This is a genomic window from Streptomyces sp. NPDC102360 (genome assembly GCF_044766085.1).
In the GTDB taxonomy this organism is placed as follows: domain Bacteria; phylum Actinomycetota; class Actinomycetes; order Streptomycetales; family Streptomycetaceae; genus Streptomyces.
Genome location: NZ_JBIWLG010000002.1, coordinates 288,358 through 519,043 on the forward strand (window position 1 = coordinate 288,358; position 230,686 = coordinate 519,043).

Below are 230,686 nucleotides of genomic sequence, written 5' to 3' on the forward strand. Positions count from 1 at the left end.
GCACGGTCATGCCGGCGACGAAGACGAGCGCCGCCCAGTGGTGGATCTGGCGGATCAGCAGCCCGCCGCGCACATCGAAGCTGATGTGCACCGTCGACTCGTACGCCTGGGTCATCGTGATGCCCTTGAGCGGTACGTACGAGCCGTCGTAGACGACTTCCCGGGTGCTGGGGTCGAAGAAGAGGGTCAGGTAGACGCCGGTGAGGATGAGGATGAGGAAGCTGTAGAGACAGATCTCGCCGAGCATGAAGGACCAGTGGTCAGGAAAGACCTTGCGCATCTGGGACTTGGCGAGTTGGTAGATCCCGAGCCGGCCGTCCGCCCAGTCGGCGAGGCGTTCACCGGAACCCGGGGGGTCGGGACGGCGCCCGTCGTCCCGGACGCGCTCGCTGTCATCGCTCATGCGACTCCCCCTCAAGGCCGTTGAGGCTCCCGTCAGGGTAGAGCGCGCGGTGGTGGCACCGACAGAGGGCGACGAGCAGTCAATTGCCCCTCGTGCAACGGAGGTTCACCTTCCGCCGGCCGAATCCGGCGCTCCGCCCGCCGACTCCGACCGGCCGTCGGCCGCCATCCGTTCCATCGCCGCCTCGACGGTCCGCGTGTGCGCCCAGGCCGCCTCGGCCGCCGCCCCCGGGTCGCTGCGCGCGATCGCGTCGGCCAGGTCGTCGTGGGAGCTCGCGCCGGGCAGCTCCGGCGTCCAGCTCGGGCGCAGCGAGGCGATGGTGTCGCGCACCGACTCGACGATGCTCTCGTACAGCTCGATCATCAGCGGATTGCCGCTCGCGGCGACGACGGCCCGGTGGAACTCCACGTCCTTCTCGACGTACGCGGCCGGGTCCCCGCCCTCCTCCGCGCGGTGCCGCGCGAGCAGGGCGGACAGGATGCGGGCGAGGTCGGCCTCGCCGCGGTGCGCCGCGGCGGCGGGCGCCGCCTCCCGTTCGATGGCGAGGCGCACCTGGAGGATGTGCTTCAACTCGGCGCGGCGCAGGCGGCGTTGGAGCGCGGCGTTGAGGTCGCTCGCGGCGCGCACATACGTCCCGTCGCCACGCCGCGCCTCCAGGAGGCCGGTGTGGCACAGGGCGCGGACGGCCTCCCGCACGGTGTTGCGGCCGACGCCGAACTCCTCGACGAGCCGCCCCTCCGCCGGGATCCGGTCACCGACGGCCCACTCGCCGCGTTCAATGCTCCGCTCGATCCGGCCAATGGTGCGCTGGACCAGGGTGGGTGCGGACACGGGGTGACCTTTCTCGCTGTGCGGGGGCGGGATCAAAAATATCCCATGTATAGGGAGGGTGGCCAGCCCTATCTGGCCTACTTCACACCATTATGCCCATAGCAAGCGGGCCGACTGGGCAGAAACATGGGATGTTACGTTGGTTCGTATGCCGCAGAGTGACCCAGCCCCCGTATCCACACCCGCACCTGGCGTGACGCCCCGGGGCTCTGTCCCGGACCCCGCTGGCTCTCGTCCGACGGCGGGGCTTAAAACGCGCGGCGGAGCCCTCCTCGCCGCCGGCGTCCTCCTCATCGCCATGAACCTGCGGCCCGGCGTCGTGTCCGTCTCGCCCGAGCTCGACACGATCCGCCGCTCCACCGGGCTCAGCGGCTCACTCGCGGGGCTGCTCACCACGCTGCCGATCCTCTGTTTCGGCCTCCTCGCCCCCTTCGCGGCGAAGCTCTCGCGTCGCATCGGCATGACGCGGGCGCTCGGCGCGATGATGGCGCTGCTGACGGCGGGCATCGCGCTCCGCCTCGCGCCCGGCCTGCCCGCGCTGTTCGCGGGAACCGTGCTCATCGGTGCGGCGATATCCCTGTCGAACGTCCTGGTGCCGAGCGTCATCAAGCGCAACTTCGAGCGCCGCACCGGGCTGATGATGGGTCTGTACTCGGTGGCCCTGTTCTGCGGCGCCGCGCTCGCGGCCGGGGTGACCGTGCCGCTCGGGGACGCGCTCGGGCTCGGCTGGCGCGGGGCGATCGGCGTCTGGGCGGTGCTCTCCGCGCTCGCGCTCGCCCTGTGGGTGCCCCAGCTGCGCCGCGCGGACGCGCCGCCCGCGACGGCCCCGGGTGCCACCGACTCCCGTACGCCGCTGCGCCGTTCACCGCTGGCCTGGAAGATCACGCTCCTGATGGGCCTGCAGTCGTTGCAGTACTACGCGTGTGCCGCATGGATCCCGGCGATGCTCACCAGCCAGGGCATGGACGGTACGCAGGCGGGGTGGATGCTGTCCGTGATGAGCCTCGCGGGCATCGCCGGATCCCTTGCCTTCACGGCGCTCGTCGGCAGGTCGTCGAACCAGGTCGCCCTCTCCCTCACCGGCTCGGTGCTCGTCCTCGGCTCCGTGCTCGGCCTGCTGGTGGCGCCGGTCGGCGGGGCGTACGCGTGGATGCTGATGCAGGGCTTCGGCTGCGGCCTGCTGATCAGTACGGCGCTCGCCGTGATCGTGCTGCGCTCCCCCGACGCGGCACGTGCCGCGGAGATGTCCGGCATGGCGCAGAGCGTGGGCTATCTGCTCGCCGCCGCGGGCCCGTTCCTGCTCGGCGCGCTGCACGACGCGACGGGCGGGTGGACGGTGCCACTGGTGATGCTCGCGGTGCTGTGCGTGCCGATGGGACTCGCGGGCATCGGAGCGGGGCGGTCCCGCCAGCTGGAGGCGTGAACCGCCGGGCCGGCGGGGGCGATCACTCCGCCGAGCCGGGGCTCTTGCGCCGGCCGGCCTGGAAGCGCGCCTTCTTCTGGCGGTTCCCGCACGTGTTCATGTCGCACCATCTGCGGGTGCGGCTCTGGCTGGTGTCGAAGAAGGCTGCTTGGCAGGTGGGTGACGCGCACAGGGCCAGCCGTCCGTCCCGCTCGCCCGCGATGATGCCGATCGCGTCGGCGGCGATCACGCTGAGGGCGTCCTCCACGCCGGCGTCCGAGCCGAGCCGCCATCGCCGCTCCCCCTCGGGCGTCAGGACGGCCGCGGCCCGGCCCTGAACGCTGCGGTCGTTGATGACCTGGACAGCGGCCGCGGGGAGAGCGGCCTGGAGCGCGGCCGCCGTCGCGGCGGCGTGGATCGACTCCCTCAGTTCCCGGGCGAGATCGAGCTGGGCCAGGGAGCAGGAATCCACGGCGAGGCCGTTCACCGCCAGCCAGTCGATGAGCCGTTGCGGCACGGGAATGCGCTCCACCGACTCGCCCTGACGCTCCGTCAGGGTCGCCGTGAAGCTGGTCGCCAGCACCTTGCCGAGGCGGAATTCAGGGAACCGAGCACTCATGGAACCACCTTAGGCGGTTGCAGGGTGGATCGGAGAACTGCTAGAACCGTCTTAGACGGTTCCGCTAAGGCCAGGAGGTCTCATGACCCGCCCGAGCAGTGACGTGCAAGCAGATGTGCAAGCGTTTGAAGCCCACGCAAGCGACGCCGAGCTCGACGATCTGCGCGCGCGACTGGCGGCGGCGCGGCTGCCGGAGGCCGAGACGGTCCAGCGCTCCGGCCCCGGTCCCCGCCGCTGGGAGCAGGGCGTTCCGCTCGCCGACCTCGTCGAGGTCGTGCACTACTGGCGCACCGGGTACGACTGGCGGGCGTTCGAGGACCGCCTCAACCGCATCGGCCAGCTCCGTACGACCATCGACGGCCTGGGCATCCACTTCCTGCACCGCCGGTCCCCGCGCGCGGACGCCGCGCCGCTGCTCATGACGCACGGCTGGCCGGACAGCGTCGCCCGGTTCACCGATGTCGTGGACGAGCTGGCGGATCCGAAGGACGCGGACGCGCCGGCGTTCCACGTCGTGGTGCCCTCGCTGCCGGGCTTCGGCTACAGCGACAAGCCGGCCACCACCGGGTGGGGCACCGAAAGGATCGCGGCCGCGTGGGTGGAGCTGATGGGCCGGCTCGGCTACGGCACGTTCGTGGCCCACGGCGGCGACTGGGGCGGGAACATCACCACGGTCCTCGGCGGCAGGTTCCCCGCGCAGGTCCTCGGCATCCACACCACGTTCGCGGAGGGGCCGCCCGGACTGACCACGGACGGGCTGACGGCGGTCGAGCGCGAATGGGCCGAGGAGACCCGCGACTTCTGGCTGCGCCGCGCGGCGTACGCGAAGCAGCAGGCGACCCGGCCGCAGACCATCGGCTACGCGCTCGTCGACTCACCGGTCGGGCTTCTCGCCTGGATCCTCGACAAGTTCGCCGAGTGGACGGACACCGAGGACAGCCCGTTCGAGGCGATCTCCATGGACCGGATCCTTGACGACGTCACCCTGTACTGGCTGACGCGGACCGGCGCGTCGGCGGCCCGCATTTACTACGAGAGCCACAACTCGCTCGATCCCGACCTCCGGGTCGACGTCCCCGCCGCCATCACCGCGTACCCCCGCGACGTCGAGAAGTGCCCGCGCCCGTGGGCGCAGGAGCGGTACCGGCGGATCGTCCGGTGGAGCGAGCCCGAAATCGGGGGACATTTCGCGGCGTTGGAGGTTCCGGAGTACTTCGTCGAGGACCTGCGGCAAGGCCTCGCGGCCGTACTGGACGCCAATCGGTGAAGACGTGGCGGCCTACCCGTTGACCTGCGCGCAAGCCTCTGCAAAGTTAGCAAGCGCTTTCTCGCCGCTCAGCGCCCAGGGGACCCCATGTCGGATTCAGCCGCTCCACCACGCATCACCACCGAGACCAAGGGCCGCGCGCTCTTCTCGGGGCACTACACCCACCTGTGGGGCTTTCTGCTCGCGGGCTGGCTGATCAGCTACGCGGACCGCACCGTCACCGGTCCTGTCGTCGCGTGGATGATCGAGAACAAGGCGGGCTTCATCGGTGACGCCTCCAACCCGGCGACGCTGGGCGGGCTCATCGGCTCGATGTTCTTCACCGGCTACATGCTCACGCAGTACGCGGGCGGCCGGCTCGGCGACCGCTACGGCCACCGGGAGATGCTCGTCGTCTCCCTGCTGTGGGCGGGCCTGCTCACCCTCGTGTCGGGCCTGACCGGCGGGCTCATCGGCTTCGTCGTGGCGCGTGTGCTCACCGGGCTCGGCGAGGGCGTCTTCTACTCCAACGACCGTGTCCTGGTCATCAATCACACGCCCGCGGCCCGCCGCACCATCGGCCTCGGCGTCGTCCTGTCCGGCCTGTCCATCGGCCTGACCGTCGGCATCGTCGCCACCCCGCACCTCATCGACTGGGGCGGCACCCTTGGCATGGGCGGCCGTGCGTGGAGCATGCCGCTGTACGTGTTCGGTGTCGTGTCGCTGCTGGTGGCCGGGGCGACATGGGCGTTCTTCCGGGGGCGCGGCGACCGGCCGCTGCGGCTCGGCCCGCCCGCCCTTCGCCTCATCGGCTACTCGATCCCCGCGGCCGTCGCGATCCTCGTCCTGTTCCTGTTCGCCGACGAGTTCAGCTGGCCGGACTGGCTGACCGCGATCGGCTCGGGCGTCCTGTTCCTCATCATGGTGACGATCGTGATCCGCGGCATCGTGCGCACGGGCCGCAGCACCCAACTCCTCAACCGGAACGTCTGGTTGATCTACATCGGCTTCATCGCCGTGATGTGGAACCTGTGGTTCTTCTCGTTCTGGTCGGTGCAGATCGTCGCCGAGGCCGCGCACAGCAGCCTGGGCGCGGCCGCCCTCACCGCGGCGTTCAACGCGGGCGCGGGCATCATCGGCTTCCCCGTCGGCGGCTGGATCGCGGACCGGCGGGTGCGCGCGGGCAAGGGCCGCAAGCCCCTCGCCGTGACGTGCGCGGCGGTGCACACGGTGCTCGCGGTGGCGTTCGGCATCAGCGTCCTGAACGGCGACCCGTCGCTGCTGCTCCTCGGCCTGATCCTGTTCTGCTCGGGCCTGTTCTTCAACGCGCTCCAGCCGATCGTGCACAGCATCCTCGGCGACCTCGCCCCGGAGAAGGACCGCGGTTCGCTCTTCGGCCTGTTCAACCTGGTCGCGGAGATCGGCGCGGTGGCCAGCCCCGTCGTCAGCGGTGTGCTGCGCGACGCGACGGGCAGCTGGGCCGCGGGCGTGTTCACCGCGGCCGGTGTGATGGCCGTGGCGGTCGTCCTCTACACGCTGGTGAAGGAGCGCATCCCGGAGGCCGCCGCCACGTGAGCCGGTCCGGGCCGGTCCGGCCCGGTCCGTCGCGGGCTCAGCAGCCCTCGCGGATCGGGTCGATGGTGACCTTCGCCCGGTCCTCGTCCCCCTGCACCCTGCCGTAGACCGTGGAGTTGACCCGGTACCAGCGGTCGTCGGCGGTGCGCTTGCCGTTGACGTCGTCGAGGCGGACGCACCAACGCTCGGACCGCAGGACCCGCGTGTACTTCTCGGTGCCGCGGCGCACCTTGTGGCAGTCGCGGACCTTCTTCGTCGTGTAGTAGGTCTTGGTGCGGCCGTGGCTGCGCTTGGTGTGCCGGACCTTGCGGGTGTCCGTCCCGCACTTCTTCACCAGGTGCGCCCGGGTGGCGCGGGTCGTGCGGCGCGGCATGTGCCGTACCCCGTCACGCACCCCGGTCACCTTGTCGTCGTGCTGCTCGATCGACTGGCTGCCGGCGGATCCGCCGCCGCCGTGCACCGAGGCCGACTTCTCCGTTCCACCGCCGCAGGCCGCGAGCGCGACCACCAGCACCATCGTCAGTCCGGCCAGGGTCGGGCGCCGCTTCACGGAGATCGCTCCTCTAGATGTACATGCCATTGGGAGCGAGCAGCGTATCGGAAGCGACAGCACGGCCGATCACCCACGCCCCGCCGGTGGCTGTCGATTCGTTATGCAACTCAGGGGCGAAAAGTTCCCCTTGGATGTAGCTTGCCGTTCCGACGCATTCAGGTTGAATCGTCAACACGGTTTGCCTACCAGAGGGAGCGATGAGCAGTCCCATGCGGCAACTCGCAGTGCCCCGCCTGGCGCCTCCGTTGGAGTCGGGCGGACTTGCCGACTCGGTCTTCAGCGCCGCGCTGGAGGACCCGCAGCGCCCGCAGTTCTCGCTACTCCGGGACGACGGCCAGGCGCTGGAGGTCAGCACCTCGCGGTTCCGTGACGAAGTGACGGCCGTGGCCCGCGGCTTCCTCGCCGGCGGGGTCGGCATGGGCGACCGGGTGATCGTGATGTCGCGCACCCGCTACGAGTGGACGCTGATCGCGTACGCGCTGTGGAGCCTGGGCGCCACGGTGGTGCCGGTGTACCCCACGTCGTCCACCGAGCAGGTGCGGTGGATCCTCCAGGACACGGAGGCAATCGGGGTCGTCGTCGAGAACGAGCACAACGCGATCACGGTGGCCGCCGCGTACGGCGCCCGTACCGAGCTGACCCGGCTGTGGGAGCTGGAGTCGGGCGGGATCCAGGCGCTGATCGAGGCGGGCGCGGCGGTGCACCCCGACGCGGTGCACCAGTTGCGGGCCGGCGTGCTCCCGCAGGACCCCGCGGTGATCTGCTACACCTCCGGCACGACCGGGTCCCCCAAGGGCTGCGTCACCACCCACCGCAATATCGCCGCCGGGGCGGACACCATCCTGACGGGCTGGGGCGAGCTGTTCGGCCCGCCCGGTGAACAGCCGTCCACGCTGGCCTTTTTGCCGCTCTCGCACTGCTATGGCCTGGTCCAGGTGGTCACCGCGGTCCGCGGCGGCGGCAAGGTCGCGCACCAGCCGGACGCCTCGCCCGGCGCGCTGCTCCCCGCGCTCGCCGCGTTCCGGCCCACGTTCCTGTACGCGGTCCCGTACATCTTCGAGCGAGTCTTCGCCAAGGCACGTGTCAGCGCGCAAGAGAGCGGCCACACCGCCCTGTTCGAGCGGGCCGTGCGGTCCGCGATCCGGTACGCGGCGGCGATGGAGCGGCACGCCGCGGGGGTGGGCGCGGGGCCGGGCCCCCGACTGCGTCTGACGCACAAGGTCTACGACCGCCTGGTGTACTCGAAGGTGCGGGCGGTGTTCGGCGGCCGGCTGCGCAGCGTGGTGTCGGGCGGCTCGCCGCTCTCCCGCGACCTCGCCCTGTTCTTCGAGGCGTGCGGCCTCCCGGTCTACAACGGCTACGGCCTCACCGAGACGAGCTCGGCGGTCACCGCCCAGCCGCCCGGCGCGCCACGGCCCGGCACGGTCGGCAAGCCACTGCCCGGCAACGCCGTGTTCATAGCCGACGACGAGGAGATCTGGGTGGCCGGCGATGTCGTCTTCGCCGGCTACCACAACAATCCGAAGGCCAACGAGTCGGCGCTGCGCGACGGTTGGCTCGCCACCGGCGACCTGGGGCACCTCGACCCCGACGGCCATCTGGTCATCACGGGCCGCAAGAAGGACATCATCATCACGAGCGCGGGCAAGAGCCTCTCGCCGCAGACCCTGGAACAGGAGCTGTGCGCCCACCCCCTGATCTCGGGATGCGTCGTGATCGGCGACAACAGGCCCTTCGTCACCGCCCTGGTCACCCTCGACCCGGAGGCCCTCGCCAGCTGGCAGGGCCTCAAGGGCCGCGCCCTGGGCTCCCCCGAGGAGGCGGTCACCGACGAGGAGCTGCGCGGCCACATCCAGCGTGCCGTGCGGCGGGCCAACTCCCGTGTCTCGCGCGCCGAGTCAATCCGCGCCTTCCGTATCCTCCCGCACGAGTTCGGCGCCACCCAGGGCCTGCTCACCCCCTCGCTGAAGCTGCGCAGGACCGCGATCATGGAGACGTACGCGCAGGAGGTCGAGGAGCTGTACGCGGCGCGGTGAGCGGCGCCGCGTACACCTCCCACCCGTCAGGAGGCCGTCGGCGTCCAGTCACCCAGCCAGTCCGCGACCTCCTGCTGCGCCGCCTGGGCGTCGCTCAGCTGCGGCCGGTCGGCGCTCGCCGAACCGGCCCCGGCGCCGGTGTTCTTGTGCTCGGCGAACCGGTCGTCCTTCCACGAGAAGCCGCCCATGTCGGTCCACGGCTTCGCCTTGATCGCGGCGCCGAGCGTGGAGTTGCGTACGGTGGCCTGCGGGTCGAGGGAGGCGTCGCCGCCCGCGTGCCAGTTGCGGCCGAGGTGGAAGCTGCCGGCGGAGACGTCGCCGCCGATGGTGGTCCGGTTGACGAGCAGGCCCTTCTTGCCGCCCGCGGTGCTCGGCGCCATCACGTACCCGGCCGACGTGCCGTCCCAGCGCTTCTTCAGGGTGATCACGGACTGGTCGATGACGGCGGTCGCGCCGCCGAAGATGAAGTCGACGTTGCCCACGACGTACGAGTTCTTCATGTAGACGCGCTTGCCCGCGCCGTCGAGCAGCAGCGTGTCCTGGTCGCCGCTGGTGCTGACCGAGTCGAGGAACACTTTGTCGGCGCTGGTGCGCAGCGCGACGGCCTGCGCGGCGATGGAGGTGTCCTTGCTCTCGTCGTAGTCGTTGCTGACACTCAGGTTGCGCAGTTGGGTGTCGGCGGCGAGGACGGTGACGGTGGCGCTGCCCGAGGTGCCGTACGTCGATCCGTCCGGCTTCTTCGACCCGGCGGCGTGCCCTTCGACGAGCACGGTGGACGTGCGGCTCGAACCGGTGCCGACGATCGTCACGTGCGGCTTGTTCGCCGGGACGGTCACGGTCCCCCGGTACGTGCCGGGCGCGACCTTGATGTCCACGCGCGCGGTGTTGTTCGCGGGCACGGCGTCGACGGCGGCCTGCACCGTCTTGTACTGGGCGCTGCCGTCGGCGGCGACGATGAGTGTGCTCGCGGCGGCGGCCTTCGTCGTCGTACTCGTGGTGCCGATCGAACTCCGGGGCCCCACCCCGGACTTGAGCAGCCCCGGTACGTCCGCCGCCCTGTCGAGCGTGTAGGCGTAGAAATCCGACGGCGTGAAGGCGCTGCCGCCGCTCTCGTTGCGCCCGCTGGTGCCGGAGAAGACGCTGCCGCGCTGCACGAGGGTGGCGGTGTCGTCCTTGATGACCGGGTTGTTCACGCCCTGGAAGTAGCTGTTCTCCAGGACCATCCTCGTCCTGCCGCGCGAGTAGTTCCCGTACGAGGACGTGATGTCGGTGTCCGGGTCGTCCTGGAGGTAGTTGTTGTAGAGGTGCGCGTGCGCGGCGTTGTCGGTGGAGGGGTTGCGCTGTTCCGTCTCGCGGATCCAGTTGTGGTGGATGGTGATGTCGGTGACGACGTTCTCGGTCCAGCCGATGCCGAAGGCCTTGTTGTCGTTGCTCAGCTTGTTCCAGGAGACGGTGACGTTCGTCGAGTCCTTGCGGACGTCGATCAGCCCGTCGGCCATCCTGCGCAGGTCGTTGTGGTCGATCCACACGTGGTGCGCGCCGTCCATCTGGACGGCGTCGAAGTCGTGGTCCTTGTCGTTCCAGATCCCCTGGTAGGCGTCGCGGATCGTCAGGTTGCGGATGATGACGTTGTGCACGCCGGTGCCGAGGAAGAAGCCGCCGCCGACGATGTGCCCGGCGGTGCCCGCGCCCACGATGGTCTTGTCGGAGGCGACCTTGATCTCCTTGCCGACGGGGTCCATCGTGATCGCGCCCGCGACCACGATGACGTAGGGCTTGCTCGCGGTCGCGTACTTCTCCAGGTCGGCCAGGGTCTTCACGGTGACCGTCTCGCCGCCGCGCCCGCCATACGTGCCGTCCTGGCCCTGCGCGTCGACGGACGCGAAGCCGTCGGCGGTGTCGTCGGCCCATGCGGCGGCGGTCGCGGCGCTCGCCGAATCCGCTCCGTCCGCGCCGAGGAACCCGCCGCCGTAGGCGAGGGCGGCCGCGGCGGCGACGACGAGCGGGGCGCCCGCGAGGAGGACGGTTCGGGGTCTGCGGTGCCGGGGCTTGCCACGGGTGTCGCTCATCAGCTGATGCACTCCGTACGTGGTGGGGGAACGCGTGCCGGGTGGCACGTGCCGGAATGCTGTCGCCGCGGGTGGTGGGAAAGGTTGCCGGTGCATATCAAGCCCCGCTCTTGGACGAGAGCCAGCGGGGTCCGGGGCAGAGCCCCGTGACCGCAACCCCGTGAGACCGCCAGGCCCGCTGTCACACCCCGATGCGAAGATGCGGGAACCGGCCGGAGCCGGACTCGGCACGAGAAGGGCGGGCCCGATGGGACGCAGTGAGCGGGAGGCCGTCGCCGACGGTTCACGCCTCCACGCCGCCGTGCGCGGCCTGCTCGACGACCACGCGCGGGCCGTCCAGAGCGTGCGGGACGCCCTCGCACCGCTCCTCGACGAGTCGGTCGCCCGCGTCCTCGACACCATGCCCGTGGCGCGGCTCCAGGAGGCCACGGACGGGCGGGTCCGTGTCGGGCTCGTGGAGCGGGCCGGGCTGCGCACGGTGCGGCAGGTCCTCGACGCGGGGCCCGGTCGCCTCACCCAGATCCACGGAGTGGGCCCGCAGACCGCGACGCAGCTGCTGGCCGCCGCGGGCCGGCTCGCCGAGCGCGTCCGGCAGACGGCCGCGGTGCCGCTCGACGTGGACGAGCCCGAGCCCCGGACGACCGCGCTGGTCACGGCGTTGCACGTGCTGGTGGAGGCGGGCCCCGACGCGCGGCACGCCGTCGACGCCGCGAGGGGCATCGCCCGGCGGCTCGGACCGCTGCTCGACGAGGCGCGGCCCGCGGCGGGGCGGCTGCGGCTGCTGTTCACCGGGCGGGCGCGGCGGACCCGCGCCCTCGACGCCGCCGAGCAGGTGCGGGCCGTCGTCGCGGAGGCCGAGCGGGCGGGCACCGGGCCGCTGTTCGCGCAGGCCTCGGTCGACCTGCTGCGCGGGCCCGCGACGGACGTGGCGGCCTGGGTCGACTTCGAGGTGCGCTCCGCCGAGTACTACAGCGTGCTCGGCGAGATCTCCGGTCTGTCGCCCGACAAGGACGCCGCCGAGGGCTTCCTGCCCGCCGACATCGCCGAACAGGTGCGGACGCAGCAGCTCGACGAGTCGCGGCTGCGGGTGTCGCTGCGCGGCTACCAGGCGTTCGGGGCCCGCTTCGCGCTCGCGCGGCGCCGCGCGCTGCTCGGCGACGAGATGGGGCTCGGCAAGACGGTCCAGGCCATCGCCGCACTGACCCACCTGGCGACCGAGGGGCAGAGCCACTTCATGGTCGTCTGCCCGGCGAGCGTCCTCGTGAACTGGACGCGGGAGATCGAGTCCCGCAGCGCGCTGCGCGTCCTGCCGGTGCACGGCCCGGACCGGGGCGAGGCGTTCGCCGACTGGAAGGGCCGGGGCGGTGTCGCCGTCACGACGTACGACGCGCTGCGCGGGCTGCCCGCACCCGGTGGCGGCGAGCTGGGGATGCTCGTCGTCGACGAGGCGCACGCGGTGAAGAACCCGGAGACGCTGCGCTCGCGGGCCGTCGCCGAGTGGGCGGAGCACTGCGAGCGGGTGCTGTTCATGACCGGCACCCCGATGGAGAACCGCGTCGGGGAGTTCCGCAACCTCGTGCGCGTGCTGGATCCGGCGCTCGCGAACCGGCTCGACGAGGAGGACGGCCTCGCCGGGTCCGTCGCCTTCCGTACGGCGGTCGCCCCCGTCTATCTGCGGCGCAACCAGGACGACGTACTGGCCGAACTGCCCAGCCTCCAGCACACGGACGAGTGGGAGGAGTTGAGCGAGGCGGACGGGGCCGCCTACCGGGAGGCCGTCGCGTCCGGCAACTTCATGGCGATGCGCCGGGCCGCGTACGCGCGCCCGGCGGAGTCCGCCAAGCTGGAGCGGCTGCGCGAGCTGGTCCGGGATGCCGCGGAGGCCGGGCTGAAGGTCGTCGTGTTCTCCAACTTCCGCGATGTGCTCCGCGCGGCCCAGGGCGCCCTCGACACGGAACCGCCCGTCGGCGGACCGGTGTTCGGGCCGCTCACCGGCAGCGTGCCGCCCGCGCGCAGACAGCAGCTCGTCGACGAGTTCGCGGCCACGGAAGGACCCGCCGTCCTCGTGTCGCAGATCCAGGCCGGTGGCGTCGGGCTCAACATCCAGGCCGCGTCCGTGGTGATCCTGTGCGAGCCGCAGATCAAGCCGACCCTTGAGCACCAGGCCGTGGCGCGGGCGCACCGCATGGGCCAGGTCAGATCGGTGCGGGTGCACCGCCTGCTTGCCACCGGCGGCGTCGACGAGCGCCTCGTGAAGATACTCGCCGACAAGTCCCGGCTGTTCGACGCGTACGCCCGGCGCAGCTCGATGGCCGAGGCGACGCCGGACGCCGTCGACGTGTCCGACGCGGAGATCGCGCGCCGGATCGTCGAGGAGGAGCAGGCGCGCCTGGGCGTGGCGGCCGAGGGCTGAACCGTCTGCCCATCAACCCGTCAGTCGGTCAGGGCCTTGCGGAGTGCGTCGTAGGCCGGCTTGTGCCGGAGGTTCTCGTCCCAGGGCAGGGCGGCGCCCTCGCCGTCGAAGACCGCGGGGATCCACGAGTGCTTGTCGGAGTAGCCCCACAGCGTGATGCCGACGCAGCGCTTCACGGCGAGGCAGGCGTCGGTCACCTGGCCGTACCAGTCGGCCTGTTGGGCCAGCTTGGTCGCGTCGGCGGGGAGGAGCATGCGGATGTCGAGCTCGGTGATCGCGACGTCGACGCCGAGACCGGCGAAGCGCTGGATGTTCTGCCGCATCTGGTACGGGAAGCCGTACTGGAGGGCGAGGTGGGCCTGCATGCCGAAGCCGTCGATCGGCACACGGTCGGCCTTGAGCTGCTTGATCAGCGCGTAGTACGCGTCGGACTTCGCGCCCGTGCCCTCGACGTTGTAGTCGTTGAGGTAGAGCTTGACCTTGGGGTCGGCGGCGCGGGCCCAGCGCAGGGCGTCGGCGATGTAGCTGGGGCCGAGGGTCTTGTAGAAGATGTTCTCCCGGTAGGTGCCGTCCTCGTTCATGATCTCGTTGGCGACGTCCCAGGCGAAGACCTTGCCGCGGTAGTGCTTGACCACCTTGGTGATGTGGTTGCGGAGGATCGAGCGGAGCTCGTCGGCGCTCCAGGTGCCGGAGGTCAGCCAGTCGGGCAGCTGGCTGTGCCACAGGAGGGTGTGGCCGCGGACCTTGAGGCCGTTGGCGCGGGCGTAGTCGACGATCTCGTCGCCCGCGGTGAAGTCGAAGACGCCGCGCTGGGGTTCGGTGGCGTACCACTTCATGCCGTTACCGGGTGTGGTCTGGCCGAACTCGGTGCCGAGGAGCTTCGCGTACGGGGTGTCGGCGAGCTCCGGGTTGTCGACGGCGGAGCCGAAGTAGCGGCCCTGGGCGCGGGCGAGGTCGTGGAGGGTGGCCGTCTTCTTGCCGTTGGACGCGGATGCGGATGCGGACGCCGGGGCGGCGGCGAGGCCTCCGACGAGCAGGGCCGTCGCGACGGCGAGGGCGGCGGATCTGGTGCGGTTCGAGCGCATGGCGGGTCTCCTCAACTGGTCGTCATTCATGGATGGTTGAGTACGTCACTTGACGCGCATCTCGCAGCGCATCCGGCGGTCGTGACCCACCTCGCGGACCGGCCCCGTCAGGGTGAGCGGCACCGTGTGGTGGACGTGCTCGCTGGACGCTGCGACGCGGAGTTCGAGGGCGCCGGGTTCGACGACGCGGCGGCCGTCGGCGCCGGTGTACGAGGCGAGGTCGGCCGGGAACGTGGCGTGGACCTCGGCGGAGTCGCCGGGGTCGAGGGGGACGCGGGCGTAGCCGACGAGCCGGGCCTCGGGGCGGGCGACGGTGCCGACCGGGTCGTGGAGGTAGAGCTGGACGACCTCGGTGCCGGGGCGCTCACCGGTGTTGCGCACGGTGAGTTTCAACGCCACCTCGCCGTCGGTGCCGAACTCGGGTGCCTCGCACTGCGGGGCGTCCCAGGCGAACGTGGTGTACGAGAGTCCGTGGCCGAACGGGTAGAGCGCGGTGGGGTCGATATTGCTGGGACCGCCGTGCCGGCCGAGCGGCGGGGCGAGGTAGGCCGCGGGCTGGCCGCCGGGGGTGCGCGGCACTCCGATGGGGAGGCGTCCCGACGGTTCGACGCGGCCGGACAGCACGCCCGCGACCGCCGCGCCACCCTCCTGGCCGGGGAAGAAGGCCTGGACGACGGCGGCCGCCCGGTCCGCCCAGCGGCCGAGCGCGTAGGGGCGCCCACTGAGGACGACGATGACGGTCGGCACCCCGGAGGCGAACGCCTCATCGAGCAACACCCCTTGCCCATAAGGGAGTTCCAGGTCTTCGGCGTCGCAGCCCTCCCCCGACGAGCCGCGTCCGAACAGGCCCGAACGGTCTCCCACCACGGCCAGGCAGACGTCGGCGCGCGCGGGGTCGGCCACGAACTCGGCGCCCGGCAGCTCCGCGCGCAGCGCCTGCGCGAAGGTCGGGATGTCGACGCCGGTGGCCAGTTCGGGGTGGTTGACGCCGACGTGGCGCGGGAACGTGTAGCAGCCGAGCATCGCGGCCTGTTCGTCGGCGAGGGGGCCGACGAGGGCGACGCGCAGGCCGGCCGCCTCCGGGAGTGGCAGCAGGCCCGAGTCGTTGGCGAGGAGGACCACGGACTCCTGCGCGACCTTGGCCGCCAACTCCCGCATGTGGGGCGGGTTCAGGTCGACCGGTTCCGCCGAGGGCTCCGGCTCGCCCTCCGGGTCGAGCAGCCCCAGTTCGCACTTCTGCGTGAGGACGCGCAGCGCCGCCCGGTCGAGGTGTTCGTCCGGGAAGCTCTCGCCCGTCGCGAAGCAGTGGGCGGCCGGGAGTTCGACGTCGACGCCCGCCGCGAGCGCGATCCTGCCCGCCTCCGCCTCGGACGCGGCGACCCGGTGGGCGGACTCCAGGAACGCGATGCCGAAGTAGTCGGAGACGAGTGTGCCGCCGAACCCCCAGTCGTCACGCAGGAGTTGGGTGAGCAGTTCGCTGTGCGCGTGGGCGGGCAGGCCGTCGATGTCGTTGTACGCGGCCATCACGGAGCGGGCGCCGCCCTCGCGCAGCGCCATCTCGAAGGGCGGCAGGATCACGTCCGCCAGTTCGCGCGGCCCGAGCGGGGCGGGCGCGTGGTTGCGGGCGGCGCGCGAGGCCGAGTAGCCGGCGAAGTGCTTGAGCGTGGCGACGATCCCGGCGGCTTCGAGGCCGCGTACGTAGGCGGTGCCGATGGTGCCGACGAGGTAGGGATCCTCGCCGATCGACTCCTCGGTGCGGCCCCAGCGCGGGTCGCGTACGACGTCGAGGACCGGGGCGAGGCCCTGGTGGATGCCGACCGCGCCCATGGAGGCGCCGATCGCCCGCGCCATCTCCGTGACCAGCGCGGGGTCGAAGGTGGCGCCCCAGGCGAGCGGGGTCGGGAACACGGTGGCCTGCCAGGCCACGAAGCCGGTCAGGCACTCCTCGTGGGCGAGCGCGGGCAGCCCGAAGCGGTTGCCGGCGCGGATGCGGCCTTGCAGGGCGGCGAGCCGGGCGGCGCCTTCGGTGGGGTCGACGGGGACGGTGCCGAAGGGGCGGGTGAGGTGGCCGAGACCGTACGGCAGGAGGGCGTCGAGGTCCGCGCTCTCGGCAGCGTACTCGTGCTGTCCGGGCGCCACGGCGGCCTCGGATTCGGAGCCGATGGAGGCGCCCAGCCACACGCTGGACAACTGCGCCGTCTTCTCCTCGGCGGTCATCCGGGCGAGCAGGTCCGCCGCCCGGACGTGGGCGGGAAGGGTGGTGTCCTGCCAGGGCTGAGCCATGGATCTCCTCAAGTGCGTGACACGTTGCGGTCGTTGGCAGGGCGGTCAGCCCTTGGTGGCGCCCATCGTGATGCCGCCGATGAGCTGCCGTTCGGCGACGGCGTAGAAGCCGAGCGCCGGCACCATCGCGAGGACGAGGTAGGCGAAGACGCGGGCGATGTCCGTGGCGTACTGGCCCTGGAACTGCTGGACGCCGACGGGGATCGTCCACCAGGTGGGCTGGGTGAACACGAGCAGCGGGAGCAGGAAGTTGTTCCAGCTCGTGACGATGGCGAGGACCGAGACGGTGCCGAGCGCGGGGCGCGCCATGGGCAGCAGGATCCGCCAGAAGAAACCGAACGGGGAGCAGCCGTCGAGGGTCGCGGCCTCCTCCAGCTCACCGGGGATCTCCCGGAAGAAGCCGCGCAGGATGACGATGGTCATGGGCAGCCCGAACGCGGCCTGCGGCAGGATCACGCCCCACGGGCTGTCGAGCAGTCCGAAGGTGCGCAGCAGGATGAACAGCGGCAGGATCGCCACGGCGAAGGGGAACATCAGGCCGACGGTGAAGAGAGTGAACATCAACTCCCGTCCCTTGAAGGCGAACCGGGCGAGCGCGAAGGCCGCGAGCGCCGCCGTGCCGACGGTGAGGACCGTGGTGCCGACCGCGATCAGCGTCGAGGAGCCGAGCATCCGCCAGAACGAGCCGGAGGCCAGGATGTCCGTGTAGTTGGACACGACCCACGGCGACGGAAGCCCGAAGGCGTTCCGGGACAGCTGGTCGGTGGACTTGAACCCGGACACCAGCGCGTACAGGAGCGGGGTGACCATGACGATGCCGACCAGCCACACGGTGACGTACAGCGGTGTGGAGCGCAGGCGTCGGCGCGCGCTGGGGCTGAGGGCTCCCATCAGGTGACTCATCGGGTGGCTCGCATGTTGGTGAGGGCTCCTTCGGTGTCCCGGCGCAGCACGTACCGCTGGTAGGCGATGGCGAAGACGAGGCTGATGAGGAACATCGCGATGCTGATCGCGCTGGCGTAGCCGATCTGGTAGCGCTTGAAGCCGAACTGGAACAGGGAGACGGCCATCGTCTCGGAGTGGTGGTCGGGGCCGCCCTGCGTGGTGACCCATACCAGGTCGAAGAGCTGGATGGCGCCGATGACGGACAGGAAGGCGCTGATGCGGATGGTCGGTCCGAGCAGCGGCAGCGTCACGCTGCGGAAGCGCTGCCAGGCGTTCGCCCCGTCGATCCGCGCGGCCTCGTGGAGCTCGGCGGGGATGCCCTGAAGTCCTGCCAGGTACAGCATCATGTGGAAGCCGAAGTACTTCCACATCATGACGAGGAAGACGGTGGGCAGCACCCAGTCCTGGTCGGCGAACCAGAGTCCGCCGAGACTGTCGAGGCCGATGGAGCCGAGCACCTTGTCGGCGAGCCCCTCGTCAGGGGCGAAGATCATGGAGAACAGGACGCCGGTGATGACCTCGGACAGGACGTACGGGGCGAAGAACAGCATCCGGTAGACGGCGCGGCCGCGCAGCTTCTGGTTGAGCAGGACGGCCATCGCGAGCGCGAACGGAAGCTGGAGCCCGACGGAGCCGAGGACCAGGAGCAGTCCGCGCCACAGGTCACCGAGGAAGACCGGGTCGTCGAGGAGGCGGGTGTAGTTGCCGGCGCCGGTGAAGTCGGATGGCGCCCCGAAGCCGCCCCAGTTGAAGAAGCTGACGTACAGCGCGTAGAGGATGGGCGTGAGCACGAGCAGGGCGAACAGGAGGAGGGCGGGCACCGTGAAGGAGAAGGCGGTGAGCCAGTCCCGCATCCGGCGCGCCAGCGGGCGCCGGTTCGGTGCCGGGGCGTCCTGCTCCTTGACGGGAGCGGGCCGCGCGTCGTTGATCTGAGTCGAAGTCATGGTGGCTTACTGGCTCTTGGCGACCTGGGTGATGGAACGGGCGGCCTGCTCGGGCGACTTGGCGCCCGCGATGAGGGCGGCGACCGAGTCGTTGATCTCCTGGCCGAGCGCGGGCGGGTAGGCCTGGTCGAGATAGAGCTGGAATCCGGTCGCCTTGTCCAGGGCGGCGGAGACGAGCTTGAGGTTGGGGTCGGTGAGGGAGCCGATGGCGTCCTTGAGGGCCGGCATCAGGTTGGCCTTCTTCACCAGGAGCTTGTCGGACGCGGGCGACATGAAGAACTTGAGGAAGTCGACGGCCGCCTTGGGCGCGCCCTTGCGCACGGCGTAGCCGCCGCCTCCGCCGAAGATGTCGTATCCGTCGCCCTTGCCGCCGGCGACCGTCGGGAACGTGAAGAAGCCGAGGTCCTTGCCGACCCCCTTGCCCGCGTCGGCCTGGGTCACCGGGGCCCACTGGCCCATCAGCTCCATCGCGGCCTTGCCGTTGCCCATGGTGGCGGCCTCGCCGTTGGGCGTGGAGTACGCGGCGCCGAGGAAGCCCTTCTGGAACGGCTTCAGGGCGACGAGTTCCTTGAGGCGCTCGCCCGCCTTGACGAAGTCGTCGCCGGTGAAGTCCTTGGCGTCGGCGGCCTTCTTCATGCCGTCGACACCGGCGATGCGCATCGCCAGGTAGGCCCAGTAGTACATGCCGGGCCACTTCTCCTTGCCCGCGAGGGCGATGGGTGTGATCCCGGCGCTCTTCAGCTTCTTGACGGCGTCGAGGTAGTCGCTCCAGGTGGCGGGCGGGCTCGTGACGCCGGCCTTCTTGAAGTGCGCCTTGTTGTACCAGAAGCCGACGCCGCCGATCTCCATGGGCATCGCGTACATCTTGCCGTCGAACTTGTACGGGTCGGGGGCCACGCCCACGAACGCGTCGGACAGCGGCTCGATGGCGTCGGTGAGGTCCTCGACGAGGCCCGCGTCGATCTGCTGCTGGAGGACCCCGCCGCCCCAGGTGTGGTAGATGTCCGGCAGCTTCCCCGAGCTGGTCAGCGCGGTCATCTTCGACTTGTAGGCGTCGTTCTCCAGTGTGACGAGCTTGATGTGCACATCGGGGTGCTCGGCCTCGAACGCCTTGGCCCGCTCGGGCCAGACGGTCTTCGACGGCTCCGTGGTCTGGATGTTCCACCACTCGACGACCGTGCGGCCCTTGCCGTCGGTGGCCCCGGATTCGGAGTCCGAACAGGCGGAGAGGCCGGCGGCCCCGAGGCCCACGGCGGAGGCGGTCCCCAGAAACCGCCGGCGGGACAGGGCCGCGGCGACGGCGGACGGGGACACAGCGGCTCGGTCGAACACTGGCATGGCGCACCTTCCGGAAGGAATCCGAAAACTATCGGTAGATGGCCTGGGAAGTTACGGGCATACAAGAGGGGCGTCAACGCCCTTTACAAAAAAGGTTGTTGACGCCCCTGTGGCGGCTGCGGCGGAGTTACACGTTCCGCGGCGCCGCCGTACTGGCCCTGACCACGAGTTCCGTCGCCAGGTCGACGCGCGGAGCCGCGGGTTCCACGGAACGGGCCAGGTCGAGCGCGGTACGCGCCGCCAACTTGCCCATGTCCGAGAGCGGTTGGCGCACCGTCGTGAGCGGCGGCGCCGACCAGCGCACTTCCGGAAGGTCGTCGAAACCGACGACGCTCAGATCCTCGGGCACCCGCAGGCCGCGCCGCCGCAGCGCCTCGATCGCGCCGAGCGCCATCTGGTCGCTGGACGCGAAGATCGCGGTGGGCGGTTCGTCGAGGTCGAGCAGCCGGTCGCAGCCGGCGAAACCGGACGCGTGGTAGAAGTCGCCGGACACGATCAGTTCGCTCTCGATGGGCACGCCCGCGACGTCCAGCGCGGCCCGGTACCCGTCGAGCCTGGCCCGTGAGCACAGCAGCCGCGGCGGCCCCTGGATGAAGCCGATCCGCCGGTGCCCGAGCGCGAGCAGATGCTCGGTGGCCGCCATCCCGCCCGCCCAGTTGGTGGCGCCGATGGTCGGCGCGTCCGTCACGGGCGAGCCCGCCGGGTCGATCACCACCAACGGCACACCCAGACGGTGCAGTTCGTCCCGCAGACCGGAGTCGAGCACCGACGTCACCAGGATCACGCCGTCCGAGGCGCGGGCCCGCACATTGGTCATCCACTCCCGCGCGGCGCCCGCCCGGTCGTGGATGGCGGAGACGACCGTCCCCACGCCCGACTTGTGCGCGACCTCCTCCACGCCCCGGATGATCTCCACGGCCCACGGACTGTCCAGGTCGTTGAAGACCAGGTCGAGCAGGGCCGCCCGGTCCCCGGGCGCGGGCGCCCGCCGCTGGTACCCGTGCCGGTGCAGCAGGTCCTCGACGCGGGCCCGGGTGCCGGGCGAGACGTCGGAGCGCCCGTTGACGACCCGCGAGACGGTCGGCACGGACACCCCCGCCTCCCGCGCGATCTCGGTGATCGTCACCTTGGCCGGCCCCTCAGGGCTCCGCTTGGCTGCCTTGCGCTGAGCGCCTTCCCCGGCCACGTTCCCCACCTCCGTCGACATGTCCGTCCGGATCCGGATCCGAAAATTCTCCGAACGTCTTCCGGAAACCGTAGAACATGCCGGCCGAAGTGTGCCGGTCAAGCCGCAGTTCTTTGCGGCCCGTTGATCATGTGCGGGCCGGTGACCGCCCGGGTTCAGGACTGCGCCACGTCCACGGCGCTGATCCCGATGCCGCCCTCGGCCTCCCCGGGTTTGCGGCTGCGCATTCGCAGGCGCAGCGACCGGCCGCGTACCGCGTCGAAGGTGAGGACGGTGGGCTCGCCGGAGCCGTCGGCCCAGTCGATGTCGACATCGTCGACGCCCTTGTACGTCTCACCGTCGCCGACGGCGACCTCGATCGCGGCGGGCAGGGAGTGGGTGGCGTCGACCGTGAAGGCGATCTCGACGCGGCCCACCTGCCGCTCCTCCGCCCAGGTCAGCGAGACCCAGTCCTCCGGGCGTGCGCCCTTGAAGGCGGGCAGCAGGGCGGTGGCGGCCTTGTCGAAGGCGTTGGACCACTGGGTGGCCGGGTCGCCGTCGAGCATCGCGGCGGGAAGTGTCTTCGTGGCACCCGAGTAACTGGCGTCGGCGTGCGGGTACTTGGTGGCTCCAGGGCCCGGGTCGGGGGTGAACGGGTCGGCCGAGGTTACAGGGGAACCGGCGGGACCGGTGACGCGGAGTGTCGCCCTTCCTGCGCGCAGGCCCTTCGCACGGGCCGTCACCGTGAGCGTGCCGGGCTCGGTGCCGGCGCGGACGATGGCGAGTGCGAGGCCGTGGAAGGTGGTGCGTGTGCTCGCCTGGTAGCGCTCGGCGGACTCCTGCTGCCCGTTGTCGAGACCCGCCAACCGGCCGCCGTCGACGTCGAATTCGATGAGCCGTGCCGCGTCCGGGACGACGACGCCCTTCGCGTCGACGACCTCGGCCGTGACGAAGGCGAGGGCGCGGCCGTCGGCGGCCACCGACTTCCGGTCCGCGCTCAGGCGTACCGCGTGCGGGGCGCCCGCCGTCCGCAGCACGTCCGTGGCGACCACCTTCCCGCCGCGCCGCGCGACGGCCTTCAACTCCCCCTTCGCGAAGGGCACCTTCCACGCCAAGTGGAGCTTGCCCGCGCTGCCGTTCGGCGAGGTGTAGCTGCCGGGGTAGGGGCCGGAGGTGACGGTCTTGTCGTCGTGGGTGGCTTCCGTGGTCTCCAGGTACGGGCGGCCGTCGACGGTCTTCTTCGCATCGAAGCGCCGCACACCCAACGACTTGCCGTTGAGGAGGAGTTCGACCTCGGCGACGTTCGCGTACGCCCACACCTCCACCTCGTCCCCGTCCTCGTGCGTCGTCCAGTCCATGGGCAGCAGATGCACCATCGGCTCGTCGGCCCACTGGCTGCGGAAGAGGTGGTACATGTCTTTCGGGAACCCGGCCGTGTCGACCGCGCCGAAGAACGAGGCCTTCACCGGGAACACGTCGTACGGGGTGGGTTCGCCGATGTAGTCGATGCCCGACCACAGGAACTCGCCGGCGAAGAAGCGCCGGTCGCGGTCCTTCTTCAGGCCGTACTCGCCGCTCATGGTCCAGGAGGCGAGGTTGTTGTCGTACGAGGATGTGGCGCGCTTGCCGGGGGTGTGATTCTCGCCCGTGTTGAGGTGCTGCGGCTCCTGGTACGTGCCGCGGCTCGATGTCTCGGATGAGGACTCGGACTCGAAGAGGAACAGGTGCGGATAGCGCTTGTGCAGCGCGTCGACGGAGGCCGCGGTGTTGTAGTTGAGGCCGAGGCCGTCGAGCCCCGCGACGATCTTGTCGGCGGGCGAGCCCACGGCGGGCAGCGAGCGGTACTTGTCGGAGCCGATGACGACCGGGCGGGTGCCGTCGAGTTCCTTGACGTCGGCGATGAGGCGCTCCGCCATGGCGATGCCCTCGGTGCGGGTGGAGTCGGGGATCTCGTTGCCGATGGACCACATGAGGACGGCCGGGGAGTTGCGGGCGGCGCGCACCATCTCGGCGATGTCGGCGTCGGAGTGCTCGTCGAAGAACCGCCCGTAGTCGTAGGTGTTCTTGCCGCTGCGCCAGCAGTCGAAGGCTTCGACGAGCATGATCAGGCCGAGGTCCTCGCAGGCCTCGATGACCTCGGGCGCGGGCGGGTTGTGCGAGGTGCGCAGCGCGTTGACGCCCATGGACTTCATGATGGTCAACTGGCGGCGCACGGCGTCCGGTTGCACGGCCGCGCCGAGCGCGCCGAGGTCGTGGTGCAGATCGACGCCCTTGATCTTCGTGTGCGTGCCGTTGAGCGAGAGGCCCTGGTCGGGGTCGAAGGTGGCGTGCCGCAGGCCGAAGCGGGTGCGGTAGGTGTCGACGGTGCGACCGTCGACGCGCAGGTCGGTGACGAGCGTGTAGCGGTTCTCCGGAGTCTCGATGGACCACAACTCCGGTTTCGTGAGCCGGAGTTGTACGTGATCCGTCTTGCCGTCCTTGTCGACCCCCGCGAGGGTCGACTCGGTGCGCGCCACGCGGCGGCCTTTCGCATCGCGGATCGTGGAGAGGACCGTCACGTCCCGCGCGGCGCCCGAGTCGTCGGCGACGCTCGTGCGCACGTCGACGGTGGCGTACCCCTTGTCGAGGGCGGCGGCCAGGTCGGGGGTCGTCACGAACGTGCCCCAGCGCCGCACGTGCACGGGCTCGGTGACGACGAGACGCGCCCGGCGGTAGATGCCACTGCCCGAGTACCAGCGGCTGCTGGGCAGTTGGTTGCGGACCTCGACGGCGAGGACGTTGGAGGTGGCTCCGTCGATGTGCAGCAGATCGGTGATGTCGTGGGCGAAACCGGTGTAGCCGTAGGGGTGGCTGCCGACGGACTTCCCGTTCACGTACACGTGGGAGTCCATGTAGACCCCGTCGAACTCGACGGAGATCCGCTTGCCCGCGTAGGCCTTCGGGACGGTGAACTTCTTGCGGTACCAGCCGAGTCCGCCGGGCAGGAAGCCGGTGCCGCTCGTCGTGTCGTGCTCGGTCGTGGGGGTCTGCTCGATGGACCAGTCGTGCGGGACGGCGACCAGCCGCCAGTTCCCGTCGTCGAATCCGGGCTGCTCGGCGTCGGCGTACGCACCGGTCGGTTCGGCGCCGCCGTCGCGGCTGACGAGCGCGAAGCGCCAGCCGTCGGACAGGTCGACGGTCCGGCGGCCGATGCTCCCGGCGCGGACGTCGGCGGCGTGGGCCGCTGTGGGCGCGGCGAGCGCCCCCACGGCGGAGGCGGCCGCGCTCGCGGCCAGGACGGTTCTACGGCTGACGGATCTACGGCTAGCAGACATGCGGAAATCCCCTCAAAGCCAACATGACTCGCCACAAGTAAACGTGAGTCAACAGATTCTTGTGGCTTCGCGTGGGGATTAGTCAATAGCCTTACGGAATAAGGAGGTTGGCGGCACGCCTGAAACCTCACGTGTCGCCGATCGTCGGATACGGAAACTTGACCCCCGTGCCGCCGTCCACGACGAGTGTCTGGCCAGTGACGTACGAGGAGAGCGGCGAGGCCAGGAAGAGGAGCGCGGCGGCGATGTCGGCGGGCTGGGCGACGCGGCCGAGCGGGGCGTTCGCCGCGTTGGCCGCACGCCCCTTCTCGCCGAGCAGGCCCGCGACGCGCGGCGTCCACACGACACCGGGCGCCACCGCGTTGACCCGCACCCCGCGCGGCCCGTACTCGACGGCGGCCGTGCGCACCAGGGACATCAGGCCCGCCTTGGCGGCTCCGTACGCGCCGTGCAGCGGGGCCGCCGTGAGCCCGGAGACCGACGCGACGAACACCAGCGGTCCACCGCCGGACGCCGCCACCGCCGCTCCCCCGTACTGAACGGCGAGCCAGGCGTGCCGCAGGACCAGGTCGAAGTGCCACTGCCACGCGTCGTCGTCGAGCGCGTCCAGGGCCTCGTAGCGGGCCATGCCGACGATGTCGACGACGCCGCCGACGGACCCCAACTCCCGTTGCGCGTACGCGAAAAGGTCCCCCACGTCCTGCCGCCGCGTCACGTCCGCGACGTACGGCACACCGCCGGTCTCCGCCGCGACGGCCTCCGCGCGCACCTCGTCGGCGTCGACACAGAGCACGCGCGCGCCGGCCGCGGTGAGGGCGTGGGCGGTCTGGCGCCCGATGCCGTTGCCCGCGCCGAGCAGGACGAAGACGCACCCTTCGACGCGGTGCAGGGCGGCGTAGTCGGGGACCGGAGTGTCGTCGAGGTCAAGGTCCATGGCCCGGCTCCTGCTGTGTGCGGTAGGCGGTGCGACGGGGACGCGGGGCGACGATGCGGGAGTTCTGACGAAGTGTCAATACTGACGGGGGTCACACGGCGCCCGCCCGTGCCCCGGAATGTCCGGACTCCGGTTAGCGTTGTCCGCGAGGACGGACAACCTGGTGGAAGGCGGCACACCGTGCACGGCGAGTACAAGATCCCCGGCGGCAAGCTCGTCGTCGTCGACGTGGACGTGGCGGACGGCGCGCTGCGCCAGGTCCGGGTGGCGGGGGACTTCTTCCTCGAACCGGACGACGCGCTCCTCGCGATCAACGCCGCGCTCGAAGGCGCCCCGGCCGACGCCGACACCGCGACCCTCGCCGCCCGGATCGACGCGGCGCTGCCGGCCGGCACGGTGATGCTCGGCCTCACCACGGAGGGCGTCGCCACGGCGGTGCGCCGCGCGCTCGCCCAGGCCACGGACTGGCGGGACTACGACTGGCAGCTCGTCCACGACGCGCCCCAGTCCCCCGTCCTGCACATGGCGCTCGACGAGGTGATGGTGGAGCAGGTCGCGCTCGGCCAGCGCCCGCCGACGCTGCGGGTGTGGGAGTGGGACCGCCCCGCCGTGATCATCGGCAGCTTCCAGTCGCTGGGCAACGAGGTCGACCCGGAGGGCGTCGAACGCCACGGGGTGACGGTGGTCCGCCGGATCTCGGGCGGCGGCGCGATGTTCGCGGAACCGAAGTCCACGATCACGTACTCCCTCGCGGTGCCGGAGTCCCTGGTCTCCGGCCTTTCCTTCCAGGACTCCTACGCCTACCTCGACGACTGGGTGCTCGGCGCCCTCGCCGACATGGGCATCAAGGCCTGGTACCAGCCGCTCAACGACATCGCTACGGACGTCGGCAAGGTCGCGGGCGCCGCGCAGAAGCGGGTCGCGGCCGGGCAGGGCGCGGTGCTGCACCACGTGACCATGTCGTACGACATCGACGCCGACAAGATGGTCGACGTGCTGCGCATCGGCAAGGAGAAGCTGTCCGACAAGGGCACGAAGAGCGCCAAGAAGCGCGTCGACCCGCTGCGCCGCCAGACCGGGCTGCCCCGCGAGGAGGTCATCTCCCGCATGATCGCCTCGTTCCGGAGCCGGTACGGCCTCACCGAGGGCAAGGTGACCGACGCGGAACTGTCCCGCGCCCAGGACCTCGTCCGCACCAAGTTCGGCACGGACGAGTGGACGGCACGAGTGCCGTAGGCCTCCGGCGGTTCGGGGTGCTTCAGACGGTGGCCTGGTCGCTGTCGCGGAACTCGCCCCAGCCGTGCCAGCGCTCGATCTCCATGACCGCCGTGAACCGGGCGCGGTCCCGCTCCGGGTAGGGGCCGCCCGCGTAGTGGGTCGAGATCCGGTCGATGTCGGCGAGGCCCTTGTCCTCGCGGATCTCGACGGCCCGGCCGATGAGGGTGATGTGGGTGTACCAGCTGTCCTTGTCGAGGACGGTGAGGGTGACTCGCGGGTCGCGGCGCAGGTGCCCGAGGCGGACCCGCCCCTCGTCCATGTTGAGCAGCACGCGACCGTCCTCCCAGAGGTACCAGGTCGCCGCGGACACGGGGGCGCCGTCCGAACGGAGCGTGGCGACGGTGGCCGGGTTCGCCCGCTCGAGCATGGCGACGGCTTCGGCGGACAGCGGGGGCTTGGACACGGTTCCTCCTGATACGTCGAGGTGTACGCGGTCGACCTTAGTGGTGCGCGGCACCGGGGTTCCTACTCTGCCGTGGCCGGCGCCAGTCGTCATCGTCACGCGGCACCGGGGCGCCGGGGCGCCGCCTTGCCCACCCTGCCGCCCAAGGCGGCAGATTGCCCAAGGCGGTGGCGGCCCCATCAAACCCCTACGGCGATTGAGCAGGCCTTCCAGCCCCACCGGCGACCCTTTCCAGCCCGGTCGGCGATCCCTTCCAGCCCGGTCGGCGATTCCTTCCAGCCTCGCCGGCGTTTGAGGCGCGGGGTCCGGGGCAGAGCCCCAAATCCAGCCCCGCCGGCGCTTGAGGCGCGGGGTCCGGGGCGGAGCCCCGTGACCGGGGGGGGCGGTCGACCGCAACGGGTCCGGTCTACAGCAACCGCAGAAGCGCGGCCAGCGCCGGATTGTCATTGGCCTTGCGCCACACCAGGTGCAACTCGACAGGCGTCGCGTCGGACAGTTCCAGCGGACGGAACGCGATCCCGGGGAACCGCATCTGCGCGGCCGACTCGGGGACGAACGCGATCCCCCACCCCGCATGCACCATGGCGAGCAAGCTGTGCACCTGACTGAGGTACTGCGTGAAGCGAGGCCGCACACGCGCCTCACGGAAGATGCTGACCAGCAGCTCGTGGAAGTACCGGGCCTCGATCGGCGAGTACATCAGCACGTCCTGGCCGTCGAACTCCCCCATCGGCAACGGCCCTTCCCCCTCCGCGAGCGGATGCCCGCTCGGCACCGCGGCGAGCAGCCCCTCGCGAGTGGTCGACCGGGTCTCCAGGTCGGCGCCCGTGCTGGACGGGCGGATCATGCCGAGGTCGAGCGACCCCTCGGTGAGCGCTTCGAGCTGGTCCCGCGTCACCTTCTCCCGCAGCACGATCTCCGTACCGGGCATGGAGGACCGGGCCACGTCGAGCAACGGCCCGAGCGCGGAGTACGCACTCGCCGCGGTGAACCCGACGGCGATCGCCCCCGCCTCACCCGTGGACACCTGCCGGGCGGCGAGCGTGGCCGCCTCGGCCTGCCGCAGAATCGTGCGCGCCTCATTCAGGAAGGCGCGGCCCGCCGGAGTGAGCCGGACGGTGCGGTTGGTGCGGTCGAGCAGCTGCACGTCCAGCTCGTGCTCAAGGAGCTGGATCTGCCGGCTGAGCGGGGGCTGTGTCATCCGCAGCCGCTCGGCGGCCCGCGTGAAGTGCAGTTCCTCGGCGACGGCCACGAAGCTCGACAGCTGCGCAAGCGTGAACAACGATGCCCTCCAGGTATTGGATCATCCAAAAACTATGTTTGACGTGGATTAATCGCCGACCTTAGCGTCAACAGGAACCAACGGCTCACACCCCCAGGGATTCGCAGTGGTGACCAGCACGTCCACAGTCAGTTCAGCCGCCTCCCGTCAGGGCGAGGCGACCCTCGACACCATCGCCTGGATCAAGCTCTCCTCCGTCACGCTGCCCCTCGCGACGCCGATCAGCGACGCCAAGGTGCTCACCGGTCGGCAGAAGCCGATGACCGAGGTCGCCTTCCTGTTCGCGGAGATCGAGACCACCGGGGGTCACTCCGGCATCGGTTTCGGCTACTCCAAGCGCGCCGGCGGCCCCGCCCAGTTCGCCCACGCGAAGGAGATCGCCGACAACCTGATCGGCGAGGACCCCAGCGACATCGGCCGCCTCTGGACGAAGCTGGTGTGGGCCGGCGCCTCCGTCGGCCGCAGCGGCGTCGCCACGCAGGCCATCGCCGCGCTCGACATCGCCCTGTGGGACCTCAAGGCCAAGCGCGCGAACCTGCCGCTCGCCAAGCTGCTCGGCGCCCACCGCGATTCGGTGCAGACCTACAACACCTCCGGCGGCTTCCTGCACACGCCGACCGAGCAGGTCCTCGAGAACGCCACCGCCTCCCTGGCCAGCGGCATCGGCGGCATCAAGATCAAGGTCGGCAACCCGGACCGCAAGGCCGACCTCGCCCGCCTGAAGGCCGTACGCGAACACATCGGCGACGACGTGCCGTTGATGGTCGACGCCAACCAGCAGTGGGACCGGCCGACCGCGCAGCGCATGGGCCGGGCCATGGAGGAGTTCAACCTCGTCTGGATCGAGGAGCCGCTCGACGCGTACGACGCGCAGGGCCACGCCGCGCTCGCCGCCTCCCTCGACACCCCCGTGGCCACCGGCGAGATGCTCGCCTCCGTCGCCGAGCACGTCGAACTCATCAAGGCGAACGCCTGCGACATCATCCAGCCCGACGCCCCGCGCATCGGCGGCATCACCCAGTTCCTCAAGCTGGCCACCCTCGCCGAGCACCACAACCTGCAGCTCGCCCCGCACTTCGCCATGGAGATCCACCTCCACCTCGCCGCCGCCTACCCGATCGAGCCGTGGGTGGAGCACTTCGACTGGCTGGAGCCGCTGTTCAACGAGCGCCTGGAGACCCGTGACGGCCGGATGCACGTCTCCTCCCGGCCGGGCCTCGGCATCACCCTGACCGAGCAGGCCCGCGCCTGGACGGTAGCGACGCACGAGGTGGGCGCGCGCCCGTAGGGTCCCACCCCTCCCAGCCCTCTGGCGCGGGCCCCGCTGACGGACAGCGCGGGGCCCGCGCCAGAGCCATGTCCGGACCACCGCGCCATACCCGCCGGGTATCACTGGATGCAAAAACAGTGTTGGACGCGCATGAGTGACGCCTCGTAATGTCACACTCACACCCACTCTTCACCACCCTCCACCACTCAGCAGGAGTAGCCCCCGCCATGTCGTCCTTCACTCCGTCAGAGCTCGGCGCCCGCATCGGCTCTGGTCTGCTCTCCTTCCCCGTCACCCACTTCAAGGCCGATGACCTCGCGTTCGACGAGACCGCCTACCGCGCCAACATCGAGCGCCTGTCGAAGTACGAGGTCGGCGGGCTGTTCGCGGCGGGCGGCACCGGCGAGTTCTTCTCGCTGACGGCCGCTGAGACGGAGCAGGTGGTGACCGCGGCCGTGCAGGCGGCGCCCGATGGCACCCCGATCCTCGCCCCCACGGGGTACGGGACGCGCACCGCCATCGAGTACGCGCAGGCAGCCGAACGCGCGGGCGCCGACGGCCTGTTGCTCTTCCCGCCGTACCTGACGGAGGCCTCGCAGGACGGTCTCGCCGAGCACGTCGAGGCGGTCTGCAAGGCCACGAACCTCGGTGTCATCGCCTACGGCCGGGCCAACGCCCAGTACAGCGCGGACACCCTGGCGCGCGTCGCCGAGTCCTGCCCGAACCTGATCGGCTACAAGGACGGCGTCGGCGACATCGACGCCATGACCCGCATCTACACGAAGCTCGGCGACCGGCTCACCTACATCGGCGGCCTGCCCACCGCCGAGATGTTCGCCCTGCCGTACCTCGAACTCGGTGTCACCACCTACTCGTCGGCGATCTTCAACTTCCTGCCGGAGTTCGCGCTCGACTTCTACGCGGCGATCCGCGGCCGCGACCACGCCACCGTCCTGGGGCACCTGCGCGACTTCGTCATCCCGTACACGGAGCTCCGCAACCGCAAGGCGGGTTACGCGGTCAGCATCGTCAAGGCGGGCATGACGGCGACGGGTCACCCGGCGGGCCCGGTCCGTCCGCCCCTCACGGACCTCACCGAAACCGAACTCGCGGAGCTGACAACCCTGCTCGACCCGGCCACCTCAACCCCCTCCGGCACTTGAGCAGACCTTCCGCCCTACGGCGATCGAGCAACCTTTCAAGCCCCTGCGGCGATTGCGTAGCCCCTTCAAGCCCCTGCGGCGTTTGAGCAGGCCTTCCAAGCCCCTACGGCGTTTGAGCAGGCCTTTTAAGCCCCTGCGGCGATTGAGCAGCGGGGTCCGGGGCAGAGCCCCGAGGCGTCGGCATCGGCACCGGTGTTGCGGCCTCGGGGCTCCGCCCCGGCCCCCGCGCCTCAATCGCCGACGGGGCTTGATGGGGCCCCGCTCGTCAGTCGCCGGCGGGGCTCGATGGGGGCCCGCTGGAGGTGATCCGGTCCAGATCCCGCGCCGCCTGCTCCAGCAACGTCCGCATCGCGACCTCCGCCGCATCCGCATCCCCCGCCCGCACCGCATCCAGCACCGCACGATGACTCGGCACCGGGTCCTTGGGATGGCGGCCCGAACCGTGGACCAGGCGGTCGCGGTGGGCGAGCCCCGCCGCGATCACCAGGTCCATACGCTCAAGCAGCTCATTGTGCGAGGCCCGCAGCAGCGCACCGTGGAAGGCCAGGTCCGCCTCGACCGCACGCGCCGCACCGCCCTCGACCTCCTCCCCCATCGCCGCCAGCGCAGCGTCCAGCGCATCCAGATCGTCCCGCGTACGGCGGCAAGCCGCGAGCCGCACCGCCGCCGGCTCGACGATGCCGCGCACCTCGTCCAGATCCCCGAGCAGCGGATTCCCCGCACCCGCCGCGACGCCCCCGTCCAGCGACTCGAACTGCCAGCGCAGCACATCCGCGTCGAGCAGATGCCAGTCCGCGCGGGGCCGTATGAAGGTGCCGCGCTTCTGCCGGGCGTCGACCATGCCCTTCGCGGCGAGCACCTTCAGCGACTCCCGCAACGCGGTGAGACTGACGCCCAGTTCGTCCTGGAGGGCGCCGAGGTCGAGGGTCGCCCCCTCCCCGATCCGCCCGCTCAGCACCCGGTGCGCGATGGTCTCCACGGTTTGCCCGTGCACTCCGCGGCGCGCGTACCCCGCCATGTCCTACCTGCTGTTCTCTCGACGTCTCGGCCCGCCAAGTATCTCCGGGTCCGCGGGAGTTCACCCCGTGTACGGCATGCGTTCACGCCGACGACTTCACCACGCTCCACCCACCGTCGACCACCAGGCTCGTCCCGGTCACGTACGAGGCCTCGGGCGACGCGAGGAACGCGATCGCGGCTGCCACCTCGTCGGGGCTGCCGAAGCGGCGGGCCGCGGTCCCGGCGACGCTTGCCGCCCGTTCCTCCTCCGGCACCCGGTCCCACACCCCGGTCAGAATCGGCCCCGGCAGGACCGTGTTGACCCGCACCGACGGGCCGTATTCCACGGCGAGTTGGCTGCTCAGCGAGAGCAGACCGCCCTTGGCCGCCGCGTACGCCGGATGGCCGGGGATGCCGTGCCGGGCGTGCACGGACGAGACCAGGACCACCGCCCCGTCCTGCTCGCGCAGGTCGTCCAGGCAGGTCCGTACGCCGAGGAACGCCGCCGTGAGCCCGATGGACAGCTGACGGTTCCAGGACTCGGGCGAGGTCTCGTGCGCGGGGGCGACCTCGATCTTCACGGCGTTGCTGACAAGGACACCGACCGGCCCGAAGGCGTGCGCGGCGGTCAACACCTCCTGCCAGGCCTCTTCGCGGGCGACGTCCGCGGGCACGAACGCGGCGCGGCCGCCGTCCCGCCCGATCCCCTCGGCGACCTCGGCCCCGTTTCGCTCGTCGACGTCGGCGAGTACGACAGCGGCGCCCTCCGCCGCGAGCCGGCGTGCGGTGGCGGCGCCGATCCCCGCGGCGGCGCCGGTCACGACGGCCGTACGTCCGGCAAAGCGGTCGGTGGCACGCGGGGCTGTCATGGACTGCCTCCTGGTTCCGGTGATACGAGAGCATGATCATCAACTGTTCGGCCGTACAGGGGGGTTGACCCCCTCATGCGCCGCTTCTATATTCCGGCACGTTAATTCCTAATTAATGGATTGAACAAGACCGAGCAGCCCAACGGATCGAGTGAGGTGCGATGCTCCACTTCGGCGCCGACTACAACCCCGAGCAGTGGCCCGAGGAGGTCTGGGCCGAGGACACCCGGCTGATGAAGGAGGCCGGGGTCACCATGGTCACGGCCGGGATCTTCTCCTGGGCCAAGGTCGAACCCCGGCCCGGCGCGTACGACTTCGGCTGGTTCGACCGCGTCATGGACAACCTCGCCGACACGGGGATCCGGGTCTGCCTGGCCACCATGACCGCATCGCCGCCGCCCTGGCTGTCGCACCTGCACCCGGAGGTACTCCCGGAGACCGAGGACGGCCGGCGCAAGTGGCCCGGCGGCCGCCAGCACTACTGCCCCTCAAGCCCGGTGTACCGGGAGCACGCCACCCGCCTCGTCGAGCGGCTCGCGACCCGCTACGCCGACCACCCGGCCCTCGACACCTGGCACATCGGCAACGAGTACGGCTGTCACACCCGCCAGTGCCACTGCGACGTCTCCGCCGCCGACTTCCGCCGCTGGCTGCGTGAGCGCTACGGAACCGTGGACGCGCTCAACGAGGCCTGGTCCACGGCCTTCTGGTCGCAGCGCTACGACGACTTCGACGAGGTCCTGCCGCCGCGCCTCGCCCCCACCTTCGCCAACCCGGCCCAGCAGCTGGACTATTGGCGCTTCAGCGACGACGCGCTGCGCCAGTGCTACCTCGCCGAGCAGGCGGTCCTGCGCCGTGTCACGCCCGACGTGCCGATCACCACGAACCTGATGCCGAACCACAAGCCGGTCGACGCCTTCGCCTGGTCAGAGCACATGGACGTGATGGCGCTCGACCACTACCAGGACCCGTACGAGCCGGACCCCCACCTCACCGCCGCGTACAACTTCGACCTGATGCGCTCGGCGCGCGGCGGGCAGCCCTGGCTGCTCCTGGAGCAGGCGCCCAGCGCGGTCAACTGGCGCCCGCGCAACAGCCCGAAGCAGCCGGGCCGGATGCGCCTGTGGAGCTGGCAGGCCGTCGCGCAGGGCGCCGACGCGGTCCTCTACTTCCAGTGGCGCCAGTCGCGCGGCGGCGCCGAGAAGTACCACTCGGCGATGGTTCCGCACGCCGGGACCGACACCCGCATCTTCCGCGAAGTCTCCGACCTCGGACGCGAGTTGGCCTCCGTCCCGGACATCGCGGGGACCCGCTCGACCGCCGACGCCGCACTCCTCACCGACTGGAACAGCTGGTGGGCCCTCGAACTGGACTCACACCCCTCCACGGCCCTGAACCAGACCGAGATCAACCTCGCACACCACCGGGCCCTGTTCGACGCGGGCGTACCGTGCGACATCGTCCCGCCGGACCGCGACCTCTCCTCGTACAAGCTCGTCGTCGTGCCGAACCTGTACCTGCTCAGCCAGGAGAGCGCCGAGCGGCTCACGGCCTACGTCGAGAGCGGCGGACACCTCGTCGTCTCCTTCTTCTCCGGCATCGTCGACGACTGCGACCGGGTCGAACTCGGCGGCTACCCGGCCCACTTGCGGCGCTTGCTCGGCATCCGCACGGAGGAGTTCTGGCCACTCTCCGAATCCCAACAACTCATCATCGGCGGCGAGTTGAACGGGACGGCCGATCTATGGTCGGAGGCCATCGACCTGGAGGGCGCAAACGCCGTCGCCGTCTTCGAGGACGGCGACCTCGCGGGCCGCCCCGCCGTCACCCGCCACACGTACGGCACCGGCACCGCCTGGTACCTCGGCACCCGCCTCGAACCGGCATCGCTGCGGGCCCTGTTGGACCGGGTGCGGACGGAGGCCGGGGTGACACCCGTACTGCCGGACCTGCCCGAGCAGGTGCAAGCCACGATGCGCGAGGGCGAGGGCGCCCGCTTCCTGTTCCTCCTCAACCACGGCGAGGCCGAGACGACGGTCCCCCTGCCGGCGCCCATGCGCAACCGCCTCGCGGCCGATTCGCCTCCCGCCACCCACATCACGCTCCCGCCCCGAGGTGTGGCGATCCTTCAGGCCTGAGCCCCGTGCATTCTCAGCCCCTGCGGCGATTGAGCAGCGGGGTCCGGGGCAGCGCCCCGCGACCGCAACGCCGTGCGGCCGCAACCGCACTCTGACAAGGAGGTCAGATGCCCCAACCACCCACCCGCCGAACGGTCCTCACGTGGGCCGCAGCAACAGCCGCCACCCCCGCGGTAGCGGCTTGCGGGGAATCCGCCGGCGCCGCCCGCACAACGAAGGACCACCCCCGCAAACCGGGCCAGAAGGTCACCCTCAGACTCTGGACCTGGGTGCCCCTGCAAAAAGCCGTCGCCCTGTGGAACAAACGCAACCCGGACATCCACGTCGTCGCCCAGATGGTCCCCGCCAACACCTCCGGCGGCTACCAGAAGATGCACGCCGCCGTGAAGGCCGGCAACCCGCCGGACCTCGCCCAGGTCGAGTACTACGCGCTGCCCGAGTTCATGCTCGAGGGCGGCCTGACGAATCTGAGCGAGTACGGGGCGGACAAGCTCAAGGACCACTACGTCGACTGGCAGTGGAAGCAGGGCGTCTTCGCGGGCGGCACGTACGCGATCCCGCAGGCCTCGGGCCCCATGGGCCTCTTCCACCGCAAGGACCTCTTCGAGAAGTGGGACATCGAGGCCCCCCGCACCTGGGACGAGTACCGCGCCGCCGCGAAGAAGGCCAAGAAGCACGGCTCGTACATCACGGCCTTTCCGCCCTCCAACGCCCAGTGGTTCGCCTCGTTCCCCTGGCAGCGCGGTGCCCACTGGGTGCGCACCGAGGGCGACGCCTGGATCGTCGACCTGACGTCCCCGGAGTCACTTGAGGTCGCCGACTACTGGGACGGACTGGTCCGCGACCGCTTCGTGCTCCAGACGCAGGACGCGCAGAGCGCCTTCTACAAGGCGTTGCAGACCGGACAGCTCGCGACGTGGCCGGGCGCGCAGTGGTACGACGCGCTGATCCGCGGCAACGCCCCGCGCACCAAGGGGAAATGGGCGGTGTCCGAACTGCCGCAGTGGGAGGCGGGCGGGCACGCCTCCTCGAACTGGGGCGGCTCCTCCACCGCGGTCCTCCAGGGCTCCCAGCACCCGGTCGAGGCGCTGAAGGTCGCGCACTGGCTGAACACGAACCCGGACAGCATGAAGCTGCTGATCGAGGCCGGGTACGGCTGGCCCGCCGCCAAGATCGACCTACCGAGGACTCCGCTCGGTAAACCCGACCCGTTCTTCGGCGGCCAGCGCTACAACGAGGTCTTCCAGGTCTCCGACCGCAACGTCGACACCTCCTGGCGGTACGCCCCGACCACCACGCAGTCCTTCACGCACATCCAGGACAACCTGGCGCTCGCCCTCGCGGGCAAGGGCACGTTCGTGGACGCGCTGAAGGACGCGCAGACCAAGTTCGTCGACGACCTCAAGGCCAAGGGGCTCAAGGCGAGGAGCGCACGATGACGACATCACCCGTGAAGTCCGCGCGGTCCGGAGCCGACGGCTCCGGGCACTCGGCCGCACCCCCGAAGGCCACAGGGCGTCGGCGCCCCCGCCGCGCGAGGCCCGACCGCAAGGCGTGGATGTTCCTCGGCCCGTTCCTCGCGGTCTATCTGTTCGCGATGATCATTCCGGTGTTCTACGCGATCTACCAGAGCCTGCTGAAGGTCGAGCGTTCGGGACCGCTCGGGCTCGGCTCCCCGAAGGTCGTCTTCGGCGGCCTCGACAACTACGCCATCGCGCTCCAGCAGGACGCCTTCCTGGAGGGCTTCGGCCGGGTACTGCTCTTCGGGATCGTGCAGGTCCCTGTGATGCTGCTGCTCTCGCTCGTCCTCGCGCTGCTGCTCGACCAGATCTCCGACCGCTGGGCCGGACTGATGCGGGCGACGTACTTCCTCCCGTACGGCATCCCCGGTGTCATCGCGACGATCCTGTGGGGCTTCCTGTACGTCCCCGGCATCAGCCCGATCACCGAGCTGCTCGGCGACCTGGGCTTCCAGCCGGACTTCCTCGGCCCCGACAACGTGCTGTGGTCCATCGCGAACATCGTGATCTGGGAGTTCGCCGGCTACAACATGCTGATCATCGTCGCCCAGCTGAAATCCATCCCCCAGGAGCTGTACGAGGCCGCGAAGATCGACGGGGCCGGCCCCTGGCAGATCGCGCTGCGCGTCAAGGTCCCGCTCGTCCGCCCGGCCCTCGTCCTCACCTGCGTGTTCTCCATCATCGGCACGATGCAGCTGTTCGCGGAGCCGCTGGTCCTGAAGAAGATCGCGCCGGCCGTCATCCCCGACTACACGCCGAACCTCAGCGCGTACTTCGACGCCTTCTCCAACGCCAACATCTATGTGGCCGCCGCCAAGTCCGTGATCCTCGCGGTGGTCGCGATGGTCCTGTCCTTCGGCTTCCTGAGCCTCGTCACCCGCAAGCAGAGGAGCGAGCGATGAGCGCCGTCGACGACATCAAGACGCCCGCCGCCACACCGGCCGGCCGGCCGCCACGGCGCCTCACACCGGGCCGGATCGTACTGGTCGCGGTCCTCACCCTCGCCGCGATCTACTTCCTCGTCCCCGTGTACTGGCTGATCGTCGCCACGACGAAGAACAACGACAGCCTCTACGGCTCGTTCGGCTTCTGGTTCGACAACCCGCAGCTGCTGCACAACCTGGGCAACGTCTTCTCCTACGACAGCCACATCTATGTCCAGTGGGCGCTGAACTCCGTGCTGTACGCGGGAGTCGGCGCGGTGCTCGCCACACTGTTCTCGGCGGCGGCCGGATTCGCTCTCGCCAAGTACCGCTTCCGGGGTCGCGAGGCGGTCTTCAAATTCGTCCTGGCGGGGGTCCTCCTCCCCTCGACGGCCCTCGCCCTCCCCCTGTACCTGCTCTTCAGCAAGCTGCACCTCACGGACACGTACTGGGCGGTCCTGATCCCCAGCATCGTCAGCCCCTTCGGGGTGTACCTCTGCCGGATCTACGCGGAGGCGTCCATCCCCGACTCCCTCCTGGAGGCGGCGCGGGTGGACGGCGCGGGCGAGGAACGGATCTTCGCGACGCTGGTGCTCCGCATCATGACGCCGGCCCTCGTCACGGTCTTCCTGTTCCAGTTCGTGCACATCTGGAACAACTATTTCCTGCCGTTGGTGATGCTCTCCGACGACCGGAAGTACCCGATCACGCTCGGCCTGGTCACCTGGCAGCAGGCCGCCGACCGGGTCCCGGAGCTGACGCAGTACACCATCGGCGGCGCCTTCGTCTCCGTCATCCCGCTGGCCGTCGCGATGCTCGTCCTCCAGCGCTTCTGGCGCACGGGCCTGACCGAGGGCAGCGTCAAGGAGTAGGACACCGCCACCCAGCAAGGGAGCAACTGGCTTGAAAATCACCCGAGTCGAGACCTTCGCCGTCCCGCCCCGCTGGCTGTTGTGCCGGATCGAGACGGACGACGGTCTCGTCGGCTGGGGCGAACCCGTGGTGGAGGGCCGCGCCGACACCGTCCGCGCGGCCGTCCATGAACTCGCCGACCAGTTCCTGCTCGGCGCGGACCCGCTGCGTGTCGAGGACCACTGGCAGCTGATGACCAAGGGCTCGTTCTACCGGGGCGGCCCCGTTCTCTCCAGCGCCGTCGCGGGCCTCGACCAGGCGCTGTGGGACATCGCGGGCCAGGCGTACGACGCGCCCGTGCACCAGCTCCTGGGCGGTCCGGTACGCGAGCGGGTGCGCGCCTACTGCTGGGTGGGCGGCGACGAACCGGCCGAGCTGCGCGACCAGATCGCCGAGCAGACAGCGGCGGGTTTCACGGCGGTGAAGATGAACGGCGCCGGCCGCGTCGACCGCCTCCCGACCCTCGCCGAGCTCGACGCCATGGCGACCCGCGCCTCGGTGGCCCGCGAAGTCCTGGGCCCCAAGGGCGACTTCGCGGTCGACTTCCACGGCCGTTTCACGGTGGCGGGCGCGGTCCGCGCGGCGGCGGCCATCGCACCGTACGGCCCGATGTTCGTCGAGGAGCCGGTCCTCCCCGAGTACACACACCGCATCGGCCGCGTGGTGGAGTCGACGACGACGCCGGTCGCGACGGGCGAGCGCCTCTACTCCCGCACCGAGGTGCTCCCGGCCCTTCAGGCGGGCGTGGCCGTCGTACAGCCGGACCTCTCGCACGCGGGCGGCATCTCGGAGTCGCGGCGCATCGCCTCCCTCGCCGAAACCTTCGACGCGCTGGTCGCCCCGCACTGCCCCCTCGGCCCCGTCGCCCTGGCGGCGAGCCTCCAACTCGCGTTCTGCACCCCGAACTTCCTCATCCAGGAACAGTCCATCGGCATCCACTACAACAGCGGCTCCGAACTCCTCGACTACGTGGCGGACCCCGAGGTCTTCCGCTTCCACGAGGGCCACTTCACCCGCCCCACCCTGCCGGGCCTCGGCGTCCGCATCGACGAGAAGTCGGTCCGCGCGGCAAACGACTCGGCGGCGAGCTGGCACAACCCGGTGTGGCGACATGAGGACGGCTCGTTCGCGGAGTGGTGAGGCCGGCGCCCCGCCGTGACCAGCATGCGGACAAGTGGACGATTGCCTTCCGGTGACTGCATACGATTCCGCGATACAGCACCTGCAGCACACCAGCACCCCCGGAAGGCCCCCGTGAGCACCACCACACCCCCGACCGCAGGGACGGGAGCCGTCGCGATCCGGTCCGCGGCCGACGTCTCCGACCTGGTCAACTCCGGCACGGCGCGCGGCAAGCACTCCCGGATGATCGTGATCATCGCGCTCGGCGGCATCTTCCTCGACGCGTACGACCTCAGCTCGCTCGCGTACGGGCTCCCCGACATCACGAAGCAGTTCGGTCTCAGCTCCACGATGGCCGGTGTCGTCACCGCCTCGATCAGCGTCGGCTCGCTGATCGGGGCGCTCGTCGGCGGCTGGCTCGTGGACCGAATAGGCCGCTACCGGGTCTTCATGGCCAACATGCTGTTCTTCGTCGTGACGGCGTTGGTGTGCGCGGTGGCGCAGGACGCGTGGACGCTGATCGGCGCCCGCTTCGTGATGGGCATCGGCGTCGGCATGGACATCCCGGTCGCCATCGCGTTCCTCGCCGAGTTCTCCCGGCTGCGCGGCAAGGGCAGCAAGGGCTCGCGCACGGCCGCCTGGTCGCCCGCCTGGTACGCGGCGACCAGCGGCTGCTACCTCGTGATCATGACGCTGTACTTCGTGCTGCCCGACGCCCACCTGGGCTGGCTGTGGCGCTTCACGGTCGGTTTCGGCGCGATCCCCGCGCTCATCGTCCTCCTCCTGCGCCGCCGCTACATGAACGAGTCCCCGACCTGGGCCGCCGACCAGGGCGACCTGGAGGGCGCCGCGGGCATCCTGCGGCAGTCGTACGGTGTCGAGGCGTACGTCCCCGATGACGTCGAGGGGAAGACGGAGCGCCCGCAGCGCCCCGGACTCGCCGCCTACGCCCGCCTGTTCAAGGGCCCGTACCGCACCCGCACCATCCAGTCGGTGGCGGTCGGGCTCGCGGAGACCTTCGGCTACAACGCGGTCGCGTTCGGCCTGCCGATCATCATCGCCACGCTCATGACGCAGGGCCCGCTGACCACGATCGCGTCGTCCTTCACCCTGAACCTCGTCTTCGCGCTGACCGGCGGGCTGCTTGGCATCCGCTGGGCGTCGACGAAGGGTGCCTGGCCGATGATGACGCTGGGCTTCGCGATCCAGCTCGTCGCGATCACGGTGCTCGCGCTCATCGGGCAGCCGTCGGGCACGGCTGTCGTCACGGCGGGCATCCTGATGCTGGGAGCCTTTATGTTCGCCCAGGGATTCGGTCCCGGCGCACACATCATGAGCTACGCCTCGCTGGGCTTCCCCACCTCGATGCGCGGTGTCTCCATCGGCTTCAACCAGGCGGTCCTTCGCCTCGGTTCGACGCTCACCCTGTTCTTCTTCCCGATCCTCAGCACCGGCCTCGGCACGGGGGTGTACTGGGTCATTCTCGGCGCGCCCGTCCTCGGCCTGATCGCGCTGCTCGTCAAGCGCTGGGAGCCGGTGGGCTTCGACGCGGACGCGGAGGAGCGGGAGCTCAGTCTCCGGTCGATCTGATCAGCCTCTGATCGATCTGATCAGTCTCCGGTCGATCTGATCAGTCTCCGGTCGACCTGAGGGGGACCGCGCCCACGCTGTGGCCGCGCCGGTCGAGGAGTCGGCCGGCGTGCTTCAGCGTGCGCAGCACCACCGCGCGCTCCGTGATGCGCAGGCCGACGTCGGCGAGGCGGCGGTTGAGGAGGGCCTCCGTGGTGTGCACCTCGGCGAGCGTGCGCAGCCAGATGTCCAGGATGAGGTTGTGGGTGCCCGCGGTGATGCTGCACATGCGCAGGCCCGGCAGGGTGCGCAGGGCCTGCACCGCGGGGTCCAGGTTCTCGGCGGGCACCGACCCGAAGTAGACGGCGGAGACGGGGAATTCCGTCAGCGGCCGGGCCAGCGTGCACCGCAGCGAGAGCCGCCCGCCCGCGGTCAGCACCCGCAGCCTGCGCCGGACCGTGGCGGTGCTCGCCCCGGTGGCGCGGGCCAGGCCGGACAACGGCATCCGCCCGTCCGTGCCCAGCGCGTGCGCGATCCGCCGGTCGATGGGACGTATCGGCTCGTCGGGGACGGGGCTCTCGGCGTCCGTGTTCCTGGCGTACTCGGGCCGCAGCACCGCGCGCTGGCCCGGCGTGAGGCTCCGCAGCCGCCACTGCGCCCCCTCGAAGGGCACCGCCGTGATGACATGGATCCGGGTGCCGCGCACACCGGGCAGCCGGGAGATCCGCTCCCCCGTGTACCGGGCGAGGTCGTCGAACGACGAGGCGCCCACGATGGCCAGCAGATCGCGCCCGCCGGAGGTCTGTTTGAGGCTGAGCATCCGGGAGTCCGCGGCGAGCGAGGTCAGCACGGACTCCGGCAGATGCCCACCGGTGTCGATCTCGACCTGCGCGTACACCGACCCCTCGTCGCGGTCGAGCGCGAGATACCCGTCGACCCAGGCGGCCCCGCTGCGCGCGAGCCGCTCCCAGCGCCGGGCCGCGGTGACGGGGTCGATGTCGAGGGCCTCACCGATGAGCGTCCACGGGGCGCGGGTGTTGACCTGAAGCGCGTGCACGAGCGCGAGATCGAGCTCGTCGACGCGCGTGCGGTCGGCGACGGGCTCCGCCGGAGCCGGTTCCGACGGTTCCGACGGTTCTGAATGCTGCGTTCTCACGGTGGCCGAAATCCTGCACAGATAGGTGGACCAGGTCAGGTTCCTGCGATTTTACGTGTTCGTCATCGCCGAATCCGACAGTGTTCGCTCATGAGTTCCCAACAGCCTTCCTCGCCCCGCTCGCTCCGCGTCACCAACGCCCGCCTGATCGACGGCACCGGCGCCGCGCCCGTCGAGAACGCCACGCTCGTCGTCGACACCGAGGGCCTCATCGCGTACGCGGGCCCTTCGGCGACGGCGCCGGCCGCCGAACCCGGCGTACACACCATCAACGCCGGTGGCCGCGCCCTGCTCCCCGGCTTCATCGACACCCACGTCCACCTCGGTGTCGAGTCCGCGCGCCAGATGGTGCGCCGCTACGAGCAGGACAGCACGGTCGAGGTGTTCCGCACGGCGGATCGCCTGCGGGCCACCCTCGACGCCGGTGTCACCACGGTGCGCGACCTCGGCGGGCTGCCGGCCGGCTACCGCACGGCCGTCGCGCAGGGTCTGACCACGGGACCGCGCATCCACACGGCGGTCCGCATCCTCAGCCACACCGGCGGCCACGCCGACTTCGCCACCGAGTGCGGCTTCGACCCGAGCTCCGGGATGGGCGAGATCGCCGACACCCCGGACGAGGTGCGGCTCGCGGTGCGCAAGCTGCTGCGCGCGGGCGCCGATGTCATCAAGGTGTGTGCCACGGGCGGTATGTCGAGCCCCTACGACCACCCCGACGACGAGGGCCTGACCGAGGACGAGATCCGTACGGTCGTCGAGGAGTTGGCCCGGCACGGCGGCCGCCCGGTCGCCGCGCACGCGCAGGGCACGGCGGGCATCCTCAACGCCATCCGCGGTGGTGTCACCAGCGTCGAGCACGGCTACGGCATGTCGGCACAGGCCCGTGAACTCGCGGGCGAGCGGGGCACGTTCGTCGTCCCCACGCTCTCCACGGTCTTCGACGGCATCGACAAGGCCACGATGGAGCCGTACCACTACGAGAAGAAGGTCCGCTGGTCCGGGATCACCAAGGAGAACATCTCCGCGGCGATCGCCGAGGGTGTGAAGATCGCCATGGGCACGGACGCGGCGATGGTCCCGCACGGCCGGAACCTGCGGGAACTCACCCACCTCGTCGCCCTCGGCATGACACCGCTCCAGGCGATCACCACGGGTACCCGCTCCGCCGCCGAACTCCTCGGCCTGGACGCCGAGATCGGCACCCTTGAGCCGGGCAAGCGGGCCGACCTGGTGCTGTGCGAGGGTGACCCGCTCGCCGACATCGCGCTGCTCGCCGACCCGGCCAACGTCGTCCTCGTCGCGCAGGGCGGCACACTCCGTAAGAACGGGCTCGGGACATGACGACTCAGACACCGGCTCCCGAGCAGGCTCCCACCAGACCGGGGTTCATCGACAAGGCCATGTCCGGCATCGAGCGGGTGGGCAACAAACTCCCCCACCCGGTCCTCCTCTTCCTCGGTCTGTTCGTCCTCGTCGGCGCCGCGTCCACCGCGCTCGCGGCGGCCGGCGCGACGGTGAAGATCCCCGGCGAGGACAAGACGGTCGCGGTGCAGGGGGTGTTCACCGGGGACGGGGTGGTCTGGCTCCTGGAGAACTTCATCCCCAACTTCACGGGCTTCCCGTCGCTCGGCACGGTCCTGCTGATGATGGCCGCGGTGGGCGTGGCCGAACGCACGGGTCTGCTGGAAACGGTGGTGCGTGCCTCGATCTCCCGCGCCCCTCGGTGGCTCCTCCCCTACCTGGTCGCCTTCGTGGCGGCGCAGGCCCACCTGATGAGCGACGTGGCGATCCTGGTGATCCCGCCGCTGGCCGCGCTGGTGTTCAAGAACGCGGGCCGCAACCCGGTCGCGGGCCTGATCGGCGGCTTCGCCTGCGTGTGCGCCGGGTACGCGGCGGGTTTCTCGATCGGCGCGCTCGACGCCCTCTACACGGGCATCACCCAGCAGGCCGCGCAGGTCCTCCCGCAGGGCGCGGACGCCCCGACGCACATCCTGATCAACTACTTCTACACGGCGTCGGCGAGCGTCATCCTCGCCCTCATCGGCGGCTTCCTCATCTCACGGATCCTGGAACCGCGGCTGCCCTGGCCGACGGCGGACGGCTCCCAGGCAGACGGCTCCCGAGCGGACGGCGCCCAAGCAGGCGGCTCCCGAGCAGACGGCTCCCGAGCAGACGGAGAAGTCACCACGGAGGTCACTGCCCTCCAGCGCCGGGGGATGCTCCGCGCGGGCCTCTCGGTCCTCGCCTACGCCGCCGTGGTCATCACCTGCTGGCTGCTGCCCGGCTCCCCGCTGCGCGGCGAGGGCGGATCACTGGTCCCCTCCCCCGTCCTGGACGGCATCGTCCCGCTCCTCTTCGTGGCGTTCCTCCTGGCCGGCGCGGTCTACGGCCGTACGGTCAAGGCGGTCACGCGCTTCGAGGACGTGCCGCGGATGATGGCCGACGCGATCACGGGCATGTCCGCGTACATCGTGCTCATCCTGGTCATCGCGCAGGTCATCGGCGTCTTCGACTGGACGAACCTGGGCACGCTGCTCGCGGTGAAGGGCGCGGCGGTGCTCGAATCGGTGGGCCTGACGGGCTACTTGGGCCTGGTGGCCTTCGTCCTGCTGGTCTGCGTACTGAACCTGTTCATCACGTCGGGCTCGGCGCTGTGGTCCCTGGTGGCTCCGGTCTTCGTCCCGGCCTTCATGCTGCTCCACATGGAACCGGCGGTCACCCAGGCGGCGTTCCGCATCGGCGATTCGGCCACCCAGATGATCACGCCACTGAACCCCTACGTCTTCCTGCTCCTCACGGTTCTCAAACGCTACGAGCCGGAGGCCCAACTCGGCTCCCTGCTCTCGAGGTTGTCGGTGTTCGTGGTGCCGTTCCTCGTGGCGTGGCTGGCGGTGCTCGGCATCTTCTACGGCTTCGACATACCGCTGGGGCCAGGGGCGTCGATCCACACACCCTGACCTACCCACATTTACTTCACATGTGCATCACTCGCCGTTCACGTGGCATATGCTCGCGGGGCTCCACTGGAACCACTGAGGGGGGAACCTCATGCGTTACCGCTACGCCCTGCCCGCAGCCGCCGCCGTTGCCGCGCTCGCCGCGACCGTGGCTCCCGCGCAGGCCGCCGAGTACCACTCGGCGCTGAAGGTGAGGGGCGTCCAGTACGACGCTCCCGGCCGGGACTCCAACCGCTGCTCGGGCGGCAACACCAAGGACGAGTACCTGACCGTCAAGAACTACTCGCGCACCGCGACGGTTAACCTCAAGGGGTACGTCGTGAAGGACGCCACGGGGAACCGCTTCAAGTTCACCGCGAGCCACTCCCTGCAGCCCGGCGACTACGTCAAGCTGCGCGGCGGCAACGGCAGCGACTCCGACGCGAAGAACGTCGTCTACCGCGACAACTGCAACTTCATATGGAACAACGGCGGAGACACCATCTACCTGTACAAGCCGTCAGGCGCCCGCTCCGACGTCCACAAGTACACCAAGGCCGCGAACGACCGGGACGGCAACGGATACATCACGTTCCACAGCTGACCGGACTCGTACCGCACCCCGCCCACCGGTGTCGACCCCGGTGGGCGGGGTGCCGTTCGTCTACTGGGCGTACGTCTCGAACTCCGCCACCTGGGGCGCCGCGCTCGCGCCGGTGATCTCGAGCGTGAGCTTCTTCAGCGAGGTCTTGGCGAAGGAGGTGACACCCGCCCCGGTGCCCGAGGCCAGCACCGCGCCCGTGTCACCGTTGAGGAGTCGCCAGGCCTTGATCCGGCCGGTGGCTCCCGCCGCCTCCCGGATGTTTGCCTTGGAGACCACGGTGGCCGTGCCCCACTTGACCGAGACCGAGCCGGTCGTGCCGCTCGGCGACCAGTAGGTGGCCATGCTGCCGTCGCGTACGTTGCCGTAGCTGGTGCCGTCCGCCTTGCTGGAGCCGTCCGAGCCCGCGCCGAGGCTCAGGTTCGTGCCGGAGGGCTGCGTGGGCGTGGGGTCGGTGGGTGTCGACGTGGGATCCGTGGGTGTCGGCGTCGGGGTCGGCGTGGGTGTCTGCGTCGAGCAGCTGCCGTCCGACACCTTCATGCCCTTGTTGGCGCCTGCCGTCTCGCCCACGACGGCCGGCACACAGGACGCGGCGTCGAGCTTGAAGGAGTACGGGATCGAGACCGTGGTGTTGGACGTCGGGTTCGGTCCGGCCGGCTTGTACTCGCTGCCGGCGGGCGACCAGGTCACGTTGTCGAAGGTGTTGCCGCTGACCTGCCAGTACCCGGCCGCGTCCGTGTAGAACGTGCCGAGGACGTCCTTCGAGTTCTTGAAGTAGTTGTTGTCGACCTTGGCCTTCGCCCCGGCGCGGGAGTTGATGCCCGACTCGTTGAGGCTCACGTAGTAGTTGTTGTACATGTGCGCCGTGCCACCGCGGAGCAGGGGTGCGCGGGAGTCGATGTTCTCGTACAGGTTGTGGTGGAACGTGATGTAGCTGTTGGACAGTTCCGTCTCGCTGGAGCCGATGAGGCCACCACGGCCCGAGTTGCGCAGCGTGCTGTACGAGAGGGTGACGTACTGGGTGTTGTCCTTCATGTCGAAGAGGCCGTCGTAGCCCTCCGACTCACCACCGGAGGCGAGCAGGTTCACGTGGTCCACCCAGACGTTGCGGACGTCGCTCTCCATGCCGATGGCGTCGCCGCCGTTGGAGGTGGGCGAGCCGGACTTCTTGACGTTCTGGACCGTCACGTTCTGGATGATGATGTTGCTCGACTCGCGGATGTGGATGCCGAGTTGGTCGAAGACCGCGCCGTTGCCGACACCCACGAGCGTGACGTTGCTGATCTGCTTGAGTTCGATGACACCATCGGCCGTGTTGCAGCTGTCGCCCGACACCTTGCTGGTGTTGCCGTGGTTGATCGTGCCCTCGACCTCGATGGTGATCGGGGTACTGTCGCTCGCGCGGTTGCACAGGGCCGCGTGGATCTGCGTCCCGGTGGTGGCCCGTACGGTCGCTCCGCCCGCGCCTCCGGTGGTGCCGCCGTTCTGCGTGGCGTAGCCGGTGGCCGAGCCGGTCACGGCGGCCGACGCCTCGGACGTCGACAGCGTCATCGCGGCCGCGCCCGCGAGGGCGAGCGCGCCGATCCCGGCGGTGAGGCGGAGCGCGACGGGTCTGTGTAACTTCATCGTGGTTCCCTTCAAGTACGGGTGCCAGAAGGCGTGTTGGGGTAACAGAAGGCGGAGAAAGCGCTTTCTGCGCGGGACAATAGAGCGCCCGTGGAGCGGGTGGCAAGGCCCTGCGCACCGCTTGTGACTCAACCTCGCGGGCCACGGCGGGGCTCTGCCCCGGACCCCGCTGCTCAATCGCCGCAGGGGCTTGAAAGATCGCCTCAAGCCCCGCCGGCATTCAAGCCCCGCCGGCGCTTGAGGCGCGGGGTCCGGGGCAGAGCCCCGGCCTTTGGGCCCGGCCACCGGCCCGCTCCACCACCGCCACCCACCTGTGACCGGCATCACCCTGTACTCAACGTCGACGTCAGGTCATCATATGACCTGCGTTCGACGGCCCACGCCCAGAGACAGGGACGGACACCCATGCACGACCCGGACCACCCGGCGCCCACCACACCCACGCCCCGCGCAGCCGTAGGCGTCGTCGGCCTCGGGGCCATGGGGCTCGGCATGGCGCGCAGCCTGCGCGCCGCCGGGTTCCACGTGGCGGTCCACGACCTGCGCGCCGACGTGGCCGCCGACTTCGCCCGCGAAGGCGGCACCGCGTACGACACGGCGGGCGACCTGGCGGCCGACGTCGACGTCCTCGTCGGCGTCGTGGTCAACTCGGCGCAGGTGGAGTCGGTCCTGTTCGGCGACGGGGACGGCGGCGCGGCCCACCGGCTGCGCCCCGGCTCCGTCTACGTCATGTGCTCCACCGTCGACCCGGCCTTCTCCGCCCAACTGGAGGACAGGCTCGGCGAGTTGGGCGTCCGCTTCCTCGACGCCCCGATCTCCGGCGGCGCCGCCCGCGCCGCGACCGGCGAGCTGACGATGATGACCTCCGGCTCCCCTGAGGCGTACGCGCTCGCCGACCCCGTGCTCGACGCGATGAGCGCCACGGTCTACCGGCTCGGCGACACCGCGGGGCTCGGCTCCAAGGTCAAGATCGTGAACCAGCTGCTCGCGGGTGTGCACATCGCCGCCGCCGCGGAGGCGATGGCCCTCGGCATCAAGGCAGGTGTGCCGGCCGAGTCGCTGTACGAGGTGATCACGCACAGCGCGGGCAACTCGTGGATGTTCGAGAACCGCATGGCGCATGTCCTGGACGGGGACTACACGCCGCTGTCCGCGGTCGACATCTTCGTCAAGGACCTCGGTCTCGTGCTGGACTCGGCCCGGCCCGAGAAGTTCCCGCTGCCGCTCTCCGCGACCGCCCACCAGATGTTCCTCCAGGCGTCCGCGTCGGGCCTCGGCGGCGAGGACGACAGTGCGGTCATCAAGATCTTCCCGGGCATCGAGCTGCCCGAACCGAAGCCCGAGTCCAAGGAGGACCACTGACATGCCGATCCGGCTCGGCTGCATCGCCGACGACTTCACCGGCGCCACCGACCTCGCCAACAACCTGGTGCGCGCGGGCATGCGCGTGGTCCAGCTGATCGACGTACCAGCGGGAGACACCAAGCCCCCGGCCGACGCCGACGCCGTCGTCATCGCGCTCAAGTCGCGGACCGTACCCGCGGTCGAGGCCGTCGACTCCTCGCTGCGCGCCCTGGAGTGGCTGCGCTCCGCGGGCGCCGAGCAGATCTACTTCAAGTACTGCTCGACGTTCGACTCGACGCCGGCCGGCAACATCGGCCCGGTCACCGAGGCGCTGATGGAGGCGCTCGGCACCGACTTCACCGTCGCGACGCCCGCGTTCCCCGACAACGGGCGCACCGTCTTCAAGGGGCACCTCTTCGTCGGTGACGTGCTGCTCGGCGAGAGCGGTATGCGGCACCACCCGCTGACCCCGATGACCGACTCCAACCTGGTGTCGGTGCTCGGCGCGCAGACCGGGCGGCCCGTCGGGCTCATCGACCACAAGGCCGTCGCGGCCGGTCCCGAGGCCATCGCGGCGCGGATCGAGGAGCTGCGGGGGGACGGCGTCGGCGCCGCGGTCGTCGACGCCGTGTCGAACGACGACCTCGTACGTCTGGGTGCCGCGGTCGCAGGACTGCCGCTGGTCACCGCCGGTTCGGGCCTCGCCATCGGGCTGCCCGCGAACTGGGGAATCGAGCCGTCCCCCGAGGCCGCCGAACTCCCCGCCGCTACCGGCCACTCGGCGGTCGTCGCCGGTTCGGTGTCCGCCGCGACGAACGGTCAGGTGCGGGAGTTCCTCGCCACCGGCCGCCCCGGCTTCAGCGTGGATCCGCTGCGGATCGCGGCGGGCGACGACGTGGCCGCCGAGGCACTCGCCTTCGCCGACGCCCACCTGTCGTCCGACGGCCCGGTGCTCATCTACTCGACCGGGTCCCCCGACGCCGTACGCGACGTGCAGGGGCGGCTCGGGGCCGCCGAGGCCGGGGAGTTGGTGGAGCGGACGCTCGCGCGCGTCGCCCAGGGCCTCGTCGAGCGCGGGGTGCGACGGCTCGTCGTCGCCGGCGGCGAGACCTCCGGCGCGGTCGTCCAGGCCCTCGGCCTGACCGGACTGCGGATCGGCCCGCAGATCGATCCGGGTGTGCCGTGGTGTGCGGCGCCGCTCGTCGACGGTGGCACCCTCCACATCGCGCTCAAGTCGGGGAACTTCGGCGGCGCCGACTTCTTCACCTCGGCCTTCGCCCGCCTCGGCGAGGTGACGGCATGACCCCCGACACCGCGCGCGCCGAGATCGTCCGCGCCGGCAGCAGCCTCTTCGCTCGCGGCTACGTCCACGCGAGCGCCGGCAACATCAGCGCCAAACTGGACGACGACCAGGGCCACCTCATCACCCCGACCGACGCGGCGCTCGGCTTCCTCTCCGGCGACCGGATCGCCCAGGTCGACGCCGACGGCCGGCAGATCGCGGGCGACCGCGCCAGCAAGACACTCACCCTGCACCGCCGTATCTACGAGGCCGACCCCACGGCCCGCTTCGTCATCCACACCCACTCCACACACCTGGTCGCGCTCACCCTCGCCGGTGTGTGGCAGCAGGACGATGTGCTGCCACCCATCACCCCGTACTACGTGATGAAGGTGGGTCACGTCCCGCTCATCCCCTACCACCGGCCCGGCGACCCGCGCGTCGCCGATCTGGTGACAGAGCGGATCAACTCCCGTGCCACGCAAGGAACTTCGATCCGCGCGGTCCTGCTCGACCGCCTCGGTCCCGTGGCCTGGGGCCCGGACGCCGCCTCCGCGCTCGCCGTGCTCGAAGAGCTGGAGGAGACGGCCCGCCTCTGGCTGACGACCGACCGCAAACCCGCACCGCTCCCCGAACCGGCCATCGCCGAACTGAGAGACACGTTCGGCGCGGCCTGGTAATTCCCCGCCCGCTCATCCCACCCGCTCATTCCCCCACCTGAGCCGCACAAGGAAGTGCCACTCATGTCCACGACCGTCCCCACGGCCGACACCCCCGAACTCGCGCGTGAGAACGCGGTGTTCCGGAAGGTGATCCGCCGCATCGTCCCCTTCCTGATCCTCTGCTACGTGGTGTCCTACCTGGACCGCGTGAACGTGGGCTTCGCCAAGCTGCAGATGTCCTCGGACCTCGGCTTCAGCGAGGCGGCCTACGGGCTCGGAGCCGGCCTCTTCTTCATCGGCTACTTCTTCTTCGAGGTCCCCTCGAACCTGCTGATGCAGAAGGTGGGCGCCCGCACCTGGATCGCCCGCATCATGATCAGCTGGGGCGTGGTGTCCGCGGCGTTCGCCTTCGTCAACAGCGAGACGACGTTCTACGTGCTCCGCTTCCTGCTCGGCGCCGCCGAGGCCGGCTTCTACCCCGGCGTGATCCTCTACTGCACCTACTGGTTCCCGTCCCAGCGCCGGGCCCGCGTCATCGCGATGTTCATGTCGGCGATCCCCGTCGCGGGCATCTTCGGCAACCCGCTCTCCGGCTGGATCATGGACGTCTTCGACGACGCGGCGGGCTGGAGCGGCTGGCAGTGGCTGTTCGTCGTCGAGGCGATCCCCGCCCTCGTCATCGGAGTCGTCTGCCTGTTCTGGCTCGACAACAGCGTGCGCGACGCCAAGTGGCTGACCGACGACGAGAAGACGGTCATCGAGAAGGCCCTCGCCGCCGACGCCACCCACCACACCGTCCACGGCCGCGCCCTCGACGCCTTCCGCAACGGCAAGGTGTGGTTGATGTGCCTCATCTACTTCTGCTTCGTGATGGGTCAGTACGCGCTGACGTTCTGGATGCCGACGTTCGTGGAGTCCACCGGCGTCAAGGGCGGCCTCGCGATCGGCGTCCTGAGCGCCGTCCCGTACCTGGCCGCGCTGATCGCCATGAACCTCTTCGGCTTCTCCGCCGACAAGCGCCGCGAGCGCCGCTGGCACCTGGTGATCCCGTCGCTCATGGGCGCCGTCGGCTTCTCGATGGCGGCGAGCTTCACCGGCTCGACCGTGCTGGCCCTCGTCGCCCTGTCGATCGCGGCGGCCGGCGTCCTGACCTGCGCCCCGCTGTTCTGGTCGCTGCCGACCGCGTTCCTCGGCGGCACGGCGGCCGCGGCGGGCCTCGCGGCGATCAACTCGGTCGGCAACCTCGCCGGCTTCGTCAGCCCGTACATGATCGGCGCACTGAAGGATGCGACCGGTTCGACGGCGATCCCCATGTACGTTCTGGCCCTTGCCCTCGTCATCGGTGCGGCGGCCGTCCTGACGACGAAGAAGGACGTCGTCAACCGCTGACGACCCACCTCTCATCTCCATAGGAGTCACCATGCCAAGGTTCGCGGCGAACCTTTCCACGCTGTATCCCGAGCACGACTTCCTGGACCGCTTCGCCGCGGCCTCGGCGGACGGCTTCGAGGCCGTCGAGTACCTCTTCCCGTACGCGTACGGGACCGGGGAGCTCCGCGCCCGCCTCGACGAACACGGCCTGCGCCAGGTCCTGTTCAACGCCCCGCCCGGCGACTGGGACGGCGGCGAGCGCGGCATCGCGGCGCTGCCGGGCCGCGAGTCCGAGGTCCGCGAGGGCGTCGGCCGGGCGCTGGAGTACGCGGCCGCGCTCGGCAGCCCGCGCGTGCACATGATGGCGGGCCTCGTGCCCGAAGGTGTGTCGCGCGCCGAGTGCCGGGACACGTACCTGACCAACCTGGCGTACGCGGCCGAACAGGCGGCGCCGGCCGGGGTCGACATCCTGATCGAGCCGATCAACACCCGGGACATGCCGGGCTACTTCCTGAACCGGCAGGCCGATGCGCACGCCGTCGTCCAGGAGGTGGGCGCGGCCAATCTGAAGGTCCAACTCGACCTGTACCACTGCCAGATCGTCGAGGGCGATCTCACCACCACTCTCCGCCGCGATCTGCCGACGGGCCGCGTGGGCCATCTGCAGATCGCAGGCGTGCCCGACCGCCATGAGCCCGACGCGGGCGAGCTGAACCTCACTCACCTCCTTTCGGTGGTGGACGAGTTGGGCTTCGACGGCTGGATCGGCTGCGAGTACTTCCCGAAGGCCGGCACGAGCGAGGGCCTCGGCTGGCTGAACAACTTCCGTACCACGCAAGACAATTCTGGAGAGCACGCATCATGAGGATCGTCATCACGGGCGGCTTCGGCTTCCTGGGCCGCCAGGTCGCCGAGGCCCTGCTGGAACGCCGCACGTTCGACGGCCTGCCCATCGACCGCCTCACGCTCGCGGACAAGTTCGTCCCGGACGAGTCGCCGCTCAAGGCCGACGCACTGGTGGACGTGGTGCAGGGCGACCTCACGGACCGTCTGGCGGAGCTGTTCGCCGAGCCGGTCGACGTGGTCGTCCACCTCGCGGCGGCGGTGTCGGCGGAGTGCGAGGCGGACTTCGACCTCGGCATGACGGCGAACCTGGACACGACCCGCGCGCTCCTCCAGGCGGCCCGCGCCCAGTCCGAGACGGGCGGCCCGACCGTACGCCTCATCCTGGCCAGCAGCGTCGCGGTCTACGGCTCGGACGCGGCGCTCCCACTGCCGCCCGTGGTGGACGAATCGACACTCCCCACCCCGCAGTCCAGCTACGGCGTGCAGAAGCGGATCTGCGAGCAGCTGGTCGCCGAGTACACGCGCCGCGGGTACGTGGACGGTCGCGTGACCCGCCTGATGACGGTGTCGGTGCGCCCCGGCAAGCCGAACGCCGCCGCCTCCGGCTTCCTGTCCGGCGTCGTCCGCGAACCCCTCGCGGGCCTCCCGGCGACCTGCCCGGTGAGCCCGGAGACGCGGGTGGCGCTGGCGTCCCCGCGCCGCACGGTGGAGGGCATCCTTCGGGTGGCGCAGGCCGAACGCGGCACGCACGAAGGCCAGTTGACGGGCACCGTCCCGGTGAACCTCCCGGCCCTGACGGTCACGGTCGCCGAGATGCTCGCGACGCTCCGCGAGGTGGCGGGCGACGCGGTGGCCGACCTGGTGACGGTGGCCCCGGACGCGTCCGTGGAGGCGATCGTCGGCTCGTGGCCCGCATCCTTCGACAACGCCCGCGCGTCGGCCCTCGGCCTCACCCCCGACCCGGACTTCGCGTCGGTGGTCCGCCAGTACGTCGCCGACCACCCGGACGCGGTCACCGCCGAGGTGTCCGCGGCCACGTCGATAGACTGACGCCATGTTCAACAAGGTGGACGGGCCCGTGCGGCTCGCCGATCGCGTCGCCGCGATGCTCACCGAGGAGATCGAGTCGGGGCGGCTCACGGCGGGCGACAAGCTGCCGACCGAGGTGGAGCTCGTCAAGCAGCTCGGTGTGAGCCGCACGGTGATCCGTGAGGCGGTCTCGCGGCTGCGCAACGCGGGCCTGGTCGAGCCCCGCCAGGGCCGGGGCGTCTTCGTGCTGCCCCGCCGCATCCGTCCACTGGACCTGGAGGGCGACACGGAGTCGGGGGGCACGCTCGCGAAGGTCCTCCAGATCGTCGAGGTGCGCCGCGCGATGGAGGCCGAGGCCGCCCATCTCGCGGCGACCCGCGCGCAGCCCGCCGACATCGTGCGGATGCGCGCGGCGCTGGCCGCGATCGACACCGCGGTCGCGGCGGGGGGCGACGGCACGGACGAGGACCTCGCCTTCCACCGCTCCGTCGCCGAGTCGACGGGCAACCCGGTCCTCGTCTCCACGGTCCACTACCTCGGCGAGGTCTCCCGCGGCGGCATCCGCGTCACCCGCGCCAACGAGGCCCGCCGCGACGACTTCTTCGAGGCGGTCCGCCACGAGCACCAGGCGATCCTGACCGCGATCGAGTCCGGCGACCCGAAGGCGGCCCGCACGGCGGCCCGCCGCCACATGAAACACGCGGCGACCCGCCTCCAGAAGGCGGACCCGGAATTCTGGGACGAGGCGGAACACCTGGCGGTGGACGTCGACCTGGATGCGGGGGCCTGAGCTCAGCCCGCAACGACAGATCCCCACGGTCTATGAGAGACCGTGGGGATCTGTTCTGCGCAAGTTGCACATGTTGCGAGTGTCCGAGGGGGGACTTGAACCCCCACGCCCGATAAAGGGCACTAGCACCTCAAGCTAGCGCGTCTGCCATTCCGCCACCCGGACAAGGTGTCTGCCGCGCGGGCGTTGGCCCCGTGCGGCAGACAGAACCTTATCAAGGTCTCGGAGCGGCCTTCACCAGCACCTATGCGGTGCGGAGCGGACAGGCATCCCTACGGTGCCGTCATCCGCCGCTCCACCTCCGGGTGCTTCTTCAGCCACGCCGCGACGGCCTCCGGCTCATGGCCCTGGCCCCGCTTGTTGATCTCGATCTCCAGGGTGCCGAGCTCGTCCTCGGTCATCTTGAACTTCTTGAACCACTTCGTGAGCTGCGGGTACTGCTTGATGAACGCCTGGCTGGTGACCGTGCGGATGGTGTCGCCCTTGCCGAAGAGTCCCTTGGGGTCCTTCAGCTTGGTCAGGTCGTACTTGCTGTAGGCCCAGTGCGGGGTCCACAGGAGCACCGCGATCGGCTTCTTCTTGGCGTACGCGCGCTTCAGCTCGGCCAGCATCGCCGGCGTGGAGCCGTTGACGACCTTGTACTCCTTGTCGAGGCCGTAGCCGGGCACGACATCCTTCCTGAGGATGTCCATCGTGCCGGTGCCGCCCTCGATGCCGACGATCTTGCCGTCGAAGAGCTTGGACTTGCCCTTCAGGTCCTCGACCGACTTGATGCCCTTCACGTACGAGGGAACGGCGATCTCCAGCGAGGTGGGCCCGTACCAGGAGCCGAGGGTCGCGACCTTGTTCTTGTACTTGTCCCAGTAGCTCTTCTGCGTATACGGGAGCCAGGCATCGAAGTTGACGTCGAGGTCACCGGTGGACAGACCCGTGTAGACCGGGCCGACGTCCATCTGCTTCAGGTTGAACTTGTAACCGCGGTTCTCCAGAACGTGCTTCCAGAGGTAGGTCACCGCGATGTCCTCGTCCCAGGGGAACCAGGCGACGTTCACCGGGCGCTTGGCCTCGGCGGGGGTCGACTGCTTCTTGACCGGGGCCAGCTCGTCGACGATGCCCGGGTTCTTCTTCAGCCACGCCTTCACGGCGTCCTGCTGCTTGCCCTTGCCCGACTTGTTGATCTCGGCCTCAAGGCTGGTGAGCTGCTTCTCGCTCAGCTTGAAGTTCTTGACCCACTTGTTGACCTCGGGGAAGTCCTTGCCGAAGCCCTTGCGGGCCAGCGAGTGGATGCCGTCGCCCTTGCCCCAGGCACCCTTGGGGTCCTTGAGCTTGGTGAGCTTGTAGTCGTTGTACGCCCAGTGCGGCGACCACAGCGGAACGACGATCGGCTTCTTCTTGGCGTACGCGCGCTTCAGCTCGGCCAGCATCGCCGGCGTGGAGCTGTCGACAACCTTGTACTCCTTGTCGAGGCCGTACTCCTTGAGCACCTTGCTCTTCAGCAGGCCGGTCTCACCGGCGCTGGCCTCAATACCGGTGATCTTGCCGTCGAACTTCGACGCCTGGCCCTTCAAGTCCTCCATGGACTTGATGTCCTTCATGTACGAAGGCACGGCCAGTTCGAGGGAGGTGGGCCCGTACCAGGAACCCAGGTCCTCGAGCTTGTCCCCGTACTTCTTCCAGTACTCGGCGTGCGTGACCGGCAGCCAGGAGTCGGTCTCGAAGTCGACCGTGCCACCCGCGAGCGAGGTGTAGAGGGGGCCGGCGTCGAACTGCTTGGTCTCGACGTCGAAGCCGCGCTGCTCCAAGATCTCCTTCCACAGGAACGTGGAGGCGACGCCCTCGTCCCACGGGATGTAGCCGATGGAGATCTTCTTGCCCTGGCCCACATTCGTGGACGCTGCGGTCGGGGAACCGCCGGTGCTGGTCTGGCCGAACATGCCCATGCCGCCCGCGACGAGCGCGAGGACGACGACTCCGACCACGGCGACGGCCGGACGGGGACGGTACGACCAGATCTTCAGGCCGTGCGTGGCCCGCAGCTTGTTGAGCGCGCGGCGGCCGAGCGGGGAGACCTGCTGACCGAGCGAACTGGTCATGCGGTCCAGGTAGATCGCCAGGATGACGATCGAGATGCCGGACTCGGCACCCAGACCGACGTTCAGCTGGCCGATGGCCTCGTTGACGGCGCCACCGAGACCGCCGGTGCCGACCATGCCCGCGATCGCGGCCATCGACAGGCCCAGCATGATGACCTGGTTGACGCCCGCCATGATCGTCGGCAGGGCGAGCGGCAGCTGGACACGGAACAGGGTGCTGCGCGGCGTCGTACCGAACGCGTCGGCGGCCTCCACCAGCTCCTTGTCGACCTGCCGGATACCCAGCTCGGTCATGCGCACGCCCGGCGGCACCGCGAAGATCAGCGTCGCGACGATTCCGGCCGGGGCACCCGAACCGAAGAACAGGATCGCCGGGATCAGGTAGACCATCGCCGGCAGCGTCTGCATCAGGTCGAGGACCGGACGGAACAGGTTGCTGACCCGGCTGGAGCGGGCCGCCCAGATGCCGAGCGGCACGCCGATGATGAGCGCGATGAGTGTCGACACGAGGACGAGCGACAGGGTCTCCATCGCCTTGTCCCACAGCTCCAGGTTCTGGATGAACCAGAGCCCGATGAAGGTCAGTACGCCGCCGAGTGTGCCGCGCAGCCAGAACGCGATCACGGCGAAGATGCCCGCCAGCAGGAGCGGCTCGGGGGCCTGGAGGAGTTCGGTCAGGCCGTCGTAGACACCGTTGAAGATGCTCTCGAAGAACCCGAACAGCCAGTCCAGGTGGACGAGCATCCACTGGACGACGTCATTGACCCAGTCGCCGAAGGGAATCCTAGGCACCGGCATTCACCTTCTCCGCCGACTCGTCCTCGGTCAGGCCGGAGGCCGCTTCGTCGACTTCCACGGTCTTCATCGGCTCACCGAGCACGGCCAGCAGCCGCTCGCGCGGCACCACACCGACGAGCTCACCCTCGTCGTCCACGACCGCGACGGGTATCTCACTCGTCGCGCACGGCGCGAACAACTCGACGATCGGTGTGTCCTGGTGGACCTTCGCCGGGGCGTCGGCCACCGCGTAGCCCTCCCCCGGCTCCGCCATGATCGCGCCCGCGCTCAGCACGCGGGAGCGGTCGACGTCCTGGGTGAAGGAGGCCACGTAATCGTTGGCCGGCGTGACGAGGATGTCCTCCGCCGAGCCGATCTGGACGATCCGACCATCGCGCATGACCGCGATATTGTCGCCCAGCCGCATCGCCTCGTTGAGGTCGTGCGTGATGAAGACGATCGTCTTCTTCAGCGTCTTCTGCAGCTCAAGAAGCTGGTCCTGCATGTCACGCCGGATCAGCGGGTCGAGCGCGCTGAACGACTCGTCCATCAGCAGCAGGTCGGCGTCCGTGGCCAGCGCGCGGGCCAGGCCCACACGCTGCTGCATACCGCCGGACAGCTCATCGGGGAAGGACTTCTCCCACCCCTCCAGGCCGGCCAGGCGCAGCGCCTCGATCGCCCGCTCCTCGCGCTCGGCGCGCGGAACGCCCTGCACCTCCAGGCCGTACCCCGCGTTCTCCATCACGGAGCGGTGCGGGAACAGCGCGAAGTGCTGGAACACCATGCTGATCTTGTGAGAGCGGACCTCGCGCAGCTCGCGCGGGGCCAGGGCGGTCAGGTCCTGCCCGTCGAACGTCACATGTCCCGACGTCGGCTCGAGGAGACCGTTGAGCATCCTGAGCAGTGTCGACTTGCCCGATCCCGACAGGCCCATGACGACGAAGATCTGACCGGGCTCGACGGTGAACGACGCGTCGATCACTGCGGCCGTGGTTCCCTCGGCGCGCAGCTCCTCACGGTCCGCACCGCCGCGGAGCCTCTCCACAGCCTTCTGTTGTCGCCCGCCGAACACCATGTAAAGGTGCTCGGCCACCAGTCTGGAGGACACACCGACCTCTATTCTCTTTGACCTGTGAAAGGTTGAAAAGCCATACACATGACTCAAGGTCGCGTCTGCCCCCGGCAGACCAGCGCAAACAAAAAAGTGCCGGTCGAGATGATCTCGACCGGCACTCCGCAAGTGTCCGAGGGGGGACTTGAACCCCCACGCCCGATAAAGGGCACTAGCACCTCAAGCTAGCGCGTCTGCCATTCCGCCACCCGGACAAGGTGAGCGCCGCATGGCGGGGTGTTCCCCGCAGCGACACCTCAACAATACCAAGGTTTCGGAGTGGCTTTCACCTGCGTATCGGTGTACTCCCGGACACGGAGAGTTACTTCTTGATGCCGATGCCCTTCGGGTTCAGGTGGGCGATGTGGCCGCTCTCCGTGCCGGCCGACGGGTCGATCACGCAGTCGATGAGCGCGGGGCCGCCGGAGGCGATGGCCTCGGAGAGGGCGGCGGTGACCTCGGCGGGGGTGGTGGCCCGGTAGCCCTTGCCGCCGAAGGACTCGATCATCCGGTCGTGGCGGGCCGCGCTCATGAGCGTGGTGGGGGCGGGGGCGTCGGTGATGGTCTCGTCGCCCTTGTAGACGCCGCCGTTGTTCATGATCACGGTGATGACCGGCAGGTTGTAGCGGCAGATCGTCTCCAGCTCCATGCCGCTGAAGCCGAAGGCGCTGTCGCCCTCGATGGCGACGACGGGCGCTCCCCCGCTCTCGACCGCGGCCGCGATCGCGTAGCCCATGCCGATGCCCATGACGCCCCAGGTCCCGGAGTCGAGGCGGCGCCGCGGGTGGTGCATGTCGATGACGTTGCGGGCGATGTCGAGGGTGTTGGCGCCCTCGTTGACGATGTACGTCTCCGGGTGCTGGTGGACGACGTCGCGGACCGCCTTGAGCGCGCCCATGAACTGCATGGGGTGCGGGTCGGCCTCCAAGCGCTTGGCCATCTTGGCGACGTTCTGCGCGGAGCGGTCGCCCAGTTCCTCGCGCCAGGCGGTCGGCGCCGCGATCTGGCCCGGCTTCGTACGGTCGGCGAGCTGGTCGAGGACCGACTCGATGTCACCGACGAGCGGGGCCGCGATCGGCTGGTTGGAGTCCATCTCCCGGGACTCGATGTCGACCTGGATGAACTTGGCGTCCGGGTTCCAGCCGCGCTCGCCGTGGTTGAGCAGCCAGTTGAGGCGGGCGCCGACCAGCATGACGACGTCGGCCTTCTTCAGGGCGAGGGAGCGGGCGGTGGCAGCGGACTGCGGGTGGTCGTCGCGGAGCAGGCCCTTCGCCATCGACATCGGAACGTAGGGGATGCCCGTCGACTCGATGAGGTTGCGGATCTTGTCGTCCGCCTGGGCGTAGGCCGCGCCCTTGCCGAGGACGATCAGCGGGCGCTCCGCGTTCTCCAGGAGGTCGATCGCGCGGTCCACGGCCTCGGGGGCCGGCAGCTGGCGCGGCGCCGGGTCGACGAGGCGGGAGAGGGTCCGGTCCCCTTCTTCCTTGTCCATGACCGCGCCGAGGACCGCCGCCGGGATGTCGAGGTAGACGCCGCCGGGGCGGCCGGAGATCGCCGTGCGCAGGGCGCGGGCGATGCCGCGGCCGATGTCCTCGACGCGGCTGACGCGGTACGCGGCCTTCACGAAGGGCTGGGCGGCGGCGAGCTGGTCCATCTCCTCGTAGTCGCCCTGCTTGAGGTCGACGAGGTGGCGCTCGCTGGACCCGGAGATCTGCACCATCGGGAAGCAGTTGGTGGTGGCGTTGGCGAGGGCGACCAGGCCGTTGAGGAAGCCGGGGGCCGAGACCGTGAGCGCGATGCCGGGCTTCTTGGTGAGGTAGCCGGCGATCGCGGCGGCGTGGCCGGCGTTCGACTCGTGGCGGAAGCCGATGTAGCGGATCCCCTCGGCCTGGGCGAGGCGGGCCAGGTCGGTGACGGGGATGCCCACGAGTCCGTAGATGGTGTCGACGTCGTTCTTCTTCAGGGCGTCGACGACGAGGTGGTAGCCGTCGGTGAGCTCGGTCGGCGCGTCGGCTCCTGCCGCGGCCTCGGCGTTTTGGTCAGCGGTCGAGTCAGCGGTCATGATCCGGGTTCCTCCTTGGACGGGTCTCCTGTTCTCACCTTCGACAGGTGGCGGCGCCTCGTCCAAGACCCATCGGCTTCCAGGCGATAAATGGCGTCTATCGAGAGTCAAGCGTGTGCCAAATCACCTGCTGGGGGCGGACTTTCGGGCTTCATAAGCAGTTGCTATCGGGTGTTCGTGAGTGCGTATTGGACGTGTGCGGCCGCTGACCGCACGCTCGCTGAGGAGGGGAGGTGAAGGCATGGCCACGTCGGCCCTGACCGTCACGGGGCTCGCCGATCTCCTCGACCGGCAGGCTCGTGCGCGGCCCCACGCCCCGGCGCTCGTCGTCGGCGACGAGCGAGTACCCCTGTCGTACGAGGCGTTGGACGCGCTCGCGGACCGGATGGCGGAGCGGTTCGTCGGGGCGGGGCTGAGCCCCGGTGACGTACTCGGTCTCGTCGCGGGCAACACCGTCGAGTTCGTGGCCGCGTTGCTCGGCGCGGCCCGTGCGGGGGTGGTCGCCGGTCCTCTGGATCCGGCGCTGCCGGATGCCGAACTGCGGGCGCGGGCAGGCATGTTGGGCGCGGGCGCCGTGTTCACCGCCGACGGGATCGCCGGTATCGGCGGCGGCACGGCGCCGCGCTGGGGGCAGGAGGACGCGCTCGTCCTGTTCACCGCGGGGGCCACGGGCCGCGCCCGCATGGTGCCGCTCACGCACGCCAATGTGGCGGCGTCCGTCCACACCATCTGTGCCACCTACGCGTTGGGGCCCGAGGACGCGACCGTGGCGGTCATGCCGTTCTTCCACGGGCACGGTCTTTTCGCCTCGCTTCTGTCCACGCTCGCCAGCGGGGGGCGCGTGCTGCTGCCCGCGGGCGGGCGGTTCTCGGCCGAGACGTTCTGGGCGGATCTGCGGGCGGCGGGGGCGAGTTGGTTCACCGCGGTGCCGACGATCCATGAGGCGCTGCTCGACCGGTCGTCGGAGGCCTCGGACCTGGGCGGCCTGGGTGCGCCGCCACCGCTGCGTTTCGTACGCAGTTGTGGCGCGCCGCTCAACGCCGCGTCCCAGCGGGCCCTTGAGCGGATGTTCGGCGCGCCGCTGCTGTCCGCGTACGGGATGACGGAGGCGGCACATCAGATCGCCAGTGAGCCGCTGCCGGAGCGGGGGCCGCTCAAGCACGGCACGGTGGGGCGGGCGACCGGGGTGGGGCTGCGCGTCGTCGACCGGGACGGGAAGGTGTGTCCGGCCGGGGTGCGGGGTGAGGTGTGGGTGCGGGGGCCCGCCGTGAGTGGTGGGGTGGGTGACGGGTGGTTGCGCACGGGGGACCTGGGGTCGCTCGACGAGGACGGGTATCTGTCCCTTGCCGGGCGGATCGAGAGCCTCATCGTGCGGGGTGGGCGGACGATCTCGCCCGAGTACGTGGAGGATGTGCTGGCCGGGTGTCCGTCGGTGGCGGAGGCGGCGGTGTTCGCGGTGGGTGGGGAGCGGATCGGGGCGGCCGTTGTGGTGCGGGAGGAGGAGTGTGTGGAGGTGGATGAGGTGTTGCGGTACTCGCGGGAGCGGTTGGCCGCGGTCGCGGTGCCCGATCGGATCGTTTTTGTGTCCGCGTTGCCGCGGACCGCGCAGGGAGGGTTGGACCGGGTGGCCGTGCGGGAGCGGTACGGGTGAGTTGACGTCTCGGGGCGCTGCCCCGGACCCCGCTGCTCAATCGCCACAGGGGCTTCAAAGACCTGCTCAATCGCCGCAGTGGCTTGATCTATCGATCGCCGGCGGGGCTTGAGGGATCAAGCCCCGCCGGCGATTGAGGCGATCTTTTCAGCCCCGCCGGCGATTGAGGCGCGGGGTCCGGGGCGGAGCCCCGAGGCGTCAACCACGGCACCGCCTGCTCAATCGCCGCAGGGGCCTGATTTGCCGAGCCGTACCGTTGAAAACACCTCGTCCAGGTTCAGCGCCGTCGCCGCGCTCACGAACGCCCGTGCCGCCACCGAACCCGGTGTTCCCGCGTGGATGGCCACCGAGACCTGGGCGCCGGCCTCCGGGTCGACCAGTGGCAGCGCTCGCGTGCGGCCGTCCACCGGCATCGCGCGCAGCCATGTGTGGGGCACGACGCTCGCCCAATCGCCGCCGCCCACATGTGCGTACAGGGAGGCGATGGAGTCGGTCTCGACCTGTGGGGTGACCTCCAGACCCTTGTTCGCGAAGACCTTGTCGATGATCTGGCGGATGCGCATGTCGGGGGTGAGGAGTGCCAGCGGGAGTTGCGCCGCGTCCGCCCATGTCAGGCTTCCTGTACTGGACTTGAACTGGTCGTCCGGGACGAGGAGCAGGTAGCGCTCCTGGTAGAGGGGGACCACTTGGAGGCCCTCCTGGTCGTCCGGGTCGAAGTGGGCGATGGCGACGTCGAGTTCGAAGTCGCGGAGCTGGCGGTGGAGCTCCTTCGTCGACAGGCGGGAGCGGACCTGCACCTTGGCCAGGGGGTGTGCCGAGCAGAAGGCGCCCACGGGCAGGGCGAGTGTCGTGGACGCCGTGGGGTCCGTGCCCAGGCGGAGCGTCCCCGTGATACCCGACTGGACCGCCGCCACCTCGGCCTTGAACGCGTCCTGTTCCGCGAGGATCCGTTTCGCCCACACCACCAGGCGCTCGCCCTCCGGGGTGAGGCCCTGGTAGTTGTGGCCGCGGTTGATCAGCGTGACGTTCAGCTCGCGTTCCAGCTTGGCTATCGCCGCGGAGAGCGCGGGCTGGGAGACGTAGCAGGACTCGGCGGCGCGTGCGAAGTGGCGCTCGCGGGCCACCGCCACGAAGTACTCCAACTGCCGGAACAGCATGTACGTCTCCTCTGCCACGTGATCTTCATCCGTAGCGTGCTACGGCAGCACGGTGCGTGCCAATAGGTCGGTCGCCGCGTGGATCGCACGCAGTGTGGGTGCCTCGGCGCCGGTGATGTCGGCCATCTCCACGACCGCCGTCACGATGGCGTCGAGTTCCAGCTGTTTGCCTGCTTCCAGGTCTTGGAGCATGGATGTCTTGTGGGCTCCTACGCCCTCGGCGCCGCGCAGCCGTTTCTCGATGGAGATCTCGGGGGTCGAGCCGACGCGGGACGCGATGTCGAGGATCTCCTCCATCACGCGAGCCACCATCGTGCGCGTCAGTGGGTGGCGGCACATGTCGGCCATGGTGGCCCGGGTCAGCGCGCTGATCGGGTTGAAGGCCGCGTTCCCCATGAGCTTGATCCAGATGTCGTCGCGCAGGTTCCGCTCGACAGGGCACTTGAGGCCGCCCGCGACCATGGCCTCGCTCAGCTCCGTGCAGCGTCGCGAGACACTGCCGTCCGGCTCACCGATGGAGAAGCGGGTTCCTTCCAAGTGGCGTATCACCCCCGGGGATTCGATGACCGTGGCCGGATACACCACGCAGCCGATCACGCGCTCGGGCGGCAGCACCTTGCTGGTCGCGCCGCCCGGGTCGACCGCCTCGATGCGGCGACCCTCGTACGGGCCCGTAAGGCGGTGGAAGTACCACCATGGGACACCGTTCTGCCCGGCCACGAGCGCGGTGTGCTCGCCGAGCAGCGGGGCGACGAGCGAGCCGCACGACGGGTACGAGTGGGCCTTGAGGCCGAGGAACACGTAGTCCACCGGCCCGATCTCGTTCGGGTCGTCGGTGGCGTGCGGGTGGGCGGTGAAGTCGCCGCGCGGGCTGAGCACGCGGACGCCTTCGGCCTGGATGGCGCGCAGATGGTCCCTGCGGGCGACGAGGTGCACATCCGCGCCGCCGCGGTGCAGGGCCGCGCCCACGTACGCGCCGATGGCTCCGGCGCCGACAACTGCGATCTTCATCGTGGTGCCTCCTGGATTCGAGGGTGTGGAGGTACGCACATGTCACCGGCCGCGCGCCGCACAGCACACGGAACGGACGACATGGGGAATCAGGGGGTGACAGTAGGCGCGGCCGCCGCGCGTGCCCTGGCGCGCGGCGGCCGCTGGGAAGGTGGCCGAGGGCCCGATCCGAACGACAGGCCCTGGGACGGCCTCAGCGCATGAGCTTCACGGCCGCGACCACGAGCGGGTCGAGGCCGTCCGCTCCGTCGTCCACGAGCGCGTAGAGCCGCTTGCGCATCCTCGGGTCCCAGAACCGGGTGAGGTGTCCGGCGATCGCCTCCGCCGCGGCCGCTCCCGGAAGGTGGCCCTGGTGCGCGGCGATGTCGTTCGCCATCCGGCGTTCCGCCGGGATGGTGTGTGCCATGTCAGTCCACCACCGTGACGAGTTCGTCCGCCGCCTGGCGAGCGGCCTCGGCCTTCGGCGCGAGCCCGACCTGCACGGCTGTCACCTTGTACTCCGGGCAGTTGGTGGCCCAGTCGGAGTTCTCCGTGGTCACCACGTTCGCGCCCGTCACCGGGTGGTGGAAGGTGGTGTAGACGACGCCCGGTGGCATCCGGTCGGAGATCTGCGCGTGCAGCGTCGTCGCGCCGACGCGGCTGGAGAGCGTGACGAGGTCGCCGTTGGTGATGCCGCGCTCCTCCGCGTCGTGGGGGTGCACCTCCAGGATGTCCTCGGGGTGCCAGGCGACGTTGCCGGTGCGGCGGGTCTGCGCGCCGACGTTGTACTGGCTGAGGATGCGGCCCGTGGTGAGGACCAGCGGGAAGCGGCGGGTGCTGCGTTCGTTGGTCGGGACGTACGAGGTGACCACGAACTTGCCCTTGCCGCGCGTGAACGCGTCGACGTGCATGGTCGGTGTGCCCTCGGGGGCCTCCTCGTTGCACGGCCACTGGATGCTGCCGAGCTTGTCGATGAGGTCGAAGGAGACACCCGCGAAGGTCGGGGTGACCGACGCGATCTCGTCCATGATCTGCGACGGGTGGTCGTAGTCCATGGTGTAGCCCATGGCGGTGGCGATCTCGCACACGATCTGCCACTCGTGCTTGCCGGCCTTGGGCGGCATCACCGACCGCACTCGGTTGACGCGCCGCTCGGCGTTGGTGAACGTGCCGTCCTTCTCCAGGAAGGAGGCGCCGGGCAGGAAGACGTGGGCGAACTTCGCCGTCTCGTTGAGGAACAGGTCCTGGACCACGACGAGGTCCATGGACTCCAGGGCTGCTGTCACGTGCTGGAGGTTGGGGTCCGACTGGGCGATGTCCTCGCCGTGTACGAACAGGCCGCGGAAGTCACCTTCGATCGCGGCGTCGAACATGTTGGGGATGCGAAGGCCCGGTTCGGCGAGGATCGTGCCGCCCCACAGCTTCTCGAAGACACCGCGCACCGCGTCGTCCGAGATGTGCCGGTAGCCGGGCAGCTCGTGCGGGAAGGAGCCCATGTCGCAGGAGCCCTGCACGTTGTTCTGGCCGCGCAGCGGGTTCACGCCGACGCCGTCGCGGCCGATGTTCCCGCAGGCCATCGCGAGGTTGGCCATTCCCATGACCATCGTCGAGCCCTGGCTGTGCTCGGTGACACCGAGGCCGTAGTAGATCGCGCCGTTGGGCGCGGCCGCGTACAGCCGTGCCGCGGCGCGCAGTTCGGCCGCCGGGACCCCGCTGATCTCCTCCGTCGCCTCGGGGCTGTTCTCGGGGCGGGCCACGAACTCGGCCCACTCCTCGAAGCCTTCGCAACGCTGCGCGACGAAGCCCTTGTCGACGAGGTTCTCGGTGACGACGACGTGCGCCATCGCGTTGACCACGGCGACGTTCGTGCTGGGCTTGAGCTGGAGATGGTGGGCGGCCTCGATGTGCGGGGAGCGGACGAGGTCGATGCGGCGCGGGTCGACAACGATCAACTCGGCGCCCTGGCGCAGGCGTTGCTTCATCCGTGAGGCGAACACCGGGTGTCCGTCCGTGGGGTTGGCGCCGATGACCATGATGACGTCGGCCTCGGCGACGGAGCGGAAGTCCTGGGTGCCGGCCGATTCGCCGAAGGTCTGCTTGAGCCCGTAGCCGGTGGGCGAGTGGCAGACGCGGGCGCAGGTGTCGATGTTGTTGTTGCCGAAGGCGGCGCGGACCATCTTCTGGACGACGTAGACCTCTTCGTTGGTGCAGCGGGAGGAGGAGATCGCGCCGATGGAGCCCGAACCGTAGCGGCCCTGGATCTCCTTGAAGCGGCGCGCGACCGTGCCGATCGCCTCGTCCCACTCGACCTCGCGCCAGGGGTCGGTGATGCGGTCGCGGACCATGGGCTTGAGCTTGCGGTCGGGGTGGGTGGCGTAGCCGAAGGCGAAGCGGCCCTTGACGCAGGAGTGGCCCTCGTTGGCGCCGCCGTCCTTGTGCGGAACCATGCGGACGAGTTCGTCGCCGCGCAGCTCGGCCTTGAACGAGCATCCGACACCGCAGTACGCGCACGTGGTGACCACGGACCGGGTCGGCATGCCGAGGTCGACCACCGACTTCTCTTGGAGAGTTGAGGTCGGGCAGGCCTGGACGCAGGAGCCGCAGGACACGCATTCGGAGTCCATGAACGACTCCCCGGCGCCCGCCGACACCTTCGACTCGAAGCCGCGCCCCTCGATGGTGAGCGCGAACGTGCCCTGCGTCTCGTCGCAGGCGCGCACGCAGCGCGAGCAGGCGATGCACTTCGACGGGTCGAAGTCGAAGTACGGGTTGGAGGTGTCCTTCTCCGCGTCAAGGTGGTTGGCGCCCTCGTAGCCGTAGCGGACCTGGCGCAGGCCCACCACGCCCGCCATGTCCTGGAGTTCGCAGTCACCATTGGCGGGGCAGGTGAGGCAGTCGAGCGGGTGGTCGGAGATGTACAGCTCCATGACGCCCTGGCGGAGCTTCTCCACCTTCGGGGTCTGCGTCTTCACCGACATGCCGTCCGAGCAAGGCGTCGTACAGGAGGCGGGGGTCCCGCGCCGGCCGTCGATCTCGACGACGCACAGCCGGCAGGAACCGAACGCCTCCAGGCTGTCGGTGGCGCACAGCTTCGGTACCTCGATGCCGGCCTCGGCGGCCGCCCGCATCACGGACGTGCCCTCGGGGACCGTCACCTGTTGTCCGTCGATCTCCACCGAGACCGTCGCCGCTCCGGGGCGTTCGGGAGTGCCGAAGTCGGGTTCCTTCAGAAGCGTCATGCCTGGCCCTCCGTTCGAGTGGTGCCCCGCTGTACGGGGTGGATCTCCAGGAGCCGACGGTCGCCGCGGTCGACGAAGTCGTCGGCGAAGTGCGCGAGGGCGCTGCGTACGGGCATCGGCGTCAGGCCGCCCATGGCACACAGTGAACCATCGGTCATCAGCTCGCACAGGTCCTCGAGCAGCGCGAGATTCTCGTCCCGTTGCTCACCGGCCACGATCCGGTCGATGACCTCGACTCCGCGGACCGAACCGACGCGGCAGGGCGTGCACTTGCCGCAGGACTCCTCGGCGCAGAACTCCATCGCGAAGCGGGCCTGCGCCGCCATGTCGACGGTGTCGTCGAAGACGACCACGCCGCCGTGCCCGAGCATGGCCCCGGCCTCGGCGAGGGCCTCGTAGTCCATCGGCAGGTCGAACTGGGCCTCCGGCAGATACGCGCCGAGCGGCCCTCCCACCTGCACGGCCCGCGCGGGGCGGCCGCTCAGGGTCCCCCCGCCGTAGTCCTCGATCAGCTCGCGCAGGGTGATGCCGAAGGCGGTCTCGACGATGCCGCCGCGCTTGATGTTGCCGGCGAGCTGGAAGACCTGGGTGCCGCGGGAGCGGCCGACGCCGAGGTCCTGGTAGGCCTTGGCGCCGTCGGCGAGGACGACGGGGACGGTGGTGAGCGTGAGGACGTTGTTCACCACGGTCGGCCTGCCGAAGAGGCCCTCGATCGCGGGGATCGGGGGTTTCGCGCGGACCATGCCGCGCTTGCCCTCCAGACTCTCCAGCATGGAGGTCTCCTCGCCGCAGATGTACGCGCCTGCGCCGACGCGGATGTGCAGGTCGAAGTCGAGCGACGAGCCGAGGATGCCGGAGCCGAGCCAGCCGCGCCCGCGCGCGATGTCGATCGCTGCGCCCATCGTGGCGATGGCGTCGGGGTACTCGGAGCGGATGTAGAGGTAGCCCTCGCGGGCGCCGACGGCGTGGGCGGCGATCGTCATGCCCTCGATGAGCAGGAACGGGTCGCCCTCCATGACCATGCGGTCGGCGAAGGTGCCGCTGTCGCCCTCGTCGGCGTTGCAGCAGATGAACTTGAGGTCATCGGCGCAGTCCAGCACCGTCTTCCACTTGATGCCCGCCGGGAAGCCGGCGCCACCGCGACCGCGGAGCCCGGAGTCGGTGACCTCGGTGACGACGTCGGCGGGCGTCATCTCCAGGGCCGCGCGCAGCCCTTGGAGGCCGCCGTGGGCCTCGTAGTCCTCGGGTGAGAGCGGGTCGGTGATGCCGACGCGGGCGAACGTGACGCGGTTCTGCCGTGCCAGCCAGGGGAGTTGGTCGACCGGGCCGAGCCGCAGCGGGTGGTCGGCGCCGTCGAGCATTCCGGCGGCGAGGAGGCCGGGGACGTCGTCGGGGGTGACCGGGCCGTAGCCGATGCGGCCCTCGGGGGTCACGACCTCGACGAGGGGTTCGAGCCAGAGCAGTCCGCGCGAGCCGTTGCGGACGACGTCGAGGTCGAACCCGCCCTCGATGGCGGAGAGTTGGAGTTGCTGCGCCACCTCGTCGGCGCCGACGGAGCGGGCCGCCGCGTCACGGGGGACGTACACGGTCGTCATGCTGCCTGTAGTCACGTGGTCGGAAGTCACCTCTCACACCGTCCCGTTGAGGATCGCGCCGAGCCGGGCCGGGGTCACGCGCCCGTGCAGCCGCCCGTTCGCCTCGACCGTGGGGCCGAGCGCGCAGTTGCCGAGACAGAAGACCTGCTCGACGGTGACACCACCGTCGGCGCTCGTGTCGCCGAGCGTCAGGCCCGACTCCCGTACGTGGCTCAACAGGCGGTCTGCGCCCAGTGCTTGGCAGGCTTCGGCGCGGCAGATGCGGACGATGGAGCGGCCCGCGGGCTCGCGGCGGAAGTCGTGGTAGAAGGTCACCACTCCGTGCACGTCGGCCCGCGAGAGGTTGAACTCGTCGGCGAGGACGGGGATCGCCTCCTGCGGTACGCACCCCAACTCGGCCTGCACGGCGTGGAGTACGGGCAGCAGTGCACCGCGCTCGCCGCGGTGCACCGACGCCGCCCTCCTGACCACGCTCTCGACCGACACGTCCGTCCCGCTGGTCGTCATGATCGCTCCGCCTTCCGTCATGCGGGCCTCCGGCGCGGGTGCAGGAGACACCGGCACTACCCCATACAGACTTCTGTATACAGAAGCCCGGTGTAAAGAAGCGGGACGAAATCGAGCGGAGTCGATCGGCCGACTTCCGTACACCGGGCCGGTGTTCACGAGGCCACGAGCGCGGGCTCGTGACCCGACACGACGCCCGACATGACGCCCGTCGCGGCGGCCAACTCGGTCAGCCACGGCTGCACGAGTTCCCGCACCAGCCGCTCGCCGCCCCCATCCTCCCCGAGCAGGGCCGAGGCGGGTACGCGCACGGGGTCGGCGCAGACCGTCGAGGTCGCGCTGCCGCTCGGCCCCGGCCCTGCCGCCCGGGCCGGCACGTACAGATCGGGGGCGTGGGCGGGGACCAGCCACAGGCTCCGCCCACCCAGCCCGCCCGGCCCGCCCCCGGACGGCCCGCTCGACCACAGGTAGCTGTCGGCCTCCCCCGCGGCGACCACCTGGCGCTTGCGGCCTCGCAGGGTGACGACCTCGCCGGTGCGGCGCGCCGCGAACTCCGGCCCGTCCTCCTCCAGGGCGAGCGAGCACAGATGGCGCCCGGCGGCGATCTCCGCGCGCACCCAGGCGCCGCCGTACGCCTCGACGACGGCCACCGCCGCGTAGTGCGAGCGGAGCACGGTCGCGGCGGCCGGACAGACGCGTGCGACGCGCGCCACGACGTCGGCGGCCTCGGCCAACCCCCGCCCGCCACCGCCGAGTTCGGGGGCGACGGTGAGGCCGAGCAGTCCGGCGCGGCCGAGCGCGGTGACGCCGGAGCGGGGGAATCTTCCTTGTGTGCGGGCCGGTTCGCCGCCGGATGCAACGGCGCCGGTCAGGACGTGATCGAGTGCGGTGCGGTACGACACGGGGCGACCCCCTCGTCAGCGATACATGAGCTGCCACGATGCGACGCGGCAATTGCATACAGTCGGTGGGACAGGACAGGGCTACGCGGTGATCTCCCGCAGCAGCCCCGTCCGTACGTCGAAGACGAAACCGCGGACATCGTCGGTGTGCGGCAGGAAGGGCGACGTGCGCACCTTCCGCAGGGACTGCCGCACGTCCTGGTCGACGTCGGTGAAGCCCTCCACCGCCCACGTCGGCCGCTGGCCGACCTCGCGTTCCAGCTCGTGCCGGAAGTCCTCACTCAGCGACTCGAGGCCGCACCCGGTGTGGTGGATCAGCACCACACTGCGGGTGCCGAGCGCCCGTTGGCTGATGGCGAGTGAGCGGATGGTGTCGTCGGTGACCACACCGCCCGCGTTGCGGACGGTGTGGCAGTCGCCGAGTTCCAGGCCGAGCGCGGCGTGCAGGTCGATCCTGGCGTCCATGCAGGCGACGACGGCCACCTCGAGGACCGGGCGGGCGTCCATGCCGGGATCGGTGAACGCGGCGGCGTACCGTTCGTTCGCCTCGACGAGGCGGTCGACCACGGTGCCGCCCATCTCAGATGACGCCCTGCTCGGCGAGCTGCGCCAACTCAGCTGCATCCAGGCCGAGTTCGTCGGCATAGATGGCGGTGTTGTGCTCGCCCAGGAGCGGGGAGCCGGAGATGGTGGTCGGTGAGTCGGAGAGCTTGAGCGGGTTGCCCACCGTCGTGTACGAGCCGCGCCGGGGGTGCTCGACCTCGACGACCATCTCGTTGACCCCCAGGGACTCGTCCTCGATGATCTCCTTGGTGGAGAGGATCGGACCGCAGGGGATGTTGTGGGCGTTGAGCTTGTCCAGGACTTCCCACTTGGGGAGCGTCGAGGACCACTCCTCGATCAGCTGGAACATCTTGCCCAGCTTCGGAAGCCGCGCCTCCGGCGTCGACCACTCCGGGTCGTCCGCCATCTCCGGCCTGCCGATCAGCTCGGCCATCGGCTTCCAGCCGACGGGCTGGACGATGACGTACACGTAGTCGTTCGGTCCGCCGGGGGCGCACTTGACGGCCCAGCCGGGCTGCCCACCGCCCGACGCGTTGCCCGAACGGGGCACCTCGTCGCCGAAGTCCTCGTTCGGATACTCCGCCAACGGGCCATGTGTGAGGCGCTGTTGGTCGCGCAGCTTCACGCGACACAGGTTGAGCACCGCGTGCTGCATGGCGACGTTGACCCGCTGCCCGCGCCCGGTGCTCTCACGCTGGAAGAGCGCCGCCAAGATGCCGGCGACGGTGTGGATACCCGTCCCCGAGTCACCGATCTGCGCGCCCGTGGCCGTCGGCGGTCCGCCCTCGAAGCCGGTGGTGGCCATCGAGCCACCCATGGCCTGGGCGACGACCTCGTAGGCCTTGAAGTTGGTGTACGGGCCGTCGCCGAAGCCCTTGATGGAGGCGTAGATGATGCGCGGGTTGATCTCCTGGATGCGGTCCCAGGTGAAGCCCATCCGGTCCACCGCGCCCGGTCCGAAGTTCTCCACCATGACGTCCGAGCGGCGGATCAGCTCCGTGAGGATCTCCTTGCCGCGGTCGCTCTTGGTGTTCAGGGTGATGCTCCGCTTATTGGAGTTGAGCATCGTGAAGTAGAGGGAGTCGACGTCCGGGATGTCACGCAGCTGCTTGCGCGTGATGTCACCGGTCGGCGCCTCCAGTTTGACGACGTCCGCACCCAGCCACGCCAGCAACTGCGTTGCTGACGGGCCCGACTGAACGTGCGTCATATCGAGGACACGCACGCCCTCAAGAGCCTTGGCCATGATCGACACCCCATCTCTTCGCTTGCGCGTTCGGAGTTAGAAGGTCGGAACAGATACCACTCTTCATACAGTATTCGTCGACTGTATGCAATCCTCGGCGACAGCATGAACGGGATGGTGTGCTGGGCAGTTGGGCCGCTCCTACTTCGCCCGCTGGTGGTACGAGGTGCGCGTGTGCTCGGTGTGGGCGCGCATGACCTCCGCCGCCCGGCCCTCGTCCCGGTCCGCGAGCGCCGCGATCAGCCGGCGGTGCTCCGCCCAGGACTGATGGCCGCGCTGCCGCGCCACCGGCGTGTAGTACCAGCGCACCCGGCGGTCGACCTGTGCGGCCAGCTCCGCGAGGACCTCGTTGGCCGCCAACTCCATGACGGCCCCGTGCAGTTGAGCGTTGAGCGCGACGGCCGCCTCCACGTCGTCGGCCGCGACCGCCCGCTCCCCCGCCTCGCACAGCTCCTCCAGCGCGGCGACGGCGACGGCGTCGGCCTTCCCCGCGGCGAGCCGTACCGCCTCGGTCTCCAGGAGCTGGCGGACTCTCAGGAGCTGGTCCGCCTCGTCCTCGGTCGGCTCGTGCACGAACGCGCCCTGCGCGGGCCGCAGATCGACCCAGCCCTCAGTGCTGAGCCGCTGCAACGCCTCCCGGACGGGCTGCCTCGACACCCCGAGCTGCGCCGCGAGATCCGTCTCGACGAGGTGCGCGCCCGGCGGCAGGACGCGGGTGATGATGAGTTCCAGGAGCGCGCCGTAGACCCGCTCACGCAGCGGCCCCGGCCGGTCCAGCTTGGGAACCGCACCTTGCGGCAGTCCTGCGGTCGGCAACATCGGGGCCCCTTCCGTCCAGCGTCCACGGTGTCTCAACCCACGCTTCTCGCACGGGGATTGTCGTAGTTCTTGCCGAGGGTCATTCCAGCCTGTACACAATATCCCGTCGACACATCGTGTGCGCGGGGCGGGCGTGAACTCGCCCCGCGGCACGGCGGCGGGGTCCACGTGCGGCGGGGAGCGCCCCCTGCGCCACGCGGGACCCCGCCGCAGCTGCGTCTGCGTCAGGGCATCAGCTGGTACTCGGGGAAGTTGCCCGGCAGCCGCTCCCCCGACGGCCCTTCGGTGACCGCGCGGACCAGGAGTTCGCCGCCCACGAACGCGCCGCGCCACGACGCCCCGAACCCGCCGAACAGCTCGTCACGGTCCCCGCGCGAACGCGGCTTGCCGTGGCCGACCTTGAACGCCCGGACCTGCGGAGCGAGCCGCTCGTACGTCGCCTCGTCATCGGTGGACAGGGTGGCGACGAGGGCGCCGTTGGACGCGTTCATCGCCGCGAGGAGCTCCGCCTCGGTGTCGACGAGCACGATGGTGTCCACCGGGCCGAACGGCTCGGCGTGGTGCAGCGGCGAGGACGGCGGCGGTCCGAGCAGTGTCACCGGATGCACGTACGCGCTGGTGTCCTGGCCGGGCAGGAACAGCGCCGGGTCGGCCGTGGCGCGGTGCAGCGGGACGGCTCCTCGGTCGATCGCCTCCGCGACCTGGTCGTGCAGCTCCTTCGCCTTCGCCGCGTTGATCAGCGGCCCGAAGTCCAGTGCCGGGTACGGGTCGTCGGGGTGCTCGACGGCCAGCGGGTGGCCGACGCGCAGGGTGCGTACGGCGGGCAGGTAGGCGGCGAGGAAGTCGTCGAAGGCCTCGCGCTGCACGACGAACCGCGGGTAGGCGGTGCAGCGCTGCTTCCCGTAGTCGAAGAGCTTGGGCAGGGCGGCCGTCAGCTTGTCCCAGTCGGTGAAGTTCCAGATGCCCCAGGTGTTGAGGCCCTCCTGCTCCAGGATGTGCCGCTTGCCGAGGTCGGCGACGTCCGTGGCAACGGCGGCGCCGGTGTCCCGGCCGCCGACGAAGGACACGCAGCCGATCTCCGGCGCCCGCACGAGCGCCTCGGACAGCTGCCCGCCGCTGCCGCTGACCAGGGTGACCGGGATGCCCTCGCGGGCGGCGAGGGCGCAGGCCAGGGTGAGACACGAGACGCCGCCGTCGGTGGGTGTCTTGGCGATGACCGCGTTGCCGGCCAGGGCCTGGACCAGCATGGCGTGCACGAGCACGCTCATCGGGTAGTTCCAGCTGGCGATGTTCGACACGGGTCCGGCCAGCGGGGTGCGCTCGCCGTCGCCGAGCATGTCGTCGATGCCGTCGACGTACCAGCGCACGCCGTCGATGGCGCGGTCCACGTCGGCCTGCGCGAGCCGCCACGGCTTGCCGATCTCCCAGACCAGGAGCAGGGCGAGGAGTTCACGGTGCTGGGTGAGGGCGTCGAGGGTCGCCGCGACGCGAGCGCGCCGCTCGGGCAGCGGGATGTGCCGCCAAGCGCGGTGCTGGTCGAGGGAGGCGCGCACGGCCTGGTGGGCGACGTCGGCGTCGAGGCGGGGCGGGCCCGCGATGGGGCTGCCGTCTACGGGGCTGGTGGCGGGCAGGGCGCGGCCGTCGGCCTGCCAGGCGCCGTTCCAAAGGTTCAGGACGCGGTCGTCGCGGAAGGCCTCGGGGGCGACGGCGAGGCAGCGCTGCCAGGCGTCGGCCCAGGACGTACCGGACTTGAGGGTGATTGCCATGATGTTTGGTCTCCGCTCACGGTGCACAGTCGGGGCGGGGCTACTTGATGGCTGGTGGTGCTGTGGACGGGAGGTGCCCAGCGGACACCTCCCGTATGCCAATTGACTTACGTAGATGGCCAGTTGGCTCCTATGAGAAGCGTCACTGCCCGTCGGCGAGGTGGTCCAGGACGAGCCGCGCCGTCTCCGTCGGTGTCGAGCCGACGCGGACGCCGACGGCTTCGAGCGCCTCCTTCTTGGCCGCCGCCGTGCCCGATGAGCCGGAGACGATGGCGCCGGCGTGGCCCATCGTCTTGCCCTCGGGCGCGGTGAATCCGGCGATGTAGCCGACGACGGGTTTGGTGACGTGCGCGCGGATGTACCCCGCGGCGCGTTCCTCGGCGTCGCCGCCGATCTCCCCGATGAGGACGATGAGTTCGGTCTCGGGGTCGGCCTCGAACGCTTCGAGGCAGTCGATGTGGGTGGTGCCGATGACGGGGTCGCCGCCGATGCCCACGCACGTCGAGAAGCCGATGTCGCGCAGCTCGTACATGAGTTGGTACGTGAGGGTGCCGGACTTGGAGACGAGTCCGATGCGGCCCGGCTTGGTGATGTCGGCCGGGATGATGCCCGCGTTCGAGGCGCCGGGCGAGATGAGTCCCGGGCAGTTGGGGCCGATGACGCGGGTGCCGCGCTGCTTCGCGTACGCGTGGAAGGTCACGGCGTCGTGCACCGGGATGCCCTCCGTGATGACGACGGCGAGCGGGATGCCCGCGTCGGCCGCCTCGATGACGGCGCCCTTGGCGAAGGCCGGCGGTACGAAGACGACGGTGACATCGGCTCCGGTGGCGGCCATGCCCTCGGCGACGCCGCCGAAGACCGGGATCTCGCGGCCGTCGAGGTCGACGCTGCTCCCGGCCTTGCGGGGGTTGACGCCGCCGACGACGTTCGTGCCCGCCTGGAGCATGCGGCGGGTGTGCTTCATACCCTCGGATCCGGTCATGCCCTGGACGAGGACCCTGCTCTCCTGGGTCAGATAGATGGCCATGTCCGGGCTCCTTAAAGTGGGTTGGGGGCGAGGGCGAGGTCTGCCGCCTGGCGCGCGGCGCCGTCCATGGTGGTGGCCTGTTCGACCAGCGGGTGCGCGCGCTCTTCGAGGATGGCCCGGCCACGCGCGGCGTTGTTGCCGTCGAGGCGGACGACGAGCGGCTTGGTGAGCTGGACGTGCTCCAGGGCCTGGACGATGCCGTCGGCGACCGCGTCGCAGGCGGTGATGCCGCCGAAGACGTTGACGAAGACGGACTTCACGGCCGGGTCGGAGAGGATGACGTCGAGCCCGTCCGCCATGATCTGCGCGGAGGCGCCGCCGCCGATGTCGAGGAAGTTGGCGGGCTTCGCGCCGCAGCCCGCGACCACGTCGAGGGTGGACATGACGAGCCCGGCGCCGTTGCCGATGATGCCGACCTCACCGTCGAGCTTGACGTAGTTGAGCCCCTTGGCGGCGGCCCGCGTCTCCAGGGTCTCCTCGTGGTCCGCCTCCTTCTCGGGGCCCCAACGTGCGTTGCGGAAGCGGGCGTTGTCGTCGAGGGTGACCTTTCCGTCGAGCGCGAGGATCTGCCCCTGCGCGGTGCGTACGAGCGGGTTCACCTCGACGAGCAGCGCGTCCTCGCGGGTCAGGACGGACCACAGGCGTACGAGGACGTCGACGGTCTGCGGCGGAAGGCCGGCCACCTCGGCGATACGCGCCGCGACGGCGGAGGTGACACCGACGGCCGGGTCGATGGGGATCCGGGCCACGGCCTCCGGCCGGCTGGAGGCAACCTCCTCGATCTCCATGCCGCCCTCGGCGGAGGCGATGGCGAGGAAGGTACCGGACGCGCGGTCGAGGACGTACGAGACGTAGAACTCGGCCTCGATGTCGACGGGTTGGGCCAGCATCACCCTTCGTACGGTGTGGCCCTTGATGTCCATGCCGAGGATCTGGCGCGCCGTCAGCTCGGCGGCGGCCGGGTCGGCGGCGAGCTTGACACCGCCCGCCTTGCCGCGCCCACCCGTCTTGACCTGCGCCTTGACGACGACGCGGCCGCCGAGCCTGCGCGCGAACTCGCGTGCCTCCTTGGCGGATTCGGTGACCTCGGCCCGCGGGACGGGGATGCCGTGCTCCGCGAACAGGTCCCTCGCTTGGTGTTCGTACAGGTCCATTTTGCGGCTCCTGTCTCAGTTCCTGCTTCAGCCCCTGATTCGGCTAACGGAAAGGAAAAGTGCTGCACGCCCCCTGGACACCACCCACTCAATGCGGGATACCAGTTTTCATACAGTATTCGGCGACTGTATGCAATGTACGAGCCGACGGTGGACCGACCGTGGACCAGTAGCGAGGTGAGTCGTTCGTGACCAAGGCACTCGAGGGTGTGCGCGTCCTGGACATGACCCATGTCCAGTCAGGCCCATCCGCCACGCAGATGCTGGCGTGGCTGGGTGCGGACGTCGTCAAACTGGAGGCGCCGACCGGTGACATCACGCGCAAGCAACTGCGTGACATCCCGGACGTCGACTCCCTCTACTTCACGATGCTCAACTGCAACAAGCGGAGCATCACCCTGAACACCAAGACAGAGCGCGGCAAGGAGCTGCTCACCGAACTCATCCGCAGGTCGGACGTGTTGGTGGAGAACTTCGGGCCCGGCGCCGTGGACCGGATGGGCTTCACCTGGGACCGCATCCAGGAGATCAACCCCCGCATCATCTACGCCTCGATCAAGGGCTTCGGTGACGGCCCGTACACCAACTTCAAGGCGTACGAGGTCGTGGCCCAGGCCATGGGCGGCTCGATGTCGACGACCGGCTTCGAGGACGGACCACCCCTCGCGACCGGCGCGCAGATCGGCGACTCCGGCACCGGCATCCACACGGTCGCCGGCATCCTCGCCGCCCTGTTCCAGCGCGAGAACACCGGGCGCGGGCAGCGCGTGAACGTAGCCATGCAGCACGCGGTCCTCAACCTGTGCCGCGTCAAGCTGCGCGACCAACAGCGCCTCACGCATGGCCCGTTGGCGGAGTACCCGAACGAGGACTTCGGCGACGAGGTGCCCCGTTCCGGCAACGCGTCGGGCGGCGGGCAGCCCGGCTGGGCCGTCAAGTGCGCCCCCGGCGGGCCCAACGACTACGTCTACGTCATCGTCCAGCCGGTGGGCTGGAAGCCGCTCACCGAACTGATCGGGCGGCCCGAACTCTGCGAGGACGCCGACTGGGCCACGCCCGAGGCACGCCTTCCCAAGCTGAACAAGATGTTCCAGCTGATCGAGGAGTGGTCATCGACGCTCCCCAAGTGGGAGGTCCTGGACAAGCTCAACGCCCACAACATCCCCTGCGGCCCGATCCTTTCCACCAAGGAGATCATCGAGGACGAGTCGCTGGTCTCCAACGAGATGGTCGTCGAGGTGCCGCACTCGGAACGCGGCTCCTTCAAGACCGTCGGTTCCCCTCTCAAGCTCTCCGACTCCCCCGTCGACGTCACCTCCTCCCCGCTGCTCGGCGAGCACAACGCGGAGGTCTTCATCGGTGAACTCGGTCTCGGGGACGAAGAGTTGCTTCTGCTCAAGTCGAACGGAGTGATCTGATTGATGGCCGAGGAACGTGAGCTCAAGGTACGGGCGCTGCTCGACGCCGTACGGGCCGAGGGACGTACAGCGCTCACCGCGCCCGAGGGAAAGGTGATCGCCGACGCGTACGGGATCGCCGTCCCCGGCGAGGAGCTCGCGACCGCTGCCGACCAGGCGGTGGCGGCCGCGGCCCGCTTCGGCGGACCCGTGGTGCTGAAGATCGTGTCGCCCGACATCCTGCACAAGACCGACGCCGGCGGCGTCGTCGTCGGTGTGGAGGGCGAGGCCGCCGTACGGGAGGCGTACCAGCGGATCGTCGACAACGCGCACGCCTACGCGGTCGATGCCCACATCACCGGCATTCAGGTGCAGGAACTGCTGCCCACCGGGCCCGACACCCAGGAGGTCATCGTCGGGTCCGTCACCGACCCGACCTTCGGCAAGGTCGTCGCCTTCGGACTCGGCGGCGTACTCGTCGAGGTGCTCAAGGACGTCACCTTCCGGCTCGCGCCGGTGTCGGTGGACGAGTCCCTCGACATGCTCGACTCGATCAAGGCCGCGGAGGTGCTGCGCGGGGTGCGCGGCGCCAAGGGCGTCGACCGGGAAGCGCTGGCGGAGCAGATCCGCCGTGTGTCCCAACTGGTCTCGGAGTTCCCGGAGATAGCCGAGGTCGACCTCAACCCGGTGATCGCGACCCCGAAGGGCGCGCTCGCCGCCGACATCCGCGTCATCCTCGCCGAGGGCGAGCCGAAGCGGCGGCGCACGTACACCCGGGAGGAGATCCTGGGCACGATGCGACGGCTGATGGAGCCGCGCTCCGTCACCGTGATCGGCGCCTCGAACGAGCAGGGCAAGATCGGCAACTCGGTAATGCGCAACCTCATCGACGGCGGCTTCTCCGGCGAGATCCACCCGGTGAACCCGAAGGCCGACGACATCCTGGGCCGCAAGGCGTACAAGAGCGTCACGGACGTCCCCGGCGACGTGGACGTGGCGGTCTTCGCGATCCCCGCGAAGTTCGTGGCCTCGGCCCTGGAGGAGGTCGGCCGCAAGGGCATTCCCAACGCGGTCCTCATCCCCTCGGGGTTCGCAGAGACCGGCGAACAGGAGCTCCAGGACGAGATCGTGGCCATCGCCGAGCGCTACGGCACCCGCCTCCTCGGCCCGAACATCTACGGCTACTACTCGACGTGGCAGGACCTGTGCGCCACGTTCTGCACGCCGTACGACGTGAAGGGCGGCGTCGCCCTCACCAGTCAGTCCGGTGGCATCGGCATGGCCATCCTGGGCTTCGCGCGCACCACGAAGACGGGTGTCTCGGCGATCGTCGGACTCGGCAACAAGTCGGACCTCGACGAGGACGACCTGCTCACCTGGTTCGGCGAGGACCCCAACACCGACTGCATCGCGATGCACTTGGAGGACCTCAAGGACGGGCGGGCCTTCGTGGAAGCCGCGCGCGAGACCGTGCCGAAGAAGCCGGTCGTCGTCCTGAAGGCGGGGCGTACGGCGGCGGGCGCCAAGGCGGCCGGATCGCACACGGGCGCGCTCGCGGGCGACGACGCCGTGTACGACGACATCCTCAAGCAGGCCGGTGTCATCCGGGCGCCGGGCCTGAACGACATGCTGGAGTACGCGCGGGCGCTGCCGGTGCTTCCGACACCCAAGGGCGACAACGTCGTGATCATCACCGGGGCCGGCGGTTCGGGTGTGCTGCTTTCGGACGCGGTGATGGACAACGGGCTCCAACTCATGGAGATCCCGGATGACTTGGACGCCGCGTTCCGCGCGTTCATCCCGCCCTTCGGCGCCGCGGGCAACCCCGTCGACATCACGGGCGGCGAGCCCCCGTCGACGTACGAGGCGACGATCCGGCTGGGCCTGGAGGATCCGCGTATCCATTCGCTGGTGCTCGGCTACTGGCACACCATCGTCACCCCTCCCATGGTGTTCGCGGAGGTGACGGCGCGCGTCGTCCAGGAGTTCCGGGAGCGCGGCATCGAGAAGCCCGTGGTGGCCTCGCTGGCCGGCGACGTCGAGGTCGAGGAGGCGTGCCAGTACCTCTTCGATCGGGGTGTCGTCGCGTACCCGTACACGACCGAGAAGCCCGTCGCGGTGCTCGGCGCGAAGTACAAGTGGGCCCGCGCGGCAGGGAAGTTGGGGGGCGGTCGATGACGTAGGCGACCGGCGGGTCCGGTCGGCGGTGTGCGCCGACCGGACCCAGGACCCGTGCGCACACGGAAGAAATTTGGACAGGGGGCGCTGCCCAGATCTTTCGACGCAAGGGAAACGATCGACATGACAACAACCGATCTTCCTAGTTCCGTCCCCTACAGGGAGGTGACGGACGCCAACGGCCGGATGTACCGGGTTGGCGAGAGCGACATCGACATCATGGGTCGCGGGCGCAAGTGGATGGTCATCCTGCCCTGGGTGGGCATGATGGGCATCTCGTCAGCGGAGTACGCGTTCGCGTCCGCCGAGGACACGCTGCACACCGCACACCACTGGAACAGCGGACACATCTTCTGGATGATGACCGTCTGGATCTTCTTCCAGGCCGCCGTGGCCATGCCCGCGGGCAGGCTGCGGGAGAGCGGCAAACTGGCGGCCCGCTGGGCGATGATGCTCGGCGCGCTCGGCACGCTGCTCGGCTATCTCTCGCTGGCCTTCGCGCCGCACGTCATCGTGGCGTACATCGGCTTCGGCATGTTCAGCGGTATGGGCGCGGGCATGGTGTACGCGACCTGCGTCAACATGGTCGGCAAGTGGTACCCGGAGCGCAGGGGCGGCAAGACCGGATTCGTCAACGGCGGTTTCGCCTACGGATCCGTGCCGTTCGTGTTCCTGTTCACCGGGTTCATGGACCTGACCAACTTCCGCTGGGTGCTGGTCTCGGTGGGTGTCCTGCTCGCCGCGGTGGTCGCCGTGGCCGGGTACTTCTTCAAGGACCCGCCGAAGAACTGGTGGCCGGCGAATGTCGACCCGCTCAACCCGCCGGAGGACCCGCGTGCCCGCAGGTCCCTGGAGAAGAACCCGCCGGCCGTCAAGCAGTACAGCCCGATGGAGGCATGGAGGACCGGCCGTGTGGGGCTGATGTGGTTCTGTCTCGCCTGTACGTCGGGCGTGAACATCTTCGGCATCGCCTTCCAGGTCGACATCGGCAAGGAAGCGGGCTTCGCGGGCGGGATCGTGGCCACCGCGATGTCCCTCAAGGCGGTCGTCAACGGCACCGGGCGCGGTGTCATCGGCTGGCTCTCCGACCGGTACGGGCGCAAGCAGTGCCTGCTGGCGGTCTGCGTGATCCTGGGCCTGGCCCAGTTCGGCATCATCTGGTCGGCGTCGGAGCAGATGCTCGCGATGTTCCTGATCTTCTCCGCGATCTCCGGCTTCGGTGGCGGCGCGATCTTCCCGATGTTCGCGGCCCTGACCGCGGACTACTTCGGTGAGAACAACAACGCCACCAACTACGGCATGGTCTACAGCTCAAAGCTCGTCTCAGGGCTCGGCGCGGGCATGGGGTCCGTCGTCGTCGGGGCCTGGGGGCACTCGGGTGCGTTCATCCTGGCCGGCTGCATCTCGTTCTTCGCCGGCTTCGTGGCGATCTTCCTGTCCCCGCCCGGTAGGCCCAAGAATCGTGAGGTCCACCCCAACCCACACCCCCTTGGTGAGGAGATGGCTTGATATGACGGCGGAACCTGTCTCCGCTAGTAACACGGCACCGGCTACGGGGAGCCGGTACCGAGAAATAACCGACGAGCACGGCCGGATCTATCGCGTGGGCGAGACCGACCGGGACATCCTCGGCCACTCCCGCAAGTTCATGGTGTATCTGCCGTGGGCCGCGATGATGGCCATCAGTGTCTTCGAGTACGCCTACGGCTCCGCCGAGGACACACTGTCCTCCGCACACGGCTGGACGCAGTCCAACACCTTCTGGATCCTGAGCATTTGGGTGTTCTTCCAGGCAGGCGTGGCGTTCCCGGCCGGCTGGCTGCGGGAGAAGGGCATCATGCCGGCCCGGCGCGCCATGTACGTGGGCGCCTTCATGTGCCTGTTCGGCTTCCTGGCCCTTTCACACCTGCACAACGTGTGGCTGGCCATCCTCGGATTCGGCGTGATCGGCGGGCTCGGCTCCGGTTTCGTGTACGCGACCTGCATCAACATGGTCGGCAAGTGGTACCCCGAACGCAAAGGCGGCAGGACAGGTTTCGTCAACGGAGGCTTCGCCTACGGGTCGCTTCCGTTCATCTTCATCTTCAACTACGCCTTCGACACGTCGAACTACCACCGGGTGCTCGACATGATCGGCGCCTATGTGCTGGTCGTCGTGCTGGTGTGCGCGTTCTTCTTCCGGGACCCGCCGAAGAACTGGTGGCCCTCGGACGTCGACCCACTCGTCAAGTCGGGCAAGAGCGGGGCGGCTCTCGCCAAGAACCCGCCCGCGGTACGCCAGTTCACCCCCATGGAGGCCATCAAGACGGGCCAGCTGCCGCTGATGTGGCTCAGCCTGGTCCTGACGGCCGGTGTGTCGATCTTCGGCATCTCCTTCCAGGTCGACTTCGCCAAGGAGGTCGGCTTCGGTCCACTGGTCGCCGCCTCGTCGATGGGTGTCATGGCGGTCATCAACGGTGTCGGCCGTGCCGTGGTCGGCTGGATGTCGGACATCTGGGGCCGCAAGGCGAGCCTGATCCTCGTGATCGTCGTCCTCGGTCTCGCCCAGTTCGGCATCATCTGGGCGGGAGACATGCACAGCGAGTGGCTGTTCCTTGTCTTCGCCTTCCTCTCCGGCTTCGGTGGCGGCGCGTTCTACCCGATGTTCGCGGCGCTGACCCCGGACTACTTCGGTGAGAACTACAACGCCACCAACTACGGCCTGGTGTACAGCGGCAAGCTCATCAGCGGCCTGTTCGGCGGCGGACTCGGCTCGATGGTGGTCGGCGCCTGGGGCTACAACGGGGCGTACGCCCTGGCCGGCGGGATCTCCATGCTGTCGGCGCTCGTGGCACTGCTGCTGCGGCAACCGGGGCGGAACGAGAAGGCGGTGTCATTGACATGATCACGTAAAGCGTGTCCGTAACAGTTGAGTGGGGCCCGGCCGCGGCGGCCGGGCCCCACTCATGTGGTGTGCGCTATTTCCTGAGTGCGGCCAGGTTGTCGTAGCCGATCCGGGCGTGGGTCAGGGACTGGGCGGGGACGGTGGAGCTGGGCGCGTTGTCCTGCTCGACCATGGGGTTGCGGTAGTTGCGGGCGCCGACCCGCTTGAAGAACGTCCGGTAGTCGATGACACCTTCGCCGAAGGGCACCATGTCGTAGCCCATGCCGTTGGTGTCGTTGCGGGTGCCGTCCTTCGCGTGGAAGAGCGGGTAGCGCGCGTTGTGGGCGACGACGAGGGCGGCCGGGTCGAAGACCTTCTCCCGCGTGGAGCCGTCGTGCGCGGTGTAGGTGTGGAACTTGTACTGGGCCACGTGCGCCCAGAAGATGTCCATCTCCAGCCACACCGACTTCGGGTCGCTGATCCGCAGGAAGTACTCGAGCTTGCGGATGCCGGAGCTGCGGGTGGGCCTTCCCTGATCGTCGAGCGGCCCGCCGTCGATGAGGAATCCGTACGCCGCGTCGTGGTTGTGCGTGTAGAGCTTGAGGCCCGCGCGGTCCGCGATCCGCCCCAGCGCGTTCCACTTGTCGGCGGCGATGTCCCAGTCCGCCTTGTACGAGCTGCCGGTGGGGTCACCGCCGGTGCCCATGTGGTCCATCCCGAGGATGTTCGCGATCTCCAGGTGCTTCTTGAACTGGTCGGTGTCGGCCTGCGTGAGCGGCCAGGACGACGGGATGAAGCCGTGGTTGCCCTGGGCGCGCAGGCCGTACTCGTCGAGCCACGAGCGCAGCAGCTTCGCGCCCGCGACGGACTCCAGGTTCGCTCCCCCGGGCGCGTTGGCGTGCTGGCCGTAGCCGGCGAACTCGACCTGCTTGTACCCGTAGCGGGCCAGCTCCTTGAACACCTCGCGGAAGCCGGAGGGCAGGTCGCTGCTCAGCGGGTCGCGGCCGATGGCGTCGCGCACGGTGTAGAGGATGATGCCTCGCTTGTCCGCGGGGACGAGCCTGGTGCCGAGGCCGCCACCGGAACCGGTGGCGGTGCCGGTGGCCGGCTGGGCGAGTGCGGGTGCCGCGCCGAGGACGGGTGCGGCGATGGCGGCGCCGGCGACCGCGGTGCAGGTGCTGAGGAAGCGGCGGCGGTTGATGCCGAGGCGGGATCTGAGGGCGTCGTCGGGGCCTGCTGCCGTGTCGGCGTCGACGGTGCGGTGGAGTTCGGTCACGGTGTTTTCCTTCGGTCGGGTGAATCCGGGCTCGTGGCCCGGTCGTTGTCAGTGGGGTGTGCTTCACTCTCTGTAACTGCTCCTCCTGCTGCCAGTTGGAGGAGCAGGGCTTTCACTTCGGTGGCCGCGACGCGGCCTGAGAACGCGTGGGGGGTGGAGCACAGGATGAGCGGACCTTCTTCGTCGCTCGCCGGGAGCCGGCCGTGGCTGCCGCGAATAGGTGAGGCGTCGAGCGGGACGACGGCCATGCGGTAGCGCATGCCGAGCTTCTTGCGGGCGAGGGCGGTGGCCGCCTTGACCTTCACATAGGGGTCGAGGGGGTCCATGAAGAGTTCGACCGGGTCGTAGCCGGGTTTGCGGTGGATCTCGACGAGCTGCGCGAAGTCGGGCGCGTGGGCGTCGTCGAGCCAGTAGTAGTACGTGAACCAGGCGTCGGCCTCGGCGATGGCGACGAGTTCACCGGAGCGCGGGTGGTCGAGCTCGTGCGCCTTCTTGCCCTCGTCGTCGAGGAGTTGCTCGATGCCGGGTACGTCGGCGAGCGCGTCGCGGGTGGCATCGAGGTCTTCGGCCCTGCGTACGTAGATGTGCGCGATCTGGTGGTCCGCGACGGCGAAGGCGCGGGACGCCATCGGGTCGAGGTACTCCATGCCGTCCTGCGTGTGCACCTCGAGCAGTCCCGCGCGGCGCAGCGCCCGGTTGATGTGGACGGGGCGGTCGGCGCGGGTGATGCCGTACTCGGACAGGGCGACGACGGTGCGGCCTTCGGCGCGGGCGTCGTCAAGGAGCGGGGCGAGGGCGGCGTCGAGGTCGGCGGCCGCCCGGTGGGAGCGCGGGTCGTCGGGGCCGTAGCGCTGCAGGTCGTAATCGAGATGCGGGAGGTAGCTCAGGATCAGATCGGGGTGGCGGGTGTCCAGGACATGGCGGGTGGCGTCGATGATCCACCGGCTGGAGTCGAGGTCGGCGCCGGGGCCCCAGAAGTGGAACAGGGGGAACGTGCCGAGTTTCTCGGTGAGTTCGTCGTGCAGGGCCGGGGGCCGGGTGTAGCAGTCGGGTTCCTTGCGGCCGTCGGCGTAGTAGACGGGACGGGGTGTGACGGTGATGTCGGTGTCGGCGCCCATGGCGTACCACCAGCAGATATTGGCGACCGTGTAGCCGGGGTGGACGCGGCGGGCGGCGTCCCACACCTTGTCACCGGCGACGAGACCGTTGTGCTGCCGCCACAGCAGCACGTCGCCGAGCGCGCGGAAGTACCACCCGTTACCGACGATCCCGTGCTCGGCGGGCATCGTGCCGGTCAGGAAGGTGGACTGGGCGGCACAGGTGACGGCGGGCAGCACGGTGCCGAGCGGGGCCCGAGCCCCGTCCTGGCCGAGTTCTTTGAGACGCGGCATGTGTTCGAGCAGACGGGGGGTGAGGCCGACGACGTCGAGGACGAGAAGGGGAGTTGCGCGCGTACGCATTTCCAGCCCCTCCGTGAGGCCGGCGGGCGGCCGGCCGATTTCCAGCCCCTCCGGAAGGCCAGTGGGCGACTGGCCGGGCATTTCCAGCCCCTCCGGCGTTTGAGGAGCGGGGTCCGGGGCGGAGCCCCGTGGCGTGGGGGCGGCTCCGCCCCAGGCATCCGACGAACCACCGGAGGTCATGGCAGCTCCTTGAGGCCGAGATCGGTCAACAGATCACGGGCCAGGGCTAGTTCGGCGGCAATGCCATCGGCGAGCTGCGCGCGCCCACGCGGCCGCAGGGCCGACGGCAGCGCCTGCCAGGTGTACGTCTCCACCTCCAGGTGCCGGGTGAGCGGACGGACCCCACCGACAAGACGGGCCAACGTGTCCTTGAGGACATCGAGCGTGGAGGTGAGAGGCGCGGCGGGAGCCGCATGCAGCGGGACGTGGAAGTGGGCACGCCAGGGCACACCCTGCGGCAGACCGCCACGCCCGCCGCCCGCCAGGGCCTCGCCGAGGTCGTCGACGCCATGCAGGGCGCCGTCGGCGACGGCGCGGGTCTGGTGCAGGAAGCGGGGCTCGTCGAACGCGGCGAGCGCGGCCCGGACTTCGGGCAGATGGGGGTGTTCGGCATGGAGGGCGGCGGAGAGCTGCGCCTTCACGACGGGGATACGCGCGGCGCCCAGAGCGTCGAGCGCGGTATCGGGTTGTTCGAAGGAGGTGGCGAGGTGGCAGGTGTCCAGACACAGGCCGATGCGGTCGGTGCGGGCGACGTCGGTGAGGGGGCCGATGGCATCACCGGTGGTCTCGACGGTGCAGCCGGGTTCGGGTTCCAGACCGATGCGGATCGAGCGACTGGTCAACTCCTCGATCGTGTCGAGACGTTCGGCGAGGGTGCGCAGGGCGGCGCGGCCCTGTTCGGCGCGGAGCGGGTCGTGGGCCGTGCGCCAGGCGAGCGGCAGGGTGGAGACGGTGCCCTCGGTGGCGTCGGCGGGCAGCAGGGCACCGAGCAGCCGGGCCAGGTCGACGGTGTGGGTGAGGCGCTCCTCGTCGGCCCAGTCCGGTTTGTAGACGCGGTACTTGACCTCCGCGGCGCCGAAGCCCTCGTAGGGGAAGCCGTTGAGGGTGACGACCTCGAGGCCGCGCCGGTCGAGTTCGGCGCGCAGTCCGCGCAGCGCGGTGGGGTCGGTGACCAGGGCGCGGGCGGCGTCCTTCGCGAGCCACAGGCCGATACCGAGGCGGTCCCTGCCGAGGCGTCTGCGCACGGGTTCGCAGTGGTCGCGCAGTTGGGCGAGGACGCCGTCGAGGGTCTCGGCGGGGTGCACGTTGGTGCAGTACGCGAGGTGGACGGTGGAACCGTCGGGGTGCCGGAAGCGCATGGGTCACTCACCGCCGCGCAGGACCGAGTTGCCTTCGTGGGTGGCGGGTTCCGTCGCCGGGACGTCGAGCCGCAGGCGGTCGCTGAGGCCGTAGAAGGCGACCGGGTTGCGCCACAGCACGCGGTCGACGTCGTCGTCGGTGAAGCCCGAGGCGAGCATGGCGTCGGCGACCTTGCGGGTCTTGAGCGGGTCGCTGTTGCCCCAGTCGGCCGCGGAGTTGACGAGGACGTTCTCCGGGCCGTGGACGCGCAGGATCTCCACCATCCGCTCCTCGTCCATCTTGGTGTCCGGGTAGACGGAGAAGCCGAGCCAGGCGCCGGAGTCCTTGGCCTCCTTGACGGTGGTCTCGTTGAGGTGGTCGATCAGGACGCGCTCGACGGGCAGCGCGGACTCGCGGACGACGTCGAGGGTGCGGCGAAGGCCGGCGAGCTTGTCGCGGTGCGGCGTGTGCACGAGGGCGGGCAGGGCGTGGTCGGCGGCCAGTTGCAGCTGGGCGGCGAGCGCGGTGTCCTCGGCGGCGGTCATGGAGTCGTAGCCGATCTCGCCGACGGCGACGACGTTGTCCTTCACGAGGTAGCGGGGCAGCGCGTCCAGGACGGGGGTGCAGCGCGGGTCGTTCGCCTCCTTGGGGTTGAGGGCGATCGTGCAGTGGTGCGCGATCCCGTACTGGGCGGCGCGGAAGGGCTCCCAGCCCAGGAGGGAGTCGAAGTAGTCGTGGAACGAGGCGGGCGATGTGCGGGGCTGGCCGAGCCAGAAGGCCGGCTCCACCAGGGCGCGCACTCCGGCGGCGTGCATCGCCTTGTAGTCGTCGGTGGTGCGCGAGGTCATGTGGATGTGGGGGTCGAAGAGGCGCATCAGGACTCCTTGCCGTGGGGATCGACCCGGCCGTTCGTCAGGGGCTCGGGCGCGGTGCGGGCCAGGACGCGGTGCAGGTCGTCGGGGACGGGGCGCCCCGCGGCGGTGCGTTCGGCGGCGAAGTCGCCCAGCATGCGGGCGAGTTCGCCGTCGCCGCGGGCACGGTCGGCCAGCAGCGCCACGGCGTCCACCGGCACCCCGGTGAACAGACACTTGAGGACGGCGTGCCGCCACGCGTGGGCGGGCAGGTGCGCGGCGGCGTACGGCCCGACGGCGGCGGCCACGAGGCGGGTGTCGTTGGCGCGCAGGGCGTCCTCGACCAGAGGGAGGGCGTCCGGGCCTGCCACCAGGTGGGGCAGGGCGAGCAGGACGGCGCGGCGTTCGGCTGCGGTGCCCTGGGTGTACAGCGCGGTGAGGGTGGCGGTGTCGGCGCGGGCGGCGTGCAGCAGCAGGAGCCGGGCGGCGTCCGCGTGCTCTTCGCCGGTGCGGCGGCCGGCTTCGGCGAAGCGCAACTCCCATGCGGGGAGGCGGTGTTCGGGTGCTCCAGCGGCTGGGCGCGTGGCCGCGTCGGCGAGCGCGGCGTGCAGCCAGGCGCGGGCGGTGTCGTCCAGCGCGGAGTCGAGGCGTTCGCGGACGGTGCCGAGAGCCGGAAGGGTGCCGGTGTCGGTGTCGGTGCCGGTGTCGTGCGTCATGAGGTGCCTCCCCGCGGTGCCGGCCGGGTCACGGAGCGCAGGAAGTCGAGCGACTGGGCGGCCAGTTGGGGGCCCGCGTGGGAGTGGCGGGGCAGTTCGACGACGGTCAGGCCGCGGTAGCCGGTGGCGGCGAGGGCGTCGAGCACGGGCGGGAAGTCGATCTCCCCTTCGCCGAACGGCAGATGTTCGTGGACGCCCCGGCGCATGTCCTCGACCTGCACATGCCGCAGCCAGGGCGCCGCCGCGCGGACGCAGTCGGCGGCAGACAGCGGCTCCAGGCACTGGCAGTGCCCGATGTCGAGGGTCAGGCCGAGCCCTTCGGGGCTGCCCAGTTCGCGGCGCAGCCGGTGGAAGTCGGCGAGCGTGGCGAGGAGATGACCGGGTTCGGGCTCGATGGCGAGAGGCACACCGGCGGAGTCGGCGGCTTCCAGTACGGGGGTGAGCGCTGCGGCGAGGCGCTTCCACGCACGGTCCGGGTCGGTGCCGTCGGGGGTGACGCCGCTGAAGCAGTGCACCGCGTGGGCGCCCAGGTCGGCGGCGACCTGGACGGCGCGGACGAGCAGTCGAATACGCAAGGCCCGGGCGTCGGGGTCCGGGTCGAGGAGGGAGGGGCCGTGTTTGCGGCGTGGGTCGAGAACGTAACGGCCACCGGTCTCCACGGTGACCGCGAGCCGGTGCCGGTCCAGGGCGCGGGCCACCTCGCGGGTGCGGGCCGCCAGGTCCGGGGCGAGCGGGTCGAGGTGCATGTGGTCGAGGGTGAGCCCGACGCCGTCGTAACCGAGGTCGGCGAGCAGGCCGAGGGCGTCGTCGAGGCGCAGGTCGGTGAGGCCGTTGGTGCCGTAACCCCAGCGGGGCGCGGCTCGTTCGGGGGCGGGTGCGGTCATGTGACGCTCACCTTCTTCGCGAAGCGGCGGGCGAGCGGGGCGAGGGCGAGAGTGGCCAACGCGGTCACCGGGGCGCCGGAACGGGCGGCCAGCGCGGACTGGAGGGGCACGAGCGCACGGATGCCGGCGCCGACGGCGCGTTGGGTGAGCGGGGGTGAGGGGTTGAGTGCGGCGTGGAAGAGGGGGCGCAGGGCGGTGGTCGCGTACGCCGTGACGGGGACGGTGAGGGTGCCCCGGCCGTCGCCCCGTGCCCGGCGGGGGTCTCTCGCCTGCGGGGCCAGGAGCGCGGCGGCGATCGCGGCGCCCGTGGCCAGGGCCGTCAAGGGGCCGGCGACGGAGCCTCCCTGGGTTTCGCTGCGGGAGACGGCGGTGACCGCGGTCGTATGGACGGCCAGGGCGGCAGCCGCGGTGAGAACCGACCCCAAGTCCCCACGCGCCCCGGCTCCCACCGGGTGCACCCCCGCCGGGCGCGACGCCGCCGCGCCCATCAGCAGGTCAAGCCCGCGGGCCGCGCCCATCGCGGCCGGGCCCGCCGCGGTGTGCTTGAGGCGCAAGTCGTACGCCCAGACCGTCGCCGCGAGCGCCGTGGCCAGCGTGCCCGTCGTGCGGCCGGCCCGGGAGGCCAGGGCGACGCCCGTGCCGGTCAGCGCGCCCGCCGCCAGCAGGGCGTGGGCGGGTTGGACGCGGCCGGAGGGCAGCGGGCGGTGCGGGCGGTCGCGGGCGTCCTCGTCCCGGTCGGCCCAGTCGTTGAGCGCCATGCCCGCCGCGTACAGGCTGACGGAGGCGCCGACGGCCAGGATCGTGCCGCGGGTCGGGCGGGCCCCCGCAGCGGCCGCCCCGGCCAAGGCGTCGCCGGGGACGGTCAACAGGGCGGGAAGGCGGAGGAGTTCGGCCCAGGCCCGGCTCCGCGACGCCGGCCCGTCCTCCCCCGCCCCTTCCTCGCCCGGCCCGCGCCGCTGCCCCTGCCCCCGCGACGCAGTCCCCGCCCCCGCCCCGCTCACGCCGCGCCGTCCCGGAGGCGGTCCGCGAAGGAGAGCAGGGACTCGTACTGGCGGTCCAGGTCGGAGGATGCCCCGGGGTCGGGGTCCTTGAAGTAGAAGCCCAACTCCGGGCGGGGGCCGGTCAGTCCGGACTGCGCCGCGCGCAGCAACAGACGGGCCAGGTCGAGGACGAGGGGTGCGGCGAGGGCCGAGTCGCAGCCCTGCCACGTGGTCTGCAGGGTCATCCGCGCGCCGAGGAAACCGTCGAAGGCGATGTGGTCCCAGGCCGTCTTCCAGTCGCCGAGCGCCGGGACGTCGTCGATGTGGACCTCGCCCTGCGGGACGGCGCCGAGGGTGTCGGCGAGGACGCGTTCCTTGCCGGCGTTCTTCGCGGCGGCCGCGGCCGGATCGGCGAGGGCCGCGCCGTCCCCGCCGCCGAGAAGGTTGGTACCGGACCAGGCGCGCACGTCGAGCGCGCGCCTGCGGAACATCGGGCCGAGCACGGACCGCAGCAGCGTCTGCCCGGTCTTGCCGTCGCGACCCGCGTAGGGGACGCCCACGGTGTGGGCCGCGTGCTGAAGAGAGGGGTGGTGGAGTCCCGTGGAGGGGGTGAAGTTGATGTATGGGCAACCGGCGCGCAGGGCCGCCGCGGCGTACAGGGAGCTGGCCGGGAGGTCGTCACCGCGTGGTGGCGCCTCGGTGGAGGCGACGTTCACGACGACGGCCCCGGCCAGGGCGTGGCGTCGTACGAAGGACTGGATGTCGGCGGTGAAAGCGGCGATCAGCTCGTGCTGGGGGCGGCCGTCGCCGGGAAGCGGACCGCCGGGCGCGATCTCCCCGTCGGCGGCGGCGAGTTCGGCGCCCACCGCTCCCGGAAGTCCGTGCGGCAGCACTCCCCCCGCGGCGAGCTGTTCGGCGCGTTTGGGCAGCGGACAGTCGACGGTGTCGTGGCCCCCGAAGACGAGGGACGTCAGGAGCGGCAGGCCCGCCGTGGTGAACGGCTCGGTCTCCGTGACCATCCCGGAGGGCGAATGCAGCCCGGCCCCGATGGCGGCGCACCCCGCGATCGCCGTGGTGGCGACGGAGCCACGGGCCCCGACCAGCCACACCCCGAACCGCGGGTTGGGTGAGGACGAAGGGCAGGACGGTCCGGCGGACATGGGCAGCCTCCTAGTCGAGCGTGAAGCCAGTCGTGAAGCCATGCGTAAAGCCATATGCGAAGCCATGCGTGGAGACATGCGTGCGCATCTGCATCCACGCGCACCTGCTGGGTGCCCAGCCGTTCACGGCCGGGCAAGACGGCGGGCGGGGGTCCGGCGTCCCTCGCCCGCCGCCGTCCTAGTCGCCCGTTCCGGGCAGTGCGTCCGCTCCGGGCAGCGCGCCCGTGTCGGACGCGGGGCCGAGTTCCTTCAGGCGGATCTTGCGGAAGGACACCTGGTCGGAGTCGCCGTGGTTCTGCAGACCGATGTAGCCGTCGGTGAGGCTCCGCTCGGGGTCCTTGTTGGTGAAGTCGTTGATCTTGACTCCGTTGAGGAACAGCTCAAGGTGCTCGCCCCGCACCTTGACCTCGTACGAGTTCCACTCCCCCGGCGGCTTCAGGGCCTTGTCGCGGGCCGCGAGGTCGGCCGACTGGAAGGAGTAGACCGCGCCCGTGGTGCGGTCGGGTGCGTCGGTGGCGTCGATCTGGATCTCGTAGCCCTTGTCGACGGCCGACCAGGGGTCGTCGGAGGCCGGGAAGCCCACGAAGACACCCGAGTTGTCGTCCCCGTCGGCGCTCGCCATCTTCCAGTCGAGCTTCAGGGAGTACGAGTGCAGCTCCTTGGCCCGGTACCAGAGCAGGCCCATGCCGCCTTGGGAGTTGAGGGTTCCCTTCGACGGGTCCACGGTGAAGCCGCCGGGCCCCGCCTGCTTCCAGCCGTCGAGCGTCTCGCCGTTGAAGATGTCCCGGTAGCCGGTGTTCGGGCGGCAGTTGGCCGCGACCTGACCGGTGACGTACTTCAGGCCGCCGCGCAGATGGCCGCGGAACGCGGGGTCGGCGTAGGACTCCTTGGTGTGTCCGCCGCCGGTGTAGAAGGCGCGGCCGCCGCCGTAGTTCTGGCACCAGGCGATCGGATGGTCGCCGTTCATGGTGCCGCCGGTGTACGTCGTCTCGTCGAGCGAGGCGAGGACGTGTACCTGGTCGCGCGGGTTGGAGCGGTAGTTGTACCACTCGTCGGTGCGCTGCCAGGCGTCCGGCAGCTCGCGGGTCGCCGGATGCTTGTGGTCCTCGACGCGGACCGTGGCCGGCTGGATCGCCGGGTGCCCTTGGAACCAGGCGCCGACGAGGCCGCCGTAGTAGTTCCAGTCGTACTCGGTGTCGGCGGCGGCGTGCACGCCGAGGTAGCCGCCGCCCTTGGAGACGTAGCCCTCGAACGCCTTCTGCTGGGCTTCGTCGAGCACGTCGCCGGTGGTGGAGAGGAAGACGACGGCCTTGTACCGGGCGAGGTTGCCCGGGGTGAAGGCGGTCGCGTCCTCGGTGGTGTCGACGGTGAGCTTGTCGGCGGCGCCGAGTTCCTTCAGGGCCGCGATGCCCTCGGGGATGGAGTCGTGCCGGAACCCGGCGGTCTTGGAGAACACCAGGACCCGGTCCCGGGCCCCGGCGCCCTCGGGCGCCGAGGTGGCCGGGACCGTGAGCCCACCGACGAGCAGGGCGGCGGCGGCCGTCGCGAGGCCGATGCGTACAGAGGTGCGCATGCTGTCCTGTTCCTCTCAGCTCGTGGTGAAGGTGAAGTCGTCGACCTCGAAGAGGTTCTTGCCGCCCGAGCCCTTGAAGACCAGGTAGAGCGTGGTGCTCTTGGTGGGCTGCTTGCTGATGGACGTGGTGACGTCCGTGTACGTCTCCCAGGAGCCGGTCGGTGCGACCTTGGCGCTGCCGACGAGCCGGCCGGTGGCCGAGCCGGTGCGGATCTCCAGGGTGCCGCCGCTGCCGGCGGAGGCGACGCGCGCCTTCAGGGACTTGGCGTTCCCGATCGCGTACGGCTTGAAGGAGATCCAGTCGCCGTTCTCGATGGTGCCGACGGCCTTGCCGCCGTTGGCCGCGTCGTGGCTGACGACCGACACACCCTTGGAGTCGCCGTAGTGCTCGGCCTGGCGGTGCTTCTGCTGGGTGACGTGCTGGTCGTGCGTGGTCAGGGCCGGCTGGCCGCCTGCGCCCTTGTCGGTGTACTCGGCGTCGAAGACACCGAAGACGTTGGCGTTCGGGTCGTGCTCGCTGTCGGCGCTGGTCTGGATGGTGCCGGAGCAGCCGGTGGCCGAGGTGATCGGGTGGCCGTGGCTGTCATGGCCGAGGATGTGGGTGACCTTGACCTTGGAGCAGTCGATGGCCCCGTCCTCCGGGTCGGTGACCGTCACCTTGAAGGGGACCTTGTCGCCGAAGGTGAACAGCTGGCCGTCCGCGGGCAGTTGCAGGGTCACCTTGGGCGCGGTGTTGCCGACGGTGAGGTGCACATCGGCGCTGCCGGTGCGGCCCGTGGAGTCCTTTGCGGTCACGGTCGCGGAGTAGGTGCCGTTCTTCTTGTAGGTGTGGCTGGGCGCGGCGCCGGTGCCTGTGCTGCCGTCGCCGAAGTTCCAGGAGTACGTGAGGGCGTCGCCGTCGGCGTCCGAGGCCGTGGAGGTGAACTTCACCTTCATCGGCGCCTGGCCGGACGTCTTGTCGGCCTTGGCGTCGATGGTCGGCGAGTGTCCTTCGGTGGCGTTCTCGATGCGGTACAGGGCGGAGTTCTCGTCGCCGCCGAACCAGGAGAGGCCGTAGTCAAGGACGTACAGCGCGCCGTCGGGGCCGAAGGCCATGTCCATCACCTGGGTGCCGGTCCAGGGGAACGGGTTGATCGAGCTGACCTTGCCGTCGGCGTCCTGCTCGATCCGCTTGATCCACTGCCGGCCGAACTCGCCGGCGAAGAAGTCGCCGTCGTACGCCTCGGGGAACTTCACCGGGGAGGTGTTGGCGGAGTCGTACCGGTAGACGGGTCCCGCCATCGGGGACTCGGAGCCGGAGCCGAACTCCGGGAGGGAGCCGCCGTCGTAGGGGATCCACGCGGCCTGCGCGGGCGGCAGGTCGGTGAGGCCGGTGTTGTGCGGAGAGGTGTTCTTCGGCGCCGCGCAGTCGAACTTCGCGCCGGAGGCCTGCGTCCCGAAGTCGTAGTCCACGTAGGCGTCGTTGTTCCCGGTGCAGTACGGCCAGCCGAAATTGCCGGCCTTCGTCACGCGGGCGAACTCGACCTGTCCTGCCGGTCCGCGGGTGTCCGACGCGGTACCCGCGTCGGGCCCGTAGTCGCCGACGTAGACGGTGCCGGTGGGCTTGTCGACGCTCATCCGGAACGGATTGCGGAAGCCCATCGCGTAGATCTCGGGGCGCGTCTTGTCGGTGCCGGGCGCGAAGAGGTTGCCGTCAGGGACGGTGTACGAGCCGTCGGCCGCGACCTTGACGCGCAGGATCTTGCCGCGCAGGTCGTTGGTGTTGCCGGCCGAACGCTGGGCGTCGTAGGCCGGGTTGCGGGTGGAGCGCTCGTCGATGGGCGTGTAGCCGTCGGAGGCGAACGGGTTGGAGTCGTCGCCGGTCGACAGGTACAGGTTGCCGTCCTTGTCGAAGTCGATGTCGCCGCCGACGTGGCAGCAGATGCCGCGCGAGGTCTGGACGTCGAGGACCTTCTTCTCGGAGTCCTTGTTCAGCGTGCCGTCGGTGTTGAGCGTGAAGCGGGAGAGCCGGTTGTACCCGTCGAAGGGGGCGAAGTCGGCGGCCGTGCCGTCGTTGGGGGCGTCGCCCGCCGGGGTGTTCAGCGGGGGCGCGTAGTAGAGGTAGATCGCCCGGTTCTCGCTGAAGTTCGGGTCGATGCCGACGCCTTGGAGGCCCTCTTCGTCGTGGCTGTAGACGTCGAGTTTGCCGGCGACCTTGGTGGTGCCGTTCTCGTCGGTCAGGCGCAGTACGCCGTCGCGCGAGGTGTGCAGGACCTTGCGGTCCGGCAGGACGGCCAGCGACATCGGCTCGCCGACCTCCTCCGCGCCCTTGGCGAGGGTGACCTGCTGGAAGTCCTCGGCCGCGGCCGTACCGGCAACGGGCGCGGGGGCGGCGGCCGCCGAGAAGGTGAGCGAGGCCGCGGCGAGCAGGGTGCCGGTGAGCAGGGCGAGTGCGTTGCGGGTTCTCAGGCGTTTCCTGTGCACGGGTTCCTCCGGACAGAGGGGCGGGTCGTGCGTGACGCCGGGGCGCGCCGTCGCCCCGGGGGGATCTGTGCCGTGAGTGCCTTGTGTGTGCCGTGCGTACGTTCGGGGGAGGACGCTAGCCGCGTTTGTCCCGTCCGAACAGACCTTGTACAGCAGCGAGTTGAACTTTTTCCTACTTCAGGACAAAGCCGTTTTCGGGCATGGCCGGCCGGCCGCGCGACCATCGGACCCGGTCGCGCGGCCGAGGCCCCGGCGTCAGCTGTTGAACGCCGCGTCGAAGGACGCCGTGGGCGGTTCGTAGTCGAACGCCTTCAGGCGGGTCAGCGCCTCGGGGGCGCCCTGGAGGCGGTCCATGCCCGCGTCCTCCCACTCCACGGAGATCGGCCCGGAGTAGTCGATGGAGCGGAGCATGCGGAACACGTCCTCCCAGGGGACGTCGCCGTGCCCGGCGGACACGAAGTCCCAGCCACGGCGGGGGTCTCCCCACGGGAGGTGGGAGCCGAGCCGTCCGTTGCGGCCGTCGAGACGCTTGCGGGCCTCCTTGCAGTCGACGTGCAGGATGCGGTCGCGGAAGTCGTAGAGGAAGCCGACCGGGTCGAGGTCCTGCCACACGAAGTGGGAGGGGTCGAAGTTCAGGCCGAAGGCCCGGCGGTGATCGACCGCCTCGAGCGCCTTGTGCGTGGTCCAGTAGTCGTACGCGATCTCGCTCGGGTGGACCTCGTGGGCGAAGCGGACTCCTTCGGCGTCGAACACGTCGAGGATGGGGTTCCAGCGCTCGGCGAAGTCCTCGTAGCCGCGCTCGATCATCGACTCGGGAACGGGCGGGAACATGGCGACGAGGTGCCAGATGGCCGATCCGGTGAAGCCGATGACGGTGTCGACGCCGAAGGCGGCGGCCGCGCGGGCGGTGTCCTTGATCTCGGCGGCGGCCCGCTGGCGGACCCCCTCGGCCTCGCCGTGCCCCCAGATGCGGGAGGGCAGGATCGCCTCGTGGCGTTCGTCGATGATGGCGTCGCAGACGGCCTGCCCGACGAGGTGGTTGGAGATGGCCCAGCACTTGAGGCCGTACTTGTCGAGGAGGGCGTGCCGCCCCTTGACATAGCCGGGGTCGTCGAGGGCCTTGTCGACCTCGAAGTGGTCGCCCCAGCAGGCGAGTTCGAGTCCGTCGTACCCGGCGTCGCGGGCTATGCGGCACACGTCTTCGAGCGGCAGATCGGCCCACTGACCGGTGAAGAGGGTGAACGGGCGGGGCATGGGTGGCTCCTCTCGGGTCGCAGGCTCTCAGGCCGGTACAGGGGTGTAGACGGAGTTCTTGGCCGCGCTCTCCTCGACCGCCGCGAGGACGCGCTGCACCTGGAGTCCGTCGGCGAACGACGGCCGGGGCTGCGCTCCTTCGGCGATGGCGGTGACGAGGTCGCGGGCCTGGTGGGTGAACGTGTGCTCGTAGCCGAGGCCGTGACCGGGCGGCCACCAGGCTTCCAGGTAGGGGTGACCCGGCTCGGTGGCGAGGATCCGGCGGAAGCCGGCGTACTCGGCGGGTTCGGTGTGGTCGTGGAAGGACAGCTCGTTGAGGCGCTCCAGGTCGAAGGCCAACGTGCCGTGGGAGCCGTTGAGTTCGATGGTGAGCGCGTTCTTGCGGCCGGTCGCGAACCGGGTGGCCTCGAAGGAGGCGAGGGCGCCGGAGGCAAACCGTCCGGTGAACAGGGCCGCGTCGTCGACCGTGACGGGCCCGGTGCCTGCGTCGCCGCCGCCGGCCGCCGAGAGGCCGGAGGACGCCCCGTCCAGGAGCGGTCGTTCGCGCACGAAGGTCTCGGTGAGCGCGGAGACACCGGTCACGGGTTCGCCCGCGAGGTACTGGGCGAGGTCCACGGCGTGCGCGCCGAGGTCACCGAGGGCGCCGGATCCCGCGTGCGGCTTCTGCAGCCGCCAGGTGAGCGGGAAGGCGGGGTCGACGAGCCAGTCCTGGAGGTAGTGGGCGCGGACGTGGCGCAGGGTACCGATGCGCCCGTCGGCGACCATGCGGCGGGCGAGCGCGACGGCCGGGACGCGCCGGTAGTTGAAGCCGACCATCGCCAACTGGCCGTTGATGGCCGCCCGTTCGGCGGCGGCCGCCATCACCCCCGCCTCCTCCACCGAGTTGGCGAGGGGCTTCTCGCACAGTACGTGCTTGCCGGCCTCCAGGGCGGCGACGGCGATCTCGGCATGGCTGTCGCCGGGGGTGCAGATGTCGACCAGGTCGACATCGTCCCGGGCGATCAGCGCCCGCCAGTCGGTCTCGGCCGCGGCCCACCCGAGCCGGTCGGCCGCGGCACGCACCCCCGAGGCCTCGCGGCCGCAGATCGCGGCGAGTGCGGGCGTCAGCGGCAGGTCGAAGACATGGCCCACCGTGCGCCAGCCCTGCGAGTGGGCGGCGCCCATAAACGCGTACCCGACCATGCCGACACCCAGGGCGGGCCTCGACCCGTCGTGTCCGTTGCTGCCTGCCATACAGAAGTCCTCCTCGTCCGCGCGCTGTTGGGGGATACGCCGTACGGGCAGGGCTCACTTGAAGCCGGTGGGCATGTACTGGTCGACGTTCTTCTTGTCGACGACGGCCGAGTACAGGGTCACGTGGGCGGGGATCTCGAACTCGGCCATGCCGCTGATGCCCTTGCCCTGGCCGAGCGCGCGGGCCAGGTCGATCGCGGAGGCGGCCATGGTCGGCGGGTACAGGACGGTGGCCTTCAGCACGCCGCGGTCCTGCTTGATCTCCTCGAACGCGGAGAGCGCGCCCGCGCCGCCGACCATCAGGAAGTCGTCACGCCCGGCCTGCTTGATGGCGCGCAGGGCGCCGACACCCTGGTCGTCGTCGTGGTTCCACAGAGCGTCGAAGTTCTTCTGCGCCTGCAGGAGTTGGGCCATCTTCGCCTGTCCTGACTCGACCGTGAACTCGGCGGCCTGCCGGGCCACCTTCTTGATGTTGGGGTAGTTCTTCAGAGCGGCGTCGAAGCCCTCGGTGCGCTGCTTGGTGAGTTCGAGGTTGTCGAGCCCTGCGAGCTCGACCACCTTCGCGTTCTTCTTGTCCTTGAGCTGCTCGCCGATGTAGTGCCCGGCGCTCAGACCCATGCCGTAGTTGTCGCCGCCGATCCAGCAGCGGTACGCCTGCGGGCTGTTGAAGATGCGGTCCAGGTTCACGACGGGGATGCCGGCGCGCATCGCCTTCAGGCCCACCTGGGTCAGCGCCTTGCCGTCGGCCGGCAGCACGACGAGGACGTCGACCTTCTTGTTGATGAGGGTCTCGACCTGGCCGATCTGCGCGGCCGTGTCGTTGGAGCCCTCGGTGGACTCCAGGGTGACGTCCGCGTACTTCTTCGCGCGTTCCTTGGCGTTGTCGTTGATGGCGTTGAGCCAGCCGTGGTCGGCCTGCGGCCCCGCGAAGCCGATGGTGACCTGCTTGCCCTTCTTGTCGTCGGCGACCGGCTGGTCGGCGGGCTTCTTGTCGTCGCCCTTGTCGCTGGGCTCGTTGCTGGTGCAGGCGGTGAGCAGTCCGCCCGCGGTGACGGCCGCGGCCGCGCCGAAGATCAGTCCTCGGCGGCTCGTTGTCTCTGGCATGGCGTGTCCCTTTCCGCGTTTCAATGGGATGTGCTGGCCGTGCGCCGCTGCACCAGGACCGCCACGACGATGATGGCGCCCTTGGCGATCTGCTGGACGTCGCTCTGCAGGTTGTTCAGCGCGAAGATGTTCTGGATCGTGGTGAAGATCAGGACGCCGAGGACGGAGCCGACGATGGTGCCGCGCCCGCCCGTGAGCAGGGTGCCGCCGATGATGGCGGCGGCGATGGCGTCGAGTTCGTAGAGGTTGCCGTTGGTGTTCTGGCCGGAGCCGGAGAGCACGATCAGCATGAAGGCCGCGATGCCGCAGCACAGGCCGGAGAGCAGGTAGAGATAGAGGCGCTGGCGGCGCACGTCGATGCCGGCGAGGCGGGCCGCCTCCGCGTTGCCGCCGACGGCGACGGTGCGGCGGCCGAAGGTGGTGCGGTTGAGGACCAGCCAGCCGATCACGGTGACCGCGACGAACACCAGCACCAGGGGCGGGATCCCGAGGACGTACGAGTCGCGCTCGCCGAGCTTCAACACCCCTGGCACGGTGACCATTTGGGTCTTGCCGTCGGTGATCTGCAGGGCGAGTCCGCGGCCCGAGGCGAGCATAGCGAGCGTGGCGATGAACGGGACCATGCCGCCGTACGCGATCAGCACCCCGTTGACGAGGCCGCAGCCGACGCCGACGAGGATCGCCGTGAACAGGACGCCGGCGAAGCCGTACTCCTGGGTGGCCACGGTGGTGGCCCAGACACCGGCGAGGGCGACGATCGCGCCGACGGAGAGGTCGATGCCGCCGGAGATGATCACGAAGGTCATGCCGACGGTGACGACGCCGATGACGGAGCCCTGGGTGAGGACGAGTTGGAGGTTGTCCGTGTCCAGGAAGGAGTCCGGCTGCGTGATGCCGCCGATCACGACCAGGGCGGCGAGGACACCGAGGAGCGAGAGCGTACGGATGTCCATCCGGACGACGCGGGGACGGCTCTTGGCCGGAGCGGTCTCGGGGGCCGCCGGGCTGGCGGCGGGGGCGGGGTGCGTCATGACGCCAGGTCCCTTCGGGGGCGGGTGGTGCGGTCTGTGCGGGGTGTCCTCGTGGTGCTCGTCGTGCTCGTGGTGCTCGTCGTGCTCGTCGTCTCCCTGGCCGTCCGGGCCGCGGCGCATGTCATCGCGCGCCCTCCAGGACCAGGTCGAGGACCGCGTGTTCGTCCAGGTCCGTCGCCGGGGACTCGTGGACCACCCGGCCCTCCCTGAGGACCAGGACCCGGTCGGCGAGGCCGAGCACCTCGGGGACCTCGCTGGATACGAGGAGGACGGCGAGGCCCTCGTCGGCGAGGCGGCGGATCACGGCATACAGCTCGGCGCGGGCCCCGACGTCGACGCCGCGGGTCGGCTCGTCGAGCAGCAGCACCCGGCAGCCGCGCAGCAGCCAGCGCGCGAGCACGGCCTTCTGCTGGTTGCCGCCGGAGAGCGTGCGCACCGGCACGGAGGGGTCGTCGGGGCTCAGGGAGAGTTCACGAGTGGCGCCGCGCGCGGCCTCGCGTTCCCGGCCACGATCCAGCCAACCCCCGTACGAGAAGCGGGACATGGAGGAGACGGAGACGTTCCGGGTGACCGATTCGAGCATCAGCAGGGCCTGCGCCTTGCGCTCCTCGGGGGCGAGCCCGAGCCCCGCGCGGACGGCGACGCGGACGCTACCGGTGCGCAACGGGCGGCCACCGATGTGGATCTGACCGGCCGTCGGTTTGCGGGCTCCGTAGATCGTCTCCAGGATCTCGGAGCGCCCGGAGCCCACGAGCCCGGCGAGCCCGACGATCTCGCCGGGGCGGATGTCCAGGTCGAACGGCGCGAACTCCCCGCTGCGAGTGAGCCCTTGGACCTTCAGGACGGGATCCGTGCGCGGCCCGGTATTGGGCCGGTCCGGGAAGACGTACTCGACGTTGCGGCCCGTCATCAGGGAGATGATGTCGCGGGTCGCGGTCCGCTCGGCGGGCAGTCCGACGGCCACCGCGCGGCCGTCCTTGAGGACGGTGACACGGTCGCCGATGCGGCGGATCTCCTCCAGGCGGTGGGAGATGTAGACGACGGCGACGCCCTCGGCGGTCAGGTCCCCGACGATCCGGAAGAGGTTGTCGACCTCGTCGGGGTCGAGCGCCGCGGACGGCTCGTCCATGACCATGAGCCGTACGTCGTGGGAGAGCGCGCGGGCCATCGAGACGATCTGCTGGTGGGCGGCGGACAGCTCGCCGACGAGGCGCTCGGGGTCGATCTCCGGGTGGCCGAGCCGCCGCAGCAGCGCGGCCGTTTCGGTTCGGGCCGCGCGTCCGCGCACGACGAACCCGCCGGAGGTCGGCTCGTGCCCGAGGAACACGTTCTCGGCCACGGACAGGGCCTCTACCAGGTCGAGTTCCTGGTAGATGGTGGCGATACCGAGGCGCATCGCGGCGATCGGCGAGCGCAGCGCGACCTGTTCGCCGCGCCAGGTGATGACGCCGCCGTCGGGCTGGTGCGCCCCGGCCAGGACCTTGATCAGGGTCGACTTTCCGGCCCCGTTCTGACCGAGCAGACAGTGCACCTCCCCGGCCTGGACCTCCAGGTCGACGCCGTCCAGGGCGCGCACGCCGGGGAACGACTTGGTGATGCCGGACATGGTGAGCAGCGGTGGTGCGGAGGCCGTATCGGGTCCCATGACGCTTCCCCTCGGGGCGGGTGCGGACCGGTTTCAGGGCAAAACAGGCAGGGCAGAGCTGAGCGCCGTACAGGGTGTGCGTGAAACAGGGTGTGCGTGAAACAGGGTGTGCGTGGAGCAGCGTGGAGCGGCTGGGCTTACGCGGGTGAGAACAGGTGATCGCTGATCAGTCGGGCGCCGCCGGTCACTCCGGCGATGGGCCCCAACTCCCCTAGAACAATGGGGAGATTGCCGGTCGCCAGGGGGAGCGACTGGCGGTAGACCTGGGTACGCAGGGCGGCCAGCAAGGTGTGACCGAGCCCGGTGACACCGCCGCCGATGACGACGAGCCCCGGGTTGAAGAAGCTGACGAGGGACGCGATGACCTGCCCGGTGCGGTTGCCGCCCTCACGGATCAGGTCGAGACAGGTGGTGTCGCCGGCCGCGGCGGCCGCCGCGACGTCGGCGGCGGTGAGCCGGCCCGCGCTCTCCAGGCGTGCGGCGAGTTCGGCGGAGCGTCCGTCGCGGGCGGCGGCCTCCGCGTCACGCGCGAGCGCCGCGCCGCTGAAGTGTGCTTCCAGGCAGCCCTTGTTGCCGCAGGCGCACTGCCGGCCGTCCCGCTCGACGCGGATGTGCCCGATGTCGCCGGCCGACCCGGTGGTGCCTCGGTGGACCTCGCCGCCGACGACGATGCCGCAGCCGATGCCGGTGCCGATCTTGACGCAGAGGAAGTCGCGCGCCTGCCGGGCGACGCCCGCGTGCTGCTCCCCCATCGCCATCAGGTTCACGTCGTTGTCGACCATGACGGGGCAGCCCAGTTCCTGGCTGAGCGCCTCACGGACCGGGAAGCCGTCCCAGCCGGGCATGATCGGCGGCGCGACCGGCACACCTTCGGGGAACCGCACGGGCCCCGGTACCCCGATGCCCGCGCCGTCGAACCCCTCGGCGAGCCCGGAGGCCCGCAACTTGGCGGCCATGGCGAGGACTTGCTCGAAGACCGCGACGGGACCCTCGCGTACGTCCATGGGCTGGGCGATGTGGCCGAGGATCTCCAGCTCGGCGTTGGTGACGGCGACGTCGACCGAGGTCGCGCCGATGTCCACGCCGAGGAAGCGGAGCGTGGGGGCGAGCCGGACGTTGTGGGAGCGGCGGCCGCCGCGCGAGGCGGCGAGTCCGTCGGCGACCACGAGTCCGGTGTCCAGGAGGCGGTCCACCTCGACGGCGAGCCGCGACCGGGAGAGTTCCACCTGATCGCCCAGCTGGGCACGGGAGTTGGGGCCTGCGTCGCGCAGCAGCCGCAGCAGGCGCGCCTGGTGCGCGTTGGCGGGTCGAGCCGTCATGCGTCTCACGTGCCCCTCCCCGCCGCTTCGGGCCTCAATGGGTGGTGGTGCCGTGTGCTCGCGTTCGTCTTTCGATGGGGAACGTAGCAGCGCCCACCCGGCGCGGGAAGAAGTTGCGCGGGAATTGCCCCCTACTTTCTCCGGCCACAGGACAAAGCCTACCGCCGGAGCGGGGAACGGCCCTCCCGTCGGGCCCTGTCGGACCTGGCCAGGCCCTGTCGGGCCTCGTCAGGCCTCGTCGCGGTGGTGGTACGTCTCGCGGGTGTGCTCGGTGTGCGTCCGCATCACCGCCGTGGCCTTCGCCTCGTCGCGCGCCGAGATCGCCGCGATCAGCTGACGGTGCTCGATCCAGGACTGCTCGCCGCGCTGCCGGGCGACGGGCTGGTAGTACCAGCGCACCCGGCGGTCGACCTGGCCCGCGAGTTCGCCGAGTACCACGTTGCCCGCGAGTTCCATGACCTTGGCGTGGAACTCCGCGTTGGTGGCGACGACGAGATCGACGTCCCCGTCGGCGACGGCCCGCTCACCCTTGGCGCAGAGCGCCTCCAGCTCGTCGATACCGGTCTTGCCCGCGTTGGCCGCCGCGAGCCGGGCGGCCTCGGCCTCCAACAGCGTACGGACGCTGAGGAGTTGGTCGGCCTCGTCCTCCGTCGGCTCGTGCACGAACGCGCCCTGCGCCGGGCGCAGGTCCACCCAGCCCTCGGTGTTCAGCCGCTGCAACGCCTCGCGCACCGGCTGGCGGGAGACACCGAGGTGGCCCGCGAGCTCGCTCTCGACCAGGTGCTGGCCGGGCTGCAGGGCCCGCGTCGTGATCAGTTCGAGCAGCGCCTCGTAGACCCGCTCGCGCAGCGGTCCGGGGCGCTCCAGCTTGGGCACCGCCCCCTGCGGCAGTCCTGTGGACAACATCGCGGTCCCCCTCCTGTGCTTCGAGCATCCGGCAGGCCGGCTCCGGCGTTTACCGGATTGGCTTTGGAATACAGTTTACCGAGCGCAATCGCTACGGCTAGGGCGAGTCGACCTCGTCACATTCTGTATGCCGGTGAAGCGCGGCAGGGTCACGGGCAGCGGACGACCTGACCCGCGTACGAGAGGTTGCCGCCGAAGCCGAAGAGCAACGCGGGCGCCCCGCTGACCAGTTCGCCGCGCTCGACGAGCTTCGACAGGGCGATCGGCACGCTCGCGGCCGAGGTGTTGCCGGAGTCGACGACGTCCCGCGCGACCACCGCGTTCACCGCGCCGATCTTCTCCGCGAGGGGCTCGATGATGCGCAGGTTGGCCTGGTGGAGGACGACCGCGGCGAGGTCCTCCGGTTCGAGCCCGGCCTTCGCGCAGGCCTCGCGGGCCAGCGGCGGCAGAGAGCGGGTTGCCCAGCGGTAGACGGACTGGCCCTCCTGGGCGAAGCGGGCCGGTTCGCCCTCGATGCGTACGGCGTCACCCATCTCGGGGACCGAGCCCCACAGGACCGGGCCGATCCCCGGCTCCTCGCCCTCGGCGCACGGCTCGACGACCACGGCGCCCGCCCCGTCCCCGACCAGGACGCACGTCGAGCGGTCGGTCCAGTCGGTGACGGCGGACATCTTGTCGGCGCCGATGACCAGGGCGCGCGTCGCGGCCCCGGCGCGCAGCGTGTGGTCGGCGGTGGCGAGGGCGTGCGTGAAGCCCGCACACACCACGTTCAGGTCGAGCGCGGCCGGCGACGGGATGCCCAGGCGGTGGGCGACGCGGGCCGCCGTGTTCGGGGAGCGGTCCACGGCCGTGGAGGTCGCGACGACGACCAGGTCGATGTCGGCCGCGGTCAGGCCCGCCGCGGCCAGCGCCTTGGCGGCGGCGTGCGCGGCCAGCTCGTCGACGGGCTCGTCGGGACCCGCGATGTGCCGGGTGCGGATACCGACGCGACTGCGGATCCACTCGTCATTGGTGTCGACCATGCCCGCCAGCTCCTCGTTGGTGAGGATCCTGGCGGGCTGGTGGTGCCCGATGCCGACAATGCGCGAACCGACCATGGAGGCCCCCTCGTGAGCTGCGGACCCTCCAGTCTGGTCAGCGACTCACGAGTAACCGGTGGCGTCCAGTGACAGGAAAGTGCCGCTTCACTTGGAGACTTCTGCTGGAGCCGCCGAGCCGGTTACGCACATTCACCCGGTGAACAGCTGTGTGGCCTTTTGCACCAGTTCATACACTCCGTACGCGAGCGGCAGCCCGACCCACAGCCAGGCGAGGGTGATCAGGCCGCGCCGATCAGGCGCGCTCCTTGCGGTCTCCGGCGGCGGTGTCGATGTCATCTGCGGGCTCCCTGGGGGCGGGGACTACGTGGTGGCGGGCGTGCACGGGGCGTACCAGTTCATTGGCGACGAAGCCGACGACCAGCAGGCCGATCATGATCATGAGCGAGAGGCCGTACAGATTGGCGCCGTGCTTGCCCGCGCTCTCCTGGCTGTCGGCGACCCAGTTGACGATCAGCGGGCCGAGGACGCCCGCCGTGGACCAGGCGGTCAGCAGCCGGCCGTGGATGGCGCCGACCTGGTACGTGCCGAAGAGGTCCTTCAGGTACGCGGGGATCGTCGCGAAGCCGCCTCCGTAGAAGGAGAGGATCACGAGGGCGCACAGTACGAAGAGGGGCTTCGAGGAGTCGCCCCACAGGACGATGAGCAGGTACATCAGGGCGCCCACGCCGAGGTAGACGCGGTAGATGTTCTTGCGGCCGATGAGGTCGGACGTGGAGGACCAGCCGATGCGGCCCACCATGTTCGCCGCGGAGAGCAGCGCCACGAAGCCCGCGGAGGCGGATACGGACACCGGGGTACTGGTGTCGGAGAAGAAATCCATGATCATCGGCGCGGCCTTCTCCAGGATGCCGATGCCCGCGGTCACGTTCATGGTCAGGACGACCCACAGGCACCAGAACTGGGGCGTACGGATCGCCTGCTTCGCGGAGACCTGCGGGCCGCTGGGGGCGGCCGCCTCGGTGCGCCCGCCTTCCTGGACCTGCGGCCTCGGCACCCGGATGAGCAGCACGCCGAGCGTCATGAACACCGCGTACGCGAGTCCGTGCACCAGAAACGCGAGCGCGATGCCGCCGCTGTCCGCACCGAAGGACTCCAGCATCTGGGCGCTCCACGGGGACGCGATGAGCGCACCGCCGCCGAAGCCCATGATCGCGATGCCGGTGGCCATGCCGGGCCGGTCGGGGAACCACTTGATCAGCGTGGAGACGGGCGAGATGTACCCGATGCCGAGGCCGATGCCGCCGATGAAGCCGTAGCCGAACACGATCAGCCAGTACTGCTCCGTGTACGCGCCCAGCGAGGAGAGCAGGAAGCCGGAGGAGAAACAGACGAGCGCGACGGTCATGGCCCAGCGCGGCCCGTTGCGTTCGACGAGCGTGCCGCCGAAGGCGGCCGACAGGCCGAGCATCACGATGCCGAGCTGGAACGGCAGCGCGCTCTGCGTGCCGCTCAGCCCCAGCGCCGACTCCAGGGGCGGCTTGAAGACGCTCCAGGCGTAGGCCTGGCCGATGGAGAGATGGACGGAGAGCGCGGCGGGGGGAACGAGCCAGCGGCTCCAACCGGCCGGCGCGACGGGTGGCCTCATGATCCCGAACCGTAGGCAGTCACAGGGCTGTTGGGAAGCCCCTACTGCCCAGGCCCTTGTCGACGAATCCGGCGGCTTCCATACTGTAGGCAATATCCCGTCACGACTGGTGCCGGGTCGGGCACCGCCCCGCACCATGGGTACAGGAGAATGGGAGCCATGGGACGAGTCACGGAACGACGCAAGGTGATCCGGATACGGGACGGCCATGTCTCCACACGGCCGGACACCCTTGTCGCCGAGGAACCGCTGGAGATCCGGCTGAACGGCAAGCCGCTCGCCATCACCATGCGCACCCCGGGCGACGACTTCCCGCTCGCGGCCGGCTTCCTGGTCAGCGAGGGTGTCCTGGCCACCGCCGACGACCTGCAGAACATCGTGTACTGCGCGGGCGCCACGGAGGACGGCAGCAATACGTACAACGTGGTCGACGTGCGGACCACACCCGGCATCGTCCTGCCCGACATCACTCTGGAGCGCAACGTCTACACGACCTCGTCGTGCGGCCTGTGCGGCAAGGCGAGTCTCGACGCGGTGCGCACCACGGCCCGGTTCCCGATCGCCGACACTCCCCCGGTCCGGATGACACCCGAGCTGCTCGCCTCGCTCCCCGACCGGCTGCGTGAGGCCCAGCGCGTCTTCGACCGGACCGGGGGGCTGCACGCGGCGGCGCTCTTCGACGAGGAGGGGCGGCTCGTCGACATCCGGGAGGACGTGGGGCGGCACAACGCGGTCGACAAGCTCGTCGGCCGGGCTCTGCAGAACGGCGAACTGCCGCTGTCCCGCTCGATCCTGATGGTCTCGGGCCGCGCCTCGTTCGAGCTGGTGCAGAAGGCCGTGATGGCGGGCATCCCCATGCTCGCGGCGGTGTCGGCGCCCTCGTCCCTCGCGGTGGACCTCGCGGCCGAGACGGGCCTGACCCTGGTCGGCTTCCTGCGGGGCAGCTCCATGAACGTGTACGCGGGTGAGGACCGGATCGCCCTGGAGGCCGCGGTCGCACAGGGCTGACACTTCACCGCTTTCGCTGAAGGCGCGCGGCACGCCGGGCGGGCTCTGTCCTCACACCCCCGCGACCCGCCGCAGCATGTCCATGAACCGCTCCCGCTCCGCCGCCGACAGCGGCGCGAGGAGCTCGTCGCCCGCGGCGCGCGCCGCCACCGCGCACGTGTCGACGAGGCGGGCGCCATCGGCCGTGACCGTGACCGCGTTCTTGCGCCGGTCCCTGGGGTCGGGCGCGCGCTCGACGAGGCCCGCGGCCTGTAGGTCATTGAGGACGCCGACCATGTCCTTGGGGTCGAGCCCGACGCCGCGCACGAGATCGGCCTGGGCGACGGGCCCCCGTTCGGACACCGCGCTGAGCACCACGTGGTGCCACATCTTCAGCCCCTGCTCGGCCAGCGCGTCGGCGACGAGCGCCCGCCCGCGCGCGGCGGCCCGCCCGAGCAGCCAACTGGGCAGGTCACGGATGACGCCGGGGGCGGTGGGCGGTGGGCTCGATGCGCTCATGCGGCCACCGTACCGATAAACGTTGGCCTTCCCAATGAAACCCGCGTAACGTCATCATCGTTGGGAGTCCCAATGAAATCTGACGGTACGCGGAGGTGGTCACGTCCATGCGTCGTGTCCGGTACGAGCACAGCGGCGGGCCCGAGGTCCTGTTCCTGGAGAAGGTGCCCGTTCCCGAGCCGGGACTCGGCGAACTCCTCGTCCGCGCCGAGGCGGTCGGGGTGACGCTGCCCGTCGTCCGCAAGGTCCGCGAGGCGCGCGAGCCGATCGCGCTCGGCGGCGAGATCGCCGGCGAGGTGGTCGCGCTCGGCGCGGGAGTGACGGGTTACGCGATCGGGGACCGGGTCACCGGCCTGGTCTTCGGCCACGGCTACGCCGACTACGCACCGCTGCACACCTCGATGACCTCCCCGATACCGGACGGCGCGAGCGCGGTCGACGCGGTGGCACTCGTGCGCAGCGGGCTCGTCGCGTACGGGGCACTGCACGCCGCGCGGCCCGAGCCGGGCGAGGCCGCCCTGGTGACCGCGGCGGCGAGCGGTGTGGGCCATCTCGCCCTGCAATTGGCCAAGTTGAAGGGTGCGCGGCGGGCGGTGGCGGCGGTCTCGGACGTCGGCAAGGCCGGTTTCGTGCGCGCGCTCGGGGCCGACGACGTGGTGACGTACGACGCCGAGTCCTGGGGCGAGCCCGTCGACTACGCGCTCGACGCGGTCGGCGGCGCGCTCCTGAAGCCCGCCGTGGCCGCGCTCGCGCCGCACGGCAGGCTCGTGGCGTACAGCTCGGGCGGCGGCACCGTGGAGGCGTACGACCTGCTCGTGGGCGCGAAGTCGGTGACCGGCTTCCAGCTGGGGCTCATTGCGCGCGGGCAGCCGGAGACGTACGAGCGGTGGCGCGCGGAGCTGTGGGAGCTGTTCCTGACGGGGGATCTGAAAGCGGTGGTCCACGGGGAGTTCGCACTGGAGGACGCCGCGAGGGCGCATGCCGTGATCGAGGGACGGGCCAACACCGGGAAGGTCGTGCTCGTGCCCTGACATGCGGAAACCGGCGTGGTTCTTGTGAGCCCGGAGGTGCGCACGTAGCGTCTGCGATGCACACATCAGACGTAGGACGTCGGATGTCCGGTCGCACCGGACGACCCGAAGGGTGGGCCGCTCCATGCACAGAAGATCCGTCCGTACCGGTCCGAGATCCGTGCTGGTGGCCGCGCTCGCGGTCGCCGCCGCACTCCCCGCGACGGCGACCGCGCAGGCCACGCCGAAGCCCCGGCCCTCCTTCGAACAGCAGGTGCTGTTCAAGCCCGGCCGGGACCCCGGATACGCCTGCTACCGGATCCCGTCCGTCGTGAAGACGGCGCGCGGCACCCTGCTCGCCTTCGCCGAGGGCCGCAAGAACGACTGCACCGACGCCGGTGACATAGACATCGTCGTCAAGCGCTCGCACGACGGGGGACGCAGCTGGTCGCCGCTCCAGGTCGTCAACGAGGGCGGCGGCGACACCCATGGCAACCCCTCGCCGGTCGTGGACCGCCGGACGGGCCGCGTCCTGCTGGCGGAGACGTACAACACGGGCCGCACGGACGGCAAGAACTGCGACGTGCCGTGCGATCGCACCCCGTACATGCAGCACAGTGACGACGACGGCCGCACGTGGTCGCGGCCGCGCGACCTGAGTGACGAGCTGCTGCCAGACGACTTCAACTCCTGGTACGCGACCGGCCCCTCGCACGGCATCCAGCTGACGCGGGGACACCACCGCGGCCGCCTCGTGTTCGCCGTCAACGCCGAGACGTGGGATGGCAGCCGGGTCACCGCGAACCACGCCGCCCTCATGGTCAGCGACGACGGCGGCGAGCACTGGCGCGTCGGCGCGCGGGACACCTGGCCGATCGCCGACGACGGCACGTTCCGGCAGAAGCCCTCCGAATTGGCGCTCGCCGAGCTGCCCGACGGCGCGGTCCACATCAGCGGGCGCGAGCAGGACGGCACCGACCTCGGGCACCGCACCCAGACCGTCAGCCGGGACGGCGGCGACTCCTTCGCCCGCCCCTTCGCGGCGCTACCGGATCTCTACGCGCCCATGGTCCAGGGGGCGACGCTGCCCATCGGCAGGGGCGGCGACCGGCTGCTGCTCGCCTGCCCGGGCGACCCCGACCGGCGGCGGACCATGATGATCCGCTCCTCGTACGACGGCGGGCGCACGTGGGAGAGCTTCGACCGGGGCACCGTCGTGACCCGGGACTGGTCGGGCTACTCGGACCTGGTGCAGGCCGACCGCGACCACGTGGGGCTGCTGTACGAGGGCGGGACGGTGGACGCGCGCGACGAGATCCGCTTCGCCCGGTTCACGCTCGACTGGCTGAAGCGGCGGAGCGGGCCCGACCCGACGACGGACGACCGGGCGCCGGGCGCACACCCCGCGGCCGTGCTCGGCGGCGCCCGGGAGACGGACGGGCGGACCGGCGGGGCGCTGTCGTTCGACGGCACGGACGACGCGGTGCGGCTGCCGTACGACGACCGACTCCGGCTCGGGTCACGGGAGTTCACGGCGTCACTGTGGTTCCGGTACAGCGCGACGAGCGGTGAGCAGCCGCTGCTCTCGCTGGGCGGCACCGGGGCGTCGCAGCCTCAGGTGACGCTGAGCGCCGACCCCGCGGCGAACCGGATCACCGGGCTGATCACCGTACGGGACGGGGCCGCGGCTCCCAGGACGGTGACGGTGCGGGCCGCGTCCGCGTACAACGACGGGAACTGGCACCGGGTCCAACTTCGGCGCGGTGACGGGAAGTTGACGCTCTCCGTCGACGGCGAGGAGGTCGGCGCCGCCGACGATGTGCCCGGATCGGTGAGCCGGAACGCGCCGTTCGGTGTGCACATCGGGCAGCGCATGGACAGCCGGGCGTACTTCACCGGAGCCATCGACGAGGTGCGGGTCGCCTCGGGCGGCGGCGACGTGCTGTGGCTGCCACTGGACCGGATCCGGTCGGGCTTGTGACCCGGCCCGACGGGGTGCACGCCACGGGGCTCCGCCCCGGACCCCGCGCCTCAAACGCCGGCGGGGCTGGAAAGGCCTGCTCAATCGCCGCAGGGGCTTGATGTGCGCGGGCGGTGCGTCGTGGACCAACGGTGGCCGGCGCACTAGCCTCGCCTCGCATGCGGGGACGTGAGGAGCGGGGGACGGCGCGGCGAGACCGGCGGAGGTTGTTCGCCCTGCTCGCCGCCCTCGCTCTCGTGCTGATCGCGCTCGTCGCCCTCCCCGGCCGGGAGGGCGGTGCGCGGTGTGGGCCCCGAGGTGTCGCCTCGTGGTCCGCGGACGCGCGGCTCACCGGCGAGTTCGCCCGCTACGGCGACGACGCCGCGCGGCTCGACGACTGGACGGGCGGCGACGGCACACACTCCGTGCGGCTGCCGGACGGTCGGCTGCTGTGGCTGTTCTCCGACACATACCTGGGCGCCGTGAACCAGCCCCCGAACCCCGCCGGGCAGCCGCACCCCTGGCGGACCGCGGAGGCGCCCTTCGTCCGCAACTCCGCGGTGGTGACGGACCGTTCGGGTCGCCTCGACCGGACGCTCGCGGCGCCGCTGTTCCCGGACACGGCCGCGGGCGAGTGGCGCTGGCCGGTCGCGGCGCGCGTCGAGGAGAGCGGCGGAAGGAAGGTCGTACGTGTGCTGCTGTGGACGCGGGCCCAGGGCACGGGACCGTACGTCTTCGGGGTGCCGAACGCGACCGAGGTGGCCACCCTGTCGCTGCCCGACCTGCGCCTCGAAGGCATCACCCAGGTCCTCGACCAGCGCCAGGTGCGGGACCCGGCGCGGCGCGTGCTGTACGGGACGACGGCCGTGGACCACCAGGGCTGGACGTACGTGTTCGGGGCCGACGACGGGGAGAAGGCCGTGCATCGCGCGTACGTGGCACGGGTCCCGCAGGGCCGCCTCGGGGACGTCCGGGCGTGGCGGTACTGGGACGGCGAGCGGTGGGGCACGCGCGCCGCTCCGGTCCTGGGCGACGGCGAGCGCCGTGGTGTGGGGACCGCCTTCTCGGTGGTGCGGGACGCGGAGACGTACGTCCTGTTCACGACGGCGGCGGGCGCGAAGGGCCTGACGGAGGTCACCTCGTACTGGGCCTGTTCACCGGCCGGGCCCTGGCACGGACCCGCGAAGGCGTTCACGCCGCCGCTCCCCCGCGACGGGGCGACGCCCTCGCGCGCGGCGGCGTACAACCCGCAGACGCACCCGGCGCTGAGCGGCGGCGGCCGGCTCGTCCTGAGCTATGACGTCAACTGGCTGGACGCCGCGCCCGCCGCCGCACAGGCCGAACTCAGCCGGAACGTGTCCCTGTACCGACCGCGGTTCGTGTCTCTTCGGCTCGGCCCCCTGCGGGAGCGGTGACCTCCGGCTCCACCGTGCCGTCCGTGTGCTCGGTGTCCTCGGCGTCCTTCGAGCGGCGCTTGGCGATGACCGCGCACACCATCAGCTGCATCTGGTGGAAGAGCATGAGCGGCAGCACCGCGAGGGAGGCGTGCGCGCCGAAGAGCACGCTCGCCATGGGGAGACCCGAGGCGAGGGACTTCTTCGAGCCCGCGAACTGGATGGCGACGCGGTCGCCGCGGTTGAAGCCGAGGGCCTTCGCTCCGTACCAGGTCACCGCCAGCATGATCGCGAGCAGCACCGCCTCCACGACCAGGAGTCCGGCGAGGCGGACCGCGCTGACCTGGTGCCAGATGCCCTGCACCATGCCCTCGCTGAACGCGGTGTAGACGACGAGCAGGATCGAGCCCCGGTCGACGTAGCCGAGGATCTTCTTGTGGCGCGCGATGAAGCCGCCGACCCAGCGGCGCAGCAACTGGCCCGCGAGGAACGGCACGAGCAGTTGCAGCACGATCTTGACGAGCGAGTCGGCGGAGAAGCCGCCGCCGCTGTTGCCGAGCAGTGCGGCCGCGAGCAGCGGCGTGAGGACGATGCCGGCGAGCGAGGAGAAGGAGCCCGCGCAGATCGCCGCCGGGACGTTGCCGCGCGCGATCGACGTGAACGCGATCGACGACTGGATCGTCGACGGGACGAGGGTGAGGAAGAGGAGTCCCTCGAAGAGGTTCTGCGGCAGCAGTACAGGGACCAGTCCGCGGGCCGCGAGGCCGAGCAGCGGGAACACGATGAACGTGCAGGCGAGGACGGTGACGTGGAGCCGCCAGTGGCGCAGCCCGTCCATCGCCTCACGGGTCGACAGGCGTGCCCCGTAGAGGAAGAAGAGGAAGGCGACGGCCGCGGTGGAGGCACCGGACGCGACATCGGCGGCGGCCCCTCGGGCCGGGAGCAGTGCGGCGAGGCCCACTGTTCCGATCAACGCCAGGATGTACGGGTCGATCGGCATCCAGCTCGGCCAGGTCAGGCGTTTCATTGGTTCCTTGCTCTCGGTTCATGTCGTGCCCTCTCCATGGTCCTCCTCAAGGCCTTGATCGGGAATCCTGCATACCGCTCTGACTGTGATCGCGTCACGTGATGAGCAGAGGTACGGTTCGGGGCATGTACGAGCCCGGTCACCTCAGGACGTTCCTCGCCGTCGCGCAGACGCTGAGCTTCACGCAGGCCGCGCGCCGCCTGGGCCTGCGGCAATCGACCGTGAGCCAGCATGTGCGGCGCCTGGAGGACGCGACGGGCCGCACCCTTTTCACGCGGGACACGCACTCCGTGGAGCTGACGGAGGACGGGGAGGCGATGCTCGGATTCGCCCGGCGGATTCTGGAGGTGCACGAGCAGGCGGCGTCGTTCTTCACGGGGACGCGGCTGCGCGGCCGGCTCAGGTTCGGGGCCTCCGAGGACTTCGTGGTGACCCGGCTGCCCGAGATCCTGGAGTCGTTCCGGGCCGAACACCCGGAGGTGGACCTGGAGTTGACGGTCGAGCTGTCGGGGACACTGCACGCGCAGCTGGACGCGGGGAAGCTGGATCTGGTGCTCGCCAAGCGGCGCCCGGAGGATCCGCGCGGCGAGTCGGTGTGGCACGACCGGCTGGTGTGGATCGGCTCCGAGCGGCTCCGCATCGACCAGGACCGGCCGGTGCCACTGATCGTCTACCCGCCGCCGGGGATCTCGCGCGCCCTGGCCCTCGAGGCGCTGGAGCGGCACGGCCGTGCGTGGCGGATCGCCTGCACGAGCGGCTCACTGAACGGCCTCGTCGCGGCGGCGCGGGCCGGGCTCGGCGTGATGGCCCACTCGCGCGGCCTCATCCCGCCGGGCCTCGTACGGGTGCCGGACCGGGTGGGCCTTCCGGAGCTTGGCGAGGTCGACTTCGTGGTGCGCAGCGCGGCACGGGACGAGAGCGAGCCCGCGCGGGCGCTCGCGCAGGCGATCCTGGCGGGCGGGGACCGGCTGCATCGGAGCGCCCGTTAGCGCCCGTTGGCGCAGTGGTAGCGTCCACCGGAACCGACCGCTCCGTCTAAAAACTCGGGCGGCGGCCGGTGGTGACCTCTTTGCAGAGATCCAATGGAGGCTCGTGAAGAGGGCCGGGAGATTGCGCTCCCGAAACTTACTGTGGCGTAAGTATTCTGCCCAGCTCCACCCGTTGTGGCCCGTTATAAACGTCTGACCTGTGCAAATTCCGCGCACCTTCCGCTCGTTGCAGGCACTCCCGCGAAGCCTTCCGGTCAGGTACCGTCACCGACGCTGTGCGGAGCGCCACAAGGAGCAACTTTGCGTGAGTTCACCAACCCCCCTGTGGCGTCGGCGCCGCTCGTCGGCGGCCTGGCCGACGCCGTGTTCGACCATGCCCTGGACACACCGGGACATATAGCCCTGGCCCGTAAGGACCGGCACGACAAGTGGCAGGAAGTCACGTCGGCCCAGTTCTGCGACGAAGTGCTGGCCCTTGCCAAGGGCCTGCTCGCGCAGGGCATCCGGTTCGGCGACCGCGTCGCGATCATGGCGCGCACCCGCTACGAGTGGACGCTGTTCGACTTCGCGCTGTGGACCGTCGGCGCCCAGGTCGTCCCGATCTACCCGACGTCCTCGGCCGAGCAGGTCTTCTGGATGCTGTACGACGCCGAGGTCTCGGCGGCGATCGTGGAGCACGAGGACCACGCGATGACCGTCGCCACGGTCATCGGGCGACTCCCCCATCTGCACCGCCTGTGGCAGATCGACGGCGGCGCCGTGGACGAGATCACCGCGTCCGGCACCCACATCGACGACGAGACCGTGCACCGGCACCGCCGCGCGATCACCCCCGAGTCGACGGCCACGATCATCTACACCTCCGGCACCACGGGCCGCCCCAAGGGCTGCGTGATCTCGCACGGCAACTTCATGTACGAGGCCGACACGATGATCGCGCGCTGGGAGCCGGTGTTCTCCTCCAAGCGCGACCGCACCCCGTCGACGCTCCTCTTCCTGCCGCTCGCCCACGTCTTCGGGCGCATGGTGGAGGTCGCGACGATCCGCGGCGGCGTGAAGCTGGCCCACCAGCCGGAGCTGCGCGCGTCCGTGCTCATGCCCGACCTCCAGTCGTTCCAGCCGACGTTCATCCTCGCCGTGCCGTACATCTTCGAGAAGGTGTTCAACGCGGCCCGCAGGAAGGCGGAGAACGACGGCAAGTCGGGGCCGTTCGAGAAGGCCATCGAGTGCGCGGTGAAGTACGCGGACGCACAGGAGGCGAAGGCATTCGGCACGGGCCCGGGCCCCTCCGCCTCGCTGCGTATGCAGCACTCCGTCTTCGACAAGCTCGTCTACTCCAAGGTGCGCGCCGCGATGGGCGGCCACGTGCGGCACGCGATGTCCGGCGGCTCGGGCATGGACCGCAAGCTCGGCCTGTTCTTCGCGGGCGCCGGCGTCACCATCTTCGAGGGGTACGGCCTCACCGAGTCGACGGCCGCCGCGACGGCGAACCCGCCCGAGCAGACCCGCTACGGCACGGTCGGCCAGCCGATACCCGGGTCCAGCGTGCACATCGCCGACGACGGCGAGGTGTGGATCTACGGCGGCAACATCTTCCAGGGCTACCTCAACGACCCGAAGGCCACCGACTCCTCCCTGTACGACGGCTGGCTCGCCACCGGTGACCTGGGCGCGCTCGACGATGACGGCTATCTCACCATCACCGGCCGCAAGAAGGAGATCCTCGTGACCTCCGGCGGCAAGAGCGTCTCGCCGCAGCAGCTGGAGGAGCGGGTGCGCGACCACCCGCTGATCGCGCAGTGCCTGGTCGTCGGCAACGACCGCCCGTACATCGCGGCGCTCGTCACGCTCGACACCGAGGCCGTCGACCACTGGCTCGGCATGCGCGGCAAGCAGTCGATGTCACCGGCGGACCTGGTGCGCGATCCGGACCTGGAGACGGAGGTGCGGCGCGCGGTGGTGGCCGCCAACACCCTCGTCTCGCAGGCCGAGTCGATCCGTACGTTCCGGATCCTCGCGCATCAGTTCACCGAGGAGCACGGGTTGCTCACGCCGTCCCTGAAGCTCAAGCGCAAGGCGATCGAGCAGGCGTACTCGGCGGAGGTCGACGCGTTGTACGGCACGCTGTAACCAATTCGAGCCCCGCGGCGATCGAGCGGCGGGCCCAAATTAAGCCTCCGCGGCGATTGGGCGGCGGGGCCAATTCAAGCCCCCGCGGCGATTGAGCGGCGGGGTCCGGGGCAGAGCCCCGCAACCTCAGCCCCGTCAGCGTTGCGCTCTCGGGGCTCCGCCCCGGACCCCGCTCCTCAATCGCCGGAGGGGCTTGAGTGGGCTGACGGGTCGTCAAATATTGGCGTCCCGGTTATTGACGGTTCATCAGGTCCCCCACAGAATCACCCTCACTCCGACGGAGGGGGACCGACCGTGTCGCGACCGATCCGCGCCATCACCACCACCGTGGCAGCACTACTACTCGCCACCGCCTGCAACTCCACCGCCAACAGCGGCAACAACACCGCCGGTGGACAGGGGAGTTCGGTCCGTGGCGTGAGCGACGACCGCATCAAGGTGGGCGGCATCGTCTCCATGACGACGTCGAGCGGATACAGCAAGAAGGACACCGACCTCGGCGCGAAGGCCCGTTTCGACCGGGCCAACGCCGAGGGCGGCGTGAACGGCCGCACGATCGACTACCTGGGCGCGGAGGACGACGGCCAGGACCCGGCGAAGAACCTCGCGGCGGCCCGCAAACTCGTCCAGCAGGACAAGGTGTTCGCGATCTCGCCGATGAGTTCCGTGACGTTCTCCGGGGCGGACTTCCTGCAGAAGCAGAAGGTGCCGACGTTCGGCTGGGGCACGCTTCCCTCGTTCTGCGGCCCGACGTACATCTACGGCTACGGCGGCTGCATGGTGCCGATGCCCGGCGGCACCATCTCGCAGACCTGGCCGGAGGGGCTGAAGAAGGTCACGGGCGGCGCGCGGGGCAAGACCGTCGCGATCCTCGCCAACGACAACGACGCGGGCACCTTCGCCGTCCGCACGTACAAGCAGTCCTTCAAGTCGGCGGGCTACAAGGTGAGTTACGCGAAGGCCACGGTCCCCGCGACCGCCGTGCCGAGCGACTGGTCGGCGTACACGAAGGAGCTGCTGCGCAGCGACGGCGGCAAGGCGCCGGACGTGGTCGTCTCCGTGATGCAGACGCCGTACAACATCGGCCTGTTCACGGCCGTCAAGCGCACCGGGTACAAGGGCGTGCTCACCGACCCGACGGACTACGACCCCGGTCTTCTCGCCAAGAAGGCGACGAAGCAGGCGCTCGACGGGGTGCACGTGCTGCTGTCCTTCGAGCCGTTCGAGGCGTCCACGCCCGGGATGAAGCAGTTCAAGGCCGACATCAAGAAGGCGTCCGGGGGCAAGGAGATCCCGTTCAACATGCACATGATGACGGGGTACATGAGCGCCGATCTCTTCCTCTCCATCGCGAAGAAGGCGGGCAAGAATCTGACCGTCGCGTCGTTCCAGAAGGCGGCGAACGGGTTCTCCGACACCGGGACGCTCGTCGGTGACCGGGCGCTGCCGCGCGGGCGCACCGAGTCGTTCGGCTGCGGGGCGCTCGCGCAGCTCAAGGACGGGGCGTACCGGGTGTCGTCCGCGTTCAAGTGCTATCCGCCGATCCCCTTCAAGTAGGCCTAAAGGGAAGGGTGTTCACGTGACGGATCTGCTTGCCTTCGTGCTGAGCGGGCTCGTGTCGGGGGCGCTGTACGCGCTGCTCGCCACGGGGCTCGTGCTCTCCTACTCGGCCTCCGGGCTCTTCAACTTCGCGCACGGCGCGACTGCCTATCTGTGCGCGCTCGCCTTCTACGAACTGCACTCCGGTTTCGGCTGGCCGGCCGTGCCGACGGCGCTGCTGCTCGTCCTCGTCGTGGCTCCCCTGCTGGGGTGGGGACTCGACCGGATGATGTTCCGGAAACTGGCGCGGGTCGGAGAGACCGCGCAGATCGTGGCGACGATCGGGCTGCTCGTCGCGCTGCCCGCGCTCGGCCTGTGGATCGTCGAACTGCTGGAGGACGCGGGCGCGCCGGTGAAGCCGGCGGAGAATCAGTTCGGGCTGCCGGGTGTCGGGCCGAGCCCTGCCAAGAATTGGCAGCTGATGGACGGCGTCGGGATCGACTCCGATCAGCTGATCACGTGGGTGACGACCGCCGTCGTCGCGCTCGGTCTGTGGATTCTGCTGCGCCACACGGCACTTGGGCTCAAATTGCGGGCGTCCGTCGACAACCGCTCGCTCGTCGAGTTGCGCGGGATCAGCGCCGACCGGCTCTCCTCGGTGGCGTGGATGCTGTCGTCGGTGCTCGCCGGGCTCGCGGGGGTGCTGGCCACTCCCCTGCTCGGGCTCTCCTCGCACGACTTCACGCTGTTCCTGTTCGTGTCGGCGACGGCCGCCGTGCTCGGCCGCTTCATGTCGATCCCGCTCGCCTTCGCGGGCGGGCTCGGGCTGGGTGTGCTCCAGAACCTGGTCGCGGGGTACGCCACGTTCGCGGAGAAGATCACCGGGTTCCGTACGGCGGTGCCTTTCCTGATCCTGTTCGCCGGGCTGCTGCTGCTCACGCGGCGGCAGCGCACGGCGGGCACGGTCGCGAGCGACGCGCCGCCGGTGGACTATCTGGCGGGGCGGTCGTGGCTGCGGCGCTGGGGGCCGTGGTCGGCGGCCGCCGTGTTGCTCGCCGTCGCCTTCTACACGGTGACGACGCCGTTCTGGAGCGGGATCCTCGCCCAGGGCCTCGCGATCTCCCTGGTGTTCCTGTCGTTCACCGTCGTCACCGGGCTCGGCGCGATGGTGTCCCTTGCGCAGGCCGCGTTCGTGACGGGCGCCGCACTCGTCGCGGGGCTGCTGATGAGCCACGGAGTGCCGTTCATCTGGGCGGCGCTCGTCGGAACGTGTGCGGCGGCCCTGCTCGGCGCGCTCGTGGCGCTGCCCGCACAGCGGCTCGGCGGCCGCTCGCTGGCCCTCGCCACGCTCGCGCTCGCCTTCCTCGCGGACCAAGTCCTTTTCCAGCTCGGCTGGTTGAGGAACGGCGACACCGGCTGGGAGATCCCGCGCCCCGTCGCGGGCCCGCTCGACCTCGGCGACGACCGGGCGATGGGCGTGGCCATGGTGGTGCTGTGCGCGGCGGCCGTGGCGGGACTGAGCGCGCTGCGGGGCTCGCGGGCGGGCCGGGCCATGCTCGCCGTGCGCTCGGCACCGGCCGCGGCGATGGCGTCCGGCATCTCCGTGATCCGCACGAAGCTGCTGCTGTTCACGATCTCTGCGGGGCTCGCCGGGTTCGGCGGCGTGATGTACGCGTCGTACAACACCCGCATCACCGCGACCGACTTCACGGCGATGACCGGGCTCATCTGGCTCGCCGTGGTGGTCGCGGCGGGTGTGCGGCGGCCGCAGTTCGCGGTGGTCGCGGGGCTCGGCTTCGCCGTCGTACCGCATCTGATCAGCGACCACCTGACCGAGTCGGTGCAGCTCCCGGTGATCCTCTTCGGTCTCGCGGGCCTCGCGCTCGCCAACGACCCGGACGGCTACTGCGCGGCGATCCCGGCCCGCCGCCACCGCCGCAAGAGCGCCACGACGAACGTCGTCGACAGCGCGCCCGTACCGGCTCCCGACCCCGATGCCGCACTCCAACTCGCGGGCGTACAGGCCGGATACGACGGCGCCCGCGTCCTCCAGGGCGTCGACCTCACGGTCCACCCCGGCGAGATCGTGGCGCTCCTCGGCCCCAACGGCGCCGGAAAGTCCACGACGTGCAAGGTCGCGGCGGGCCTCATGACGCCGCTTCAGGGCGAGGTGTACGTCGCGGGGGACGCGGCGGGCCACCGCGGCGCGGTCCGCCGGGCGCGGGCCGGGGTGGTGCTCGCACCGGAAGGCCGCGGCATCTTCCCGTCCCTCACCGTCGACGAGAACCTGGCGCTCCAACTCCCGCAGCACAGCGACCGGTTGGCGGTCTACGAGCGGTTCACCGGGCTCGCGGCGCGGCGCGATGTCACCGCGGGCTCGCTCTCCGGCGGCGAACAGCAGCTCCTGGCGCTCGCCGCGCTGCTGCACCACCCGCCCCGCGTCCTCATCGCCGACGAACCCTCGCTCGGCCTGGCGCCGCGCGTCGCCGACGAGGTGTACCGGCTGCTCGCCGAACTCCGCGACGCGGGAACGGGGTTGCTGCTCGTCGAGGAGAAGGCGTCCGAGATCCTCGGCGTCGCGGACACCGTGGCGTACCTCGCGCAGGGCCGCGTCACGTGGTGCGGGCCGCGCGAGAAGGTGGAGGCCGAGCGGCTCACGGAGGCGTACCTGGGCATCGCGGCGACCAAGGAGGCCGAACACTCATGAGGCACGTACTCGAAGCCGAGAACATCGGCGTGCGGTTCGGCGGCGTGCGGGCCCTCGACGGGGTGGGTCTGCGCCTCGCGCCCGGCGAGGTCTGCGGCCTCATCGGGCCGAACGGCGCGGGCAAGACGACGTTCTTCGACGTCGTCTCCGGGATCCGCGGGCCCGACGCCGGCCGGGTACTGCTCGACGGCACGGACGTCACACGGCGTTCCCCCGTCTGGCGGGCGCGGCACGGAATGCGCCGCACGTTCCAGCGCCAGCAGCTGTTCGGGCAGCTCACGGTCGCGGACAACCTGCTGGTCGCACAGGAGTGGCGGCGCGGCGGGGCCGACGACGAGCGAGCGCGGGCCCTCCTGCGCGACTGCGGCCTCGACGAGCTCGCCGGCACCTACGCGGGGACGCTGCCGGTCGGCCGGGCCCGGATGCTGGAGCTGGCGCGGGCCGCCGCCGACCGGCCGCGCGTGCTGCTGCTCGACGAGCCCGCCTCCGGCATGACGGCGCAGGAGCGCGAGCTGCTCGCGGCGACGGTGCGACGGCTCGCCGGGGACGGCTGCGCGGTGCTGCTCGTCGAGCACAACGTGGCGTTCGTGATGGAGCTGTGCTCACGGGTCGTGGTGCTCGATCTGGGTTCGGTGCTCGCGGAAGGGACTCCGGAGGTGATCCGGGCGGACACGCGGGTACGCGAGGCGTACCTGGGGTCACAGCCCCCGGCGCAAAGCTCTCATACCTGACTGTCATGCTGGTGTCACCCACAGGAATGCGTGTACGCCCGTGATCGTTGACCATGGGAGTACCGCATGTGCAGTGCCACCCATCACCGGACGAAAAAGGATCGACACCTCGTGAGCAAGGTTCCCCCGATCATCCTGAACAACGGCGTCGAGATGCCCCAGCTCGGCTTCGGCGTGTGGCAGGTGCCGGACGACGAGGCCGAGACCGCCGTCGCGACGGCGCTGGAGGCCGGGTACCGCAGCATCGACACCGCGGCGGCCTACGAGAACGAGACGGGCACCGGCAAGGCCATCGCCGCGTCCGGCCTCCCCCGCGAGGAGCTGTTCGTCACGACGAAGCTGTGGAACGCGGACCAGGGCCACGACTCCGCGCTGCGCGCCTTCGACGCCTCGCTTGAGAAGCTGGGTCTCGACTACGTCGACCTGTACCTGATCCACTGGCCGCTGCCGTCCAAGGGCCTCGCCGTGGAAACGTACAAGGCCTTCGAGAAGATCCAGGCGGACGGGCGCGCCAAGTCCATCGGCGTCTCGAACTTCCTGCCGGAGCACCTGGACAAGCTGACCGCCGAGACCTCCGTGATCCCGGCCGTCAACCAGATCGAGCTGCACCCGCACCTCCAGCAGCGCGCCGCGCGCGAGAAGCACGCCGAGCTGGGCATCGCGACCGAGGCCTGGTCGCCGCTCGGCCAGGGCAAGGGCCTCCTGGAGGTTCCGGCCATCATCGCGATCGCGCAGAAGCACGGCCGCACGCCCGCGCAGGTCGTGCTGCGCTGGCACATCGAGCTGGGCAACGTGGTGATCCCGAAGTCCGTGACGCCGTCGCGGATCAAGGAGAACATCGACGTGTTCGGCTTCGAGCTCGACACCGAGGACCTCGGCGCGATCTCCGCGCTCAACGAGGACCGGCGGCTTGGCCCGGACCCGGCGACGTTCGACGTCGCGTAACACCTCACGAGAAGGGGGCCCGGCACGCGAGCCGGGCCCCCTTCTCGTGCGCGTACGCTCTTCAGCCCGCCTTGACCGCCGTGTGCACGGTGTGGGCCGTCAGCAGGAAGACGTCGTCCCGCAGGTACAGGCTCTGCGGGTCCTTCGGGTCCATCAGGCGCTGCATAGTCGCCATGTCCTCGGCCGGGAGGGCCTCCGCGAAGACCTCCAGGCGGCGCTTCCACAGATCGATGACGGTCTCGCGGGCCTCGCCCGAGAGCGGCGCGGGAAGATCGAGCAGGAAGCTGCGGCTGACGGCGTTCGTCAGTCCGGCGTCGGTCAGCAGCTCCGCCCAGTTCTCCGTGTCCTGCTTGGCTCCGGGGAGCTTCGCGCGCATGTCGCCGAACCACTCCTCCTCGATGGCGTCGGCCCGCGCCTGCAGGCCGGGCCTGCCGAGACCGAAGTCGCGCGGCAGGCAGCGCTGCGGCAGACCGCCCTCGACGAGCGCGAGGGTGCCGCCGGGCGCGAGCCGCCCCGCGAGCGCGGAGACCGCGGCCCGCTGGTCGCCCACGTGGTGCAGGGAGCGGGCGGCCCAGATGAGGTCGGCGGACGGCAACTCGTCGATGCTGTCCGGGAGTTCGACGCGCAGCGTGCCCGTCCGCTCGGCGATCCCCTGCTGCGCGAACCGCTCCATGGCGCGGGCGAGCAGCTTCTCCTCCGGGTCGGCCGCGATGACCTTGGCCTCGGGGAAGGCCTCGGCGAGGTGCAGCGAGACCGCGCCGGGGCCCGCGCCCGCGTCGACGATCAGGCCGGTGCCGGCGGGGCGGGACGCGCGAAGCCAGGAGAGGGCCTGCGTGTAGAGGGGCTCGTACACGGACGCGTTGCGCTCCAGCATGGGGATCATGTCGGCCCAGTCGATGTCCGTCTGGTCGTGGTGACCGTGCCCGCCGTGCTGACCGTGCTGCTGCTCGCCGTGCTGTTCGTGCTGGTGGTGGCCGTGTGCCATGTCGGGTGTCGCCGCCCTTCGTGCCCGTATGTCGTCCGTCGCCCTCAGGGTGCGCGGACGACATACGGGCAGGCAAGCCACGTTGCCGAGTCGGCAATTTCGGCAGGATCCGACTACGGCAGCCGGGCTACAGCGCCGGGTGGGCGTTCTTCATGAGCTCCTGGAACTGGGCGGAGAACCAGTGCCCGGAGACGGGCGCGTTCGGCAGCGCCCCGCTCAGGTTGTTGTTGTTCCTCGGGTTGCCGGTGTACGTCGGGTCACACATGCGGTCGAAGCCCTTGCCCTCGTCGTTGTCGATGGCGGTGCTCGACCCGTCCGACTCGCCCGGCGGCTTCATCCACACGTAGGCGTCGATCCCGGCCGCCGGGCCGGCCTGCGGCCGCTCGCCGAGGCCGGCACCGCTCTGGTTGCACCAGTTGCCGAGATGGATGCGGCGGTCGTAACGGCCACCGTCCACGTACGTGTCCACGGAGGTCTTGGCGCCCGGACCGGTCGGCCGCGCCGCGCCGCCCCAGCCGTTGCGGGACGTGTCGATCAGCATGCCGAGGTTCTGGTCGAAGCCCAGCGACACCAGCTTCTCGCGCATGGCCTGCGCGTACGACAGCTCGTCGGTGTACCGGTTCCAGTCCACCCACTTCGACTGGCGCACGGAGGTCCCGTTCACCGAGTCGTCGATCTTGAAGTTGTCCTCCTTCAGGGCGCTGTAGTTGGCGGTGTTCACGATGAATCCGGCGACGTCGGAGAGCTTGGCGCCGTTGCCGGACGCGGTCGACTTGAACAGTTCGGCGGAGGGGCCGAAGTTGTCGTCCCAGCCGAGCCAGCCGTGGTGGCCCGCGTCGATGTAGTTGTAGACGTTGGGGATGTCACCGAGCTTGTCGAGGGCGTAACCGACGCCCTTCTGGTAGTTGCCGTTGGCCTTCATGGTGTCGCAGTTGGGCGTGGCCGTCGGGCGGCCGGACACATTGGTGACGAGGTTCGGCAGCGAGTCGATCTCGATCGTGGTGGCGATGCGCAGACCCGCGTACTTCGGGTCGGCGAGGATCTTCGCGATCGGGTCGATGAAGTCCGACTTGTACTTGTCGATCTCCGTCGGGCCTAGCTCGCCGTTCGAGGCGAGCGCGGAGCAGTCGCGGCCCGGCAGGTCGTAGACGACCAGCTGGACGACCTCTTCGCCGCTGCCCTTCTGGGTGAGCGCCGCGTCGAGGTGGTCGCGCAGGCCCATGCCGTCGCCCACGCCCTCGATGGCGGCGATCCGGTCTAGCCAGACACCGGTGGGCTGGTCGGCGATGCGGCTGCCGCCGGGCTCCGCCTTCGCCTTCGCGGACCACTCCGGGTTCACGTACACCTTGGCGCCCGCGTAGGGGTTGTCGACGCGGTCACCGGGCTCGGTGGGGTCGGTCGGATCCGTGGGATCGGTCGGGTCGGTCGGCCCCGTGGTGTCCTCGTTGCAGGTGACACCGTTCAGCTTGAACGTGGTGGGTGCGGCGTTGCTGCCGCTGTACGTGGCGTTGAACCCGAAGGAGGCGGAGGCCCCGGAGGCGAGGCCGCCGTTGTACGAGACGTTCTTGGCGGTGACTGCGGACCCGGACTGGGAGATGTCGGCGTTCCAGCCGGAGCCGACCTTCTGGCTGCCGGCGTAGGACCACGTCAGGTTCCAACTGTTCACCGCGGCACCATTGTTGGTGACGCTGACGGAGGTGGTGAAGCCACTGCCCCAGTCGTTCTGCACCTTGTAGTCGACGGTGCAGGCGGGGGCCGCGGCGGACGCGGGCAGGGCGACGGCTCCTGCCAGACAGCCGGCGCCGGTGATCGCGAGGGCCGCGAGCGCGGCGGCGCCGGCCCGGGAGCGGGATCTGGATCTGGATCTGGTGCGACTCATGTGGGGTGTCCCTTTCGATGTGAGCTGTTGATGGCTCGGTCGGGGGTTGATGGCTCGGTCAGGGGTTGATGGCTTTCAGGTGGTCGCGCAGGCCGACCCCGAAGTTGGTCGGCGTGCCGTCGTAGTCGCTGATCAGCGAGGGACCTGAGGAGCAGTCCCAGGTGTTCCAGGTCCAGCCGAGGTACGACAGCTTCCGGTCGTCGAACCACTTCATGACCCGGTCGATGAAGGCGTGGGAGCAGGTGTTCTCGCCGATCTCCCCCGCCACCAGCGGGACCTGCGCCGCGACGGGCGCGAGCTGCTCGTCCCAACAGGCCTCACTGGAGCAGGTGTTGAAGTTGTAGACGTGCCAGGCCGCGGCGAGATTGCCGGCCGGGTCGGACGGCTTGTGGGCGAGCCACTGCCGCAGGTCGTTGGAGTACGCGAGGCCGCCCGCCAGGATCAGGTTCGGGGCGCCCGCCGCGCGCACGGCGTCCACCAGGTCCTGCATACCGGCCACCTCGTAGCCGATGCCGGGACACGTGCCGCCGTCCTTCCAGCAGGCCCAGGCCTCGGACAGGGTGGGGGTGGCGCGGTCCGGATACGGCTCGTTGAACAGGTCGAGGACGACCTCCGGCTGCGCCTTGAAGGTGCTGGCGACGGACGACCAGAAGCTGGGCGCGTACTTGGCGTCCGGCATCGGCTTCTGGCAGCTGGCGTGGACGTCGGAGCAGCCCGCCGAGTTCCCGGTGTACTGGCCGTACGACCAGTGCATCTCCAGGATCGGTGTCATGCCGTTCGCCTTGACGCGGTCGACCAACTGCTTGATGGCGGACTGGTAGTTGACACCTCCGTACTCCGGTTTGATGTTGTCGAGACCGAGCCAGCACTCCTCGTTGAGCGGGATGCGGACGGCGTTCGACTTCCAGTCGGCGATCGCCTTGATCGCGGCGTCGTCGACGGGGCCGTCGAAGATTCCGTGGCCCTGTACGCACATGAACTCGGCGCCGGAGCGGTTCACGCCGAGGATCCGGCGGGTGGCCCCTGAGGCGTCGACGAGCTTGTTGCCGGAGACCTTCAGGGCCGGGGCGGCTCCGTCACCGGGGCCGGTCGGGTCCGTCGGATCGGTCGGGTCCGTCGGGTCCGTGGTGTCGGTGTTGCAGGTCGTGCCGTTCAGCTTGAAGGCGGTGGGCACGGTGTTGGCACCGGACCACGAGCCAACGAAGCCGGCGGACACGGAGGCGCCCGTGGCGAGTGCGCCGTTCCATGCCTCGTTGCTCGCGGTCACCGTCGTGCCGGACTGGGACCACTTGGCGCTCCAGCCCTGGGTGACCTTCTGGCCGTCGGCGAAGCCGAAGGACAGGCTCCAACTGTCCTTCGCCGCGCCGTTGTTGGTGACCTTCACGGCGCCCTGGAAGCCGTCGCCCCACTGCCCGGTGACGGAGTACTCGACCGTGCAGGCAGGGGTGGCGGCGGACGCGGGCGCGGTGCCGGCCAACGGGATCAGCGTGGCCGCCGAGACGGCACACGCCATGAGTAACGCACTGTGCGGGGGGTGTCGCATGAGCGATTCCTTGCAGCTCGGACACGTACGGCCATGGCCGGCGCGTCGACTGGTGGATTCGCTCCCACTGGTTGCTGGGTGACTTTAGAGAAGGAACTGCCGTCAAGCAACAGACGAGTTCCGAACTTTCGCTGTCGAATTTATTCGACCCCTCAAACCTCTTGACCGTCTATTGCCCCGTCCGCATCCTTGGGAGCGCTCCCACTGGTTCACGTATTGCCGAGCCGCATCAGGAGGAAACCGCCGAACAAAAGACCGGGCCAGAGACGAACCCGGCGGCGCCGCGCCCTACAACTGCCATGCCCACAACGGGAGTTGGGTGCTGGGCGCCGACTGTCGGGCCAGCGATCACCGCGAAGAATGCCGGTCACCAGGGAGAATTGCGGCCGTCTCCGCCGCTTCGGCCGGCGCGCAATTCTTTTGCAGTGGCTCGAATTCAGCGCCCACCAATTTTGCGATCAACGGAGCCGCGGCCGGTGCCGCGGTCCCGTTCGCGGAGCCGCTCGATCAACGCCCCGCTGAAGGCGGCTCCGTACGACCGGGCCGGGCGGCCCTCTCCTCTCCGAGGGCCGCCCGGCCCGGTCCCGACGGGCTCCGGTACCGGCCTTGCTCAGGGCTTGCTCAATTCACGCGTTGCGCTTCCCCTCCCGGGCATGATCGAGCTCTGCGGCTACGTGCATCTCTTCGCGAACCGTGAGATCAAGCTGCACCGCGTCGACTGACCACCGAGACACCTCGCCCGCCGTCAGCACATCACGGTGTCACGGCGTGGTGATGGTCGGCCGTGGCGCCGTCGGCATCTTGTCGCCGATGAAGAAGCTCGGGTGCGGGGGCTGGTTGTAGGCCGTGTTCTGCCAGGCCAGGGCCGTACGGTACTGGGTGTCGTGGAGGAGCGTGGTGATCCGGGTCGAGGTCTCGACCGGGGTCGAGTAGATACGCAGCGCCGTGTTGTCGGTGGTCGGCCAGACGACCTCCTCGCGCCAGTCGCCGAGGATGTCACCGGACAGGGCAGGCGTGGACTTCGTGCCGTTGTTGGAGTGGACGCCGGAGCCCGTCAGGAGGCGGGTGTCGGAGGATGTGCCGTACTTGTCGATGTGTGTGCCGTCGAGGAGTTCGCGGGTGGTGTCTCCGTCCCACCAGGCCAGGAAGTTGGTGGAGGACGGCTTGTGGGAGTTCACGACCGTGCCCTTGGGGTCACGGACGCCGGACTCCGCCGATGACCAGGACTCGGCGCCCGCGCTGCCGGACCAGATGTCGCCGGACACACCACGGCCGTTGTCACCATTGGTGCCCGTCTTCCAGATGACACCGCCCGTCTTGGCGTCGGCCATCCAGGAGGACGGCTTCGAGCTGTCCTCGTCGACCTTGAACTCCTCAAGCCCTGGTCGCGACGGGTCGAGGTCGCCGACGTGCATGGCGTCGCCGTGGCCGTTCTTCGTCGTCCACAGGCCGGAACCGTTGTCGTCCACCGCCATCGCGCCGTAGACGATCTCGTCCTTGCCGTCGCCGTCGACGTCCGCGACGGACAGCTGGTGGTTGCCCTGACCGTCGTACCCCTTCCCGGAGTTGGTGGACGAGTTGGTGTCGAAGGTCCAGCGGCGGGTGAACTTTCCGTCCCGCCAGTCCCAGGCCGCGATCACGCTCCGCGTGTAGTAGCCGCGCGCCATGATGAGTGAGGGACGGGCGCCGTCGAGGTAGGCGGTGCCCGCGAGGAAGCGGTCCACCCTGTTGCCGTACGAGTCGCCCCAGGACGACACCGTGCCGCGCGCGGGAACGTAGTCGACGCTGCCCATGGCGGCGCCGGTCTGCCCGTTGAACATGGTCAGGTACTCGGGCCCCGACAGGACGTAGCCACTCGAATTGCGGTGGTCGGCCGAGGAGCTGCCGATGACCGTGCCCTTGCCGTCCTTCGTGCCGTCGGACGTCTTCATGGCGACCTCGGCCTTGCCGTCGCCGTCGTAGTCGTACACCTGGAACTGGGTGTAGTGGGCGCCCGAGCGGATGTTCCTGCCGAGGTCTGCGCGCCACATCCGGGTGCCATCGAGCTTCACCGCGTCGACGATCGTGTTGCCCGTGTAGCCGGACTGCGAGTTGTCCTTGGCGTTGGTGGGCTGCCACTTGAGGACGAATTCGAGGACGCCGTCGCCGTCGAGGTCGCCGACGGACGCGTCGTTCGCCTCGTAGGTGTAGGCGACGCCGTCGGGGGTGGTGCCGCCCGCCGGCGGCGTGATCGGTACGTCCTTGTAGCCGGAGCGGAGCTGGATCGCGTGCGCCGAATCGGCCTGTTCCGTGCCGTTCACGACGGCCCGCACGGTGTAGTCGGCGGAGCTGGGCGCGCCGTCGTGGAAGAAGTTCGTGGAGCCGGTGACCGGCGCGGAGTTGACCTTCGTACCGGCGCGGTAGACGTTGAACGTCACGTTGTCCGGGTCCGTGCCGAGCCACCTCCAGCTGACCAGGTTGCCGGCGTCGGTGTGCACGCTGACCAGGCCGCGGTCGAGCTTCTCGGCCTGGCGGGCGGTGGCGGCGGAGGCGTCGCCACCGGGCAGCAACGTCAGGCCGGTACCGGCCAGCGCGGCGGCCGTGGTGGCGGCGAGGAGCAGACGGCGGCGTCTGCGGTGGGGGCGGGGGCGGGGCATCGGCGCTCCTGGGGGTGCGGGGTCGACGTGTGCTTACGCACCGTCAGTTGCCGCTGGGCGCCGATGGGTTGCCGCTCAGTGCGGCAGCCGGGCGAGTTTCCCCCACCCCGCCCCTTCCCGAAACCGGGGCTCCGCCCCGGACCCCGCTGCTCAAACGCCGCAGGGGCTTGAATTGCTCAGGTGGCCCCATGTGACGGTGCAAGTTTCTCGACCCGCTCCGCCAGCGCGAAGTCCTTCGCCGTCAGGGCGCCGCCCGCGTCGTGGGTGTTCACCGCGAGGGTCACCGTGTTGTAGCCGAGGGTCAGGTTCGAGTGGTGGTTCAGGTCCTCCTGGGTCTGCGCGATGTGCACGACCAGTGCCGCCGCCGCGAAATGCGAGCCCAGGCGGTACGTGCGCGTGAGCGCGTCGCCTTCCACGGACCAGCCGGGCAGCTCGGTGAGGCGGTCTTCGATGTCCTTCTGGGAGAGCGGTTCAGTAGGCATGCCTCCAGCGTGCCACCGGATCCGGCTACCGTCGTCCCATGACCGCCGCCGCGCACAAGAACACGTCAGAAGTGGGCGCCCTACGTGTGGAGCAGCAGATCGCGCTGACCAGGTCGGAGCCGCTGCGGGAGCTGTAACGGTCGCCTACCTCCGGTCGACGCTGGGCTGACCGCGCGGCGCGGCGTACTGGAGCGCCGCGAACGCGGCGGCGTACAGGACCAGGCCGATACCGAGTCCGAGCAGCAGCCCCGGATCGATGCCGAGGAAGCGGCCGATCGGCCCGGAGGCGGCGACGTAGAAGAGGCCGTTGGGCCGGTGCCGAGCGCGTCGGCGGCGAGCAGGCGGCGCAGCCAGGTGCGGGTCCGGACCGGGGTGGTGGTGAGCGGGGTGGCGGACATGGTGGTCACCCTCCGTCAGCGGGTCGGTGGCACCACCCTGCCCGCGTGCGGGTGGCGGGTCGATCACGTCCCGGGTAATGGCCGAAGCCCTCCACGCCGCCTACTCGTACGGCTCCGGCCGAGGTGTGGCCCTGACGCAACGCCATTAGCGTGCCCAGGACGGGACATCGAGGGAGCTGACGGTGACGGACACGACGCGCACCCCGACCGAGCCGGACGCCGCTCTGCTGCGCGCGGGGCGGTTCTTCCGGCGGGGGACGGCAGCGCCGGACCTGCACAGCGTGCAGATCAAGGGCGGCCGGGACGGGGACGTCTTCTATCGGGACCGCTGGAGCCACGACAAGGTCGTGAACTCCACGCACGGCGTGAACTGCACCGGCTCGTGCCGGTGGAAGGTGTACGTCAAGGACGGCATCATCACCTGGGAGACCCAGCAGACGGACTATCCGAGCGTGGGCCCCGACCGGCCCGAGTACGAGCCACGCGGCTGCCCGCGCGGCGCCGCGTTCTCCTGGTACACGTACTCGCCGACCCGTGTGCGCTACCCGTACATCCGTGGCGTCCTCGTGGAGATGTACCGGGAGGCGAAGGCGCGGCTGCACGACCCGGTGCTCGCCTGGGCCGACATCCAGGCCGACCCCGAGCGGCGCCGCAGGTACCAGCAGGCCCGCGGCAAGGGCGGCCTGGTGCGCGCCACCTGGGACGAGGCCGTGGAGATCGTCGCCGCGGCGCATGTGCACACCATCAAGACGTACGGGCCCGACCGGATCGCCGGCTTCTCACCCATTCCCGCGATGTCGATGGTGTCGCACGCGGCGGGGGCCCGGTTCCACTCGCTGATCGGCGCACCGATGCTGTCGTTCTACGACTGGTACGCGGACCTGCCGGTGGCCTCGCCGCAGGTGTTCGGCGACCAGACCGACGTCCCCGAGTCGGGTGACTGGTGGGACGCCGCGTATCTGATGATGTGGGGCTCCAATGTGCCGGTGACGCGGACGCCCGACGCGCACTGGATGGCGGAGGCGCGCTATCGCGGCCAGAAGGTCGTGGTCGTCGCGCCCGACTACGCGGACAACGCGAAGTTCGCCGACGAGTGGCTGCACCCGCATCCGGGGACCGACGGCGCCCTCGCGCTCGCCATGGGGCATGTCGTCCTCAAGGAGTTCTTCGTCGACAAGCAGACGCCGTTCTTCACGGACTACGTCAAGAAGTTCACCGACCTGCCGTTCCTGGTGACGCTGGAGGAGAAGGACGGGGCGTACGTGCCGTCGAAGTTCCTGCGCGCCACCGATCTCGGGCAGGGCGGCGAGGGCGCCGAGTGGAAGACGGCGGTGCTCGACGAGGCGACGGGGCAGCCGGTCGTTCCGAACGGTTCGCTGGGCTTCAGGTGGACCGAGTCCGGCAAGGGCAAGTGGAACCTCGAACTGGGCAATATCCAGCCGAAGTTGAGCCTTCACGACTCGGACGTGGCGGGCGGCGTGGAGGTGCTGCTCCCCCGCTTCGACACCGACGGCGGCGCGCACGGGCAGGGCCGCGGCGAGGTCGTGCGGCGCGGGGTGCCGGCGACCCGGCTCGGCGGGCAGGAAGGACCGCTGGTGACCACCGTGTTCGACTTGCTGCTCGCGCAGTACGGCGTCGGGCGCGAGGGCCTCCCGGGCCAGTGGCCCACGTCGTACGACGACACCGAGACGCCCGGCACCCCGGCCTGGCAGGAGATCCACACCTCCGTACCGGCCGCCAAGTGCGTAAAGATCGCGCGGGAGTTCGCGCGGACCGCCGAGAAGTCGCGCGGGCGCTGCATGATCCTGATGGGCGCCGGCACGAACCACTGGTTCCACTCCGAGACCACCTACCGGGGCTTCCTGTCGCTGTTGCAGCTCACCGGCTGCCAGGGCAGGAACGGCGGCGGCTGGGCGCACTACGTCGGCCAGGAGAAGTGCCGCCCGGTCACCGGCTGGGCCTCGCTCGCCTCCGCCAACGACTGGTCGCGGCCGCCGCGGCAGATGATCGGTACCGGGTTCTTCTTCCTCAACACCGACCAGTGGCGCTACGACCGGTTCAGCGCGGATGTTCTCGCGTCGCCGCTCGGCAAGGGTGCCTTCGAGGGCATGACGGGCGCCGATGTGCTGTCCCTGTCGGCGCGTTCGGGCTGGATGCCCTCGTATCCGACGTTCGACCGCAGCTCGCTCGCGCTCGGTGAGCAGTCCGTGGAGGACACGGTCTCCGAACTCAAGGCGGGCTCACTGAAGTTCGCGTGCGAGGACCCGGACGCACCGGAGAACTGGCCGCGCGTGATGACCCTGTGGCGGGCGAACCTGCTGGGCTCGTCCGCGAAGGGCGCCGAGTACTTCACCAAGCACCTCCTTGGCACGCACTCCTCGCTGCGGGCCGATGAGGCCTCCCCCGAGGAGCGCCCCACGACGGTGACCTGGCACGACGAGGCCCCCGAGGGCAAGATCGACCTGCTCACCTCGCTGGACTTCCGCCAGACGTCCTCGACGCTGCTCTCGGACGTGGTGCTGCCCGCCGCGACCTGGTACGAGAAGCACGACATCGCCTCCACGGACATGCACCCCTACGTGCACTCCTTCACCCCGGCCGTGGACCCGCCGTGGCAGGCGCGCAGCGACTTCGACACGTTCAAGGCGCTCGCCCACAAACTCAGCGAGCTGTCCGCCCAACACCTGGGCGTCCGCAAGGACTTGGTCGCGACACCCCTCCAGCACGACACCCCCGGCGAGATCGCACAGCCCGGCGGCGTCGTCCTGGACTGGCGCAAGGGCGAGTGCGAGCCGGTACCGGGCAAGACGCTGCCGAACCTCACGGTCGTCGAGCGCGACTACACCGCGATCGGCGCCAAGTTCACCGCGCTCGGCCCGCTCGTCGAACAACTCGGCCTGCCCGCCAAGGGGATCGCGCTCAAGCCCGACCAGGAGGTCACGGAGCTGCGCGAGCGCAACGGCACGGTGCGCGGCGGCCCCGCCGACGGCCGGCCGTCCCTCGACACGGCGGTCAAGGCGGCGAACACCATCCTCGCCCTGTCCGGCACCACCAACGGCCGCCTCGCCACACAGGGCTTCCACACCCTTGAGGAGCGTACGGGCCAGGAGATGGCGCACCTGTCCGCCGAGCACGAGGGCAAGCGCATCACGTACGCGGACACGCAGGCCGCGCCCGTCCCGGTGATCACCTCGCCGGAGTGGTCGGGCAGCGAGTCCGGCGGGCGCCGCTACACGGCGTTCACCCTCAACACCGAACACCTCAAGCCCTGGCACACCTTGACGGGCCGCCAGCACTTCTTCATCGACCACGACTGGATGCACGAGCTGGGCGAGGCGATGCCGATCTACCGGCCGCCGCTCGACATGAACCGGCTGTTCGGCGAGCCACGCCTCGGGCCCGACGGCGAGAAGGAGGTGACGGTCCGTTACCTCACCCCGCACAACAAGTGGTCCATCCACTCCGAGTACCAGGACAACCTGTTCATGCTGGCGCTGTCGCGCGGCGGCCAGTCCATCTGGATGGCCCCGCAGGACGCGGAGGCCATCGGGGTCAAGGACAACGACTGGATCGAGGCGGTGAACCGCAACGGTGTCGTGGTCGCCCGCGCGATCGTCTCGCACCGGATGCCGGCGGGCACGGTCTACATGCACCACGCGCAGGAGCGCACCGTCAACGTGCCCAAGGCGGAGACGACCGGCAAGCGCGGCGGCATCCACAACTCGCTCACCCGGTTGATCCTCAAGCCGTCCCATCTCATCGGCGGCTACGCCCAGTTGAGCTGGGCGTTCAACTACCTCGGCCCGACGGGCAACCAGCGCGACGAGGTCACGGTCATCCGCCGCCGCTCGCAGAAGGTGGAGTACTGACATGCGCATCATGGCTCAGGTCGCGATGGTCATGAACCTCGACAAGTGCATCGGCTGCCACACCTGCTCGGTCACCTGCAAGCAGGCGTGGACCAACCGCAACGGCATGGAGTACGTCTGGTTCAACAACGTCGAGACCCGCCCCGGCCAGGGGTACCCGCGCCGCTATGAGGACCAGGAGAAGTGGCGCGGCGGCTGGGAGCTCAACAAGAAGGGCGCCCTGAAGCTGAAGGGCGGCGGCCGGTTCAAGAAGCTCCTCGGCATCTTCTCCAACCCCAAGCTCCCTGAAATCAAGGACTACTACGAGCCCTGGACGTACGACTACAAGAACCTCACCGACGCCCCGCTCGGTGACGACTACCCCGTCGCCGAGCCGCGCTCGCTCATCAGCGGCAAGCCGATGAAGATCGAGTGGTCCTCGAACTGGGACGACAACCTCGGCGGCGCGACCGAGCACGGCGATCTCGACCCGATGGTGGAGAAGACCCGCGAACAGGCCGCGGAGAAGGTCAAGTTCCAGTTCGAGCAGACCTTCATGTTCTATCTGCCGCGGATCTGCGAGCACTGCCTCAACCCGTCGTGCGTCTCGTCCTGCCCCTCGGGCGCGATGTACAAGCGGGTGGAGGACGGCATCGTCCTCGTCGACCAGGACTCGTGCCGCGGCTGGCGGATGTGCGTCACCGGCTGCCCGTACAAGAAGGTGTACTTCAACCACCGCACCGGCAAGGCCGAGAAGTGCACGCTCTGCTACCCGCGCCTCGAGGTGGGCCTGCCGACGGTCTGCTCCGAGACCTGCGTGGGCCGGCTCCGCTACCTCGGCGTGCTCCTCTACGACGCCGACAAGGTGACGGAGGCCGCCTCCTCGACGAACGAACACGACCTGTACGAGGAGCAGTTGGGTGTCTTCCTCGACCCCGAGGACCCGGCCGTGCAGCGGGCCGCCGAGGAGGCGGGGATCCCGTACGACTGGATGGAGGCCGCGCGGCGCTCGCCCGTGCACGCGCTCATCAGCAAGTACAAGGTGGCGCTGCCGCTGCACCCGGAGTACCGGACGATGCCGATGGTCTGGTACATCCCGCCGCTCTCCCCCGTCGTCGACGCGCTCACCGAGACCGGGCACGACGGCGAGGACCACGCGAACCTGTTCGGGGCGATCGACACACTGCGCATCCCCCTCGAATACCTGGCGGAGATCTTCACGGCGGGTGACACCAAGCCCGTGCGCGCCTCGCTGGAGAAGCTGGCCGCGATGCGCTCGCACATGCGGGCCATCAACCTCGGTGACCTGCCCGACGGTTCGATCGCCGAGTCCGTCGGCATGTCACCGTACGAGATCGAGGAGATGTACAAGCTGCTCGCCATCGCCAAGTACGAGGACCGGTACGTGATCCCGACCGCGGCGGTCGGCGACGCGGAGCGCCTGGAGGAGTCCGCGCTGCCGTCGGACACCTGCTCGCTCGACCACGAGGGCGGTCCCGGCATGGGCGGCGAGGGCCCCTTCGGCGGCGACTCCGGGACGACCGTCGCCGACGGCCGCAAGCTGCTGCCCGTCGTCTCCGTCGAGAACTTCCAGCTCAGCAAGGAACGGCAGACCGCCGACAGCACGGACAGCACGCACAGCCCAGACAGCACCGCCTAGGAGGAGACACCATGACCGACCGCACCTCCCTGCTCCTTCAGGCGTCCGCGCTCTGCCTCACGTACCCGGACGAGGAGTTCTACCAGCGGCTCCCGCTGATTCGCGCGGCCGCCCCGCCGCTCGCCCCCTTCGTCGAGCACGCGGAGGCCACGCCGATGCAGGACCTGGCCGCCCACTACGTCCAGGTCTTCGATTTCAAGAACCGGCACAGCCTGTACCTGACGTGGTGGCGCGACGGTGACACCCGGCGGCGCGGCATGTCCCTGGTGCGGATGAAGGAGGTCTACCGGGAGCACGGCATGGAGTTCACCGGCGAGGAACTCCCGGACTTCCTGCCCGCCGTCCTCGAATTCTCCGCGCAGGAGGGCACGTTCCTGCTGGAGGAGCACCGCGCGGGACTCGAACTGCTGCGGTTCGCCCTCACCGACCACGGCACCCCGTACGCCACCGTCCTCAACGCGGTGTGCGCCGCCCTGCCGGGCCCCTCCCCCAAGGACCGGGCCGAGGCGCAGGCCCTGGCCCGGTCGGGACCGCCCCAGGAGGACGTCGGACTCGAACCCTTCGCCCGCCTCCCCCTCCTCGAGAAGGAGCACGCCCGGTGAATACGGCGGTCTGGGGCGTCCTGCCCTACGTAGCGTTCGTCCTGCTGATCGCGGGCACCATCTGGCGCCACCGCTACGACAAGTTCGGCTGGACGACGCGCTCGTCGCAGGTCTACGAGTCGAAGCTGCTCAACATCGCGTCGCCGGTGTTCCACTACGGCATCCTCTTCGTGCTCGTGGGACACATCGTCGGCCTGTTCATCCCGGAGTCATGGACGGAGAAGGTCGGCGTCAGCGAGCACACCTACCACATGTTCTCGCTGATCGGCGGCACCTTCGCGGGCGTGCTCGCGGTGGCCGGCATCGCGATGCTGGTGTATCGGCGCCGCACCAAGGCCCCTGTGCTGCTCGCCACGACGCGCAACGACAAGGCCATGTACGTATTCCTGCTGGGTGCCCTCGTCCTCGGCATGGTCGCCAAGCTCACGCACTCCAGCGGCAACGGCTACGACTACCGGCAGACCATCGGCCCGTGGTCGCGCAGCCTGTTCACGCTGAGCCCGGACGTGGCGCTGATGGACGGAGTGCCCGTTCTCTATCAGATTCACGCAGTAGTGGGCATGCTACTGATCGCGCTGGTACCGTTCACCCGGCTCGTGCATATGTTCAGCGCGCCGGTGCAGTACCTGTTCCGCCCGTACGTCGTTTACCGCAGCCGCGACCCGCGGCGCCTCGGCGCACGGCCGGAGCGTCGGGGGTGGGAGCGCACCGGCTCCTAGTTCCTGGGAGACGTACAAAGGTGAGTGAACGTCGGCCCGCGCCCACCGTGGGCCAGGTCGTCCTCGGTCGCCGGCTGCGCGACCTGCGCGAGGCCCGCGGACTCAAGCGCGAGGAGGCGGCCCGGCCGCTGCGCGTGGCGAGCGCGACGATCCGCAGGATGGAGACCGCCGAGGTCGCGCTCAAGATCCCCTACGTGCAGATGCTGTTGGAACTGTACGAGGTGCCCGAGCGCGAGATAGAGGCCTTCGTGGCCCTCGCCGAGGACGCGAATCTGCCCGGCTGGTGGCAGCGGTTCCACGATGTGCTCCCCGACTGGTTCAGCCTGTACGTCAGCCTGGAGGGCGCGGCCTCGATGATCCGCGCCTACGAACCGCACTTCGTGCCCGGCCTGTTGCAGACGGAAGCGTACGCGCGGGCCGTCTTCCACGCCGGCACGGTGGGCCGCTCCCGGCCCGAGGAGGTCGACCGGCACATCGACCTGCGCATGGCCCGCCAGTCGCTGCTCGACCGGGAGGACTCGCCGAACCTGTGGGTCGTCATGGACGAGACGGTGCTGCGGCGCCCGCCCGGCGGCCCCGATGTGCTGCGCGGCCAGCTGGACCGGCTCATCGAGGTGTCCGAACGCCCCCATGTGACGCTGCAGATCGCCGAGTTCGCGACGGGGCCGCACCCCGGCACGTTCGGACCGTTCACCCTCTTCCGGTTCCCGGTCAGGGAGTTGCCGGACATGGTCTACAGCGAGTACGTGACCGGGGCCCTGTACCTGGACGCGCGGGACGAGGTCGGCATGCACCTGGAGGTGCTCGACCACCTGGTGGCCCAGGCGGCCGGGCCCGCGCGGACGGTGGAGATCCTGAGCGAGGCGCGGGCAGCCCTCGGGTGAACGGTCAGGGCTTGTCCGCCTGGGGCTTGTCGTCGTCCACGATCTCGGCGTCGACCACATCGTCCCCCTGGGGTGCGTCCTGGCCCTGCGCCGGCGGTGCGTCCTCCTGGGACGACGCGGCCGCCTGGTACATCGCCTGCCCCATCCGCTGGCTCACCTCGGCGAGCTTGCGAGCCCCCTCGCGCAGCTCCTGCGTGGACGACTCCTTGGACTCCAGCACGGTCTTCAACTCCCGTACGGAGTCCTGCACTTGGCCCCGCGTGTCCGCCGGAATGCGCTCCTCGTTGTCCCTCAGGAAGCGCTCCGTCTGGTACACGAGCTGCTCCGCCTCGTTGCGGACCTCGGCCGCCTCGCGGCGCGTGCGGTCCTCCTCGGCGTGTGCCTCGGCCTCCCGCATCATCCGGTCGATCTCGTCCTTGGGCAGCGCCGAGCCACCGGTCACCGTCATCTTCTGCTCGCGCCCCGTGGCGAGGTCCTTGGCCCCCACGTGCATGATCCCGTTGGCGTCGATGTCGAAGGTGACCTCGATCTGCGGCACGCCGCGCGGCGCGGGCGGAAGGCCCGTGAGATCGAAGACGCCCAGCTTCTTGTTGTAGGCGGCGATCTCCCGCTCGCCCTGGAAGACCTGGATGCCGACGGAGGGCTGGTTGTCGGCGGCCGTCGTGAAGATCTCCGAACGGCGGGTGGGAATGGTGGTGTTGCGCTCGATGAGCTTGGTCATCACCCCGCCCTTCGTCTCGATGCCGAGCGACAGCGGGGTGACGTCGAGCAGCAGTACGTCCTTCACGTCGCCGCGGATCACACCGGCCTGGTAGGTGGCTCCGACGGCGACGACCTCGTCCGGGTTGACGCCCTTGTGCGGGTCCTTCCCGGTGAGTTCCTTGACGAGGTCGGTGACGGCGGGCATGCGCGTGGACCCGCCGACCAGGATCACGTGGTCGATGTCCTTCAGCTCGACGCCCGCGTCCTTGACGGCCTGGTGGAAGGGCTTCTTGCAGCGGTCGAGCAAGTCCCCGGTAAGTTCCTGGAGCTGAGCGCGCGTCAGCTTCTCGTCGAGGTGCAGGGGCCCCTCGGCGGAGGCCGTGATGTAGGGCAGGTTGATGTTCGTCTCGCTGGACGAGGACAGCTCGATCTTGGCCTTCTCGGCGCCCTCGCGCAGCCGCTGCACGGCCATCTTGTCGCCGGCGAGGTCGATGCCGTGGGCGTTCTTGAACTGCCGCGCGAGATGGTCCACGATCCGCTGGTCCCAGTCGTCGCCGCCGAGTTGGGTGTCACCGTTGGTGGCCTTCACCTCGATGACGCCCTCGCCCATCTCCAGGAGCGAGACATCGAAGGTGCCACCGCCCAGGTCGAAGACGAGGACCGTCTGCTCGTCGCCCTTGTCGAGCCCGTACGCGAGCGCGGCGGCGGTCGGCTCGTTGACGATGCGCAGCACCTTGAGGCCCGCGATCTCGCCGGCCTCCTTCGTGGCCTGGCGCTGCGCGTCGTCGAAGTAGGCGGGCACGGTGACGACGGCGTCGACGACGTCCTCGCCGAGGTACGACTCGGCGTCACGCTTGAGTTTCTGCAGGACGCGGGCGGCGAGCTCCTGGGCGCTGTAGCGGTGCCCGTCGATGTCTCCGGTGTCGGGGAAGCGCCAATTCCCGTCCCCCATATGACGTTTGACGGAGCGCGCGGTGCGCTCGACGTTCGTCACGGCCTGCCGCTTGGCGACCTCGCCGACGAGCACCTCGGCGCTCGACGACCTGGCGAAGGCGACGATCGAGGGCGTGGTGCGCGCGCCCTCCGCGTTGGCGATGACGGTGGGCTCACCGCCCTCGAGCACGGCCACCACCGAGTTCGTCGTACCGAGATCGATACCTACCGCACGCCCCATGACGCGTCCCCATTTCCGCTTTCTCCGCGAAGGCCCGCTCACGTCCGGATCCAGCACAGGGCGTGAGCGGGCCTACGTCAAGAGCGCGGACGCTCAGCCGCCCAGCTTGGCGGTGAGGGTGATCGTCGTGCCGGTGAGGGCCTGGCTCACGGGGCAGTTCTTCTTGGCGTCCTCCGCGGCCGCCTGGAAGCCCTGCTCATCGAGGCCGGGGACCGTGCCCTCGACGGTGAGGTGGATGCCGGTGATGCCCTCGCCCGGCTGGAACGTGACGTCCGCGGAGGTGACCAGCTTGGTGGGCGGGGTGCCCGCGCCGGACAGGCCGTTGGAGAGCGCCATGGAGAAGCACGAGGAGTGCGCGGCCGCGATCAGCTCTTCCGGGCTGGTCTTGCCGTTCGCCTCCTCGGCGCGGGACGCCCAGGACACCGGCTGCTGACCGATGCCGGACGAGTCGAAAGTGACGGTGCCGGCGCCCTCGAAGAGGGTGCCTTCCCACACGGTGTGGGCGGAGCGGGTCGTTGCCACGGGGGGTCCTTTCCCGGGTTGGGGTGTACGTGTCCGTTCCATCCGATCACATCCGGGGTGGCGGGGTCTTGTTCACGGGAGCCGCGGTCGCGGTTGCGGGGCTCTGCCCCGGACCCCGCTGCTCAATCGCCGCAGGGGCTTGATCGCCTCAATCGCCGGCGTTTGAGGCGCGGGGGCCGGGGCGGAGCCCCGTAACCGCAACGCCGGGTGGGGCTCCGGATGTGTGGCTGGAAAGGGTGCTGGGCAAAGGGGCGTGGCGGTGACAGTTTGGGGCCTCCCGCTCTGGGGGTTTCAGGGGGAATTCGCAGGGGGTCAGACCATGCGCATGATCTACGCGGACCAGGGTCCGTCACCACTGGAGACCGGGAAGCCGGGCGCGACCGACCGGGATTCGACGTTCGGCTGGTGGGGTGCGTTCAGCATCCAGAAGTTCGTCAACCAGAACCCGCTCTCCCACACGCACGAGGACGCGACCGGCTGGCTCGCGTACCTCCAGCAGTTCTACGACCGCAACTTCTGGTTCGCCGACAGCGGCGTACAGGTGTGGGCGTACGAAGAGACGTACGACAACTGGCAGGACCGGTACGGCGTGGACGCCGTCGTCGCCGTGTACCACTCGGGGCACGGCGGCATGGACGGCAACGGCGTGTTCTTCGCGCCGCTCGGCGCCCAGTGGGACAACCGCTCGGACGCGATCTCCAACCGGATGGCGTTCGGCAACGAGAAGGCCAACTACGTGTTCTGGTCGACGTGCAACTCGCTGCGCGTCCTCGACGGACACTCCCCCATCCGCACCTGGGCCGGGCCCAACCTCGGCTCCCGGATGATCTTCGGGTTCGAGACGACGAGCATCGACAGCCCGGACTACGGCAAGAAGTTCTGGGAGAAGTGGCGGGCCGGTCAGACGTACTGCGACGCGTGGCTGAACGCGAGTTGGGACATCTACCACGGCCAGGCGCCGTCGGTGTGCGCCACCGGTTCGACCCAGGCGGAGGCGCAGAACCGGCTGAACTCCGAGCGCAACTTCTACCGGGAACACGTCCCGGACAACTGGTACGTGTGGCGCTGGTACTACGCGCGCGAAGGCCTGCGCGATCCGTTGACGCAGGCGCCGCAGAGCCCGCAGATCGTGCAGCTGGCGCCGCGCGACCCGAGCGAGGAGCTCACCGCGGCCGGCCGCCTCGCGCACTTCCCGGCGGCGGCGCTGCAAGAAGTGCAGGTCGAGCGGCAGGGCGTGCTCAGCGCGAGTTCCGGCGACCGGTTCATCTCGACGGCGCCGCAGGCGGTGCGCTGGGTGAAGCTGGCCGAGGCCAACCACCGCAATACGCGCCAGCTGGCGACCGAGCGCGCGGTCGAGCTCGCGCAGCGGTTCGCGCAGGAACACGCGGAGGGCGTCGAGCTGATCGTGGACGGTGTGCACGACCTGATGCAGAACAGCGGCAAGAAGGACGGCTCGCAGATCGGTGAGCCGGTGTCGCTGCAGACGCACGTCACGTTCCGGCAGGCCTTCGACGGCGTACCGGTGATCACGCCGGGCCGCGGCGAGTTCCGGGTCGCGCTCGACAACGACGGCACGGTCGTCCAGGCGACCCTGTCCACGCGTACGCCCACCGGCGAGACCCGCACGCCCGCGTCCGCGGTCGCGCCGCCGTCCGGGAAGGGGCAGCAGGCGCTGGCCTCGCCCGGTTCGCGGGACCCGCGGCAGGCGCTCGACGAGGCGCAGCAGCGGCGTATCGCCCATCTGTCGGCGATGGCCGCGGACGGCTCGCGCTCCGCGGCCGACATCGAGGCGCAGCTTGAGGTCAGGGATGTGCCCGGGTCCCTGGAGGTCGGGTACGAGATCGAGGGCAACGAGGCGTATCCCGCGGCGCGGAAGTTGGTTGAGATCGGGTCGCGGGACGGGATGTTCCGGAAGCTGAGGTGGGTGACCGCGCCCATCGCGAGGTAGCCGACGAGGTCAGGTCCGGCCGGCTCGCTGGGTGCGGGTCGGCCGGGCCTACGTCTCGGGGCTCTGCCCCGGACCCCGCGCCTCAATCGCCGGCGGGGCTTGATTGGCGGTTCTTGCGGGCCGACATCCACGCGTAGACGAGGACGCCCACGAACAGGAAGATGACGCCCTGGTAGACGGCCGCGTAGCCGGCGCCGCCGACCAGCCACATCGAGAAGCCGAACGCGGCGAGCGCGAGCGTCATGTCGCGCGCGAGGCGGCCCTTGCTCACCCGGTGGCCCTGGCCCGACAGCAGGAAGTAGATCTGCGCGGCCGTGGCGAGGAGGTACGGGACCGTCGCCGTGAACGTCGTGATGAGCACGAGGGACTCGAAGACGCCCTCGGAGCCCGCCGTGTAGTTGTAGATGGTCAGGAGCGAGGCGAGGGCGACGCCGACGAGCACGCCGAACGTCGGGACGCCGCGCTTCTTGCGGGCGAACGCGGCCGGGAACAGGCCGTCCTTCGCGGGGGCGTACGGCGCCTGCGCGGAGAGCAGCGTCCAGCCGTTGAGCGCGCCGAGGATCGAGACGACCGCGGCGATCGCGACCGCCGTGCCGCCCCATGTGCCGCCGAACATCACGTTGACGGAGTCGGTCATCGGCGCGGTGGAGTCCACCAGCTTGTCGTGGGCGACGGTGCCGAAGACGGAGACCGTGCACAGCAGGTACACCAGTGCGGCGAGAGCGGTGCCGAGGACCGTGGCCCGGCCGACGTTGCGCTCCGGGTCGCGGACCTCGCCCGCGCTCATGGAGGCGGACTCGACGCCCAGGTAGCTGAAGAGCAGGATCGCGGCGGATGCCGAGATCGCGCCGACCGGGGAGTCCCCGCCGCCGGCCTGGAACGGGCCGAGGTTGTCGGCGTCGAAGAAGAACAGGCCGCCGACCGCGACGAGTACCAGCGGCGCGAACTTCAGGACGGTGGAGACCAGCTGGACCGCGCCGACGTAGCGGGTGCCCGCGAGGTTGGCGAGCGCGGGCAGCCACTGGCAGGCGAGCGCCGCGACGATCGTCCAGAACGTCGAACCGTGGATCGGCAGCAGCACGTCGAGGTAGCCGACGGCGGCGACGGCGAGCGCCGCGTTCGACACCCACGAGGTGATCCAGTAGCTCCACGCGGCGAGGAACCCGGCGAAGTCGCCGAAGGCCTCACGGGCGTACACGTAGGGGCCGCCGGTCTGCGGGTGCCGCTTCGCGAGCCGTCCGAAGACGAGCGCGAGGGCGATGGCGCCGACCGTCAGGACACCGAAGGCGACCAGCGAGATCGTGCCGTACGGGGCCACGGAGGCGGGCAGCAGGAAGATGCCGCCGCCGATGATGTTGCCCATGACCAGGGCCGTCGCGATGGGAAGGCCGAACCTGCGGGCGTGCTTGCCGTCGCGACCGTCCGCGTTCTGGTCGTCGTCCGCTGCCGGAGCCGTCTCGGGAGCGGGGGCAGTCCCGGTGTCGAGCATGGGGGGAAGTGCCTCTCGATTGTGCTGAGCCACCTCGGGATCGCCGGGTGGCGGGGCCCATGGTCCGGTGGGCTCCCGCCGCGCTCCAAATCAGGCGGAATTGTCCTGCGGCTCCGGGGGCGTGGCCGCAAATGATGCACCGCCGGGCTCCCGCCGTAGGGAATTCTCCACGGGTCGTTCCAGGGGCTTCGTCGCAGGTGGGTCCAGGGACAGCGGTGTGACCCGCATCGGGATCTGCGGTCCGTGCCCCTCGGTCAGCCAGCGGCGCAGCACCCGGTGCACCTGTTCGGCGCCGACCAGGTCCTCGCCCTGCGGCACCGGCTCGGACAGCTCCGCGGGCGAGAGCAGGAACGGCCGGCTCTGGGCGCCGCCGAGCCCGCCGTGCGAGCCGATCTGCTCCTCGAAGGCGAGGACTTCGCCGTCCAGCGGGTCGTACATGGAGTTGACCATGATGTCGGCGGTGTGCGGGAAGGAGTCGGTGCGGCGCACGGCGTCGGCCGCGCCCGGACCGAAGTCGGCGAGCGGCCCCTCGCCGTCGGCGAGCTCGGCCAGCGGCACCTCCACGCCCCGCGCCCCCAACACGACCGCGCCGTGCTCCTCACTGCGTACGAGGAGGAAGCCGATGCCCGGATGGTTGGCGAGGGTCGGAAGGAGAGCCGGGTTGCGGGCGTCGATCTCCTCGCGGGTCATCCGGTGCGGGACGTCCGGGAACGAGACGAGGCCGAGGTTGCCGGAGGCCAGCACGATCGGTTCGCTGCGCTTCCCCTTGCCCGCGCCCTCCTCGACGGGCCGGTGCAGCGCGGCCCGCACGGCGGCGCGGGCCTCGGCGCCGCTGCGCGTGCGGCCCGCCTTGCGCGGCACAGGCAGCCCGCAGCCCGCGCGGACCAGGTCCTGGAGCGTGAGCCCGTAGCGGCCGCGGAAGGTCTCGCCGGGGCTCTGCCCGTGGTCGGAGAGGACGACGATGCGGTACGGGCGCGACGCGTGCTCGGCGACCTTGACGAGCAGCGCGAGCGAGCGGTCGAGGCGTTCGAGCACCTTCCGCGCGTCCCGGCCGAACGGTCCCGAGTGGTGCGCCACCTCGTCGTAGGCCACGAGGTCGGCGTAGACGGCGCTGCGGCCCGCGAGCATGTCGCCGATGACGGCCGCGACGACGACGTCCCGCTCGACGACGGTCGCGAAGGCGCGGATGAACGGGTACAGGCCGCCGCGCCCCATCCGCGGCCGCTCCTTGCGCAGGCGGGACCGCGTGGACTGGCCGATCTCGCGGCCGACCTCGGCGAAGAAGGACAGCACGGTGCGGACGGCGTTCGCCGGGTCGGAGAAGTAGGCGAAGTAGCCGGCCCGTGAGCGGTTCTGCTTGCCGCGCCGGGCGGCGACGGACAGCACGAGCGCGACCTGTTCCGCGCCGCCGCTGAACAGGTTGCCCCGGCTGGCGCCGTCGACGGTGAGCAGTCCGCCGTCGCCGGTGTGCGCGACGGCGCGGCGCTGGAGTTCGGCGGCGCTGGTGGGCCGGTTGGACACCTGCGTCTCGCCGGTGTCCTTCTCGTACCAGCGGAAGGCCGGGACGTCGTGATTGGAACCGTGCAGGATGCCGAGCTGGCTGGCGCCGGTCTGGCTCGACCAGTCGGTGCGCCAGGGGGTGAGGCGGTGGCTGCCGTCGTGCAGCCAGGAGTTGATCGTCGGCATGACGTCGTCGCGCGCGGCGCGGCGCAGCACTTCGTGTCCTACGCCGTCGAGCTGGATGAAGACGGTGCCGGGGGTGGGCGGGCAGGTGGTGTCCTCGGAGCCTCTGCGGCGCCTGCGGTCGGCGAGCCGGTACAGGCGCCTGCGGTACGCGTCGTCGTCCCGGACGGCGAGCGCACCGCCGGTCGCGGACGCCACGGCCGACATGACCGCGGCCACGACGACCGCGGTCTCGGGTCCGGCCTCTCCCCTGCCGTCCGGGATGAGGTGCAGCGCGATGAGCAGCACGGCGCCGTTGAGGAAGAACACGACGAGGCCGAGGACGAGCGCGGGTACGAGCAGCAGGGCGCGGACGAGGATCGGCCAGACGAGGGCCGAGAGCAGGGCGAAGGCGGCGGCGCCGAGGGCGGCGGTGACGGCGACGCGGGTCATGCTGTCGCCGTCGTCGGAGGTGAGCTTGAAGTCGGGCAGGATGCCTGCGAGGAGCATCATGGTGAGGGTGCATGCGGCCCACACCGTGGCCGATCGCCAGGCTGTGCTTGCCGCCCGTGCCCACCATCGGCCTCCGGCCACTTTTCGGCTCCCCTCTTTGGTCAGGTGTGGTCAGGGTTTCATACCGTTTGCGCGGAGACGGTGTTGCGGCCGCGGGGGGGGGGCCCCCCCCCCCCGGGGGGGGGGGGGGCCGCCCCGGGGGGGGGGGGCGCGCCAGCGGCAGGGGGCGGGCCGCGCGCCGCCGCCCCCGCGGCCGCCCCCCCCCGCGGCGCCCCCCCCCCCCCCCCCCCCCCCCCCCCCCCCCCCCCCCCCCCCCCCCCGGGGGGGGCGGGGTCAGCAGCCGTCGTAGCCTGCGGTGGGCATGGAGAGGCGGCGGTGGACGCGGGCCTTCATCTCCGAGTCGTATGCGGGTTCCGCGAGGCCCGCCGTCTCCAGGCGGACACCGCGCCGCGCGCACTCCCGCGCGAACGCGTCGACCGAGCCGAGCGCAGCCCGCAGCACCCGCTCGCAGGGGGCGACGAACACATCGACCAGGCCCGCGTCGACGTCCGCCCACAGGACCTCGTGGTCGGGGCGGACGGAGTGGACCAGGAGTTCGCGGGTGACCACGTAGCCGCGGTCGGCGGCCCAGCGCGCGCACATGGCGTGCTGACTGCGCGAGTCCACCAGGAAGGGGTCGGCGTCCAGCTCCTCCAGCGGGATCAGGCTGGCGATCGCCGCGACCCGCACCGCTTCGCCGCTCCCGTCGGATGCCCCCATGCGTCCCCCCTCACCACAGCTTTCGGCCTCGACCCTACTCCTGCACGTAGGCTCAAGGGAGTCGCCCGGAGGAGCACAAGGAGGAGCGCGTGCCGGTGGAGATCACCTGGTGGGGTCATGCCACCTGCACCGTCGAGGACTCAGGTACGCGCGTGCTCACGGATCCGCTCTTCGCCCGGCGCCTCGCACATCTGCGCCGTCGGCGCGGCGCGCCCCCGCCGCCGCGCGCGGCCGAGGCGGATGTCGTCCTCGTCTCCCACCTGCACGCCGACCACCTGCACGTGCCCTCGCTCGCCCGGCTCGCGCCCGGTACGCGGGTGCTCGTACCGAAGGGCGCCCCGCGCGCCGTGCCCGCGCTGCGCAAGCTCGGCACGTTGAAGATCATCGAGGTGGAGGCGGGCGCGCGCGTCGAGGTCGGGCACGTGGCGATTGAGGTGGTGCCGGCCCAGCACGACGGGCGGCGGCTGCCTGTCGGTCCGCACATCGCCCCCGCGCTCGGTTACGTGGTGAGCGGTGAGGCCCGTACGTACTTCGCGGGTGACACCGGTCTTTTCGACGGCATGGAGGAGGCCGTCGGCGAGGTCGATGTGGCGCTGCTGCCGGTGGGCGGCTGGGGGCCGTACCTCGGCTCCGGGCATCTCGACGCGGGCCGGGCCGCCGAGGCGCTCGCCCGGATCGTGCCGCGCAGCGCGGTCCCCGTGCACTACGGGACGTACTGGCCGATCGGCATGGACGCGGTGCGGCCGCACGAGTTCCACGCGCCGGGCGACGAGTTCGTCCGGCAGGCGGCGCTGCGCGCGCCAGGCGTGGCGGTGCACCGGCTCGACCCGGGCGAGAGCGTACGTCCCGAGGTGGCCGGATGAGACGGCTGCGCAGACTGCCGGGAGCGCGCCGGTGATCCTCTCCGCCGCGACCCAGGTGCCGCCCGAGTCGACCCAACAGGCCGTCGGCTACCCCTCGTTGTTCCTGCTCATCTTCCTCGGGGCGCTCGTCCCGGTCATTCCGACCGGCGCGCTCGTGAGTTCAGCGGCGGTCGTCGCGTTCCACCACAGTTCGCCGCTCTCGCTGCTGCTCGTGTTCGCGGCGTCCGCGCTCGCCGCGTTCCTCGGCGACATCGTCCTGTACTGGCTGGGGCGGCGCGGTATGCACTCGAAAATGGGGTCTCCCCTGCTCGAGCGAAGCCGAGAGCTTGGGGAAGGGTCGAAGTGGCTGGAGGCGATCCGTTCGCGGGCTCCCGAGGAGCGGCTCACGCAGGCGCAGGACAAGCTCGCCGACCACGGCGTGATGGTGCTTGTCCTGTCGCGGCTCGTGCCCGCGGGGCGGATCCCCGTGATGCTGGCCTGTCTGCTGGCGAAGATGCCGCTGCGGCAGTTCGCCCGCGGCGATGTTCCCGCGTGTCTCGCGTGGGCGGCGACGTACCAGGTCATCGGCATCCTCGGCGGGTCTCTCTTCCCGGAGCCGTGGCAGGGGGTCGTCGCGGCGATTGGCCTCACGGTGCTGATCAGTGCGGGGCCGGCGGTGTGGCGCAAGGTGCGGGGGCGGGAGTCGGGCAGCCAGCACGCGTAGCCCTCCGGCAGGTTCCGGCCACCCGGCGTTGCGGCCTCGGGGCTCCGCCCCGGACCCCGCTGCTCAATCGCCGCAGGGGCTTAATTTGGCCGAGCCATACCCAGCCCCGCCGGCGATTGAGGCGCGGGGGCCGGGGCGGAGCCCCGTGGCCGTGACGCCGGGCGGGGCTCAGGTCGGCAGCACGCGGGAGGCGCCCACCGGGACGTCCCAGAGGGAGGCGCGGGGGAGGCCCGCCTTCTCCCATGCGGCGCGCAGCCGGTGCAGCGGTTCGAGGACCGGTTCCGCCGACAGCAGGAACGTCGCCCAGTGCATCGGCGCCATCCGCCGCGCACCCACGTCCTGCACCGCCCGCACCGCGTCCTCCGGATCGCAGTGCACGTCCTTCAGCCACCAGCGCGGCTCGTACGCGCCGATCGGGAGCAGCGCGAGGTCGATGCCCGGGTAGCGGCGGCCGATCTGCGAGAACCAGTGGCCGTAGCCGGTGTCGCCCGCGAAGTAGATCCGCCGGCCGTCGGAGTCGGTGAGCACCCAGCCGCCCCACAGAGTGCGGCAGGTGTCGACGAGGCTGCGCTTGGACCAGTGGTGGGCCGGCACGAAGTCGAAGCGCACGCCCTTGAGCTCCGCCGCCTCCCACCAGTCCAACTCCGTGACCCGCGTGAAGCCGCGCCGCGTGAACCAGCGGGCGAGGCCTGCGGGAACGAGGACCGGGGTGTCGCGCGGGAGTCTTTTTACGGTCGGCCAGTCCAGGTGGTCGTAGTGGTTGTGGCTGATGACGACGGCGTCCACGCGGGGCAGCGCGCTCCATGCGACGCCCGCGGGGGTGACCCTGGCCGGGGTGCCGAGGATCTTGCGGGACCAGACGGGGTCGGTGAGGACCGTGAGGCCGCCGATGCGGACGATCCAGCTGGCGTGCCCGACCCAGGTGACGGCCGCCGTACGGGCGTCGACCCGCGGCAGCGGGCCCGGCGCGAAGGGCAGGTGCGGGATGTCGGCCAGGCTCTCGGCGGGCGGCCGGAGCGCGCCCTCACGGGCGAATCTGGCGAAGGCCCGCAGGCCCGGCAGCGGCGCGGTCAGCCGGTGGGCGAAGGTTTTGGGCCAGCGGCGCGGTACGTCCCGCAGTCCGGTGTCTCCCCCGCCGAGCGGCCGCGGCTCGACGAGGGGCGGAGCGGATGCGGTGGCATCGCCCCGCTGTACGGCCGACGGTGCCTCGGACGCCTGCGTCATCGCTCGGTCTCCCATCCTTCGCGTGCCGGTTCCCCGCCGATGGCGCGGAGCGTCGACTCCACCATGGTCAACAGCCGTGCGACGTGCGGCAATTCCAAGGGCTCCGGTGAGGTGAGGGACGCCCGGCGTTCCTCGGGGGTTGACCCGAGCAGCGGCCCCGTCGACAGACGCGCCCGCAGCGCGCCCTGCTCGTCGCCGAAGCGGTGGCCGCCAGGGACCGGCATGCCGAGCCGGTCACCGAGGAAGTCCTCCAGGTCCTGCGAGTCGCTGACGCCGAGCGCGGCGAGCCGGGGCCGCAGCTCCTCCAGGTCCATGTAGAGGTGTCGGCCGACCCGTGGCGGCCTGGCGAGGCCGCCCGCACGGAGCACGGCGCGGTGCGCGGCACCGGCGACCTGTGCGTGCAGGGCGGCACCGGCGCGGCAGCGCTCGGTGATCTCCTCGGTCTCGTTCAGGACGTACGTGGCCGCCGCGGCGACCGGCGCCGCGAGCAGGCCCCCCGTGGCCGTGAGGAAGTCGAGGACCCGGGCGTGCAGCCCGGCGCCCAGCTCGGTGGCGGGGAACCGGGCGCAGGCCGCGGGCAGCGAGGGCGGCAGGAAGGCGCCGGTGAGGTCGCTGAGGACGGTGACGTCGCGCGGGTACATCTCGGCGGGGCTGAACAGGACGGAGTCCGCGCCCGGGTGCACGGTGTCCCGCCACGTCTCGTCGCTGACCACGTGCAGCCCCTCGGCGGCGGCCGCCTCCACGGCCTCGTGCAGCATTTCGGGCGGCGGCACGGTCGCCGTCGGGTCGTCGGCCACGGACAGCACGAGGAGGCGCGGGTCGCCGCCCTCGGCTCTGACCCGGCGGACCGTCTCCAGGAAGGCCGTCGAGTCGGGGACGCCGCCGCACTCGGCGGGCGTCGGTACGTGGTACACGGCGCGGCCCAGGAGCCTGGCCTGCGGCACCCACCAGGCCGAACAGGGGCGGGGTACCAGCACGTCGCCGCCGAGCGCGGCGGTGAGAGCGAGCAGCAGCGGGGCCGCGCCGGGCGCCGCGCCGACCTGCTCGCGTTCGGTGCCGAGGCCGCGGCGCTGCCAGTAGCCGCGGGCCGCTTCGAGCAGGGCGGGCGGTCCGCCGGGTGGCTCCGAGGCCGGGCGCCCCGCGGCGCTCGCGGCGACGGCGGCGAGTTCCGGTAGTACCGGGAGGCCGGGCTCGGGCAGCGGCGGTCCGTACCGCACGGGCCCACGCCCCTCGGGGGCCCGTGCGGCGCCGGGGGGTCGGTTCCGAGCCGTGCCGGTTCCGGGGGTTCGGGCCGTGGGGTCCGATGGCCGCATGCTGCCTCCGTGCCGTCCGCTCGCACTGCGGGTGGTGGTCGCTGCCCTCCAGCGTCACACCTCCCCGGGTATCCGCGCGCGCCACGCCACGCGTGCGCCGGGGTGCCGCCTTGCCCACTCTGCCGCCCAAGGCGGCAGAGTGCCCAAGGCGGCGGCCACCCGCATGCCCCGGCGGCGGGTGGGCACATCAAGCCCCTGCGGCGATTGAGCAGCGGGATCCGGGGCAGAGCCCCGATCTTTCCAGCCCCGCCGGCGTTTGAGGCGCGGGGTCCGGGGCGGAGCCCCGAGGCGTGGGCACGTGTGGCCGGCTGCCCCCGGCCCACGCCGCGGACGGTCACTCCGCCAACGCGGTGAACTCGCGCTCCAGGCCACGCCCCCGCCGCTCGACGACCGCGGACGCGACATCCGCCAGTTTCCGGTTCGTCGTCTGCGAGATTCGACGCAGCACGCCGAACGCGTCGTCCGGCGCGCACCCCAGCACATGCATGACGATGCCGCAGGCCTGGTCCACCACGGGCCGCGACCGCAGCGCCGAGCCCAGCTGGTCGACCTCGGAGAGGGCCTCCTGGTAGGAGCGGTCGCGCACCATACAGCTCGCGGCCAGGTCGCCGAGCGCGCGGATCGGCCCGTGCGACGCGACCTCCAGGGAGCCGGCCCTGAAGCTGTACAGGCTGAGCGTGACCGTGAGGCCGCCGCTGCGGAACGGAATGGTGACGCTGGAGCGCACCCCGGAGTCCAGGGCGAGCGCACGGTAGTCGGGCCAGCGCCGGTCGTTCAGCAGGTCACTGGCGTCGACCGGGTCACCGCCCTCCTCGGCCGCCGGTATGGGCCCGTCACCGGAGCGGTCCTGCACGGAGACGAGCGCCGCGAGATCGGGGTGGGTCACCGCGGTCGGCCGCTCGTCCGTGCCGTCACTCGCCGTGGCGACGGCGCCGCAGCACTGTGCGGTGCACCGGAGCGCCCCTTCGGCGAGTTCGGAGAGCCGCCGGGCGAGCAGCCCCGATTCCGCTGTCCCCGTGGAGCGTTGGCCCAGCTCCACCGGATGGCTTCCGACCTGGGCCGCGTCGTCGTCCTGATCGACCGGCACGTACTGTCGCATCGGGTTCAAGCCTCCTTGTCGGACGGCTTCCCGTACCGGGCTCCCGAAAACGCGGGACGGGATACGTTCTGGGCATGGCGAAGACGGACGAATTCGATGAAGAACTTGCGGACTTCGTGCGTCGTGTGGCGGAGCTGAAGGCGGCGCGCTCGGTATCGACGGCGGAACTGCCCGCCGTCCTCGACGCGGCACTCTTCGAACTCGACCATGTAGCAGGAAAGTTGTGGCCGCAACCCCCGCGGGGCGAGGCCACGGGCACAGGCGCGGGCCCGAGCCGCAACGCGGTGGCCGAGCGGCACGAGCAGCAACTGCTGCGCGCCGTCTTCCAGCGCCTTCCGCTGCCGGTGGCGCTCGTGGACCGCGAGGCGGTGGTACGCCGCCTCAACTTCGCGGCGACGACCTTCACGGGCGTACGCGCCGGATACGCGACGGGCCGCCCGATGACCGGGTTCCTGGCGCACGCCGACCGCGCCGCGTTCCGTTCGCAGGTCGCGGCGGTGGCCCGCGGCGAGGGCGACCGCGGCCTGACCGTACATCTGCAGCAGAACCCGCACGCCCCCGTCCGCACGGTCCTCACGGGCCTGCGTCCGGGCACCGAGCGGCGCACCACGGTCCTCGCGATCCTGCAGCCCGCGGACGACGCGACGGTCAGGCCCGCGTCGGCCCGGCCCGCCGCGCCGGTCCCCGACCTCGGGGAGACGACCCGGCACGCCGCGCTCACCGACCTGCTCGACGCGATGACGCGGGAGCTGCTCGGCGGCCCGGTCGGCGATCCGGCCGAACTCCTACGGCGCGCCGCACATGTGCTGCACGGCCGGTTCGCGGACTGGGTGGTGGCCGACAAGGGGGCCGCCGACCTGGAGCGTACGGAGGTGCTCGGCGCGGACGACGAGGCCGTGCGCGACATCGCCGCGCAGGATCCGGCCAGCAGCCCGCTCGTCGTCGAGGCGGCGCGCGGCGGGGCACCGACGCTGCTCGTGCGCCCGGAGGACCTGCGGGCCCTGGGCGACGACGCGTCGGGGGCGCCGGTGCTCGTGCGTGCCGATGTCACCTCGCTGCTGTGTGTGCCGTTGATCCCCGCGCCCGGCGAACCGGTCCAGGGTGTGCTCACCCTGTTCCGGTCCGCGGGCCGCCTCGCCTTCTCGATGGCGGAGGCGAAGACGCTCGACATGATGGCCCGTCACATCGCGTTGGCGATGCGGAAATAGGGCCGCCTGTCGGCGCACGGGGCTACGCGGCGTCCGTCAGTACCTGGTCCCGGAGGCGGTCGCAGCAGCGGCTGATCAGCCGGGACACGTGCATCTGGGAGATGCCGAGCCGTTCGGCGATCCGGCTCTGTGTCATGTCGCCGAAGAACCGCATGTAGAGGATCTCCCGCTCGCGCTCGGGCAGCGCCGCTATCCGCGGCTTGACGGCCTCGCGGTCGACGACGACGTCGAGCGCGGGGTCGGCGTCGCCGAGCGCGTCGGACAGCGAGTATCCGTCCTCACTGCCGGGCAGCTCCGCGTCGAGGGACAGGGCGGTGAAGCTCTCCAGCGCCTCCAGGCCGGAACGGGCCTCTTCCTCGGTCATATTGGCGTGTGCGGCGATCTCCGCGAGGGTCGGGGCGCGCCCCGAGATGCTCGTGGAGAGTTCGTGCTGCGCGAACCGGACCCTGTTGCGCAGGTCCTGGACGCGGCGCGGCACATGCAGTGTCCACATGTGGTCGCGGAAGTGCCGCTTGATCTCGCCGGTCACGGTGGGAACGGCGTAGCTCTCGAACGCGTTGCCGCGCTCGGGGTCGTATCGGTCCACGGCCTTGACCAGGCCGAGAGCGGCTACCTGCCGCAGATCCTCATAGGATTCGCCGCGGTTGCGGAAGCGTCCCGCGAGCCGGTCTGCCATCGGCAGCCAGGCCTCCACGACCTCCTGACGCAGTTCCTCGCGCTCAGGACCGTCGGGCATGTCGGACAGCTGGGCGAAGGCCTCGGCGGTGTCGGGGGCGTCGTCGTGCGGGTGGCGTCCACCGTGCTTCACCGGGCTCTGGGGTGAGCTGGTACGCGTGCGCATCTGGATCGAACTCCCTGCAAGGTGCCTTGGGTTCGGTGGTCACCGTGGGAGTTGCGCCCGCAAGATCAGTCGGACACACCCGGGGCGATCCTGCGGATCCAGTGGATACGACGCGGTCGTATCCCTCCCACGGACGTGCCTCCTGTCCGAAGCACTGTCTATCGCCTGCCCCTGGCGCATCGCCGCAAACACCGCGACATCTCCAGAGTGCGCTCAGCGGGCCCGGCCCGCATGTTCGCGCGGTTCCGCCTCCTCGGGCCGGGGCAGCAGCCACTCCTCGTACCGTCCGAGGACGAGCACGAGGCCCAGCATCCCTGCGGGAATCAGGACCGTCAGCAGCTCCATGACCTGTCCTTCCAGCCGGCCGTCCGAGAGGAGACGACCGTTCCCGGGTCTCCCCGCCCCGCCCGGGCAAACCATCAGGTGTCACCGCGAAGCGGTCGGGTACGCGTCGGGCACCGCCGAGTCACTGGAGGGATAGATGCAACGCGGCAGCGACCGGCTGAACGTCCACCGCGACGACGAGATGAAGCAGGAACTGCAGGGCCTGTTGCGGTCCGGGCACCCCACGCGGGTCGAGGAGTGGAACGACCCCGAGCCGGCGGCGGACGACGACCCGGAGGTGGCGGGCGGACCGGTGGAACCCGGTTCCGGACCCGGCCGCCAGGACGCCGTCCGGCTCGAACTGGGACGGCTCCTCGGCCGCACCTCGTTTCCGGCCACGCCCCCGGCGCTCGCGGACGCGCTGCGCGAGCGGACCGCCCCCGACCGGCTCGTCGAGCTGGTGGCGGCACTGCCCGCGAAGACCGTGTTCCATACGGCCTCGGACCTGGCCAAGGCCCTGACAGACGACGGGGGTTAGCTCCGGGGGCGGTCGGGTACCTGGGCCGGAATCACGGTGCACCCGAGATGAAGAGAGGCCGGATTGCGATGGCCTATGTGGTGAGGGAAGTCATGACACCCGGCGTGGTCGCGGTACGCCCCGACGCCTCGCTGGTCGAGGCCGCCCAGCTGATGCGGGCGCAGGACATCGGGGATGTACTGGTGGCGGACGAGGCGCAGGTCGTGGGCGTGCTCACGGACCGTGACATCGCGCTGCGGGCCGTGGCCGACGGGGCCGATCCGCTCACGGTGAGCGCCGAGGCGGTGTGCACTCCGCATCCGGTGGCGATCGGCCCGGACGACGAGGTGTCCACCGCGGTGGCGCTGATGCGCGAGTACGCCGTGCGCCGCCTGCCGGTGGTGCAGGACGGACACGCGGTCGGGATGGTCAGCCTGGGCGATCTGGCGCTGACTCAGGACCCGGCGTCCGCGCTCGCCGACATCAGCGGCGCCGACCCGGACGGCTGGGCGGGCGACACACCGACCTGACCCCGGGCCGAGCCACCGACCCCGACTGAGCGACCGAGTGACCGACCGACCCGAGAACTCTTAACCACACTATGCAGCAAGGGAGTTGACCGACGATGCGTATCGCGTTCCTGGTGGCGCCCGAGGGGACCGAGCAGATCGAACTGACCGACCCCTGGCAGGCGGTGCGGGACGCGGGCGGCGAACCCGTGCTCGTATCGACGAAGCAGGGTGAGATCCAGGCCTTCGACCACCTCGACAGGGCGGACAAGTTCGCGGTCGACAAGACGGTGGCGTCCCTCGGGGCGTCGGCGGACGGCTTCGACGCGCTGGTGCTGCCGGGTGGCGTGGCCAACCCGGACCAGCTGCGCACGGACCCCGACGCGGTCTCGTTCGTACGGGACTTCTTCGACCGGGGACTGCCGGTCGCGGCGATCTGCCACGCGGCGTGGACGCTGGTCGAGGCGGACGTGGTCCGCGACCGCACGCTGACCTCGTACCCGAGCCTGGCCACCGACATCCGCAACGCGGGCGGCACCTGGGTCGACGAGCAGGTGAAGGTCTGCACGGCCGGGCCGAACGTGCTGGTGACCAGCCGCCGCCCGGACGACCTCAAGGCCTTCGACGCGGCGCTGCTGAAGCAGGTCAGCGGCACCTGAGGCGGCGTTCCGCCCCAACGTACCCACGACTTTCAGGAGGCAGCCATGGACCTCGCGTTCCTCCACCCCCTGTGCAATCGCCCCGGCCCCTGGGCCTCCGTGTACGTCGACACGTCACGGCACAACGAATCCACCCCGGACGAACGGTCGTTGGAGGCGCAGGGCGTACAGCGCGCACTCGCCGCGGCCGGTGCGGACGAGGCGACGTGTCATGCGATGCGGTCCGCGGTCGAGGATCTGCGGCACTCGCGCGAACCGGTCGGCCGGGCCTTCTTCGGACGCGAGGGCGAGGTCGTCCTCGACCCGCCGCTGAGCACACCGCCGGGGCAGACGTCGGCGCGCTGGGCGGCGCTGCCGCACACGACGCCGCTGCTCGACCTCGCGGGCGAGGACCCGCTGTGCCTGGTCGCGTACGTCGACCGCACCGGCGCCGACTTCGAACTGCGCTCCGCACGCGGGGAGTCGTCGGAGCGGCACTTCCAACTGCGCGTGGAGAACACCTGGGAGCACAACGCCGGTGAGATCGCGGGGGCGTTGGAGCGCTGCCGGGCCGAGACCCGGGCCGATCTCGTGGTCCTGGTCGGCGACGACCGGGAGTGCGTCGCCGTACGGGACCGGCTCCCCGCCGGTCCGCACGGCTCGGTCGTCCGCGCCCGGCACGGGGCGGGGAGCCGCCTCCTCGACGGCGAGCTGGAGCAGGCCAGGGCGGAACAGGTGGCGGAGCGCGCCGCGCACGACCTGGCGCTGTTCGCCGAGGCGCGCGGTCAGGGCGAAGCCGCGGCGGAGGGCGTGCCGGCGTTGGTGGACGCGGCGCGTGAGCACCGGATCGCGGAGCTGCTGATCCGCTCGGACGGGTCCGACGCGCACCGTGAGGTGTGGGTGGGCGACAGCCCGGACCAACTCGGCGTGCGCCGGGCCGATGCGGAGGCGCTCGCGCTCGGGGCGGGTGAGGTGGTGTCGGCGAGGGCCGATGATGCGCTCATGCGGTGTGCTGCCGCGAGTGGGGCCGGTGCGTTGTCGGTGGCCGGCTCCGACCCCTCGGCGGGACCGGCGGGCGGCCTCGGAGCGCTCTTGCGCTGGTCCGAGTAGCGTTCGGGGCTCTGCCCCGGACCCCGCTGGCTCTCGTCACAAGAGCGGGGCTTAATAACAGCCCCGCTGGCGTTTGAGGCGCGGGGTCCGGGGCGGAGCCCCGAAGCTACCGGGAACGGGCCACCCGGCGTTCGTCCCAGACCGGCTCCGGCGTCTCGCGGACGTGGCCGTCCGAGCCGAAGACCAGGTAGCGGTCGAAGGACCTGGCGAACCAGCGGTCGTGCGTGACCGCGAGGACCGTGCCGTCGAAGGACTCCAGGCCCTCCTGAAGCGCCTCCGCCGACTCCAGGTCGAGGTTGTCCGTGGGCTCGTCCAGCAACAGCGCGGTCGCGCCCTCGAGTTCGAGCAGCAGGATCTGGAAGCGGGCCTGCTGGCCCCCCGACAGACGCTCGAACTTCTGCTCGGCCTGCGCCGTCAGCTCGTAGCGGCGAAGCAGGGACATCGCCGCCCCCTTGTCCTTCGCGTGGTCGCGCCACAGGATGTCGAGGAGCGGCCGGCCCTGGAGCTCGGGGTGGGCGTGGGTCTGGGCGAAGTGCCCCGGCACGACGCGCGCGCCGAGCTTCCACGCACCCGTGTGCCCCACGGAGTCGTCGCCCGCGAGCAGCCGCAGGAAGTGCGACTTCCCCGAGCCGTTCGATCCGAGGACCGCGACCCGCTCGCCGTAGAAGACCTCCAGCGAGAAGGGCTTCATGAGGCCGGTGAGCTCGAGGTTCGCGCAGGTGACCGCCCTGATGCCGGTGCGGCCGCCCTTCAGGCGCATCGTGATGTCCTGCTCGCGCGGCGGCTCCGGCGGCGGGCCCGCCTCCTCGAACTTGCGCAGGCGCGTCTGCGCCGCCGCGTACCGGGAGGCCATTTCGTGGCTGACGGAGGCCGCCTGCCGCAGGTTGACCACGAGCTTCTTCAGCTGCGCGTGCTTCTCGTCCCAGCGGCGGCGCAGCTCCTCGAAGCGCGCGAAACGCTCCTGGCGTGCCTCGTGGTACGTCGAGAAACCCCCGCCGTGCACCCACGCGTCGGCCCCGCCGGGGCTCGGCTCGACGCTGACGATCTTCTCCGCGGAGCGGGCGAGCAGCTCCCGGTCGTGGGAGACGAACAGGACCGTCTTACGGGTCTCGCGGAGCTTCTCCTCCAGCCAGCGCTTGCCGGGGACGTCCAGGTAGTTGTCCGGCTCGTCCAGGAGGAGGACCTCGTCCGTGCCGCGCAGCAGCGCTTCCAGGACGAGACGCTTCTGTTCGCCGCCCGAGAGGGTGCTCACCTCGCGGAACTGGGCCTTGTCGTACGGCATGCCGAGCGCGGCCGTCGTGCACATGTCCCAGAGGGTCTCCGCCTCGTAGCCCTGTGCCTCGGCCCAGTCGGAGAGTGCCTGCGCGTACGACATCTGCGCGGCCTCGTCGTCGACGGTCATGATCAGGTGCTCGGCCTCGTCGACCGCCTTCGCCGCCTCCCGGATACGCGGCGTGGACACCGATACGAGGAGGTCGCGGACGGTCGTCTCGTCGCGCACCGAGCCCACGAACTGGCGCATCACGCCGAGGCCGCCGCCGACCGTGACCGAGCCGCCGTGCGGCCGCAGCTCGCCGGAGATCAGCCTCAGCAGGGTCGTCTTGCCCGCTCCGTTCGGCCCGACGAGCGCGACGACCGCGCCCTCGCCGACCCGGAACGAGACATCGCCCAGCAGCGCCCTCCCGTCGGGGAGGTAGTACTCAAGGTGTGCCGCTTCCAGATGTCCCATGATCCCGCATTCTGGACGCCCGTGCGGGTGACGGGCAAACGCATTGTCCGGGCAGGGTCGGGTGCGGGCCACCTGCCGGGGTAGTCGTGACCCATGCCTAAGCTGAAGCCGTTCTCTTCGGGTCCGACCTTTGACACGTCGCCGCCGGTGCCTCCGACGCTGCGCGACCGGCTCGCCGCCCTCGATCTGCGCGTCTTCGAGTTCGCCGCGGGGGCGCGCTGGCCGGGGGCCGAGCGGATCCTGCCGCGCCTGAGCAGGTCCGCGAACCACGGTGTGCTGTGGTTCGCGGTGGGCGGGGCGCTCGCCGTGTCCGGGTCGCCGCGCGCCCGCCGGGCCGCCGTCCGCGGAGTCGCGTCCCTCGCGCTCGCCTCGGCCACCATCAACACGCTCGGGAAGCGCTCGGTGCGCAGGGCGCGGCCCGCACTCGACCCGGTGCCCCTGGTGCGCCGCCTGAAGCGGCAGCCGTTCACGACGTCGTTCCCCTCCGGGCACGCGGCCTCGGCCGCGGCCTTCGCGACGGGCGTGGCGCTGGAGTCCCGCACCCTCGGCGCGCTCGTCGCCCCCGTGGCGTTCTCGGTGGCGGCATCCCGCGTCTACACCGGCGCCCACTTCCCCGCCGACGTCCTCGCGGGCGCGGCCCTCGGCGCGGGTGCGGCGTTCGCGGTGCGCGGTCTGGTGCCGACCCGCGACCAGCTGCCGGCACCCGGCCGCCCCCTGGTGGACGACGTGCCGGCTCTGCCGGGCGGCGAGGGCCTGGTGATGATCGTCAACAGCGGGGCGGGCACCCCGGAGCGGGCGCGGGCCCTGCGGGACGCGCTGCCGCACGCCGAATACATCGAGTGCACCGGGGACGAGCTCGAGCAGCAGCTGGACAAGGCGGCGCCGCGCGCCCGCGCGCTCGGCATCTCGGGCGGCGACGGCTCCGTGAACACGGCCGCGCGGGTGGCGCTCCGGCACGACCTGCCGCTCGCGGTGCTGCCCGGCGGCACCCTCAACCACTTCGCGTACGACCTCGGCATCGAGGACACCGGTGATCTGGTGGGTGCCGTCGAGGGCGGGCACGCGGTCGCCGTGGACGTGGGCCGATTCAGGTCCGACAGCGGTTCCGGGATCTTCCTCAACACCTTCAGCCTGGGCGCCTATCCGGAGCTGGTGCGGGAGCGGGAGAAGTGGTCGGGGCGGCTCGGCGGGCGCCTCGCGGACGTCGTGGCGGCGCTGTACGTGCTGCGCCGCGACCATCCGCTGACCATTGAACTCCAGGGCAGGCGGCGGCCGTTGTGGCTGTTGTTCGCGGGGAACTGCACGTACCGGCGGATGGGCCTGACGGCCGGTCGGCGCGCGAACCTGGCCGACGGCCTGCTCGACGTGCGCACGGTGGACGGCGGCCGGCTGCCCGGCCTGCGGCTGCTCGCTGCGGCCCTCTCGGGCCCGCTGTCCCGCTCGCCGTTCCACGCGGCGACCCGCCTGACGCGGCTGCGGGTGGACGGTGTCGCACCCGGCACCCCGCTCGCCTACGACGGTGAAGTCACCGAGTGCGGCGGGGAGTTGTGGGTGGACAAGGAGCACGAAGGGCTGCGCGTGTACCGGCCGCACTCGCCGCTCTGACCCGACCCTCGGTCCACTATTCAAGACGGGTATCTCACAATACGGCTGGCGGGCGTACCGTGATCGGACCGTCGGGGGCAGGCGCCCCTGGCGGTCCGCCGTACGTGAAGGGATCGAGTCATGCCGCAGGAGACCGCCGTATACACCCACGGACACCACGAGTCCGTGCTCCGCTCGCACACCTGGCGCACCGCCGCCAACTCGGCGGGCTACCTGCTCGATTCACTCAAGCCGCACATGAAGATCCTGGACATCGGCTGCGGACCCGGCACCATCACGGCCGACCTGGCGGCGCTGGTTCCCGACGGGCATGTCACCGGCGCCGACCACGCCGAGGGCATCCTGGACCAGGCGCGCGCCACGGCCGCCGAACGGGGCCTGACCAACGTCGACTTCACCACGGCGGACGTGCACGCGCTGGACTGGCCGGACGACACGTTCTGCGTCGTGCACGCGCACCAGGTGCTGCAGCACGTGGGCGATCCGGTGCAGGCGCTGCGCGAGATGCGCCGGGTGACGAAGCCTGGCGGGATCATCGCCGTACGGGAGTCCGACTACGCGGCGTTCTCCTGGTTCCCGCGGCTGCCCGCCATGGACGACTGGCTGGACCTGTACGAGCGGGTCACCCGCGACAACGGCGGCGAACCGGACGCCGGGCGCTTCCTGAAGTCATGGGCTCTGAAGGCCGGTTTCGCGCCGGAGGACCTCACGTGCTCCGCCGGTACGTGGTGCTACTCGACGCCCGAGGAGATCGCCTGGTGGAGCGGGCTGTGGGCGGACCGCACGCTGGCCTCCTCGTACGCCGAGCGGGCGACGAGCGGCGGGCACGCGACGCCCGAGCAGCTCGACGCCGTGTCGCAGGCGTGGCGGGAGTGGGGCACGCACGAGGACGCGTGGTTCGGTGTGCTGCACGGGGAGATCCTCTGCCGCAAGCCCCGCTGACCGGGCGCAGGTTCAACCGCGGGGCAGCAGCGGGCCCAGCGGTCCGAGGTCGATGTTCAGGTCCTCGGGCCGCAGCCCGTACCGCTCACGCAGCTGCTCCATGCGGTCCTCCAGAAGCATCAGGGTCAGCCCGACCCGCTCCTCCTGGTCCTCCGTCAGATCACCGGTGTCGAAGCGGCGGACCGCCTGCCGCTCCATGAGCTGGCGCAGCAGCTCGACGAGGGTGAGGACGAGCTTCATCAGGTCGCGCTCGACCGTGTCGTGGTCCAGTTCGATGCGGCGTCGTTCACTCACCGTCCATCACCTCCGGCCAGGGCGAGGGCACTTGCTCGTTCACCGAGCTGATCAGGGCGTTGAGATCGATGCGCACCAGGTCGACGTCGGCGATGCGCAGGGTGACGTCCCCGGCGAGGACGACGCCGCCCGCGAGCAGCCGGTCGAGGAGGTCGACCAGGGCGATCTCGCGCCGTTCGACGACCGTCACGTGTCCGCCTCCTGCTCTTCCGCCGTGAACGAGTAGCCCGCCCACGGCCCGGTCAGTTCGACCCGCAGATCCGGCTCGCGGCCCTTGGTCGCGTCGACCCGCTCCACGAACTCCTCCGCGCCCGAACGCTCCACGAGATACGCCGCGTTGAGCACGTTCATGCCGCTGGCGCGGGAGAGTTCCGGGTTCTGCGGCGGGTGGATCCGGGTGTGCGCGGCGTGCCGGGACAGCTCGTCGTGCAGCTCCTGCGCGAAGCGTTCGGCGCGCCGCCAGGTGTCGTCGCGCGCGGTGCGCTCGGCGCGGCGGCGGCGCAGGTAGTCACGGCCGGAGGCGGCCGGAGCGGGCGCCGGAGCCGGGGTCCCGGGCTCCTCGACGTACACCTTCACGCCCCACTCCACACGCCCCGCGAGGCGGTCGAGGCCCGTGCGAAAGCGCCGCTCCTCCTGCTCCATCATGAGCCGTACGCCGCTGTCGTCACGGAAGACCGTGGCGAGGCGCAGCGGGAGCGGGCTGGTGACCGTGGTGAGTGCGGCGATCACGTTCTGGTGGGCGCGGGCCGTCTCGGTGAGCCAGTCCAGGTCCTCCAGGTGGGACCGGAGCGGGGCCTCGGCGAAGTCCCGCTCCGGCACGGAGCCGACGACCGCGACGAGGCCCCGGTGCTCCAGCTGCCGGGGCGGGGCGCCCGCCACGCCGGTGAGTTCGGCCTGGAGCGGGGCGCCGAGCGGGTGGCACACGGCGTACACGTAGCGCAGCTCGTGCGGTTCGTCCGTGGTCACGCCGACCCCCTCTTCCTCTCGCTCTTCCTCTCGGCCGGTTCACCTTCGGTGAGTTCGTCGAGTTCGGCGATGCGCTGCTTCAACTCGGCGTTCTCCCTCGCGAGTTCCTTGCGGCGGGCGCCCGAGGAGAGGGCCGGGTCGTCCTCCCACCAGTCGATGCCCATCTCCTTGGCCTTGTCGATCGAGGCGACGATGAGGCGCAGTTTGATGGTGAGCAGTTCGATGTCGAGCAGGTTGATCCGGATGTCGCCCGCGATGACGATGCCCTTGTCGAGGACGCGTTCCAGGATGTCGGCGAGGTTGGCCCCGCCTTCACCCCGGTAGGGCTCGGGGAAGCGGCTCGCCGTCGTCATCGGCGGGCCCCGCTCCCGGCGTGCTCCCGCTCGGGCTCCTCCTCGCCCTCGTCCTCGTCCTCGTACTCCTCGTAGTCGGCCTCGGGCTCCTCGGCCGGTTCCTCGTCGACGTCCGGTTCCTCGTCCGCCTCGTCGGCCTCGTCTTCGTAGCCCTCGGACTCATCGGAGTCGTACGCGTCGGACGGCTTGTCCTCCAGCTCGCGCTCCTGCTCCTCCTCCTGCTCCTGCTCCTGTTCCTCCTCGGCGAGCGCGTCCTCGTGCGAGAGCACGACCTCGCCCTCCTCGATCTCGCCGCGCCAGCCCTCGGTCTGCTCGCCGCGCAGTGTCACGTACCGCGCGAAGTGCTTGAGGTCGAGACGGGCCCTGCGGCCCTGGGCGCGCCAGATGTTGCCGGTCTTCTCGAAGAGGCCCTTCGGGTAGTACTCGATGAGAAGCAGCACGCGGGTGAGCCGGTCGGCCAGCGGGTGGAAGGAGACGACGCCCTTCGTGGTGCCCTTGGCGCCCTCCGAGGTCCAGGCGATCCGGTCGTCCGGATGCTGGTCGGTGGTGTGCGCCTTCCAACTCCGGTTGGACCAGAAGACCTTGAGCTGCCAGTCGGAGGTGACGTCGTCGGCGCGGTTCGCGTTCTTGACGCCCTTCGCGAAGGTGCTGAAGTCCTGGTACTGCGTCCACTGGTCGTAGGCCGTGCGCAGATCGACGCCGACGTCGACGAACTCCATGATGACGGTGGGCTTCTTGCCCGCGCCGCCCTTGCGCTTGCCCTTGCCACCCTTGCCGGCGAGCCCCTTGAAGGCGCCCACGACGTTGTCCTTGAGGTGGCCCGCACCGAGCTCCACCGCGCTGCGCAGCGGCCCCTTGCCCTCGGCGAGCTTGCGGCCGCCGTCGAGCGCGAGCTTGGCGAAGCCGGGGCTGTTGCCGTCGGCGATGTCGTTCAGCTTCACGGTGGTCTCGCCGAGCCTGCGGCCCGCGCCCATGAGCATCCGCTGGGCCTGGGCGGCGAGGTACTCCTGCAGTTCCGACTTGAGGTGGTCGGCCGCCTCGCTCTTGGCGAGGCCGCCGAGCGCGTCGTTCGCGCGGTCAGCCACGGCTCCGGCCTCCCTTCGCGGCGGTCGTCCTGGCGGCGGTCGTCTTCTTGGCCGCGGTCTTCTTGGGCCCCTGCGGCCTCGCGGCGCGCTTCTTCGCGGGCGCCTTCTTGGCGGCCGACTGCTGCGCGCTCCTGGCCGCCGCGGGACGGCGGTCCTCCTCGGACCGTTCCTCGGCCTCTTCCTCGCCTTGGGCCGCGGCCTCGGCCTCAGCCTCGTCGTCGGCCCGGTCCTCGTGGCCGGCGTACTCCTCGTCCTCGTACTCCTCTTCGTCGTTCCCGCGGCCACGGCGACGGCCCGACGCGACGTCGGTGACCCGCTCCCCCGCGTCCCGTACGTCGTCCACGTCCGGGGCGACGCCCGAGATCTGGTCGCGGACACCCTGCGTACGGTCGTGCAGGCGCCCCGCGATGCCCTCGATCTGGCGCTCGACGAGCGCGCCCGACGCCGCCTTTCCGACGCCGCGCAGATCCTCGCGCAGCTGGTCGCCGATCTCCTTGAACTGCGGGTTGTTCTGCAACTGGGTGGTCACCATGTCGGCGAGCGCATGCGGACTCAGGTTCAGCCGTTTACCGGCCACCATCGTGCCGACGGCGATCGCCAGCTTCATCTTCTTCGTACGTCCGAGGACGTATCCGGCCCCTATCGCGAGGCCGAGCGCTGTTCGGTTCAAGGTCCCTCCAGACGGTCGAGGAGCTCGTCCTCGACGCGGTCGAACGTGTCCTGGTCGATCTCGCCGGACACCAACTGCTCTTCCAGGCGGGCGAGTTCGGCGCGTACGGCCGCCGGGTCGTAGTACTGCCGCTCTGCTTCGGTGAGCACCTGCTGCACGGCCCAGAGGGACCCGCGTACCGGAGCGAGCGGCAGCAACAGCAGCTCCGAGATGAGGCCCATGGGCTCAGTCCGTCGCGGCCGCGGGCTCCGAGGGGCCCGGTTCGACGAAGCTGTACGGGGGCAGCGGCCCGTTGACCGTGAGGTCGAGGTACGGGTGGCTGCGGCGCAGTTCCTCGACGGCGGCGAGGAAGTGCTCGGCCGCCTTCCTGTCGACGAGGAACGAGAGGTTGGCAAGCCAGCCCGTGCTCTCGGGTCCCGTCGACATCGCGGAGGCCGCGGGTTCGAGCAGGTGCTGGAGCTCGATCGCGTCCTCGGCCTCGCGGGCCTGCACGGCGGACACGACGAGCTCGCCGAGCCGCAGCCGGTCCTCATAACTGCCGCCGCCCGCCTGCCTGTTGGCCTCGGTGACGGTGCGGACCTCGGGGTTGTCGACCATCACCTGGTGCAGCACCGCTTCCTCGTCGTGCTGCGCCTTGACGTTGTACTCGACCTTGCCGTCGAGCTCCCGCAGCCGTTCCTGGTAGTGGTCCGCGCGCTCGGCGAGCACCGCCGAGACCGACTCGTCGTCGGGGGCGAGGGAACCGAACCGCATCGGCAGCACCGGCCCCCCGGCGCCCGCCTCGGAGAGCACGCTCTGGTGGGCGAGCAGATCGCGGCGCTTGGGGCGCAGGCCTTCGGGGGCCTCGCTGACGAGCGCCGCGAGCGAGCCCTCCTTGACGACGCGCACCTCGCGCGCCGGCTCGCCGATGCCGCCCATGCCGACGGGCAGGGAGGGGTGTTCGGAACTCGCGATGGCATAGATGTACGTGCTGCTGCTCACTCCTGCTCCTCCTTACGGCGGCTCGTGGTGGACCTGCGGCTGCCGGAACCGGATCGCCTCGGCTCGGCCTGCCCCTCCTCGCGGGCCTGGTTGAAGGCGTCGGAGACGGTCTGCGCGGCGCCCGAGAGCGCGCCCTTGGACTTGCCGCGCGCGCCGGACTCGGTCATCTCGCCGACCAGGTCGGGCAGTCCGGGATTGCGCTTGGGGCCCGCTTCGAGGTCGAGCCTGTTGCAGGCTTCCGCGAAGCGGAGGTAGGTGTCGACGCTGGCGACGACGACCCTGACGTCGATCTTCAGGATCTCGATGCCGACCAGCGAGACACGGACGAACGCGTCGATGACGAGCCCGCGGTCCAGGACGAGTTCGAGAACGTCGTACAGGCCACTGGTGCCGCCACCGCCACCGCCTTGCTGTGCGGGGACAACGGTCATGGAGGCATGTCCTCCCTGTCTGTGTGTGTAGTACGCGGTTCGAGGCGGGGCGCGACGACCTAGTGACTGCCCGGCCTGTGTGCCGGCTCGGAGCGTCCGCGTTCGTAGCGGCGGACGCGGCGGTAGCCGGTCAGGACGCCTTGCGGGTCCAGGGTCACCTGGTAGCTCGCCAGCAGGCTCATGGTGTCGGGGACCCGGGCCAGTTCAAGGACCTCGATCTCCAACTCCCATCCGTCCTCCGTGCGTTCGAAGGACGACACGGTCTCGGCCGCCATACCGGTGAGCTCCGCCAGCTGGGTGCGCGCTTCGCGCAGCACCACCATCGGGCCCGGTGTGCCGCTCGCCTCGGTGGTCCTGTCGTCGCCGCGCTTACGCTCCGACGACGCTTGCGTCTTGTTTGTGTCTGTCATGGCAGCCTCGGTCACCGAGTCTCCACAACTACTGGGGACAAACCTCAACTGCCTTGCCGTGACCGGAGTTTGCTCCAGGCGGGGCCGAGCGAGCGGCCCCTGCCGAGCAGGCCGTCCCACGGGTTGGTGCGGGCCTGCTCGACGGCGTTCGCGATGGTCCAGTGCCGGGCGTCGACCGCGGGGGCGCCGAGCTGTTGCCAGGTCAGGGGTGTCGCCACGGGGGCGCCCGGTTTGGCGCGCACCGAGTACGGCGCGACGGCCGTCTGGGCGTAGGCGTTGCGCAGTACGTCCAGGAAGAGGCGGTCGCCGCGGTCCTTCTTGCGCGGGGCCGTGGTGAGCGCGTCGGGGTGTTCGGCGGCGAGCGTGTCGGCGACCTGCCGTGCGAAGTCCCGCACCTCGTCGAAGTCCTGGCTCCTGTCGAGGGGTACGACGACGTGGACACCGCGGGATCCCGTGGTCATCGGGGCGCTGGGCAGGCCCAGGTCGTCCAGCATCCCGTGCGTCAGGCGGGCCGCCTCGCGCACGGTCTCGAAGTCGTCCACGGACGGGTCGAGGTCGAAGACGAGCCGGTCGGGGTGGTCGATGTCGTCGGCGCGGGACAGCCATCGGTGCAGGGTGAGGGCGGCCTGGTCGACGAGGAAGATCAGGGTGGCCGTGTCGTCGCACACGGTGTGGGTGACCGTGCCGCCCTCCTTCGGCACCTCCGCGCGGTGGATCCAGTCCGGGTAGTGGTCCGGGGTGTCCTTCTGCATGAACCGGGGGCCTTCGAGGCCGTCGGGGTGACGTTCGAGCATCAGGGGGCGGTGGCGGAGGTGAGGGAGCATGAACGGGGCGATGGCGCGGTGGTAGTCGGCGAGGTCGGCCTTGGTGATGCCGTCCGGCAGCAGCACCTTGCGCGGGCGCTGGACTTCTACGGTCCGGTGATCCGTCATCGCGGGCCTCCATCCTGTTGCGCGGCAACGGTGTTCCGGCCACGGGGCTCCGCCCCGGACCCCGCGCCTCAATCGCCGGCGGGGCTTGAAAGGCCTGCTCAATCGCCGCAGGGGCTTGAACTGCCTGCTCAAACGCCGCAGGGGCTTGATTTGGCTCAAGTCACGCCGAGGCCTATCAAGACCCGTCGGCGGTGGGCATTTTCAGCCCCGCCGGCGTTTGAGGCGCGGGGTCCGGGGCGGAGCCCCGATCTTTCCAGCCCCGCCGGCGTTTGAGGCGCGGGGGCTGGGGCGGAGCCCCAGGGGCGTGACCGCGGGGTTATGAGGTCATGGCGTGTTCGACCAGGAGGCCGACCGCGGCGACGATTCCGGTCGCGTCGATACCGGCCGCCGCCAACTGCTCGGCCGGCGTCGCAGACCCCGGCACCGTACGCACACCCAACCGGGCGAACCGCGGAGCCGGCTCCGCGGCGGAGAACGCCTCGGCCACCGCATCCCCGATGCCACCCTGCTCCCGGTGATCCTCCACCGTGAGCAGACACCCGGTGGCCCGCGCAGCCTCCCGCAGAGTCTCCCGGTCGACCGGCTTCACCGAGTACAGGTCGATCACCCGGACCGGGATACCCGCCGCCGCCAGCTCGTCCGCCGCCTTCAGCGCCTCGTGGACCGTGACACCCGCCGCGACGACCGTCACCCGGTCGCCGTCCCCGGAGCGCAGCACCTTGCTGCCGCCCACCGGGAAGTCCTCGTGCGGCGGATAGATCACCGGCGCCGCACCGCGCGAGGTGCGCAGGTAGCGGATGCCGGTCAAGTCGGCCATACCGGCGACGAGTTGGGCGGTCTGGTTGGCGTCGCAGGGGTAGAGGACGGTGGTGTCGGGGATGGCGCGGAACATCGCCAGGTCCTCCAGGCCCATCTGGGACGGACCGTCCTGCCCGATCGCGACGCCCGCGTGCGAGCCGACGAGGTTGATGTCCGCGCCGCTGATGGACGCCATCCGGATGAAGTCGTGGGCGCGGGTCAGGAACGCCGCGAAGGTCCCCGCGTACGGCAGCCACCCACGGGCGCTCAACCCCACACTCGTGGCGACGAGTTGCTGTTCGGCGATGTAGCACTCGCCGTACCGCTCGGGGTGTTCCTTGGCAAACATCTCCGTGCGCGTGGAGTCGCCGACCTCGCCGTCGAGCGCGACGACATCGCCGCGCGCGGAACCGAGGGCGACGAGCGCCTGACCGTACGCGTCGCGGGTGGCGACCTCGTCGCCGACGTCGAAGCGGGGCAGGTCGAGGCGTCCGCCGCGCACCGCGTGCAGGGTGCGCGCGGCCGGCGGCGCCTGCACCGACACACGTACGCCGCGGTCGCCGCCGAGCTCCTCGATGGCCTCCGCGGCGTCCGGCAACGGCTTGCCGTGCGCGCCCTCGCGGTCCTCCACCGCCGCGACGCCCTTGCCCTTGAGGGTGCGGGCGATGATCGCCGTGGGCCGGCCGACGGTCGACGCGGCCTCCGCGTACGCGCGGTCGATCTCCGCCACGTCGTGCCCGTCGACGACGATGGTGTGCCAGTCGAAGGCCTTGAAGCGGCGGGCGTAGGCGTCGAGGTCGTGGCCGTGCCGGGTGGGTCCGCGCTGGCCGAGCCGGTTGACGTCGACGATCGCGGTGAGGTTGTCGAGCTGCTCGTACCCGGCGTACTCGGCGGCCTCCCACACGGAGCCCTCCGCCATCTCACTGTCGCCGCACAGGACGTACACCTGGTAGCCGACCCGGTCGAGCCGCTTGCCCGACCAGGCGATACCGGCCGCGACCGGGAGCCCCTGGCCGAGCGATCCTGTGGCCGTCTCGACCCAGGGCAGGGCCCGCGGCGTCGGATGGCCCTCGAGCCGGCTGCCGAGCTTGCGGAAGGTGAGCAACTCGGCGTCGCTGAGGGCGCCTGCCGCCTTGTAGGAAGCGTAGAGCAGCGGCGACGCGTGGCCCTTGGAGAGGACGAAGCGGTCGTTGCCGGGGTGGGCGGGGCGGTCGAAGTCGTAGCGGAAGTGGCGGCCGAGGAGAACGGCCATCAGGTCGGCGGCGGACATCGAGGAGGTGGGGTGCCCGGAGCCCGCGGCGTCGGCCGCGCGGACCGAGTCGACCCTCAACTGCTGCCCGAGGGCGTGGAGTTCGGTGTCACTGTACGTGGTGGTGGTCACGGGGAACCTCCGTTGCGCTTGCTGTCGTCGGGTACGCGTGCCAGTTCCGGCGCCGCCGAGTCGAGCGGCACGGACCAGGAGCGGACGAGGCCCAACTGCACTGCCTGGCGCGGCAGTACGGAGTCGAGCAGCCAGTCCGCGGCGACCCGCACCCGGTTTCCGGGCATCGCGGCCAGGTGGTAGCCGCGGGTGACGGCGCCCGCGAGCGGACCGGACAGCGGTACGCCGAGCGGGTTCGCCGCTGCCTGCACACCGCCGAGGTCGACGGTGAAGCCGAGGTCCTTGTGCCGGTACTCGCGGCGCTCCCCCTTGCCGAGGGACGCGGCGACGTTCAGGCCCGCGACGCGCCCCTGCCGCCAGGCGTGCTGCGCGGTCATGGGTGTGTAGTCGCCCGGTTTCTCCAGGTCGGGCACCGCTGCCGCGTCCCCGCACGCGAACACCTCGGGGTGTCCCGGCACGTTCAGATACGGGTCGACGAGCAGTCGGCCGCGTTCGAGGGGCCGCCCGAGTTCGGCGACGAGCGGATCGGGGCGGACGCCGACGCACCACACGAGCGTACGGGTGTCGACGAATTCGCCGTCGTCCAGCAGGACTCCGTCCTTCGTGGCCTCCTTCACGGAGGTCTTGGGCCGTATCTCGACGCCGCGTCGGCGCAGCACGCTGTCGGCGGTCCGCGAGAGGTGCTGATCGAGCTCCGGCAGGACGCGCGGCGCGAGGTCGAGCAGCATCCAGCGCGGGCGCATGCCGTGCCGCAGCGGCTGCTTCTTCACGAGCGCGTCGGTCAACAGCTGCCCCTGCGCGGCGACTTCGGTGCCGGTGTAGCCGGCGCCGACCACGACGAAGGTGCAACGTGCCCGGCATTCCTCCGGGGTGTCGGAGGCCGCGGCGAGCTCGATCTGCCGGGTGACGTGGTCGCGCAGGTACAGCGCCTCGGGCATGCCGCGGAAGCCGTGCGCGTGCTCGGCGACGCCCGGCACCGGCAGCAGCTTGTTCACGCTGCCGACGGCCAGGACGAGGCGGTCGTACTCCAGAGTGCCGCGCCCGCCCTCCGGGTCGGTGTAGGAGACGACCCGCTCGTCGAGGTCCACGCCGTCGGCCTCGCCGAGCACGAGCCGCGCGCGCGGCAGCGTCCCCGAAAGCGACACGGTCACCCGTCGGGGCTCGAGTGTGCCCGCGGCCACCTGCGGCAACAGGGGAAGGTAGAGAAAGTAGTCGGTGGGATTGAGCAGGGTGACATCGGCGGTGTCACGGGCCACCCGCGTCAGCATGCGGGCGGCCCGGTATCCGGCGAAGCCGGCGCCGACGACGACGACTCGGGATCGGCTCACGGTCACGCTCCAGGCGTCGGCGGTGCGGTCGGCATCGGCGGCGCGGTGGGCACCGGGGGCCGTCCGGGCCGTGCCACGCCCCGCAGCACGTACGCCGCGACGGCGAGCACCACGGCGACCACCAGGGCCGCGCCCCAGTCCGGCATGGCGAGGGCGAGGGCGAGGCCGAGCGCGAGCGCCACGGCCGCCCCCGCGTACAGCGCGGCGGCGCCGGCTCCCGCGTACAGGGCGGCCCTGCGTCGCTGCGCCCGCACGTTCGCGGTGAACTCCTCGCGCAGCGTTTCGCGCACGGCGTGCGTGACCCGTCCGGCCAGCTCGTCGGTCAGCTGCTCGTTGATGTGTTCGCCCATGCGTTCCATGCGCGCCGGGTACCCGTGCCCCGCTCCGAGTAACGGCAGGACGTGGCGCCCGCCAACGGCAGGATCTGCCGCCCGCTTCCGTGAAACGATCACGCACTCCCGGCCCGTCCGACTAGGCTCCTCCCCATGGAAATCCTGGGAACCACGCTGCGCATCTGCGTCGAGGACCTGGAGTCCTCGGTCACGTTCTACGAAAGCCTCACCGGCGCCGATGCGCTGCGGTTCGAGCGCGGCGGGGTCTCGGTGGCCGCGGTCGGCTGCTTCCTCCTGATGAGCGGCCCCAAGGCCGAGATCGACGTGCTGCGCAAGGTCGCGGCGACGATCGCGGTCGCCGATGTCGAGGCGGCCGGCTCGCTGCTCACCGCCTCCGGCGCCAAGGTCATCGCGGGCCCGGTGCCGTCCCCGGCGGGCCGCAATCTGATCGCGATGCACCCCGACGGCTCGGTTTTCGAGTACGTGGACCGTCAGGCCCCCGCGGAGAACGCGGAGGCGTAACCACTCGACGTATCCTCGCCCGGGGCACGACGGGCGAAGGACGGTGCATGTGGCGGGCAGCACGACGGGGTCGGACGAGGGGCGCCGGGAGAGGGCGCCCCTGAGCGCGCAGGCGCGGGAGGCGGTGCGGCAACGCATCGTGGACCGCCGCTACCCGATGGGCGCGCGGCTCGTGGAGCGGGAGGTCGCCGAGGAGCTGCGGATGTCCCGGGTCCCGGTGCGGGAGGCGCTGCGCGCGCTCGTCGCCGAGGGACTCCTCGAACTGCTGCCGCGCAGTGGTGTGCGGGTGCGCCGCCTGGAGCGGACCGACGTACGGCATCTGTACGAGGTGTGGGAGCCGCTCGCCGTGCAGGCCTCGCGGCTCGCGGCGCGGGCGCTCACGGCGCAGGACCCGCCCTCCCTCGAACCTCTGCGCGCCTGCCTCGACCGGGCCGAGCGGGCGGCCGCGGCCGACGAGGGCACGCGCGAGGTGGCCGCGCACACCGAGTTCCACGAGGAGATCGTCGCACTCGGCGGAAACCCGCTGCTCGCCCGCACGATGGAGCAGCTGAGCTGGCAGTTGCAGCTGCTGTTCGGGATGCGCGAGGAGCCGGCGCACATGCGGGCGCAGCACGCGGACATCTACCGGCACATCGCGGCGGGCGACGAGGAGCTGGCGGTGGCCAGCTCGCTGCTGCACGTCAGGGACAGCCGGGCGGTCGCCCTGAGGTCGCTGTTCGGCGACACCACTTTGTATACCGAAGGCGAATAGCCCCTCGGATCCCCCGGAGACTCCCCCTCACAAACAGGGCATTAAGCGGCATCGACACGGGCGGCCTTGTCGGGCACTCTCCCCTTGGTATACAAAAAGGCGGGCCAGCTCATCCGACCCGCTTACACCCCCGCCAGGAGCCCCCATGTGCGTCGAGCCCGCCGAGCCGCCGTCCAGCCGACTGACCCGCCGCGGCGTCCTCGCCGCGTCCGCAGCGCTCGCGGGCACCGCGACCGCCCTCGGCTCCGGCGCGGCCACGGCATCCGCCGCACCCCGCCGCCCGGCCGCCGCGCCCCGCGCCGGTGACCTGGTCGTCGACGGCGGCACCCTGCTCGACCCGGCCACCGGCGAGGTGACCGAGGACGCGGTCGTCGTCATCCGCGACGGCGTGGTGCGCGCGGCCGGCGCGCGCGGCCGCGTCGACGTCCCCAAGGACGTGCCGCGCCTCGCCGCGCACGGCCGCTGGGTGCTGCCCGGACTCGTCGACGCGCACATCCACCTCAACACCGCGACCGAGGCCCTCGACGCGGTCCGCAAGGGCGCCACCAGCGCGCGCAGCGGCTCCACGAACTTCTACCAGGACATCGCCGTACGGGAGTTGGCCCGCCAGGCCCCCGAACTGGCGCCCCGCCTGAAGGCCGCCGGCATCTTCGTCACCCCCGACCTCGGCGACACGGTCCTCGGCGACCCGGACCTCACCCCGCTGGCCCGCCTCAAGGACGGCGTCACGTCCGCCGAGGCGCTGCGCCGCGTCGTCGAGGTGAACCTCAAGCGCGGCGCCGACGTCATCAAGACCCGCGTCAACCCGCGTGCGGGCCTCGCCGAGCAGGACCCGCTGGAGCAGGTCTACTCGCGCGAGCAGCTGTCCGTGATCGTCGCGGCCGCCGGGCGCGGCGGCAAGGGCGTGCTCTGCCACAGCTACAGCGAGAAGGGCTGTCACGACGCCGTGCTGGCCGGCATCCACTCCCTGGAGCACGGCGCGTACGTCGGTGAGCGCACGCTGGCCGAGATGCGCCGCCGCGGCACGTTCTTCACCCCGACCCTCGGTGCGATCGCGGGCATGATCGGCTCCGCCGACCCGGTCCTCGACGAGCGCGGACGCACCTATCTGCCGCTGCTCAAGAAGGCGGCCCTCGCCGCGCACGAGATGGGTGTGCCGCTGGCCGCAGGCACGGACTCCTCCGGCGGCACCGTCGACCCGATCGGCGGCGAGGTCGAGCTGATGCACTCGGCCGGGCTCAGCGCGCTCGACGCGATCCGTACGGCCACCACCGGCGCGGCGAAGCTGCTCGGCCTCGACGGCACCGTGGGGCGCCTCACCCGTGGCAGCGCGGGTGACGTGCTGGTCGTCGACGGCGACCCGCTGGCCGACGTGTCGGTGCTCAAGAAGCCGGTGGGTGTGGTGCGTTCGGGCATCACGGTCTGATCGGCGTACACGGTCAGCGGTCACCTGCTCAGCCACCTTCCCCTCGCATTCCCCTCGAACGAAGGAGAACGGCATGACTCCTCCCCTGTCCCGGCGCGGTGTCCTCGCGGGTGCGGCCTCGATCGGCGGTGCGGCCCTTGGAGCGACGGCGACGGCGGCGCAGGCGCAGGCACGAGCCGCGGAGGCGCGCCGCCCCGGCAAGGCCGTGGTCTTCCGCGACGTACGCCCCTTCGGTGCCGGGGAGACCATGGAACTGACCGTGGTGGACGGGAAGTTCACGGACGGTCCCGCCCCCGCCGGCGCGGAGATCGTCGACGGTGGCGGCCGGATCGCGCTGCCGTCCCTGGTGGACGCGCACATCCACCCCGACAAGACGACCTGGGGCAGCGACTGGATCTCGCGCAAGCCGGCGGACGGCATCGCCGACTACTGCGAGCAGGACGTCGAGGTGTTCCGTACGCAGAAGCGCCCGGTCGGCGAGCGGGCGTACGGCCTGATGGCGCACGCGGTGACCCGCGGCACCCGTGCGATGCGGGCACACGCGGACGTGGCGCCGGCCTATGGTCTGGCCGGGGCCGAGGGCGTCGCCCAGGCGAGGGAGCGGCTCGGGGACGCGCTCGACGTGCAGATCGTGGGGTTCCCGCAGCACGGCGTGGTCCGCACGCCCGGCACCGCGGACCTGCTGCGGGCCGCGGCGCGGGACGGGCTCGTCGACATGGTCGGCGGCATCGACCCGATCAGCTTCGACAACGCCATGGACGAGCAGCTCGACCTGCTCTTCGACCTCGCGGACCGCTACGACGTCGGCGTCGACATCCACCTTCACGACCGCGACGACAAGGGTACGAAGGTGCTGCGCGGCATCATCGAGCGCACGCGGGCGCTTTCCCTGCGAGGCAAGGTGACGGTGAGTCACGTCTTCTGCCTGCCGCTCCTGAAGGATGCGGAACTGGAGGCCATGGCAGGGGTCTTGGCCGACCTGGACATCGCTCTGACCACGGTGGCGCCGAGCGCGGAGCTGGTCCTGCCCATCGCCAAGCTGAAGGAGTACGGGGTGCGGGTCGGGCTCGGGTCGGACGGGGTGCGGGACTCGTGGAGCCCGTTCGGCAACGCGGACATGTTGCATCGCGCGCACATCCTCGGGTGGTTCACCGATGTCCGCCTCGACGAGGAGCTGGCCGCTTGTTACGCGGCCGGGGCGCATGGTGGGGCGGATGTCATGGGGCTGCCTCGGGTGGAGTTCAAGGCGGGCGACCCGGCGGACTTCGTCCTGGTGCGCGGCGAGGGCGTTCCGCAGGTGGTGGTGGACATGCCGCAGCGGGATGTGGTGGTGCACGGTGGGCGCGTGGTCGCCCGCAACGGCGAGTTGGTCTAGCCACCCGGTGGCGTGACGCCCACCCGCCCCCACGCCACGGGGCTCCGCCCCGGCCCCCGCTGCTCAATCGCCGCAGGGGCTGAACAAAATCGGGGCGCTGCCCCGGCCCTCGCGCCTAAATCGCCGCCGGGGCTGAACAAGATCGGGCCTCCACCCCGAACCCCGCGCCTCAAACGCCGCAGGGGCTGGACAAGATCAGGGCCCCGCGCCTCAAACGCCGGCGGGGCTTGAATGTGCCCCGCCGCCTTGGGCAATCTGCCGCCTTGGGCGGCAGGGTGGGCAAGGCGGCGCCACGGTGCCGCGCAACGATCAGTACGGCGTCGCCCACGGCCGTGGGCAAGGCGGGCGCCCCGGTGGCACGTCAAGGGTCACTACGGCGTCGACTCCGGGCGCATGCGGAAGTCGTAGCGGGGCGGCAGCGGTTCCCCCGGGCCGGCGGCCCTCGTCCACACCTCGCCGAGCGTCTCCGCGCCCTCACGCAGGTCCGCGACCTCGAAGCCCTCGTCGAAGATGGCGCGGGCCGCAGCCATGTCCCCTTCCGCGCACAGGAGTTGCGCCTCCAGCAGGCGGAAGCGCCCCCGCTCGCGCGTGGACGCGTGCAGGCGGTCCCACACACCCCGGGCCACCCCCACCCGCCCCGCCGCGAGCAACACTCCGATCGCCTCCCGGCCGAGGGCCCCGCACGCGGAATGCCACGGCTCCCCGTCGTCGCGCCGCTCCGCGCACAGGTCGTCGAAGGCCTCGGCGTAGCGGTCGGCGGCACGCTCCGTATGGCCGTCCGCCGCGTCGGCCACCGCGAGGCAGCGCAGGAACGGCCAGAGCGAGGGCGCGAGTTCGAGACCCCGCTCCCAGCTGCGTACGGCCTGCGCCCGGTCACCCGCGTGCCACTGCGCGATGCCCAGGTGATACTCGGACTGCGGCCGGGCCGGCGCCGTCTCCAGCATGTCCCGCCAGGGCGGGGAGACCAGTGACGGCCCGGGCGGACCCACCCTGCGCTGCTCCGGGAAGGCGCCCGATTCGAGCAGCTCGCGCCACGGCGCCTGCGCCTCACCGAGCGTCGACTCGTCGAACGGCGTCCCCGCCAACTTCCATCCCGCGCGCAGCACTTCGAGCGCGCCCCACCCGGATCCGACCGCCAGCCGCTCCCCCGGCTCCGTGTCGGCGCAGGCCCGCCACGCCTCGTACGCGGCGTCGACGTCGGCTCGTGGAAGTACGCCCTCGAGGCGCCGCTCCACCTCGTCGACCGCCCGGCCCCAACCCCCTTTCGCGTGCACGGTTTCGGCGTCCGCCGACAGCGGGCCGTACGCCTCCAGCCAGCTGAACTCGCCCTCCGGTTCCAGGCGTACGTGCTCCAACTGCGTACGCGCAAGACCCGCCTGGATCTCGGAGTAACCGCCCGTGCCGGGCTCCGTCAGCCACTCCTGCCAGCGCCGCCCGCCGGCCCCCGCGCCCCACACGAACAGCTTCCGGCCGCGCAGCAGATCGGTCGACGTCTGCACCAGGCCCCGCCCGGTGTCGTCGAGCGCGGCGATCCAGCGGCGCCGCCCGTCCTCGACCTCGTAGAAGTAGTCGGCGGGGAACTCGCTGTTGAGCGGGTACGTGCGGTCGACCCCGTCGGACTCCGGCACCGGTACCCGGGCCAGCGTGCGCTCGTACGCGAAGTACCAGGCCTCGTCGGCGGGCGCGAGCACCCGGTGCTCCTCGGGCACCGCGATGTTGGACCACCAGTACGTGGGCGCGGGCTTCTCGTGCGGATTGCGGACGCGTACGCCGACGTAGAGGAAATCGGACCCTTCGGGGAGCCACAGGTCGACCTGGAAGGGGAGGTCGCGCAGCCGCTCCCACTCCCACAGGCGCAGCATGTCACCGCCGTCGGGGGCGGGCACGCGCGCGGCGTGCAGCGGTGCGCAGGACAGGGCGGTGTGACCGGTCGCTCCGATGTTCCACTCGATGCCGCCGGAGAACCAGGCGCCGTTGAGCGCGAAGTCGGCGGGCTGGAACACCGGGTTGCGGTAGAGGAGTTCGCGTCCGGTCGGCTTGTGGAACAGGGATGCGACGCGGCCGCCGAGGCCCGGCAGCACCGTCACCCGCAGCCGGTCGTTCTCGATCACGATCGTGTCGAGTTCGACCGGCTCCCTGTCGCGCCCGTAACCGTCGCGGATCCGCTCGGGCAGCAGGCTGCGCAGCGGCCGGTAACCGACCTGACGGGCCATGTCGAGCGGCATGTCCTCCTTGGCGCGCTCGTCGACCTCGTGCATCTCGTCGAGTGGCCGCAGCGGTGGCAGCGGATTGTCCGGGCCCAGCGGCACGCCCGGCAGAGTCAGTACCGCACGGCGGATCTCGGTCACGTGTGCCTCCCGTCGCCAGGGGCGCGGCCCGCCCCGATGACCATGGAACATCGTCCTGCGGGAGCTGACCAGGGTGTCCTCCGGTCAGGATTGCGCAAAGCCGGGCGGGAGCCGGGTCCCGGGCGCCGCGATAATCCGTGGGCGTCCCGTCCGCCCCGACGTACGCTGGCACTTTCCTGCCTCCGTCGCGACACGCATACAGGCAGGCCGCAGACAGCAGTACGTACGCGAGGAGACCGCGCCACCATGGCCGAGAGCCACACCTACCGAGTCATCGTCCGCGCCACCTACGAGGACCTCACCGACGCGGCGCGGGAGCGGCTGCTCGCCGAGGTCGCCGAGCACGAGGGCATCGCCGGCATGAAGTTCGGCCCGGAGGGCTCGCTCGCGTACGACCGCACGCTCAAGCACTTCTCCATGCGCTACGTCGTCGAGTCCGACCCGGACGACGGCGACGAGATGGCGGCGGCGCTCGCCGAGGAGAAGGCGGAGGCATATCTCAAGGAGCGCGGCTACGGACACGGGGAGCTGCGCTCGACGGTGACCGACATGGACACCATGAAGGTCAACCGGAAGTCGCGCCGCTAGGACCTGTCGCTGTCGTCATCTCGGCGGTGAGCGCCCAGCGTTCGTGGTCGCGCCAGGCGCCGTCGATGAAGAGGAAGTCCGGCGAGACACCTTCGAGGCGGAAACCGGCCCGGCGGGCGAGCGCGATGGACCCCGTGTTGTCGGGCTGCGCATTGATCTCCAGGCGGTGCAGCCCGAGCGGGCCGAACGCCTGGCGGATGACGAGGCCGAGCGCCTCGGACATCAGGCCGCGGCCGGCCGCGTGTGCGAAGGCGCCGTAGCCGAGGGCGCCGCAGCGGAAGGCGCCGAGCACCACGTTGTTGATGTTGATGAACCCGGCGAGGGCACCACCGGCCTCGCCGTCCCGCTCGTACACCAGGAACCCGTGCCGGGTCGGGTCCTCGATGAGCCGCCCCGCGTACTCGGTGTAGGCCGTCGCGCCGGTCGGCGGGAACAGCCAGGGCCGGTGCAGTTCGACGCTCTCGCGCGCGCGTGCCGTGAACTCGGCGACGTCGGACGCGTCGAGGGAGTAGGGGCGGATGCCCACGCGGGCGCCCGTGACGATGAAGCCCGGAGCGGGAAGGTCGGCCATCGGGCCAGCTTAGGAAGCGGGGGCCCGTCGATGTTCACCGACCCCGCTCGCCGACTCGGCGATTCGCTGACTCACCACCGGCTCACTTGCGTCTGCGCGACACGAAGTAGCCTCCGCAGATCGCCCCGATGACCGCCGTGATCAGCAGCGCCAGATACAGCGGCACGGTGACCTCGGGGATCAGCAGCCTGATCTTCACGTGCCGGGTGTTCTCGAAGATGAAGACCAGGCCGAGGACGCCCAGGACCAGCACGCCGATCCTGGCCGGGGTGAACGCGCCGGCGCCGATGCCTTTCGAGGAGCTCGAACCGCCCTTGGGGCTCATCGGTGGACCCTTCCGTCGTTCCCCCGGAGGCCGGTGCCGCCTCCCCTGCCAAGGATGTCCGGGGAAGCGGCACGAACGCACAGGTCAGGGGCCCGTACGGGTGATGGCCCGGGGCTACTGGGGCACGACGGGCAGCCGCACCGTCCCCGTGTCGTCCGGGGCGCTGGTGACGGTGACCGGCTTGATCCCCTTGTTGCCGCCGTACGCGTCGTCGCTCGCGGCGATCACGAACCGGATCCGGTGCCCCTTCTCGTAGCGGTGCACGATGCCGGGGAGGGAGACCGTGAAGGGGCGGGTGACGTCAGGCACGCGGACCGGGGCGACGAGCCGGTGCACCAGCGTCTTCGAGCCGTCGGGCGCCACGTCGTACAGCTTCGCGAAGAGCACCAGCTTGTCGGCCGCGTCGCCGGAGTTCTGCACGCGCTCCGTCTTCGGCGAGATCACCTTGAGCGTCGCCTTCGGGGCGCCGACGACGTCGGTGGCGGCGGTCAGCGGTTCGGTGGTCCAGTCGAGGTAGGTGCCCTTGGTGTCGTACGGGGCGGGGTCGGACAGGCCGATGAGGCCGGCCAGCGAGGACTCGGAGTGGCTGGTCGGGACGAGCCAGTTGCGGTATTCGCGGCTGCCGCGGGCCACCTTCTTCCGGTTGTCGACGAGCTTTCCGTCGCCGGAGAGGTACAGCGTGCGGTTCAGCGCGGGGACGCTCGGCGCGGTGGCGTAGGTCCCGTTCGGGTCGGTGATCCAGTCGCGGTAGTAGGCGAACGCGGGGCCGGTGTCGGTGCCGTCCTTCTTGTGCAGGTACCGGTCGAACCAGGAGAGGACGCGGCGGCCTACGTAGCTGGTCTCCAGGTTCCCCTCGGAGAGGTTGAGTTCACCGGCGGCCGGGTCGGTGAGACCACCGCTGTGGCCCCAGGACTGCCAGATCATCTTGGCGGGGGTGCCCTGGGCGGCGAGCGTGTCGTACGTCGCCCTGGCCTCGTTCAGGTTGAACAGCGAGTCCGCCTGCCCCTGCACGAGCAGCGTCGGCGCCTTCACTTGCTTCAGATACGACACCGGGGACACGCCGCGGGCGTAGGAGAGGAGCCGCTGGGTCTCGGCGGCCGGGTAGCGGCCGGAGTTGAGCGTGCGGATCGTGGCGCAGGCGTCGTCGACGAAGTGCAGGCAGCTGAGCTTGTTGATCCGGGACGGGTCGAGGGACGGGGAGAGCAGGGGCTGGCCCTCGCCGATGAGGTAGAACCCGTTGGTCCACTGCCATTTGAAGGCGCCGGGGACGTCGGCGGCCGCGGGACCCTGCGCGTTCTGCGGGTCGAGGGAGTACGCGAGGTCGTTCCAGGTGATCAGCGGGACGAGCGCGTCGACGCGGTGGTCGACGGCGGCCGTGGCCAGCTGGATGGCGCCGCCGTACGAGCCGCCGATCATGCCGACGCGGGGGTCGCCCTTCTTGTCGGCGGTCACGTAGTCGATCGTCGTGCCGTCGTCGGCGGCGCGGGTGCCGGCGAGAAGGTCGACGAGGGCGGAGGCGGCCTTGCCGTCGATGCGCGGGTCGTCGAGCGAGACCAGGCAGCCGGACTTGCCGAAGCCGAGGCCGGAGTAGGCGAGGGAGACGTAGCCGCGCTCGGCGAAGGCCCTCGCCGTGTCACCGGTGCTGTCCGACTTGCTGCCGCCGAAGCCGTTCGTGGTCAGGACGGCGGGGGCGGGGTGGGCGGCGTCGACGCCGGCGGGGCGGTAGAGGTCGGCGTCGACGGTGCAGGTTCGCTCCGCTGTGTGGACGGTGACTCTCAGGGGCGTCACCGTGACGTCCGGCGCGGTTTGTGTGTCGGCGGATGCGGGTGTGGCGAGGGTTGCTGCGGCGATGACGGACAGGGCGGCGGCGAGCGTGATGCGGGATCTGAGCACGGGCGACCTCCACGGTGTGCCTTACCGGCGGGTAACGGTGAGCGCGGAGCCATCGTGTGGCACGTGTCAGCAAGGGGCAAGGTTCGTGCCGGGTGAATCTCCGTTCGACGCCACGGAGCTCCGCCCCGGACCCCGCGCCTCAAACGCCGGCGGGGCTTGAAAGGCCTGGGCCACGGGTCAGCTCAGTGCGGGGACGTCCAGCGTCAATGTTCCGGCATCCGCGTCCAGTTGCCCCGCCACCCCCAACGGAACCGTCAGAGACCCTTCGCCGTGCCCGAAGCCGAAGTCCTCCGTCACCGGGACCCCGAGGCCGCCCAGACGGTCCAACAGCAGCGCGCGCAGCGGGTCGCAGTCCGACCAGGAGCCGAGGAGGATCCCGGACACCCCGTCCAGCAGGCCCCCGCGCAGGAGTTGCGTCAGGTAGCGGTCGATCCGGTACGCCTCCTCGCCCACGTCCTCCAGACAGAGCAGCCCACCCCGCGCCGACGACCTCGCCCCCGCCGCGCCGAGGTCCGCCGCGAGCAGCGACAGGCAGCCACCGAACGTGACGCCGCGCGCCGTGCCGGGCACCAGGACCCCGCCGCCACCCTCGACCGCCGGGATCACCCGCACCGTCTCCGGCTCGAACAGCGTCGCCCGCAGATGCTCCTGGGCCCGCGGGTTCTTGAGGAAGTCGGCCGTGGCGACCATCGGTCCGTGCAACGTACTCACGCCGAGCCGCACCGCGAACGCCTCGTGCAGCGCGGTGATGTCGCTGTAGCCGACGAACACCTTCGGCCGGGCCGCGCGCATCGCGTCCCAGTCGAGGAGGTCGACCATGCGCTGCGCCCCGTAGCCGCCGCGGGCGCAGAAGACGGCGGCGGACTCCCGGTCGCACCAGGCCCGCTGGAGGTCGGCGGCCCGGTCGGCGTCCGCGCCCGCCAGGTAGTCGAACTCCCCGTGCGTATCCATGACATGGGGCGCCACGACCGGTTCCAGGTCCCAGCCGCGCAGGATGTCGAGGCCGGTCTGAAGCGCGTCCTCGGGGACCGGGCCGCTGGGCGCGACGACGGCGACCCGCGCGCCCGGTGCCAGCCGTTCCGGGCGGCGCAGTGGCCTCACTTGGTCAGCTCAAGGGTGGGGACACCGCTGGGCTGAAGCCCGAACACCTGGGCGTACAGGGAGAGTTCGGCCTCCAGGGCGCGGATCATCGTGTCCGCACGGCGGAATCCGTGGCCCTCGCCCTCGAAGGCGATGTACGCGTGCGGGACGCGTCGCCCCTCACTCTCGACGCGCTCCAGGAACCGCTCGCACTGGACGGGCGGGCAGATCACGTCGTCGAGGCCCTGGAGGAGCAGGAACGGCGCCGAGAGGCGGTCCGCGTGCTCGGCCGGCGAGCGCTCCGCGTAGCGTGCGGGCACCTCGGCGAGCGGGCCGACGAGCGACTCCAGGTACCGGGACTCGAAGTCGTGGGTCTCCCCCTCGGCCCAGCCGGTGAGGTCGAGGATGGGGTAGATGATCGTGCCGCAGGCGTAGACGTCCGTGCTGGTCAGGGATGCCGCGCTGGTCCAGCCTCCGGCGCTGCCGCCGCGGATGGCGAGCCGCTCGCGGTCGGCGGTGCCCTCCTCGGCGAGGGCGAGCGCGACGGCCGCGCAGTCCTCGACGTCGACGACACCCCACTGCTCGCGCAGCCGGTTCCGGTACTCCCGCCCGTATCCGGTCGAGCCGCCGTAGTTGACCTCGGCGACGCCGATGCCGCGCGAGGTGAAGTAGGCGATCTCCAGGTCGAGTACGAGGGGCGCGTGCCCGGTGGGGCCGCCGTGCGCCCATACGACGTACGGCGGCAGCTCGCCGTCGGTGGCCACGTGGGTGGGGCTGTGCGGCGGGTAGATGTGGGCGTGGATGTCCCGCCCGTCGGGGCCGCCGAAGGTGCGGATCTGGGGTTCCGGGTAGTACGCGGGGTCGACCGGGTCGTCGTGCGCGGCGCCGATCACGCGCGTGTGCCCGGTGCCGGTGTCGAGCTCGACGACCTCGGGCGCGGTGCGCGGGCTCGCGGCGACGCCGACGACGCGGCTGCCGTGCACCGCGAGCGTGGACGACCACGCCGTCCAGGGCCCCGCCGTGTCGACGACCTCGCCGGTCTCGGGGTCGAGGATGCCGAGCGCGGTGGCGCCGACGCCGTGCACGACCGCGATCAGGCCGGCCTCCAGCGGCTTGAACCAGCTCAGGCCGAGCTTCCACATCGGCCCGCCGAACTCCTCGTCGCGGGCGCACAGCGGCCGGGCGGCGGCGAGCGTCGGGCGTGCGAGGGCGCCCTGCGGGGTCGTCGGCACGGACAGGGCGGCGGCCCCGCGGACATCGGCGCCTCGGGACGGCCGCGCTCCCGCGGGCGGGACCTCCCACCCACCGCGCACGTCGAGGCGGTACAGGTTCCACCAGCCGCTGCGGTCACTGGAGAACAGAAGTCCGCCGTCGGGCGCCCACTCGACCTGGCAGACGGACTCCTCGTCGCCGCCCGCCACGGTCTGCGCCGGACCGAAAGTGCCGTCGTCGGCGACCTCGGCGAGCAGCAGCTCCGTGCCGTCCCACGGCATCCGCGGGTGGTCCCAGGCGATCCACGCGGCGCGCCGCCCGTCGGGCGAGAGCCGGGCGGTCGTGACGAACCGGTGGGCGTCGCCGGAGAGTTCACGCACGGCGGACCTGTCCCTCGCCGCCGAACCGTCGAGCGGTACGGCCGCCACCAGGCGTCGCAGGTCGCCGGTGCCCTCACCGGTGAACTCCTCCAGGACGCACCACACTTCGCCGCGCTCGACGTGCAACTGCGGGTCTGCCCAGCGGAGTCCGCCGCCGACCCCCGAGACGGGGGTGAGCGGGCGCGGTTCGGCGCCGGGGGCGTCGGGCTCGTACGCGTACAAGCGCTGGTCGGCGAAGTTCACGAAGACCACCAGGGGGCCTTCGGGTCGCTCGGCCCCGGTCCAGGGGCGGCCGCCGTACTCGATGACGCGGCTGCGCACGTTCCACGGCGCGGGCAGCACCGACCGCTCCGTGCCGTCGACGAGCCGGCGTACGAGGGCGCGGCGACCCGCCTCGGTGGGCCGGGGTTCGGTCCACCACGCCTCGGCGCCGACGAACCCGACGTACTCGGGCTGCCCGTCGTGCGCCGCCGCCAGTGCGGCGTCGATCGGCGACGGCCAGGATCCGTACTCTCGCGTGTGCAGCATGTCGTCCCCGCCCCGCATTTGTCCGGTGGCCCCCATGTTCTTCGCGTCCGCCATCTTTTCCTAGTCCGTGTCCCTGCGGGTGTTACTGCCGATACGTCTGCGGGCCGCCTCAGGCCGTGCGCAGGAATCTGTCGAGCACGCGTACCCCGAAGTGCAGCGCCTCCACCGGAACCCGCTCGTCCACGCCGTGGAACAGCGCCTGGTAGTCGAAGCCCTCGGGCAGCTTGAGCGGGGCGAAGCCGTAGCCGGTGATGCCGAGCCGGGAGAACTGCTTGGCGTCGGTGCCGCCCGACATGCAGTACGGGATCACGTGGCCCTCGGGTGCGAACTCCTCGACGGCCGCGCGCATCTTCGCGTACGCGGGCGAGTCGACCGGCGCCTGGAGCGCGACCTCGCGGTGGTGGTACTCCCAGTCGACGTCGGGTCCCGTGAGTTCGTCGAGAGTGGCCTTGAACTCGTCCTCGCCGCCCGGCAGACAGCGGCCGTCGACGAGCGCCGTGGCCTCTCCCGGAATCACGTTGATCTTGTAGCCGGCGGACAGCATCGTCGGGTTGGCGCTGTTGCGGACGGTCGGCTCGATCAGGGCGGCGGCCGGGCCGAGCGCCGCGAGCAGCGCGTCGACGTCGAAGTCCGGGGCGTCCACGTCGGCCGGGATGCCGTACAGCGCGGCCATCTCGGTCAGCGCGGCGCGCACCGTCGGGGTGAGCCGCACCGGCCACTCGTGCTCGCCGATGCGCGCGACGGCGGCGGCGAGACGGCTGACCGCGTTGGCCTTGTTGACCTTGGAGCCGTGGCCCGCCTTGCCGCGCGCGGTGAGCTTCAGCCAGCCGGTGCCGCGCTCGCCCGCCGCGATCGGGTACAGCTGCCTGCCGCCGCCGTCGTGGAAGGTGAAGGCGCCGGACTCGCTGATGCCCTCCGTGCAGCCTTCGAAGAGTCCGGGGTGCTCGTCGGCGAGGAAGCCCGAACCGTCCTCGGCGCTGGCCTCCTCGTCGGCGGTGAAGGCGATGACGATGTCGCGGCGGGGCCGGAACCCGACGCGCGCCCACTGGCGTACGGTCGCCAGGATCATCGCGTCCATGTTCTTCATGTCGACCGCGCCGCGGCCCCACACGACGCCGTCGCGTACTTCGCCGGAGAACGGGTCGACGCTCCAGTCGGCCGCCTCGGCGGGCACGACGTCCAGGTGGCCGTGGACCAACAGGGCGTCGGCCGTCGGGTCGGTGCCGTCGATGCGGGCGACGACATTGCCGCGGCCCGGGGTGCGCTCCAGGATCGTCGGCTTCAGTCCTGCCTCGGACAGCTTCTCGGCCGCGTATTCGGCGGCGGGCCGCTCCTGGCAGTCGCCTCCGCCGCGGTTCGTGGTGTCGATGCGGATCAGCTCGGAGGTGAACGCGACGACCTCGTCGAGCGCCTGCTGGTCCACGGTCCCGAGGGATGCCACGTTGTGGGCCTGCTCAGCCATACTGTTCCTCCACCGCGGCCGAGGCGATCGTGGTGACCGCCTTGAAAGTGCGGATGCCCTCGTACATGGTCTCGTTGGTGTACGCGATTTTCCGCTCGCCGAACTGTCGCACGCCCGGCACGACGGTCGAGGCCATGGCGAGGTGCTCGGCGTCGAACTCCACCTGGATGGTGAACGGTCCCGCCTGCACCGGCTCGTGGCGCACGGCGATGGACGCGGCGTCCTTGGCGGCGGCGCGGATGTCGGCGGCGGTCCGCGCGGGGGTGCGGCACACGGCCGCGTACCGGGAGACGTGGTCCTTGACGGCGACCTTGCGGGCCTCCGGCGCGTACCCGAGCGCGTCGTCGCACGCGTGGTCGTCGCCGGTGACGAGGACGACGGGCACGCCGTACTCGGCCACCACGTGCGCGTTCAGCAGGCCCTCGCTCGCCCGTACGTCGTTGACCCAGACGCCCGTGATCTGATTCGCCAGGTAGGTGTGCGCGAGCACCCCCTCCATGCCGGCTCCCGCGTGGTAGCCGATGAACGCGATGGCGTCGACGTCGCCATGCTGGACACCCTCCACCATGGACAGCGACTTGTGCCGCCCGGTGAGCATCTCCACCCGCTCGTCGAGCTGTTCGAGCAGCAGGTTGCGCATCGTCCAGTGCGCCTCGTTGATCAGCACCTCGTCGGCGCCGCCGGCGAAGAAACCGAGCGCCGCCGCGTTCACGTCCGACGTGAACATGGAACGGCAGCGCTCCCACTGCGGTGTGCCTGGGAGGACGTCCGCGGGCCAGGTGACGCCCGTGGCCCCCTCCATGTCGGCGCTGATGAGGATCTTCATGGCCAGAACCGTACGCGGATCCGGCCGAGCCGCACCAGGCCTGTGGATAACTCTCAGTGGTGTAGACCAATTTCCCACCCGTTGAGAGGAGTTCCCGCTCGTCAGCGCGGTGCGGCGGTGTACCGAATTAGTCCGACCGGCCCACCACCAACCATGTCGACGGCAGCTCGATACGGCCGCCGTCGGCCGAGAAATCCGTTGTCATGAGCGGCAGCTCCCCCGCGGCGAGTACCGAGAGGCCCGCCGACGCGACGTACTCGGGCACCACCTCGTCCGAGACCTCGCCGGGTGCGATGCCGTGCGAGAACACCTCGCCCAGTTTGGGCGGCGGCCCGGACGGGCCCGCCGCGAGCGCCTCCAGGATCGGCCGCGCCCGCTCCGACAGCTCGACCACGAAGCCGCGCCCGCGCTCGCCGACGAGCGCCGCGATCGCGTCGACGAGCAGCTGCCGGTCGGCGGTCTCGCTCTGGTGCAGCACACCCCGCATATAGACGTTGACGTCGCCCAACTCGGCGTGCAGAGAGCCCATTTGGTCGTTGTCGGTGGCGTCGAGCTCCCGGTAGTCGGCCTGTCCCGCCGGATCGGCCTCGCGGGCCCGGCCGAGGGCGGCGGCCGACAGATCGGCGCCGACCACTCTGGGGTAGCGGTCGGCGAGGAAGCGGGTCTGTGTGCCGTTGCCGCACCCGAGGTCCACCATGGGGAGGCCGGGAGCCGCCAACTCCGGTTCGAACAGGGCGAGATGGAGCCCCGCCGTCAGCGCGGGCTCGGCGTCCCAGAAGACGCCGCCCGGCTCGGGCGAGGCGTCCTCCCAGAAGCTCTCCCACGCTTCCTTGTAGCGCTCGCTCACGCTCATGGAACCCTCCCCAAGGTGCGGCAGCCGAAGTGTCAGATCGGTCTACCGCTCCGGGACACGCCCCACAAGCACGCCGTACGCACCTTCACCGAGACGACGCGGAAAGTTCGAACCACACGGTCTTTCCCGTCGCGGTGCGGCTCGTGCCCCACGCGCGCGAGAGCCGCGCCACCACGCGCAGGCCCCGGCCGAACTCGTCGCCAGGGCCCGCGTTCAGCAGCGTCGGCAGCGCGTGCTCGGTGTCCTCGACCTCGCACAGCAGCGTCCCGGAACGCACCAGACGCAGCTGGACCGGACCACCGGGCGCATGGCAGACGGCGTTGGTGACGAGTTCGCTCACGATCAGTTCCGCGGAGTCCGAGATCCCCCGCAGGCCCCAGCGCCCGAGCCGCTCCCGTACGAGACCACGCGCGCGTGGCACCTCCGCGGGCTCCGGGGCGAAGGTCCAGTGCGCGACGTCGTCCGCCTCGAACCCGTTGAGCCGCGCGAGCAGCAGCGCCACGTCGTCCTTGCGGCCGCCCTTCGTGGCCAGCGAGCGGATGATGGTGTCGCAGGCGTCGTCCATGGAGGCGGCCGGGTGGGCGGCGGACTCGCAGAGCGTCGCGAGTCCCACACCGATGTCCTCGCCCCGCACCTCGACCAGGCCGTCCGTGCACATCACCAGGCGGTCGCCGGGCGCGACCGGGACGCGTACGGACTCGAAGGGCACGCCGCCGACGCCGATCGGCGCGCCCGTGGGCAGTTCGAGCAGTTCGCTGCCGCCGTCGGCGGCGCGCACGAGCACGGGCGGGATGTGCCCGGCGTTGGCGAGGTGCAGTTCGCCGACGATGGGGTCGTAGACGGCGTACAGGCACGTCGCGAGGTAGTTGTCGCCGAGCCGCTGCGCCAAGTCGTCGAGATTGCGCAGGAGTTGGGCGGGCGGCAGGTCGAGCGCCGCCATCGTCTGCACGGCCGTCCGCAACTGGCCCATCATCGCGGCCGAGTTGAGCCCGTGCCCCATCACGTCACCGACGACGAGCGCGGTACGGGCGCCCGGCAGTTTGATGGAGTCGAACCAGTCACCACCGACCCGCCCGAGCAGCGTGCCCGGCAGATAGCGGGTGGCGATGTCGCAGCCCGGCATGTGCGGCTCGATCTGCGGCAGCATGCTGTCCTGGAGCGTCTCGGCGACGGCCTCCTGGTAGGTGTACATGCGCGCGTTGTCGAGTACGAGGCCGGCCCGCGCGGCGAGTTCGGCGCCGGTCACACGGTCCATGTCGTTGAAGACCTGCCGCTCCTGATGGCGCAGCAGGATCATGAAACCGAGCACGACGTTGCGCGCCTTCAGGGGCACGACCAGCATCGACCGGTGGTTGATCAGCGGCCGGATGTCCCGCTTCTCGAACTGCGACGCGATCGCGTTGCCCATCTCCTCCGAGATGTACGGCACGAGGACCGGGTCGCCGCTGGTCATGCACTGGAAGAACGGGGTGTGCACCGGGAACGGCATGGACTCGCCGACCGGTACGACATCGTCCCAGCGGCCCGGTTCGTCGGTGTGTTCCAGGGCGACGCGGTGCCACATCGTGGTGGCGTCGGGCGCGCCCTCGGGGAAGCCCTCGCCCGCGACGACCTGTTCACGCAGATACGTGCCTGCCACGTCGGTGAAGCGTGGCACGACGGCGCGGCTGACCTCGACGATGGTGCGGGAGAGGTCAAGGGACGAACCGATGCGGCCGCTCACCTCGTTGAGGAATTCGAGGCGGTCGCGCACGGCCGCGTATTCGAGGTCCTCTGCGGTGTCGGCGTCGTCCAGGGGTGCGCGTGGGGGCGGTACGCCGAGGGTCGTGGCGCGGGCGGCCTCCGCTCGGCGCGCCTTGCGCTCGGTGCGCCTTGACACGCCCCAGTCCGCGGTGACGGGGACCCGGTCGTGCTGGCTGAACTCCAGGACCGGGTAGCCGAGTTCGAGTACCTGTGACACGATCCGGGCGCTCTCGGAGACGCTCATGCTCGGCAGGATCTCGGGGAGCTTGCGGGCGAGTTCGTCGGCGGCCGGGAAGTCCGTGTGGAGCGCGAAGGCGGGGGCTATCCGCTCCACCTGCGGCCCCTCTTCGCCGGTCAGTCCGCGGGCGTCCGCGGCGAGTACGAGCAGGCGCTCGGGACCCGGGCCCACCAGGGGGTACGCCCACCACAGGACGTCGATGCGGTCGCGGGGCACCGCGCTGGTGTCGAGGCGGGCGCGGCCGGCGGCCGGGTAGGACAGCTGTCCGCCGAGCGATTCCTCCAAGTCGTGCGGCGCGGGGCCCTCTTGGGGGAGGGCGCCGGATACCGGCAGCAGGTCGGCGGCGGGGCGGCCCACCGCGTCCTCCTTGGGTGGGCCGAAGAGGCGGCGGGCGCCGCTGCTCCAGTGCGAGACGCGGCCCGCGTGGTCGACCAGCACGACGGCGAGCGGGACGCGGCCCTGCGGGGCTTGACCGGTACCGTTCATCACCGCGTTCCTTTCCTCCGGTGCGCCGGGGGTGGGCGGCGCCTCTTTCCACGGTACGGCTCCGCCGGTTGGCGGGGGGCTTCTTGGCGGTAATTGCGATGCGCCCCTTGACTTACGCCCGACCGCCCCCACGCCACGGGGCTCCGCCCCGGACCCCGCTGCTCAATCGCCGCAGGGGCTTGATTTGCTCACCCGGCCGTCGCCGCCTTGGGCAATCTGCCGCCTTGGGCGGCAGGGTGGGCAAGGCGGCGCCACGGTGCCGCGCAACCAGGACCCTCGGCGTCGATCACGGCGCAGCTCGAAGGTCACCGTGCGGCGCAACGAAAACCACCGGCCCCGGCACCGGTCAGTCCTCGTGGCCCAGTTGGAGGTCGCGGTCCGTGCGGGCGCCGCCGGTCACCTGGAGGACCGTGGCCACCGGCGGGTAACCCGCGGCGATCACCGTGTACTCGCCGGAGGCCAGGTCCACGAAGCGGAACGTGCCGTCCGGCCCCGTCGTCAGCGTGTCCACCACGTTGCCCGCGACATCGAGCAGCGTCACCCTCGCGTCCTCCACCGGCCGGCCGCCACCCGCCCGCACCGTCCCCCGCAGCATCGCGCCGCCCGCCAACTCCACGTCCTGGCGGGTCTCACGGGAGGCCATCACCGTCACCGGCAGCGCGGCCGGCCGGAACGCCGGGGCGCTGGCGGCCAGGGTGTACTCGCCGGCCACCAACTCCGCGATGACGTAGCCGCCTTCGCGGCCGGAGCGGGTCGTCGACACCACTTCGCCGTGCACGTTCGTCAGCGTGACGATCGCTTCGCGGACGGGCGTTCCGTCGGCCGTGAGCACCGAACCCGCCAGGCGTCCCGCACCTCCGAGGACCACGTCCAGGTCCACCGGGCGCTCGCCGACCGTGACCGTCACGGCCTGCGGCTGGTGACCGCCGGCCGCCGCGATCAGGACGTACGAACCCGTGCCCGGCGTCGCGAGCGCGTAGCGGCCGTCGTCGCCGGTCGCGCCGCGGCCGATCTGGGAGCCGGACACGTCGATGAGGGTGAGCGCGGCGCGCGGCACCGGCGTGCCGTCGGAGTGCCGTACGGTCCCGCAGACCGGGACCCCGGCGGCGTACGCGGTGGAGCGCTCCTGCGAGGGAATGACATGGGTCTCGGAGCCGGCTGAACTGGACAAGAGGGGTGTCTCCTTGAGGAAGAAGGCGAGGAGCAGGCCCAGGACGAGGACCGGCACCAGGTAGAGGAAGATCCGGGGCATCGCGTCGGCGTACGCCTCGATGTACGGGGTGCGCAGCGCCGCGGGCATCGCGTGCACGAGCTGCGGGGTGATGGACTCGGCGTCGGGCACGTCCCCGCCGCCGGTGGCCCGGTCGGCGAGGGAGTCGGCGAGCCGGTCCGCGAAGAGCGTGCCGAAGATCGCGGCGCCCACGCTGCCGCCGATCTGCCGGAAGTAGTTGTTGGCGCTGGTGGCGGTGCCGAGGTCCGATGCGCGTACGGAGTTCTGCACGGCGAGCACGAGTACCGGCATGATCAGTCCGATGCCCGCGCCCAACACCACCATGTAGACGCTGTATTCGAGGCGGGGGGTGTCGACTTCGAGGCGGGAGAGGAGGTACATGCCCGCCGTCGAGAGCGCGCCGCCGAGGATCGGGTACAGCTTGTAGCGGCCGGTGTGGCTGATGAGTTGGCCGGAGATGATCGAGGCGAAGACCACTCCGCCCATCATGGGGAGCATCAGCAGGCCCGACTCGGTCGCCGACGCCCCGTCGACCATCTGGAGGAACGTCGGCAGATAGCTCGCCGCGCCGAACAGTGCGACACCCACGACCATGCCGACGAGCCCGCTGACGTTGAACACCGAGTCGCGGAACAGCCGTAGCGGGATGAGGGGTTCGGCGGCGAACTTCTCGGCGAGGAGGAAGAGGAGCGTCGAGGCGAGGGCGCCCGCACCGAGCCCGATGATGACGCGGTCGCCCCACTCGTACTCTGTGCCGCCCCAACTGGTCAGCAGGACGAGGCAGGTGGAGGCCGCTGCCAGCAACAGGGCTCCGAGGACGTCGAGTCGGGCCTTCTTCGTGGGCTTCGGGAGCTTGAGGACGACGGCCGTCACCGCGAGAGTGAGCAGGCCGAACGGGACGTTGATGTAGAAGCACCAGCGCCAGGAGAGGTGGTCGGTGAAGTAGCCGCCGAGCAGCGGGCCCGCGACCGAGGCGAGGCCGAACGCGGCGCCGATCAGGCCCATGTAGCGGCCGCGTTCGCGTGGCGGCACGATGTCGCCGATGATCGCCTGCACGCCGATCATGAGTCCGCCCGCGCCGACGCCCTGAAGGGCGCGGAACGCGATGAGCTGGTCCATCGTCTGGGCCCGGCCCGCGAGCGCGGAGCCGATGATGAACACGACGATCGCGAACTGGAAGACGCCCTTGCGCCCGAAGAGGTCGCCGAGCTTTCCGTAGATCGGCAGGCCGATGGTGGAGGTCAGCAGGTAGGCGGTGATCGCCCAGGACATCTTGTCCAGGCCGTGCAGTTCGCCGACGATCCGGGGCAGCGCGGTGGCGACGATCATCTGCTCAAGGGCGGCGAGCAGCAGTGCCAGCATCAGGCCGACGAAGACCATGCGCACGCGGCGCGGGCTGAGCCCGTGGCCGGGCAACTCGGCGGGCTCCGCGGGCCGTTGCGGATCCGGCGGGAGGTCGGGCGGGGCCACCGGATCCCCGACCGGATCGGTCACCAGTGTCACCGTGCCCACCTGCAGCTCCCCTCGTCACCCTTGCGCGCCATTTCTCGCATTACGCGACAACTGGGGGCAAGCGAGACGAGTCGCTGTTCAGGTGGGCCGGATCGACGTATCCGCCGGTAGGAGCCCTACGGCGTACAACGGGGGCAGAACGAGAACCACTCGAAACGGTGAGCGGTGAATCAGTGCGCGAGCGTCACAACTGCCCGCGCGCGCCGGTCACTTCTCGACTTCGGTCGCGAGCCCCGCGAGCACGGCGTCGTAGATGCGGCCGAGGCCCTTGGGGGCGAAGGTCTTCTCGAAGAAGCCGCCGATGCCGCCCGCACCGTTCCAGGCGCTCGTGACGGTGACGCGGGACTGGCCGTCGCCAGCCGGCGTGACGCGCCACGTCGTGACCATGGAGGAGTTGCGGTCCTTCTCGACGAGCTCGCCCTCGGTCGGCTCGGTCACGTCGAGCAGGCAGTCGCGCACGCGCTTGCTGGTGGCCTGGAGCTTCCAGTGCACGAGCGTGCCCTCGCCGTCGCCGCCCTCGCGCACCTCGTACTCGCTGAAGTGCTCGGGCAGCATCTTCGCGCGCGTGCCGCTGTAGTCGGCGAGGGCGTCGAAGACGTCGTCCGGCTTCGCGGCGACGACACGTTCCGTAGTGGCCTCGACCTGCGCCATGACACTTCCTCCAGCAATCGGTTCTTCAGGGACCGCCTGGGCGACGACCGGCCCTGGGGCGGTGTCAAGACAACCACCCTCCGTACCGGCCGCCCAAATCGGGGCCCGACCCCGAACCGACGAGGTTCGCACGATCAAGGGAACATGTGTTCTATTCTGTGGTCAGTGCTACCGAGGAGGCGTCATGCGCTGGGAGAACCTCACGGACGAGCCCGTCGACCACGGGCGACCCCGGGACGCCGCGCTGTTCGGCGCGGACGCGGTGGTGAGCCGCACGTTCGACACCCCGGAATTCCGCGGGGTGACGTTCCACGAGATCCGGGCCCGGTCGATCGTGAACCGGGTGCCGGGGGCGTCCCGGATGCCGTTCGAGTGGACCGTCAACCCGTACCGGGGCTGCACGCACGCGTGTGTCTACTGCTTCGCCCGCAACACCCACCGCTATCTGGACCTCGACACCGGACTCGGCTTCGACAGCCAGATCGTGGTGAAGACGAACGCGCCGCAGCTGCTGCGCCACCACCTCGCCTCGCGGCGCTGGCACGGTGAACACATCGCGATGGGCACGAACGTCGACTGCTATCAACGGGCCGAAGGGCGCTACCAGTTGATGCCCGGCATCATCGAGGCGCTGCGCGACTACGCGAACCCGTTCTCGATCCTCACCAAGGGCACGCTGATCCTGCGCGACCTGCCGGTCCTGCGCCAGGCGGCCGAGGTGACGGACGTCGGGATCTCGGTCTCGGTCGGCTTCGTGGACCAGGAGCTGTGGCGCACCGTCGAGCCGGGCACGCCCGCACCCGAGCGCCGCCTCGATGTCGTACGCGCCCTCACCGACGCGGGGATCGGCTGCGGGGTCCTGATGGCCCCGGTGATCCCCTTCCTGGGCGACCACCCCGACCAGCTGCGGGCGACGGTCCGTGCCATCGCCCAGGCGGGCGCGACGTCCGTGACCCCGCTGGTGCTGCATCTGCGCCCCGGCGCCCGCGAGTGGTTCATGGGGTGGCTGGCGCAGCACCACCCGTACCTCGTGCGGCGCTACGAGCGGCTGTACGCGGAGGGCTCCTACGCCCCGAAGTGGTACCAGCGCCGCGTGACCCGCCAGGTCCACGAACTGGCCGAGGAGTTCGGCATCGGCCCCTCCCGGTCGGCCGCGCCCCGCCGCATCCCCGCGCGCGAGGAGGCGCCGGCCCCGGAGGCACCCACCCAACTGACCTTGTTGTGAAGCTTTCCCGCGCCCGCGGGTCGGCTCACCCCCGCGGGAGTCTCGCCAGCGCCGCCTCCGCCGCCATCGCGAGGCGCTGGTGCTTGGCCGCCTCCTTCAGTACCTCGCGGGCCCGCGGATCGGCGAGGCTGCCGAGGCCCTCGACACAGGCGAGGGCCACCTTCCGGTACGGGTCGTGCGGGACGAGGCGGCGACGGAGCGTGGCGATCAGGGCCGGGGCCGACTCCGGGGCCCGGAGCTGGGTGAGGAGGCGGACGGAGTGCAGGGCGTAGGCGACACGGAGCTCGTTCGTCGCCAGGGCCGCGGCCGCCCGCGCCGTGCGCGGGTCGCCGAGCGCGGCCAGCGCCCGCGCCGCCGCGGCGCAGCGCTGCGGGTCACGGTGGTTGAGCAGCAGGACGAGGGATTCGAAGGCGCGGCCGTCGCCCGCCATGCCGAGCCGGTACGCCGCCAGTTCCCGCGCCCACAGCGGCTGCTGCGGCGCGGTGAGCACCGCCGCCAGCTCATCCCTGTCGTGGGTGGCGGCCAGCTGCTCGAACGCGGGCGTTCCACCGGATTCCTTCCGGATGCGTTCCGTTACCGTTCGCGACTCTTCGTCCATGACGTCGAGGGTAGACGCGCACGGCCTGCGGCGACGTAGATCACAGCGACCTTTCAACAGTGGGGGCTGGCGCGCTCGTTACTCGCTGGTTAAGCTCAGGTGAGCGGGGCATACTTCCCGCAGCACCGCTCGCGGCGGCCTGGTGACGCAGCCGTCGTGAGTGTCAGTCGGTTCGGTACCCGTGTGTACCGCAGTACGGCCAGGCCCCGGGACAGGGCCCGCCGGTTCGATTCAACGCCCGCACTTCTCGCGCCCGTTGATCGCGCGCGTGCGGCGGATCAGTCGCAGCAGTCCTCACCCTCATCTTCTGGAGTTCCCAGATGGACGCTCCCCTGTCCCGTATCTCAACTGTGGCCGTCGTCGGCCTCGGCACGATGGGCACCGGCATCGCCGAGGTCCTGGCGCGTGCCGGGCGCGAGGTCGTCGGCATCGACATCAGCGAGTCCGCCACCGCCCAGGCCGTGGCGTCCCTGGAGGCCTCGACGGCGCGTGCGGTGCGCCGCGAGCACCTCACCGAGCAGCAGCGCGCCGACCTGCTGGCCCGCTTCCGTACGTTCACGGACCTGCAGGCCGCGGCCGAGGCCGACCTGGTGATCGAGGTCGTCCCGGAGTCGTACGAGATCAAGCAGCAGATCTTCCGTGAACTCGACGCCGTCGTGCGCCCCGACACCGTCCTCGCGACCGGCACCAACGCGCTCTCGGTGACCCGGCTTGCCGCCGACACGGCGCGGCCCGAGCGCGTCCTCGGCCTGCACTTCTTCAACCCGGCGCCCGCGATGAAGCTCGTCGAGGTGGTCTCCAGCGTGCTCACCGCGCCGGCCGCCGTCGCGACCGTCACCGATCTCGCCATCGAGCTGGGCAAGGACCCGGTGGCGGTCGGCGACCGGCCCGGCTTCGTCGCCGACGGGCTGCTCTTCGGCTACCTCAACCAGGCCGCCGCCATGTACGAGGCCAAGTACGCCTCGCGCGAGGACATCGACGCCGCGATGAAGCTGGGCTGCGGACTGCCGATGGGCCCGCTCGCGCTGCTCGACCTGATCGGCGTCGACACGGCGCGTACCGTCCTCGACGCCATGTACGCCGAGTCGCACGACCGGCTGCACGCCCCCGCCCCGATCCTCAAGCAGCTCAGCGAGGCCGGTCTGACCGGGCGCAAGGCGGGCCGCGGCTTCTACACGTACGAGGCGCCGGGCAGTTCGGTCGTCGTGCGCGACGCCCTCACGCCGCTCAGCGACAGCCTCACGGGCCCCGGCCGCACCGTCCGCTCCGTCGGCGTCGCGGGCTCGGGAACGATGGCCTCCGGGATCGCCGAGGTGTTCGCGAAGGCCGGGTACGACGTGGTGCTCGCGGCCCGCAGCGAGGAGAAGGCGGAGGCGGCCAAGTCCCGTATCGCCAAGTCGCTTCGGCGCTCCGTCGACAAGGGCCGGATGACCGCCGAGAACGCCGAGGCGACGCTCGCGCACATCTCCCCCGCCGGTTCCTACGACGCGTTCGCCGAGGTCGACCTGGCCCTTGAGGCCGTCGCCGAGGACCTGGACGTGAAGCGGCAGCTGTTCGCGACGTTCGACAAGGTCTGCAAGCCCGGCGCGATCCTCGCGACGACGACCTCCTCGCTGCCCGTCGTCGCCTGCGCCCGCGCCACCTCGCGCCCGCAGGACGTCATCGGGATGCACTTCTTCAACCCGGCGCCCGCCATGAAGCTGGTCGAGGTCGTGCGCACGGTGCTCACCTCCGACGAGGTGCACGCCACCGTCCGCGCGCTGACGACGAAGGTCCGCAAGCACCCCGTGGACTGCGGTGACCGTGCCGGGTTCATCGTGAACGCGCTGCTCTTCCCGTACCTGAACAACGCGATCAAGATGGTGCAGGAGCACTACGCCTCGCTCGACGACATCGACGCCGCCATGAAGCTCGGCGGCGGCTACCCGATGGGCCCGTTCGAACTGCTCGACGTGGTCGGCCTGGACGTCTCCCTCGCCATCGAGCAGGTGCTGCACCGCGAGTTCCGCGACCCGGGCCTCGCCCCCGCTCCGCTCCTGGAGCACCTGGTGGCCGCGGGCTGCCTCGGCCGCAAGACGGGCCGTGGTTTCCGCGAATATGCCAAGCGCTGATTCGTCCGGGGAGGCCGAAAGCGGTTGGGGCGGGTTGCTCGGGGAGTCGGGCGGCCCGCTGACCGGGGCACCACCGGGCACGTACATGCAGTACGTTCGGGTCATGTCCAAGGCCGACCAGTCCACTCGTACCTCCGCCACGCCCGACGCCCCGGAGAGCGCCGCCGGCAATCGGGCCGCCGCCCAGCGGCTCAAGATGCGCCGTGAGCTCGCGGCCGCGGCGATGGAGCTCTTCGCCACGAAGGGGTACGAAGCGACGACGGTCGACGAGATCGCGGCGACCGCCGGGGTCGCCCGGCGCACGTTCTTCCGCCACTTCCGCTCCAAGGAAGAGGCGATCTTCCCGGACCACGACGACACCCTGGTGCGCGCGGAGGCCGTCCTGAACGCGGCGCCGCCCCTGGAACACCCGCTGGACACGGTGTGCCGGGGCATCAAGGAAGTCATGAAGATGTACGCCGCGCAGCCCGCGGTGTCCGTCGCGCGCTACCAGCTGACCCGCGAGGTACCGACGCTGCGCGAGGCCGAGATCGCCTCGGTGGCCCGCTACGAGCGGCTCTTCACCCGCTACCTCCTCGGCCACTTCGACGAACAGGCGCACCACGACGGCAACGACGACCCGTTGCTCGCCGAGGTCGCCGCGTCCGCCGTCGTCACCGCCCACAATCACGTGCTGCGGCGCTGGCTGCGGGCGGACGGCCAGGGCGACGTCGAGACCCAGCTCGACCACGCCTTCGCGATCGTGCGCCGCACGTTCGGCACCGGCATCGGCGCCGGCCGCACCCCGGCCGCACCCTCGGCCCCCGCCCAGGTCTCGCAGAACGGCGAGGTCCTGGTGACGGTGGCTCGCACGGACGCGCCGCTGCCGGAGGTCATGCGCACGATCGAAGAGGCGCTCAAGAACCGGTAGCGGGGCCGACCCCCTCGAAGGCGCCCCACCTGGCACTGCGTGCCAGGTGGGGCGCCTTTTGCGTACCCCTTCCAGTCCACTGGCGACCGCGGCGATCGATCATCGATCTTTCCAGGACCCGGAAACCCGCCCCTGACCTCGCCTGATCGATCATCGCTCACCTGAACAGCAAATGTTCCAGCTGAGCGAAACTAATGGCACGCAGTGCCTTGCCAGGCGTCACGGCGTGCCATACGTTGAAGGTGTCCGGGTGGCCGGCGCACAGAAAACTTCCGTGCGAGGGCTGTCCCCGCGAGGCACGCACGACCGTGATTCGCGCGCCCGGACGCCTGCGTCACAGGCAACCTTCCGCGCCACACCAAGCGCTGCCACAGCACCACCCCGCCGAACCGACGGCACTTCTCCAAAACATCAGCAGCCACATCCCGACTCAGCGATCCCCCTCAATCGCTCACCGCCGGAGGCACCACCGTGAAGGACATCCTGGACGCGATTCAGTCGCAGACCGCCACGTCTGCCGACTTCGCCGCCCTGCCGCTCCCCGACTCGTACCGCGCGATCACCGTGCACAAGGACGAGACGGAGATGTTCGCCGGGCTCAGCACCCGCGACAAGGACCCGCGCAAATCCATCCACCTGGACGACGTCCCGGTCCCCGAGCTCGGCCCCGGCGAGGCACTCGTCGCCGTGATGGCCTCCTCGGTCAACTACAACTCCGTCTGGACCTCGATCTTCGAGCCGATGGCGACCTTCGGATTCCTGGAGCGCTACGGCAAGTTGAGCGAACTGACGAAGCGTCACGATCTGCCGTACCACATCATCGGCTCCGACCTCGCGGGCGTCGTGCTGCGCACCGGTCCCGGCGTCAACGCCTGGCACCCGGGCGACGAGGTCGTCGCACACTGCCTCTCCGTCGAGCTGGAGTCGAGCGACGGCCACAACGACACGATGCTCGACCCCGAGCAGCGCATCTGGGGCTTCGAGACCAACTTCGGCGGCCTCGCCGAGATCGCGCTCGTGAAGTCCAACCAGCTGATGCCGAAGCCGGACCACCTCAGCTGGGAGGAGGCCGCCGCTCCCGGCCTCGTGAACTCCACCGCGTACCGGCAGTTGGTGTCCCGCAACGGCGCCGGCATGAAGCAGGGCGACAACGTCCTCATCTGGGGCGCGAGCGGCGGACTCGGCTCGTACGCCACGCAGTTCGCGCTCGCCGGCGGCGCCAACCCCATCTGTGTCGTCTCCTCCCCCGAGAAGGCCGACATCTGCCGGGCCATGGGCGCCGAGGCGGTCATCGACCGCAACGCCGAGGGCTACAAGTTCTGGAAGGACGAGCACAACCAGGACCCGCGCGAGTGGAAGCGGTTCGGCAAGCGGATCCGTGAACTCACCGGTGGCGAGGACGTCGACATCGTCTTCGAGCACCCCGGCCGCGAGACCTTCGGCGCCTCCGTCTACGTCACGCGCAAGGGCGGCACCATCGTCACCTGCGCCTCGACCTCCGGCTACAACCACGAGTACGACAACCGCTACCTGTGGATGTCGCTGAAGCGCATCATCGGCTCGCACTTCGCCAACTACCGCGAGGCGTGGGAGGCGAACCGCCTGATCGCCAAGGGCAAGATCCACCCGACGCTGTCGAAGGTCTACTCGCTGGAGGACACCGGGCAGGCCGCCTTCGACGTGCACCAGAACCGCCACCAGGGCAAGGTCGGCGTCCTCGCGCTCGCCCCCGAGGAGGGCCTCGGCGTGCGCGACCACGAGAAGCGGGCGCAGCACATCGACGCCATCAACCGGTTCCGGAACGTCTGAGACCTTCTGAACTCCCGTAGGAGACAGTGCAGATGACTGAGCGTCAGAAGGACCGGCCGTGGCTGATGCGCACGTACGCCGGTCACTCCACGGCCGAGGCGTCCAACGAGCTGTACCGGAACAACCTCGCCAAGGGGCAGACGGGTCTGTCGGTCGCCTTCGACCTGCCGACCCAGACCGGGTACGACCCCGACCACATCCTCGCGCGGGGTGAGGTCGGCCGCGTCGGCGTCCCGGTGTCCCACCTCGGTGACATGCGGCGGCTGTTCCAGGACATCCCCCTGGAGCAGATGAACACCTCGATGACCATCAACGCCACCGCCATGTGGACCCTGGCGCTCTACCAGGTCGTCGCGGAGGAGCAGGGCGCGGACATCGCGGCACTCCAGGGAACGACGCAGAACGACATCGTCAAGGAGTACCTGTCGCGGGGCACGCACGTGTTCCCGCCGGGCCCCTCGCTCCGGCTCACGACCGACATGATCACGTACACGGTCGCCAACATGCCGAAGTGGAACCCGATCAACATCTGCAGCTACCACCTCCAGGAGGCGGGGGCCACTCCGGTCCAGGAGATCGCCTACGCGATGTCCACCGCCATCGCGGTTCTCGATGCCGTACGCGACTCAGGGCAGGTCCCCGAGGAGAAGTTCGGGGACGTCGTGGCCCGCATCTCCTTCTTCGTGAACGCGGGAGTCCGGTTCATCGAGGAGATGTGCAAGATGCGGGCGTTCGGGCGGATCTGGGACCAGATCACGCGCGAGCGGTACGGCATCGAGAACGCGAAGCAGCGCCGCTTCCGCTACGGGGTGCAGGTCAACTCGCTCGGCCTCACCGAGGCCCAGCCGGAGAACAACGTCCAGCGGATCGTCCTCGAGATGCTGGCCGTGACGCTCTCCAAGGACGCGCGCGCCCGCGCCGTCCAACTCCCGGCCTGGAACGAGGCGTTGGGCCTCCCCCGGCCCTGGGACCAGCAGTGGTCCCTGCGCATCCAGCAGGTCCTCGCCCACGAGAGCGACCTGTTGGAGTACGAGGACATCTTCGCGGGCTCGCACGTCATCGAGAAGAAGGTCGACGAGCTGGTCGCCGAGTCCTTCGCCGAGATCGACCGGATCCAGGAGATGGGCGGCGCCATGGCCGCCGTCGAGTCCGGCTACCTCAAGTCGCAGCTCGTCTCCTCGCACGCCGAGCGCCGGGCCAAGATCGAGGCCGGCCAGGAGAAGATCGTCGGCGTCAACTGCTACGAGGGCACCGAGCCGAACCCGCTCACCGCCGACCTGGACACCGCGATCATGACGGTGGACCACGACGTCGAGGCCAGGGTCGTCGGCGCCATCGGCGACTGGCGCACGACGCGTGAGGAGTCCTCCGACCGGCAGGGCATGGGCGATCCGTTCCACTACCCGACCACCGGGCAGGCGCTCGACCGCCTCAAGGAGGCCGCGGCGGGTACGGAGAACCTCATGGAGGCCACCCTCGAATGCGCCCGCGCCGGCGTCACGACCGGCGAGTGGGCGGCGGCGCTGCGCGAGGTGTTCGGCGAGTTCCGCGCCCCCACGGGCGTCTCGTCGGCGCCGGTCGCGGTCACCGCCGAGGAGGGCACGCCGCTCGCGGAGGTCCGCGAGAAGGTCCGCCGCACCGGTGACGAACTGGGCGGCAAGCTCCGCCTGCTGGTCGGCAAGCCGGGCCTCGACGGGCACTCCAACGGCGCCGAGCAGATCGCCGTACGGGCCCGCGACGCCGGGTTCGAGGTGGTCTACCAGGGCATCCGGCTCACGCCCGACCAGATCGTGTCCGCCGCGCTCGCCGAGGACGTGCACTGCGTCGGCCTGTCGATCCTGTCCGGCTCGCACGCCGAGCTCGTGCCCGACGTGCTCGCCCGCCTCCGTGAGGCGGGCGCCACCGACATCCCCGTGATCGTCGGCGGCATCATCCCCAACGCCGACGCCGAGGACCTGAAGCGGGCGGGTGTGGCCGCCGTCTTCACCCCCAAGGACTTCGGCATCACGGAGATCATCGGCCGTATCGTCGACGAGATCCGCACAGCGAACCACCTCGACCCACTGGAGGTCCCCGCATGACCGCGCCTGTCAACCGCCTTCGCCCGCGCCGTTCGTGTCTGGCCGTGCCCGGCTCGAACCCGCGCTTCCTGGAGAAGGCCCAGGGCCTCGACGCCGACCAGGTCTTCCTCGACCTGGAGGACGCCTGCGCGCCACTCGCCAAGCCGGAGGCCCGGCACACCATCGTCAAGTTCCTCAACGAGGGCGACTGGACGGGCAAGACGCGCGTCGTGCGGGTCAACGACTGGACGACCGAGTGGACGTACCGGGACGTCGTGACCGTCGTCGAGGGCGCGGGCCAGAACCTCGACTGCATCATGCTGCCGAAGGTGCAGAGCGCCGAACAGGTCGTCGCGCTCGACCTCCTGCTCACGCAGATCGAGAAGACGATGGGCTTCGAGGTCGGGAAGATCGGCATCGAGGCGCAGATCGAGAACGCGCAGGGCCTCAACAACGTCAACGCGATCGCCGAGGCCTCGCCGCGCACCGAGACCATCATCTTCGGCCCGGCCGACTTCATGGCCTCCATCAACATGAAGTCCCTGGTCGTCGGCGAGCAGCCGCCCGGCTACGGCGCCGACGCGTACCACTACATCCTGATGAAGATCCTGATGGCGGCCCGCGCCAACGACCTCCAGGCGATCGACGGCCCGTACCTCCAGATCAAGAACGTCGACGGCTTCCGCGAGGTCGCGGGGCGTGCCGCAGCGCTCGGCTTCGACGGCAAGTGGGTCCTGCACCCCGGCCAGGTCGAGGCCGCCAACGAGGTCTTCTCGCCCTCCCAGGAGGACTACGACCACGCCGAGCTGATCCTGGACGCGTACGACTACTGCACGTCCGAGGCCGGCGGCAAGAAGGGCTCGGCGATGCTCGGCGACGAGATGATCGACGAGGCCAGCCGGAAGATGGCGCTCGTCATCTCCGGGAAGGGACGCGCGGCCGGCATGCAGCGCACGTCCAAGTTCGAGATCCCGGAGGCGTAGCGACATCATGCAGTTCGGCCGCACTTACGAAGAGTTCACCGTCGGGGACGTCTACAAGCACTGGCCCGGAAAGACGGTCACCGAGTACGACGACCATCTCTTCTGCCTCCTGACGATGAACCACCACCCGCTCCACATGGACTCGAACTATGCGGAGAAGACGACGGACTTCGGCAAGAACGTCGTCGTCGGGAACTACATCTACTCGCTCCTCCTCGGGATGTCCGTGCCGGACGTGTCGGGCAAGGCGATCGCCAATCTGGAGGTCGAGTCGCTCAAGCACGTGGCGCCGACCTTCCACGGCGACACCATCTACGGCGAGACGACGGTCCTGGACAAGACTCCGTCCAAGTCGAAATCGGACCGGGGCATCGTCTACGTGGAGACCAAGGGCTACAAGCAGGACGGCACGCTCGTCTGCGTCTTCCGCCGCAAGGTGATGGTGCCCACCGAGACGTACATCAAGGAGCGCGGCGGCGAACAGCCCGGCCGCCCGTCCCTCAAGTCGCAGGAGAAGTAGCCATGGCACGACTCGCCCAGACCGCCGGTCTCACCGACGTACAGCAGGAAATTCTGTCCACCGTCAGGGACTTCGTCGACAAAGAGATCCTCCCGGTCGCGACCGAACTCGAGCACCGGGACGAGTACCCGCAAGAGATCGTCGACGGGCTCAAGGAGTTGGGCCTGTTCGGGCTCATGATTCCCGAGGAGTACGGGGGCCTGGGCGAGTCGCTGCTCACCTACGCGCTGTGCGTGGAGGAGATAGCGCGCGGCTGGATGTCGGTCTCCGGCATCATCAACACCCACTTCATCGTCGCCTACATGCTCAAGCAACACGGGACACAGGAGCAGAAGGACCACTTCCTGCCCCGCATGGCGCTCGGCGAGGTGCGCGGCGCATTCTCCATGTCCGAACCGGGACTTGGCTCCGACGTGTCGGCCATCACGTCAAAGGCGGTTAAGGACGGCGACAGTTACCTTCTGAACGGCCAGAAGATGTGGCTGACGAACGGCGGTTCGTCAACGCTCGTGGCGGTTCTCACGCGAAGTGATGAAGGTCACCCGGAGGGCTCCGCACCCCACAAGTCGATGACGACCTTCCTCGTGGAGAAGGAACCGGGCTTCGGTGAAGTCCGTCCGGGCCTGACCATCCCCGGAAAGATCGACAAGATGGGGTACAAGGGCGTCGACACGACCGAACTCATCATGGATGACCTGCGCATTCCGGCCAATCGCGTACTGGGCGGGGAGACCGGCCGGGGCTTTTACCAAATGATGGACGGGGTGGAAGTCGGCCGCGTGAATGTCGCCGCGCGTGGCTGCGGCGTCGCACAGCGTGCATTTGAACTGGGTGTCGATTACGCGCAGCAACGGCACACTTTCGGAAAGCCCATCGCGCAGCACCAGGCGATCCAGTTCAAGTTGGCCGAGATGGCCACCAAGGTCGAGGCCGCCCATGCGATGATGGTCAATGCAGCACGCAAAAAGGACTCAGGGGAACGTAACGACCTCGAAGCAGGGATGGCCAAGTACCTGGCCTCCGAGTACTGCAAGGAAGTCGTCGAGGACGCGTTCCGGATCCACGGCGGCTACGGCTTCTCCAAGGAGTACGAGATCGAGCGCCTCTACCGCGAGGCACCGATGCTGCTGATCGGCGAAGGTACCGCCGAGATCCAGAAAATGATCATTGGTCGTCGACTCCTCGAGGAGTATCGATCCCAAGGCTGATCCTGGGCCAGATGTCCGTTTACGGGGTGTTTCTTCGCGAAGAAGATCACACCCCGTAGGCGCGCTCCGGGGGACGCCTACCGTCCGATGTGGCTTCCTGGCTTGCCCAGTTGTGGCTCGCAACCGATAGCATCCCCGGAAAAGCCGCCGTCCCCCCGTAAACTGCGCGGCCTCATCCGCTACGAAGGTCATCCATGCCCCACAGCCAAATCTCTGCACCACGCGACGGCGTCCTCAAGGGACGTCTTGCGCGCGGAGCCTCGCCGTGGCTTCTCCCGACCGTCGCCACGGCTGCCCTCAGCCTGGCGCGCTCGCGTCGCTCCAAGAAGGCAGCAGCACTCGCCGTCCCGACCACCGCTCTGGCGGCCGGCATGCTGTGGTTCTTCCGCGACCCCGAGCGCGAGATCGCCGATGGCCGGGTCATCTCCCCGGCCGACGGTGTGGTGCAGAGCATCATGCCGTGGAAGGACGGGCGCACCCGCGTCGCGATCTTCATGAGCCCGCTGAACGTGCACGTGAACCGCGCTCCCCTCGCGGGCACGGTCACGTCGGTCGAGCACATCCCCGGTGGTTTCGTTCCCGCCTTCAACAAGGAGAGCGAGAACAACGAGCGGGTGGTGTGGCACTTCGACACCGAGCTCGGTGACATCGAGATGGTCCAGATCGCCGGCGCCGTCGCCCGCCGCATCGTGCCCTACATCCCCCAGGGCACGAAGGTCGAGCAGGGCGAGCGGATCGGCCTGATCCGCTTCGGTTCGCGTGTCGACATCTACCTCCCTGAGGGCGTCGAGGCCGACGTCGAGGTCGGCCAGAAGACGGTGGCTGGGGTGACCCGAATTGACCGTGACTGACCACGAGACTCCGGCCTGGGCCGACGACGACGTGGCGGACGACGCGGAGGAGATGCCGCTGTCCCTCCGCCTGTCGATAGCGGACACCCTCACGCTGGGCAACGCCACGTGCGGCTTCATGGCCGTCTACTTCACGACGACCGGGATCCTGATCCCGCACATCCAGGGCAGCTCGGACTCCGGCATGGCGCGGCACTCCGCCGCGACCGCCGTGATCCTGATGCTCGCCGCCGCGATCTTCGACCTGTTCGACGGTCTGGTGGCGCGCAAGCTGCGGTCCTCGCCCATGGGCGCGGAGCTGGACAACCTGTCGGACCTGATCAGCTTCGGTCTGGCGCCCGCTTACTTCGTGCTCGTGTACGGGATGGTCGCCGACGACGCACACCAGAGAGTCGCGGCGGTGGGCGCGATCGTTGTGCTGCTGGCGGTGGTGCTGAGGCTTGCGCGGTTCTCGTGCGTGACCGTGAAGGACGGCACGTTCCAGGGGATGCCGTCGCCGTTTGGCGCGCTGACCGTCGTCTCGATCGTGCTGCTCGAGCTGCCCTTCGTGGCGACGCTCCTCGCGATCATCGGTACGGCGTGGCTCATGGTGAGCCGTGTCGAGTACCCGAAGCCGCGGGGGCGGCTCGCCGTGGCGATGCTGGGGTGGATCGTGGCGAGCATGGGGCTCCTGGCGGCGTGGGCGTTCGACGCGCCCGGCGGGCAGCTGCTTCTCGCGATGGGCTGCACGCTTCAGGTGGTCCTGGGCGCGGTCATCCCGTTGTTCGCGACGGCTCGTCGTGTGAACAATTTCCGGGACAACCGGCGTGAGGCGCGGGCCGCGCAGTTGCCGTAGCCCGGCGGAACGTGTGGGCGGTGGGCCCGAACCGGATCGGTTCGGGCCCACCGCCTTTTGTGCGTGTCACCGGCACCGTGGTTGCGGCCTCGGGGCTCCGCCCCGGACCCCGCGCCTCAAACGCCGGCGGGGCTGAGAATGCTCAACCGCCGCCGAGCCGCAAGCGTGCCGCCCGCCTTGGGCAATCTGCCGCCAGGGGCGGCAGGGTGGGCAAGGCGGCACCCCGGCGCGGGCAGCGCCTTCGGACGAGCCCCGCCACGGTGCCGCCTAGGCCACCTCCTCCAGGAAGCCCCCCGACTGGTGCTGCCAGAGTTTGGCGTAGGTGCCGTGGGCTGCCAGGAGCTCGGTGTGGCTGCCCTGCTCCACGATGCGGCCGTGGTCGAGGACGACCAGGCTGTCCATGCCGGCCACCGTGCTCAGACGGTGGGCGACCACGAGCGCTGTGCGGCCCTCCATGAGCTGCCAGAGCGCCTCCTGCACGAGCAGCTCGCTCTCCGAGTCGAGCGCGCTGGTCGCCTCGTCCAGGAGCAGGATCGGCGCGTCCCGCAGGATCGCGCGGGCGAGCGCGACCCGCTGGCGCTGGCCGCCTGAGAGCTTGATGCCGCGCTCCCCGACCATCGTGTCGAACCCCTCCGGCAGCGCGTCCGCGAACTCGGTGACGTGTGCCGCCTCCGCCGCCCGCCGGACCTCCGCCGCGCTCGCCCCAGGCCGGGCGAAGGCGATGTTCTCGCGCAGGCTGCGGTGGAACATGGCCGGGTCCTGGGGGACGTACGCGATCAAGGACCGCAGGTCGGCCTGGCGCAGCTTGGAGATGTCCTGGCCGTCGATCAGGATCCGGCCGCCGTCGATGTCCATCATGCGCAGGAGCAGGCGGGTGAGGGTCGTCTTGCCGCCGCCCGAGCGGCCGACCAGGCCGAGCCGTGTGCCACCGGGCACGGTCAGGTCGAGCCCGGTGAACAGCGGCTCGGCGCCCGCGTGCGTGTACGCGACCCGCTCGAAGCGGACGGCGGCGGCCGAGGTCTCCTGCGGCTCCTCGGGCTCGGCCGGGTCGAGCACCTTCGGTTTGTCCCGCAGCAGCTCCGTGAACTGGGCCGCCTCCGTCATGGCACGCTCCAGACGGCGGTAGATCTGGTTGAACTCGAACATGATCCGCGTCGCGTTGGTGAAGTACGTGAACGCGACGACGATCGCCTCGACGCCCTGGCCGCTGCCCGCGAGGGCGACGGCCAGCAGCAGTCCGAGGGCGTTGGTCAGCACGGAGAGCGGGGCGACGACGGTGTCCACGCGCAGATTGCCGTAGTCCCAGGCCCGCAGGATGTGGCCGCGCGCGTCCGCGACCCGCTCCCGGTGCTCGGCGGCCTCGCGCTCCTCGGCGGCGAAGGCGCGGACCGTCTCCATGTTCATCAGGCTGTCGGCGACGTGCCCCGACATGTGGGTGAAGGCCGCTTCACGCGCGTTGACCAGCTTCTGGCGGCGCCGGATCAGCGGCCGCACACAGAGCCCGGTGATCGCGATCATCGCGAGGAGCACGACGACGAGCCACGGCTCGTACCGCCACAGCACCACCGAACCGAAGATGATCGGCACGAAGCTGGCCATCACGTTGAAGATCAGTACGTCGGCGAACTCCTCGAAACGCGAGGCGAAGCTCAGGACGCGCTTGGTGAGCGAGCCGGCGAAGTTGTCGTGGAAGAACGTGGCGTCCTTCGCGTACAGCTCGTCCATGCCGATCACGTACAGGCGCGAGATGGCGCCCGCCTCGAGCCGGTTGATGCAGTGGAATCCGATGCGCCACAGCACCTCGGCGGCGAGGAGCACCCCGGCGAAGGCGAGGACGTACGGCAGCATCGCGTGGACGGTGCGCTCACCGCCGTCGGCGAGGTGGCCGACGAGCTTGGCGACGACGAGCGGCGCCAGGTAGAAGAGGCCGATGTTGCCGAGCGCGGGCAGCAGCATCGCGGGGACCGCGAACCGGCGCGCCCGGGCCAGCTCCCGTCCGTAGTAGCGGAGTGCGAGCAGTACCGAACCGCGGCTCGGTGGCACTTCGCGCAATGAGGTCAATCCGATCCCGTCCCTTGGGTGTTGGAGGGGTGTGGGTTTCCGGCCGTGAGGTGGGGCCGGACATCGGAGTGTCCCGTGGCGAAGTGTCGGCGGTCCACGTGTTTTCGGGGTGACCGTACGTGTTCCGGCCGGGCCGGGCGCATCGGGATGCGCCCGGCGCCGCCGCCGCGCGCGGGCGTCAACTCACCTTGGGTGCAAAGCCCTTGGCCTCCTCGGACTCGGACGGCTGACGTACGACCTTCATGCCGCCGACCGCCGACTTGTCGGGCTGGAGGATCACCGATTCGTGCGAGGACGGGGCCTTCGGGTCGCTGAAGTCCTGGGTGACACCGAAGCCGTTCTCGAAGTCGCTCAGGGACAGCAGGGCCTTGTCGACGCCCTCGCGTGTGAGGTCCTTGCCCTCGCAGGCCTTCTTCAGGGCCTCGCCGAACACGGCCGCGGCGGTCCAGCCCGCGACGACGCCGTTGTCCAGCGAGTCCTTCGGGTACGCCTTCTTGTAGTCGGCGACGAGCTTCTTCGCCTCCGGGGTGTCCCCACCGATCGGCAGCGACGGTGAGGCGACCCAGTAGTTCTTCAGGAGGGCCGGGGCCGCCTGCGTGCCCAACAGCTGTGGAGAGTACGCCGAGTTGTTGCCGATGATCGGCGCGTTCAGCTTCGCCGCCGCCGCGACGCCGACGAGGGAAGCCGCCTGGCGCGGGCCCGCGCTGATCACGACGCCCTTGACTCCGGCCTTCTTCAGGGCGGAGACCTGGGCGGTCATGTCGTTGTCGGTCGGCTTGATCTTCTGCTCGACGACGGTGAGGCCGGCCTCCTTCGCCATGTACTGGGAGCCTTGAAGCGCGTTCTCGCCGTAGTCGCCCTCGAAGTAGACGTGGCCGAGCTTGTCGCCCTTCTTCAGGCCCTTCTCCTTCATCAGGAAGTCGATCGCGTTGATCGTCTCGATGTCGTACGTCGAGCCGATGACGCGCACGTACGGGCTGCCGAGCAGATGCGCCGACCAGGCCTGCGGGAGTACGAGGGCCTTGTCCTGGCCGATGCGGTTCTTGACGGCGGCGACGAACGGCGAGCCGAGGAACTGCGGGAAGCCGAGCACGTCGGGCGCAAGCTCCGTGTAGCCGGCGACGGCCTTCTGCGGGTCGTAGCCGTGGTCGCGCACCGTGAGCTTGGCCTTGTAGCCGCAGGCGCCACCGGCCGCGTTGAACTGCTTCACGTACAGCTGCTGCGCCTGGGTGACACTCTTGCCGAGCGTCGCGTAGACGCCGGTCATGTCGGTGAGGACGCCCAGGTTGATCGTCTTGCCGGTGATGCCCGTGCCCGTCTTGATGCCGCCGGCGCTCTGCTTGTCGCCCTCGCCGTCGTCCTTCGCCTTGGAGCTGCACGCGGCGGTCAGCGCGAGCAGGGTGGCCACGGCGGTCACCGTGAGCATGCGGGTGCGGCCGTGCGAGTGAGATGGGGTCATGCGTCCTCCTGAGGGTGCTTCCTGGCGCGCCGGCCGGTCAGCCGCACAAGTCCGCCGGGTAGGAAAAGGACCACCGCCACGACGGCGGCTCCGTACAGATAGCGGGACGCCTCGCCGGGGGCCACGCCGCCCGTGCCGGGGGCGGAGACCAGGGGCAGGGCGTCGCTGTAGCGGGTGAGCAGTTGCGGCAGCAGCGAGACGAAGGCCGCGCCGACGACGGCGCCCGCCACGGATCCCAGGCCACCGATGACGATCATGGCGAGGTATTCGAGGGAGAGCGTGATGCCGAAGTAGTCGGGCACGGTGCGCTGGAAGACCAGGGCGAGCAGGACGCCCGCGAGCCCCGCGTACATCGACGACAGTACGAAGACGAAGCCGCGGTAGCGGGCGACGGGCACGCCGAGCACCCCGGCCGCGATCCGGTGGTCGCGGATCGCGTTGAGGGCGCGCCCCGGCCGTCCGCGCAGCACTCCGCGGGCGAAGAGTCCGCAGCCGAACGTGAGCAGCAGTCCCAGGTACCAGAGTTTCTCCGAGGCGCCGAACGGCACGCCCGCGACGGCGAGTTCGCTGTCGTCGAAGGTGAGGCCGAACAGGCTCATGGCGGGTACGTCGCGCCCGTTGGCGCCGCCCGTCAGGTCCTCGGCGTTGAACAGGACGTGCTGCCCGATGAAGATCAGCGCGAGGGTCGCGATGCCGAGATACGCGCCCTTGAGGCGGCCCGCGATGGGGCTGAACAGGCCGCCCGCGACGCCCGCGACGAGCACCGCGAGTACGGCCGCGAGCCACGACGGCAGGCCGAGCCCGTTCAGGGTCTGGCCCCGCTCCCCCGCGAACACGCAGTACCCGTAGGCGCCGACGGCGAGGAAGAAGGCGTGTCCCATGGAGAGTTGACCGGTCGCGCCGGTCAGCAGGTTGAGCCCGATGGCGCCGATGGCCGCGGCCATGGCGAACAGGCCCGCCTGCAGCCAGAAGCGCTCCAGGTAGAACGGCAGGGCGAGCAGCAGGAGGGCGCAGGCCGCGATGACGTACGTACGACGGCGCGAGAGGAGTACGCGCAGTGAACTGCCGTACATGGTCCGGGACTTGACCGGTTTGGCATCCGAGGCGAGTACGTCAGACACGGGCGAGCTCCTTCGTCCCGAAGAGCCCCGAGGGCCGCAGCAGCAGGATCACGGTCATCACGAGATAGGGCGCGACATCGCCGAGGCCACGGCCCATGAAGGCGAGTTCGCTCTGGTAGCCGGCGGCGAGGGACTCGGTGACGCCGACGATGAGCCCGCCGACGAGCGCGCCGGTGGTGGAGTCGAGTCCGCCGAGGATCGCGGCGGGGAACGCCTTCAACGCGGCCAGTGACGTGGCCCGTTCGAGGCCCGGCGTCGGGAAGACGGTCAGGAAGAGGGCGGCGACGGCGGCGAGCCCGCCCGCCACCGCCCACGCGCCGAGCGACACCCGCCCGAGCCGTACGCCCATCAGCGCGGCGGTCTCGCTGCTCTCGGCGGCGGCGCGCATCGCGACACCCCACGAGGTGTAGCGGAAGGTGAGCAGGAACGCGGTGATGAGCAGGGCCGCGGCGGCGAACGCGGCGATCCGGGTGTGCGCGATCGAGACCCCGCCGACGGTGAGCACGGCGTCGCCCCACGGGTCCCCCATGGCGAGCACGTCGGTGCCGAGGCGGCGGGTGAGTTCGGTGGTCAGGAGGATGTCGACGCCGATGGTGACGATGGCGAGGACACTGTGGTCGCGCCCCCGGTAGCGCCGCATCACGAGGAACTCGACGGCTGCGCCGACGACGGCCGCCGCCGCGATGCCGACCCCGACCGCGGGCCAGAACCCGATGTCGTCGTGGAGCGACGCGATGACGTAGCCGCCGGCGAGCAGCAGCGACGCGTGGGCGAAGTTGACGACCTCGGTGGCCCGGAAGATGACGACGAAGCCGAGCGCGATGAGAGCGTAGACGGAGCCCATCGAGACGCCGTTGATGAGGAGTTCGAGAAACGTCGAGAGATCAGTCATGCTGCGGGCCCTCCGGCGTTGTCCTGCTGATCGTCGGGCGTGCCCAGGTACGCCTGGACCACCGCCGGGTCGTTCTGCACCCGCTCCGGGGGCCCGCCCGCGATGCGGCGGCCGAAGTCGAGGACCGTCACCTCGTCGGCGAGCCGCATGACGACGCCCATGTCGTGTTCGACCAGGACGATCGAGATGCCGAGGCTGTCGCGGACGCCCGCGATGACGGCGGCGGTGCGGCGGCGTTCGTCGGCGGTCATGCCGGCGACGGGCTCGTCGAGGAGGAGGAGCCTCGGCTCCATGCACAGGGCGCGGGCGAGTTCGGCGAGCTTCTGCGCGCCGTAGGGCAACGAGCCGGTGGGTGCGGCGAGTTGGTCGGCGATACCGACGAACTCGGCGATCTCCCGGGCCCGTTCGCGGTGGGCGCGCTCCTCACGGGTCGCCGAAGGCAGCCGCAGGCCCGCCGCGACGAAGCCCGCGCGGGTCAGCCGGTGCCGGCCGAGCAGCAGGCTGTCGGCGACCGTCGTCTGCGGCGGCAGGGCGAGGTTCTGGAAGGTGCGGGCGACACCGAATTCGGCGATGCGGTGCGGGGGCAGGCCGGTGAGTTCTCGCTCGCCGAGGTGGACGGTGCCGGAGGTGGCCCGGTAGACGCCGGAGAGCACGTTGAAGGTGGTGGACTTGCCCGCGCCGTTCGGCCCGATGACGGCGTGCACCGTGCCCGGCTCGACGGTCAGGCCGATGGCGTCGAGGGCGGTGAGGCCCGCGAAGCGTACGGTCAAGTCCCTTACGTACAGGGGCGGTACGTCGTTCGTAGTGGTCGCGGTCGGCGCGGTCGTCATCGAGGTACACCTCCCCAGCGGCTCAGCGTCGGCGTGTGCGCGGCCCCGCCGGTGGCGGCCGCGGCGTCCGATGCGGCCGTCTCGTCGACCACGCCCAGGTAGCGGCGGCGCACCTCGTCGGAGCCCGCGAGTTCGTCGGCGCGGCCGTGCAGGGTGATCTCGCCGACCTCCAGGACGTACGCGTACGAGGCGAGGCGGAGCGCGAGCGCCGCGTTCTGCTCGACGAGGAGTACGGAGACCGAGCGGTCGCCCTGGGCGTTGATCTCGCGGATCGTGTCGGCGATCCTGGCGGCCATCAGCGGGGCGAGGCCCAGCGACGGTTCGTCCAGGAGCAGCAGTTTCGGCGCGGCCATCAGGGCGCGGCCCACGGCGAGCATCTGCTGCTCGCCGCCGGACAGCAGGCCTGCCCGCTGCTGCGCCCGGTCGGCGAGCACGGGGAACAGTTCGTGCACGCGCCGCAGCGCCGCCGCCTTGTCGGCCCGCGAGCCGTGCGAGCCGAGCGCCCCGGCCCGCAGATTGTCCGCGACGGTCATCCGGGCGAACACCCGCCGCCCCTCGGGGACTTGGCAGACCCCGGCGGCCACCACGCGGTCGGCGGACAGGCCGCCGATCCTTCGCCCGCCGAAGTCCACGGTGCCGGACCTCACCGCCCCGCCGTGGAAGCCGAGGGTGCGCGAGACGGCGCGCAGCAGTGTCGTCTTGCCCGCGCCGTTGCCGCCGAGCACCGCGACGATGGAGCGCGCCGGCACCTCCAGGCTCACGCCGCGCAGCGCGCGGACGGGCCCGTAGCCGACGGACACGTCGTCGACGACAAGCCCGGCTTCTTCTGTCTTGCTCACATCGGTCACTGTGTGCGTCCCTCCCTGGACCGGTGGCGCTCACGACAGCACCGTGCGGACGGGCCCGTCCACGGGCGGCCCGCGAATCGCTGCGCGGGCCCAGCGCCCGCCCGCCCCGGTTGTGCCCGCGCACAAGACCGCGTGTCAGGGGCCTGCCGGGGAGGCGGGGCGGGTGGCATCCTCCGCACAGGCAAGTCGGTCCTTTGCCGCCGCTTTACGAGTAGTTGGGGAGGGGCGATGGGCGCACGCAAGCACCGCACGGGTCAGGACTGGAAGCTGCTGAAGGAGGCCTGCGGCACGCTGCTCGACCGGGTGCCGGAGCTCGTCGACGAGCATCTGCGGCAGCTGTTCGCGTACTCGGACGTCTACGCGCGCGTGCTGCCCTACGACGATCAGTGGCGGGAGGCCGAGCAGGCGATGCGCATCGGCGTCGAGACGATCTCGGCGCCCCGTGACTCGCCGCGCAGGGACCTGGAGTACGCCGAGGACGCGGGCCGGCGCCGGGCGGGGCAGGGCCTGCCGCTCGACCTGCTGATCCACGCCTACCGCAACGCGGGGTATCTCGTCTGGGACGCCCTGATGGAGAGCGCGGGCGGCGAACCGGCGCGGCTCAAGGCGCTGATGCGGTCGGCGACGATGGTGTGGGCGGCGGTCGACGCGCAGGCCGAGGCGGCCTCGGAGGCGTACCGGGCAACGGAGTTGGAGCTGCGGCGCCGTACCGACGAGCAGACGCAGGCACTGCTCGACGCGCTCCTCGACGGCCGCCCCGCTCCGGGCCTCGCGGCGCGCGCGGCGGCCGGTCTCGACCTGCCCGAGCACGGCCCCTACGCGGTCGTGGTGCTCCGCGTGGAGCGCCAGAACGGCCGGGAGGCCTTCCACCGGCGCATCCAGGACCCGCGGTGTCGGTTCGTGTGGCGGATGCGGGCGGACTGTGAGGTGGGGGTGGCGGCGCTCGGTGCGGGCCGCACGCTGGACGATCTGGCGGCGCTGCTCGACGGCCGCTGTCCGGGCCCCGGCGGGGTCAGCCCCGTCGTCAAGGGCCTCGCCGAGCTCGGCCACGCCCGCCGCCTGGCCGAGCTCGCGCTGCGCACCTGTCCTCCGGAGACGACGGGGGTGGTGCGCCTGGACGAGCGGATGCCGACGGCCCTGGTGGTGAGCCAGCCGGACCTCGCCCAGCGGCTGGTGTCGGGCGTCTTCGGCGAACTGCTGACGCTCGAACCGGCCGACCGGGCGGTCCTGTTGGAGACGCTGGACGCGTGGCTGGCGTGCGAGGGGTCGGCGGGGCGGGCGGCGGGGCGCCTGTACTGCCACCGCAACACGGTCTTCAACCGCCTGCGCAGACTGGAACAGCTGACGTCACGCTCGCTGTCACGGCCCCGGGACCTGATGGAGATGACCCTGGCCCTGGACGCGTACCGCTTGTCACCGGGGTGAGGCCACGGGGCTCCGCTGCTCAATCGCCGCAGGGGCTTGAAATATCAAGCCCCGCCGGCGATTGAGGCGATGCAGCTCCGCAGGAGCTTGATGTGCCCACCCGCCGCCTTTGGGCGGCAAGGCGGCACCCCGGTGCCGCGCAACGAGAACCGAGGGCGTCGCCCTGGCTCAGCGCAAGAAGTCCGTTCCGATGCGCTCCGCCACGTCCTCCAGGATCGGCCCCGCCTCGGCGATGCAGCGTGCCACGTCCGGCTCCACGTCCGTGAGTGCGTACGCCCGGCGGATCCCGGCCCGCCCCAGCACCTCCGGTGCCAGCGCCAGGCGGCCGCAGACCGCGACGACCTCCACGCCCGCCGCCCGCGCCGCCGCGGCGACGCCCGCAGGGGCCTTGCCGTGCAGCGTCTGCTCGTCCAGGGAGCCCTCGCCGGTGATCACGAGCTCGGCCCGCTCCAGCGCGGGCGCGAAGCCCAGGACGTCGAGCATGACCTCGATGCCGGGCCGGAAGCTCGCACCGAGTCCGACCAGCGCCCCGTACCCGATGCCACCCGCGGCACCGGCCCCCGGCGACTCCGCGTACTCGAGCGCCTTGGGTCCCACCGACTCGGAGAGCACCTTCGCGAAGTGGGCGAGTGCCGCGTCGAGTTCGGCGACGTCCTCGGGAGTGGCGCCCTTCTGCGGACCGTAGATCGCGGGCGCGCCCTTCGGCCCGGTGAGCGGGTTGTCGACGTCGCTCGCCAGGACGAGTTCGACCTCGGCAAGACGCGCGTCGAGCCCCGACAGATCGGCCGACGCGAGATGCGCGAGGGCGCCGCCGCCTGGCCCGACCGGCTCGCCCTCCGCGTCGAGGAGCCGCGCGCCGAGCGCGGCCAGCATCCCCGCGCCGCCGTCCGTCGTGGCGCTGCCGCCCACACCGAACACGATCGAGCGCGCCCCGGCGTCCAGCGCGGCGGTGATCACCTCGCCGGACCCGTACGTCGTCGCCGTCAGCGGCGCGAACTCGCCCTCGGGGAGGAGCTGAAGGCCCGACGCCTCCGCCATCTCCACGACGGCCGTGCCCTCGCGCAGCGCGTACGCGGCGACGACCGGCTCGCCGAGGGGCCCGGTCACCGGTACCTCGCGGCGCTCGAACCCGGCCGCGACCGCCGCCGCCACCGTCCCGTCGCCGCCGTCCGCGACCGGCACGGACTCCACCGTGACCTCGGGCGCGATCCGGTGCAGACCCGCCGTCACACGCTGTGCGACCTGCACGGCGGTGAGCGAGCCCTTGAACTTGTCCGCCGCGATCAACACGTGCCGCGCGGCCTGTGCAGCGTCCGCCACCTTGCTCTCCCCTTGCTGTTGCGCCTTGCTCCAGGCAAGGCAGTCGCGCCGCTGCGACCTTAACCGCAGGAGGGGCCCGCTGCCCATGGCCGTCCGGACCGCGGACCGGCGAAGGACGCCGGACGGCCGCCAGAACATCCCCTGCCCTCACCTGGAAATCTCCACCTTTCTCACATCTACGCGCGTTGACATCTCGTGTGGCGGCGAGGGATGTTTCCGTGGACAGTTTCCGTAACCAGAGCAAAGGGGCTCGAACCGTTGGCCAGGAAGATCATCCTCGATTGCGACCCGGGTCATGACGACGCGGTCGCCATGCTGCTCGCGCACGGCAATCCCGACATCGAGCTGGTCGCCGTGACCACCGTCGTCGGCAACCAGACCCTGGAGAAGGTGACGCGCAACGCCCTCTCCGTGGCGGCGATCGCCGGAATTACCGGGGTGCCGTTCGCGGCGGGCTGCCCGCGGCCCCTGATCCGTACGATCGAGACCGCACCCGAGATCCACGGCGACACGGGCCTCGACGGACCCGCGCTCCAGGACGCCCGCTTCGAGCTCGACGAGCGGCACGCGGTGGACCTGATCATCGACACGGTGATGGCGCACGAGCCCGGCGAGATCACCATCGTGCCGACCGCGGGCCTCACGAACATCGCGCTCGCTGCCCGCAAGGAGCCCCGCATCGTCGAGCGGGTGCGCGAGGTCGTGCTCATGGGCGGCGGCTACCACGAGGGCAACTGGAGCCCGGTCGCCGAGTTCAACATCGTGATCGACCCCGAGGCCGCGCACATCGTCTTCAACGAGCCGTGGCCGGTCACCATGGTCGGGCTCGACCTCACCCATCAGGCCCTCGCGACCCCCGAGGTCGAGAAGAAGATCGCCGCCGTCGGCACGAAGCCCGCGCGGTTCGTGCTCGAACTGCTCGAGTTCTTCCGCGAGGCCTACCGCGAGAACCAGGGCTTCGAGCACCCGCCCGTGCACGACCCGTGCGCCGTCGCGTACGTCATCGACCCGAGCGTCATGACCGTCCGCAAGGCGCCCGTCGACATCGAGCTGCGCGGCTCCCTCACGCTCGGCATGACCGTCACCGACCTGCGCGCGCCCGCGCCCGACGACTGCCACACCCAGGTCGCCGTCGACCTGGACCACGAGCGGTTCTGGAACCTCGTCGTGGACGCCCTCCAGCGCATCGGCGAGCCCGACGGGAACGGAGCACCCGCAGCATGAGCGTCGCCGCCTCCCCCCACTCCTCGGCCGGCGGTCCCGACTCCGGCCGCCCGGTCCGGATCGGCGCCCTCATGGTCGCGCTGCTCGCGGCCAGCTTCGCCTTCCAGCTCAACGCCTCGATGCTCAGCCCGGCGCTCGCGACGATGGCGGACGAGCTCGACACCACCGCGTCCGCGATCGGTGTCACGCAGACCGCGTTCTTCACGGCCGCCGCGCTGTTCTCCCTCTTCCTGCCGCGCCTCGGCGATCTGATCGGCCGCCGCAAGGTGCTCACCGGGATGATGGTCCTGATGGCCGTCGGGTGTGTGATCTCCGCGCTCGCGACCTCCGTCGGGATGCTCGCCGTGGGGCGTGTCATCCAGGGCGCCTCGGGTCCGACGATCCCGCTCGCCCTGATCATGCTGCGCGTCGAGATTCCCGACCCGAAGCGGTACGGCACGCTCATGGGCGTCGTCACCGCCGTCAACGGCGGCATCGCGGGCGTCGACTCGTTCGCGGGCGGCTCGCTCGCCGAGCACTACGGCTACGCGTCGATCTTCTGGGTCATGACCGCCTTCGCGGCCCTCTCGGCCGTGCTCGTACGCCTCTTCGCCCCGGAGTCCCGCGCGTCCGAGCGGCCGCCCATGGACTGGCCGGGCGTGCTGCTCCTGGTGATCTCCGTCGGCGCGCTCCTCATCGCGTTCAACGAGGCGGGCAAGCTGGCCGCGGCGAACTGGCCGCTGGCGATCGGCCTCCTGGTCGTGGCCGCGCTCGCGTTCTGGGCGTTCTGGCGGATGGAGAACCGCTCCTCGCACCCGCTGGTCACCACGCACCTGCTGAAGCGCCGCGCCACCTGGTCGCTGCTGCTGTCGACGATGCTCACCATGACCGGCGTCTTCGCGATCATGAACGGGCTGCTGCCCGGCTTCGCGCAGGACACCTCGGTGGGCCTCGGCCTCGGCGCCGAGGGCGCGACCTGGTGGACGCTCACCCCGTACGCGCTCGCGGGCCTCGCCATGGGCCCGATCTCGGGGCGGCTCGCGGCGACGTACGGCTACGGCCGCATCCTGCGCACCGGACTGATCGCCACGGCGGTCGCCACGGTCCTGGCGCTGCTGACCCTCCAGACGGACTCGTCGGGCCTCGTCCTCGCGGTGTCGATCCTGCTCGGCATCACCTACGCGGGCATGGCCAACATCATGCTGAACGGCCTCGGCATCGTGCTGTCCCCGCCCGAGAACCCCGGCTTCCTGCCGGGCCTCAACGCGGGCTGCTTCAACCTCGGCGCCGGCCTCAGCTTCGTGATCCTTTACGCGGCGATGGACTCGGTCGCCCCCACAGGCGGCACCTCGGTCGGCGGCTACAGCGCCGGTGTCGTGGCGGGTCTCGTGCTCATCGTGGCGGCCCTGTTCACGTCGCTGCTGATCCCGAAGCCGGTGCACGCGGAAGCGAAGGACTGAGCTTCACGGCCGGGTGCCGTCCGTGAGCAATATCGTGGGCTGGCCGGTGTGTCGGGCGATGGTCTCGAAATCACGGTCGCAGTGCAGCAGGGCGAGCCCGGCCGGCTCGGCCACTGCCGCGACGAGAAGGTCAACGGGTCCGGCGCTGCGGTGTTCGCCGTGGTCGACGAGCAGCTGCTGGACCTCCCGGGCCCGCCGGAAGGTAGAGTCCGGGACCGGCGCCCAGGCGTAGAAACCGTTCAGGTACTGCTGCATCTGCTTGTGGTGTGCGGAAGAACGTGCGGAGCGGAGGATCTCCAGCTCAGTGATCTCGCACATGCCGACGAGGCCGGAGTCCAGCGCTTCCCCCCACCCCCAGGCATCCGCCCCGTCCCGCAGAAAACGTGCCACCGCCGAGGTGTCGGCCAGATACTTCACGCGGCTTGCCCCCGCCCCGGCTCGTCATGGCCGGTGGCGGGGCTGGGGCGGTATGTGGCCTTGTCGGTCAGGGCGTCCAGGTCCAGCGCCTCGACGGCGAGCCGTTCCGCCGCCATGCGCGCCTCGTGGCGTTTGACCCGGTCACTGACCTCGCGCAGGGCGCGATTGACGGTGTCCTTCTTGGTCGTCGTGCCGAACGCGTCCTGCGCCACGGCCAGCGCCTCGTCGTCGATCTCGATCAGCGTCTTGCCCATGCGACACCCCTCTTCGTATATCCAAAATCTAACACGGATACACGCCGCTGGTCAGGCCGCGTCCTGACCTGCCCGAGCGCGCTCGAAGTCCAGCAGGCGGCGCTTGCGGTCGAGGCCGCCGCCGTAGCCGGTGAGGTCGCCGTTCGCACCGATGACGCGGTGGCAGGGAACGATGACGCCGACGGGGTTCTTGCCGTTGGCGAGGCCCACGGCGCGGGAGGCGGCCGGTTTGCCGAGCGCCTCGGCCAGCTCCCCGTACGTACGGGTCTCGCCGTACGGGATCCGCTGGAGCTGCGCCCAGACCGAGCGCTGGAACGGGGTTCCGTGCAGGTCGAGCGGCAGCTCGAATTCCCGCAACTCGCCCTCGAAGTAGGCGTTCAGCTGGTCGATCGCCGGACCGAACGGGCGGTCGTCACGGGTACCGAAGGTCTCCTCCGGCGGGCGGTGGCGCTGGTCCGTCATGTAGAGGCCGGAGAGGGTGCCGTCGGTGGCTACGAGGGTGAGGGCGCCGTAGGGGCTGTCGATGAGGGTGTGGTGCCTGTGCGTGTGCATGGCTTGTTTCCCCTTACGCGGGAAGGAAGTTGATCGGGTGGCTGTCGGTCGCCCACAGGTACTGGGTCGCGTACGCGCGCCAGGGGCGCCACGCCGCCGACCGTGCGGTCAGCGCTGCCGGAGTGTTGGGCAGGCCCAACTCCTGGGCGGCGCGGCGCATTCCGAGGTCGGTGGGCAGGAACGCGTCCGGGTCGCCGAGGGCGCGCATGGCGATCGCCTCGATGGTCCAGGGACCGAAGCCGGGCAGTTCACCGAGCCGGGCGCGGGCCTCTTCCCAGTCGGACTCGGGGCCCAACGTCAGTTCTCCGTCCGCCAGTTGCCGTACGAGAGTGGTGAGGGTCGTGCGGCGGCTGCGGGGCAGCGCGAGCGACTCCGGGTCGAGGGAGGCGAGGTCCTTCGGCGACGGGAAGAGGTGGGTGAGGCCGCCCTCGGGGTCGTCGACCGGTTCACCGTGGGCGAGGACCAGGCGGGCGGCGTGGGTGCGGGCCGCGGCCGTCGAGACCTGCTGGCCGAGGACCGCGCGTACCGCGAACTCGGCCTCGTCGACGGTGCGCGGCACGCGGCGGCCGGGCGCCTTGTCGACCAGTGGCGCCAGGAGCGGATCGGTGCGGAGCTGGTCGTCGACGGCGACCGGGTCCGCGTCCAGGTCCAGCATGCGGCGGCAGCGGCTGATGGCCACGGTGAGGTCACGCTGGTCGGTGAGGATCAGGCGGCAGGCGACGTACGTGGTCGTGGGCGCGCCCGGCGGTGTGAGCGTCGCGATGCCGTGGCCGTGCGGCAGGCGGAGGGTGCGCCGGTAGGAACCGTCGCGCCACTCCTCCACGCCGGGTACGCCTGTCGCGGCGAGGTGGCCGAAGAGGTTGTCGGGGTTGAGGGGTCGGCGGAACGGCAGCCGCAGCGCGAGCACTCCCGGAGTGCTTGCCCGCCCCTGGGGTACGCGCGTCCGCAGCTCCGTCGGCGACAGCGCGTACACCTCGCGGACCGTGTCGTTGAAGGCCCGGATCGAGGCGAAGCCGGACGCGAACGCCACCTCGGAGAGCGGGAGTTCGGTGGTCTCGATCAGCAGGCGTGCCGTCTGGGCCCGCTGCGCGCGGGCCAGGGCGAGCGGGCCCGCGCCCAGCTCGGCGAGGAGCTGCCGCTCGATCTGGCGGGCGCTGTAGCCGAGGCGGCGGGCGAGTCCTGGGACACCCTCGCGGTCCACCACGCCGTCGCCGATGAGGCGCATCGCGCGGGCGGTGAGGTCGGCGCGCCGGTTCCACTCCGGGGAGCCGGGGGTGGTGTCGGGCCTGCACCGCTTGCAGGCCCGGAATCCGGCCTGCTGGCAGGCGGCGGCGCTGGGGTAGAACCGCATGTTGCGCGGCTTGGGCGGCACGACCGGGCAGCCGGGGCGGCAGTAGATGCGGGTGGTCACCACGGCGGTGAAGAAGACTCCGTCGAACCGGGTGTCCTTGGCTTGGACTGCGCGTACGCAACGGTCGGTGTCGGTGTGCATGTCTTCAGCATCGGGCAAGGTGAGCGGAGTGGCTGGCGAGAATGCGACATGTACGTCGGGCGGTCCTACGCCTCGGGGCTCTGCCCCGGACCCCGCGCCTCAATCGCCGGCGGGGCTCCAAAGATCGGGGCTCTGCCCCGGACCCCGCTGCTCAATCGCCGCAGGGGCTTTAATTTGCGCGCAGCCGCCGCCACACCGCCTTCGCGGCGTTGTGGCCCGACATGCCATGGACTCCCGGTCCCGGCGGGGAGGCCGATGAGCAGATGTACACGGCGGGGTGCGGCGTGGTGTACGGGGAGAGGGAGAGCTTGGGGCGCAGCAGGAGCTGGAGACCGCTGGCCGCGCCGGAGGCGATGTCGCCGCCCACATAGTTCGCGTTGCGGACCGCGAGTTCGGGCGGGCCCGCGGTCGCGCGCGCGAGGACGAGGTCCCTGAACCCCGGGGCGAAGCGCTCCAGTTGGCGCTCGATGGCGTCGGTGAGGTCGCCGTCCCAGCCGTTCGGCACGTGCCCGTACGCCCAGAACGTGTGCTTGCCCTCGGGGGCGCGCGTGGGGTCGGCGACGGTCGGCTGCACCGTGATGAGGAACGGCGCCTCGGGGCCGCGGCCCTCGCGCGACGCGGCGTTCAGCGCCCTGCCGATGTCCGAGCGGTACGGGCCGACCTGCACCGTCCCCGCGGTCCTCGCCTCCTTCGCGGTCCACGGCACCGGACCGTCGAGCGCGTAGTCGACCTTGAAGACGCTCGCGCCGTACCGGAAGCGGTCGTAATAGCCGCCGAGTCCGGCGATCCTGGCGAGCGCCTTCGGCGACGTGTCGAAGATGTACGCGCGGGCGGGCGGCAGGTCGTCGAGCCGCTTCACCTCGTAGTCGGTGTGGATCGCGCCGCCGAGGTCCTTGAGGTAGGCGGCGAGCGCGTCGGAGATCGACTGGGAGCCGCCGCGCGCGACGGGCCACCCGCGTGCGTGGGCGGCAAGGGCGAAGACCAGGCCGATCGCGGAGGTCGCGAAGCCGCTGAGCGGCGCGATGACGTGGGCGACGAGGCCCGAGAGCAGGGCGGGCGCCTTCTCGTCGCGGAAGCGGCGCATCAGCCATGTCGACGGCGGCAGGCCGACGAGGCCGAACCGGGCGAGCGTGACCGGGTCGCGGGGCAGCGCGCTGAGCGGCAGCGACATGAAGTCCTTGACCAGCGTGTCCCAGTGCGGCAGCAAGGGTTCGATCAGGCGGCGGTACGCGCCCGCGTCGCGCGGGCCGAACGACGCGGCGGTCTCGGCGACGGACCGGGACAGGATGGCCGCGCTGCCGTCGGGGAACGGGTGCGCCATCGGCAGTTCGTGGTGGACCCAGTCGAGGCCGTAGCGGTCCAGGGGGAGGTCCCTGAACGCCGGGGAGTTGATGCCCAGCGGGTGCGCGGCCGAGCACGGGTCGTGGCGGAAGCCGGGAAGTGTCAGCTCCTCGGTGCGCGCACCGCCGCCCACCGTGCTCTCGGCCTCGAACACGGCAACGGAGAAGCCGCGCCTGGCCAGTTCAACGGCTGCGGTCAGCCCATTCGGCCCCGCACCCACCACGACGGCATCGAGCATCGACGGCACCTTCGGACTCCTTTGTCAGCCGATGGCCACTGCCCGGACAGGATATGCCGGACCACCGACAGCACCGCTCCGCGGGTCACCCCGCACCCGCCCCCACTCATCGAGGCCCTATCAAGCCCCGCCGCCGCTTGAGGCGCGGGGTCCGGGATAGAGCTCCCCCTTTCAAGCCCCGCCGGCGATTGAGGCGCGGGGTCCGGGGCAGAGCCCCGAGTCCGCAACCACGGCGCCGGTCAAGAGACCCCCGGCTCAGGCCGCGAGCAACCCCGCCACCCGCCGCGCGGTACCCGCGTCCCGCGCCGCGGTGAACGGCAGCGCGTTCCCGCCGCGGATGGTGAAGGGGACACCCTCGCGCGTGAGGTGCGCCCCGCCGGCCTCCTCGACCAGGAGTATCCCGGCCGCGTGGTCCCAGGCCAGCTCCCAGCCGAACGCGATCGCGTCCACCGTGCCGCGGGCGATGCCCAGGTACTCCAGGCCCGCGGAACCGCAGGGGCGCGGCGCGACACCGTCCGTCCACAGGCCCAGCAGGGAGCGCTTCTGCTCGTCGGTCGTGAAGTCGGGGTGCGAGGTCGCGACCCGCAGGTCGGTACCGGGCGCCGGGGGTCCGGCGTGCAGCACCTCTCCGTTGAGCCGCGCGCCACGGCCGCGGACCGCCACGGCCATCTCGTCGAGCGCGGGCGCGTACGTCCAGGAGGCGAGCACCACTCCGTCGAGCGCGAGGGCGACGAGGGTGCAGAAGCCGGGGTCGCCGTGCACGAACTGCCGGGTGCCGTCGACCGGGTCGACGATCCACACCGGGGCGCCGCCCTGGATCGCCTCGTACGAGGCCGGGTCCGCCGCGACCGCTTCCTCGCCGACGACGACGGAGCCGGGCAGGAGGGCGGCGAGCTCGCGGGTGAGGTACTCCTCGGCGCGCTTGTCGGCGACCGTCACGAGGTCGTGCGGCGCGCTCTTCTCCTCGATCTCGGCGGCGTCGAGCCGGCGGAAGCGCGGGGTGATCTCGGCGGCCGCGGCGGCGCGGACGATGTCCTCGACGCCGGTCAGGAGCTTGTGGTTGATGTACGTGTGCAGAAATTCGTCCGTGGTCGGAAAGTCTTCGATGCTTTCCGTCTTCGTTTCGATCATGTCTCCATGAGAACACAGCCCACTGACAACGCCCCCACGGCAGGTGAACGCACGGTGACCCCTGGAAAACATCCAGGGGTCACCGGCGAAGGCGCAGGTCAGCGGCCGACCGCGTAGCCCTGCATGCCGCGCGGGTTCGCCGCCGCCGACAGCACGCCGGTGCGCGGGTCCCGGGCGACGGCGCACAGGCGGCCCTCGGACCAGGCGTCGCCGACGGTCACGTCGTGGCCGCGGCGGCGCAGCTCGGCGACGACCTCCGCGTCCATGCGGGACTCGACGGTGACCGAGCCCGGCCGCATGCCGCGCGGGAAGAAGGAGCCGGGGAACGAGTCGTTGTGCCAGTTCGGGGCGTCGATGGCGCCCTGGAGGTCGAGCCCGCCGCGCACCGCCCCGCGCAGCGCCACGGCCAGGAAGAAGTGCACCTGCCACTGGTCCTGCTGGTCGCCGCCGGGGGTGCCGAAGGCGATCACCGGGACGCCGTCCTTCAGGGCGAGGGAAGGCGTGAGCGTCGTGCGGGGGCGCTTGCCGGGCGTGAGCGAGTTCGGCAGGCCCTCCTCCAGCCAGGTCATCTGGAGGCGGGTGCCGAGCGGGAAGCCCAGCTCGGGGACGACCGGGTTGGCCTGCAGCCAGCCGCCGGAGGGCGTGGCGGCGACCATGTTGCCCCAGCGGTCGACGATGTCGATGTGGCAGGTGTCACCGCGGGTGGCGCCGTTCGCGGACACCTCCTCGTCCGAGGACTTCTGCACGGTCGGCTCGCCCGCGCCCGCGACGCCCATGGCGTCGAAGCCCTCCTCGCCGGCGGCGACGGCGTGGGCGTGCGCGCTCAAGCGCGGCTCGGCGCCGAGCGGGCTGCCCGGACGCAGCTCGTGCGAGGCCTTCTCCGGGTCGACGAGGGCGCGCCGCGCGGCGTTGTACTCGTCCGAGAGCAGCGCGTCCACGGGGACACCGGAAGGATCGGCGTCGCCGTACCAGGCCTCACGGTCCGCCATCGCGAGCTTGCAGCCCTCGACGAGCAGGTGGACGTAGTCGGCGGACCCGTAGGCGGGCAGCTCGGGCGGGAGCAGCGCGAGCTGCTGGAGGAAGGCGGGGCCCTGGCTCCAGCCGCCGGCCTTGCACAGCGTCCAGCCGTTCCACTCGTACGTTGCCGGGGCCTCGTAGGACGCCGACCAGCCGGCGAGGTCATCGGCGGTCAGCGTGCCGGTGTGGCGCTCGCCGCTGGTGTCCTTCGTGGGCCGCTGCGACTGGCGGACCAGCGCCTCGGCGATGAAGCCCTCGCGCCACACCTTGCGGGCGGCCTCGATCTGGGCCGCACGGTCGGTGCCGCCGGTCTCCTCGGACTCGGCTATGACGCGCTTCCAGGTGGCGGCGAGCTGCCGGTTGCGCAGCAGCTCACCGGGCTTGGGGGACTTGCCGTCGACGAGGTAGACCTCGGCGGACGAGGGCCACTCCGTCTCGAAGAGCTCGCGCACGGTCTCGACGGTCTCGCCGACGCGCTCCACGGGCGCGTGCCCGTCCTCGGCGTATCCGATGGCGTACTTGAGGACCTCGGCGAGGGTCTTGGTGCCGTGGTCCTTCAGGAGGAGCATCCAGGCGTCGAACGCGCCGGGGACGGCGGCCGCGAGCGGTCCGGTGCCGGGGACGAGGTCCAGGCCGAGGGACTTGTAGTGCGCGACGGTGGCGCCCGCCGGGGCCCCGCCCTGCCCGCACAGCACCCGCACCTCTCCCCCGGTCGGCGCCACGATGATCGGCACCTCGCCTGCGGGTCCGTTCAGGTGCGGCTCCACGACGTGCAGCACGAAGCCCGCGGCGACGGCGGCGTCGTAGGCGTTGCCGCCGTCCTCCAGGACCGCCATCGCGGACTGGGAGGCGAGGTAGTGCGTGGAGGACACCATGCCGAAGGTGCCCTGCAAGGTCGGGCGGGTGGTGAACAACTAAGGCTCCTAGCTGGTGGCGGTGCGGGTGCTGGGGATCGTACGAGACGCTGCCGACAGGGCGGCCGGTGGCGCTGCCGCGTCCGGGGCCGTGCCGTCGTCCGCGATGAGGTGGCAGGAGACCTCCCGGCCGCTTTCAAGCGTGCGCAGGGCCGGGATCTCGGTGCGGCAGCGGTCGACGGCGAGCGGGCAGCGCGTGTGGAAGCGGCAGCCGGCCGGCGGGGCCAGCGGGCTGGGCAACTCGCCGCTGAGGACGATGCGTTCGCGGCTGCGCTGCGTGGCCGGGTCCGGGACGGGCGCGGCCGAGAGCAGCGCCTGCGTGTACGGGTGCTTCGGGTCCGCGAACAGCTCGCGCGTGGGCGCCTGTTCGACGATCTGGCCGAGGTACATGACGGCGATCCGGTCGGCGAGGTACTCGACGGCCGCGAGGTCGTGCGTGATGAACAGGCAGCCGAAGCCGCGGTCGCGTTGCAGGTCGGCGAGGAGGTTGAGGACCGAGGCCTGTACGGAGACGTCGAGCGCGGAGGTCGGCTCGTCGGCGATCAGCAGATCCGGCTCGACGGACAGCGCGCGGGCGATGGAGATGCGCTGGCGCTGGCCGCCGGAGAGTTCGTGCGGGTGCCGGTCGGCGTGCTCGGGGCGCAGCCCCACCTGGTCGAGGAGTTCGGCCGCACGCGCGCGTGCCGCCTCGCCCTTCGCGATGCCGTGCAGCTTGAGCGGTTCGGCGATGATCTGGCCGACGGTCATCCGCGGGTCGAGCGAGGACGACGGGTCCTGGAAGACCAGGTGGAAGTCCTTGCGCAGCGGACGCAGGGCGCGCCGCGACATGGTGGTCACGTCGGTGCCGTTGATGCGCACGGTGCCGCCGGTGGGGTCGTCGAGGCGGACGGCGCAGCGCCCGACGGTCGACTTGCCGCTGCCGGACTCGCCGACGAGGCCGACGACCTCGCCGCGCCCGACGGTCAGGGTGACACCGTCGGCGGCGCGCACGGTCCCGGCGGAGCCCGCGAAGTGCCGTTCCAGATCGACGAGTTCGAGCACCGTGGCGCTCTTCTCAGAGGCCGTGGTGCTCTTCTCAGAGGTCGCAGGACTCATGAAACGGTCTCCTGGAGGGTGTGCGGGTGCCAGCAGGCGGCTCGGTGCGGGGCGTCGGCCCCGGCGTCCGCGGCGACGGCCTTGAGGCCGGGACGGCTCGACGTACAGGTGTCGTCGGCGCGGGCGCAGCGCGGCGCGAACGTGCAGGCTTCGGGCTGGGAGTCGAGGCTCGGCACGAGTCCGGGGATCTCGGGAAGCCGCCGCTTGCCCTCGCCGCCGGGCCGCAGCACGGCGGAGAGCAGCCCGCGCGTGTACGGGTGCTTGGGGTCGGCGAACAGCTCGTCCACCGGCGCCTGTTCGACGGGCCGGCCCGCGTACATGACGAGTACCCGGTCGGCCGTGTCGGCCACCACGCCGAGGTCGTGCGTGATGAGGACGATGGCGGTGCCGAGCCGCTCGCGCAGCGACTGGAGCACCTCCAGGATGCCCGCCTGCACGGTCACGTCGAGCGCGGTCGTCGGCTCGTCGGCGATGAGGACGGCGGGGTCGCAGGCGACAGCGATGGCGATCATGACGCGCTGGCGCATACCGCCGGACAGCTGGTGCGGGTACTCGTCGACGCGCTCGGCAGGGGCGGGGATGCCCACGAGGTCGAGGAGTTCGACGGCACGCGCGCGTGCCTGCTTCTTGTTGAGACCCTGGTGGCGCCGGAGCACCTCGCCGATCTGCCGCCCGATGGTGAGCACCGGGTTCAGGGACGTCATCGGCTCCTGGAAGATCATCGCGATGTCGTTGCCGCGGATCTTCCCGTACGCCTTGTCGTCCGCGCCCGCGAGTTCCTTGTCACCGATCCGTACGGAGCCGGTGATGTGCGCGGTGGGCGGCAGGAGCCCCATGACGGCCATGGAGGTGACGGACTTTCCGCAGCCCGACTCCCCCACCACGGCGAGCACTTCACCGGCGCGCAGGTCGAAGGAGACCTGGTCGACGGCGTGCACGGTGCGGGTGTCGGAGCGGAAGGACACCGACAGGTCCCGGACGCTGAGGACGGGTGCAGTAGAGACCTGGGTGGAAGCCTGGTCGTTCATCGGGTCGCTCCACGGGGGTCGAGGACGTCGCGCAGGCCGTCGCCGAGCAGGTTGAACGCCAGCGTCGCGGCGACGACCGCGAGGCCGGGGAAGACCGCCATCCAGGGCGCGGGCGCGAGGAAGGCCTGGGCGGACGACAGCATCACGCCGAGGGACGGCTCGGGCGGCTGCACGCCGAGGCCGAGGAAGCTGAGCAGGGCCTCGCCGATGATGGCGGTGGGGATGCCCACGGTGGCCTGCACGATCAGCGCGGAGGTGGCGTTGGGCAGGATGTGCCGGAACAGGATGGTGCCGTCGCCGCCTCCGTTGGCGACGGCCGCGGCCACGTAGTCCACGTGCTTGAGGCGGAGCGTCTCGGCGCGGGAGATGCGGATGACGGCCGGGATCTGCGAGATGCCGATCGCGATCGTCGCGTTGGTGAGCGAGGGGCCGAGGACGGCGGCGAGGCCGACGGCCAGGACCAGGAACGGGAAGGCGAGCATCGTGTCGGTGACGCGGGACACGACGCTGTCGGCGACCTTGCCGTAGTACCCGGCGAGCAGTCCGAGCGGGACGCCCACGACGAAGGCGAGCACGACCGCGAGCACACCGACCTGCATGGAGGCTCGGGCCCCGAACACGACGCGGGACAGCTGGTCGCGCCCGAGGTCGTCGGTGCCCAGCCAGTGCGCCCAGCTCGGCGCGGCGAGCACGTCATCGAAGTTGGCGCGCGCGGGGTCGTACGGGGCGACGAGCGGCGCGAACAGCGCGGCGAGCACGAAGATCGCGGCGATGACGGCGCCGGTCATGGCGAGCTTGTTCTTGCGCAGGGCGCGCAGCTTGGCGTTCCCGGCGGCCCGGGTGCGTATTCCTGTGAGAGCCAGCGTGGTCACCGGGCACCTCCGAGCCGGATGCGCGGGTCGATGACCGAGTACGCCACGTCGACCAGCAGATTGATGAAGATGTACGCGAAGGACGTGCACAGCACCACGCCTTGCAGCGTCGCGTAGTCACGCGTGAAGACGGCGTCGATGGTGAGCTTGCCGAAGCCCGGCAGCACGAAAATCTGCTCGGTGACGACCGCGCCGGAGATCAGATGGCCGAGTTGCAGGCCGAGCACGGTGACGACGGTGACGAGCGAGTTGCGCAGCGCGTGTCCGCCGACCACCTCGCGGCGCGAGAGGCCCTTGGCGCGGGCCGTGCGCACGTAGTCCGCGGAGAGCGAGTCGAGCATCGCGGCGCGGGTCTGGCGCATGACGACGGCGGCGAGCCCGGAGCCGAGGACGATCGCGGGCAGCACCATGCGGCGCAGGTTGTCGATCGGGTCGGTGCCGAACGGGACGAAGC

At 70.7% G+C, this 230,686-nt stretch carries 190 protein-coding genes and 2 tRNA genes (2 of these 192 running past the window's edge); 72 read left to right on the plus strand and 120 right to left on the minus strand.

Annotated elements, in window-relative coordinates; translation table 11 throughout:
* Both ACIRHA_RS10855 and ACIRHA_RS10860 read right to left on the minus strand, forming a co-directional pair.
* A protein-coding gene (locus ACIRHA_RS10855; RefSeq protein WP_403842851.1) for a cytochrome bc complex cytochrome b subunit crosses the window boundary here: on the minus strand, window positions 1–403 show its 5' portion. Its footprint begins 1,256 nt before the window's first position; only the first 403 of its 1,659 coding nucleotides appear in the window; its start codon is at window positions 401–403; its stop codon lies off the left edge, out of view.
* A gap of 105 nt (window positions 404–508) precedes the next feature.
* Window positions 509–1,234: a FadR/GntR family transcriptional regulator gene (locus ACIRHA_RS10860; protein WP_403842854.1), complete on the minus strand. Its 726-nt coding sequence runs from the start codon at window positions 1,232–1,234 to the stop codon at window positions 509–511.
* A gap of 298 nt (window positions 1,235–1,532) precedes the next feature.
* Between ACIRHA_RS10860 and ACIRHA_RS10865 the strand changes: the two genes are divergently transcribed.
* Window positions 1,533–2,657, plus strand: coding sequence for a CynX/NimT family MFS transporter (locus ACIRHA_RS10865; protein ID WP_403842857.1), 1,125 nt, complete (start codon window positions 1,533–1,535; stop codon window positions 2,655–2,657).
* A 22-nt stretch (window positions 2,658–2,679) separates the two neighbouring features.
* On the opposite strand, the gene ACIRHA_RS10870 is transcribed toward ACIRHA_RS10865, so the two are convergent.
* On the minus strand, window positions 2,680–3,255 hold the full coding sequence (locus tag ACIRHA_RS10870; RefSeq protein WP_403842860.1) for a CGNR zinc finger domain-containing protein: 576 nt from the start codon (window positions 3,253–3,255) through the stop codon (window positions 2,680–2,682).
* An 82-nt stretch (window positions 3,256–3,337) separates the two neighbouring features.
* On the opposite strand from ACIRHA_RS10870, the gene ACIRHA_RS10875 reads away from it, so the two are divergent.
* Both ACIRHA_RS10875 and ACIRHA_RS10880 read left to right on the plus strand, forming a co-directional pair.
* The gene (locus ACIRHA_RS10875; RefSeq protein WP_403842863.1) at window positions 3,338–4,522 is read left to right on the plus strand and encodes an epoxide hydrolase; all 1,185 of its coding nucleotides are present in this window, start codon (window positions 3,338–3,340) and stop codon (window positions 4,520–4,522) included.
* An 87-nt stretch (window positions 4,523–4,609) separates the two neighbouring features.
* Window positions 4,610–6,076, plus strand: a complete 1,467-nt coding sequence (locus tag ACIRHA_RS10880; protein WP_403842866.1) for an MFS transporter — start codon at window positions 4,610–4,612, stop codon at window positions 6,074–6,076.
* 37 nt (window positions 6,077–6,113) lie between these two features.
* Here the strand turns inward: ACIRHA_RS10880 and ACIRHA_RS10885 are convergent, their stop codons facing one another.
* Window positions 6,114–6,626 carry a hypothetical protein gene (locus tag ACIRHA_RS10885; protein ID WP_403842868.1) on the minus strand — a complete coding sequence of 171 codons (513 nt, stop codon included), beginning with the start codon at window positions 6,624–6,626 and terminating at the stop codon, window positions 6,114–6,116.
* A 212-nt stretch (window positions 6,627–6,838) separates the two neighbouring features.
* Between ACIRHA_RS10885 and ACIRHA_RS10890 the strand changes: the two genes are divergently transcribed.
* Window positions 6,839–8,665, plus strand: a complete 1,827-nt coding sequence (locus ACIRHA_RS10890) for an AMP-dependent synthetase/ligase (protein WP_403844416.1) — start codon at window positions 6,839–6,841, stop codon at window positions 8,663–8,665.
* A 26-nt stretch (window positions 8,666–8,691) separates the two neighbouring features.
* On the opposite strand, the gene ACIRHA_RS10895 is transcribed toward ACIRHA_RS10890, so the two are convergent.
* On the minus strand, window positions 8,692–10,734 hold the full coding sequence (locus ACIRHA_RS10895) for a pectinesterase family protein (protein WP_403842870.1): 2,043 nt from the start codon (window positions 10,732–10,734) through the stop codon (window positions 8,692–8,694).
* A gap of 247 nt (window positions 10,735–10,981) precedes the next feature.
* Here ACIRHA_RS10895 and ACIRHA_RS10900 point away from each other — a divergent pair, with 247 nt between their 5' ends.
* Entirely contained in the window at window positions 10,982–13,147 is a 2,166-nt protein-coding gene (locus ACIRHA_RS10900; RefSeq protein WP_403842873.1) for a DEAD/DEAH box helicase, read from the plus strand.
* 20 nt (window positions 13,148–13,167) lie between these two features.
* Here ACIRHA_RS10900 and ACIRHA_RS10905 read toward each other — a convergent pair whose 3' ends face one another.
* The 8 genes from ACIRHA_RS10905 to ACIRHA_RS10940 form a co-directional block, all read right to left on the minus strand.
* A complete protein-coding gene (locus tag ACIRHA_RS10905) occupies window positions 13,168–14,232 on the minus strand; it encodes an endo-1,4-beta-xylanase (RefSeq protein ID WP_403842875.1) in 1,065 nt (354 codons plus the stop codon).
* Window positions 14,233–14,277: 45 nt separating this feature from the next.
* The gene (locus ACIRHA_RS10910; protein ID WP_403842878.1) at window positions 14,278–16,515 is read right to left on the minus strand and encodes a glycoside hydrolase family 3 N-terminal domain-containing protein; all 2,238 of its coding nucleotides are present in this window, start codon (window positions 16,513–16,515) and stop codon (window positions 14,278–14,280) included.
* 45 nt (window positions 16,516–16,560) lie between these two features.
* On the minus strand, window positions 16,561–17,406 hold the full coding sequence (locus tag ACIRHA_RS10915; RefSeq protein WP_403842879.1) for a carbohydrate ABC transporter permease: 846 nt from the start codon (window positions 17,404–17,406) through the stop codon (window positions 16,561–16,563).
* 8 nt (window positions 17,407–17,414) lie between these two features.
* Window positions 17,415–18,404, minus strand: coding sequence for a carbohydrate ABC transporter permease (locus ACIRHA_RS10920; RefSeq protein WP_403842882.1), 990 nt, complete (start codon window positions 18,402–18,404; stop codon window positions 17,415–17,417).
* 6 nt (window positions 18,405–18,410) lie between these two features.
* Window positions 18,411–19,742, minus strand: coding sequence for an extracellular solute-binding protein (locus ACIRHA_RS10925; protein ID WP_403842884.1), 1,332 nt, complete (start codon window positions 19,740–19,742; stop codon window positions 18,411–18,413).
* A 127-nt stretch (window positions 19,743–19,869) separates the two neighbouring features.
* Window positions 19,870–20,868: a LacI family DNA-binding transcriptional regulator gene (locus ACIRHA_RS10930; protein ID WP_403842887.1), complete on the minus strand. Its 999-nt coding sequence runs from the start codon at window positions 20,866–20,868 to the stop codon at window positions 19,870–19,872.
* A gap of 215 nt (window positions 20,869–21,083) precedes the next feature.
* Window positions 21,084–24,221: a sugar-binding domain-containing protein gene (locus ACIRHA_RS10935; protein WP_403842890.1), complete on the minus strand. Its 3,138-nt coding sequence runs from the start codon at window positions 24,219–24,221 to the stop codon at window positions 21,084–21,086.
* A gap of 127 nt (window positions 24,222–24,348) precedes the next feature.
* On the minus strand, window positions 24,349–25,155 hold the full coding sequence (locus tag ACIRHA_RS10940; RefSeq protein WP_403842892.1) for an SDR family NAD(P)-dependent oxidoreductase: 807 nt from the start codon (window positions 25,153–25,155) through the stop codon (window positions 24,349–24,351).
* A 180-nt stretch (window positions 25,156–25,335) separates the two neighbouring features.
* Between ACIRHA_RS10940 and ACIRHA_RS10945 the strand changes: the two genes are divergently transcribed.
* Window positions 25,336–26,391 (plus strand): biotin/lipoate A/B protein ligase family protein, encoded by a 1,056-nt coding sequence (locus ACIRHA_RS10945; RefSeq protein WP_403842895.1) that lies wholly within the window; start codon window positions 25,336–25,338, stop codon window positions 26,389–26,391.
* 22 nt (window positions 26,392–26,413) lie between these two features.
* On the opposite strand, the gene ACIRHA_RS10950 is transcribed toward ACIRHA_RS10945, so the two are convergent.
* Entirely contained in the window at window positions 26,414–26,836 is a 423-nt protein-coding gene (locus ACIRHA_RS10950) for a PPOX class F420-dependent oxidoreductase (RefSeq protein ID WP_403842898.1), read from the minus strand.
* A gap of 406 nt (window positions 26,837–27,242) precedes the next feature.
* A complete protein-coding gene (locus ACIRHA_RS10955) occupies window positions 27,243–28,118 on the minus strand; it encodes a LysR substrate-binding domain-containing protein (protein ID WP_403842900.1) in 876 nt (291 codons plus the stop codon).
* Between the two features lie 109 nt (window positions 28,119–28,227).
* On the opposite strand from ACIRHA_RS10955, the gene ACIRHA_RS10960 reads away from it, so the two are divergent.
* Window positions 28,228–29,406, plus strand: coding sequence for a mandelate racemase/muconate lactonizing enzyme family protein (locus ACIRHA_RS10960; protein WP_403842903.1), 1,179 nt, complete (start codon window positions 28,228–28,230; stop codon window positions 29,404–29,406).
* 209 nt (window positions 29,407–29,615) lie between these two features.
* A complete protein-coding gene (kdgD, locus tag ACIRHA_RS10965; RefSeq protein ID WP_403842906.1) occupies window positions 29,616–30,551 on the plus strand; it encodes a 5-dehydro-4-deoxyglucarate dehydratase in 936 nt (311 codons plus the stop codon).
* Between the two features lie 265 nt (window positions 30,552–30,816).
* On the opposite strand, the gene ACIRHA_RS10970 is transcribed toward kdgD, so the two are convergent.
* Both ACIRHA_RS10970 and ACIRHA_RS10975 read right to left on the minus strand, forming a co-directional pair.
* Window positions 30,817–31,569 carry a FadR/GntR family transcriptional regulator gene (locus ACIRHA_RS10970; protein ID WP_403842909.1) on the minus strand — a complete coding sequence of 251 codons (753 nt, stop codon included), beginning with the start codon at window positions 31,567–31,569 and terminating at the stop codon, window positions 30,817–30,819.
* Between the two features lie 82 nt (window positions 31,570–31,651).
* Complete coding sequence (locus ACIRHA_RS10975) at window positions 31,652–32,419, minus strand: SDR family NAD(P)-dependent oxidoreductase (protein ID WP_403842912.1); 768 nt, start codon at window positions 32,417–32,419, stop codon at window positions 31,652–31,654.
* Between the two features lie 161 nt (window positions 32,420–32,580).
* On the opposite strand from ACIRHA_RS10975, the gene ACIRHA_RS10980 reads away from it, so the two are divergent.
* The 6 genes from ACIRHA_RS10980 to ACIRHA_RS11005 all read left to right on the plus strand — a co-directional run bounded on the left by ACIRHA_RS10980 (window position 32,581) and on the right by ACIRHA_RS11005 (window position 40,624).
* Window positions 32,581–34,557, plus strand: coding sequence for a beta-galactosidase (locus tag ACIRHA_RS10980; RefSeq protein WP_403842915.1), 1,977 nt, complete (start codon window positions 32,581–32,583; stop codon window positions 34,555–34,557).
* Window positions 34,558–34,664: 107 nt separating this feature from the next.
* Window positions 34,665–35,996, plus strand: a complete 1,332-nt coding sequence (locus tag ACIRHA_RS10985; protein ID WP_403842918.1) for an ABC transporter substrate-binding protein — start codon at window positions 34,665–34,667, stop codon at window positions 35,994–35,996.
* A 119-nt stretch (window positions 35,997–36,115) separates the two neighbouring features.
* A complete protein-coding gene (locus tag ACIRHA_RS10990) occupies window positions 36,116–36,979 on the plus strand; it encodes a carbohydrate ABC transporter permease (RefSeq protein ID WP_403844418.1) in 864 nt (287 codons plus the stop codon).
* A complete protein-coding gene (locus tag ACIRHA_RS10995) occupies window positions 36,976–37,872 on the plus strand; it encodes a carbohydrate ABC transporter permease (RefSeq protein WP_403842921.1) in 897 nt (298 codons plus the stop codon). The genes ACIRHA_RS10990 and ACIRHA_RS10995 overlap by 4 nt, the downstream gene beginning before the upstream one ends.
* Window positions 37,873–37,903: 31 nt before the next feature.
* Window positions 37,904–39,052: a galactonate dehydratase gene (dgoD, locus tag ACIRHA_RS11000; protein WP_403842924.1), complete on the plus strand. Its 1,149-nt coding sequence runs from the start codon at window positions 37,904–37,906 to the stop codon at window positions 39,050–39,052.
* 114 nt (window positions 39,053–39,166) lie between these two features.
* Window positions 39,167–40,624 carry an MFS transporter gene (locus ACIRHA_RS11005; protein ID WP_403842927.1) on the plus strand — a complete coding sequence of 486 codons (1,458 nt, stop codon included), beginning with the start codon at window positions 39,167–39,169 and terminating at the stop codon, window positions 40,622–40,624.
* 40 nt (window positions 40,625–40,664) lie between these two features.
* On the opposite strand, the gene ACIRHA_RS11010 is transcribed toward ACIRHA_RS11005, so the two are convergent.
* Complete coding sequence (locus tag ACIRHA_RS11010; RefSeq protein WP_403842930.1) at window positions 40,665–41,759, minus strand: Lrp/AsnC family transcriptional regulator; 1,095 nt, start codon at window positions 41,757–41,759, stop codon at window positions 40,665–40,667.
* A 90-nt stretch (window positions 41,760–41,849) separates the two neighbouring features.
* On the opposite strand from ACIRHA_RS11010, the gene ACIRHA_RS11015 reads away from it, so the two are divergent.
* From ACIRHA_RS11015 to ACIRHA_RS11025, 3 genes are all read left to right on the plus strand, one after another.
* Window positions 41,850–43,100, plus strand: a complete 1,251-nt coding sequence (locus ACIRHA_RS11015; RefSeq protein ID WP_403842933.1) for an amidohydrolase family protein — start codon at window positions 41,850–41,852, stop codon at window positions 43,098–43,100.
* Window positions 43,097–44,716, plus strand: coding sequence for an AbgT family transporter (locus ACIRHA_RS11020; protein WP_403842936.1), 1,620 nt, complete (start codon window positions 43,097–43,099; stop codon window positions 44,714–44,716). The genes ACIRHA_RS11015 and ACIRHA_RS11020 overlap by 4 nt, the downstream gene beginning before the upstream one ends.
* A 91-nt stretch (window positions 44,717–44,807) precedes the next feature.
* Complete coding sequence (locus ACIRHA_RS11025) at window positions 44,808–45,299, plus strand: lamin tail domain-containing protein (RefSeq protein ID WP_403842939.1); 492 nt, start codon at window positions 44,808–44,810, stop codon at window positions 45,297–45,299.
* A gap of 60 nt (window positions 45,300–45,359) precedes the next feature.
* Here the strand turns inward: ACIRHA_RS11025 and ACIRHA_RS11030 are convergent, their stop codons facing one another.
* Window positions 45,360–46,922: a polysaccharide lyase family 1 protein gene (locus ACIRHA_RS11030; protein WP_403842941.1), complete on the minus strand. Its 1,563-nt coding sequence runs from the start codon at window positions 46,920–46,922 to the stop codon at window positions 45,360–45,362.
* Window positions 46,923–47,285: 363 nt separating this feature from the next.
* Between ACIRHA_RS11030 and ltnD the strand changes: the two genes are divergently transcribed.
* The 7 genes from ltnD to ACIRHA_RS11065 all read left to right on the plus strand — a co-directional run bounded on the left by ltnD (window position 47,286) and on the right by ACIRHA_RS11065 (window position 54,246).
* Complete coding sequence (ltnD, locus tag ACIRHA_RS11035; RefSeq protein ID WP_403844421.1) at window positions 47,286–48,284, plus strand: L-threonate dehydrogenase; 999 nt, start codon at window positions 47,286–47,288, stop codon at window positions 48,282–48,284.
* A 1-nt stretch (window position 48,285) separates the two neighbouring features.
* Window positions 48,286–49,569 (plus strand): 3-oxo-tetronate kinase, encoded by a 1,284-nt coding sequence (gene otnK / locus ACIRHA_RS11040; RefSeq protein WP_403842944.1) that lies wholly within the window; start codon window positions 48,286–48,288, stop codon window positions 49,567–49,569.
* Window positions 49,566–50,228, plus strand: a complete 663-nt coding sequence (locus ACIRHA_RS11045) for an aldolase (protein WP_403842946.1) — start codon at window positions 49,566–49,568, stop codon at window positions 50,226–50,228. Before otnK ends, ACIRHA_RS11045 begins: the two co-directional genes overlap by 4 nt.
* Before the next feature lie 63 nt (window positions 50,229–50,291).
* On the plus strand, window positions 50,292–51,599 hold the full coding sequence (locus tag ACIRHA_RS11050) for an MFS transporter (RefSeq protein ID WP_403842948.1): 1,308 nt from the start codon (window positions 50,292–50,294) through the stop codon (window positions 51,597–51,599).
* A 31-nt stretch (window positions 51,600–51,630) separates the two neighbouring features.
* Window positions 51,631–52,446, plus strand: a complete 816-nt coding sequence (gene otnI / locus ACIRHA_RS11055; protein ID WP_403842951.1) for a 2-oxo-tetronate isomerase — start codon at window positions 51,631–51,633, stop codon at window positions 52,444–52,446.
* Entirely contained in the window at window positions 52,443–53,477 is a 1,035-nt protein-coding gene (gene denD, locus ACIRHA_RS11060) for a D-erythronate dehydrogenase (RefSeq protein ID WP_403842954.1), read from the plus strand. Before otnI ends, denD begins: the two co-directional genes overlap by 4 nt.
* A 4-nt stretch (window positions 53,478–53,481) precedes the next feature.
* Complete coding sequence (locus tag ACIRHA_RS11065; protein WP_403842957.1) at window positions 53,482–54,246, plus strand: FadR/GntR family transcriptional regulator; 765 nt, start codon at window positions 53,482–53,484, stop codon at window positions 54,244–54,246.
* An 80-nt stretch (window positions 54,247–54,326) separates the two neighbouring features.
* On the opposite strand, the gene ACIRHA_RS11070 is transcribed toward ACIRHA_RS11065, so the two are convergent.
* From ACIRHA_RS11070 to oxc, 5 genes are all read right to left on the minus strand, one after another.
* A tRNA-Leu gene (locus tag ACIRHA_RS11070) sits at window positions 54,327–54,411 on the minus strand.
* 107 nt (window positions 54,412–54,518) lie between these two features.
* Window positions 54,519–57,131 carry an ABC transporter permease/substrate binding protein gene (locus tag ACIRHA_RS11075; RefSeq protein ID WP_403842959.1) on the minus strand — a complete coding sequence of 871 codons (2,613 nt, stop codon included), beginning with the start codon at window positions 57,129–57,131 and terminating at the stop codon, window positions 54,519–54,521.
* Window positions 57,124–58,191, minus strand: a complete 1,068-nt coding sequence (locus tag ACIRHA_RS11080; protein WP_403844423.1) for a glycine betaine/L-proline ABC transporter ATP-binding protein — start codon at window positions 58,189–58,191, stop codon at window positions 57,124–57,126. The genes ACIRHA_RS11075 and ACIRHA_RS11080 overlap by 8 nt, the downstream gene beginning before the upstream one ends.
* 166 nt (window positions 58,192–58,357) lie before the next feature.
* Window positions 58,358–58,442 (minus strand) — tRNA-Leu (locus tag ACIRHA_RS11085).
* 107 nt (window positions 58,443–58,549) lie between these two features.
* Complete coding sequence (gene oxc, locus ACIRHA_RS11090; protein WP_403842962.1) at window positions 58,550–60,289, minus strand: oxalyl-CoA decarboxylase; 1,740 nt, start codon at window positions 60,287–60,289, stop codon at window positions 58,550–58,552.
* A 241-nt stretch (window positions 60,290–60,530) separates the two neighbouring features.
* Between oxc and ACIRHA_RS11095 the strand changes: the two genes are divergently transcribed.
* The gene (locus ACIRHA_RS11095; RefSeq protein ID WP_403842964.1) at window positions 60,531–61,940 is read left to right on the plus strand and encodes an AMP-binding protein; all 1,410 of its coding nucleotides are present in this window, start codon (window positions 60,531–60,533) and stop codon (window positions 61,938–61,940) included.
* A gap of 218 nt (window positions 61,941–62,158) precedes the next feature.
* Here ACIRHA_RS11095 and ACIRHA_RS11100 read toward each other — a convergent pair whose 3' ends face one another.
* From ACIRHA_RS11100 to sucC, 13 genes are all read right to left on the minus strand, one after another.
* Entirely contained in the window at window positions 62,159–63,097 is a 939-nt protein-coding gene (locus ACIRHA_RS11100) for a LysR family transcriptional regulator (RefSeq protein WP_403844425.1), read from the minus strand.
* A 39-nt stretch (window positions 63,098–63,136) separates the two neighbouring features.
* Complete coding sequence (locus tag ACIRHA_RS11105) at window positions 63,137–64,108, minus strand: 2-dehydropantoate 2-reductase (protein WP_403842966.1); 972 nt, start codon at window positions 64,106–64,108, stop codon at window positions 63,137–63,139.
* A gap of 193 nt (window positions 64,109–64,301) precedes the next feature.
* Window positions 64,302–64,514 (minus strand): formate dehydrogenase subunit delta, encoded by a 213-nt coding sequence (locus ACIRHA_RS11110; RefSeq protein ID WP_403842968.1) that lies wholly within the window; start codon window positions 64,512–64,514, stop codon window positions 64,302–64,304.
* Window position 64,515: 1 nt separating this feature from the next.
* Complete coding sequence (gene fdhF, locus ACIRHA_RS11115) at window positions 64,516–67,326, minus strand: formate dehydrogenase subunit alpha (protein WP_403842970.1); 2,811 nt, start codon at window positions 67,324–67,326, stop codon at window positions 64,516–64,518.
* The gene (locus tag ACIRHA_RS11120; protein ID WP_403844428.1) at window positions 67,323–68,921 is read right to left on the minus strand and encodes a formate dehydrogenase beta subunit; all 1,599 of its coding nucleotides are present in this window, start codon (window positions 68,919–68,921) and stop codon (window positions 67,323–67,325) included. Before ACIRHA_RS11120 ends, fdhF begins: the two co-directional genes overlap by 4 nt.
* Before the next feature lie 33 nt (window positions 68,922–68,954).
* Window positions 68,955–69,449, minus strand: coding sequence for an NAD(P)H-dependent oxidoreductase subunit E (locus tag ACIRHA_RS11125; protein ID WP_403842973.1), 495 nt, complete (start codon window positions 69,447–69,449; stop codon window positions 68,955–68,957).
* A 134-nt stretch (window positions 69,450–69,583) separates the two neighbouring features.
* Window positions 69,584–70,330, minus strand: coding sequence for an acyl-CoA dehydrogenase family protein (locus ACIRHA_RS11130; RefSeq protein ID WP_403842975.1), 747 nt, complete (start codon window positions 70,328–70,330; stop codon window positions 69,584–69,586).
* A gap of 81 nt (window positions 70,331–70,411) precedes the next feature.
* On the minus strand, window positions 70,412–70,954 hold the full coding sequence (locus ACIRHA_RS11135) for a beta-class carbonic anhydrase (protein WP_403844430.1): 543 nt from the start codon (window positions 70,952–70,954) through the stop codon (window positions 70,412–70,414).
* Window positions 70,911–72,140, minus strand: a complete 1,230-nt coding sequence (gene frc, locus ACIRHA_RS11140; protein ID WP_403842977.1) for a formyl-CoA transferase — start codon at window positions 72,138–72,140, stop codon at window positions 70,911–70,913. Before frc (ACIRHA_RS11140) ends, ACIRHA_RS11135 begins: the two co-directional genes overlap by 44 nt.
* 141 nt (window positions 72,141–72,281) lie before the next feature.
* Entirely contained in the window at window positions 72,282–72,956 is a 675-nt protein-coding gene (locus ACIRHA_RS11145; protein ID WP_403844433.1) for a GntR family transcriptional regulator, read from the minus strand.
* A 227-nt stretch (window positions 72,957–73,183) separates the two neighbouring features.
* Window positions 73,184–74,725, minus strand: coding sequence for an aldehyde dehydrogenase family protein (locus tag ACIRHA_RS11150; RefSeq protein WP_403842980.1), 1,542 nt, complete (start codon window positions 74,723–74,725; stop codon window positions 73,184–73,186).
* A 142-nt stretch (window positions 74,726–74,867) separates the two neighbouring features.
* Window positions 74,868–75,752, minus strand: coding sequence for a succinate--CoA ligase subunit alpha (gene sucD, locus ACIRHA_RS11155; RefSeq protein WP_403842982.1), 885 nt, complete (start codon window positions 75,750–75,752; stop codon window positions 74,868–74,870).
* 11 nt (window positions 75,753–75,763) lie between these two features.
* Entirely contained in the window at window positions 75,764–76,906 is a 1,143-nt protein-coding gene (sucC, locus tag ACIRHA_RS11160; RefSeq protein WP_403842984.1) for an ADP-forming succinate--CoA ligase subunit beta, read from the minus strand.
* Window positions 76,907–77,094: 188 nt separating this feature from the next.
* Here sucC and frc (ACIRHA_RS11165) point away from each other — a divergent pair, with 188 nt between their 5' ends.
* The 4 genes from frc (ACIRHA_RS11165) (at window position 77,095) to ACIRHA_RS11180 (ending at window position 83,365) form a co-directional block, all read left to right on the plus strand.
* Complete coding sequence (gene frc / locus ACIRHA_RS11165; protein ID WP_403842987.1) at window positions 77,095–78,324, plus strand: formyl-CoA transferase; 1,230 nt, start codon at window positions 77,095–77,097, stop codon at window positions 78,322–78,324.
* Window positions 78,325–78,327: 3 nt separating this feature from the next.
* Window positions 78,328–80,481 carry an acetate--CoA ligase family protein gene (locus ACIRHA_RS11170; RefSeq protein ID WP_403842990.1) on the plus strand — a complete coding sequence of 718 codons (2,154 nt, stop codon included), beginning with the start codon at window positions 78,328–78,330 and terminating at the stop codon, window positions 80,479–80,481.
* 123 nt (window positions 80,482–80,604) lie between these two features.
* The gene (locus ACIRHA_RS11175) at window positions 80,605–81,990 is read left to right on the plus strand and encodes an OFA family MFS transporter (protein WP_403842993.1); all 1,386 of its coding nucleotides are present in this window, start codon (window positions 80,605–80,607) and stop codon (window positions 81,988–81,990) included.
* Between the two features lies 1 nt (window position 81,991).
* Window positions 81,992–83,365 carry an OFA family MFS transporter gene (locus tag ACIRHA_RS11180; protein ID WP_403842995.1) on the plus strand — a complete coding sequence of 458 codons (1,374 nt, stop codon included), beginning with the start codon at window positions 81,992–81,994 and terminating at the stop codon, window positions 83,363–83,365.
* Between the two features lie 73 nt (window positions 83,366–83,438).
* On the opposite strand, the gene ACIRHA_RS11185 is transcribed toward ACIRHA_RS11180, so the two are convergent.
* From ACIRHA_RS11185 to ACIRHA_RS11275, 19 genes are all read right to left on the minus strand, one after another.
* On the minus strand, window positions 83,439–84,620 hold the full coding sequence (locus tag ACIRHA_RS11185; RefSeq protein ID WP_403842997.1) for a sugar phosphate isomerase/epimerase family protein: 1,182 nt from the start codon (window positions 84,618–84,620) through the stop codon (window positions 83,439–83,441).
* Window positions 84,617–86,080, minus strand: a complete 1,464-nt coding sequence (locus tag ACIRHA_RS11190; RefSeq protein ID WP_403843000.1) for a nucleotide pyrophosphatase/phosphodiesterase family protein — start codon at window positions 86,078–86,080, stop codon at window positions 84,617–84,619. Before ACIRHA_RS11190 ends, ACIRHA_RS11185 begins: the two co-directional genes overlap by 4 nt.
* Window positions 86,081–86,256: 176 nt before the next feature.
* A complete protein-coding gene (gene eboE / locus ACIRHA_RS11195; RefSeq protein WP_403843003.1) occupies window positions 86,257–87,438 on the minus strand; it encodes a metabolite traffic protein EboE in 1,182 nt (393 codons plus the stop codon).
* Window positions 87,439–87,441: 3 nt separating this feature from the next.
* Window positions 87,442–88,293, minus strand: a complete 852-nt coding sequence (locus ACIRHA_RS11200; RefSeq protein WP_403843006.1) for a TatD family hydrolase — start codon at window positions 88,291–88,293, stop codon at window positions 87,442–87,444.
* Window positions 88,293–88,985 (minus strand): EboA domain-containing protein, encoded by a 693-nt coding sequence (locus tag ACIRHA_RS11205; protein ID WP_403843009.1) that lies wholly within the window; start codon window positions 88,983–88,985, stop codon window positions 88,293–88,295. Before ACIRHA_RS11205 ends, ACIRHA_RS11200 begins: the two co-directional genes overlap by 1 nt.
* Window positions 88,982–89,869, minus strand: coding sequence for a sugar phosphate isomerase/epimerase family protein (locus ACIRHA_RS11210; protein ID WP_403843011.1), 888 nt, complete (start codon window positions 89,867–89,869; stop codon window positions 88,982–88,984). Before ACIRHA_RS11210 ends, ACIRHA_RS11205 begins: the two co-directional genes overlap by 4 nt.
* Window positions 89,866–90,939 (minus strand): SCO3242 family prenyltransferase, encoded by a 1,074-nt coding sequence (locus tag ACIRHA_RS11215; protein WP_403844436.1) that lies wholly within the window; start codon window positions 90,937–90,939, stop codon window positions 89,866–89,868. The genes ACIRHA_RS11210 and ACIRHA_RS11215 overlap by 4 nt, the downstream gene beginning before the upstream one ends.
* Window positions 90,867–92,009, minus strand: coding sequence for an inositol-3-phosphate synthase (locus ACIRHA_RS11220; protein WP_403843014.1), 1,143 nt, complete (start codon window positions 92,007–92,009; stop codon window positions 90,867–90,869). Before ACIRHA_RS11220 ends, ACIRHA_RS11215 begins: the two co-directional genes overlap by 73 nt.
* A 178-nt stretch (window positions 92,010–92,187) precedes the next feature.
* Window positions 92,188–93,582: a ThuA domain-containing protein gene (locus ACIRHA_RS11225; RefSeq protein ID WP_403843017.1), complete on the minus strand. Its 1,395-nt coding sequence runs from the start codon at window positions 93,580–93,582 to the stop codon at window positions 92,188–92,190.
* Between the two features lie 15 nt (window positions 93,583–93,597).
* On the minus strand, window positions 93,598–96,045 hold the full coding sequence (locus ACIRHA_RS11230; RefSeq protein ID WP_403843019.1) for a PQQ-dependent sugar dehydrogenase: 2,448 nt from the start codon (window positions 96,043–96,045) through the stop codon (window positions 93,598–93,600).
* A 255-nt stretch (window positions 96,046–96,300) separates the two neighbouring features.
* Entirely contained in the window at window positions 96,301–97,299 is a 999-nt protein-coding gene (locus ACIRHA_RS11235) for a sugar phosphate isomerase/epimerase family protein (protein WP_403843022.1), read from the minus strand.
* Window positions 97,300–97,326: 27 nt separating this feature from the next.
* Window positions 97,327–98,532 (minus strand): Gfo/Idh/MocA family protein, encoded by a 1,206-nt coding sequence (locus ACIRHA_RS11240; RefSeq protein WP_403843025.1) that lies wholly within the window; start codon window positions 98,530–98,532, stop codon window positions 97,327–97,329.
* Between the two features lie 54 nt (window positions 98,533–98,586).
* A complete protein-coding gene (locus tag ACIRHA_RS11245; protein WP_403843028.1) occupies window positions 98,587–99,636 on the minus strand; it encodes a substrate-binding domain-containing protein in 1,050 nt (349 codons plus the stop codon).
* A 20-nt stretch (window positions 99,637–99,656) separates the two neighbouring features.
* Window positions 99,657–100,589 (minus strand): ABC transporter permease, encoded by a 933-nt coding sequence (locus ACIRHA_RS11250; protein ID WP_403844438.1) that lies wholly within the window; start codon window positions 100,587–100,589, stop codon window positions 99,657–99,659.
* Window positions 100,590–100,788: 199 nt separating this feature from the next.
* Window positions 100,789–102,273: a sugar ABC transporter ATP-binding protein gene (locus ACIRHA_RS11255; RefSeq protein WP_403844441.1), complete on the minus strand. Its 1,485-nt coding sequence runs from the start codon at window positions 102,271–102,273 to the stop codon at window positions 100,789–100,791.
* A gap of 176 nt (window positions 102,274–102,449) precedes the next feature.
* The gene (locus tag ACIRHA_RS11260; RefSeq protein WP_403843031.1) at window positions 102,450–103,631 is read right to left on the minus strand and encodes an ROK family protein; all 1,182 of its coding nucleotides are present in this window, start codon (window positions 103,629–103,631) and stop codon (window positions 102,450–102,452) included.
* 228 nt (window positions 103,632–103,859) lie between these two features.
* The gene (locus tag ACIRHA_RS11265) at window positions 103,860–104,537 is read right to left on the minus strand and encodes a GntR family transcriptional regulator (protein ID WP_403843033.1); all 678 of its coding nucleotides are present in this window, start codon (window positions 104,535–104,537) and stop codon (window positions 103,860–103,862) included.
* 149 nt (window positions 104,538–104,686) lie between these two features.
* Window positions 104,687–105,634 (minus strand): beta-ketoacyl-ACP synthase III, encoded by a 948-nt coding sequence (locus ACIRHA_RS11270; RefSeq protein WP_403843036.1) that lies wholly within the window; start codon window positions 105,632–105,634, stop codon window positions 104,687–104,689.
* 235 nt (window positions 105,635–105,869) lie between these two features.
* Entirely contained in the window at window positions 105,870–107,222 is a 1,353-nt protein-coding gene (locus tag ACIRHA_RS11275) for an OFA family MFS transporter (protein ID WP_403843038.1), read from the minus strand.
* A gap of 159 nt (window positions 107,223–107,381) precedes the next feature.
* On the opposite strand from ACIRHA_RS11275, the gene fdhD reads away from it, so the two are divergent.
* On the plus strand, window positions 107,382–108,230 hold the full coding sequence (gene fdhD, locus ACIRHA_RS11280; RefSeq protein WP_403843041.1) for a formate dehydrogenase accessory sulfurtransferase FdhD: 849 nt from the start codon (window positions 107,382–107,384) through the stop codon (window positions 108,228–108,230).
* Between the two features lie 51 nt (window positions 108,231–108,281).
* On the opposite strand, the gene ACIRHA_RS11285 is transcribed toward fdhD, so the two are convergent.
* The gene (locus ACIRHA_RS11285; protein WP_403843043.1) at window positions 108,282–108,728 is read right to left on the minus strand and encodes a MarR family winged helix-turn-helix transcriptional regulator; all 447 of its coding nucleotides are present in this window, start codon (window positions 108,726–108,728) and stop codon (window positions 108,282–108,284) included.
* 107 nt (window positions 108,729–108,835) lie between these two features.
* Between ACIRHA_RS11285 and ACIRHA_RS11290 the strand changes: the two genes are divergently transcribed.
* The 3 genes from ACIRHA_RS11290 to ACIRHA_RS11300 all read left to right on the plus strand — a co-directional run bounded on the left by ACIRHA_RS11290 (window position 108,836) and on the right by ACIRHA_RS11300 (window position 113,113).
* A complete protein-coding gene (locus tag ACIRHA_RS11290) occupies window positions 108,836–109,759 on the plus strand; it encodes a zinc-binding alcohol dehydrogenase family protein (protein ID WP_403843045.1) in 924 nt (307 codons plus the stop codon).
* 124 nt (window positions 109,760–109,883) lie between these two features.
* On the plus strand, window positions 109,884–111,719 hold the full coding sequence (locus ACIRHA_RS11295; RefSeq protein WP_403843048.1) for an exo-alpha-sialidase: 1,836 nt from the start codon (window positions 109,884–109,886) through the stop codon (window positions 111,717–111,719).
* Between the two features lie 158 nt (window positions 111,720–111,877).
* Complete coding sequence (locus ACIRHA_RS11300) at window positions 111,878–113,113, plus strand: DUF4185 domain-containing protein (protein WP_403843051.1); 1,236 nt, start codon at window positions 111,878–111,880, stop codon at window positions 113,111–113,113.
* On the opposite strand, the gene ACIRHA_RS11305 is transcribed toward ACIRHA_RS11300, so the two are convergent.
* Entirely contained in the window at window positions 113,043–114,119 is a 1,077-nt protein-coding gene (locus tag ACIRHA_RS11305; RefSeq protein WP_403843054.1) for a bile acid:sodium symporter family protein, read from the minus strand. The two genes, ACIRHA_RS11300 and ACIRHA_RS11305, sit on opposite strands and share 71 nt — an antisense overlap.
* 125 nt (window positions 114,120–114,244) lie before the next feature.
* Here ACIRHA_RS11305 and ACIRHA_RS11310 point away from each other — a divergent pair, with 125 nt between their 5' ends.
* The 6 genes from ACIRHA_RS11310 to ACIRHA_RS11335 all read left to right on the plus strand — a co-directional run bounded on the left by ACIRHA_RS11310 (window position 114,245) and on the right by ACIRHA_RS11335 (window position 123,160).
* Window positions 114,245–115,108, plus strand: coding sequence for a LysR substrate-binding domain-containing protein (locus tag ACIRHA_RS11310; RefSeq protein WP_403843057.1), 864 nt, complete (start codon window positions 114,245–114,247; stop codon window positions 115,106–115,108).
* 300 nt (window positions 115,109–115,408) lie between these two features.
* Window positions 115,409–117,238, plus strand: a complete 1,830-nt coding sequence (locus ACIRHA_RS11315; RefSeq protein WP_403843059.1) for an AMP-dependent synthetase/ligase — start codon at window positions 115,409–115,411, stop codon at window positions 117,236–117,238.
* A gap of 294 nt (window positions 117,239–117,532) precedes the next feature.
* The gene (locus ACIRHA_RS11320; RefSeq protein ID WP_403843062.1) at window positions 117,533–118,795 is read left to right on the plus strand and encodes an ABC transporter substrate-binding protein; all 1,263 of its coding nucleotides are present in this window, start codon (window positions 117,533–117,535) and stop codon (window positions 118,793–118,795) included.
* Window positions 118,796–118,817: 22 nt separating this feature from the next.
* A complete protein-coding gene (locus ACIRHA_RS11325) occupies window positions 118,818–121,484 on the plus strand; it encodes an ATP-binding cassette domain-containing protein (protein WP_403843064.1) in 2,667 nt (888 codons plus the stop codon).
* Window positions 121,481–122,215 (plus strand): ABC transporter ATP-binding protein, encoded by a 735-nt coding sequence (locus ACIRHA_RS11330; protein WP_403843066.1) that lies wholly within the window; start codon window positions 121,481–121,483, stop codon window positions 122,213–122,215. Before ACIRHA_RS11325 ends, ACIRHA_RS11330 begins: the two co-directional genes overlap by 4 nt.
* A gap of 111 nt (window positions 122,216–122,326) precedes the next feature.
* Entirely contained in the window at window positions 122,327–123,160 is an 834-nt protein-coding gene (locus ACIRHA_RS11335; RefSeq protein WP_403843068.1) for an aldo/keto reductase, read from the plus strand.
* Window positions 123,161–123,221: 61 nt separating this feature from the next.
* Here ACIRHA_RS11335 and ACIRHA_RS11340 read toward each other — a convergent pair whose 3' ends face one another.
* The 6 genes from ACIRHA_RS11340 to ACIRHA_RS11365 form a co-directional block, all read right to left on the minus strand.
* Entirely contained in the window at window positions 123,222–124,145 is a 924-nt protein-coding gene (locus tag ACIRHA_RS11340; protein ID WP_403843070.1) for a class I SAM-dependent methyltransferase, read from the minus strand.
* A 127-nt stretch (window positions 124,146–124,272) separates the two neighbouring features.
* Window positions 124,273–126,024, minus strand: a complete 1,752-nt coding sequence (locus tag ACIRHA_RS11345; RefSeq protein ID WP_403843073.1) for a glycoside hydrolase family 6 protein — start codon at window positions 126,022–126,024, stop codon at window positions 124,273–124,275.
* A gap of 58 nt (window positions 126,025–126,082) precedes the next feature.
* Window positions 126,083–127,567, minus strand: coding sequence for a cellulose binding domain-containing protein (locus ACIRHA_RS11350; RefSeq protein WP_403843076.1), 1,485 nt, complete (start codon window positions 127,565–127,567; stop codon window positions 126,083–126,085).
* A 761-nt stretch (window positions 127,568–128,328) separates the two neighbouring features.
* Window positions 128,329–130,203, minus strand: coding sequence for a rhamnogalacturonan lyase (locus ACIRHA_RS11355; RefSeq protein WP_403843078.1), 1,875 nt, complete (start codon window positions 130,201–130,203; stop codon window positions 128,329–128,331).
* 176 nt (window positions 130,204–130,379) lie between these two features.
* Window positions 130,380–130,685 carry a 4a-hydroxytetrahydrobiopterin dehydratase gene (locus ACIRHA_RS11360; RefSeq protein WP_403843080.1) on the minus strand — a complete coding sequence of 102 codons (306 nt, stop codon included), beginning with the start codon at window positions 130,683–130,685 and terminating at the stop codon, window positions 130,380–130,382.
* A gap of 144 nt (window positions 130,686–130,829) precedes the next feature.
* Window positions 130,830–131,150, minus strand: a complete 321-nt coding sequence (locus ACIRHA_RS11365; protein ID WP_403843082.1) for a hypothetical protein — start codon at window positions 131,148–131,150, stop codon at window positions 130,830–130,832.
* Window positions 131,151–131,265: 115 nt separating this feature from the next.
* Between ACIRHA_RS11365 and ACIRHA_RS11370 the strand changes: the two genes are divergently transcribed.
* The 5 genes from ACIRHA_RS11370 to ACIRHA_RS11390 are packed head-to-tail and all read left to right on the plus strand — an operon-like array spanning window position 131,266 to window position 138,796.
* On the plus strand, window positions 131,266–134,952 hold the full coding sequence (locus ACIRHA_RS11370; protein WP_403843084.1) for a nitrate reductase subunit alpha: 3,687 nt from the start codon (window positions 131,266–131,268) through the stop codon (window positions 134,950–134,952).
* 1 nt (window position 134,953) lies between these two features.
* Window positions 134,954–136,591, plus strand: a complete 1,638-nt coding sequence (narH, locus tag ACIRHA_RS11375; protein WP_403843087.1) for a nitrate reductase subunit beta — start codon at window positions 134,954–134,956, stop codon at window positions 136,589–136,591.
* Between the two features lie 11 nt (window positions 136,592–136,602).
* Entirely contained in the window at window positions 136,603–137,193 is a 591-nt protein-coding gene (gene narJ, locus ACIRHA_RS11380) for a nitrate reductase molybdenum cofactor assembly chaperone (RefSeq protein WP_403843089.1), read from the plus strand.
* Complete coding sequence (gene narI / locus ACIRHA_RS11385; RefSeq protein WP_403843092.1) at window positions 137,190–137,912, plus strand: respiratory nitrate reductase subunit gamma; 723 nt, start codon at window positions 137,190–137,192, stop codon at window positions 137,910–137,912. Before narJ ends, narI begins: the two co-directional genes overlap by 4 nt.
* Before the next feature lie 20 nt (window positions 137,913–137,932).
* On the plus strand, window positions 137,933–138,796 hold the full coding sequence (locus ACIRHA_RS11390; protein ID WP_403843095.1) for a helix-turn-helix domain-containing protein: 864 nt from the start codon (window positions 137,933–137,935) through the stop codon (window positions 138,794–138,796).
* A 4-nt stretch (window positions 138,797–138,800) separates the two neighbouring features.
* On the opposite strand, the gene dnaK is transcribed toward ACIRHA_RS11390, so the two are convergent.
* On the minus strand, window positions 138,801–140,672 hold the full coding sequence (dnaK, locus tag ACIRHA_RS11395) for a molecular chaperone DnaK (RefSeq protein WP_403843097.1): 1,872 nt from the start codon (window positions 140,670–140,672) through the stop codon (window positions 138,801–138,803).
* A gap of 93 nt (window positions 140,673–140,765) precedes the next feature.
* The gene (locus ACIRHA_RS11400; RefSeq protein WP_403843100.1) at window positions 140,766–141,194 is read right to left on the minus strand and encodes an OsmC family protein; all 429 of its coding nucleotides are present in this window, start codon (window positions 141,192–141,194) and stop codon (window positions 140,766–140,768) included.
* A 319-nt stretch (window positions 141,195–141,513) separates the two neighbouring features.
* On the opposite strand from ACIRHA_RS11400, the gene ACIRHA_RS11405 reads away from it, so the two are divergent.
* Window positions 141,514–143,142 (plus strand): DUF6345 domain-containing protein, encoded by a 1,629-nt coding sequence (locus tag ACIRHA_RS11405; RefSeq protein ID WP_403843102.1) that lies wholly within the window; start codon window positions 141,514–141,516, stop codon window positions 143,140–143,142.
* An 82-nt stretch (window positions 143,143–143,224) separates the two neighbouring features.
* Here the strand turns inward: ACIRHA_RS11405 and ACIRHA_RS11410 are convergent, their stop codons facing one another.
* The 3 genes from ACIRHA_RS11410 to ACIRHA_RS11420 form a co-directional block, all read right to left on the minus strand.
* Window positions 143,225–144,631 (minus strand): amino acid permease, encoded by a 1,407-nt coding sequence (locus ACIRHA_RS11410; protein ID WP_403843105.1) that lies wholly within the window; start codon window positions 144,629–144,631, stop codon window positions 143,225–143,227.
* A gap of 90 nt (window positions 144,632–144,721) precedes the next feature.
* Entirely contained in the window at window positions 144,722–146,803 is a 2,082-nt protein-coding gene (locus ACIRHA_RS11415) for an alkaline phosphatase family protein (RefSeq protein WP_403843107.1), read from the minus strand.
* A gap of 336 nt (window positions 146,804–147,139) precedes the next feature.
* Entirely contained in the window at window positions 147,140–147,565 is a 426-nt protein-coding gene (locus ACIRHA_RS11420; RefSeq protein ID WP_403843110.1) for a hypothetical protein, read from the minus strand.
* 89 nt (window positions 147,566–147,654) lie between these two features.
* Here ACIRHA_RS11420 and ACIRHA_RS11425 point away from each other — a divergent pair, with 89 nt between their 5' ends.
* Entirely contained in the window at window positions 147,655–148,428 is a 774-nt protein-coding gene (locus ACIRHA_RS11425) for an MBL fold metallo-hydrolase (RefSeq protein WP_403843113.1), read from the plus strand.
* Window positions 148,429–148,462: 34 nt separating this feature from the next.
* Window positions 148,463–149,131 carry a DedA family protein gene (locus ACIRHA_RS11430; protein WP_403844443.1) on the plus strand — a complete coding sequence of 223 codons (669 nt, stop codon included), beginning with the start codon at window positions 148,463–148,465 and terminating at the stop codon, window positions 149,129–149,131.
* Window positions 149,132–149,299: 168 nt separating this feature from the next.
* On the opposite strand, the gene ACIRHA_RS11435 is transcribed toward ACIRHA_RS11430, so the two are convergent.
* The 3 genes from ACIRHA_RS11435 to ACIRHA_RS11445 form a co-directional block, all read right to left on the minus strand.
* Window positions 149,300–150,355, minus strand: a complete 1,056-nt coding sequence (locus ACIRHA_RS11435) for an MBL fold metallo-hydrolase (protein WP_403843115.1) — start codon at window positions 150,353–150,355, stop codon at window positions 149,300–149,302.
* Window positions 150,352–151,572, minus strand: coding sequence for an aminotransferase class I/II-fold pyridoxal phosphate-dependent enzyme (locus ACIRHA_RS11440; RefSeq protein WP_403843118.1), 1,221 nt, complete (start codon window positions 151,570–151,572; stop codon window positions 150,352–150,354). The genes ACIRHA_RS11435 and ACIRHA_RS11440 overlap by 4 nt, the downstream gene beginning before the upstream one ends.
* 430 nt (window positions 151,573–152,002) lie before the next feature.
* Window positions 152,003–152,767, minus strand: coding sequence for an ANTAR domain-containing response regulator (locus tag ACIRHA_RS11445; RefSeq protein ID WP_403843120.1), 765 nt, complete (start codon window positions 152,765–152,767; stop codon window positions 152,003–152,005).
* A 74-nt stretch (window positions 152,768–152,841) separates the two neighbouring features.
* On the opposite strand from ACIRHA_RS11445, the gene ACIRHA_RS11450 reads away from it, so the two are divergent.
* On the plus strand, window positions 152,842–153,975 hold the full coding sequence (locus ACIRHA_RS11450) for a PAS domain-containing protein (RefSeq protein WP_403843123.1): 1,134 nt from the start codon (window positions 152,842–152,844) through the stop codon (window positions 153,973–153,975).
* A gap of 22 nt (window positions 153,976–153,997) precedes the next feature.
* Here ACIRHA_RS11450 and ACIRHA_RS11455 read toward each other — a convergent pair whose 3' ends face one another.
* Both ACIRHA_RS11455 and ACIRHA_RS11460 read right to left on the minus strand, forming a co-directional pair.
* Window positions 153,998–154,816, minus strand: a complete 819-nt coding sequence (locus ACIRHA_RS11455; RefSeq protein WP_403843125.1) for an RNA polymerase sigma factor SigF — start codon at window positions 154,814–154,816, stop codon at window positions 153,998–154,000.
* Between the two features lie 213 nt (window positions 154,817–155,029).
* Complete coding sequence (locus tag ACIRHA_RS11460) at window positions 155,030–155,161, minus strand: hypothetical protein (RefSeq protein WP_403843126.1); 132 nt, start codon at window positions 155,159–155,161, stop codon at window positions 155,030–155,032.
* A gap of 136 nt (window positions 155,162–155,297) precedes the next feature.
* On the opposite strand from ACIRHA_RS11460, the gene ACIRHA_RS11465 reads away from it, so the two are divergent.
* The 4 genes from ACIRHA_RS11465 (at window position 155,298) to ACIRHA_RS11480 (ending at window position 157,914) form a co-directional block, all read left to right on the plus strand.
* Window positions 155,298–155,678, plus strand: coding sequence for a DUF2795 domain-containing protein (locus ACIRHA_RS11465; RefSeq protein ID WP_403843128.1), 381 nt, complete (start codon window positions 155,298–155,300; stop codon window positions 155,676–155,678).
* Window positions 155,679–155,746: 68 nt separating this feature from the next.
* Complete coding sequence (locus ACIRHA_RS11470; protein ID WP_403843131.1) at window positions 155,747–156,187, plus strand: CBS domain-containing protein; 441 nt, start codon at window positions 155,747–155,749, stop codon at window positions 156,185–156,187.
* Window positions 156,188–156,282: 95 nt separating this feature from the next.
* Window positions 156,283–156,825 (plus strand): type 1 glutamine amidotransferase domain-containing protein, encoded by a 543-nt coding sequence (locus tag ACIRHA_RS11475; RefSeq protein WP_403843133.1) that lies wholly within the window; start codon window positions 156,283–156,285, stop codon window positions 156,823–156,825.
* Window positions 156,826–156,870: 45 nt separating this feature from the next.
* Window positions 156,871–157,914 (plus strand): Vms1/Ankzf1 family peptidyl-tRNA hydrolase, encoded by a 1,044-nt coding sequence (locus ACIRHA_RS11480; RefSeq protein WP_403843136.1) that lies wholly within the window; start codon window positions 156,871–156,873, stop codon window positions 157,912–157,914.
* Between the two features lie 106 nt (window positions 157,915–158,020).
* Here the strand turns inward: ACIRHA_RS11480 and ACIRHA_RS11485 are convergent, their stop codons facing one another.
* The gene (locus ACIRHA_RS11485) at window positions 158,021–159,643 is read right to left on the minus strand and encodes an ABC-F family ATP-binding cassette domain-containing protein (RefSeq protein WP_403843138.1); all 1,623 of its coding nucleotides are present in this window, start codon (window positions 159,641–159,643) and stop codon (window positions 158,021–158,023) included.
* A 93-nt stretch (window positions 159,644–159,736) separates the two neighbouring features.
* On the opposite strand from ACIRHA_RS11485, the gene ACIRHA_RS11490 reads away from it, so the two are divergent.
* Together ACIRHA_RS11490 and ACIRHA_RS11495 are read left to right on the plus strand one after the other, a co-directional pair.
* Window positions 159,737–161,248, plus strand: coding sequence for a bifunctional phosphatase PAP2/diacylglycerol kinase family protein (locus tag ACIRHA_RS11490; protein ID WP_403843141.1), 1,512 nt, complete (start codon window positions 159,737–159,739; stop codon window positions 161,246–161,248).
* 120 nt (window positions 161,249–161,368) lie between these two features.
* A complete protein-coding gene (locus ACIRHA_RS11495; RefSeq protein ID WP_403843143.1) occupies window positions 161,369–162,190 on the plus strand; it encodes a class I SAM-dependent methyltransferase in 822 nt (273 codons plus the stop codon).
* 12 nt (window positions 162,191–162,202) lie between these two features.
* Here the strand turns inward: ACIRHA_RS11495 and ACIRHA_RS11500 are convergent, their stop codons facing one another.
* The 14 genes from ACIRHA_RS11500 to ACIRHA_RS11565 all read right to left on the minus strand — a co-directional run bounded on the left by ACIRHA_RS11500 (window position 162,203) and on the right by ACIRHA_RS11565 (window position 172,178).
* Entirely contained in the window at window positions 162,203–162,484 is a 282-nt protein-coding gene (locus tag ACIRHA_RS11500) for a gas vesicle protein K (protein WP_403843146.1), read from the minus strand.
* On the minus strand, window positions 162,477–162,674 hold the full coding sequence (locus ACIRHA_RS11505) for a gas vesicle protein (RefSeq protein WP_403843148.1): 198 nt from the start codon (window positions 162,672–162,674) through the stop codon (window positions 162,477–162,479). The genes ACIRHA_RS11500 and ACIRHA_RS11505 overlap by 8 nt, the downstream gene beginning before the upstream one ends.
* Entirely contained in the window at window positions 162,671–163,450 is a 780-nt protein-coding gene (locus tag ACIRHA_RS11510; RefSeq protein WP_403843150.1) for a GvpL/GvpF family gas vesicle protein, read from the minus strand. The genes ACIRHA_RS11505 and ACIRHA_RS11510 overlap by 4 nt, the downstream gene beginning before the upstream one ends.
* Window positions 163,447–163,803: a gas vesicle protein gene (locus ACIRHA_RS11515; protein ID WP_403843153.1), complete on the minus strand. Its 357-nt coding sequence runs from the start codon at window positions 163,801–163,803 to the stop codon at window positions 163,447–163,449. Before ACIRHA_RS11515 ends, ACIRHA_RS11510 begins: the two co-directional genes overlap by 4 nt.
* Window positions 163,800–164,888 (minus strand): SRPBCC family protein, encoded by a 1,089-nt coding sequence (locus tag ACIRHA_RS11520; protein ID WP_403843156.1) that lies wholly within the window; start codon window positions 164,886–164,888, stop codon window positions 163,800–163,802. The genes ACIRHA_RS11515 and ACIRHA_RS11520 overlap by 4 nt, the downstream gene beginning before the upstream one ends.
* On the minus strand, window positions 164,881–165,558 hold the full coding sequence (locus tag ACIRHA_RS11525) for a DNA primase (RefSeq protein ID WP_403843158.1): 678 nt from the start codon (window positions 165,556–165,558) through the stop codon (window positions 164,881–164,883). The genes ACIRHA_RS11520 and ACIRHA_RS11525 overlap by 8 nt, the downstream gene beginning before the upstream one ends.
* A complete protein-coding gene (locus tag ACIRHA_RS11530) occupies window positions 165,555–165,779 on the minus strand; it encodes a gas vesicle protein GvpG (RefSeq protein WP_403843161.1) in 225 nt (74 codons plus the stop codon). Before ACIRHA_RS11530 ends, ACIRHA_RS11525 begins: the two co-directional genes overlap by 4 nt.
* 4 nt (window positions 165,780–165,783) lie before the next feature.
* A complete protein-coding gene (locus ACIRHA_RS11535; RefSeq protein ID WP_403843163.1) occupies window positions 165,784–166,539 on the minus strand; it encodes a GvpL/GvpF family gas vesicle protein in 756 nt (251 codons plus the stop codon).
* Entirely contained in the window at window positions 166,536–166,970 is a 435-nt protein-coding gene (locus tag ACIRHA_RS11540; protein ID WP_403843166.1) for a gas vesicle structural protein GvpA, read from the minus strand. The genes ACIRHA_RS11535 and ACIRHA_RS11540 overlap by 4 nt, the downstream gene beginning before the upstream one ends.
* A gap of 59 nt (window positions 166,971–167,029) precedes the next feature.
* Window positions 167,030–167,380 carry a gas vesicle protein gene (locus ACIRHA_RS11545; protein ID WP_403843168.1) on the minus strand — a complete coding sequence of 117 codons (351 nt, stop codon included), beginning with the start codon at window positions 167,378–167,380 and terminating at the stop codon, window positions 167,030–167,032.
* Between the two features lie 44 nt (window positions 167,381–167,424).
* Window positions 167,425–168,312, minus strand: coding sequence for a non-homologous end-joining DNA ligase (ligD, locus tag ACIRHA_RS11550; RefSeq protein ID WP_403843171.1), 888 nt, complete (start codon window positions 168,310–168,312; stop codon window positions 167,425–167,427).
* A gap of 316 nt (window positions 168,313–168,628) precedes the next feature.
* Window positions 168,629–170,491, minus strand: coding sequence for a transketolase (locus ACIRHA_RS11555; RefSeq protein ID WP_403843173.1), 1,863 nt, complete (start codon window positions 170,489–170,491; stop codon window positions 168,629–168,631).
* The gene (locus ACIRHA_RS11560) at window positions 170,488–171,819 is read right to left on the minus strand and encodes an NAD(P)/FAD-dependent oxidoreductase (RefSeq protein ID WP_403843176.1); all 1,332 of its coding nucleotides are present in this window, start codon (window positions 171,817–171,819) and stop codon (window positions 170,488–170,490) included. Before ACIRHA_RS11560 ends, ACIRHA_RS11555 begins: the two co-directional genes overlap by 4 nt.
* Before the next feature lie 2 nt (window positions 171,820–171,821).
* Window positions 171,822–172,178: a phage holin family protein gene (locus ACIRHA_RS11565; protein ID WP_403843178.1), complete on the minus strand. Its 357-nt coding sequence runs from the start codon at window positions 172,176–172,178 to the stop codon at window positions 171,822–171,824.
* A gap of 126 nt (window positions 172,179–172,304) precedes the next feature.
* Here ACIRHA_RS11565 and ACIRHA_RS11570 point away from each other — a divergent pair, with 126 nt between their 5' ends.
* The 4 genes from ACIRHA_RS11570 to ACIRHA_RS11585 all read left to right on the plus strand — a co-directional run bounded on the left by ACIRHA_RS11570 (window position 172,305) and on the right by ACIRHA_RS11585 (window position 176,225).
* Window positions 172,305–172,673 (plus strand): VOC family protein, encoded by a 369-nt coding sequence (locus ACIRHA_RS11570; RefSeq protein ID WP_403843181.1) that lies wholly within the window; start codon window positions 172,305–172,307, stop codon window positions 172,671–172,673.
* A gap of 49 nt (window positions 172,674–172,722) precedes the next feature.
* Window positions 172,723–173,424, plus strand: coding sequence for a GntR family transcriptional regulator (locus ACIRHA_RS11575; protein WP_403843183.1), 702 nt, complete (start codon window positions 172,723–172,725; stop codon window positions 173,422–173,424).
* 145 nt (window positions 173,425–173,569) lie between these two features.
* Window positions 173,570–174,850, plus strand: a complete 1,281-nt coding sequence (locus ACIRHA_RS11580) for an amidohydrolase family protein (RefSeq protein ID WP_403843186.1) — start codon at window positions 173,570–173,572, stop codon at window positions 174,848–174,850.
* A gap of 73 nt (window positions 174,851–174,923) precedes the next feature.
* The gene (locus ACIRHA_RS11585) at window positions 174,924–176,225 is read left to right on the plus strand and encodes an amidohydrolase (RefSeq protein WP_403843189.1); all 1,302 of its coding nucleotides are present in this window, start codon (window positions 174,924–174,926) and stop codon (window positions 176,223–176,225) included.
* Window positions 176,226–176,596: 371 nt separating this feature from the next.
* Here the strand turns inward: ACIRHA_RS11585 and ACIRHA_RS11590 are convergent, their stop codons facing one another.
* Window positions 176,597–178,573 (minus strand): DUF5107 domain-containing protein, encoded by a 1,977-nt coding sequence (locus ACIRHA_RS11590; RefSeq protein ID WP_403843192.1) that lies wholly within the window; start codon window positions 178,571–178,573, stop codon window positions 176,597–176,599.
* A 246-nt stretch (window positions 178,574–178,819) separates the two neighbouring features.
* Between ACIRHA_RS11590 and ACIRHA_RS11595 the strand changes: the two genes are divergently transcribed.
* Window positions 178,820–179,161, plus strand: coding sequence for a DUF6204 family protein (locus ACIRHA_RS11595; protein WP_403843195.1), 342 nt, complete (start codon window positions 178,820–178,822; stop codon window positions 179,159–179,161).
* Here ACIRHA_RS11595 and ACIRHA_RS11600 read toward each other — a convergent pair.
* From ACIRHA_RS11600 to ACIRHA_RS11650, 11 genes are all read right to left on the minus strand, one after another.
* Window positions 179,139–179,732: a GNAT family N-acetyltransferase gene (locus ACIRHA_RS11600; protein ID WP_403843197.1), complete on the minus strand. Its 594-nt coding sequence runs from the start codon at window positions 179,730–179,732 to the stop codon at window positions 179,139–179,141. The genes ACIRHA_RS11595 and ACIRHA_RS11600 overlap by 23 nt on opposite strands.
* A gap of 82 nt (window positions 179,733–179,814) precedes the next feature.
* Window positions 179,815–180,057, minus strand: coding sequence for a LapA family protein (locus ACIRHA_RS11605; protein WP_403843200.1), 243 nt, complete (start codon window positions 180,055–180,057; stop codon window positions 179,815–179,817).
* A gap of 114 nt (window positions 180,058–180,171) precedes the next feature.
* Window positions 180,172–181,950 (minus strand): CocE/NonD family hydrolase, encoded by a 1,779-nt coding sequence (locus ACIRHA_RS11610; RefSeq protein WP_403843202.1) that lies wholly within the window; start codon window positions 181,948–181,950, stop codon window positions 180,172–180,174.
* Between the two features lie 177 nt (window positions 181,951–182,127).
* Window positions 182,128–183,051, minus strand: a complete 924-nt coding sequence (locus tag ACIRHA_RS11615; RefSeq protein WP_403843204.1) for an LD-carboxypeptidase — start codon at window positions 183,049–183,051, stop codon at window positions 182,128–182,130.
* Window positions 183,048–185,204, minus strand: a complete 2,157-nt coding sequence (locus tag ACIRHA_RS11620) for a prolyl oligopeptidase family serine peptidase (protein ID WP_403843205.1) — start codon at window positions 185,202–185,204, stop codon at window positions 183,048–183,050. Before ACIRHA_RS11620 ends, ACIRHA_RS11615 begins: the two co-directional genes overlap by 4 nt.
* Window positions 185,205–185,259: 55 nt before the next feature.
* Window positions 185,260–186,612, minus strand: a complete 1,353-nt coding sequence (locus tag ACIRHA_RS11625) for a M20/M25/M40 family metallo-hydrolase (RefSeq protein ID WP_403843206.1) — start codon at window positions 186,610–186,612, stop codon at window positions 185,260–185,262.
* Window positions 186,605–187,438 carry a M55 family metallopeptidase gene (locus ACIRHA_RS11630; protein WP_403843208.1) on the minus strand — a complete coding sequence of 278 codons (834 nt, stop codon included), beginning with the start codon at window positions 187,436–187,438 and terminating at the stop codon, window positions 186,605–186,607. Before ACIRHA_RS11630 ends, ACIRHA_RS11625 begins: the two co-directional genes overlap by 8 nt.
* Window positions 187,439–187,565: 127 nt before the next feature.
* On the minus strand, window positions 187,566–188,291 hold the full coding sequence (locus ACIRHA_RS11635) for a class I SAM-dependent methyltransferase (RefSeq protein ID WP_403843211.1): 726 nt from the start codon (window positions 188,289–188,291) through the stop codon (window positions 187,566–187,568).
* Between the two features lie 85 nt (window positions 188,292–188,376).
* Window positions 188,377–190,758 carry a SpoIIE family protein phosphatase gene (locus ACIRHA_RS11640; RefSeq protein ID WP_403843213.1) on the minus strand — a complete coding sequence of 794 codons (2,382 nt, stop codon included), beginning with the start codon at window positions 190,756–190,758 and terminating at the stop codon, window positions 188,377–188,379.
* Window positions 190,759–191,104: 346 nt separating this feature from the next.
* Window positions 191,105–193,501 carry an MFS transporter gene (locus ACIRHA_RS11645; protein WP_403843216.1) on the minus strand — a complete coding sequence of 799 codons (2,397 nt, stop codon included), beginning with the start codon at window positions 193,499–193,501 and terminating at the stop codon, window positions 191,105–191,107.
* Window positions 193,502–193,708: 207 nt separating this feature from the next.
* Window positions 193,709–194,152 carry an SRPBCC family protein gene (locus ACIRHA_RS11650; RefSeq protein ID WP_403843219.1) on the minus strand — a complete coding sequence of 148 codons (444 nt, stop codon included), beginning with the start codon at window positions 194,150–194,152 and terminating at the stop codon, window positions 193,709–193,711.
* Window positions 194,153–194,336: 184 nt separating this feature from the next.
* Between ACIRHA_RS11650 and ACIRHA_RS11655 the strand changes: the two genes are divergently transcribed.
* On the plus strand, window positions 194,337–195,377 hold the full coding sequence (locus ACIRHA_RS11655) for an Rv2578c family radical SAM protein (RefSeq protein WP_403843222.1): 1,041 nt from the start codon (window positions 194,337–194,339) through the stop codon (window positions 195,375–195,377).
* A gap of 25 nt (window positions 195,378–195,402) precedes the next feature.
* Here ACIRHA_RS11655 and ACIRHA_RS11660 read toward each other — a convergent pair whose 3' ends face one another.
* Complete coding sequence (locus ACIRHA_RS11660) at window positions 195,403–195,975, minus strand: adenylosuccinate lyase (RefSeq protein WP_403843225.1); 573 nt, start codon at window positions 195,973–195,975, stop codon at window positions 195,403–195,405.
* 320 nt (window positions 195,976–196,295) lie between these two features.
* Here ACIRHA_RS11660 and ACIRHA_RS11665 point away from each other — a divergent pair, with 320 nt between their 5' ends.
* The 9 genes from ACIRHA_RS11665 to pssA all read left to right on the plus strand — a co-directional run bounded on the left by ACIRHA_RS11665 (window position 196,296) and on the right by pssA (window position 207,262).
* Window positions 196,296–198,086 carry a 3-hydroxyacyl-CoA dehydrogenase family protein gene (locus tag ACIRHA_RS11665; protein WP_403843227.1) on the plus strand — a complete coding sequence of 597 codons (1,791 nt, stop codon included), beginning with the start codon at window positions 196,296–196,298 and terminating at the stop codon, window positions 198,084–198,086.
* Window positions 198,087–198,171: 85 nt separating this feature from the next.
* Window positions 198,172–198,996, plus strand: coding sequence for a TetR family transcriptional regulator (locus ACIRHA_RS11670; protein WP_403843230.1), 825 nt, complete (start codon window positions 198,172–198,174; stop codon window positions 198,994–198,996).
* Between the two features lie 471 nt (window positions 198,997–199,467).
* Window positions 199,468–200,805 carry a crotonyl-CoA carboxylase/reductase gene (gene ccrA, locus ACIRHA_RS11675; RefSeq protein WP_403843232.1) on the plus strand — a complete coding sequence of 446 codons (1,338 nt, stop codon included), beginning with the start codon at window positions 199,468–199,470 and terminating at the stop codon, window positions 200,803–200,805.
* Window positions 200,806–200,837: 32 nt separating this feature from the next.
* A complete protein-coding gene (locus tag ACIRHA_RS11680; protein WP_403843234.1) occupies window positions 200,838–202,886 on the plus strand; it encodes a protein meaA in 2,049 nt (682 codons plus the stop codon).
* Window positions 202,883–203,848 (plus strand): HpcH/HpaI aldolase/citrate lyase family protein, encoded by a 966-nt coding sequence (locus tag ACIRHA_RS11685; protein WP_403843236.1) that lies wholly within the window; start codon window positions 202,883–202,885, stop codon window positions 203,846–203,848. The genes ACIRHA_RS11680 and ACIRHA_RS11685 overlap by 4 nt, the downstream gene beginning before the upstream one ends.
* Window positions 203,849–203,855: 7 nt before the next feature.
* Window positions 203,856–204,368 (plus strand): MaoC family dehydratase, encoded by a 513-nt coding sequence (locus tag ACIRHA_RS11690; RefSeq protein WP_403843238.1) that lies wholly within the window; start codon window positions 203,856–203,858, stop codon window positions 204,366–204,368.
* A 2-nt stretch (window positions 204,369–204,370) separates the two neighbouring features.
* Window positions 204,371–205,576 carry an acyl-CoA dehydrogenase family protein gene (locus tag ACIRHA_RS11695; protein ID WP_403843241.1) on the plus strand — a complete coding sequence of 402 codons (1,206 nt, stop codon included), beginning with the start codon at window positions 204,371–204,373 and terminating at the stop codon, window positions 205,574–205,576.
* Between the two features lie 194 nt (window positions 205,577–205,770).
* Window positions 205,771–206,427, plus strand: a complete 657-nt coding sequence (locus ACIRHA_RS11700) for a phosphatidylserine decarboxylase (RefSeq protein WP_399239085.1) — start codon at window positions 205,771–205,773, stop codon at window positions 206,425–206,427.
* 52 nt (window positions 206,428–206,479) lie between these two features.
* Entirely contained in the window at window positions 206,480–207,262 is a 783-nt protein-coding gene (pssA, locus tag ACIRHA_RS11705; protein WP_403844445.1) for a CDP-diacylglycerol--serine O-phosphatidyltransferase, read from the plus strand.
* A gap of 267 nt (window positions 207,263–207,529) precedes the next feature.
* Here pssA and ACIRHA_RS11710 read toward each other — a convergent pair whose 3' ends face one another.
* From ACIRHA_RS11710 to ACIRHA_RS11735, 6 genes are all read right to left on the minus strand, one after another.
* Complete coding sequence (locus ACIRHA_RS11710; protein ID WP_403843244.1) at window positions 207,530–209,305, minus strand: ABC transporter ATP-binding protein; 1,776 nt, start codon at window positions 209,303–209,305, stop codon at window positions 207,530–207,532.
* Between the two features lie 196 nt (window positions 209,306–209,501).
* Window positions 209,502–210,782 carry an ABC transporter substrate-binding protein gene (locus ACIRHA_RS11715; RefSeq protein WP_403843246.1) on the minus strand — a complete coding sequence of 427 codons (1,281 nt, stop codon included), beginning with the start codon at window positions 210,780–210,782 and terminating at the stop codon, window positions 209,502–209,504.
* Window positions 210,779–211,855, minus strand: a complete 1,077-nt coding sequence (locus ACIRHA_RS11720) for a branched-chain amino acid ABC transporter permease (RefSeq protein ID WP_403844447.1) — start codon at window positions 211,853–211,855, stop codon at window positions 210,779–210,781. The genes ACIRHA_RS11715 and ACIRHA_RS11720 overlap by 4 nt, the downstream gene beginning before the upstream one ends.
* Before the next feature lie 40 nt (window positions 211,856–211,895).
* Window positions 211,896–212,795: a branched-chain amino acid ABC transporter permease gene (locus ACIRHA_RS11725; protein ID WP_403843249.1), complete on the minus strand. Its 900-nt coding sequence runs from the start codon at window positions 212,793–212,795 to the stop codon at window positions 211,896–211,898.
* Entirely contained in the window at window positions 212,792–213,625 is an 834-nt protein-coding gene (locus ACIRHA_RS11730) for an ABC transporter ATP-binding protein (protein WP_403843252.1), read from the minus strand. The genes ACIRHA_RS11725 and ACIRHA_RS11730 overlap by 4 nt, the downstream gene beginning before the upstream one ends.
* Window positions 213,622–214,464 (minus strand): ABC transporter ATP-binding protein, encoded by an 843-nt coding sequence (locus ACIRHA_RS11735; protein ID WP_403843255.1) that lies wholly within the window; start codon window positions 214,462–214,464, stop codon window positions 213,622–213,624. The genes ACIRHA_RS11730 and ACIRHA_RS11735 overlap by 4 nt, the downstream gene beginning before the upstream one ends.
* Before the next feature lie 237 nt (window positions 214,465–214,701).
* On the opposite strand from ACIRHA_RS11735, the gene ACIRHA_RS11740 reads away from it, so the two are divergent.
* Window positions 214,702–215,898, plus strand: a complete 1,197-nt coding sequence (locus ACIRHA_RS11740) for a helix-turn-helix domain-containing protein (RefSeq protein WP_403843258.1) — start codon at window positions 214,702–214,704, stop codon at window positions 215,896–215,898.
* Window positions 215,899–216,066: 168 nt separating this feature from the next.
* On the opposite strand, the gene ACIRHA_RS11745 is transcribed toward ACIRHA_RS11740, so the two are convergent.
* Window positions 216,067–217,218 (minus strand): glycerate kinase, encoded by a 1,152-nt coding sequence (locus tag ACIRHA_RS11745; RefSeq protein ID WP_403843261.1) that lies wholly within the window; start codon window positions 217,216–217,218, stop codon window positions 216,067–216,069.
* 258 nt (window positions 217,219–217,476) lie between these two features.
* Between ACIRHA_RS11745 and ACIRHA_RS11750 the strand changes: the two genes are divergently transcribed.
* Entirely contained in the window at window positions 217,477–218,442 is a 966-nt protein-coding gene (locus ACIRHA_RS11750; RefSeq protein WP_403843264.1) for a nucleoside hydrolase, read from the plus strand.
* Window positions 218,439–219,881 (plus strand): MFS transporter, encoded by a 1,443-nt coding sequence (locus tag ACIRHA_RS11755; RefSeq protein WP_403843267.1) that lies wholly within the window; start codon window positions 218,439–218,441, stop codon window positions 219,879–219,881. The genes ACIRHA_RS11750 and ACIRHA_RS11755 overlap by 4 nt, the downstream gene beginning before the upstream one ends.
* Before the next feature lie 3 nt (window positions 219,882–219,884).
* Here ACIRHA_RS11755 and ACIRHA_RS11760 read toward each other — a convergent pair whose 3' ends face one another.
* The 11 genes from ACIRHA_RS11760 to ACIRHA_RS11810 all read right to left on the minus strand — a co-directional run.
* Window positions 219,885–220,298 carry a PIN domain nuclease gene (locus ACIRHA_RS11760; RefSeq protein ID WP_403843270.1) on the minus strand — a complete coding sequence of 138 codons (414 nt, stop codon included), beginning with the start codon at window positions 220,296–220,298 and terminating at the stop codon, window positions 219,885–219,887.
* Window positions 220,295–220,552, minus strand: a complete 258-nt coding sequence (locus ACIRHA_RS11765; RefSeq protein WP_403843273.1) for a type II toxin-antitoxin system VapB family antitoxin — start codon at window positions 220,550–220,552, stop codon at window positions 220,295–220,297. The genes ACIRHA_RS11760 and ACIRHA_RS11765 overlap by 4 nt, the downstream gene beginning before the upstream one ends.
* Before the next feature lie 51 nt (window positions 220,553–220,603).
* On the minus strand, window positions 220,604–221,104 hold the full coding sequence (locus ACIRHA_RS11770; RefSeq protein ID WP_403843276.1) for a methylated-DNA--[protein]-cysteine S-methyltransferase: 501 nt from the start codon (window positions 221,102–221,104) through the stop codon (window positions 220,604–220,606).
* Between the two features lie 13 nt (window positions 221,105–221,117).
* Window positions 221,118–222,596: an AlkA N-terminal domain-containing protein gene (locus ACIRHA_RS11775; protein WP_403843279.1), complete on the minus strand. Its 1,479-nt coding sequence runs from the start codon at window positions 222,594–222,596 to the stop codon at window positions 221,118–221,120.
* A 169-nt stretch (window positions 222,597–222,765) separates the two neighbouring features.
* Entirely contained in the window at window positions 222,766–224,175 is a 1,410-nt protein-coding gene (locus tag ACIRHA_RS11780; RefSeq protein ID WP_403844449.1) for a phytoene desaturase family protein, read from the minus strand.
* Window positions 224,176–224,430: 255 nt separating this feature from the next.
* A complete protein-coding gene (locus tag ACIRHA_RS11785; protein ID WP_403843281.1) occupies window positions 224,431–225,306 on the minus strand; it encodes an inositol monophosphatase family protein in 876 nt (291 codons plus the stop codon).
* A gap of 98 nt (window positions 225,307–225,404) precedes the next feature.
* Window positions 225,405–227,237 (minus strand): gamma-glutamyltransferase family protein, encoded by a 1,833-nt coding sequence (locus ACIRHA_RS11790; protein ID WP_403843283.1) that lies wholly within the window; start codon window positions 227,235–227,237, stop codon window positions 225,405–225,407.
* A 9-nt stretch (window positions 227,238–227,246) separates the two neighbouring features.
* Entirely contained in the window at window positions 227,247–228,332 is a 1,086-nt protein-coding gene (locus ACIRHA_RS11795) for an ABC transporter ATP-binding protein (protein WP_403843286.1), read from the minus strand.
* Window positions 228,329–229,360 carry an ABC transporter ATP-binding protein gene (locus tag ACIRHA_RS11800; RefSeq protein ID WP_403843288.1) on the minus strand — a complete coding sequence of 344 codons (1,032 nt, stop codon included), beginning with the start codon at window positions 229,358–229,360 and terminating at the stop codon, window positions 228,329–228,331. Before ACIRHA_RS11800 ends, ACIRHA_RS11795 begins: the two co-directional genes overlap by 4 nt.
* Window positions 229,357–230,223, minus strand: a complete 867-nt coding sequence (locus ACIRHA_RS11805; protein WP_403844451.1) for an ABC transporter permease — start codon at window positions 230,221–230,223, stop codon at window positions 229,357–229,359. The genes ACIRHA_RS11800 and ACIRHA_RS11805 overlap by 4 nt, the downstream gene beginning before the upstream one ends.
* Before the next feature lie 5 nt (window positions 230,224–230,228).
* A protein-coding gene (locus ACIRHA_RS11810) for an ABC transporter permease (protein ID WP_403844453.1) crosses the window boundary here: on the minus strand, window positions 230,229–230,686 show its final stretch. 496 nt of this gene lie beyond the right edge of the window; only the last 458 of its 954 coding nucleotides appear in the window; its start codon lies off the right edge, out of view — the gene reads right to left on this strand; it ends in the stop codon at window positions 230,229–230,231.

Bases quoted from the DNA above. Each gene is read 5' to 3' on its own strand.
- ACIRHA_RS10865 (WP_403842857.1), top strand. From the start codon at position 1,533: ATGAACCTGCGGCCCGGCGTCGTGTCCGTCTCGCCCGAGCTCGACACG.
- ACIRHA_RS10870 (WP_403842860.1), bottom strand. From the start codon at position 3,255: ATGAGTGCTCGGTTCCCTGAATTCCGCCTCGGCAAGGTGCTGGCGACC.
- ACIRHA_RS10875 (WP_403842863.1), top strand. From the start codon at position 3,338: ATGACCCGCCCGAGCAGTGACGTGCAAGCAGATGTGCAAGCGTTTGAA.
- ACIRHA_RS10880 (WP_403842866.1), top strand. From the start codon at position 4,610: ATGTCGGATTCAGCCGCTCCACCACGCATCACCACCGAGACCAAGGGC.
- ACIRHA_RS10890 (WP_403844416.1), top strand. From the start codon at position 6,839: ATGCGGCAACTCGCAGTGCCCCGCCTGGCGCCTCCGTTGGAGTCGGGC.
- ACIRHA_RS10895 (WP_403842870.1), bottom strand. From the start codon at position 10,734: ATGAGCGACACCCGTGGCAAGCCCCGGCACCGCAGACCCCGAACCGTC.
- ACIRHA_RS10900 (WP_403842873.1), top strand. From the start codon at position 10,982: ATGGGACGCAGTGAGCGGGAGGCCGTCGCCGACGGTTCACGCCTCCAC.
- ACIRHA_RS10905 (WP_403842875.1), bottom strand. From the start codon at position 14,232: ATGCGCTCGAACCGCACCAGATCCGCCGCCCTCGCCGTCGCGACGGCC.
- ACIRHA_RS10910 (WP_403842878.1), bottom strand. From the start codon at position 16,515: ATGGCTCAGCCCTGGCAGGACACCACCCTTCCCGCCCACGTCCGGGCG.
- ACIRHA_RS10915 (WP_403842879.1), bottom strand. From the start codon at position 17,406: ATGGGAGCCCTCAGCCCCAGCGCGCGCCGACGCCTGCGCTCCACACCG.
- ACIRHA_RS10920 (WP_403842882.1), bottom strand. From the start codon at position 18,404: ATGACTTCGACTCAGATCAACGACGCGCGGCCCGCTCCCGTCAAGGAG.
- ACIRHA_RS10925 (WP_403842884.1), bottom strand. From the start codon at position 19,742: ATGCCAGTGTTCGACCGAGCCGCTGTGTCCCCGTCCGCCGTCGCCGCG.
- ACIRHA_RS10935 (WP_403842890.1), bottom strand. From the start codon at position 24,221: ATGTCTGCTAGCCGTAGATCCGTCAGCCGTAGAACCGTCCTGGCCGCG.
- ACIRHA_RS10940 (WP_403842892.1), bottom strand. From the start codon at position 25,155: ATGGACCTTGACCTCGACGACACTCCGGTCCCCGACTACGCCGCCCTG.
- kdgD (WP_403842906.1), top strand. From the start codon at position 29,616: ATGTCGTCCTTCACTCCGTCAGAGCTCGGCGCCCGCATCGGCTCTGGT.
- ACIRHA_RS10970 (WP_403842909.1), bottom strand. From the start codon at position 31,569: ATGGCGGGGTACGCGCGCCGCGGAGTGCACGGGCAAACCGTGGAGACC.
- ACIRHA_RS10975 (WP_403842912.1), bottom strand. From the start codon at position 32,419: ATGACAGCCCCGCGTGCCACCGACCGCTTTGCCGGACGTACGGCCGTC.
- ACIRHA_RS10980 (WP_403842915.1), top strand. From the start codon at position 32,581: ATGCTCCACTTCGGCGCCGACTACAACCCCGAGCAGTGGCCCGAGGAG.
- ACIRHA_RS10985 (WP_403842918.1), top strand. From the start codon at position 34,665: ATGCCCCAACCACCCACCCGCCGAACGGTCCTCACGTGGGCCGCAGCA.
- ACIRHA_RS10990 (WP_403844418.1), top strand. From the start codon at position 36,116: ATGTTCCTCGGCCCGTTCCTCGCGGTCTATCTGTTCGCGATGATCATT.
- ACIRHA_RS10995 (WP_403842921.1), top strand. From the start codon at position 36,976: ATGAGCGCCGTCGACGACATCAAGACGCCCGCCGCCACACCGGCCGGC.
- ACIRHA_RS11015 (WP_403842933.1), top strand. From the start codon at position 41,850: ATGAGTTCCCAACAGCCTTCCTCGCCCCGCTCGCTCCGCGTCACCAAC.
- ACIRHA_RS11020 (WP_403842936.1), top strand. From the start codon at position 43,097: ATGACGACTCAGACACCGGCTCCCGAGCAGGCTCCCACCAGACCGGGG.
- ACIRHA_RS11025 (WP_403842939.1), top strand. From the start codon at position 44,808: ATGCGTTACCGCTACGCCCTGCCCGCAGCCGCCGCCGTTGCCGCGCTC.
- ACIRHA_RS11030 (WP_403842941.1), bottom strand. From the start codon at position 46,922: ATGAAGTTACACAGACCCGTCGCGCTCCGCCTCACCGCCGGGATCGGC.
- otnK (WP_403842944.1), top strand. From the start codon at position 48,286: ATGCCGATCCGGCTCGGCTGCATCGCCGACGACTTCACCGGCGCCACC.
- ACIRHA_RS11045 (WP_403842946.1), top strand. From the start codon at position 49,566: ATGACCCCCGACACCGCGCGCGCCGAGATCGTCCGCGCCGGCAGCAGC.
- ACIRHA_RS11050 (WP_403842948.1), top strand. From the start codon at position 50,292: ATGTCCACGACCGTCCCCACGGCCGACACCCCCGAACTCGCGCGTGAG.
- otnI (WP_403842951.1), top strand. From the start codon at position 51,631: ATGCCAAGGTTCGCGGCGAACCTTTCCACGCTGTATCCCGAGCACGAC.
- denD (WP_403842954.1), top strand. From the start codon at position 52,443: ATGAGGATCGTCATCACGGGCGGCTTCGGCTTCCTGGGCCGCCAGGTC.
- ACIRHA_RS11065 (WP_403842957.1), top strand. From the start codon at position 53,482: ATGTTCAACAAGGTGGACGGGCCCGTGCGGCTCGCCGATCGCGTCGCC.
- ACIRHA_RS11080 (WP_403844423.1), bottom strand. From the start codon at position 58,191: ATGGTGTTCGGCGGGCGACAACAGAAGGCTGTGGAGAGGCTCCGCGGC.
- oxc (WP_403842962.1), bottom strand. From the start codon at position 60,289: ATGACCGCTGACTCGACCGCTGACCAAAACGCCGAGGCCGCGGCAGGA.
- ACIRHA_RS11095 (WP_403842964.1), top strand. From the start codon at position 60,531: ATGGCCACGTCGGCCCTGACCGTCACGGGGCTCGCCGATCTCCTCGAC.
- ACIRHA_RS11100 (WP_403844425.1), bottom strand. From the start codon at position 63,097: ATGCTGTTCCGGCAGTTGGAGTACTTCGTGGCGGTGGCCCGCGAGCGC.
- ACIRHA_RS11105 (WP_403842966.1), bottom strand. From the start codon at position 64,108: ATGAAGATCGCAGTTGTCGGCGCCGGAGCCATCGGCGCGTACGTGGGC.
- ACIRHA_RS11110 (WP_403842968.1), bottom strand. From the start codon at position 64,514: ATGGCACACACCATCCCGGCGGAACGCCGGATGGCGAACGACATCGCC.
- fdhF (WP_403842970.1), bottom strand. From the start codon at position 67,326: ATGACGCTTCTGAAGGAACCCGACTTCGGCACTCCCGAACGCCCCGGA.
- ACIRHA_RS11120 (WP_403844428.1), bottom strand. From the start codon at position 68,921: ATGACGACCGTGTACGTCCCCCGTGACGCGGCGGCCCGCTCCGTCGGC.
- ACIRHA_RS11125 (WP_403842973.1), bottom strand. From the start codon at position 69,449: ATGACGGAAGGCGGAGCGATCATGACGACCAGCGGGACGGACGTGTCG.
- ACIRHA_RS11135 (WP_403844430.1), bottom strand. From the start codon at position 70,954: ATGCAGCTGAGTTGGCGCAGCTCGCCGAGCAGGGCGTCATCTGAGATG.
- frc (WP_403842977.1), bottom strand. From the start codon at position 72,140: ATGGCCAAGGCTCTTGAGGGCGTGCGTGTCCTCGATATGACGCACGTT.
- ACIRHA_RS11150 (WP_403842980.1), bottom strand. From the start codon at position 74,725: ATGGCAATCACCCTCAAGTCCGGTACGTCCTGGGCCGACGCCTGGCAG.
- sucD (WP_403842982.1), bottom strand. From the start codon at position 75,752: ATGGCCATCTATCTGACCCAGGAGAGCAGGGTCCTCGTCCAGGGCATG.
- sucC (WP_403842984.1), bottom strand. From the start codon at position 76,906: ATGGACCTGTACGAACACCAAGCGAGGGACCTGTTCGCGGAGCACGGC.
- ACIRHA_RS11170 (WP_403842990.1), top strand. From the start codon at position 78,328: ATGGCCGAGGAACGTGAGCTCAAGGTACGGGCGCTGCTCGACGCCGTA.
- ACIRHA_RS11175 (WP_403842993.1), top strand. From the start codon at position 80,605: ATGACAACAACCGATCTTCCTAGTTCCGTCCCCTACAGGGAGGTGACG.
- ACIRHA_RS11180 (WP_403842995.1), top strand. From the start codon at position 81,992: ATGACGGCGGAACCTGTCTCCGCTAGTAACACGGCACCGGCTACGGGG.
- ACIRHA_RS11190 (WP_403843000.1), bottom strand. From the start codon at position 86,080: ATGCGTACGCGCGCAACTCCCCTTCTCGTCCTCGACGTCGTCGGCCTC.
- eboE (WP_403843003.1), bottom strand. From the start codon at position 87,438: ATGCGCTTCCGGCACCCCGACGGTTCCACCGTCCACCTCGCGTACTGC.
- ACIRHA_RS11200 (WP_403843006.1), bottom strand. From the start codon at position 88,293: ATGCGCCTCTTCGACCCCCACATCCACATGACCTCGCGCACCACCGAC.
- ACIRHA_RS11205 (WP_403843009.1), bottom strand. From the start codon at position 88,985: ATGACGCACGACACCGGCACCGACACCGACACCGGCACCCTTCCGGCT.
- ACIRHA_RS11210 (WP_403843011.1), bottom strand. From the start codon at position 89,869: ATGACCGCACCCGCCCCCGAACGAGCCGCGCCCCGCTGGGGTTACGGC.
- ACIRHA_RS11220 (WP_403843014.1), bottom strand. From the start codon at position 92,009: ATGTCCGCCGGACCGTCCTGCCCTTCGTCCTCACCCAACCCGCGGTTC.
- ACIRHA_RS11225 (WP_403843017.1), bottom strand. From the start codon at position 93,582: ATGCGCACCTCTGTACGCATCGGCCTCGCGACGGCCGCCGCCGCCCTG.
- ACIRHA_RS11235 (WP_403843022.1), bottom strand. From the start codon at position 97,299: ATGCCCCGCCCGTTCACCCTCTTCACCGGTCAGTGGGCCGATCTGCCG.
- ACIRHA_RS11240 (WP_403843025.1), bottom strand. From the start codon at position 98,532: ATGGCAGGCAGCAACGGACACGACGGGTCGAGGCCCGCCCTGGGTGTC.
- ACIRHA_RS11245 (WP_403843028.1), bottom strand. From the start codon at position 99,636: ATGCCAGAGACAACGAGCCGCCGAGGACTGATCTTCGGCGCGGCCGCG.
- ACIRHA_RS11250 (WP_403844438.1), bottom strand. From the start codon at position 100,589: ATGGACATCCGTACGCTCTCGCTCCTCGGTGTCCTCGCCGCCCTGGTC.
- ACIRHA_RS11255 (WP_403844441.1), bottom strand. From the start codon at position 102,273: ATGTCCGGCATCACCAAGTCGTTCCCCGGCGTGCGCGCCCTGGACGGC.
- ACIRHA_RS11260 (WP_403843031.1), bottom strand. From the start codon at position 103,631: ATGACGGCTCGACCCGCCAACGCGCACCAGGCGCGCCTGCTGCGGCTG.
- ACIRHA_RS11265 (WP_403843033.1), bottom strand. From the start codon at position 104,537: ATGTTGTCCACAGGACTGCCGCAGGGGGCGGTGCCCAAGCTGGAGCGC.
- ACIRHA_RS11270 (WP_403843036.1), bottom strand. From the start codon at position 105,634: ATGGTCGGTTCGCGCATTGTCGGCATCGGGCACCACCAGCCCGCCAGG.
- ACIRHA_RS11275 (WP_403843038.1), bottom strand. From the start codon at position 107,222: ATGAGGCCACCCGTCGCGCCGGCCGGTTGGAGCCGCTGGCTCGTTCCC.
- fdhD (WP_403843041.1), top strand. From the start codon at position 107,382: ATGGGACGAGTCACGGAACGACGCAAGGTGATCCGGATACGGGACGGC.
- ACIRHA_RS11285 (WP_403843043.1), bottom strand. From the start codon at position 108,728: ATGAGCGCATCGAGCCCACCGCCCACCGCCCCCGGCGTCATCCGTGAC.
- ACIRHA_RS11290 (WP_403843045.1), top strand. From the start codon at position 108,836: ATGCGTCGTGTCCGGTACGAGCACAGCGGCGGGCCCGAGGTCCTGTTC.
- ACIRHA_RS11295 (WP_403843048.1), top strand. From the start codon at position 109,884: ATGCACAGAAGATCCGTCCGTACCGGTCCGAGATCCGTGCTGGTGGCC.
- ACIRHA_RS11300 (WP_403843051.1), top strand. From the start codon at position 111,878: ATGCGGGGACGTGAGGAGCGGGGGACGGCGCGGCGAGACCGGCGGAGG.
- ACIRHA_RS11305 (WP_403843054.1), bottom strand. From the start codon at position 114,119: ATGAAACGCCTGACCTGGCCGAGCTGGATGCCGATCGACCCGTACATC.
- ACIRHA_RS11310 (WP_403843057.1), top strand. From the start codon at position 114,245: ATGTACGAGCCCGGTCACCTCAGGACGTTCCTCGCCGTCGCGCAGACG.
- ACIRHA_RS11330 (WP_403843066.1), top strand. From the start codon at position 121,481: ATGAGGCACGTACTCGAAGCCGAGAACATCGGCGTGCGGTTCGGCGGC.
- ACIRHA_RS11340 (WP_403843070.1), bottom strand. From the start codon at position 124,145: ATGGCACACGGCCACCACCAGCACGAACAGCACGGCGAGCAGCAGCAC.
- ACIRHA_RS11345 (WP_403843073.1), bottom strand. From the start codon at position 126,024: ATGAGTCGCACCAGATCCAGATCCAGATCCCGCTCCCGGGCCGGCGCC.
- ACIRHA_RS11350 (WP_403843076.1), bottom strand. From the start codon at position 127,567: ATGCGACACCCCCCGCACAGTGCGTTACTCATGGCGTGTGCCGTCTCG.
- ACIRHA_RS11355 (WP_403843078.1), bottom strand. From the start codon at position 130,203: ATGCCCCGCCCCCGCCCCCACCGCAGACGCCGCCGTCTGCTCCTCGCC.
- ACIRHA_RS11360 (WP_403843080.1), bottom strand. From the start codon at position 130,685: ATGCCTACTGAACCGCTCTCCCAGAAGGACATCGAAGACCGCCTCACC.
- narH (WP_403843087.1), top strand. From the start codon at position 134,954: ATGCGCATCATGGCTCAGGTCGCGATGGTCATGAACCTCGACAAGTGC.
- narJ (WP_403843089.1), top strand. From the start codon at position 136,603: ATGACCGACCGCACCTCCCTGCTCCTTCAGGCGTCCGCGCTCTGCCTC.
- dnaK (WP_403843097.1), bottom strand. From the start codon at position 140,672: ATGGGGCGTGCGGTAGGTATCGATCTCGGTACGACGAACTCGGTGGTG.
- ACIRHA_RS11405 (WP_403843102.1), top strand. From the start codon at position 141,514: ATGCGCATGATCTACGCGGACCAGGGTCCGTCACCACTGGAGACCGGG.
- ACIRHA_RS11410 (WP_403843105.1), bottom strand. From the start codon at position 144,631: ATGCTCGACACCGGGACTGCCCCCGCTCCCGAGACGGCTCCGGCAGCG.
- ACIRHA_RS11415 (WP_403843107.1), bottom strand. From the start codon at position 146,803: ATGCTCCTCGCAGGCATCCTGCCCGACTTCAAGCTCACCTCCGACGAC.
- ACIRHA_RS11420 (WP_403843110.1), bottom strand. From the start codon at position 147,565: ATGGGGGCATCCGACGGGAGCGGCGAAGCGGTGCGGGTCGCGGCGATC.
- ACIRHA_RS11435 (WP_403843115.1), bottom strand. From the start codon at position 150,355: ATGACGCAGGCGTCCGAGGCACCGTCGGCCGTACAGCGGGGCGATGCC.
- ACIRHA_RS11445 (WP_403843120.1), bottom strand. From the start codon at position 152,767: ATGCGACAGTACGTGCCGGTCGATCAGGACGACGACGCGGCCCAGGTC.
- ACIRHA_RS11450 (WP_403843123.1), top strand. From the start codon at position 152,842: ATGGCGAAGACGGACGAATTCGATGAAGAACTTGCGGACTTCGTGCGT.
- ACIRHA_RS11455 (WP_403843125.1), bottom strand. From the start codon at position 154,816: ATGCGCACGCGTACCAGCTCACCCCAGAGCCCGGTGAAGCACGGTGGA.
- ACIRHA_RS11460 (WP_403843126.1), bottom strand. From the start codon at position 155,161: ATGGAGCTGCTGACGGTCCTGATTCCCGCAGGGATGCTGGGCCTCGTG.
- ACIRHA_RS11465 (WP_403843128.1), top strand. From the start codon at position 155,298: ATGCAACGCGGCAGCGACCGGCTGAACGTCCACCGCGACGACGAGATG.
- ACIRHA_RS11470 (WP_403843131.1), top strand. From the start codon at position 155,747: ATGGCCTATGTGGTGAGGGAAGTCATGACACCCGGCGTGGTCGCGGTA.
- ACIRHA_RS11475 (WP_403843133.1), top strand. From the start codon at position 156,283: ATGCGTATCGCGTTCCTGGTGGCGCCCGAGGGGACCGAGCAGATCGAA.
- ACIRHA_RS11480 (WP_403843136.1), top strand. From the start codon at position 156,871: ATGGACCTCGCGTTCCTCCACCCCCTGTGCAATCGCCCCGGCCCCTGG.
- ACIRHA_RS11485 (WP_403843138.1), bottom strand. From the start codon at position 159,643: ATGGGACATCTGGAAGCGGCACACCTTGAGTACTACCTCCCCGACGGG.
- ACIRHA_RS11490 (WP_403843141.1), top strand. From the start codon at position 159,737: ATGCCTAAGCTGAAGCCGTTCTCTTCGGGTCCGACCTTTGACACGTCG.
- ACIRHA_RS11495 (WP_403843143.1), top strand. From the start codon at position 161,369: ATGCCGCAGGAGACCGCCGTATACACCCACGGACACCACGAGTCCGTG.
- ACIRHA_RS11515 (WP_403843153.1), bottom strand. From the start codon at position 163,803: ATGACGACGGCGAGCCGCTTCCCCGAGCCCTACCGGGGTGAAGGCGGG.
- ACIRHA_RS11530 (WP_403843161.1), bottom strand. From the start codon at position 165,779: ATGGGCCTCATCTCGGAGCTGCTGTTGCTGCCGCTCGCTCCGGTACGC.
- ACIRHA_RS11540 (WP_403843166.1), bottom strand. From the start codon at position 166,970: ATGACCGTTGTCCCCGCACAGCAAGGCGGTGGCGGTGGCGGCACCAGT.
- ACIRHA_RS11545 (WP_403843168.1), bottom strand. From the start codon at position 167,380: ATGACAGACACAAACAAGACGCAAGCGTCGTCGGAGCGTAAGCGCGGC.
- ligD (WP_403843171.1), bottom strand. From the start codon at position 168,312: ATGACGGATCACCGGACCGTAGAAGTCCAGCGCCCGCGCAAGGTGCTG.
- ACIRHA_RS11565 (WP_403843178.1), bottom strand. From the start codon at position 172,178: ATGGAACGCATGGGCGAACACATCAACGAGCAGCTGACCGACGAGCTG.
- ACIRHA_RS11570 (WP_403843181.1), top strand. From the start codon at position 172,305: ATGGAAATCCTGGGAACCACGCTGCGCATCTGCGTCGAGGACCTGGAG.
- ACIRHA_RS11580 (WP_403843186.1), top strand. From the start codon at position 173,570: ATGTGCGTCGAGCCCGCCGAGCCGCCGTCCAGCCGACTGACCCGCCGC.
- ACIRHA_RS11585 (WP_403843189.1), top strand. From the start codon at position 174,924: ATGACTCCTCCCCTGTCCCGGCGCGGTGTCCTCGCGGGTGCGGCCTCG.
- ACIRHA_RS11595 (WP_403843195.1), top strand. From the start codon at position 178,820: ATGGCCGAGAGCCACACCTACCGAGTCATCGTCCGCGCCACCTACGAG.
- ACIRHA_RS11600 (WP_403843197.1), bottom strand. From the start codon at position 179,732: ATGGCCGACCTTCCCGCTCCGGGCTTCATCGTCACGGGCGCCCGCGTG.
- ACIRHA_RS11605 (WP_403843200.1), bottom strand. From the start codon at position 180,057: ATGAGCCCCAAGGGCGGTTCGAGCTCCTCGAAAGGCATCGGCGCCGGC.
- ACIRHA_RS11620 (WP_403843205.1), bottom strand. From the start codon at position 185,204: ATGGCGGACGCGAAGAACATGGGGGCCACCGGACAAATGCGGGGCGGG.
- ACIRHA_RS11625 (WP_403843206.1), bottom strand. From the start codon at position 186,612: ATGGCTGAGCAGGCCCACAACGTGGCATCCCTCGGGACCGTGGACCAG.
- ACIRHA_RS11630 (WP_403843208.1), bottom strand. From the start codon at position 187,438: ATGAAGATCCTCATCAGCGCCGACATGGAGGGGGCCACGGGCGTCACC.
- ACIRHA_RS11635 (WP_403843211.1), bottom strand. From the start codon at position 188,291: ATGAGCGTGAGCGAGCGCTACAAGGAAGCGTGGGAGAGCTTCTGGGAG.
- ACIRHA_RS11640 (WP_403843213.1), bottom strand. From the start codon at position 190,758: ATGAACGGTACCGGTCAAGCCCCGCAGGGCCGCGTCCCGCTCGCCGTC.
- ACIRHA_RS11650 (WP_403843219.1), bottom strand. From the start codon at position 194,152: ATGGCGCAGGTCGAGGCCACTACGGAACGTGTCGTCGCCGCGAAGCCG.
- ACIRHA_RS11655 (WP_403843222.1), top strand. From the start codon at position 194,337: ATGCGCTGGGAGAACCTCACGGACGAGCCCGTCGACCACGGGCGACCC.
- ACIRHA_RS11660 (WP_403843225.1), bottom strand. From the start codon at position 195,975: ATGGACGAAGAGTCGCGAACGGTAACGGAACGCATCCGGAAGGAATCC.
- ACIRHA_RS11665 (WP_403843227.1), top strand. From the start codon at position 196,296: ATGGACGCTCCCCTGTCCCGTATCTCAACTGTGGCCGTCGTCGGCCTC.
- ACIRHA_RS11670 (WP_403843230.1), top strand. From the start codon at position 198,172: ATGCAGTACGTTCGGGTCATGTCCAAGGCCGACCAGTCCACTCGTACC.
- ACIRHA_RS11680 (WP_403843234.1), top strand. From the start codon at position 200,838: ATGACTGAGCGTCAGAAGGACCGGCCGTGGCTGATGCGCACGTACGCC.
- ACIRHA_RS11685 (WP_403843236.1), top strand. From the start codon at position 202,883: ATGACCGCGCCTGTCAACCGCCTTCGCCCGCGCCGTTCGTGTCTGGCC.
- ACIRHA_RS11690 (WP_403843238.1), top strand. From the start codon at position 203,856: ATGCAGTTCGGCCGCACTTACGAAGAGTTCACCGTCGGGGACGTCTAC.
- ACIRHA_RS11695 (WP_403843241.1), top strand. From the start codon at position 204,371: ATGGCACGACTCGCCCAGACCGCCGGTCTCACCGACGTACAGCAGGAA.
- ACIRHA_RS11700 (WP_399239085.1), top strand. From the start codon at position 205,771: ATGCCCCACAGCCAAATCTCTGCACCACGCGACGGCGTCCTCAAGGGA.
- pssA (WP_403844445.1), top strand. From the start codon at position 206,480: ATGCCGCTGTCCCTCCGCCTGTCGATAGCGGACACCCTCACGCTGGGC.
- ACIRHA_RS11715 (WP_403843246.1), bottom strand. From the start codon at position 210,782: ATGACCCCATCTCACTCGCACGGCCGCACCCGCATGCTCACGGTGACC.
- ACIRHA_RS11720 (WP_403844447.1), bottom strand. From the start codon at position 211,855: ATGTACGGCAGTTCACTGCGCGTACTCCTCTCGCGCCGTCGTACGTAC.
- ACIRHA_RS11725 (WP_403843249.1), bottom strand. From the start codon at position 212,795: ATGACTGATCTCTCGACGTTTCTCGAACTCCTCATCAACGGCGTCTCG.
- ACIRHA_RS11730 (WP_403843252.1), bottom strand. From the start codon at position 213,625: ATGACGACCGCGCCGACCGCGACCACTACGAACGACGTACCGCCCCTG.
- ACIRHA_RS11740 (WP_403843258.1), top strand. From the start codon at position 214,702: ATGGGCGCACGCAAGCACCGCACGGGTCAGGACTGGAAGCTGCTGAAG.
- ACIRHA_RS11755 (WP_403843267.1), top strand. From the start codon at position 218,439: ATGAGCGTCGCCGCCTCCCCCCACTCCTCGGCCGGCGGTCCCGACTCC.
- ACIRHA_RS11765 (WP_403843273.1), bottom strand. From the start codon at position 220,552: ATGGGCAAGACGCTGATCGAGATCGACGACGAGGCGCTGGCCGTGGCG.
- ACIRHA_RS11770 (WP_403843276.1), bottom strand. From the start codon at position 221,104: ATGCACACGCACAGGCACCACACCCTCATCGACAGCCCCTACGGCGCC.
- ACIRHA_RS11775 (WP_403843279.1), bottom strand. From the start codon at position 222,596: ATGCACACCGACACCGACCGTTGCGTACGCGCAGTCCAAGCCAAGGAC.
- ACIRHA_RS11780 (WP_403844449.1), bottom strand. From the start codon at position 224,175: ATGCTCGATGCCGTCGTGGTGGGTGCGGGGCCGAATGGGCTGACCGCA.
- ACIRHA_RS11785 (WP_403843281.1), bottom strand. From the start codon at position 225,306: ATGATCGAAACGAAGACGGAAAGCATCGAAGACTTTCCGACCACGGAC.
- ACIRHA_RS11795 (WP_403843286.1), bottom strand. From the start codon at position 228,332: ATGAGTCCTGCGACCTCTGAGAAGAGCACCACGGCCTCTGAGAAGAGC.
- ACIRHA_RS11800 (WP_403843288.1), bottom strand. From the start codon at position 229,360: ATGAACGACCAGGCTTCCACCCAGGTCTCTACTGCACCCGTCCTCAGC.